The sequence below is a fragment of the Alteromonas mediterranea DE genome (genome assembly GCF_000020585.3).
Lineage (GTDB): Bacteria > Pseudomonadota > Gammaproteobacteria > Enterobacterales > Alteromonadaceae > Alteromonas > Alteromonas mediterranea.
Genome location: NC_011138.3, coordinates 1,727,328 through 1,958,013 on the forward strand (window position 1 = coordinate 1,727,328; position 230,686 = coordinate 1,958,013).

178 protein-coding genes, 5 tRNA genes and 5 pseudogenes (2 of these 188 only partly in view) are annotated in these 230,686 nt (G+C 44.5%); 102 read left to right on the forward strand and 86 right to left on the reverse strand.

Going from position 1 to position 230,686, the window contains the following annotated elements; all coding sequences use genetic code 11:
• Window positions 1-925, forward strand: partial view of a hybrid sensor histidine kinase/response regulator gene (locus MADE_RS07800; protein ID WP_012518071.1) — the 3' end only. It extends 1,079 nt beyond the left edge of the window; only the last 925 of its 2,004 coding nucleotides appear in the window; its start codon lies off the left edge, out of view; its stop codon occupies window positions 923-925.
• A 34-nt stretch (window positions 926-959) separates the two neighbouring features.
• On the opposite strand, the gene MADE_RS20195 is transcribed toward MADE_RS07800, so the two are convergent.
• The 11 genes from MADE_RS20195 to MADE_RS07850 form a co-directional block, all read right to left on the reverse strand.
• The gene (locus MADE_RS20195) at window positions 960-1,133 is read right to left on the reverse strand and encodes a hypothetical protein (protein WP_012518072.1); all 174 of its coding nucleotides are present in this window, start codon (window positions 1,131-1,133) and stop codon (window positions 960-962) included.
• Window positions 1,134-1,354: 221 nt separating this feature from the next.
• Window positions 1,355-3,784 (reverse strand): TonB-dependent siderophore receptor, encoded by a 2,430-nt coding sequence (locus tag MADE_RS07805; protein ID WP_012518073.1) that lies wholly within the window; start codon window positions 3,782-3,784, stop codon window positions 1,355-1,357.
• Between the two features lie 243 nt (window positions 3,785-4,027).
• On the reverse strand, window positions 4,028-5,581 hold the full coding sequence (locus MADE_RS07810) for a uracil-xanthine permease family protein (RefSeq protein WP_012518074.1): 1,554 nt from the start codon (window positions 5,579-5,581) through the stop codon (window positions 4,028-4,030).
• 508 nt (window positions 5,582-6,089) lie between these two features.
• A complete protein-coding gene (locus tag MADE_RS07815) occupies window positions 6,090-6,455 on the reverse strand; it encodes an AraC family ligand binding domain-containing protein (RefSeq protein WP_012518075.1) in 366 nt (121 codons plus the stop codon).
• Between the two features lie 118 nt (window positions 6,456-6,573).
• On the reverse strand, window positions 6,574-7,809 hold the full coding sequence (locus tag MADE_RS07820; protein ID WP_012518076.1) for an allantoate amidohydrolase: 1,236 nt from the start codon (window positions 7,807-7,809) through the stop codon (window positions 6,574-6,576).
• On the reverse strand, window positions 7,802-9,082 hold the full coding sequence (locus tag MADE_RS07825) for a pyridoxal-phosphate-dependent aminotransferase family protein (protein ID WP_012518077.1): 1,281 nt from the start codon (window positions 9,080-9,082) through the stop codon (window positions 7,802-7,804). The genes MADE_RS07820 and MADE_RS07825 overlap by 8 nt, the downstream gene beginning before the upstream one ends.
• 10 nt (window positions 9,083-9,092) lie before the next feature.
• On the reverse strand, window positions 9,093-9,911 hold the full coding sequence (locus MADE_RS07830; RefSeq protein WP_012518078.1) for a sulfite exporter TauE/SafE family protein: 819 nt from the start codon (window positions 9,909-9,911) through the stop codon (window positions 9,093-9,095).
• Window positions 9,912-9,981: 70 nt separating this feature from the next.
• On the reverse strand, window positions 9,982-11,559 hold the full coding sequence (locus MADE_RS07835) for a gamma-glutamyltransferase family protein (protein ID WP_012518079.1): 1,578 nt from the start codon (window positions 11,557-11,559) through the stop codon (window positions 9,982-9,984).
• 119 nt (window positions 11,560-11,678) lie between these two features.
• On the reverse strand, window positions 11,679-12,950 hold the full coding sequence (locus tag MADE_RS07840) for an amidase (RefSeq protein ID WP_012518080.1): 1,272 nt from the start codon (window positions 12,948-12,950) through the stop codon (window positions 11,679-11,681).
• Between the two features lie 247 nt (window positions 12,951-13,197).
• A complete protein-coding gene (locus tag MADE_RS07845; protein ID WP_012518082.1) occupies window positions 13,198-13,761 on the reverse strand; it encodes a DUF924 family protein in 564 nt (187 codons plus the stop codon).
• Window positions 13,762-13,914: 153 nt separating this feature from the next.
• Window positions 13,915-14,748, reverse strand: a complete 834-nt coding sequence (locus tag MADE_RS07850; RefSeq protein WP_012518083.1) for a MurR/RpiR family transcriptional regulator — start codon at window positions 14,746-14,748, stop codon at window positions 13,915-13,917.
• A 414-nt stretch (window positions 14,749-15,162) separates the two neighbouring features.
• Here MADE_RS07850 and MADE_RS07855 point away from each other — a divergent pair, with 414 nt between their 5' ends.
• Complete coding sequence (locus MADE_RS07855; RefSeq protein ID WP_012518084.1) at window positions 15,163-15,789, forward strand: CPBP family intramembrane glutamic endopeptidase; 627 nt, start codon at window positions 15,163-15,165, stop codon at window positions 15,787-15,789.
• Between the two features lie 54 nt (window positions 15,790-15,843).
• Entirely contained in the window at window positions 15,844-16,998 is a 1,155-nt protein-coding gene (locus MADE_RS07860; protein ID WP_012518085.1) for a mechanosensitive ion channel family protein, read from the forward strand.
• Between the two features lie 6 nt (window positions 16,999-17,004).
• Here MADE_RS07860 and MADE_RS07865 read toward each other — a convergent pair whose 3' ends face one another.
• Genes MADE_RS07865 through MADE_RS07875 form a run of 3 tightly spaced genes read right to left on the reverse strand, consistent with a single transcriptional unit; the run spans window position 17,005 to window position 19,760 of the window.
• Window positions 17,005-18,078 (reverse strand): DUF3080 family protein, encoded by a 1,074-nt coding sequence (locus MADE_RS07865; protein WP_023559623.1) that lies wholly within the window; start codon window positions 18,076-18,078, stop codon window positions 17,005-17,007.
• Window positions 18,075-18,824 carry a pteridine reductase gene (locus MADE_RS07870; RefSeq protein ID WP_012518087.1) on the reverse strand — a complete coding sequence of 250 codons (750 nt, stop codon included), beginning with the start codon at window positions 18,822-18,824 and terminating at the stop codon, window positions 18,075-18,077. Before MADE_RS07870 ends, MADE_RS07865 begins: the two co-directional genes overlap by 4 nt.
• Before the next feature lie 51 nt (window positions 18,825-18,875).
• Window positions 18,876-19,760: a fructosamine kinase family protein gene (locus MADE_RS07875; protein ID WP_012518088.1), complete on the reverse strand. Its 885-nt coding sequence runs from the start codon at window positions 19,758-19,760 to the stop codon at window positions 18,876-18,878.
• A 459-nt stretch (window positions 19,761-20,219) separates the two neighbouring features.
• On the opposite strand from MADE_RS07875, the gene thrS reads away from it, so the two are divergent.
• The 4 genes from thrS to rplT all read left to right on the forward strand — a co-directional run bounded on the left by thrS (window position 20,220) and on the right by rplT (window position 23,475).
• Complete coding sequence (gene thrS / locus MADE_RS07880) at window positions 20,220-22,136, forward strand: threonine--tRNA ligase (RefSeq protein WP_012518089.1); 1,917 nt, start codon at window positions 20,220-20,222, stop codon at window positions 22,134-22,136.
• A 108-nt stretch (window positions 22,137-22,244) separates the two neighbouring features.
• Window positions 22,245-22,784 (forward strand): translation initiation factor IF-3, encoded by a 540-nt coding sequence (gene infC / locus MADE_RS07885; protein WP_071951277.1) that lies wholly within the window; start codon window positions 22,245-22,247, stop codon window positions 22,782-22,784.
• 118 nt (window positions 22,785-22,902) lie between these two features.
• On the forward strand, window positions 22,903-23,100 hold the full coding sequence (gene rpmI / locus MADE_RS07890) for a 50S ribosomal protein L35 (RefSeq protein ID WP_012518091.1): 198 nt from the start codon (window positions 22,903-22,905) through the stop codon (window positions 23,098-23,100).
• 18 nt (window positions 23,101-23,118) lie between these two features.
• The gene (gene rplT, locus MADE_RS07895) at window positions 23,119-23,475 is read left to right on the forward strand and encodes a 50S ribosomal protein L20 (protein ID WP_012518092.1); all 357 of its coding nucleotides are present in this window, start codon (window positions 23,119-23,121) and stop codon (window positions 23,473-23,475) included.
• 134 nt (window positions 23,476-23,609) lie between these two features.
• Here the strand turns inward: rplT and MADE_RS07900 are convergent, their stop codons facing one another.
• Window positions 23,610-25,019, reverse strand: a complete 1,410-nt coding sequence (locus MADE_RS07900) for a mannose-1-phosphate guanylyltransferase/mannose-6-phosphate isomerase (RefSeq protein WP_012518093.1) — start codon at window positions 25,017-25,019, stop codon at window positions 23,610-23,612.
• 29 nt (window positions 25,020-25,048) lie between these two features.
• On the reverse strand, window positions 25,049-26,503 hold the full coding sequence (locus MADE_RS07905; protein ID WP_012518094.1) for an undecaprenyl-phosphate glucose phosphotransferase: 1,455 nt from the start codon (window positions 26,501-26,503) through the stop codon (window positions 25,049-25,051).
• A gap of 679 nt (window positions 26,504-27,182) precedes the next feature.
• Here MADE_RS07905 and MADE_RS07910 point away from each other — a divergent pair.
• From MADE_RS07910 to MADE_RS07930, 5 genes are all read left to right on the forward strand, one after another.
• Entirely contained in the window at window positions 27,183-28,388 is a 1,206-nt protein-coding gene (locus MADE_RS07910) for an outer membrane beta-barrel protein (RefSeq protein ID WP_012518095.1), read from the forward strand.
• Between the two features lie 83 nt (window positions 28,389-28,471).
• Window positions 28,472-28,933 (forward strand): polysaccharide biosynthesis/export family protein, encoded by a 462-nt coding sequence (locus tag MADE_RS07915; RefSeq protein WP_012518096.1) that lies wholly within the window; start codon window positions 28,472-28,474, stop codon window positions 28,931-28,933.
• Window positions 28,934-28,959: 26 nt separating this feature from the next.
• On the forward strand, window positions 28,960-31,176 hold the full coding sequence (locus MADE_RS07920; protein WP_012518097.1) for a GumC family protein: 2,217 nt from the start codon (window positions 28,960-28,962) through the stop codon (window positions 31,174-31,176).
• A 9-nt stretch (window positions 31,177-31,185) separates the two neighbouring features.
• Window positions 31,186-31,926, forward strand: coding sequence for a tyrosine-protein phosphatase (locus MADE_RS07925; protein ID WP_012518098.1), 741 nt, complete (start codon window positions 31,186-31,188; stop codon window positions 31,924-31,926).
• The gene (locus MADE_RS07930) at window positions 31,919-32,674 is read left to right on the forward strand and encodes a VpsP family polysaccharide biosynthesis protein (RefSeq protein WP_012518099.1); all 756 of its coding nucleotides are present in this window, start codon (window positions 31,919-31,921) and stop codon (window positions 32,672-32,674) included. The genes MADE_RS07925 and MADE_RS07930 overlap by 8 nt, the downstream gene beginning before the upstream one ends.
• Here the strand turns inward: MADE_RS07930 and MADE_RS07935 are convergent.
• The 5 genes from MADE_RS07935 to MADE_RS07955 form a co-directional block, all read right to left on the reverse strand.
• Window positions 32,671-33,084 (reverse strand): hypothetical protein, encoded by a 414-nt coding sequence (locus MADE_RS07935; RefSeq protein ID WP_012518100.1) that lies wholly within the window; start codon window positions 33,082-33,084, stop codon window positions 32,671-32,673. The genes MADE_RS07930 and MADE_RS07935 overlap by 4 nt on opposite strands.
• A gap of 33 nt (window positions 33,085-33,117) precedes the next feature.
• Window positions 33,118-34,524: an O-antigen ligase family protein gene (locus MADE_RS07940; protein WP_041912863.1), complete on the reverse strand. Its 1,407-nt coding sequence runs from the start codon at window positions 34,522-34,524 to the stop codon at window positions 33,118-33,120.
• A gap of 47 nt (window positions 34,525-34,571) precedes the next feature.
• A complete protein-coding gene (locus MADE_RS07945) occupies window positions 34,572-35,141 on the reverse strand; it encodes a hypothetical protein (protein ID WP_023559624.1) in 570 nt (189 codons plus the stop codon).
• A 132-nt stretch (window positions 35,142-35,273) separates the two neighbouring features.
• Window positions 35,274-37,211, reverse strand: a complete 1,938-nt coding sequence (locus MADE_RS07950) for a bifunctional diguanylate cyclase/phosphodiesterase (protein WP_012518103.1) — start codon at window positions 37,209-37,211, stop codon at window positions 35,274-35,276.
• Window positions 37,211-37,939 (reverse strand): transglutaminase-like cysteine peptidase, encoded by a 729-nt coding sequence (locus MADE_RS07955; RefSeq protein ID WP_012518104.1) that lies wholly within the window; start codon window positions 37,937-37,939, stop codon window positions 37,211-37,213. The genes MADE_RS07950 and MADE_RS07955 overlap by 1 nt, the downstream gene beginning before the upstream one ends.
• Window positions 37,940-38,236: 297 nt before the next feature.
• Here MADE_RS07955 and MADE_RS07960 point away from each other — a divergent pair, with 297 nt between their 5' ends.
• The 6 genes from MADE_RS07960 (at window position 38,237) to MADE_RS07985 (ending at window position 45,535) form a co-directional block, all read left to right on the forward strand.
• A complete protein-coding gene (locus tag MADE_RS07960) occupies window positions 38,237-39,376 on the forward strand; it encodes a glycosyltransferase (protein ID WP_012518106.1) in 1,140 nt (379 codons plus the stop codon).
• 2 nt (window positions 39,377-39,378) lie between these two features.
• Window positions 39,379-40,701 carry an O-antigen ligase family protein gene (locus tag MADE_RS07965; RefSeq protein WP_012518107.1) on the forward strand — a complete coding sequence of 441 codons (1,323 nt, stop codon included), beginning with the start codon at window positions 39,379-39,381 and terminating at the stop codon, window positions 40,699-40,701.
• Window positions 40,702-40,705: 4 nt separating this feature from the next.
• A complete protein-coding gene (locus MADE_RS07970; RefSeq protein ID WP_012518108.1) occupies window positions 40,706-41,803 on the forward strand; it encodes a glycosyltransferase family 4 protein in 1,098 nt (365 codons plus the stop codon).
• A gap of 44 nt (window positions 41,804-41,847) precedes the next feature.
• Window positions 41,848-42,708 carry a glycosyltransferase family 2 protein gene (locus MADE_RS07975; RefSeq protein WP_012518109.1) on the forward strand — a complete coding sequence of 287 codons (861 nt, stop codon included), beginning with the start codon at window positions 41,848-41,850 and terminating at the stop codon, window positions 42,706-42,708.
• 362 nt (window positions 42,709-43,070) lie between these two features.
• Entirely contained in the window at window positions 43,071-44,000 is a 930-nt protein-coding gene (locus MADE_RS07980; RefSeq protein WP_012518110.1) for a glycosyltransferase family 2 protein, read from the forward strand.
• Between the two features lie 68 nt (window positions 44,001-44,068).
• Entirely contained in the window at window positions 44,069-45,535 is a 1,467-nt protein-coding gene (locus MADE_RS07985) for an oligosaccharide flippase family protein (protein ID WP_012518111.1), read from the forward strand.
• A 152-nt stretch (window positions 45,536-45,687) separates the two neighbouring features.
• Here the strand turns inward: MADE_RS07985 and MADE_RS07990 are convergent, their stop codons facing one another.
• The 4 genes from MADE_RS07990 to MADE_RS08005 form a co-directional block, all read right to left on the reverse strand.
• Window positions 45,688-46,932: a glycosyltransferase gene (locus tag MADE_RS07990; protein ID WP_158318447.1), complete on the reverse strand. Its 1,245-nt coding sequence runs from the start codon at window positions 46,930-46,932 to the stop codon at window positions 45,688-45,690.
• A 221-nt stretch (window positions 46,933-47,153) separates the two neighbouring features.
• On the reverse strand, window positions 47,154-47,900 hold the full coding sequence (locus tag MADE_RS07995; protein WP_012518113.1) for a sulfotransferase family 2 domain-containing protein: 747 nt from the start codon (window positions 47,898-47,900) through the stop codon (window positions 47,154-47,156).
• A 166-nt stretch (window positions 47,901-48,066) separates the two neighbouring features.
• Window positions 48,067-48,768 carry a hypothetical protein gene (locus tag MADE_RS08000; protein WP_012518114.1) on the reverse strand — a complete coding sequence of 234 codons (702 nt, stop codon included), beginning with the start codon at window positions 48,766-48,768 and terminating at the stop codon, window positions 48,067-48,069.
• Window positions 48,769-48,978: 210 nt separating this feature from the next.
• A complete protein-coding gene (locus MADE_RS08005) occupies window positions 48,979-51,450 on the reverse strand; it encodes a right-handed parallel beta-helix repeat-containing protein (RefSeq protein WP_023559626.1) in 2,472 nt (823 codons plus the stop codon).
• A gap of 329 nt (window positions 51,451-51,779) precedes the next feature.
• On the opposite strand from MADE_RS08005, the gene MADE_RS08010 reads away from it, so the two are divergent.
• Window positions 51,780-52,877 carry a glycosyltransferase gene (locus MADE_RS08010; RefSeq protein ID WP_012518116.1) on the forward strand — a complete coding sequence of 366 codons (1,098 nt, stop codon included), beginning with the start codon at window positions 51,780-51,782 and terminating at the stop codon, window positions 52,875-52,877.
• 279 nt (window positions 52,878-53,156) lie between these two features.
• Here MADE_RS08010 and istB read toward each other — a convergent pair whose 3' ends face one another.
• The 6 genes from istB to MADE_RS08040 all read right to left on the reverse strand — a co-directional run bounded on the left by istB (window position 53,157) and on the right by MADE_RS08040 (window position 60,934).
• Window positions 53,157-53,906, reverse strand: a complete 750-nt coding sequence (gene istB / locus MADE_RS08015) for an IS21-like element helper ATPase IstB (protein ID WP_008301732.1) — start codon at window positions 53,904-53,906, stop codon at window positions 53,157-53,159.
• Window positions 53,899-55,392, reverse strand: coding sequence for an IS21 family transposase (istA, locus tag MADE_RS08020; RefSeq protein ID WP_012518117.1), 1,494 nt, complete (start codon window positions 55,390-55,392; stop codon window positions 53,899-53,901). The genes istB and istA overlap by 8 nt, the downstream gene beginning before the upstream one ends.
• A 70-nt stretch (window positions 55,393-55,462) precedes the next feature.
• Entirely contained in the window at window positions 55,463-56,209 is a 747-nt protein-coding gene (locus MADE_RS08025) for a glycosyltransferase family 2 protein (protein ID WP_012518118.1), read from the reverse strand.
• A gap of 454 nt (window positions 56,210-56,663) precedes the next feature.
• Window positions 56,664-57,308 carry an SGNH hydrolase domain-containing protein gene (locus MADE_RS08030; RefSeq protein WP_148291025.1) on the reverse strand — a complete coding sequence of 215 codons (645 nt, stop codon included), beginning with the start codon at window positions 57,306-57,308 and terminating at the stop codon, window positions 56,664-56,666.
• Between the two features lie 122 nt (window positions 57,309-57,430).
• Window positions 57,431-58,411, reverse strand: coding sequence for an IS5 family transposase (locus MADE_RS08035; RefSeq protein ID WP_012518120.1), 981 nt, complete (start codon window positions 58,409-58,411; stop codon window positions 57,431-57,433).
• A gap of 603 nt (window positions 58,412-59,014) precedes the next feature.
• Complete coding sequence (locus MADE_RS08040) at window positions 59,015-60,934, reverse strand: acyltransferase family protein (protein ID WP_023559630.1); 1,920 nt, start codon at window positions 60,932-60,934, stop codon at window positions 59,015-59,017.
• A 198-nt stretch (window positions 60,935-61,132) separates the two neighbouring features.
• Here MADE_RS08040 and MADE_RS19985 point away from each other — a divergent pair, with 198 nt between their 5' ends.
• The gene (locus tag MADE_RS19985) at window positions 61,133-61,321 is read left to right on the forward strand and encodes a hypothetical protein (protein ID WP_023559631.1); all 189 of its coding nucleotides are present in this window, start codon (window positions 61,133-61,135) and stop codon (window positions 61,319-61,321) included.
• Between the two features lie 488 nt (window positions 61,322-61,809).
• Here MADE_RS19985 and MADE_RS08050 read toward each other — a convergent pair whose 3' ends face one another.
• Entirely contained in the window at window positions 61,810-62,628 is an 819-nt protein-coding gene (locus MADE_RS08050) for a hypothetical protein (protein WP_012518123.1), read from the reverse strand.
• A gap of 471 nt (window positions 62,629-63,099) precedes the next feature.
• Window positions 63,100-64,035, reverse strand: a complete 936-nt coding sequence (locus MADE_RS08055) for a glycosyltransferase (RefSeq protein ID WP_232363110.1) — start codon at window positions 64,033-64,035, stop codon at window positions 63,100-63,102.
• A 363-nt stretch (window positions 64,036-64,398) separates the two neighbouring features.
• Here MADE_RS08055 and MADE_RS08060 point away from each other — a divergent pair, with 363 nt between their 5' ends.
• The gene (locus MADE_RS08060; RefSeq protein WP_012518125.1) at window positions 64,399-65,544 is read left to right on the forward strand and encodes a glycosyltransferase; all 1,146 of its coding nucleotides are present in this window, start codon (window positions 64,399-64,401) and stop codon (window positions 65,542-65,544) included.
• A 350-nt stretch (window positions 65,545-65,894) separates the two neighbouring features.
• Here the strand turns inward: MADE_RS08060 and MADE_RS08065 are convergent, their stop codons facing one another.
• On the reverse strand, window positions 65,895-66,728 hold the full coding sequence (locus MADE_RS08065; RefSeq protein WP_012518126.1) for a class I SAM-dependent methyltransferase: 834 nt from the start codon (window positions 66,726-66,728) through the stop codon (window positions 65,895-65,897).
• 326 nt (window positions 66,729-67,054) lie between these two features.
• Between MADE_RS08065 and pheS the strand changes: the two genes are divergently transcribed.
• From pheS to MADE_RS08085, 4 genes are all read left to right on the forward strand, one after another.
• Entirely contained in the window at window positions 67,055-68,035 is a 981-nt protein-coding gene (gene pheS / locus MADE_RS08070; RefSeq protein ID WP_012518127.1) for a phenylalanine--tRNA ligase subunit alpha, read from the forward strand.
• A 14-nt stretch (window positions 68,036-68,049) separates the two neighbouring features.
• The gene (gene pheT / locus MADE_RS08075) at window positions 68,050-70,437 is read left to right on the forward strand and encodes a phenylalanine--tRNA ligase subunit beta (protein ID WP_012518128.1); all 2,388 of its coding nucleotides are present in this window, start codon (window positions 68,050-68,052) and stop codon (window positions 70,435-70,437) included.
• Between the two features lie 3 nt (window positions 70,438-70,440).
• The gene (gene ihfA / locus MADE_RS08080; RefSeq protein WP_012518129.1) at window positions 70,441-70,740 is read left to right on the forward strand and encodes an integration host factor subunit alpha; all 300 of its coding nucleotides are present in this window, start codon (window positions 70,441-70,443) and stop codon (window positions 70,738-70,740) included.
• 116 nt (window positions 70,741-70,856) lie between these two features.
• Window positions 70,857-71,402: a hypothetical protein gene (locus MADE_RS08085; protein ID WP_012518130.1), complete on the forward strand. Its 546-nt coding sequence runs from the start codon at window positions 70,857-70,859 to the stop codon at window positions 71,400-71,402.
• 163 nt (window positions 71,403-71,565) lie between these two features.
• Here the strand turns inward: MADE_RS08085 and ybaK are convergent, their stop codons facing one another.
• The gene (gene ybaK / locus MADE_RS08090) at window positions 71,566-72,036 is read right to left on the reverse strand and encodes a Cys-tRNA(Pro) deacylase (RefSeq protein WP_012518131.1); all 471 of its coding nucleotides are present in this window, start codon (window positions 72,034-72,036) and stop codon (window positions 71,566-71,568) included.
• A complete protein-coding gene (locus MADE_RS08095) occupies window positions 72,033-74,384 on the reverse strand; it encodes a penicillin acylase family protein (RefSeq protein ID WP_012518132.1) in 2,352 nt (783 codons plus the stop codon). Before MADE_RS08095 ends, ybaK begins: the two co-directional genes overlap by 4 nt.
• 98 nt (window positions 74,385-74,482) lie before the next feature.
• On the opposite strand from MADE_RS08095, the gene nagZ reads away from it, so the two are divergent.
• Window positions 74,483-75,493, forward strand: a complete 1,011-nt coding sequence (gene nagZ, locus MADE_RS08100; protein WP_015066917.1) for a beta-N-acetylhexosaminidase — start codon at window positions 74,483-74,485, stop codon at window positions 75,491-75,493.
• 6 nt (window positions 75,494-75,499) lie between these two features.
• Here the strand turns inward: nagZ and MADE_RS08105 are convergent, their stop codons facing one another.
• From MADE_RS08105 to MADE_RS08120, 4 genes are all read right to left on the reverse strand, one after another.
• A complete protein-coding gene (locus tag MADE_RS08105) occupies window positions 75,500-76,015 on the reverse strand; it encodes a cob(I)yrinic acid a,c-diamide adenosyltransferase (RefSeq protein ID WP_012518134.1) in 516 nt (171 codons plus the stop codon).
• Window positions 76,016-76,162: 147 nt separating this feature from the next.
• Window positions 76,163-77,692 (reverse strand): CsiV family protein, encoded by a 1,530-nt coding sequence (locus MADE_RS08110; RefSeq protein WP_012518135.1) that lies wholly within the window; start codon window positions 77,690-77,692, stop codon window positions 76,163-76,165.
• Window position 77,693: 1 nt separating this feature from the next.
• Complete coding sequence (mfd, locus tag MADE_RS08115; RefSeq protein ID WP_012518136.1) at window positions 77,694-81,191, reverse strand: transcription-repair coupling factor; 3,498 nt, start codon at window positions 81,189-81,191, stop codon at window positions 77,694-77,696.
• Between the two features lie 62 nt (window positions 81,192-81,253).
• Window positions 81,254-81,853, reverse strand: coding sequence for a PilZ domain-containing protein (locus MADE_RS08120; protein ID WP_012518137.1), 600 nt, complete (start codon window positions 81,851-81,853; stop codon window positions 81,254-81,256).
• A 174-nt stretch (window positions 81,854-82,027) separates the two neighbouring features.
• Here MADE_RS08120 and MADE_RS08125 point away from each other — a divergent pair, with 174 nt between their 5' ends.
• Both MADE_RS08125 and MADE_RS08130 read left to right on the forward strand, forming a co-directional pair.
• A complete protein-coding gene (locus MADE_RS08125; protein ID WP_012518138.1) occupies window positions 82,028-83,443 on the forward strand; it encodes an FtsX-like permease family protein in 1,416 nt (471 codons plus the stop codon).
• 77 nt (window positions 83,444-83,520) lie between these two features.
• On the forward strand, window positions 83,521-84,084 hold the full coding sequence (locus MADE_RS08130; RefSeq protein ID WP_020743379.1) for a phosphoribosyltransferase: 564 nt from the start codon (window positions 83,521-83,523) through the stop codon (window positions 84,082-84,084).
• An 11-nt stretch (window positions 84,085-84,095) separates the two neighbouring features.
• Here the strand turns inward: MADE_RS08130 and MADE_RS08135 are convergent, their stop codons facing one another.
• From MADE_RS08135 to MADE_RS08155, 5 genes are all read right to left on the reverse strand, one after another.
• The gene (locus MADE_RS08135; RefSeq protein ID WP_012518140.1) at window positions 84,096-85,544 is read right to left on the reverse strand and encodes a GAF domain-containing sensor histidine kinase; all 1,449 of its coding nucleotides are present in this window, start codon (window positions 85,542-85,544) and stop codon (window positions 84,096-84,098) included.
• Window positions 85,541-86,716 (reverse strand): FIST signal transduction protein, encoded by a 1,176-nt coding sequence (locus MADE_RS08140; protein ID WP_012518141.1) that lies wholly within the window; start codon window positions 86,714-86,716, stop codon window positions 85,541-85,543. Before MADE_RS08140 ends, MADE_RS08135 begins: the two co-directional genes overlap by 4 nt.
• 89 nt (window positions 86,717-86,805) lie before the next feature.
• On the reverse strand, window positions 86,806-87,447 hold the full coding sequence (locus tag MADE_RS08145) for an energy-coupling factor ABC transporter permease (RefSeq protein WP_015066925.1): 642 nt from the start codon (window positions 87,445-87,447) through the stop codon (window positions 86,806-86,808).
• 37 nt (window positions 87,448-87,484) lie between these two features.
• Window positions 87,485-88,294: an exodeoxyribonuclease III gene (gene xthA / locus MADE_RS08150; RefSeq protein WP_012518143.1), complete on the reverse strand. Its 810-nt coding sequence runs from the start codon at window positions 88,292-88,294 to the stop codon at window positions 87,485-87,487.
• 161 nt (window positions 88,295-88,455) lie between these two features.
• Window positions 88,456-89,241: a heme oxygenase-like domain-containing protein gene (locus tag MADE_RS08155; RefSeq protein ID WP_012518144.1), complete on the reverse strand. Its 786-nt coding sequence runs from the start codon at window positions 89,239-89,241 to the stop codon at window positions 88,456-88,458.
• A 170-nt stretch (window positions 89,242-89,411) separates the two neighbouring features.
• Here MADE_RS08155 and MADE_RS08160 point away from each other — a divergent pair, with 170 nt between their 5' ends.
• Window positions 89,412-89,807, forward strand: a complete 396-nt coding sequence (locus MADE_RS08160) for a DUF2750 domain-containing protein (protein WP_012518145.1) — start codon at window positions 89,412-89,414, stop codon at window positions 89,805-89,807.
• A 14-nt stretch (window positions 89,808-89,821) separates the two neighbouring features.
• On the forward strand, window positions 89,822-90,214 hold the full coding sequence (locus tag MADE_RS08165) for a SufE family protein (protein WP_012518146.1): 393 nt from the start codon (window positions 89,822-89,824) through the stop codon (window positions 90,212-90,214).
• A gap of 36 nt (window positions 90,215-90,250) precedes the next feature.
• Here the strand turns inward: MADE_RS08165 and MADE_RS08170 are convergent, their stop codons facing one another.
• Window positions 90,251-91,522, reverse strand: a complete 1,272-nt coding sequence (locus tag MADE_RS08170) for a glycosyltransferase (protein ID WP_012518147.1) — start codon at window positions 91,520-91,522, stop codon at window positions 90,251-90,253.
• 498 nt (window positions 91,523-92,020) lie between these two features.
• Here MADE_RS08170 and MADE_RS08175 point away from each other — a divergent pair, with 498 nt between their 5' ends.
• Window positions 92,021-92,866 carry an HDOD domain-containing protein gene (locus tag MADE_RS08175; RefSeq protein WP_012518148.1) on the forward strand — a complete coding sequence of 282 codons (846 nt, stop codon included), beginning with the start codon at window positions 92,021-92,023 and terminating at the stop codon, window positions 92,864-92,866.
• A gap of 36 nt (window positions 92,867-92,902) precedes the next feature.
• Here the strand turns inward: MADE_RS08175 and MADE_RS08180 are convergent, their stop codons facing one another.
• Window positions 92,903-93,718, reverse strand: a complete 816-nt coding sequence (locus MADE_RS08180; protein ID WP_012518149.1) for an acyl-CoA thioesterase — start codon at window positions 93,716-93,718, stop codon at window positions 92,903-92,905.
• Between the two features lie 170 nt (window positions 93,719-93,888).
• Here MADE_RS08180 and MADE_RS08185 point away from each other — a divergent pair, with 170 nt between their 5' ends.
• The gene (locus tag MADE_RS08185; protein ID WP_012518150.1) at window positions 93,889-95,211 is read left to right on the forward strand and encodes a spinster family MFS transporter; all 1,323 of its coding nucleotides are present in this window, start codon (window positions 93,889-93,891) and stop codon (window positions 95,209-95,211) included.
• Between the two features lie 72 nt (window positions 95,212-95,283).
• Window positions 95,284-96,087: an alpha/beta hydrolase gene (locus MADE_RS08190; RefSeq protein WP_012518151.1), complete on the forward strand. Its 804-nt coding sequence runs from the start codon at window positions 95,284-95,286 to the stop codon at window positions 96,085-96,087.
• A 36-nt stretch (window positions 96,088-96,123) separates the two neighbouring features.
• Here the strand turns inward: MADE_RS08190 and glgC are convergent, their stop codons facing one another.
• Window positions 96,124-97,419 (reverse strand): glucose-1-phosphate adenylyltransferase, encoded by a 1,296-nt coding sequence (gene glgC / locus MADE_RS08195; RefSeq protein ID WP_012518152.1) that lies wholly within the window; start codon window positions 97,417-97,419, stop codon window positions 96,124-96,126.
• A 593-nt stretch (window positions 97,420-98,012) separates the two neighbouring features.
• Here glgC and MADE_RS08200 point away from each other — a divergent pair.
• Window positions 98,013-98,546: an SRPBCC family protein gene (locus MADE_RS08200; RefSeq protein ID WP_012518153.1), complete on the forward strand. Its 534-nt coding sequence runs from the start codon at window positions 98,013-98,015 to the stop codon at window positions 98,544-98,546.
• A gap of 76 nt (window positions 98,547-98,622) precedes the next feature.
• On the forward strand, window positions 98,623-99,777 hold the full coding sequence (locus MADE_RS08205; protein ID WP_023559632.1) for an MFS transporter: 1,155 nt from the start codon (window positions 98,623-98,625) through the stop codon (window positions 99,775-99,777).
• Window positions 99,778-99,784: 7 nt separating this feature from the next.
• Here MADE_RS08205 and MADE_RS08210 read toward each other — a convergent pair whose 3' ends face one another.
• The 7 genes from MADE_RS08210 to MADE_RS08240 form a co-directional block, all read right to left on the reverse strand.
• On the reverse strand, window positions 99,785-100,771 hold the full coding sequence (locus tag MADE_RS08210; RefSeq protein ID WP_012518156.1) for a transposase: 987 nt from the start codon (window positions 100,769-100,771) through the stop codon (window positions 99,785-99,787).
• Between the two features lie 386 nt (window positions 100,772-101,157).
• Entirely contained in the window at window positions 101,158-102,054 is an 897-nt protein-coding gene (locus MADE_RS08215; protein ID WP_012518157.1) for a hydroxymethylglutaryl-CoA lyase, read from the reverse strand.
• Between the two features lie 4 nt (window positions 102,055-102,058).
• Complete coding sequence (locus tag MADE_RS08220; RefSeq protein WP_012518158.1) at window positions 102,059-104,059, reverse strand: acetyl/propionyl/methylcrotonyl-CoA carboxylase subunit alpha; 2,001 nt, start codon at window positions 104,057-104,059, stop codon at window positions 102,059-102,061.
• On the reverse strand, window positions 104,049-104,849 hold the full coding sequence (locus tag MADE_RS08225) for an enoyl-CoA hydratase/isomerase family protein (RefSeq protein WP_012518159.1): 801 nt from the start codon (window positions 104,847-104,849) through the stop codon (window positions 104,049-104,051). Before MADE_RS08225 ends, MADE_RS08220 begins: the two co-directional genes overlap by 11 nt.
• An 11-nt stretch (window positions 104,850-104,860) precedes the next feature.
• Window positions 104,861-106,468, reverse strand: coding sequence for a carboxyl transferase domain-containing protein (locus tag MADE_RS08230; protein WP_012518160.1), 1,608 nt, complete (start codon window positions 106,466-106,468; stop codon window positions 104,861-104,863).
• Window positions 106,469-106,675: 207 nt separating this feature from the next.
• Complete coding sequence (locus MADE_RS08235) at window positions 106,676-107,845, reverse strand: isovaleryl-CoA dehydrogenase (RefSeq protein ID WP_012518161.1); 1,170 nt, start codon at window positions 107,843-107,845, stop codon at window positions 106,676-106,678.
• Complete coding sequence (locus tag MADE_RS08240; protein WP_015066940.1) at window positions 107,842-108,249, reverse strand: MerR family transcriptional regulator; 408 nt, start codon at window positions 108,247-108,249, stop codon at window positions 107,842-107,844. Before MADE_RS08240 ends, MADE_RS08235 begins: the two co-directional genes overlap by 4 nt.
• Before the next feature lie 345 nt (window positions 108,250-108,594).
• Here MADE_RS08240 and MADE_RS08245 point away from each other — a divergent pair, with 345 nt between their 5' ends.
• From MADE_RS08245 to MADE_RS08260, 4 genes are all read left to right on the forward strand, one after another.
• The gene (locus tag MADE_RS08245) at window positions 108,595-109,770 is read left to right on the forward strand and encodes a thiolase family protein (protein ID WP_020743392.1); all 1,176 of its coding nucleotides are present in this window, start codon (window positions 108,595-108,597) and stop codon (window positions 109,768-109,770) included.
• Window positions 109,771-109,863: 93 nt separating this feature from the next.
• Window positions 109,864-111,003, forward strand: coding sequence for an alpha/beta hydrolase family protein (locus tag MADE_RS08250; protein WP_012518164.1), 1,140 nt, complete (start codon window positions 109,864-109,866; stop codon window positions 111,001-111,003).
• A complete protein-coding gene (gene kynU, locus MADE_RS08255; RefSeq protein WP_012518165.1) occupies window positions 110,996-112,231 on the forward strand; it encodes a kynureninase in 1,236 nt (411 codons plus the stop codon). The genes MADE_RS08250 and kynU overlap by 8 nt, the downstream gene beginning before the upstream one ends.
• A 132-nt stretch (window positions 112,232-112,363) precedes the next feature.
• Window positions 112,364-113,767 (forward strand): diguanylate cyclase, encoded by a 1,404-nt coding sequence (locus MADE_RS08260; RefSeq protein WP_041912866.1) that lies wholly within the window; start codon window positions 112,364-112,366, stop codon window positions 113,765-113,767.
• Window positions 113,768-113,965: 198 nt separating this feature from the next.
• Here MADE_RS08260 and MADE_RS08265 read toward each other — a convergent pair whose 3' ends face one another.
• Both MADE_RS08265 and sbcB read right to left on the reverse strand, forming a co-directional pair.
• A complete protein-coding gene (locus MADE_RS08265; protein WP_012518167.1) occupies window positions 113,966-115,621 on the reverse strand; it encodes a FapA family protein in 1,656 nt (551 codons plus the stop codon).
• Between the two features lie 126 nt (window positions 115,622-115,747).
• A complete protein-coding gene (gene sbcB, locus MADE_RS08270) occupies window positions 115,748-117,178 on the reverse strand; it encodes an exodeoxyribonuclease I (protein WP_041912867.1) in 1,431 nt (476 codons plus the stop codon).
• Window positions 117,179-117,411: 233 nt separating this feature from the next.
• Between sbcB and MADE_RS08275 the strand changes: the two genes are divergently transcribed.
• From MADE_RS08275 to MADE_RS08285, 3 genes are all read left to right on the forward strand, one after another.
• Window positions 117,412-121,122, forward strand: a complete 3,711-nt coding sequence (locus tag MADE_RS08275; protein ID WP_012518169.1) for an ATP-binding protein — start codon at window positions 117,412-117,414, stop codon at window positions 121,120-121,122.
• Between the two features lie 119 nt (window positions 121,123-121,241).
• Window positions 121,242-122,285 (forward strand): isoaspartyl peptidase/L-asparaginase family protein, encoded by a 1,044-nt coding sequence (locus MADE_RS08280; RefSeq protein WP_012518170.1) that lies wholly within the window; start codon window positions 121,242-121,244, stop codon window positions 122,283-122,285.
• A gap of 164 nt (window positions 122,286-122,449) precedes the next feature.
• Window positions 122,450-122,869 carry a CBS domain-containing protein gene (locus MADE_RS08285; RefSeq protein ID WP_012518171.1) on the forward strand — a complete coding sequence of 140 codons (420 nt, stop codon included), beginning with the start codon at window positions 122,450-122,452 and terminating at the stop codon, window positions 122,867-122,869.
• A gap of 77 nt (window positions 122,870-122,946) precedes the next feature.
• Here MADE_RS08285 and MADE_RS08290 read toward each other — a convergent pair whose 3' ends face one another.
• From MADE_RS08290 to MADE_RS08300, 3 genes are all read right to left on the reverse strand, one after another.
• Window positions 122,947-125,163 (reverse strand): phytase, encoded by a 2,217-nt coding sequence (locus MADE_RS08290; RefSeq protein ID WP_012518172.1) that lies wholly within the window; start codon window positions 125,161-125,163, stop codon window positions 122,947-122,949.
• A gap of 14 nt (window positions 125,164-125,177) precedes the next feature.
• On the reverse strand, window positions 125,178-126,287 hold the full coding sequence (locus MADE_RS08295) for a metallophosphoesterase (RefSeq protein ID WP_232363034.1): 1,110 nt from the start codon (window positions 126,285-126,287) through the stop codon (window positions 125,178-125,180).
• A 78-nt stretch (window positions 126,288-126,365) separates the two neighbouring features.
• Window positions 126,366-129,071, reverse strand: coding sequence for a TonB-dependent receptor (locus MADE_RS08300; protein WP_012518175.1), 2,706 nt, complete (start codon window positions 129,069-129,071; stop codon window positions 126,366-126,368).
• Window positions 129,072-129,512: 441 nt separating this feature from the next.
• Between MADE_RS08300 and MADE_RS08305 the strand changes: the two genes are divergently transcribed.
• The 6 genes from MADE_RS08305 to MADE_RS08330 all read left to right on the forward strand — a co-directional run bounded on the left by MADE_RS08305 (window position 129,513) and on the right by MADE_RS08330 (window position 138,621).
• Entirely contained in the window at window positions 129,513-130,424 is a 912-nt protein-coding gene (locus MADE_RS08305) for a diguanylate cyclase domain-containing protein (RefSeq protein ID WP_012518176.1), read from the forward strand.
• Window positions 130,425-130,472: 48 nt separating this feature from the next.
• Window positions 130,473-131,825 (forward strand): AraC family transcriptional regulator ligand-binding domain-containing protein, encoded by a 1,353-nt coding sequence (locus tag MADE_RS08310; RefSeq protein ID WP_012518177.1) that lies wholly within the window; start codon window positions 130,473-130,475, stop codon window positions 131,823-131,825.
• A gap of 274 nt (window positions 131,826-132,099) precedes the next feature.
• Window positions 132,100-133,446 carry a Na+/H+ antiporter NhaC family protein gene (locus tag MADE_RS08315; RefSeq protein WP_020743406.1) on the forward strand — a complete coding sequence of 449 codons (1,347 nt, stop codon included), beginning with the start codon at window positions 132,100-132,102 and terminating at the stop codon, window positions 133,444-133,446.
• Between the two features lie 100 nt (window positions 133,447-133,546).
• A complete protein-coding gene (gene hrpA, locus MADE_RS08320) occupies window positions 133,547-137,575 on the forward strand; it encodes an ATP-dependent RNA helicase HrpA (protein WP_012518179.1) in 4,029 nt (1,342 codons plus the stop codon).
• A 221-nt stretch (window positions 137,576-137,796) separates the two neighbouring features.
• The gene (locus MADE_RS08325; protein WP_012518180.1) at window positions 137,797-138,099 is read left to right on the forward strand and encodes a PilZ domain-containing protein; all 303 of its coding nucleotides are present in this window, start codon (window positions 137,797-137,799) and stop codon (window positions 138,097-138,099) included.
• A gap of 270 nt (window positions 138,100-138,369) precedes the next feature.
• Window positions 138,370-138,621 (forward strand): DUF2061 domain-containing protein, encoded by a 252-nt coding sequence (locus MADE_RS08330; protein WP_012518181.1) that lies wholly within the window; start codon window positions 138,370-138,372, stop codon window positions 138,619-138,621.
• A gap of 98 nt (window positions 138,622-138,719) precedes the next feature.
• On the opposite strand, the gene MADE_RS08335 is transcribed toward MADE_RS08330, so the two are convergent.
• Window positions 138,720-139,913 carry a class I SAM-dependent rRNA methyltransferase gene (locus MADE_RS08335; RefSeq protein WP_012518182.1) on the reverse strand — a complete coding sequence of 398 codons (1,194 nt, stop codon included), beginning with the start codon at window positions 139,911-139,913 and terminating at the stop codon, window positions 138,720-138,722.
• A gap of 151 nt (window positions 139,914-140,064) precedes the next feature.
• Between MADE_RS08335 and MADE_RS08340 the strand changes: the two genes are divergently transcribed.
• Window positions 140,065-141,042 (forward strand): NAD(P)H-quinone oxidoreductase, encoded by a 978-nt coding sequence (locus MADE_RS08340; RefSeq protein ID WP_012518183.1) that lies wholly within the window; start codon window positions 140,065-140,067, stop codon window positions 141,040-141,042.
• A gap of 75 nt (window positions 141,043-141,117) precedes the next feature.
• Here the strand turns inward: MADE_RS08340 and rnhA are convergent, their stop codons facing one another.
• Window positions 141,118-141,588 carry a ribonuclease HI gene (gene rnhA / locus MADE_RS08345; protein ID WP_012518184.1) on the reverse strand — a complete coding sequence of 157 codons (471 nt, stop codon included), beginning with the start codon at window positions 141,586-141,588 and terminating at the stop codon, window positions 141,118-141,120.
• 97 nt (window positions 141,589-141,685) lie between these two features.
• Here rnhA and dnaQ point away from each other — a divergent pair, with 97 nt between their 5' ends.
• From dnaQ to MADE_RS08385, 7 genes and pseudogenes are all read left to right on the forward strand, one after another.
• Window positions 141,686-142,405 carry a DNA polymerase III subunit epsilon gene (dnaQ, locus tag MADE_RS08350; protein ID WP_012518185.1) on the forward strand — a complete coding sequence of 240 codons (720 nt, stop codon included), beginning with the start codon at window positions 141,686-141,688 and terminating at the stop codon, window positions 142,403-142,405.
• Between the two features lie 68 nt (window positions 142,406-142,473).
• Window positions 142,474-143,976: a TIGR03503 family protein gene (locus MADE_RS08355; RefSeq protein WP_023559634.1), complete on the forward strand. Its 1,503-nt coding sequence runs from the start codon at window positions 142,474-142,476 to the stop codon at window positions 143,974-143,976.
• Between the two features lie 324 nt (window positions 143,977-144,300).
• Window positions 144,301-144,377 (forward strand) — tRNA-Asp (locus tag MADE_RS08365).
• A gap of 31 nt (window positions 144,378-144,408) precedes the next feature.
• Window positions 144,409-144,485: transfer RNA gene (locus MADE_RS08370), tRNA-Asp, on the forward strand.
• Between the two features lie 285 nt (window positions 144,486-144,770).
• Window positions 144,771-146,321 carry an EAL domain-containing protein gene (locus MADE_RS08375; protein WP_020743408.1) on the forward strand — a complete coding sequence of 517 codons (1,551 nt, stop codon included), beginning with the start codon at window positions 144,771-144,773 and terminating at the stop codon, window positions 146,319-146,321.
• 90 nt (window positions 146,322-146,411) lie between these two features.
• A pseudogene (gene lolD / locus MADE_RS08380) lies at window positions 146,412-147,121 on the forward strand (lipoprotein-releasing ABC transporter ATP-binding protein LolD).
• On the forward strand, window positions 147,108-148,334 hold the full coding sequence (locus MADE_RS08385) for a lipoprotein-releasing ABC transporter permease subunit (RefSeq protein WP_023559636.1): 1,227 nt from the start codon (window positions 147,108-147,110) through the stop codon (window positions 148,332-148,334). The pseudogene lolD and the gene MADE_RS08385 overlap by 14 nt, the downstream one beginning before the upstream one ends.
• 175 nt (window positions 148,335-148,509) lie before the next feature.
• Here the strand turns inward: MADE_RS08385 and MADE_RS08390 are convergent, their stop codons facing one another.
• On the reverse strand, window positions 148,510-149,856 hold the full coding sequence (locus tag MADE_RS08390; RefSeq protein WP_023559637.1) for a dicarboxylate/amino acid:cation symporter: 1,347 nt from the start codon (window positions 149,854-149,856) through the stop codon (window positions 148,510-148,512).
• A gap of 114 nt (window positions 149,857-149,970) precedes the next feature.
• Between MADE_RS08390 and MADE_RS08395 the strand changes: the two genes are divergently transcribed.
• Window positions 149,971-152,508 (forward strand): beta strand repeat-containing protein, encoded by a 2,538-nt coding sequence (locus MADE_RS08395; RefSeq protein WP_023559638.1) that lies wholly within the window; start codon window positions 149,971-149,973, stop codon window positions 152,506-152,508.
• A 55-nt stretch (window positions 152,509-152,563) separates the two neighbouring features.
• Here the strand turns inward: MADE_RS08395 and astB are convergent, their stop codons facing one another.
• Window positions 152,564-153,904, reverse strand: coding sequence for an N-succinylarginine dihydrolase (gene astB, locus MADE_RS08400; RefSeq protein WP_023559639.1), 1,341 nt, complete (start codon window positions 153,902-153,904; stop codon window positions 152,564-152,566).
• 397 nt (window positions 153,905-154,301) lie between these two features.
• Between astB and topA the strand changes: the two genes are divergently transcribed.
• The 5 genes from topA to fdhD all read left to right on the forward strand — a co-directional run bounded on the left by topA (window position 154,302) and on the right by fdhD (window position 160,347).
• Window positions 154,302-156,962, forward strand: a complete 2,661-nt coding sequence (gene topA, locus MADE_RS08410; RefSeq protein ID WP_020744912.1) for a type I DNA topoisomerase — start codon at window positions 154,302-154,304, stop codon at window positions 156,960-156,962.
• Between the two features lie 136 nt (window positions 156,963-157,098).
• Entirely contained in the window at window positions 157,099-157,650 is a 552-nt protein-coding gene (locus tag MADE_RS08415; protein WP_023559640.1) for a DUF2058 domain-containing protein, read from the forward strand.
• 364 nt (window positions 157,651-158,014) lie between these two features.
• Window positions 158,015-158,824: a leishmanolysin-related zinc metalloendopeptidase gene (locus MADE_RS08420; RefSeq protein ID WP_023559641.1), complete on the forward strand. Its 810-nt coding sequence runs from the start codon at window positions 158,015-158,017 to the stop codon at window positions 158,822-158,824.
• Between the two features lie 100 nt (window positions 158,825-158,924).
• Window positions 158,925-159,551, forward strand: a complete 627-nt coding sequence (gene mobA / locus MADE_RS08425; protein ID WP_232363111.1) for a molybdenum cofactor guanylyltransferase — start codon at window positions 158,925-158,927, stop codon at window positions 159,549-159,551.
• Complete coding sequence (fdhD, locus tag MADE_RS08430) at window positions 159,541-160,347, forward strand: formate dehydrogenase accessory sulfurtransferase FdhD (RefSeq protein ID WP_012518196.1); 807 nt, start codon at window positions 159,541-159,543, stop codon at window positions 160,345-160,347. Before mobA ends, fdhD begins: the two co-directional genes overlap by 11 nt.
• Here fdhD and MADE_RS08435 read toward each other — a convergent pair.
• Window positions 160,280-162,619 (reverse strand): FdhF/YdeP family oxidoreductase, encoded by a 2,340-nt coding sequence (locus MADE_RS08435; protein WP_023559643.1) that lies wholly within the window; start codon window positions 162,617-162,619, stop codon window positions 160,280-160,282. The genes fdhD and MADE_RS08435 overlap by 68 nt on opposite strands.
• 384 nt (window positions 162,620-163,003) lie before the next feature.
• On the opposite strand from MADE_RS08435, the gene MADE_RS08440 reads away from it, so the two are divergent.
• Window positions 163,004-163,459 carry a GNAT family N-acetyltransferase gene (locus tag MADE_RS08440; RefSeq protein WP_012518198.1) on the forward strand — a complete coding sequence of 152 codons (456 nt, stop codon included), beginning with the start codon at window positions 163,004-163,006 and terminating at the stop codon, window positions 163,457-163,459.
• 51 nt (window positions 163,460-163,510) lie between these two features.
• Here MADE_RS08440 and MADE_RS08445 read toward each other — a convergent pair.
• From MADE_RS08445 to rne, 3 genes and pseudogenes are all read right to left on the reverse strand, one after another.
• Window positions 163,511-163,966, reverse strand: a pseudogene (locus MADE_RS08445) (HAD-IA family hydrolase); the annotation flags it as partial.
• A 115-nt stretch (window positions 163,967-164,081) separates the two neighbouring features.
• Complete coding sequence (locus tag MADE_RS08450) at window positions 164,082-165,176, reverse strand: phosphotransferase (protein ID WP_012518200.1); 1,095 nt, start codon at window positions 165,174-165,176, stop codon at window positions 164,082-164,084.
• 132 nt (window positions 165,177-165,308) lie between these two features.
• A complete protein-coding gene (gene rne, locus MADE_RS08455; RefSeq protein ID WP_012518201.1) occupies window positions 165,309-168,713 on the reverse strand; it encodes a ribonuclease E in 3,405 nt (1,134 codons plus the stop codon).
• Between the two features lie 793 nt (window positions 168,714-169,506).
• On the opposite strand from rne, the gene rluC reads away from it, so the two are divergent.
• Window positions 169,507-170,448 carry a 23S rRNA pseudouridine(955/2504/2580) synthase RluC gene (gene rluC, locus MADE_RS08460; RefSeq protein WP_041912869.1) on the forward strand — a complete coding sequence of 314 codons (942 nt, stop codon included), beginning with the start codon at window positions 169,507-169,509 and terminating at the stop codon, window positions 170,446-170,448.
• 7 nt (window positions 170,449-170,455) lie between these two features.
• Window positions 170,456-171,160 (forward strand): HAD-IA family hydrolase, encoded by a 705-nt coding sequence (locus MADE_RS08465; RefSeq protein ID WP_020743425.1) that lies wholly within the window; start codon window positions 170,456-170,458, stop codon window positions 171,158-171,160.
• Between the two features lie 18 nt (window positions 171,161-171,178).
• On the opposite strand, the gene MADE_RS08470 is transcribed toward MADE_RS08465, so the two are convergent.
• Window positions 171,179-171,799 (reverse strand): Maf family protein, encoded by a 621-nt coding sequence (locus MADE_RS08470; protein WP_012518204.1) that lies wholly within the window; start codon window positions 171,797-171,799, stop codon window positions 171,179-171,181.
• 154 nt (window positions 171,800-171,953) lie between these two features.
• Here MADE_RS08470 and yceD point away from each other — a divergent pair, with 154 nt between their 5' ends.
• From yceD to MADE_RS08540, 14 genes and pseudogenes are all read left to right on the forward strand, one after another.
• Entirely contained in the window at window positions 171,954-172,487 is a 534-nt protein-coding gene (gene yceD / locus MADE_RS08475) for a 23S rRNA accumulation protein YceD (protein ID WP_041912870.1), read from the forward strand.
• 3 nt (window positions 172,488-172,490) lie between these two features.
• Window positions 172,491-172,661, forward strand: a complete 171-nt coding sequence (gene rpmF / locus MADE_RS08480; RefSeq protein WP_012518206.1) for a 50S ribosomal protein L32 — start codon at window positions 172,491-172,493, stop codon at window positions 172,659-172,661.
• Between the two features lie 45 nt (window positions 172,662-172,706).
• Window positions 172,707-173,701 (forward strand): annotated as a pseudogene (gene plsX, locus MADE_RS08485) (phosphate acyltransferase PlsX).
• Window positions 173,698-174,664, forward strand: a pseudogene (locus MADE_RS08490) (beta-ketoacyl-ACP synthase III). The pseudogenes plsX and MADE_RS08490 overlap by 4 nt, the downstream one beginning before the upstream one ends.
• 71 nt (window positions 174,665-174,735) lie before the next feature.
• Window positions 174,736-175,665, forward strand: a complete 930-nt coding sequence (gene fabD / locus MADE_RS08495; RefSeq protein ID WP_012518209.1) for an ACP S-malonyltransferase — start codon at window positions 174,736-174,738, stop codon at window positions 175,663-175,665.
• Between the two features lie 9 nt (window positions 175,666-175,674).
• Window positions 175,675-176,417 (forward strand): annotated as a pseudogene (gene fabG, locus MADE_RS08500) (3-oxoacyl-ACP reductase FabG).
• A 199-nt stretch (window positions 176,418-176,616) separates the two neighbouring features.
• A complete protein-coding gene (gene acpP / locus MADE_RS08505) occupies window positions 176,617-176,856 on the forward strand; it encodes an acyl carrier protein (protein ID WP_012518211.1) in 240 nt (79 codons plus the stop codon).
• Between the two features lie 79 nt (window positions 176,857-176,935).
• Window positions 176,936-178,174 carry a beta-ketoacyl-ACP synthase II gene (gene fabF / locus MADE_RS08510; protein ID WP_012518212.1) on the forward strand — a complete coding sequence of 413 codons (1,239 nt, stop codon included), beginning with the start codon at window positions 176,936-176,938 and terminating at the stop codon, window positions 178,172-178,174.
• Between the two features lie 155 nt (window positions 178,175-178,329).
• Window positions 178,330-179,178 carry an aminodeoxychorismate lyase gene (gene pabC / locus MADE_RS08515; RefSeq protein ID WP_012518213.1) on the forward strand — a complete coding sequence of 283 codons (849 nt, stop codon included), beginning with the start codon at window positions 178,330-178,332 and terminating at the stop codon, window positions 179,176-179,178.
• A gap of 92 nt (window positions 179,179-179,270) precedes the next feature.
• On the forward strand, window positions 179,271-180,290 hold the full coding sequence (gene mltG, locus MADE_RS08520; RefSeq protein WP_012518214.1) for an endolytic transglycosylase MltG: 1,020 nt from the start codon (window positions 179,271-179,273) through the stop codon (window positions 180,288-180,290).
• Between the two features lie 66 nt (window positions 180,291-180,356).
• Complete coding sequence (gene tmk / locus MADE_RS08525) at window positions 180,357-181,025, forward strand: dTMP kinase (protein ID WP_012518215.1); 669 nt, start codon at window positions 180,357-180,359, stop codon at window positions 181,023-181,025.
• Entirely contained in the window at window positions 181,025-181,912 is an 888-nt protein-coding gene (holB, locus tag MADE_RS08530; protein ID WP_020745814.1) for a DNA polymerase III subunit delta', read from the forward strand. The genes tmk and holB overlap by 1 nt, the downstream gene beginning before the upstream one ends.
• A 60-nt stretch (window positions 181,913-181,972) precedes the next feature.
• On the forward strand, window positions 181,973-182,764 hold the full coding sequence (locus MADE_RS08535) for a TatD family hydrolase (RefSeq protein ID WP_020745815.1): 792 nt from the start codon (window positions 181,973-181,975) through the stop codon (window positions 182,762-182,764).
• 20 nt (window positions 182,765-182,784) lie between these two features.
• Entirely contained in the window at window positions 182,785-183,342 is a 558-nt protein-coding gene (locus tag MADE_RS08540; RefSeq protein WP_020745817.1) for a pyridoxamine 5'-phosphate oxidase family protein, read from the forward strand.
• Between the two features lie 199 nt (window positions 183,343-183,541).
• Here the strand turns inward: MADE_RS08540 and MADE_RS08545 are convergent, their stop codons facing one another.
• The 3 genes from MADE_RS08545 to MADE_RS08555 form a co-directional block, all read right to left on the reverse strand.
• Window positions 183,542-184,174, reverse strand: coding sequence for an SDR family oxidoreductase (locus tag MADE_RS08545; protein ID WP_023559646.1), 633 nt, complete (start codon window positions 184,172-184,174; stop codon window positions 183,542-183,544).
• Window positions 184,175-184,391: 217 nt separating this feature from the next.
• Window positions 184,392-187,241, reverse strand: a complete 2,850-nt coding sequence (locus MADE_RS08550; RefSeq protein WP_232363112.1) for a ligand-binding sensor domain-containing diguanylate cyclase — start codon at window positions 187,239-187,241, stop codon at window positions 184,392-184,394.
• Between the two features lie 264 nt (window positions 187,242-187,505).
• Window positions 187,506-189,326 carry a M2 family metallopeptidase gene (locus tag MADE_RS08555; RefSeq protein WP_020743435.1) on the reverse strand — a complete coding sequence of 607 codons (1,821 nt, stop codon included), beginning with the start codon at window positions 189,324-189,326 and terminating at the stop codon, window positions 187,506-187,508.
• A 133-nt stretch (window positions 189,327-189,459) separates the two neighbouring features.
• Between MADE_RS08555 and MADE_RS08560 the strand changes: the two genes are divergently transcribed.
• Entirely contained in the window at window positions 189,460-189,825 is a 366-nt protein-coding gene (locus MADE_RS08560) for a DUF4870 domain-containing protein (protein WP_023559648.1), read from the forward strand.
• A gap of 94 nt (window positions 189,826-189,919) precedes the next feature.
• On the opposite strand, the gene MADE_RS08565 is transcribed toward MADE_RS08560, so the two are convergent.
• The 3 genes from MADE_RS08565 to MADE_RS08575 all read right to left on the reverse strand — a co-directional run bounded on the left by MADE_RS08565 (window position 189,920) and on the right by MADE_RS08575 (window position 192,070).
• On the reverse strand, window positions 189,920-190,195 hold the full coding sequence (locus MADE_RS08565; protein ID WP_020743436.1) for a hypothetical protein: 276 nt from the start codon (window positions 190,193-190,195) through the stop codon (window positions 189,920-189,922).
• A 177-nt stretch (window positions 190,196-190,372) separates the two neighbouring features.
• Entirely contained in the window at window positions 190,373-191,137 is a 765-nt protein-coding gene (locus tag MADE_RS08570) for an SDR family NAD(P)-dependent oxidoreductase (protein ID WP_012518224.1), read from the reverse strand.
• A gap of 12 nt (window positions 191,138-191,149) precedes the next feature.
• Window positions 191,150-192,070 carry a haloalkane dehalogenase gene (locus MADE_RS08575; protein WP_020743437.1) on the reverse strand — a complete coding sequence of 307 codons (921 nt, stop codon included), beginning with the start codon at window positions 192,068-192,070 and terminating at the stop codon, window positions 191,150-191,152.
• A gap of 245 nt (window positions 192,071-192,315) precedes the next feature.
• Between MADE_RS08575 and MADE_RS08580 the strand changes: the two genes are divergently transcribed.
• The 3 genes from MADE_RS08580 to MADE_RS08590 all read left to right on the forward strand — a co-directional run bounded on the left by MADE_RS08580 (window position 192,316) and on the right by MADE_RS08590 (window position 197,563).
• Window positions 192,316-194,442, forward strand: a complete 2,127-nt coding sequence (locus MADE_RS08580; protein WP_020743438.1) for a 3-hydroxyacyl-CoA dehydrogenase NAD-binding domain-containing protein — start codon at window positions 192,316-192,318, stop codon at window positions 194,440-194,442.
• A gap of 130 nt (window positions 194,443-194,572) precedes the next feature.
• Entirely contained in the window at window positions 194,573-195,754 is a 1,182-nt protein-coding gene (locus MADE_RS08585) for an acetyl-CoA C-acyltransferase (protein WP_012518227.1), read from the forward strand.
• 9 nt (window positions 195,755-195,763) lie between these two features.
• Complete coding sequence (locus MADE_RS08590) at window positions 195,764-197,563, forward strand: acyl-CoA dehydrogenase C-terminal domain-containing protein (protein WP_020745823.1); 1,800 nt, start codon at window positions 195,764-195,766, stop codon at window positions 197,561-197,563.
• A 366-nt stretch (window positions 197,564-197,929) separates the two neighbouring features.
• Here MADE_RS08590 and MADE_RS08595 read toward each other — a convergent pair whose 3' ends face one another.
• The 4 genes from MADE_RS08595 to MADE_RS08610 form a co-directional block, all read right to left on the reverse strand.
• A complete protein-coding gene (locus tag MADE_RS08595) occupies window positions 197,930-198,328 on the reverse strand; it encodes a DUF3718 domain-containing protein (protein ID WP_015067038.1) in 399 nt (132 codons plus the stop codon).
• A gap of 243 nt (window positions 198,329-198,571) precedes the next feature.
• Window positions 198,572-198,970 carry a DUF3718 domain-containing protein gene (locus tag MADE_RS08600; protein ID WP_015067039.1) on the reverse strand — a complete coding sequence of 133 codons (399 nt, stop codon included), beginning with the start codon at window positions 198,968-198,970 and terminating at the stop codon, window positions 198,572-198,574.
• 315 nt (window positions 198,971-199,285) lie between these two features.
• Complete coding sequence (locus MADE_RS08605) at window positions 199,286-200,242, reverse strand: sugar-binding transcriptional regulator (RefSeq protein ID WP_023559650.1); 957 nt, start codon at window positions 200,240-200,242, stop codon at window positions 199,286-199,288.
• Entirely contained in the window at window positions 200,235-200,909 is a 675-nt protein-coding gene (locus MADE_RS08610; RefSeq protein WP_023559651.1) for an HAD family hydrolase, read from the reverse strand. Before MADE_RS08610 ends, MADE_RS08605 begins: the two co-directional genes overlap by 8 nt.
• Before the next feature lie 476 nt (window positions 200,910-201,385).
• Here MADE_RS08610 and MADE_RS08615 point away from each other — a divergent pair, with 476 nt between their 5' ends.
• From MADE_RS08615 to MADE_RS08625, 3 genes are read left to right on the forward strand one after another with little or no spacing between them, the layout of a single operon-like run.
• Window positions 201,386-203,101: a purine-cytosine permease family protein gene (locus tag MADE_RS08615; protein ID WP_015067042.1), complete on the forward strand. Its 1,716-nt coding sequence runs from the start codon at window positions 201,386-201,388 to the stop codon at window positions 203,099-203,101.
• A gap of 10 nt (window positions 203,102-203,111) precedes the next feature.
• Window positions 203,112-204,647: a mannitol dehydrogenase family protein gene (locus MADE_RS08620; RefSeq protein ID WP_023559652.1), complete on the forward strand. Its 1,536-nt coding sequence runs from the start codon at window positions 203,112-203,114 to the stop codon at window positions 204,645-204,647.
• A gap of 38 nt (window positions 204,648-204,685) precedes the next feature.
• Window positions 204,686-205,666, forward strand: a complete 981-nt coding sequence (locus MADE_RS08625; RefSeq protein ID WP_012518120.1) for an IS5 family transposase — start codon at window positions 204,686-204,688, stop codon at window positions 205,664-205,666.
• A gap of 304 nt (window positions 205,667-205,970) precedes the next feature.
• Here the strand turns inward: MADE_RS08625 and MADE_RS08630 are convergent, their stop codons facing one another.
• Both MADE_RS08630 and MADE_RS08635 read right to left on the reverse strand, forming a co-directional pair.
• The gene (locus tag MADE_RS08630) at window positions 205,971-206,363 is read right to left on the reverse strand and encodes a DUF3718 domain-containing protein (protein WP_012518242.1); all 393 of its coding nucleotides are present in this window, start codon (window positions 206,361-206,363) and stop codon (window positions 205,971-205,973) included.
• Window positions 206,364-206,567: 204 nt separating this feature from the next.
• Window positions 206,568-207,470: a LysR family transcriptional regulator gene (locus tag MADE_RS08635; protein ID WP_012518243.1), complete on the reverse strand. Its 903-nt coding sequence runs from the start codon at window positions 207,468-207,470 to the stop codon at window positions 206,568-206,570.
• A 232-nt stretch (window positions 207,471-207,702) separates the two neighbouring features.
• Here MADE_RS08635 and MADE_RS08640 point away from each other — a divergent pair, with 232 nt between their 5' ends.
• Window positions 207,703-208,152, forward strand: a complete 450-nt coding sequence (locus tag MADE_RS08640) for a MaoC family dehydratase (protein WP_012518244.1) — start codon at window positions 207,703-207,705, stop codon at window positions 208,150-208,152.
• A 158-nt stretch (window positions 208,153-208,310) separates the two neighbouring features.
• On the opposite strand, the gene MADE_RS20200 is transcribed toward MADE_RS08640, so the two are convergent.
• On the reverse strand, window positions 208,311-208,475 hold the full coding sequence (locus MADE_RS20200) for an entericidin A/B family lipoprotein (RefSeq protein ID WP_012518245.1): 165 nt from the start codon (window positions 208,473-208,475) through the stop codon (window positions 208,311-208,313).
• 18 nt (window positions 208,476-208,493) lie between these two features.
• Window positions 208,494-209,480 carry a mechanosensitive ion channel family protein gene (locus tag MADE_RS08645; protein WP_012518246.1) on the reverse strand — a complete coding sequence of 329 codons (987 nt, stop codon included), beginning with the start codon at window positions 209,478-209,480 and terminating at the stop codon, window positions 208,494-208,496.
• Window positions 209,481-209,899: 419 nt separating this feature from the next.
• Here MADE_RS08645 and MADE_RS08650 point away from each other — a divergent pair, with 419 nt between their 5' ends.
• The 14 genes from MADE_RS08650 to rpsO all read left to right on the forward strand — a co-directional run bounded on the left by MADE_RS08650 (window position 209,900) and on the right by rpsO (window position 226,451).
• Complete coding sequence (locus MADE_RS08650) at window positions 209,900-212,605, forward strand: TonB-dependent receptor (RefSeq protein ID WP_012518247.1); 2,706 nt, start codon at window positions 209,900-209,902, stop codon at window positions 212,603-212,605.
• A 190-nt stretch (window positions 212,606-212,795) separates the two neighbouring features.
• A complete protein-coding gene (locus MADE_RS08655) occupies window positions 212,796-213,098 on the forward strand; it encodes a 4a-hydroxytetrahydrobiopterin dehydratase (RefSeq protein ID WP_012518248.1) in 303 nt (100 codons plus the stop codon).
• Window positions 213,099-213,300: 202 nt separating this feature from the next.
• Window positions 213,301-213,377: transfer RNA gene (locus MADE_RS08660), tRNA-Met, on the forward strand.
• 53 nt (window positions 213,378-213,430) lie between these two features.
• Window positions 213,431-213,507 (forward strand) — tRNA-Met (locus tag MADE_RS08665).
• A 54-nt stretch (window positions 213,508-213,561) separates the two neighbouring features.
• Window positions 213,562-213,638: transfer RNA gene (locus MADE_RS08670), tRNA-Met, on the forward strand.
• Between the two features lie 168 nt (window positions 213,639-213,806).
• The gene (locus MADE_RS08675; protein ID WP_012518249.1) at window positions 213,807-217,142 is read left to right on the forward strand and encodes an MHYT domain-containing protein; all 3,336 of its coding nucleotides are present in this window, start codon (window positions 213,807-213,809) and stop codon (window positions 217,140-217,142) included.
• Window positions 217,143-217,156: 14 nt separating this feature from the next.
• Window positions 217,157-218,158 (forward strand): response regulator, encoded by a 1,002-nt coding sequence (locus MADE_RS08680; protein WP_041912872.1) that lies wholly within the window; start codon window positions 217,157-217,159, stop codon window positions 218,156-218,158.
• 308 nt (window positions 218,159-218,466) lie between these two features.
• Entirely contained in the window at window positions 218,467-218,925 is a 459-nt protein-coding gene (gene rimP / locus MADE_RS08685; RefSeq protein WP_012518251.1) for a ribosome maturation factor RimP, read from the forward strand.
• A gap of 45 nt (window positions 218,926-218,970) precedes the next feature.
• Complete coding sequence (gene nusA, locus MADE_RS08690; protein ID WP_012518252.1) at window positions 218,971-220,467, forward strand: transcription termination factor NusA; 1,497 nt, start codon at window positions 218,971-218,973, stop codon at window positions 220,465-220,467.
• Between the two features lie 24 nt (window positions 220,468-220,491).
• Window positions 220,492-223,098 carry a translation initiation factor IF-2 gene (gene infB, locus MADE_RS08695; RefSeq protein ID WP_012518253.1) on the forward strand — a complete coding sequence of 869 codons (2,607 nt, stop codon included), beginning with the start codon at window positions 220,492-220,494 and terminating at the stop codon, window positions 223,096-223,098.
• Window positions 223,099-223,215: 117 nt separating this feature from the next.
• A complete protein-coding gene (rbfA, locus tag MADE_RS08700) occupies window positions 223,216-223,617 on the forward strand; it encodes a 30S ribosome-binding factor RbfA (RefSeq protein WP_012518254.1) in 402 nt (133 codons plus the stop codon).
• The gene (truB, locus tag MADE_RS08705; protein WP_012518255.1) at window positions 223,618-224,589 is read left to right on the forward strand and encodes a tRNA pseudouridine(55) synthase TruB; all 972 of its coding nucleotides are present in this window, start codon (window positions 223,618-223,620) and stop codon (window positions 224,587-224,589) included.
• A gap of 194 nt (window positions 224,590-224,783) precedes the next feature.
• Complete coding sequence (locus MADE_RS08710; protein ID WP_012518256.1) at window positions 224,784-226,070, forward strand: hypothetical protein; 1,287 nt, start codon at window positions 224,784-224,786, stop codon at window positions 226,068-226,070.
• 111 nt (window positions 226,071-226,181) lie between these two features.
• Window positions 226,182-226,451 (forward strand): 30S ribosomal protein S15, encoded by a 270-nt coding sequence (rpsO, locus tag MADE_RS08715; protein WP_012518257.1) that lies wholly within the window; start codon window positions 226,182-226,184, stop codon window positions 226,449-226,451.
• Between the two features lie 188 nt (window positions 226,452-226,639).
• Here the strand turns inward: rpsO and rluF are convergent, their stop codons facing one another.
• The 3 genes from rluF to MADE_RS08730 form a co-directional block, all read right to left on the reverse strand.
• A complete protein-coding gene (gene rluF, locus MADE_RS08720) occupies window positions 226,640-227,386 on the reverse strand; it encodes a 23S rRNA pseudouridine(2604) synthase RluF (RefSeq protein ID WP_012518258.1) in 747 nt (248 codons plus the stop codon).
• Between the two features lie 153 nt (window positions 227,387-227,539).
• Entirely contained in the window at window positions 227,540-228,349 is an 810-nt protein-coding gene (locus MADE_RS08725; protein ID WP_012518259.1) for an AAA family ATPase, read from the reverse strand.
• Between the two features lie 215 nt (window positions 228,350-228,564).
• Entirely contained in the window at window positions 228,565-230,121 is a 1,557-nt protein-coding gene (locus MADE_RS08730) for a carbon-nitrogen hydrolase family protein (protein WP_012518260.1), read from the reverse strand.
• Between the two features lie 282 nt (window positions 230,122-230,403).
• On the opposite strand from MADE_RS08730, the gene MADE_RS08735 reads away from it, so the two are divergent.
• Window positions 230,404-230,686 carry the beginning of a 2OG-Fe(II) oxygenase gene (locus MADE_RS08735; RefSeq protein WP_012518262.1) on the forward strand. 389 nt of this gene lie beyond the right edge of the window, so only the first 283 of its 672 coding nucleotides appear in the window; it begins with the start codon at window positions 230,404-230,406; its stop codon lies beyond the right edge, outside the window.

Here is a 230,686-nt window from a genome sequence, read left to right on the forward strand (position 1 = left end):
TTCCCTCAATTACAGCGATTTTTGTGTACGCTCACTAGCCGAAGATATCGTTGATGAGTTTAAAAATAAATGTTCAGACAAAGGCGTCAGGCTTTATGCCGTATTGTCTTTTGACGATAACACCTATGTTAATGGTGATGCCGCAAGAATCAGTCAAGTTATTACCAACTTGCTGTCAAATGCCGTCAAATTTACGGCAAAAGGCTACATTTCTATTCAGGTCACCCTAAAGCAGCAGGGAGATATACCTATCTTGCTCGCCTCTGTCGAAGACACAGGTGTGGGCATGAGCGATGACATATTGTCGCGTATATTCAGACCCTTCCAAAACGATACCGACAGTGCATCAGAAGAATTAAACGGTAATGGTTTAGGCCTGTCTATCGTCAACCAACTGGTAGGAAAAATGGGCGGCGAGTTAGAAGTTCGCTCGAACGTGGGGAAGGGAACATGTTTCGATGTAGCCATCCCTATTGAAATGGCAACATTGGAAGAAACAGCGAACGAGGATGTCGAGATATCTTCTGAGCTTTTGACTGTGCCGATAAATATATTGGTCGTTGATGACAACGACATAAACCGCCTTGTGCTGGCCTCCATGCTTGAAAGATTTAACTACGTGCCCGATGAGGCAGACAATGGCGAAGTTGCTGTCGAAATGGCCCGGGCGAAAAGATATGACCTTATTTTTATGGACTGTGCGATGCCAGTGCTTGATGGGATGAGCGCAACGAAAATCATTATGCAAGAAGGGCTGCTATCAAAATACGGAAGAGTTGTCGCGGTAACCGCTAACACCACAGCCGAAGATAAAATTAGCTGTAGCGAAGCAGGAATGGCTGATTTTCTGTCAAAACCCGTGGTCCAGAACGACGTGACCGCGCAGGTTAGAACTGCATTGAACGCAAAGTCTATCACCGCTTAATGCAAAAGTTATTGCCAATAAGCGGCTTTTGCTTTTAGCGTGCCTTACGAGTTGAATGTTGTAATTCATTCCAGTGTTTAACGATATAATCTGTTACCTGAGAACCCACGCGATATGCTGCTTGAATAGCTGCATTCATCGCCGCATAGCCATCGCCCGAACTTTCAAGTTTAAGATTATCTGCAGCGCTTAAGCTTGGCGGTTGCATCGTAAAATAATTCGCAGTACGTAAAATAAGAAGCGTATTGAGGAAAGTAAAAAGTTTTTATGAAGCAATGTGCATGGAAAGAAATCCTAAAAAAGAGCCAAGCACCGAAGTGACCTTCAGACAGTGTGCTGGGCTCTCTAGTAAAAGTGAGGAGACAAACTGTCAGTGGTTGTCGCGCTAACGTCTATGCTACGCACGACAACCTTAACAGCATTGGCTACCTAGAAGGTGTAAGTGAATTTCGCGTTGAAGTGACGCGGTAATTCAGGAAGCACAATTTGGCTACCGAACAGGTCAGGGAAGTTAGAACGGAAATAACGCTCATCCGTTAAGTTTTTAACCGTTAGGTTAAACGCCCAGTCTTCTGCCTGATATGACAATCCCGCATTTACAAGCGTGTAAGCAGGTAAGGTAACTGCAGCCGAGAACCCTGACGCTACTTCTTCTACATCTACCACGCTCACGTTAGCAGCATAGCCATTTTGAAAATCATAAGTGGCTGTTAGCGTGTAGATATTCTCAGGGATACCCGCTTTACGGCCGTCAGTATTGTTGAAGCCTTCGCCTATTAGGTTAAGGCCAATCACGTTACCGCCAAAGATCAGAGACGGATCTTCAAGGTTAACTAAGTCTTCAGCACCTAAGAAACCAAACTGATTACCGTTTTCAAGCGCCGTTAGGTTAATAACTTTGATATTGGTATAACCCGCCGACACAACCAAGTTGTCGTTCACTACCCAGCGAAGCTCAAACTCGGTACCTTTATTGTTAGTGGTGTTGTTAGTAACCGTATTTTGTGCGTTAAAGTCAGTACGCTCTTGTTCAAATGATGACAGTGCGAAGTATAGCGTGTCATCTAATAGTGAACCTTTAACACCAAACTCAATCAGTTCAGAGGTATCGAAAGCACTACCATCACCCAGCTGACCTACGCCTATCTCAGCACCTTGTCCAGCTACCAATGTTGCCTGCTCTGCCGCAGTGATGTATGGAATTAAACCAAATTCAAATTCGTATGAAATACTTGCGTTCCACGACCATCCGTCGACGGTTTCTTCTGCAGAAACTGGTGTACCCTCGTTACCTTCAATGCGAGCACTTGGCAATATAAGGTCTTGACGCGAGGTGGACTCAATATCAATGGTGTCATAACGTACACCAAGAACAAGGTTTAAGCCCCAATCCCATGTTAAATCGGTCATCGCGGCAACGCCCAAATCTAAGTAGTTGCCCACGTCATAGTTGTCGTAGTTTTTGCCTGAACGGGTAGACAATAGGCGACGGTCCAGCGCAGAAGATGGCATCGTTAGGTCGCGACGGTTAAAGTACTCATAAGTAAAATCATCACCGTGCTCAAAATCCGTGTAACGTACTGATGGCGAGAATTGGAACTGAGCGAGTAAGCCGTCGTTTTCATATTCTGTGGCAAAAATAAGCTTGTCTTCTACCACCCAACTATCGTGGAACTGAGAGAATCCATAGGCATTTTCATTGATATTGTCGTATGCATCATAGAAAAGCTGGTTGCGAATTTCCCAGTTATCCGTGTAGTAAATGGTGTCGAAGTATAGCGTGATGGCTTCGTTACCTAGCTGATCGTCCGGAGCAACCAGAACTTGGTTACCGCTAAGAGTAGTGGTTCCTACATTTTCCAGTTGCATTAATGCTGTAGCTTCATCGTCGGTAAAGCTCGATGCTGGAACGTAGAAAAAGCTTTCGCCGGCAATGTTTATTGCGCCGTATTCTTCGTGACTAATTTGGCCATCGCCGTCGGTATCTAGCGGTTGCGCTGTACCTGTAATGTAAGTGCCGTCATCCACTAGTTCTTGCGTTAAACGGTTCCAGCCAGCTACTTGGTTGCCATCGTAGTCATGGTACATACCGCCAAACTCAAAGCGTAAGTTGTCTGTGATATCTACGTTGAAAGAGGCTTGAAGCACGGTTTGATCGGTTTGCGTATTATCGTAATAGCTATCTGAGTTCTCTAGCTCACCGTATATATAATAGCCCATCTCTTTACCAGCAACGCTTGCTGGGCCGCCAACTTCGGCGGTTAGAATGCTTTTATCCCATGAACCTGTGGTATAAGAAAGGGCACCGGTAGGGGCATCTAAATATTGCCCACCAGATGCGCGAGCAGATTTGGGGTTGAAGTTTAGGTAGCCGCCAATTTTAGACGGACCATAAATAGGTGATGCTGGGCCTCGAACAATATCAATTCGGCTTGATGCGCCAATAGGGGTAGGGTAGTTGCCTGGGTTATCAAGGCGCTTTACACCGCGAAAGTATGTTTCACCCGGTGTACCACGCACGTCAAGTGAACCGGCTACACCAAAGAATGACTGGGTGAATGTACCAGGTGCGAATGCGACCAATTCATCAATATCAGAAACGTTGAAACGCTCCATTTGCTCTTGAGAAATAGTGGATGCTGAACGCGGTGTTTCCAGAATAGATTTACCAAAGCCGAAGACAGACTCAACGTCTTGGCCTGGTAAGCTGCCTAGCGACCCAGTTACCTGAATCTTTTCGACATCTTTTTCTTTAACCTCTGTCTCTTCTTGCGCAAATGCTTGAGATGACAGTGCCACTGCGGTAGTCATCGCAAACGCTTTTGCTAGAGGAGATAATTTGAATGTAGTGTTTTTCATGGTTTCCTCGTTATTTTTAGTTGCCCTTTTTTAGGGCTTTATCAACGCAACATTTCTATTGCGCCTTGCTGTATGCAAGAGGGTTAGCAGGATGAGTGCCAACTACTTAACCAGTTGGTCAACTTTTAACCTGCTCTTAAGCTGCTGAATTATAGGGATAAAAAAATATAATGTTGTTCTTATATTGTTATTTTTATGTAAATAGTTAAGGTTTTTCTAATTTATGCACTTTTACGGTGATTTTTATCGTGTTTTTGCACTATAAAGGGAAAAGGCTGCATCTTGACGATGGTGAGTGCCCAGTATGGCTGTTATAGGTTTAGGAACATCGCGGGCGTTGTTAACCTCAAAGCCCGTATTATCTGCATGGAAAGCGTTCGAGCTTTGTTTACCTTGGCGTGTCGCCTTCTCGCGTTTGGCATTTTGTAACTGGTTTTCAGATGGCGTTTCACTTTTTGATTTGTGTGACGTTCTACCGGGTAAGGTTAAATCTAGTATGACAGCGGTAAGCCCTGCCGAAGTCACTGGAGAAAGCAAAATATTTTCAAGCCAATTTGGGAGTTCAGCTAGTGCCTGAGGCACCATCATTACACCTATGGCCATGCCCAAAGCGCAGGCCGTTACCAAACTACTGCGTCTATCTAGGGCATAACTTGCAAGTAGCTTCAATCCGCCTACGGCCACCATGGCAAACATAACCAAGGTTGCACCGCCTAACACCGGTTTAGGAATAGCTTGAAGCACGCCGCCTACCACTGGAAAGCAGCCAATAAACACAAATAGCCCAGCGACAAAAAAGCCTACTTTACGGCTCGCGATCCCCGTTAACTGGATCACGCCGTTGTTCTGCCCAAATGTGGTATTGGGAAAAGTGTTGAATATGCCAGCAAGCAATGAATTTACGCCGTCACCCAAAATGCCGCCTTTAATGCGACGTAAATACACAGGCCCGGTGACTGGCTGCTTACAGAAAAGGCTGTTGGCGGTGAGGTCGCCAGCCGTTTCTATAGCGCTGAATAAGTAAATAAGCGCAATAGGCAAAAATAAGTTGATATCAAAGGCAATACCAAAAGCAAATGGCGTGGGAATAGCGACGATAGACAATGAAGATAAACCGCTAAAATCTAGCCCTTTAGTAAAGGCAATATAGGTGGCACCTATTGCCATGCCGATAAAAATGGCGCTTAAGCGAAGCCAATGATTTGATGACGCGTTCAGAAAAACAATGATTAGTAATACACCTAGCCCGACGATTAAGTTGTCGGTACTGGCAAAATCTGAAGCATTAAAGCCGCCGGCAAGGTCTGTCATGCCCACGTTAATTAAACTGAGACCTATTGCGGTAATAACGATACCTGTGGTCAGTGGTGTGATAATTCGCTTTAAGCGGTTTACAAACAAGCTGAATACAATTTCAACTGACGCACCTGCCATCGTTAAGCCAAATAGCAGGGCTAGGATATCTTCAGGCGTGCCACCATTTGCTTTCACCTGACTACCGGCCAAAATCAATGCGCTGATAAACGCGAAGCTAGTACCTTGAATAGCAACAAGGCCACTGCCCACAGGCCCAATTCGCTTGGTTTGAATTGCCGTACCCACGCCGCTTACAAACAAAGCCATGCTAATCAAATAGGGAGTATACTCGCTTAACCCTAATGACGATGTGACGATAAGTGTTGGTGTAATTACGCCTACAAAACTGGCTAACAAGTGCTGAAACGCCGCGGTAAGTGATGGGAGAAATGCCGGGCTATCGTGTAAATCGTAAATTAACTCGCTGTTACCAGAAGACATGGTTATTCCTTATTTCACGCAGACAGTAAAAGCACTTGTAGACAAAGCACTTATTAATAAAGCACTGTAGAAGAAGTGAAGTGCGTTTGTTTTTTTGAAAGACGGGACCTCGGCCGTAAGTATCCACGCTTGCTGGCGGAGAACTCGACACGTTTGCGATGCGCTTTGTGAGCCCATACCCCTTTTGAACCAAGCGTTAGCATTTCTATCAACGACACGCGTGGCAACAAGGCTATGCAGGCATGAAAAGCACAGCGGTAAAAAACGTAAGGGTGGTAAAGCAAATAACATGGCCGGAGATAGGTAAATAAAGTATATCCATGAACTGCAAGATGTTGACCAACTGGTCTGTTTGTTTTGTGATTTCTAACTGTCTGTTTTGGCTTGCTTTTTATGTGCTATTTACGTGGGTTGAAATGTTCGGAGAATGTCTAAGCCCCATTTTGGTGCCTAAACAAAAAAATGCGCTAAATTAGCGCATTTATTAACGTGAGTTGGGCATTTATTGCTAAAGCGTAACGCCTTCGTCCAGCGTGACAAAAATCGAGTGGCGCACTTCATTGTACATAGCCCGCGAGCAGTGGCCTTCACCTTCGGTATCTTCCAAAAGTAGGACGTCGCCTGCACCAAATACATGGCGCTCACCGTTAGATACGGTAAACTCTGCGCGCCCTTTAATGATAAATAGCAACTGGCGTGCTGGGGCTGGGTGCCATTTAAAGTCATAGTCGGCAGGCGTTTCTCGGAAAATGATTTTATCCGCGCCAAACTTTTCTGAAAGCATACCAATCGGCCCGCCGTCCTTTAGCGCAATATCCACTTCGCCGAAGTGACTTTTTCCCACTTCATCGTTGTAAATCCTTGTTATTTTCATTATTCACCCTTCAAAACTATCGTGGTTTTATCTTAAGAAGAAAGAGAGCGGAACGCTCTCGCGATAAAAGGCCTTTGCCTTGAAATACGCTGACGTTGGCGCACGTTTGTTACAAATGCTAAGCGTGTTGCAACTTGCTAATTGTTTTATAAAGCACTGACAAACTCGCCGCGACGTCATCGAGAGTGATAGACTCAGCAGGGTGATGGCTAATACCGCCTTTGCAGCGGGTAAATAGCATTGCTACAGGGCAAATATCTGCAATTGCCATGGCATCATGACCTGCTCCAGAAGCTAATACCCGTGGCAATATTTCACTTTCTTCAACCCCGCGAATCAAGGCTTGCTTTAAGTGCGGGTCGCAGTGAACCGCGGGAGCGCTATGCGTTTGCTCACGGCTAAGCGTAATTTGTCGTGCTTTTGCAATGTCATCGAATTTTTGCAAAATTTCTGCCAACACAGAATCGCGCAAGTCATTGTCTTCACTTCGAATATCGAGTGAAAAACGGGTGCGACCCGAAATAACATTGACACCATTAGGGGCATTTTCAATTTTACCAACGGTAGCGACTACGCCAGGGCGCTGCAGGCTTATAGCTTCAACGGCTAACAGCATTTCTGCACTTGCACATAGCGCATCTTTTCGCATGGACATAGGTACCGTACCGGCGTGACCTGCCATGCCTTCAACCGTAAAATTAAAGCGCTTCGCGCCCGCTATTGCACTTACTACACCCACAGGTAAGTTTTCTTGCTCTAAAACGGGGCCTTGTTCAATATGCAGTTCTAAGTAGCCCAAAATATCGGTACGGGAAATAGCGGCGCTGTTAACGGCATCAAAGCTCAGGCCAAAATCCGTCATGGCTTGCTCTAAACTCATGCCGTTTTCATCTTTAAGGAAGCGCCATTGGTCTTGCCACTTACCAGTAAGCGCGCGGCTGCCTAATAGTGTTGTGCCAAACCGCGTGCCTTCCTCATCACAAAAGCCAACGATATCAATGTTAAATGGGAATTTAGTTTGGGTGCCGTCAAACATGGCTACCAGTGAAATAGCTGCAATAACACCCAGCATGCCGTCGTATTTACCACCATTTGGTACGGTATCTAAGTGGCTGCCCAAGATTAATCGCGGTGCATTGGGCACGCTAGATGTGTAGCGCCCCCAAATATTTCCCACCGCGTCTTGCCAGGTCGTCATGCCTGCTTCAATCATCCAACCGGATGCAAGTTGGTTCGTTAACCTGTGTTGTTCGGTTAAGTAGCGCCTGTCTAAACAGGTGGGATCTTGGCTTAAGGTGCCCAAGGTTTCACACCGTGCCATAACCTGAGTGGCTAGTTCAGCGAATTCACGCATCCGCCACTCCTGCCGCTTTAGCTTCTGCATACACCGTTAATGCCGCATCTACCCCTTTGCCTGCAGGCGCATTAAACCCTTGCATTCGCAATACGGTTTCCAGAGATTGTAAAGTGTGAAGTACAGCATCTTCACGCGCGTTATAGCCCATGGTGCCAATACGCCATATTTTGCCTTTAAGGGGGCCGAAGCTGGTGCCAATTTCAATATTGAACCGCATAAGCAGCGTTTCTCGAACGGCTTCACCTTTAACGCCCTCTGGAATATGTACTCCCACCACGTTATACATTTTGTGGTTTAAGTCGCCAAAAGGCGCAAGGCCCATGGCTTGAATGCCGGCAAGCATGGCATCGCCAGCCACTTTATGGCGAGCTATAACATTCTGCTGACCTTCTTCTAAATGTAAGCGTGCGCATTCTCTAGCGCAATACAGCATGCTGGCAGCTTCTGTGTGATGGTTTAAACGCTCTTCACCCCAATAATCCATGATCATAGGTAAATCAAAATAATTCGAGCGAATTTTGGGGCCTCGGGCCGCTTCGTGATGGGCATCGCGAATACCCGCCTCAACGTGATGGCGCGTGCGTACCATCTTTACGAATTTATCGCTAAGGGTAATAGGCGCACTGCCAGACGGGCCGCCTAAACACTTTTGCAGGCCAACGGAAACTGCGTCTAACTTCCACGCATCAACATCAAGAGGATTACCGCCGATAGATGCGGTGGCATCGCAGTAGAACAATACGTCGTGAGCCTCACATATTGCGCCTATGTCTTTGAGCGGTTGAAGCATGGTGGTCGACGTATCGCCCTGCACAATAGCCAGTAACTTCGGTTTTACTTCTTTAATTGCCGCTTCAATTTGCGCTGGTGAAAAGACTTCACCCCAAGGTACTTCGATAGTGTGTACCTCGGCATCGGCGCGTTCGGCAATTTCAGCAAGCAAATGCCCAAAACGACCAAAAATAGGAACAAGTACTTTATCGCCTGGCTCTATGGCCGAGACGAGTACGGCTTCAATGCCAGCCCGCGAAGTGCCGTCAACCAAAAACGTCTGTTGGTTTTGGGTGTTAAAAACATCCCGGTAAAGCTGCATTACCTCATTCATATAGCCGGTCATTACCGGGTCGTACTGGCCTACTAGCTGCGTAGACATGGCGCTTAAAACGCGCGGATAGCAGTTGATAGGACCAGGGCCCATTAGCAAACGCGGCGGTGGAGAGAGTGGTGCCAAAGCCCCGTTAGAATTTGCGTTAAACATTTCGTGAGACATTAGGGCACTCCTAGATAAGGACTTGCGCTAACATGCGCAAGCCAGTGATGATAAGAACAACAGCGAAGATTTTCTTAAGCAAGCCTGCATCAAGCTTGTTGGCAATGCCTGCGCCAATGGGAGCAAACAGCACGGTAAGCGGCACTATGCAAGCAAAGCCAAGCAGGTTTACGTAGCCGTAGGTTGCAAACGGGGCGTCGGCGGGAGTTGCTCCCACAAACAGTAAGGTTAGCGCTGCAGGAAGGGAAATAATTAAGCCTACTGCCGCTGCAGTACCCACTGCTTTATGTGCTGGGTAGTTACAAAAAGTCAGTGTAGGTACGGTTAGCGTTCCACCGCCAATACCCACCATAGAGCTAAATAAGCCAATACAGCTTGCCATTACCGATTGACCCACACGGCCTGGCAAACCATTAAATAGGGCGTCTTTTTTACCTATAAGCATGTTAATTGCAGAAAGCGTAGCAATAATGCCAAACAGTAAGGTCAGGAAAGTAGGGTTAACCACGGTAACCAGATAGCTGCCAGCAAGTACGCCAATTAATATGAATACAGCCCACGCTTTGAGTAAGGCAAAATCCACGTTGCCTTTAGCGTGGTGGGCACGAATAGAGCTTACCGAAGTGGGGACAATAGTAGCCAGCGACGTTGCTGTGGCAATGACCATCGCGCTTTCAGGCGATACGCCAAGGGCTTGAAATAAAAAGAACAGCACGGGCACTATCACAATGCCGCCGCCTACGCCCAGCATTCCCGCGAGTAAACCCGCGAAAACGCCCGTACCTATTAAAGACAATATAACCGTAAGGTTATCCATTAAAAACTGCATGTAATTTATAACTCTTCTAAGTGATTAATTTAAATGTGTAACTTAAGTTAATAGCAAAGCGTTAAGTGAATTAACGGTGACCAAAGAAAGCCTTACCGTCGCTGCGCGGATCGCTGGCACCGTTAACCGTTCCTTCAGTGTCGCGAATGATGGCGCCGGCATGGCCCATCAGTTCGTTGCATGGGTCTACCGTAACCATGTCGTGACCGCGGGCTAGCAAACTATCACCTACGTATTCAACCAAGTCGCGCTCGGCTTTTAAGTTGTGGCTCTGATCGCCCCACGTTCTGCCAAGCAACCAGCGTCCTAACGAAATCGCTTTTGCAATAGGTTGGCCGTGATAAATGTGACGCGCAAATAGAGCGGCTTGGGTTTGCGGTTGTCCTTCACCGCCCATGGTGCCGTAACTCATTCGGCGGCCATCAATAAGCTCTGCAAAAGCTGGGTTTAGCGTGTGAAACGGCTTTAAACCAGGTGCTAGGTATTGATTGCTGCTTGGGTCAAGTGAGAACGACGTGCCGCGGTTATTCCAAACAATACCGGTTTGTGGGCTTACTACGCCGGAGCCAAATTCCCAGTAAAGGGACTGAATATAGCTCACCATGCGACCTTCTGAGTCACAGCAGCCCATCCAAATGGTGTCGCCGTGTTTTGCTTCATGTGGCCATGGCAAGGCTTTGTCTAACGAGATGTTCTTGACCATTTCTTCAAGCGCGTCGTCGCTTAATAGGCTTTGTAAGCTCACCGGTGTGCGCGACGGGTCGGTCACGTTAGCGTTACGAGTAATAAAGGCTTGCTTTGTACACTCAATGAGTAGGTGCACCATGTCGGCATCGGTACTGCCTAAGTGTTGAACTTTGTCGTACAGCGCCAAAATAATCAGCGACGCCACCCCTTGCGTGGGCGCCGGTAAGTTATAAAGCTTACCTTTACTGGTAGACACCGATAGCGGCTCTACTAATTTTGCTTCGTAATTTTTGAAATCTTCTAAGCGAATAGGGGAGCCTGCCGCTTCTAAATCTTCAGCGAGTTGTGTGGCAAGTTCGCCGTGATAAAAGTCATCCAAGCCTTTATCAGCCAAATGCTTCAAGGTTTCAGACAGTTTAGTAAGCTTTAAAATTTTACCTTTTTTAAGGGCTTTGCCCTTTATTAAAAACTGGGCAAAGTTTTCGTCGCTACTGAGTTCCTCGAAAGTTTTATTGCTTGCGTCAACCAGGCTTTGGGTAACTTCTATCCCCCAGTTAGCTTGGCTGATGGCGGTATCAAACAGCGTACTTAGCGGCAGCCCGCTTTGCCAAGAATGGCTTATCTCTAAGGCTTTCTGCCACCCCGCTACTGCGCCGGCCATGGTTAGCGCCGACTTTCCGCCTCTGCTTGGAATTGCATCAAAGCCTTCGTAAAACGACGGCGTCGCGCCTTTTGCGGCAACACCAGACGCATCGATACCAACAGGGCTTTTGCCCGGTTCGCTGATAAGCCAAAAGCCATCACCGCCCATACCATTCATGTGCGGGTACTCAACGGCAATTGATGCCGCTGCCGCCACCATAGCTTCAATGGCCGTGCCGCCTTTCTCTAAAATGTTTAAACCCACTTGTGATGCAGCATAATGGGGCGCAGTAAACGCGATGTTCGGTTTTTCACTCATTGTTATATCCTCCGAAAATTCAGCAACGGCCAGGGCCTATTATGCAATAGGGTAGCGTTGTTTCTTCCTTCTGCTTGCTGCTAAATAGTGGAGGCGCAGTTTTTTGTGCGCCTAAACCATCAGCCAGTGGTTAGCGTTTTAGCTAACGCAAGAAGTGCAAGATCGTTGCCTTTTTTGCCCACAAGCGATAAGCCGCAGGGGGCATTGTGTAGGGTAAACAATGGCAAATGTAGCTGGGGCAAGCCCGCTAGCCCTGCTATTGCAGTAAGTGCAAGTAGCGCGTTTCTATCGTTTGCCAATGTTGTCTCGTCGGCATCGCATCGGGGTGCGACACCGGGTGTTGTGGGAATAACCAATACGTCAAAGTCATTAAATAGCGCATTGATGTGGTCAATCACCACTTTTTGTTGTGCTTTAGCAAGGGTGACGTCTTGCGTTGTTATGGTCTTGCACCATGCTAAGCGCAACATAATGTCTTTCGCAATATCTGGCTGAACTGTCTCAATCCACTCGCCGTGTTGCTGCCAAATTTCACTGCCCTGCAGAATTCGAAATGTAGCGGCGGTTTGCAGTTTAAAAAGATCTAACTGTTCTTCTGTTAGCGCAACACAACGGTTGTTATCAGCAAGTTCGGTTAACCATTTATTACATACCGAACTATGTGCCGTGTTTGCAAATAAAGGGGTGGCTATACCGAAGCAAGGGTTTGCTTTAATGGTGCTCTGCTTTGTATTATCTATACATGTGTGCGCGACTTTCTGAAGCGTATCGAGATCTCTCGTCATCCACCCAATGGTGTCGAAAGAAGGGGCTAATGCTACCATGTTGTCGCACGGTAGAAGGCCATGCGTAGTGCGAAGCCCCCATAACCCTTGATAGCTAGCAGGCACGCGTATCGACCCGCCTGTATCGGTTCCAAGCCCAATATCGGCAAGATGGGCACTTACCGCTACCGCAGAGCCAGACGACGAGCCGCCAGGAATATGTGCAGGTGCAACCGGGTTTACTAATGGCGCATAATGCTTGTTTTGTCCATGCAAACTGTAGGCGAGTTCGTCGGTAATGGTTTTTCCTTTAAAACTCGCGCCAGCGTTTAGCATGGTAGCTACACAGGTATTCGTTGCTTGAGGTATGTCGTGTGTTGCCTGCCAGTCGGGGTTACCTGCCGCCGTGGGCAAACCTTTTATATGAAACAAATCTTTCACCGCTAGACCAAGGCCCTTAAGTGAAGTGTTTATATCTTGGCCGTTATCAAGGCGCCTTTCTGCATGGCTCTTTTTAGAATGAGCGCTTACGTCTGGGCTGTAACTGTCACCAAGGTAGGTATTTAAATTTTCAATTGCCTGCTCAAAATGCTTGTCGCAGGGCTTGATTACAAAAGGTGAGCTCACAGCGCAATTCTTATTTTTCGTTCTTTATTTATTCATTTATGCCTACACAACATGAAACAATTGTTTCATTGTAATGTCAAGAAGAAACAAGCGTTGCTTTTCAGAAAAGCAGAAAAGCAAAAAACCGGAGAGCAAAAGGGCAAGCATTAAGAAGTCGTATAGCGGTAATTGAAAAATACGAACGAACTTATGTGAAGCCGCAACAAACAGCGCCACAATAGCCGCGGTTTTGCGGGGGCAATAGCCGCTAAAAGCCTTGAGGATTACTTTTAAGGAAGGCGATTTCTTGTGCCGTCGACTCGCGCCCTAACAAATGATTTCTATGTGGGTAGCGGCCAAACGTTTCAATCACCTTTTGGTGGCGCTTTTCAAAAGAAAATTCACGCTCGAGCCCTTCTTGAGAAAACAGTTCCATTGCGACATCGTGAATGGCAAGTGATTCACTATGCATGAAAGGCATATACATAAATGCGCGTTGCTGCGGGGTTAACACCTTATCTGCTTCTACGCTGACTGCCTCTTGGGCTAACACCAGCGCAATACTATCGGCACTGAATGCATCAGCGTGGTTGCGAAAAATATTGCGAGAGAACTGATCTAAAAGAATGATTTCTGCAAGGCGGCCTGTTGCTGTGGCACGCCATGGCCATAGTTCGCCTCTTGTTGCAGCTAATCGAAGTTCAGAAAATTGCGACGCGATCGTTTTATCCAGCGCAGGATCTTCTTCAAACCACTGTTCAGGTGAAAGCTCACCAAACCAAAATGCTAACACCCCGTTAGCTTCTTCCATGACTACTTGCGTCTTATCCATATCTACTCCAACAGCATGTCAAAAGCAGTAAAATAAAAATAATTTATACTTATACCTACTTTTTCCTGAAAAAGTTCCATTTTTACTTGCATAATAGCTGTTATCTGCTACTTACGTTTATAGTATTGCTTAAAAAGCGTACGATTGGAAGCGTTAGCGTTTAGGACTTTCTAGCTCATCCATTTGAATATAAATCTCGGTAATGGCGTCTACCCGGTCTGCCGCGGCGCTACCCAATGCTTCGTAAGTTAAATTACACAGCGACGCGACAAGGCTCATGGGGGCTGCATAACTATCAAACGGCGAGTCGCTACCAATGTGTGTAACCAGCAAATGATCAACGCTTTGGCGGTAGCCTTGACCGGTAGGGTCGGTAACCAATACGGTTTTACACTGTTTTATGCTGTTTAAGACATACTTGAACTGTCGGGTTCTGCGGCGAAACCCAAATAGCACCACTACATCGTTCTCCCCAAGGTCAATGATATCTTCACTTAAGGTTTGCCCGGGTTGCGGTAAAACGCGTACCGACGTGCGAATCTGTTTTAACTGTTGCCTGAAGTGAAGCGCAATAGGGTAGGCGTTTCTAAACCCTATTAAGGTAATTTGGCCTGCCGAAGCAAGCAGCTTAGCCACTTCGGTCAATGCTTCTGAAGACGTACTTGCAAACGTATTAGCTAAATTTTTGCTATCACTTTCATGCTGAAGAACGCCGCTTGAAGGGCTAACGACAGGTACACCTTGTTCCCGTAATTGCACCAACGCGTCTTTCGCCTGTTGGTGCGAGTCGAAACCCAGCTGGCGAAAGAAACGGCTAACCGTGGCTTTTGATGTACCCGTTTTCTCGGCAATGAGTGAGGTAGATTGACTAAGCACAGCGATGGGGTTTTGTTGAATATAGTGCGCAATCGATTTGCCCGATGGAGACAACGAAGCATAGTGTTTTTCAATTTGTTGTAAAACGTCGCTAGGGCTATTTTTTGTCATTAGTTTCGCCTTATACATCTTGTGCAATTATTTCACGACTTTTGTGCGTTATACAAACACTACCTGAACTCACCCTCTCGCTTTTTCATATTTCATCGTTTCTGATATTCACAAACCGCCTGTTAAACGCCTTTTTCAAACGTCTTTTCTGCGCAGTGATTCTCTTGGTGTAAACAAAACTAAATAGAAATGAATGGCTTACTTATAGCTGCAGCTCGTTAGGCGAAAGTAGCACCGAATTAGTCGTTCGAAGGGCGCACATTGGCACTACACTTTCATAATAGTAGCAATATTCATAAAACCGTCATCGGATGGTAATGAACGTGTTGTTCAGGGCATTAGGGCGAGAATCTAATGCATAAATGGAACAACAGGCAAGGGTAAAACAAGCATGGGTAAAACAAGAGGTGTGTTGTGGCAAAGCTGTGGTCTGAACTGATTTTGCTATTTGTAGCAGTTCCCTTTGTTGTGCTGTACTGGATAAAGCATTTCGCAAGTTACCTCATGCCTATTTTGGGCGTAATGGGGCTTTTCTGCTTAGCGGTACTGTTAGCAGATAAACAATTTAAACGTATAAAGTTGTGGCATTGGGACGATTACCGAATTCATTTAAAACGCACGCTTAGGCTATTTTTGCCGTGGGCGAGTTTACTTGCGCTGGTGGTTTATTTTCTCAAGCCAGCGCTATTTTTACATTGGCCAATGAACCAACCTTGGATGTGGGTGGCAACCCTATTAATTTATCCCATTGTGTCTGTGATCCCGCAAGAAATTATCTTTCGCACTTATTTTTTCCACCGCTACAAACGCATTTTGCCGTCTAAGTACGCACGATGGGGCCTAAAAACTTTTTTGTTTGGTCTTGCTCATTTGGTTTATGGGAATTGGGTGGCCGTTGTTGTCTCTTGGATAGGGGGCGCAATATTTGGCTATCGATATATGCAAACTAACTCGACCCCTGTGGTCGTGATTGAACACGCTATTTGGGGCAGTTTTCTATTCACAATAGGGCTGGGATCTTATCTTGTGATTTCTACGTAGGCATTATGCATACAGCGTGCATGAGCGTTAATGTTACTACCAAGGAATTAGGTTATGTTATCAACTTCGCAATTCAGTCACTGGCTTTCGTTTACTTCTTCTTTTATGCAAGACAGTGAAGGCGGTGGCGTAACAAGCTTCACGAACGCGCAATCGTTGCTTTCCTCGCTTTGGGAAAGTTTTGTATACCGTTTACCCGGGTTAGCGCTTGGTGCGGTTATCATGGTGGCGTTTATACTGTTAGCCCCTCATGTGGCAAAAGTGCTGGTAAAGCCCTTTACTCGCACTACTGCGTCGCCACTGTTACGTTCGGTTATTCAGCGCAGCGTAAGCCTTATACTTATCTTACTTGGCATATATCTATTTCTGTTTTTGGCAGGGTTAACAGGCTTTGCAATTGCTGTGGTGAGCGGTACTGGCGTAGTGGGGCTTATTTTAGGTTTCGCCTTTAGAGATATTGCAGAGAACTTTATATCAAGTTTACTTCTTACCATTCAAAGGCCGTTTAGAATAGGCGATATTGTTCAAATAAACGAGTTCGTGGGTATTATTCAGAAGGTGACTGCGCGCGCCACCACGCTGGTTGATTTCGATGGCAATCACATTCAAATTCCTAACGCGACGATTTACAAGGGCGTTATTAAAAACCTTACCGCCAACCCGCTTATGCGCGGTCATTTTGTGATTGGTGTGGGTTACGACTCAGACATACAGCATGCACAAAAAATTGCGCGTGACGTGACTAATGCGCAAGATAACGTGCTGCACGACCCAGAGCCACAAATTCTTATCGATGAGCTAGGGGCGTCAACCTACAACGTTAAAGTATATTTTTGGGTGAATGTTGAGAAAACCAGCGTACTAAAAATGTCGTCTGTCTTAATGCGCAACATTACCCAAGCGTACTTAGATGCTGATATTAGCATGCCAGACGATGCGCGAGAGCGTATTTTTCCGCAGGGCTTAGCGATTACCCGCACTGATGACGCACACCCTGAACCTGAAAAACGCGCCACAGATGAGCATGGTGAAGGCGGCGCAGCGACTCGCACCCAGCATAAACCCCAAAGCGATGCAAAGCGCAGCGAAAGGCATCAATCAGATAGCTCACAAAACAGCGAAGCGGATGACGTTACCTCTGAAGCGCATGAGATTAGAGAACAGGCCCGTAAGTCTCGAGACCCCGAGGCCGGTGAAAATATTTTATAAAGCAACTTAGCCGGGTGCGACTGGCGATAAGTTACAGCGGCCTAAAAACTGTTGCCATAGGCTTACGTGCGACTTCATCGCGTCGCTGTACTGTGCGAAGCCTTCTTGGGTTTGGTTTTCAATGTAGCGCTTCAGTTCATTGTGCAGCGAAGGTTCGTTAAGCCATTTTTCCCACAATGGAGAGAGCTTATAGTGGTATTGGTTAACTAAACTTCCCACGGGCTGAATTTTTTCAATGAAGAATAAATAGAACACATTGCGCAGGATCTTGGCTTGATCGCTCGCTCTTCCATCCGGGCAGCTTATCGCTTCAAGTTTTGGGCTGAGCATGTGCGTTAATTCAGAAAGCGTATGGGCTAAGGTTTGCTGCGTTTGCCAGAGCGTAGCCGGCAACCGGCCTGAGCGAACAATGTGAAGTTGATTCTCTAATTCACTGCTATTGATAGGCGTGGCAAGGTTAGCCGCATTGTTAACGGTGGTTAAATAAAAGAGGGCGTTTACGCTTGATAGCGAATCTTTGTTGTTTTCTACAGAAAACAAGCGTTGAGGGGTGTTAAGTGCCAAACGTAACTCTTGGCTTCCTTGAATCAGGTTCGCCCAAGTTTTGGCGTAGTCTATGGTTTTTTGCTTGCGCCATGACGCAATAGTAACGGCCAGCTTTTCATTACCACTGCTTTGTTCGTTTTGCAGAGCCGCTTCGCATTCTTTTAACACCGTAAGCAATTTGCTTTCGTGAACTAGCCGTTGTGAGGGCAGCTGACTTTTGCCTAAGGACGTGTTGCGCTCGGCAACAACGGTGCCCAGCTCACAATCTTGTAACGCGTAGAATTCCCGTAAATTAATACTTATGGGCTCAATGTTATGTCTAAGAGACGCTGAGTCGGCAAGTGTAGGAAGGGGGCGTACTATGTTATCGTCAAACGACGGGGGAAGCGGCGTATCGAGTACACGGGAAAGGCGTTCAGCATAGTCTTCAATACTGTGCTTAACGGTGTTATCGCTAAAGCAGCCAGACAGCGCTAAGAAAGCCACGCTCACTGTGCCAATGCGACAAGCTCCTCTTAGCAAACGTTGGTTCACGCAGATGCCCCCGTATGTAAGCTACGACCACCATCGACAAAAATGATTTGCCCTGTGATATACGGTGCCGAAATTAAAAAACAAAGGGCGTTCGCAATATCGTCAGGCGTACCTAATTCGCCTAACGGAATGCTGGATAACAATGTATCTTTTTCCGCGTCTTCCATTTCTCTCTCTGGCCACAATATTGCGCCGGGACCTATGCCATTAACCCGTATATTGGGGGCTAAATCTATCGCTAAAGATTGGGTTAACGAGGCAAGCCCGGATTTTGCCAGCAGGTACACGCTGTGTTTGGGGAGAGGGCGGTCTATGTGCATATCAACCATATTCACGATACAGCCTTTACTTTTTTTAAGCGCTGGCGCGAGTGCTTGCGACAAAAACAGCGGGCCTTTCACATTGCTGCCAACAAGCGATGTCCAGTCTTCCTCGGTGATATCGCCAACGGGTGTCGGGTAGAAGCTAGATGCGTTATTCACTAACACATCAAGCCTGCCCCAAACGTTTACGGCTTCTTCGCCTAATGCCGAAACCGCGTGGGTATCGCATAAATCTGCTTGTAAGCAAAACGCCGAGTTTGCGCGCTTTCGATTAAGCCTAGCGGCAAGTGATTGTGCGTCATTTTCAGAGTGCCCGTAATGAATAATCACACGATACCCTTCGTTGTGTAATTTCATTGCCATTGCGGCACCAATGCGCTTTGCTGCCCCGGTAATAAGTGCGACAGGGCCTGAATTTGTCATAATAAAAGCTGCTCTCTATTTTTAAATCTCATGCGGCGTATTGTGAGGGGGTTAGTCTCTGTTAATGTCATCTAGCATGTGTTTTGCTTGCGCAATGTAGTGCGCGCCGAATAATAACCCGTGATTTAAAATATGGTAAAGCTGGTAAATTGGTTTTCTTAACGGGTAATTTTTTTCAATGGGTAGGTGCTGTTTATATCCGTCAAAGAAAGATTGGGGAAAACCGTTAAATAATTCAGCCATGGCTAAATCGGTTTCGCCATCGCCAACATAGACAGCAGGGTCGAATAAAATAGGCCCCTTACAATTAAACCCTGCATTGCCTGCCCACAAGTCACCATGAAGCAGAGAAGGGTGGGGCTGATGTAAACTAAGAAGGTGTCGAACCCGCGTAACGATAGAGTCGATATCACCATCCTCGCTTTTCCAGAGTCCGTTTGAGGCCAAGCGTTCTAGCATGCTGCCAATTCGCCTTTCGGCAAAAAAATCGGCCCATGAAGCCATTCGTCCATTAGTTTGCACGCTAGCGCCAATGTAATTATCGTGGGGCCAGCCGTAGCTGGTATAGGCGTTTACCTTGTGAAGCGACGCTAACTGCTCGCCCAATGTGAAGTAGTTATCTGCGTTAGGCTCTATAAACCGAATGTGAGAAAGCACTAAATATTCCATATTTGGGGTTTCGTTGGCGGTAATGCCGTGGCAGATGACGCGAGGTGTGGCAATCGTTTGTGTATTGGCTAAGGCATTTAATCCTTCCGCCTCATGGGAAAGCTGCTGGGTGTCGTCGTAACGCCTGGTTTTCACGAAATAGCGATGAGTAGCGTCTTTAATAATATAGCTATCATGGGTGTCGCCACCGCTTACGCGCTCGGCTTTTTGACAGCTGAAAAATTGCTCGGTCTCATCTGAAATATGCTCGCTAATGAAATGCCACATATCACACGCTCTGCTAAGTCTATTTCTTTACATTAAGACGCCTATTTAAAACGTTCCCTTGAAACGCTTTGGTATAAAGATAGTGCCCGACCCGCGATAACGTCTTACTAACTGGCTTCGTGTGAACGTATGCGCAAATAAAAAGCGCATAAGAAAAGCATTAATAAGCCAAATCGCATTATTCTAAAGTATGGGTTAAAAAAACATAAATGCACGAATTCGACGCTTAAAATGTTAAATGCAAAGAACAATATGACACAAATTGCACCAAGATAGCCTTTTGATTATTGAAGTTGCCCATACACTGGTTATAATCCACCACTTGCTGTACCGAGCCCGCGCATTTTTTATGCATAGCGCGGCGAAAGTGCGCTGTATTCGAGTGCTCAATAGCACGATTAAATTTATCAGATTATGCATGTGGCGCAGAGTAGGCGTCACCACTGTAAAGGAATTAAAATGCCTGTAATTACCCTTCCTGATGGAAGCCAACGCGCTTTCGATAACCCTGTTTCTGTACTAGATGTTGCAAACGATATTGGCCCTGGTTTAGCCAAAGCAACCATTGCGGGGAAAGTAAACGGCGAACTTGTAGACGCTGTTGACATGATTGACGCAGACGCACAACTTCAAATTATCACTGCAAAAGACGAAGAAGGTTTAGAAATTCTTCGTCACAGTTGCGCGCACTTGTTAGGCCACGCTATCAAACAACTTTGGCCTAACACCAAAATGGCTATCGGCCCAGTTATCGACAACGGTTTTTACTATGACGTTGATATGGAAGAGAGCCTAACCCAGGAAGATTTAGCTAAGTTAGAAAAGCGCATGCTTGAGCTGGCTAAAACCAATTACAACGTGGTTAAAAATAAAGTTAGCTGGCAGGAAGCCCGCGATGCATTTGAAGCGCGCGGTGAAAGCTACAAAATGGAAATTCTTGATGAAAACATCAGCAAGGACGACCGCCCAGCACTTTATCAACACGAAGAATACACCGATATGTGTCGTGGCCCGCACGTACCGAACATGAAGTTCTGCCACCACTTCAAACTCATGAAGGTAGCAGGTGCTTACTGGCGTGGTGACAGCGACAACAAAATGCTTCAGCGTATTTACGGCACAGCGTGGGCTGACAAGAAACAGCTTAAGTCTTACCTACAGCGCTTAGAAGAAGCGGAAAAGCGCGACCACCGCAAAATTGGTAAAGCCCTTAACCTGTTCCATTGGCAAGAAGAAGCGCCAGGTATGGTGTTTTGGCACAACGACGGCTGGTCTATTTACACCGAGCTAGAAAGCTTTGTGCGTAAAAAGCTGCGTGAATATGGCTACGACGAAGTAAAAGGCCCATTAATGATGGACCGCTCTTTGTGGGAAAAATCAGGTCACTGGGATAAGTATGCTGAAAACATGTTCACCACCGAATCTGAAAAACGTGAATATGCGGTTAAGCCTATGAACTGCCCGGGCCACGTACAAATTTTCAACCAAGGTTTGAAATCGTACCGCGATTTACCGCTTCGTATGGCCGAGTTTGGCTGCTGTCACCGTAATGAGCCATCGGGTGCGCTACACGGCTTAATGCGTGTGCGAGGCTTTACGCAAGACGACGCTCATATTTTTTGTACAGAAGAACAGATCCTAGAAGAGGTAAGTGGCTGTATTAAGATGGTGTATGAGACATACGCGGCATTTGGTTTTGAAAATATCAAAGTTAAGCTGTCTACTCGCCCTGAAAAGCGTGTAGGTGCTGACGAGATTTGGGATAAATCAGAAGCGGCGCTTGCAGAGGCACTTAAAGCCAACGATATCGAATTCGATTATCAGCCTGGTGAAGGCGCGTTCTACGGCCCTAAAATTGAATTTACGCTGCACGACTGCTTAGACCGTGCGTGGCAGTGTGGAACGGTACAGCTTGATTTCTCAATGCCTGGTCGTTTGGGTTCAACCTATGTGGCTGAAGATGGCGAACGTAAAGTACCGGTAATGATTCACCGTGCTATTTTGGGTTCACTAGAGCGCTTCATTGGTATTTTGACCGAAGAATTTGCAGGTTTCTTCCCACTTTGGTTGGCACCTCAGCAAGTTGTGGTAATGAATATTACCGATAAACAGGCTGACTATGCATCAGATTGTGTAAAAAAACTGCAAGATTTAGGGTTTAGAGCAAAGTCTGACTTGCGTAATGAGAAAATCGGCTTTAAAATCCGCGAGCACACATTGAAGCGTATTCCGTATATGCTGGTTGTGGGCGATAAAGAAATGGAAGCGGGCGAAGTAGCAGTACGCTCTCGTCGCGGCGATGACCTAGGCAAAATGGGCCTGGAAGACTTTATTGCCATGGCTCAACAAGAAGTTGTAGAAAAGACAATTAAATAGTTGAGCATTTTGTGTATAATGCACATCAAGGTGTCTGCTTTTATTTTTTAGATTCATACGAATCACCTAAAAGCAGACAAAAGAATTAAATGTTTGGAGGAATAGCACATTAAAGGCGCTAACAACAAGGCTCAGGGCGACAAAGCCCGCATTAACGATGAGATTAAAGCCAGAGAAGTAAGATTAATTGGCAAAGACGGTGAACAGGTTGGTGTGGTTTCGCTAGCAGAAGCTACGCGTACCGCTGAAGAAGCGAGCCTAGATCTAGTAGAAATCAGTCCGAATGCCGAGCCGCCAGTCTGTAAAGTTATGGACTATGGCAAATTCCTCTTCGAAAAAAGTAAAGCTCAAAAAGAGCAGAAGAAAAAACAAAAGCAAATTCAGGTCAAGGAGATTAAATTTCGCCCTGGCACTGATGAAGGCGATTACCAGGTAAAACTGCGCAACCTGCGTCGCTTTCTTGAAGGTGGTGACAAAGCCAAAGTTACGATCCGCTTCCGCGGTCGTGAAATGGCGCACCAAGACATCGGTATCGATTTGCTAAACCGCGTTAAAACGGATTTAGAAGAAATCGCTACATGCGAGTCTTTCCCACGCCGTGTGGAAGGCCGTCAGATGATCATGGTGCTAGCCCCAAATAAGAAGTAGTAACGGTCTAAAGTTTTAAGGAATCTGCACCCTTAAACACCTTGCTGCTAAACATTAGCCGGTATGAAGTGACTGCAACACGAAAAATACCGATATTAAACAATGCGGAGTTTTAGCAATGCCTAAAATGAAAACTGTAAGCGGTGCCGCCAAACGTTTCAAGAAAACGGGTTCTGGCCGCTTTAAAAGCAAACAGTCTCACTTACGTCACATTCTGACTAAGAAGAGCTCTAAGCGTAAACGTCACCTTCGTGGCAAAAAACTGGTTCATGACTCTGATACCAAATTGGTTCAGCGCATGTTGCCTTACGTATAAGACTTAGGAGACTGATTAATGGCTAGAGTAAAACGCGGCACTATCGCACGTGCTCGTCACAAAAAAGTCCTCAAGCAGGCAAAAGGTTATTACGGCGCACGTTCACGTGTATATCGCGTAGCGGTACAAGCTGTAACTAAAGCTGGTCAATATGCTTACCGTGACCGTCGTCAGCGCAAGCGTCAATTCCGTCAACTATGGATTGCACGTATCAATGCTGCTGCACGTCAAAATGGTATGTCATACAGCCGTTTCATTAACGGTTTGAAGAAAGCGTCTGTTGAAATCGATCGTAAGATCCTTGCCGACATCGCAGTACATGACAAAGCAGCTTTCAGCGCACTAGTCGAAGCGGCTAAAGGCGCATTAGCTTAATTATTAACTAATTAAGTTTAAGTTCTTTCGGAAAAAGGCGAGCAGGATGCTCGCCTTTTTTCGTTTTTGGTGGTTAGATACAAAAAAGCAGGACCGAAGCCCTGCTAGTATTTATTCCAAAGCGCGTAGAGGCTTTATTTCTTCTCAACACGGCCGTAGCGGTCTGAAAACCTCACTATGTCATCTTCTCCAAGATATGCACCAGATTGCACCTCTATAAGCTCTAAAGGGATTTTCCCAGGGTTTTCTAACGCGTGCACAGCACCAATAGGAATATAAACAGATTCGTTCTCTGTTACTAACTGAGTGCTGTCATCAATGGTGACATTGGCACTGCCTGAAACCACAATCCAGTGTTCTGCGCGGTGGTGATGCATTTGAACTGATAGCTTTTCACCTGGTTTTACCGTAATACGTTTAACTTGGAAGCGTGCGCCGCTGTCAATTGAATCGTAGCTACCCCAAGGGCGGAAAACTTCGCGATGAAATTCAAACTCCGGACGCTTTTCGGCTTTAAGTTTATTAACAACATTCTTAATGCTCTGTGCATCGTCTTTGTGCGCGACCATTACGGCGTCTTTCGTTTCAACGACTATCACGTCTTCTAAACCAATTACCGAAACTAAGCGTTGCTCTGCGTTTACATAACTATTTTTAGTATTTTCTAAAATAGTATCGCCTACACAAACGTTCCCGTTGCCATCTTTATTTGCTGTTTCCCAAAGTGACGTCCAACTGCCTACATCACTCCAACCTGCATCTAGGGGAACCATTGCAGCGCTGTCAGTTTTCTCCATAACTGCATAGTCAATAGAGTCGTCAGGACAAGTTGCAAAAATTTCAGAATCAACACGAATGAAGTCTAAATCAGGGGCTTCGGTTTCAATGGCGCGACGGCAGATCTTTAGTATTTCTGGGTTATACTTACTTAATTCTTCAACATAGCGGCTTGCTTTAAACATGAACATACCGCTATTCCAAAAGAAATCACCAGATTCAACATACTGCTTGGCTGTATCCAGTTCAGGTTTTTCTACGAAGTCAGCTACTTCAAAACCAACATTAAGTACGTTTCCAGCTTTTATATAGCCATAGCCAGTATGTGGTTGGTCGGGAACAATTCCGAACGTAACTAGCTTGCCTTCATTCGCTAAAGCTCCTGCCTTAATAATAGCGCTGTGAAATGCGCTCTGGTCTTTAATTAGGTGGTCTGCTGCAAGAACAAGAAGTATAGGATCTTCGCCATTTTTAGTTGCGTGTAACGCGGCAAGTGCTATTGCAGGGGCCGTATTTCGACCAACAGGCTCTAGTAAAATACCACCATGTTTAATGTTCTTTTTTCGAAGCTGTTCCGCGACCAGAAAGCGATGCGCATCGTTACATATAAAAACAGGCGCTTCAGCATCAGTACCATTTAAGCGTGTAATGGTATCTTGCAACATTGTACTGTCTGAAGTTAGCGACAAAAACTGCTTTGGTAATGCTGCTCGTGACTTAGGCCAAAGGCGACTTCCAGTGCCGCCAGCCAATACAACAGGTTTCATTGTTGATATCCTTTTCTTATCAGTTTGTTCTAGTAAGCGTTCTTGTTAATGAAGCCATTGAAAACGGTCATGAACACGATTTTAATATCAAACCATATAGACCAGCGGTGAATGTAATCTAAATCATACTCTACGCGCTGAACCATTTTGTTCGTAGTTTCCGTTTCGCCGCGCAGGCCGTTAACTTGTGCCCAGCCAGTAATCCCAGGTTTAACTTTATGGCGTAACATATAGCCTGTAATAATCTTGCGGTATTCTTCGTTATGCGCCACAGCATGAGGGCGAGGGCCTACAATTGACATGCGGCCTTGCAAAACGTTGATAAACTGTGGAAGTTCATCCAAAGACGTTCTTCTTAAAAAACCGCCAATCTTCGTTAAACGCGCATCGTTTTTAGTGGCTTGTTTTACAACTGCACCATTATCTTGGGTAGTCATAGACCGAAATTTGTAAACCGTAATTTGTTTACCATCTAACCCGTAACGCTTTTGTTTGAAAATTACAGGCCCTTTCGACGTAAGCTTAACTGCTGCTGCAATCGCTAACATAGGAATAGATATAAGCATTAGTATCAAAGTGCTTAAAACAATATCTTCAAAGCGCTTCAATACGTCACTTGCACCTTGGAACGGGGTGTCGTAAACACTTAGCGCTTGTACATTACCTACAGTTTGCCAGCGAGCATTTAGTAGGTTGTACATAAAGAAGTTCGGAATAACATAAACGTTTGCCGTAGTATCACTACATTGCTCTAAAATGCTGCGAATCCGGTTTTCTGCACTCATCGGAAGGGCAATGTAGATGTAATCAACCTCATTGCGCTTTGCCATGTCTATCGCAGCTTCTATATTTCCAAGCACCGCACCCTGCATTTCATGCGGCAGCCTTTCAGGCTCTCTATCATCATAAAGCCCATTAAACTGAATGCCCAAGTGTTCGTTTTGCTGTATCTGAAGAGCGACATTCGCCCCAAGCTGTGTGGCACCAATAATAATGGAACGACGAGAGTTCAAACCACTTTTTCGAATGCGAAATAAAAATTTTCGCATAACAAATCGCCACATGATTAAAACAACGAATGACGATGCGAACCACAGTAAAATTGCAGGCGGCGGAGTTTTAATTTCTTGAACGAAGAAGTATCCCATGGTCATAGTGCCCAGAATACTCAACATCCAAGTAATTGCGGCTGCGCGAAGCATTTCTGGTGTTCTGTGACCGCGCCATGAACGATAAAGTTCTACGCCTTCCGCTGAAATTTGAAAACAAATTACATTGATAAATAGAAGGATTAAGCTTGTTGTGTCTATTTGCGTTCCATAATACGCAGCCGAAGAATAATAAAGAATAGTGACAAGTGAAAGGTCAATAAGTCTGTAAATCGTAGAAAAACCGCTCTGGTTTCTAACAACTAAACCACCATTGGTATTAGGTTCTACCGGATGAGCTTTAATCGCTTTGTTAGATTCTACTCTATTGTCCATTTAGGTAATCTCTAGATGAAAAGTGAAGGCCGCTATGGATGTTGAGGCTATTTTAATAACCCGATCCAAGTATTATGCAAATAGTAAAAACAGCTAATACATTTATATAAAAACAAGCAATAGTTGTGCCTAATATTGCTAGGGTATGCCAGCGCATCGGCAAGCAATTAGTCTTTGTGCTCATTGTCGAGCTACATGCTCAACGCGCCTCGATATTGTAACAATATTGGCTCGACATTGTAATTTTATTACAGCAAGAGATTTTATTTCGTACTAATTTGGTGCAGAAAGAGTACAATAGTGCTCATTCGCTTTTCATTCGTCATATATATAAGTTAGCATATAACGCATGTAAGTTGGTCGACATACATCTGAAACAATATGTAAGTACTTTAAGGAATACTTTTGCTGTGGCGTATGTAAGGGCAAGTGCTTAGTGATTGAAAATGATTTCGCTGCTTTATCTTGCAAATGTGGCGTTAAGAAATATTGCAATTGCGGCACGTCTATTGCTCGTAACGTACAGTTGCTGAACATTTCGGTAGTAAATACCAGAAATTGTAAAAGATGCTGAGTTTCTACTTATTTGATTTAGGCATATAAGCACCAGGTACAGCCTAAACCAAGTTTCAGTTATGTTAGTTATCATTTCAGATAGGTCATCGAAGGAAGGAAAAATATGTTTAAAAGGACCAAAAGCATTATAGCAATGTCGGTTATTTGCGCCACCCCGACACTATATGCCCAAGAGGCCGGTCGAATTCAGGCGGGGCAGTTCGATTTAATTCCATCATTTTCATCGTCGATGGCTTATGTCGATAACGTCGCGTATGCGCGTGATGATGACCCTAAAATATATAGCTGGCGCGCTACGTTATCACCGGAACTAATCGCAGCTACAGAAGTAGATGGTAACCCAGTTCAAGTTGGTTATAGATTAGAACGCGGCGTTTATTTTTCCAGTGATAACGACGATTACACCGATCATTTTGTAGAAGCTTCGGGTGACTTCGAGTTGAACAGTCGCCATCGAGTCAATGCTGTCGCTCAATATGAAGACGGTCATGAAGAGAGAGGCACCGGCTTCTCACTAGGCCTTGGTACAGCTATTACTACTCCTGACAGGTATAAAAGTACTTATTTCGGTGGTGAATACATGTACGGCGCTGCTACATCTGATGGTTTGTTAACGCTCAAAGCCAACCGTGAAACGCTAGACTATGATAGGTCTGAACAAGCTTACCTAATTCGAGATCGTGTAAAAAATAAAGTAGGCGCTGAATTGGGTTATAGAATAGGTTCAGCGACTACAGCCGTTCTTGATGTCACCCAAACTTATGTCAGATACGATAACCAAACCGGGATTGAAACACGTGATAGTGACGAGACACGTGTTCTATTAGGTGTAACTTGGGAATCGACTGCTGCAACAACGGGTTTTGCGAAAGTCGGTTATAAAGAGAAAGATTTTGAGTCTGCAACAAGAAGCACCTTTTACGGAACAGATTGGGAAGTTGGAGTAGAGTGGCAACCTGTTTCATATTCAACGTTCCGCTTCTCGACCAATGCGGATACTCGCGAAACAAACGGCGAAGGAAACTTCATTCGTGGCAGAGACTATACTGCATCATGGAATCATGAGTGGTTAAATCGTCTAAGTTCTTCTGTGAGTATAACTCGTGAAACCAATGAATATGTATTAAATGATGAAGGTATAGAAAACCGTGATGACGAGCTGATGCGCTATTCAGCCTCTCTAAATTATCAAGCACGTCGTTATTTATCGTTCTCGCTGTTTTACCAGTTAGCAGATCGTGACAGTAATAGAGAATCAATAGGTTACGATAGAAACGTTGTAGGTTTATCCGCAGAGGTTACGTTGTGAAGAATGGTGTAGTTTATAGTTTCTTCTTAATTTGTTTCTTACTTCTCTCGAGCGTCGTTACGGCCCAAGAGGGCAATTTAAGTATGAGCCAATATCAGCTGGGCTCTGGCGATAGAATACAAATAAGTGTTTTCGGGCAAGACGATCTGTCTATGGAGGTTCGCCTTCCTGACGTTGGCACAATAAACTATCCATTTCTTGGTGAAATAAAGCTTGTAGGCCTAACTGCAGCACAAGTAGAACAGCTTATATACGACGGTTTACTAGGTGACTACCTTGTTAACCCATCTGTTTCTGTAGCTATCGTGGAATATCGCCCGTTCTTTATTGATGGCGAAGTTAAGCGCCCTGGCGGTTATGCTTATCAGCCAGGGTTGTCGGTAAACAAAGCGGCGGCGTTAGCAGGCGGGTATACCGAACGAGCGGCGCGCGACAAAATTACCATCATTCGCGAAAAAGATGGCAGAACTAACGAGTTCACAGTAACGGTTAGCGACATGATCCAGCCTGGTGACATTATCACCATTAATCAGCGTTTCTTCTAAATTATACGTCGCGTTCAGGAATAAAAATGGCAGTAAATAGCAGGGAAGAGTTAAACGCCGGTGTGTTTGAAAATGAAACCATCGACATTGCTCATTATTTAGGAATTATAAAGCGTTACGCATTTCGTATTATTTCATTAGCAATTGCGTTCACAATTTTAGTTGCGCTGTTAGTTATGCGCATGACGCCCATGTATACCTCTACCACTACTATCTTGGTAGAAGCTGACAAAGCTAACGTTGTTTCAATTGAAGAAGTCTATGGCTTAGATACTAAGCGTAAAGACTACATGCAAACTCAGTTTGAAATATTGCAGTCGCGTCAAATTGCAGAGCGTACGGTGGAAAGCTTGTCATTATGGAATAATGAAGAGTTTATGCCAGCCAAAGAAGAGCCAGGTATTGCCGACCAGCTTAAAGCCAGTCTTCTAAAGGCATTACCATTTTTGCCGCAGGAAGAGCCAAAAGAGCTTACCGAAGAGCAAATTTTAGCGGCTAAAAAACGTAAAGCTACGTCCTTGCTAATGAGAGCGTTGTCTGTAGAAATGGTAGATAACACGCAAGTAATGCGTATTACCGTTACCACCGAATCTCCGCAGCTGTCGGCTGAATTGGCCAACGCTGTTACCGATGTGTACATCGAGAACTATCTTCAAGCCAAGCTGGATATGACGGCGAAAGCGACGTCTTTTCTTACAGAAAGCTTAGAAGGTTTGAAGCAGAAACTAGATGTTGCTGAACGTAATTTGGCGAAGTTCTATGAAGAAAACCAAGTGGTAAACATTGATGGTGTAGTAGGTTTAGCGTCTGAAGAACTAGAGCAGTTAAGTAAGCAGTTATTAGATGCGCAAACGGCGCTTAAATTAAACGCGGTTATTTACAAGCAAACGCGTAATGATGTTTCATTAAACGACATTGCACGCCTGCCTGAAGTGCTTAACCACCCGACTATTAGAGACGTTCGCCGCGACGAAGCCAAGGCGATGACGCGCGTAAGTGAGCTTAGCAATGTATACGGCCCGAAACACCCGCGCATGATTGCAGCAAACGCTGAGCTTTCATCAATAAGAGAAACATTAAGCGGCCAAATACGCGACCTTATTAGAAGTATTACAACGCAATATGAAGTATCTGAAGATAGGGTGGCGCAATTAGAGCGAGAAGTGTCTCGTGCGAAAGCCGAATTTCGCGACCTATCCGCGCTGGATAATCAGCGCAAAGCCCTTCAGCGCGAAGTTGATATTAATCAGCAGCTATACAATTCATTCTTTACACGCTTAAAAGAAACAGACGAGCTAGGTGGGTTTGAATCTGCAAACGCAAGAGTGTTGGATGAAGCGCTTCCAAACTATGTGCCTTCAAAACCAAATAAAAAATTGTTAATTGGCGCAGCTTTCGTATTTAGTGTGGGTTTTGGTGTGTTCTTAGCTATTGCGATGGAAACGCTTAACAGTGGTATACGTTCAGTTGAAGATGTAGAGCGCAAGCTTGGTCAACGTATGCTGGGCCTTATTCCTTGGCTACCACACAAGAAAAAGACCGACTTACCAGTTCGTTCATTCTTCGATGGCAAAAAACACCAGTTTGCCGAGTCTGTTCGTACACTGCGTACTAGCTTGTCTTTATTGAATTTAGACAAAGAGCAACAAGCTATAATGGTAACCTCAAGTGTACCTAAAGAAGGTAAAACGACGGTTTCTATAAACTTGGCGTTCGCCTTAGGTCAGCTTGATAAAACTATACTTATTGATGCGGACTTACGTCGCCCTAGTGTAGGTAAGCAATTTAACATTCCAAACTATCAGCCGGGCGTAGCAAACCTTATCTTGAAGTCTCATACTTTAGATGAGTGTTTGGTTAGGGATGAAGAGTCTAATATCGACATCTTATCAGCAGGTACTATACCTTCTAACCCGCAGGAGCTCTTGTCTGATAAAGGTTTCAACGAGCTTATTGAGCTGTTAAAAACTCAGTATAAGTACGTTGTCATTGATACTGCACCTACTCAAGCGGTAAGCGACTCTATGTTGATTGCTAACTCTTGTGACTCAGTAATTTACGTAGTACGTGCGGATAGTACCAGTGAAAAGCTTATTAACAATGGCTTGTCTCGTTTCCTTCAAGTGGGTCATCGCCTTGATGGTGTAGTACTAAATCAAGTAGACTTACGCAAATCAGGGGCAGCACAGAGGTACGCTGGTTTTTATGACCAATACGGATATACCAGTCATAAAAGCAGCTAACAGCATTTATTGATAGACTTACATAGCCATATATTACCTGGCATCGACGATGGTGCCAGGTCTTTAGACATTGCCTTGGAAATGGCGCAGCAAGCTATAGATGGCGGTGTTCGCCATATGGTTTGCACACCACATATCCACAAAGGCTACTTTGACAATACGTTAAAGTCTATTGAACATTCTTTTCTAGAATTCAAAAAAGAAATTATCCGTGCATCTATACCTCTTTCTCTTTCTTATGCCGCAGAAGTGCGCGTTAACGAGCTAATTCCTGTTTGGTATAAGCAAAAAGCACTGCCTTTTTTAGGTGCATTTAATGGTAAGCATATTCTATTGCTCGAAATGCCACATAGCCATATACCACAAGGCTTAGAAGTGCTTATAAAATGGCTTTTAAAAAATAATGTGCAGCCCCTCATTGCACACCCAGAGCGAAATCGCGAGTTGCTAGCCGAGCAGCATAAATTTAGTTGGCTGCAGCGACAAGGCTGTATGTTCCAAGTTACCGCAGGTGCGTTAACAGGGCGTTTTGGCGAGAAGGCGGAAGATTTTGCGTTATCTATGATGCGAAGTAAGGCGTTTCACGTAGTAGCCTCTGATACACACGACTTAGTGCGCCGGCCTAACGACATGCAGGCAGCGTTTGAAGTAGTGTCTAAGTTCAACACTGACTTTGCTTACGAAGTGTTTATTAAAAGGCCAGGTGACATTGTCTCGTTCCCTTCAGAGAGCGCTGAATACAATGGCTAATCGGTTATTCAGCTTCCTGACTAATATGAACTTACTCTTTAAGTGGGTAGCGTTTTTTATCGCCTTTTTCGGCTTTTTTTGGAGCGCGCAATTATTCATATCGGGTAACGCATATTACAGCGTAAAAAATAATATCGAAATATGGCAATTAGCGCCGAATAAAGCTTCAATTCAAAAGGTTAACAGTGCCTTAAATAGAATAGGTAATGCTCTTCATTATTTTCCCGATAACGCATTGTACTATCAAGTTCAAGGGCAGCTATTTGAATGGAAGGCAATTACCGTTGATAGGAGCAAACTTGATGCTAGTTCGAGTCAAGATAGAACAGAAGTGAATACTTATTTGCGGGAAGCGGCAATAAGCTACGAAAAAAGCTTACAGCTTAGGCCGAATTGGAGCGGAAGCTGGATAGGTCTGGCTTCGGTGAAATTAAAGCAGGGTTTGTTAAACAAAGAATTCTATAATTACTTAGAAAATGCGAAAAGGGCAGGCCCACAAGACGCAATAGTGCATAAGTTTATTGTCGAGTTCGGTTTAGAAATGTTTAGCGCAAGATCTATCCACTATGTAAAGATTAAAGATCAACTAAAGCATCATTTAAATTTAGGCCTTCAAAACCCGCTTAGCAGAGAGTTTGTGTTAAATTCAATACAAAAGCACGATGCGAGCGAAACCGTTTGCAGGTGGTTGCGTGACGCTAGCTACCCGGTTAGAAAACGCATTCCTAATTGCATAACTTATGATTAGCTAGCCTTTCCGTTAAGCCAATCCCACAGACCTAAAGAAAACCCTTCAAATAGGTTAATACCCAGCCAGCTTTTTAAAATATATAGCAGCACTAACCCTACTAATAGCGATACGCACAGAAACAAGGCAACGACGGCTGCCATCACTAGCTTACCTATGCGGCTCTCGGTACGTGAAAGGTCGCGCTTATCTCGGCCTGCCAATAAAACAAAGTAATATCGGCTTCTTAATAACCCTATAGTGCCTCTTACATCAACTTTATGGCTTCCCCATCGCCGACCGGCAAGTGCTGTATTTAAATGAAATAGCTGGTCGTCGGTAAAAGAATTGGCAACATCTTTAGGCATACGTTCTAGCATATGCTGAACGTTTGGCTCTTCTTTTATCGGTCGCTTAATCTTTAATACCACACAAATCCCCTTGTGTTATAAAACTAATGCTGGCTATTTATTTTGCCGCCCCATAGGGATATCGCGGCTTAACGCGCCAAGCGCTAACAATACAATAAATATAGCGGTATTCGCTGGCGCCTGCAGTGGGAAGTCTACCGTACTGTGTAAGGCTATACCTATTACTGCCATAACAGCTGCAAACGCTGTTCCCCTAGGAAGTGGATGGCGTCGATGTCTTATAGCGCTCATGGCGTTTTTAGCGCACAGCAACACGAGTGCAGCCAACAGTGCTGCGCCCACGATGCCAAACTCAATAGCGAATTGAAGGTATTCATTATGGGCATGATCGTAAAAGTGCTGAATAGACTCACTTTGAACCTGAGGGTATACCGTATAAAAAGTGCCACCGCCCGTACCTATAGCGCCATACTGACTAAGTAGGGGCAGGGCATCAGTAATAACTTCATCACGGCTTTCTTGAGTCAAGTTGGTTTGCTCTATACGTTGCTGTACTTGTTTAAGTCCGAAAAGGCTACTCACAATAAGAATATCGATAACCAACATACTGATAAATAACGCGACATAACTTTTTTGGCGGGGCTTGAAATAAATTAAGCCTAGCGTGGCGGTAATAGTCATAGCAATGAAAAAGGCGCTGTTACCCATTCTAGAGCGAGACATCACTAACGCAATAACCATAATAATAATGCCAATACGAAACAGCACTTTATTGCTTAGCCAAAAACGCACTATTCTACGTAATCGCTCTCTAGCGCTCGAGCCACTTCGAACTCGCAAGCTAGCTATCATATAGCCGATGGCAGCGCTTAAACATAGCAGAAGAAAATTAGCGTAGTGGTTTTTATAGACGAAACTTCCCGTAGCGATATGCGAAACAGGTAGTTTGAAAACCAAGCTGTAGTTGATGCCAGATAGCACCTCTAACGAGCCGTAAACAGCTTGAAATATGCCTGCGCCACTAATCACTATAAGGGTGTATTTTAAACGTTTAGCAGAGGAAATAAGTGTTAGTGAGATAAAAAATAAGAAACAATAGGCTAGGGATTTAAAAAAAGTAACGTCGCTTTGCCCAACATCAAAACTTAAGGCAAGCCACTGCGACCTTATACTTTCCATGTTCTCAATATTCCCATTTAGCAGAAACTGAACCCGCTGTGGGCGAATAGCTTCAACTAAAGCAAAGGGCAGAGGAACTATATTCATAAGCTGCCAAGTCAGGAATGCCAGCCATACAATGACAAACAATTTATATTTGGCATAGAGCTGAGAGAGCAGTGTTTTGTGAGTAAGCAGTAGAACGCCGCCAATAAAGAAAAACGACATCTGCATTAACGCCCACGCCCATGGGCGGTTAGCGCCTAGTGATAAAGGCAGCCAAAATAAGGTGAACAAAAGAAAACCGAAAAGAAACTTTTCGGTTTTCTGAGAATTGAATATAACCACTTACAGCGTACTAGCGTAGAATTTAAATAAATTAAAACTCTTTAGTTAGCGGATACGGTTGTATCACCGCCGCCTGCACCTGCTGCACCCGTGCCTACACCCAGTGGAGAGAACGTATTGCCCGCAGCGCCTGCTGCCGTGGCGGTTAACGTGCTAGGGTCTACTCCTGCATTGATAACGGCTAACAGCGCATCTTCTTCGCTAATAACCTGCATCTGAAGTGCAATATTATAAATTTCATTAGCATCTTCTGGGAACATCAAAATAGCAATAGTGACAACTTGCGCCGGTTGCTCAGGCAATTCACCAAAACCTGCTATCGCAATTTCAAACCCAGTAGCATTGTCATTTAGAAGGGAAACCATTGACTGGTAGGCAGCTTGGTTCTCGCTTAAGTACGATAAACCTGCGGCGTCGAAAAACATACCTTCATTAAGCACGGTTTGGCTTACTTCTTCTGCAGCTTGCTCAACCGCAGCTCCTTCATCAATCTCGGTAACTAAAAGGTTTCTAACTTGTAGGCCTGGTACGCTGCCTTCTTGTGCAAAAGAAACTGTCGAAAAAGCGATTAAAGCGCTTAAAAGCACAGATAAAAAAACGTTGCTACGCATAACTTATCCTTAGATTAAAAACGTCGGGTTAGCTTCTTGCTAACGCCATATGGTTACATTGTACAACAAGTGAACGTACAAGATCTCGCTTTTGTTGTACATCCATTCACATATACTCACTTTACGCGTTTGTTAATACTGCCATAGCGAAGGTTTCGCAAAATAGAAACCTTGTTGGTATACAACATCTAATCGGGTTAAAGCGACAGACTCTGCTTCATTTTCAACAAGCTCAGCGATAATGTTAATACTTAACCCGCGGGCAATACTCAATAAACTAGATACAAATAACTGACTGTCTTGGTCTGCGTGAATATCTTTCGTAAGTTTGCCGGAAATCTTTACAAAATGAGGCTGTATAGCCCTTAACCCAGCTAACGATGCAAGATTGTCTCCAAAATGTTCAATGGTTATCTTACAACCTAAATTAACTAGCGACTTACAGAAAAGTATTGCATCGTCTTTATGATGAATTAAGGCAGAATCTTCTAACTCGAACACCAATTGGGTGCATAGCGCTGTATTTTGGTTCAGTAAACCGAGCAGCCATTGCCTGAACGACGCGCTGGCTAAAGAAGCGTTTGCAATGTTGATAGCGACATCACGGCTAGATTTAGTTAGTTTACTCAGTACAAGACTTACCACCAGCTTATCGACTTCAGGTATTAGGTTTAAACGCTCCGATGCGGGTATTAGTTGCGTCATAGGTATGGCATTGCCACTGTTTTTTTCTTTAAAACGCGCAAAAGCTTCATAATAAGCAGGGATATTTTCTTCAACATTCATAACAGGCTGAATAAGAATATCTGCGTACTGCTGCTCTAAAACCTGGTTTAAACGCTCTTTCCAAGCAGTATTACTATGAATATAAGTGAGTTCAGACGCAAATTGCCAGCCATTGGGTTGCTTTGTGGCAGCCATAAGCGCGCTATCAGCGTTTTCCATAATTTCTGAAAACGATTGCTCGTCGTTAAATTGCGCTGCGCCTATCCACACAGCTTTACTGCCATCTTTGAGTGGATTGCAATGAGAAAGGGTAGTGCTAAGTACTTTTAAACGCGCTTCACAATCTTGCTTTGCCATCGCTTCTGTTACCAAAACGAAATCGGCACCCGATACCCTAAATAGAAATGCCGTTTCCTGAATACTGGACGTAAAACTCTTAAGCTCTTTAGCAACGGCGGTCACATAGTTATCGCCATCTTGTGCACCTAACGTCATATTAATTGCGTTTAGTTGTGCTAAGCGTATTAACATCACATAGCCTTCGTCCGAGGTGGCAGTTTTGCTTAAAAGTGCATTCATATGCCGCGTAAACGCGCTTCTGTTTTGAACCCCGGTAAGGCTATCTTCAAAGGCTTGAATTCTGAACTGCTCGGCCTTTTGGGTTAACTCTTTAAACATTACTTCAACAGACGAAGAAAGCCTGTTTACCGCCTGAGTTATAAAAGAAAGTTCTTTCGTAAAAGGTTTGTAGTTAATGTGGGAAAACTTTTGATTTTGAATATCTTCAATTTTGTTTACGACAATACGAAGGGGTTTTGTAATGGCAGTAATGATAAAGAGTAGGGCGATATAGGCAAAAACGAAGGCTGCAAAAAACATAAAGGCGCTTTGTTTAACACTTTCCCATAAGGTCTCATTGGCAAGCCCAGGGTGACTTTGAACCGCTAGTTCACCGGCCATCGTCCAACCGTCATTCAATTCTGTTTTTTCGACGGGTGGGTTAACTTCTACAATATCGGTAAACCAAGTAGGAACAGTATCAACCGTGTTTGGATTACGCCGTTCAATCAGTAAATTGCCTTCCATGTCGGTAATGGTGATGTACTGATAGAAGCCTCTATCAAAAATGGCATTAACCATAGTCTCCGCCACAATAAGGCCGTTAGCGTCGCCTAAGTACGGGGTAATAGAAAGCCCCAAAGAGGTTGCGGTGTCTTGTGCATGGGTAGCAAGCTGCTCGTTTACATATTCTCTGGTTAGTTTCACGTTTATAAAAAACGAACCGGCGAAAACCAGTATCAAAAAAACGAGTAAGCTTGTGCTTAGTTGGGTAGATAGTCTCATTATTCTTCTTTATCTCCGTACATAACGCGGTCTAACCGCTCTACCATATCGTCCCACATTTTCATCGGGCCGCTTCCTCTGAGCTTGCGACCTGTTCCCATAGCTTTCGCAGCCCACAGGCCATTACCATTAAAGCTATAAATGGGTGACAAATCTCTTCTTTTATTAGCAGGCAATATACGCCTATTTATATTATCCAAAACAAGTGGAATAGAGGTTGGGGTTTTATAATACGCCAAAACCATGTGGGGTTGGCGTAATTCTAAGGCGGTGACATACATTAATCGCAACTGTTGTTCAGGAACGCCAAGTTCAATTAACGAGAAGTATTTGGCAATAGTGTAGTCTTCACAGTCGCCAGCACCGGTGGAAATGAACTCTATTGGCGTTGCCCAATAATCTTTTTGTTGCCAGTGAACAAGGTCGTCTACAAAATCAAAACGGTTAAAAAAGCGGTTTATCTGGTAAAGCTTTTCGTCTATGTCTTCGCTTTGTAACTCAGTAACCAATTGTCGCCATTTGGCAACGTCTTCTTTTGCTTCTTTACCATAGACTGAATTAATACGTGCATAAACTTGCGGTGTGAAAACCGTTTTTTGTTGGGCAATTGGCGATGTAACCGCTAGTAAGGTACAACCTACAACAACGGCTGAGCGAACAGCGGTTAACATACTGCGCACAGTTAAATGGGTAAGAAAAGGAAAGCAAAAACGTTTCTTTTGGTGCAAACCGTAGGTACTTTATGCAAGAGATTAAGGCAAGTGTAAAAAATCTTTCACTACCATGCGATAGCATAGCTTGCCTACCAATAAAGCAATGATGGCAAACTTATTAAGAACTTGAAAGGTATTTTGGGTACCACAAAGTTTTTTTGTTCGATATTGATCTTTTTGGCACATTTTATGTTTAACCTATCTTCAAATAGAGTTTTGAACATATAAGTACAAGGTGTGGGTTATGGACTTGTGCACCATCTGGTATCATTACCCTGCTTTGTAGTAAATTTACAACGAAAAGGAACTTTCATGGAGTACTCAGCGCGTCCAGCGGTGTTTATCATTAATTCACTTGAAGGCGGTGGCGCTGAACGAGTCATGGTTAAACTGTTAACCATAATGCAATCTTATTTCGTTGCTAAAAACATTCCTGTACATCTAATTCTGCTAGACGACTTGCCCGAATCTCAAGTTTGCCCTGAATACGTAAATAAAATAGTGCTTGATTCCCAAGGCAGTTTAGTTTCAGGTTATCAACAGCTTAAGCCCGTTTTAGCAGAACTAAACCCAGAATATTGCTTCAGCTTTTTAACAAGAAGTAACTTCTTAAACGTTACCTTGGCTAAACGGCTAAAATTTAAAGCCATAATAAGCGAGCGGGTTAATACAACAAGCCATCTTTCTGGCGGGCTAAAAGACAGTGTTAGCCGACTTTTGGTTCGTTTGCTTTACAACAAAGCTGACAGCGTTGTAGCCGTTTCTGAAGGTGTAAAAGCCGACCTTATCGACAACTATGCAGTATCAAGAGGTAAAATTTCGGTGCTGTATAACCCGTATGATATCGAGCAACTTCAGGCTCAGGCATCGGAAAATGTGCAGGATCTACCGGTAAAGCCCTACATTATTGGGGTAGGGCGCTTAGTCAAAAATAAAAATTTCTCTTTACTACTTAACGCCTATGCTAAAGCTAACATAGCAGAAAACTTAGTAATTCTGGGCGTGGGCGATGAAGAAGCGAACCTAAAAGCACAAGCAAAAGAGCTAGGAATTGAAAACAAAACGCAGTTTCTTGGTTTTAAAGCAAACCCATACCCTTATTTAAGCAATGCCGAATACTTTGTAAGTACGTCGAACGCTGAAGGCTTCCCTAATGCCATTGTTGAAGCCATGTGTTTAGAAAAAGCAGTAATAGCAACAAACTGCGAATCTGGCCCTGCGGAAATTATTGCCGAGCAATATCCTTACAGAGTAACTGGCGCTAGTAATGAAAAAAACGGTATTCTTTGTGAGTTAAATAACGCTGAAGGTGTTGCAAGTGCGTTAAGCTCATTCAGTGATGAAACTGTTCGGGCATCTTACGCTGCAAAAAGCAAAAGCTGTGCAAAGCAATTTTCTTACAATGCCTTTCAAGACAAAGTAATAGCCATTATTGAAAAGGTTTGCGAATAAACATGTTTGAAGGGTTAAAAGTAGTTGTTGGCCTAATAAGTTTTATTATGGTGTATCGCACCATAACTGGGAACTGCAATAAATATTTAGCGTTTGCTATTTGCGCTATATGGCTGCGATTCTTTTTGTCGGCTTTTCATACTATTACGTACCCTTCGTTGGTAGCGGGCTTTTCGATAAATGCGCTTTCAAGTATTTCTGTGGCTGGGCTGGGGCTTTTCTTCTTACCGTTTGCAGTATTTACGTTGCGTAAACTACTTCCTTTCTACTTTCTGTTTGTTGCCATTGCAATAAGTGGATTTGTTAATATGTTGATTCCAGGCACCATAAATGTATTAGTTAAATGGTGTTATTTCTTGGTGTTAACTGGAGCTATATTTTTATCTGTAAGGGCACAAGGCCACAGTATTACTTTCAAAAAATTATTAGTGTGCTTTTTTATGCCTGTAGCAATGCAGGTGCTGTCTATAGTGCTTGGTGAAGTAAAAGCTACAGAGAACGATGGTTCCGCAAGCTATATTGGCGGGTACAACCACGAAGCAGCTTTCTCTATGATAATAGTTAGCTTCATATTTGTACTAGGGTTAACAGAAAGACATGCTATTAGGTTTCGAACCACACTTTTTACGATAGCGGTCTTTCTTCTTATACTCGTTAATTACAGAACTGCTGTGTTAACAATTTTACCCATTGCTGCAATCTTCTATTACTCGTTAGTAGAACAGCGTTTAAAGCCTTCCCAAAAAGCACCTGTTTTGACCGTGGTTTCAATGTTCCTCATTTTTGTTTTCGTTGCACTTTCTTTTACGATGAGGGAAAGGTTTGCTGACGTCGGAACGTTAGCATCGAATTTAGACCTAATATTTAAAGCGCCTGCTTATTTTACTGAAGCTGAAAAAGACATTATGTCTTCAAGAGTATATTTGTGGAGCCAATATATAGATGCGCTGACAAATTCAGATTTGCTTCAACAATTGCTTGGTTATGGACCAGAGGCGTGGAACGGTGTTTTTAAGCATTACGCACATAACACTTATGTTTCTTACTTTTATGAATATGGATACATAGGGCTGTTCTCGTTTCTTTTCCTATGCTCGTATTCTTTGATTATTACCGCTGGTGTAAAAGACAAACGCTTGTCAAAAATCTTACCACTATCTTTAATTGGCTTTTTAACAATGAATTTAGCAACAATGCCACTATGGAATATAGAAGGACTAATATTCTTCGCAATTTTGATAGGCGTTTCTTTAGGTAATACTGCCCCAGCAAGAGCGCGGTATAGTTTTAGAAACCAATTAGCACTATTAACTACAACGGATTAGTTTTATGAAGATTTGCGCAATAGGTCTACGCGGTATTCCAGATGTTATGGGAGGGATAGAGTCTCATTGCCAACAGCTTTACCCTAAAATGGTAAGGCAAGGTGCAGAAGTTACGGTTCTGGCGCGCTCGCCGTATGTAAGTCAGAAGCGATATGAATATGAAGGTGTGGAAGTTATTAGTGTTTGGGCACTAAGGCACAAATTGCTAGAAACCTTCTTGCATACCTTTATCGCTATTATTTATGCCAGACTTTTTGTAAAACCAGATATTGTGCATTTGCATGCTATAGGACCGGCACTATTTACGCCGTTAGCTCGAGTACTTGGTATGAAGGTAATGGTTACTCACCATGGGGCAGACTACGACAGGCAAAAGTGGAGTCCTTTCGCCAAAAAGGTACTAAAGTTTGGCGAAAAAATGGGGATCACCTACGGAAATAGAGTGTTAGTAGTGGGGCGAAGCTTAAGTGAATTGGTTAAACATAGCTTCCCCAAACATTCAGATAAAATTAGCTTTGTTCCCAATGGTATGTTGCCTACACTTACAGGAAAAATAACGCCCGACTATCTACCAAAAGATTTAGGTATCAGCGCGAATAGTTATATTTTAACTGTTGGTAGGTTAGTTCCCGAAAAGGGTTTTCACGACCTTGTAGAAGCTTATAAACAATCTAACGTTTCACCAAAATTAGTAATTGTTGGTGATGCAGATCATGAAGATGACTATTCGAAAAGTTTAAAACGTTTTGCAAGTGCAAGCATTATATTTGCCGGCAGGCGCTCAGGAAACGAATTGAAAGCATTATATCAGCATGCTTCCGTTTTTGTTTTACCTTCGTACCATGAAGGTCTTCCAATTGTAGCGTTAGAGGCGATAAGTGCTGGTAGTAAAGTGTTATTGAGCGATATTTCACCCAATATTGATATAGAAGCACCTGCCGATAGCTATTTCAAAGTGGGTAATGTTGAAGAGCTTTCTGTTAAATTATCTACCTTATCGAGTCTAAACCTAAGTCTTGATAGAGAGGAATTTTTAAAAAAGTATGACTGGGAAAGTATAGCCACAACAACCTTCGGTCATGCTAAAAGTTTGGTATCATAGCTTGAGCTAATATGTTTATTCCATGGTGTTAGAAGGGGATCTATTTGGACATTTCAGTTGTAATCACTACGTGTAATCGACCGGCTTTCTTAAAGGAAGCGTTAGAAGGTATAGCAGCGCAAACATATAAACCAAAAGAAGTCATTGTCGTCAATGACTGCTCTGAAATTTCATACGAATCTGCTTTAGATGCTATTAAAAAAGTAAATGGAAAACACATACTTTTGAAAGAGAGAAGCGGGGCTAATAGAGCTAGAAACATTGGTATTGAAGAATGTTCTGGTGAAATTATAGCTTTTTTAGATGACGATGACATTTGGCTACCAAATTACCTAAGCGAAATTTCGGAGCAATACCAAAGCGGAGCCGTTGCAGTGGTTACTGGTTTTAAGCAGATGGGAAAAGAAAATGTTGTTGTTATTAACAGTGATGTAGAAGTAACGAAAACTTCACTGTTACGTGGAAATACATATTGTGGAATGTCTGGTTTTAGTTGCCGCAGGGAAATTTTAGAGCAGCTGCGATTCGATGAAACTCTACCCAACGGGCAAGACTGGGATATGTTTGTGAGGCTATTAACGAGAGAAATGGATTTTAGAAACATTCCAAAGGCACTGTTTTTATATCGCTTTCAAAATGAAGATGGGATTGGAGCCAAAGTACGTAGATTAGCCCCTAAAGATATTTACCCGAGACTAGCTTCTGCATACAAGCACAAGGAGTTTTTAGAGGATTACTGGTTTAAAAAGCGTGTAAGTGAGCAAGTACTCTTTTCGCTAAAACACAAGAAAAACAAAAAAGATTGGATTCTTTTATCGATAAGGCTTGCTGGTTTTAAGGCCACGGTAAACTTTTTCTTTAGAGCTTTGCGCAGAAAAGTATTGAAAAAACCTATGTCTATTTAAGTATATTGAGAGTGTGGAAAAGTTGAGTTTAATTCTGACTGTATTACTAAATGAGTGCGCTAGTTTTCTAATAATAGAAATAAGAAATTATTTTAAAAATGTTAGTTAAAAATTAATCTCCACCATCCGTTGTCTAGGCTGCATTAGGGGGTGTTGCGTACTCTAGCTAAAGAACTAATGTTGCATACTATTTGGCTATGTTTTGCTCAGTCTTTGAAAAGTCTCTTTTTCCAAATTTAAAACACTGAACTATGGACTATCCTCGATTTATAACGTGGTCTTTCACGTGAAAGTAGCACAAAGCTATCAGTTTAACTCAGAACCCAAGATTAGGGTGAAGATATTATTCAGGTGAGTATAAGATGAATTTAAACAACAATGTGGGATCAGAATACCCCTTAATCAGTGTAATCGTTCCTGTATACAATGACCTGATTAGGATAGGCCAATGCATTGATAGCTTGGTAGCTTTATCGTATCCATCTTCGAATTACGAAATAATCATCGTCGATAACTGCTCTACTGATGGAACTTATGACTACCTATTAGAAAAGCTGAATCAAGCATACCAACCTAATGTACGACTCATCAAGTGCTCTACACCGGGATCTTATGCCGCAAGAAACGCGGGGCTTAAAATTGCAAAAGGTGACTTTGTAGCATTTACTGACTCAGATTGCTTAGTTTCAGAGAATTGGCTAACAAATCTGATAGAGGCATGGTATGCGCAAAGTGGTGAGGTCATCATCGCCGGAAAAGTCGAATTTTTTTCCGATAGGGATAAGTTAACAGAACAAAGCTCTCTTGACTTCGAAAACATATTTTCGATGAAACAAGATGAAAATGCGAAAAAAGGAAAATGTATAACAGCTAACCTTTTTTGCTCAAAAGAGCTACTCGACAAGTTTACAGGGTTTGATGAGCGCTTGAAATCTGGAGGAGATGTCGAATTCAGTCAGCGAGTAGTTCGAGCTGGTGGGAGAGTGGTCTATTGTGAAAACGCTGAAGTACTTCATCCCTCTCGAAATAGGAATGAACTTTTGGTCAAGCGTAAGCGTGTTGTTGGCGGAACATGGGACGCAGAGCTATCAGCAGGGGGAATTAAGCGCAAGCTCAGGTTTTTTATTGGCCTAGTGAAAATGTTTATAGGCAGAACAAAGAAAACACTTCTCTTACCGAGTATGTCTTTGACCCGTAAATCTAAGTTGGTTTGGCTGTTGCTTTTAATTTTTTATACAAGTCTGTCGGAGCTTATTAAATTACAGCTAGGCAAAGAAACGAATCGAGTCTAGTTTCTTTCCCGTCCGATTTAAAAGGACCTTTTAGATTTCTAAATATTTATTATGGATTTTATAAATTAATGTCTATTAAGAAAAAAGCTACGAGAGGTAGCATATGGATATCATTAACGCGCACTGGTATTAACATAACTGATTTTTTAGTCTATGCGTATCTGGCCAGAATTCTTTCATTAGAAGAGTTTGGCCTAGCAGGCTTTTGCTTTCTTTTTGTTGAGTTCGCTAACACGCTTGTGAATGCAGGAGTTAATCAAAATCTTGTTCAGAGAGATCAGTGGGAAACAAAGTATGCTGCGAGCACAATGACTTTTGTATTTTTTATGGGGTTGTTTGTCTCTAGCGCTTTAGTTGGAATTGGTGCGCCTTTAGCGTATTACTCGTATTCAGAGTTAGCAGCTTATGTTGTTGCTAGTTTAGCTCCTATCACCTTGATTACAAGTTTGCAGGTTGTTGTTACAGGAAAACTATTAAGAGAGTTCAAAAATAGAGAAATGGGCTTGGCTAAGCTCTTTGCTTCAATTTTGTCCGCTATAATGATTATAGTTTTAGCTGAACTAGGCTATGGGATATGGGCTTTAATATCAGGTAAATTGGCTAACAATGCTTTACAGTATGTCTTTTTACTTTATGTTTCAAAATACAAGCCTTCTTTTAATATTGACAAAAAAGACTTTAAAGAACTTATCACGTTTTGTCTTCCTTTATTTTGGATGGTTGTACTAAGGTTTTTAGGTAAAAAGGCGAGTAACCTCTTAACTGGTTTTGTATTAGGGCCGGCAAGCTTTGCCCTCCTTGCAGCTGCGCATAAAGGAGAAGATGTTATCAATCAAGTTACTACAAGCTCGATTAACTCAATGATTGTGCCAAGCTTTTCAAGAGTCGGAAGTGAATCAGATGTAGGTAGTTTGTTTATAAGATTAGTCACAATAGCTTCAACGATTATCACTCCTATTTTTATGGGATTAGCAGCAATCGCAGACCCTTTCGTTGAGATAGCCTTTGGCGAAAAGTTTGGGCAAAGTGCAATTTACATGACAATATCCGCTTTTAGTATATTCCCTCTTGTAGTAGCAAACTTTTTACCAAATCTATTAATATCCCAAGCTAAAACAAAGGATGCATTCAATATAGTTTTAATCAATATATTCTGCAATATACTCATAGCTAGCTGTACTATTTGGTTTGGTATTACTGTGATGCTTTATAGTATTGTGATAGGAAACTTTCTAGCAACACCAGTAAGGCTGGCTATCGTTAGGCGTCACATTTATATAGATACAAAAAAGTTGTTTTTATCGTTAAGTCCGTCATTCATCAGTGCTTTAGGAATGTTTACTGTAGTGACTTTACTGAAGTCCAGCTTCGAAGATTATTTCGAACTGCAACTATTAACGTTATTTGCATGTATCCTTGTAGGTATCATAGCGTACGTATCAATATCGTTTTTGTTTTTCTATAAGCATACAGTTCGACAACTGAAAGAATTACAGTCAATGTTGTTCAAAGAAAAATTAAAAAAGACAGTTTGATTAACAGGTCTGAATGAGCAAGTTTTAACTTTCGCTAATTAAAATTAGTAATGATTTATAACTACGCTAAAGTTAAATTTTCAATGAATTATTAGTTCAAGCTGACAGCTACTAAACAATAACTGTCAGCTTAGAATTTTTCAGGAAAAAGGTTATAAAAGTGTATATAGCTCTTTAGATAACTTTGTCGAATTGAAGTCTGACACGACTTTTTTTCTAGCATTGTCTTTGATAGTGTGAATTTCATCCGACAATGCTGCTCTTTTTACCGCATTTGCTATACTGATAGCGTCCTTTTCAGGCACTAGAAAGCCGGATTGCCCATCAGTTATTAGTTCGGGGATACCACTATGTATAGTACTTATTACGGTTAGCCCACTAGCCATTGCTTCCATTAGAGCCACTGGAACACCTTCCATATCGCCAACGCTGTCTGTTATTGAAGGTAATAGGAATATATCTGAGGCGTCTAATATTTTTTTTACAAAATCAGGTGGTTGTGGACCGTAAAAGGTTATTTTTTCATTAACACCTAACTCAACCGCTAAACTTTTTAAGTTTGACTCTAGTTCACCACCGCCTACTAGAGTTAAGTGAAAGCGATCATCCAAATGAGCCATCGCTTTTATAGCATATTTTAAACCCTTTTTTTCAGTCGCACGAGCTACGCTAACTATTCTTACATTTTCGCTCATAGCTTTATTCTTGAAATCGAAGGTGTTGATATCTACGCCCATACGTAGCACCCTAATTGCATCACTATTTGCGCCCCAACTTTCAAGTCGATTCTTCCAGAAATAACTAATCGGAAGCAACCTGCTAGAGCGCGATAATTCAACGTATTTTGTTTTCCAGAAAGAGACGTTTTCATACTCGCTTATTTCATAGCCGTGAAAAATGGTGTTCAGGCTTCCCTTCAGCATTCCCGAGGATATGAGTTTTTGTGCAACTACGCCATTGTTGCCAAAGTGCGCGATTATACTATCTGCTTCGAATGTTTTATTACGGTTAACCCACATTGTCATTGCTACTTCGTATGCCAAAACTACTTTACCGTTTGACTTGGCATATCTCGCAAAGTCGGCAACAGGTTTCAGCGACGTATATTTGTACTGAACAAACAAATCAAACAGTTGTAAGAAAAGTAGTTTGAACGGCCTTTTTACCTTGCGAGTATTGGCTGGGGATATAAATTCAGTGCGCTTTAACAAGTTATGCTTTTCTAGAGATTTTAAAGCTATATCCTGTTTTTCTTCATAGAAAGCCAAAATTTTCACATCAACGCCTTGATCAATAAGTCCGTTGATTTGATCTATAACAAAGGTTTGTGATAACACCGGAAACCTTTTTACAAAAAATATCACTTTTTTCAAATTAAATTCCTTAAAATCTGGCATGAACAAGATGTCCATGTCCCTTGAAGCCTTAATTTCACCATCGTTTATTCGAGAGTCGGCTTAAAATAAACTATTTTATTTAATCGCTATACATAGATACTTGTGAAGTGATAAGTATAAATAATTTTATTCTAAGATTTGAAGTTAACCCATCGAAGAATATCTTGGCAAATTTGTTAAAGAAAAAGATGCTTTAGCGGTGCTCCAATCTGAGTAAACGGCTATTTCGAACTGTATGGATAGATCTGCGATTTAACCGCTCTTTTTAGTTCCTTCTTAAAGATTTTTGAATTATATTTGATGTCATATAGTTTCATCCTGAACTTGGATGAATCGACTTTCAAAGATGAGATGTCGCTTGAATAATTAAATTGTTCAAAATCTTGTTCGTATGATTCTAAGACCATATCAATAGCAGTTTGTGACCATTGAACTTCCTTTTTATCACCTACCTTTTTAGGCTCAACTTTTAAATCTCCAAGTATACCTATACGGTTACTGACCCGGTCGAGTATGCTCTGAATGCCGTCTTCAAATTTAAATACTTCGACATCATTATCTACAAAGTATGATTGGGGGCGTAAGTGATTGTCCAATATTTCAGGAGTATTTTTGTACTTTTTTAGGTTATGAACTACCCATGGAGAGAAAAGTGATCCAGCATTTTGACCCAATTGAATACTCCCTAATTTAATTCTATAGAAAAATTCGCTAACGATTCTATCGAACGGATTTCGGACCACTGCAAACTTATAATTAAACGGTCTATTAAGGGTCTTAGTTAGCTCCGTTAGCGTGTGATAGCCCAGATGTTGAGGGGTAACAAGCATATCTTCAAGCTTCTTTTGAGAGAAAAGTATTTGCTGATATTTGCCAGTTTCATTCAACCACGATTCAATTGTCGTTCCGGCTGTTTTTGGAATGTGTAAAAAGGTTATGGCTTGCTCGTTGTTTAAATATAAAGGCATAACAAAACCTATATTCTATGTGTTTATGGCGGAGTTAACATGAGCTTAGCAGCGTCACTAGATGTTATCTCAATTTGTTGATGGTGAATTGTTCCGTATTAGCAATGCAAAAAAAAGGCCCTTTTATTAAAAGGGCCCTTTTTTAAATGATGAATTTCTATTGAATTCAGCTTCTTTTACGAAAAAGAAGAATAGCTAAAGAAGTCATAAGAATAAAAATACTGCCCGGAGCAGAAACGCTTACTAAAGATGAACCGTTTGTCGTACCCGTCAGAACTAGATTGTCGAAACCAGCGTTGTTACCACCGCCATCACCAAAGGCAGTGAAACGTAAGATATAGTCATCTCCGCCAAGTAGCGAAACGTTGCTTAGATCAAATTCAATTGGCTTTGTTGCAACGAAGCCAGAGTTGTTATTATCGCCTTCGAATACATCTACAGTGCTCGAAAACAATGAATTAGCGCCTTCAAAAATGTCAAGAGACAAGCTGAAGTCACGCTGGAAGGATTGAAAGACACCACCGTTGTTGAAAATAGATGCATCTAACGTAAGAGCATCCAGGTCGATACTGCTTACAAGGAAACTTGTAGTAAGTAAAACATCAACGAACCAAGTTCCTTCATTGTGGATGTTGTAATCTACGGCAAACAAATTGTCGTAGTTGTCGAATAGATCTAAAGAAGAAAAACTAGTTGTTTGAGGGTCAAGTGTGTTTGTCACTTCAACGCTGTTCTCTGTCCAAGAAATGTTTGAAGGGTCACCTGATGTACCTGTAAAATCAGATGCCAAAATTATTTCTGCATTCGCAGATAAAGCAGAAGATAGTGCCGCTACTGCTAAAGTCGCTTTGATTAACTTTTTAAACACGATAACTCCAAAATTATTAGTAAATTTTTATACGTCTATCTTTTTAAAGCAATTGTAGTGCCATTTGATTAAAGTGCTTTAATTACAATGACTTAAGAATTATGGAACTATAAAGAAGTAATCAAGTGTTTAAAATGTTGACACAGCTGTCATCGTGAGTATATCCGAAGGTATATTACGATGAAGCTACCTACAAAACATTAATCGCGATTATTTGATAACTAATTTTCTAAACACTGCTTTATCTCTATTTCGCCAGCTCTCAATATCATCATTATCTAGCACTAGTATTAAATAGTTCACTTTACCTTTCACATATTGTCCAATAGGAAAAGTTATAGCGCTAGATTTGGGTATAAAGGAATCTTCACCTCTAATTCCCCAAGCCTGTTTGCCATAAAATTTAACCACTCTAGAGCTATTCAACTTAGTGTCTGTTTCAAAGCCAATACCAACTACCTCTGGGTTACCTTCTACTTCAAGCTCCAATTCTAATATAGAGTCTTCGGTTAATATGTAGTTAATAGGGAACATCTGCCAGTTGTTGCCGGTCAAGGTAACGGTATTGTCATCGGAAATGGTAGTAGTTCCGTAGCGATACTGTTTAGGAAAGCCGGTGTGCTCAATCTCGCTCGCTTTAAATTCCCACATAGTTGGTGGTTGCTCTACAACGGCTTGTAACGCTACTTCCGTAGAAAAGTTAGGAATTTTAAATTCTTCGGGTATATATAGAGTAGGTTCAGACGAACTTTGCAGTAACTCTATATAAGCAAAATCATCGGAGTAAGGGTGTTCAACAACGTTATCTAAATTAAATTCATATCTTGCGTCACCTGTTCTTTCGTTGAAACAAAGATCGTTAGTGCTTGTACTGCCTGAATACTTCTCTTTATCAAAAATGCAGTAGCCAACTGAATAGCCAGTATTCTTAGTCAATATAATATTGTTCTGGGTGGTAACCCAAAATGTCGTGTCATTATTTACTTTTGATGCAGCAATGCCATTACGCTCTACGTCAATAACATTTTCGAAAACATAGGTTCTGCCTGCTGGTTTAGAAATTAGTCCTCCAGCTTTTATTGCAGTCCACTCCTTACCTGTTTCATCACCTAAATTGTGGATGTAGTTGTGAAAAATATAGCTAGGGCCTAACGTATTTGGCGCTATGCTAATACCAGCATAGCCTTGCTCCATTTCGTTGTCGTACACCAACACATTTTGTTGGCCGCCATCTATTTCTATCAAGTCGTCATTTGAATAGGCTAGGTAGTTGCCATAGATTGCCGAGTTCTTAACGAAGCCACCCCGCCTTTCAAAATTTTTTCTGCCCTCAATAACATCGTTGAATCTGTGGTCTGGCGCGCCGTAAAAGCGATTATTTCGAACAATGAATTCGCCCCTGTAGGCATCACTGTCGTGGTATGCCCAAACTTGAAGCGCATTTGCACCTTTAGGGTGACCAACTGCCCAGCTATTCGCACCTAAGTTAGGGCTATGGACCTCGCATTCTTCAATTACTGCAATACCACTTCGTTCTAGGTAAATACCCGAATCATAATTGATAGGTGAATTATTAGTCGTACTTGAATAGGCTACACCATTTCTAATATCCACAGCTTCTCTGCCATACTCCGATACGTTGCAGCCTTTTATCCATATATGATGTGCCTTTTTTGCAAATATGCCGTAACGCTGCCCGCCTTTAACGGTAAGGTTTTCTAGCATAACGTAAGAGTTGTTACCAATATTCACAGCCGCAAGTACATCGCTGCCAGCTTCAACAACGGGGCCGTCGCCTATAATTTTTGCATAGCCATCTGCGCTACCTTCTATATTTAGCGCTTCTAAATCTAGTTGTCCGCCAGAGTAAATTTCAGAAAGGTAATAAATTTTATTTGGGTCGATAGGGGGCGTATTTGGTTTTGTGGTGGTTTGAAAGGAATGTTCAACGATATCGCCATAAGCATCCGTAATCGTCACTTCAATATGGTATGTAGTGTCTGCTTCTAGGTACACTATACTTCCAGCGAACGACCCGTAAATGGGCTCCCATGCTAAATCTAGCCCTTCACGCCAATAAGTATCATCTTCGGTTCTAAATTTAACGGCGGCAGTACTTTCTTCATCCTGGCCGTAAATAACTAACCCTATCGAATTAATGAGCGGAGTAGCAGTATCTTCAAAGCCAGAAGCCGAAGCTGCAAAGACTATCGAAGGGTCTAACCCTGCTGTTATTGCTGACTCGTATATATCGTTCTTACTTAGGCCCGAATATGTTGAAATTGTTTTCATCCACTTTGCTGTATCGATTGGATACAAAGCAAATAGCGCAGAGGCTTGGTTAGAGGTTATGTTGGCGAACAGCGTTTTCTTTGCATCTTCACTAAGTGATGGCTTACGTGATAACACTTTTTGCTTATACAACTGGGCTATCTCGTCTTCGTACTTTTCAACAACGGTTGATAGGTTTTTCGAGCCTTTGTAATCAGCTAGTAATGAGTTTACGGTATTGTTGTCGCTAATATTCGCATTAATATAGTTATGCAAAATATCACCGGGTTGGCCGCCCTTTGTATAACCTTTATCATTCTTGTTCACTGTGGCACAAGAAAGCATTAGAAACGACAGTAGCCAAATAAAAGCGAAGCGAAAAATAGACGGCTTTGAGTTAGCAGAGTACATGGTATATCCCTATAGGTTGAAAAGCATTAAAGGAAAACTAGGGCTGTATTAAAAGGGTAGTGCTAACGTTGGTACGTAGCAAGGCGGTAGCTGGGATCTTTACAATATTAGTTTGCTTCTGCTGGTAAAACAGCCCACCTTATTCTGGTTCTTTTAAGTTTTTTAAAAAACGGAATCTAAATTGCTTAATCTAAATATTTGAAAATGGTCTATTAATAATAGTTTATTACTAACTCACCTATTTCAAAACTAATCTTTAAAGACAATTTGGTATACTTAAAAAAATACTGGACAAAGCAATTGCTTCTATGCACTAAAATGGATATTTTATGAAGAAAAAAGTAGCCGTTATTCACCCTGAGGCAGGGTTTTCATCAAGCGGCGGATCTCAGCTCAGTGCGTATGAAATGGCGGAACATCTTGCCACATTTTTTGACGTAAAGCTTTTAAGCTCATCCAAATGTAGTGAACACAGTGTAGTTATTCCCTGTATTCCCAGAGGGGAAGTGAAAAAAGCCCAGCGTAATAAAACCATTGATTGGTTGCTAACGCGCTTTGTTTCTAATCCATCATTGCTTATCGAGTCGCTAACTAGCTTCCTAACATACACGCCATATTTAATGTTTAAGCGATGTGATGTCATCTACCCCAATAACAATTATGGTGGTTTGGCGGTTGCCGCAGTAATTAGAAAACTATTCAAAACGCCCATTCTTTATACCGAAAGGGCAGGGATGGTATCGAACGGTAAAGTATTACGTCGCAATTTGAAATTTAAGCCCGACTGCTTGGTTGTGTTTAATCAAGAAACCAAAGAGTATGTTCATTCTATAGCACCTGAACAACGGGTTGAGATTATCCCTAACGGTGTAAACTTAGCTAAATTTAGCCCGAAGGGCACAAAATATGATCATGGTTTACAAGGGAAAGTGCTATTAACTGTTGGTGCGTTAAACAGGCAAAATCACAAGCGTATACATTTAGCCATTGAGGCAGTAAGCCAGTTAACCGATGTCTCGTTACTTATCTGTGGTGATGGCCCGGATGTAAAGTATTTTGATGATCTTTGTACTCAAGAGTTAGGTGCACAACGCTTTAAAATCGTTAAAGTCGACTTCGCTGATATTCCCAATGTATATCGTTCAGTTAATGCTTTTACATTGCCCTCTGAAGATGAGCCGTTCGGACGAGTGTATTTAGAAGCAATGGCAAGCGGGTTGCCTGTTGTAGCTACCGATGACCCCATGCGCAGAACACTAATAGGTAAGGCCGGGGTGGTTTGTGATGTTGAAAATATTGAGGAATACGCTGCTGCCATAGCCACAACACTATCAACCGACTGGGCCAATGCACCAATAGAGCAAGCGGCTGATTTTAGTTGGGAAAGTGTGGCAGAGCGCTATGCGGACGTTATAAATAGTTTATAAAGTTTTACTTCTAACGTAATGGTGCGCTGTTAATATCGATAACAGCGCACATGATAGTTTTGTAAATGCTGCTTACTTGCCGAACTTCCGACGAAGCCTATCTTTCCCTAAAATAACCTTGGCTGTTGCTACTAACCCAGCTTCTCTCACAGACAATCCAATCCAGCCCAGCTTATTATTTTTCTTGCCAATTTGACTAAGAATTTGATTAGCAACACTATAGAACGTCAACTGTCTTGACCGGTCCGGCGTCAATTATCTTGACCGGTTGTCGCTGAGTTATTCTTCCTGTTTTATTGCTGTTTTTCTTCGATAGCTTTCTCCCTGTAATTGAATGATATGTGAGTGATGAACGAGCCGGTCTATAGCTGCAACTGTCATGGTAGTATCGGTGAACAATGCATCCCAGTCTTCGAACGATTGATTGGATGTAATGATAAGGCTGAACCTCTCATAACGGTGCGCAATGAGTTCGAACAGCACACTGGTTTCTTGTTCTGTCTTTCTGATATAGCCGATGTCGTCCACGATTAGCACTTGGTATTTATCCAGTTTATTCAGCGCATCCTGGAGTTTTAGTTGCTGTTTGGCGTCTTGTAGGTGTTGCACCAAGGCGGTGGCCGGATAGAACTTTACGCGGGTTCCAGCTTCTATCAGGCTGTAACCTAATGCGCTGGCGAGGTGGGTTTTGCCTACACCGCTAGCACCGAACAGTAGTAGGTTTGTGGCTTGTTTAACCCATTCGTGGTTATCGGCCAGGTCATGCAGGCGCGCTTTACTAATGCCTTCTATGGCATTGAAGTCGAAGCCGCCAACGTGTTTGCCTGAGGGCAAGTTTGACTCTTTTAGGTAACGTAATTGTCGCTTGTCTGTCCGACTTGCTAGCTCCATATGGCACAACTCACTTAAGTAGTGTTCGGGTCGCCATTGTTCGTGCAGTGCTTTTTCAGCAAGGCTCTCCCAGTGGTTTCTGAACTCACTTAAGCGCAAGCTTTTTAGCATCAATGGTAGTGAAGCTGTATTAGTCATTTCGACCTCCTTGCAACAGTAGGCCATACTGTTTTAACGAATGCTGCCCCACTTGGAGTTGGGGTATATCACGTGTTTGTTGCTGGAAGCGCTCTTGGCAGTCAAACAGGCTGGGCAGTCTCCCCGTATTCAGTTGCTGCATGATAAAGCGCCCCAGCCGTATTTCGTTATCTTTTTTGCTGGCAAGGTGAAGCACTCTGACGATATAACGACAGGCATCATCTGCTTTCATATTGCCGTTAACATATTGCCAGATGCATCGGTAATCCTCGTTAGGTAATAGCTCGTCGCGCCACTGTGAACACCGGAAGGCTTGTGGCTTTTTAACCAGAGCATCTATGACGTGTTTGTAATTGACGCTGCGTTTACGCGAACTGCCTTGCGCATAAACGCGCTCTAGGGTGTAAGTCAGTTCATGACCGAGATATAAGGCTAACCTGTTATCATACACTTGTACCCGCAAGCGACTGCCTATCAGGCGGGAAGGCACTGTGTAGGTCACGCGTTTAACATTGATAGTGCTGGTGCGCGAGACGCGCACATATTCTATTGAGTAATTGACGCTACCTACAGGCGGCAATGGCTGTAATTGTCGCTGCTCTTTGATAAAGGCGGTGTTGATACGCTTGTTACGCCGCCCAACTAACTGCTGAATAAAGCCTTCATAGTCATCGCGACAGTTAAAATCGAACGAGCCGCGTATACGCAGCGCTTGTTCTAACTGCGCTTTGACATGTCGATTGCTAGACTCGATAACACCATTTTCATGCGCTACACCGGTATTATTACGTGTGGCCGTAAAACCGTAATGCGCCATCAACGACTTATAGCGTTCGGTAAATGCCTCGGCATTGTCATGGTTTCGGTACGCCGCACTTAAGCTGTCAGTGCGGACTTCTTTGGGCACGCCACCACTTTCTCTAAACGCTTTCTGAAGGCTATCGGAGAATGCAGCAAAGCTCTCACCGCCATAAACTACTTGGCAATACTGCCAGCCGCTGGCCGCTAGGCGATAGTTAAACAGCATGTGCTTACACGGCTCTCGTCCTATGGTGATAGGAGATTTGACGTGGGTAAAGTCACATATTCCCAGTAGTCCTGATTCGTGATGCTGCAAGAACATCACATCTTTAGCGCCACCGTGTAATTGTCGCCACTTCTTAATTCTGCGCTCAAGCGTACGTCGTGCTGTAGTTGGGAAGTCGTCACTATGTGATTCACATAGATGATCAAATACGCCTACCGGCGTAATCAATTCATCTTGTTGTAAGATGGGAACAACGACACTCTCCCACACCGCTTCAAGAGGATCGGGTCTGGTACGCCATTGGCGTTTTGCTTGATTAGGTTGGTGACGACCATTCTCGATTCGTCTGGCGGAGCTAACAGAGATATCCGCTTTACTGGCGGCCACTTCCTGCGTGAAATCCTTTCTGAACTTCATATATAACCTGACTTGTTTTTCTGTGATGTGATTTCCCGACACGCCATTCTCCTCGAATTATCGTGTCGAACCTTAACAGAACAACCGGTCAAGATAGTTGTCGCTCAACCGTTCAAGTTAATTGTCGCTTTATAGCAACACGGTCGTTATAAGCTTCTTTGCCTAATAGCGCTTTATGTTTCTTAAATGCCTTAAGCCTTGGGAAAACTTTTTCTAAGGGCATATTGGCTACTTCGGTAGAAATGCTAACGTGTCCTCTGCGATAGAAATAAATATCTTTAGGTATGTTTTTGAACACAGCATCTTCTAGTGTAATACGAACGAAGAAGTCCCAATCTTGGCTGTTCTTTAATTCTTCATCAAACATCAGCTTTTTAGCTAATGAAGCCTTGCACGTAACACCACTCATTCCGCAGAATTTATTACCTTTTTTGATTACATCGGTGGTAATGATTTCAGTTTCGTTAATGTGAATTTTGTCCGGTGTTTCAAGAAATCGATAACCGCAGGTCACGGCATCTGCATGTAGATGCTCTGCAATGTGCTGTTCTAGATAATCATTGTCCCATACATCATCGTCATCTAAGAACGCAATAATATCTGATGTCGACTTGGATATACCTAAATTACGTGCCGCGTTAGCACCTGATGCAACTGGAACTTTAACGTAAGTAAATTGTTCACTTGGAAAGAGAGATAAGACTTCTTCATAGCTTACTGAAGAGCCATCATCAATAACGAACACTTCTTTTGGCATAACAGTTTGTTTTAATACTGCAGCGAGTGATTCTTTGAGGTAGTCTGGGCGATTATGCGTTGTGATTACAACAGACACAGTGTTTGGCATTTTCACTTCCATATTTTTTATATCCTTTGTACCTTAATAAACTATCCAAGCTGTAACGGTTTAAATGGACTATTGTCATGTGAATTAGTGTATTACTTTGATAATTACCAAAAGGCATTGAAAAAATATACGTCCTACACTAGTTATTACTGTTTTATCAAAGATTCTTGGTTTAGCGTTAGTACTTAGTTTCAAATGGTCGTCGTATATGAAAAATTAAGCAGTAAAAATCAATTGCAGTGGACAGGACAAGGGTATCATTCTTACCAAATGCCTTTAGCTTTGGAAATTGCTTATATGCTATCACTAAACTTAGTCACAACAAACTAGTCAATATTTGAAAACTTATCGAGTATTAGCTAAGAAATTCAGAAAAAATATGACGCGCCTATACGCAATTTAAGTACTAAAGGACATGGGCTTTGAGGTGTCAGTTTTCATATGGATGCTAACACGCCCCCAAATACTATGTTAGAAAAATTGCGTCTAAATAAGAATTTGCCTTTATAGAATACCAAGGCCGCATATGGTTGTAATCTCGGTAGAAGAAAGCTTTTTCATCTCTAGTTTTGCATAAACCGTCTTTACATAAATGCTTTATCGGATCGATAACTTCAACATGTTCAATATTTTTTAATTGTTTTAAAGCATCCTCATGCTCGGTGTAATCCGAGCGCGCTTTCGTTTCTGGGATGCTATTAGGTAGTCCCTTACGGATGGCAAGAGTTGGGTCGAACTCTTCTCCTTTTGGCTCGCCCATTATAACAAATACTTTAGATACGTTTGTTTTCATGGTATTTAAATAATTGTCGTACTCTTTTATCCTTCCGCGCTTTTCTTCATCGCGTTCAGTTCGTTCATTTGGCAAATATGAATTAAAGCTATAAAAAGATGTAACAACTTTTTCAAACTTTACCTCTTCTAATAGCTTTTCATAGTTTTGCAAGTTGTCACAATTCCATTTAGGATTTTTCATAGAAGGCGTAACAAAGCACCCACTTTGCGTTAAAAAATAAATGTTGTATTCATTATTTAAGCTTTCGACATATGGGTAAAGTTGCTCAATATGACTAGCCCCCATAACTAAGGAAACTGCGAATAAGTCCTGCAATTTAGTTCTTGAACCAGCCTTTGCATTCGCCGTCTAATTTTTGAACGCTAAATTCTCAATTTTGGCCAATATACTGCCGTTTTAGGCCGGATTTCGACCTAATTCCGGGCTATTCCCGGATTTCAGACAGATCTTGGCTGTCGTCGTAACATCTGGTCTACTTTAAACAGGTTCGCCAAGGTGAATAGCATGGCTAACTGTGAGTCATTTTTTGTCAGCCCTTTATAGCGTGCTTTGATAAAGCCGAACTGACATTTGATGATGCGAAACGGGTGTTCAACTTTTGCTCGGATGCTGGCTTTTAAATATTCGATGTTGATGGCAGTTTTGTTTTTGCGGGGATGCTTTTTCAGTGCCCGAACCTTTCCGGGACGCTCAGCAATCAGCCATTCCACATCCTTTTCTTTAAGTTCTTCACGCTTCTCTGCGCCTTGATATCCAGCATCGCCAGAGATGAATTCCTCATCGCCATGCAACAGGTTCTTCATCTGATTCAGGTCATGTTCGTTGGCGGCAGTGGTCACCAGCGTATGCGTCAGGCCACTCTTGGCATCCACTCCTATATGGGCTTTCATGCCGAAGTGCCATTCATTACCTTTTTTGGTCTGGTGCATATCCGGGTCACGCTCATTCTTTTTATTCTTGGTGGAGCTGGGAGCTTCAATAATCGTCGCATCCACCAGTGTACCCTGCGTCATCATCACACCGCACTCCGACAGCCATTGGTTGACCGTTTTGAATAATTGGCGAGTCAGCTTGTGCTTTTCCAGCAAGTGACGGAAGTTCATAATGGTGGTGCGGTCAGGAATGGCTTTATCCAGTGACAGTTGCGCAAACTGACGCATCGAAGCAATTTCATATAACGCATCTTCCATCGCTTCATCACCGAGGCTATACCATTGCTGCATACAGTGAATGCGAAACATGGTCTCAAGCGCATATGGACGTCTGCCATTGCCTGCTTTAGGATAAAAGGGTTCAATCACTTCCAGCAATTGAGACCACGGCAGCAGGTTATCCATTCTGGATAAGAATATCTCTTTACGGGTCTGACGGCGCTTGCTGGAAAACTCGCTATCGGCAAAAGTTAACTGTTGGCTCATGGGCGGTAATGGCTGTGATTTACTATGCAGCTATGATCTCACATCGGGGACTTATTCGCATCTTCCCTAGTCTTCATTGTCTTACATGGGCTTCGGTTAGTCGAGTTCTTTAGCTAATATATTAAAGAATATTTTGTGGATTGATATTTTTGAGTAAGCTTGACAGTCACGCTTTACTAAAGGTGAATAGTTTTTTCTATATGTTATGTAGTTACAAAGCTTAGTCATTATCAGCTAAATTGGATAGCGCCAACATTTTCCACTCGTTTAACCTATTACATTAATTAACGGTAAACTGTTGTATTTCGAATGCTTTATCCTATGTGGTTACTTCACAAGTTAAGTAAAACGTGGCGCTGGCAGCGCTTACAATATTCGTAAGTTAGACCTAGTATAGTAAGAATTCAATGGTAATAAATAAGGGAAGAATTATTGACTTTCTTAAAATGCTTATCAAGCATTGTGAAGCGAATAATATGTCCCCACTGGCTTATGAAAAGCTAGGAAAATTCAAACGAAATTCTGTCTAGTAAAGTCTAGTCGATTCAATTTGTTCGGTGCATTTTGACTTCGCAGAGTTATGTAAAATACCATTTGCCTAATTTACAGACTAATATTCGATTGCCTATTTAATAGCGTGCGTGAGCCCTCAAGCGTTAAATGCCCATAGTCAAATTGAAGCGGCTTGTCGCCTACAAGCGTTTTACAATTGCCAGTGCTGTCACAAATATTTTTAAAAATCGATATATATTTTACGTTTTTATTTCTAAGCTCATTTTTAAACTTTGAGTCTATTTTCTCAATAAACTCATACTTTTGCGTTCGCTTTAGTTTGTCTTCAAAATCACTATGGGCCAATATACGCGGAAGGGGTTGCGTGTATTCAATAATTGGTCCTAGCACGGTCACTTCAGTATTCGCGGTATCTATTCTGTCCAGTGTTTTCAGTAGCCACGGTAAGTCGTCGATTTTCCATCTAGCAGAAATAATGATCTTTTCATATCTTCGAGTCGGAATTATCTCCTCAAACGCAATGCGCATTAACTGAGCACACCGCTTTTCACCTTGGTAGCTTATAGTAGGCTTGCAACCACTGGCTGTTATTTGACTTACCGTTTGATTGGGCTTTTTATTCGCTTCTAAACCGGCATACCAGTGTGCGGCATGGCTATCGCCTACCAATAGAATGTTTTCTTTTTCTTCTTGAGCAATTAAGCAAGTGTCTTTTTTGAAGTAGGAAATGTCAGAATAACTACTTGTTAAAAAGCATACGCCAGGCCTAAAGTAAGACGCATCATGATTGTCCATGAATTCCTCATAGGCTAATTGCTGTTCGTTGAAGCGCATGGGCAAAACATAAGTTAAACCATAAACTACAGCGCATAGTATTGCGCTAGATAAGGCAACTTGCAGGTATACTTTTTGTGCAACTCCTTTACTGTTTTTTGATTTCCTAAAACGTTGTTCAACAAAGTAATATGAAAGCACACCTAGTAAAATTGAAAGGATCAATACAATAATTTTATCTAGTGCTTTCAGTTCTGTTTCAAGATGAAGTTGATAGAAGATTATAACAGGCCAATGCCATAGGTAGAGAGAATACGAAATATTACCTATAAATTCTGCAGGCTTAATTGATAATAATCGGTAGATGAATAAACCCTTTCTTGAAAAGGCAAGCACGGCAACTGTAGCTAATGTAGGAATAACAGCTTTTATTCCAGGAAACTCATCGTGAGTGAGAAAAAAGCAGCTTGCGAGGAGAGTAATTACACTAATAGTTGTCAATAATTCGCAAAGAGTGCGATGGCTTTTCAAGTGTAAGCCATAAATAGCTATAGCCCCTCCTAAAATAAATTGCCAAAACCTTGTAAATGACGCGAAAAACGCAAAGCTAACATCACTATGAGTTAAATAAACACACCCAATAAAACTCAATGCGCCAATGGTACTTAAAATAGCAATAGAAAACCTTTTATATGCCCCATAAGCAAGTATCAAAATTATTGGCATGAATGCATAAAATTGTTCTTCAACCGAAAGCGACCAAGTATGTAGCAGAGGAGAACCTTGTAGTTCGCTATCGAAATAGCCTGATTTGGTATAAAAGTAAAAATTTGAAATATAAAGACAAGAGGCCACTAAGCTCCACGTGTATTTACTAAATTCTCCGGGAAGGAAGTATGAAAAAGCGAATAAAGAAGATACTGAAACTGTCGCAAAAAAAGCGGGAAATAAGCGTTTAAAGCGTTTTACGTAAAAGTCTGAAATAGAAAACGCGTTTTGCTGAATTTTATTGTATATCTGCCCCATGATGAGATAACCAGATATAACAAAGAATATATCTACGCCTATGAAGCCTCCAGGTAAATGGTGAGGGCTGATATGATATATGACTACACTCAATACAGCTAATGCTCGCAAGCCTTGAATGTCTTCCCTGAATGTCATTTTTTGTTTTACCTGTTGTGAGAATTTATTTTTCTTAATTTTATACACATAAAGGCTAGTGATGAACAGCATTACGGTAACATTTAGGGATATTCACTTTGCTAAGTACAAAGACTAGTAGCTTTAAACGGGTACGCTCTTAGAAATTTCGCCATTATCAGCTATATAGGGTAGCGGTAATGTCTGTCTCTCGTGTAAACTACCGCTCTTATTTCAGGCAAGCCTTAGCGCACGGAAAGATTCTTTCTATGCTTTGGCCATGCAGTCATCATGCAAATTGAGGAAAACATGGAGCTTGACGCTATTATCAATCAGGCACAAAGCCAGATTGACGCTGCAGAAGATGCAGCCACATTAGACCAAGTTAGGTTCGAATTCATGGGTAAGAAAGGTAAACTTACCGACTTACTTAAAGGGCTTGGAAAGTTATCGAACGAAGAACGTTCTGCCGCAGACTAAAAGATTAATCTAGCTATACAGGTTATTTAGCAAGCTACTCCTTCAGAAAGTGTGTTTTACATATTGAAGTGCTTCGTACAAAGCTAGTCGAGAAGCAATTGGAATAACTTGCCTTCCCATTAAAGGCCAGCCCCGAAATTGATGATGGGTTCCACAATTTTGACCTTCAGAATGTTTCAGCTGGTTCCCCTGCGCATGTCGACTACTTTGCTTTTTATTTTTACCCAGGGATTATTCACCGTATTCAAACCGCTGATATCCAAATTCATACATAGAAGTGGAAAAGTCGCCACTACGTACTTCGCTCCATGACTGTATATCGTGACGAAAGACCATAATCGAGCCTTCAAAACTTTCATTAGATAATTTATAACCTTATCATGTATAAGGGTTTGGTAATATAAAAATGAATGTTTTAATTAGCAAATATTACTGATAAGCCTAAAAGTTTAGATCGGTCTGACGGTAGCCTATTATCTTTAGGCGCTTTATTTAAATTTTCTTCGTATGAACAAGTTAAACCGAAAGTGCGACAGCATAATTAGAGTTAACAATAATAATGCCCCAATAGATGGCGAACTTACCTTAATCGTTTCCACACTTGTTAGAGTGAATCTAACCGTAGAATCTACAGGATAAGTAACCCCAGCATTTACATCATCAACCCTTTCAATAAGTCTAAGTGAGCCGCCGCCGCTTTGGGTATCTGAAGTAAGGTCGTTATCGAACCATGAAACTGGTGATGCGAAGTCAGGCATTTCGTCGCGCAGTAAGGTATCTTCTCCAAACGCTAAAAAATCGTTTAGTAAATCATAAAAGCCGAAGCTTAGATGCAGTGTTGTGTCTATGTTTCCGTTCGAAAAAAGGGTAGTTTGTCTAGCGTAATCTTTAAGCGATATGCCATCGCCAATATAGCCATCGTCATAAGTTGGCCCGTCATACATTTCTAATATTTCTTCGGGGTAATACTCATCGTATTCTGCTTGATAAACTCCCTCGTTGTTGAGTCGAAAGAGCATATCGCCAAATTCAACACTAGATGTTAATGCTGGGCGGTCGTTATCATGAACAGACCACCAATAATAGCCTGTTTCAAGTCTGCCTCGAATTGGCGCTGAAGTGTCTAAGGTAAAAGAACCTGTTACCTGTTCTCCCAATAAATCAAAAGGATCGAAAAATTCCAGCGCAGAGTTTTCTATTTCTGAGACAACCCCGTTGAAGTTATAAGTTACAATTGCACTGTTTACCGAAAAGCTCGCAAAGATGAAAGCAATACTACTTAGCAGTTGACGATAGGAGATATTCATAACGTAGCCCTAATGATTGCTAGAAATTATACTTTAGTCTAATGGTGAATGCGTGGCTAGAACTTCTTCATTTTATCGTTAGCGTTTTGAATAAAGTTGTAAGTTTTCCCCTGCGTAAGTAAAACCCACAAAATTTCGCCATTATCAGCTATATAGGGTAGCGGTAATGTCTGTCACTCGTGTAAACTACCGCTTTTATGTCAGGCAAGCCTTAGCGCACAGAATAATTCTTCCTATGCTTTGGCCATGCAGTCATCATGTAAATTGAGGAAAACATGGAGCTTGACGCTATTATCAATCAGGCACTGAAATTAAATTATTATCTTGCATCACTGGCGTTTTCGTTGTGATAATTCTCCTGAATTAACACCAATGCACAAAATAAGGTCAGCGCCTTCTAAATTGCAAATGAGAACTTCTTGATTGTAGTTTACAACAAGTTGCAAAATGCCAAAGGACTCACTTTTCTTTCTACCTCATTTTCTTTTTGAACAATGTCCAATAGTCATTTGCGATTTTTTCGATACTGTAATCGAAGCTACGTAATTTTGATTGCTTACTATAATGCTCTACCACCTCTGGTGTCTGAAAACAGTTGATGGCGTCGGTGAGCATTGCCGAACTATTTACAGGTACCAATACACCGTACTCAGCCATTTCCACTCCACGTGCAGTAAATGTATAGCTTCCGGCTAAAATTTCTGCAGGGCCGGAAGGGCAATCAGACATAATAACTGCTTTACCTAGGACCATTGCTTCTAGCAGTGCGTTTGGAAAACCTTCATTGGTTGACGCAGAAATGTAGTATTTTGCTCGCGAAATTACCGCGTAGGGGTTCTTAGCATAGCCAAGTAGCATAACCCTATCATGTGCTTTTATTGCTGAAATATATTCGACTAGCTCTTTTTGCAACTCACCAGTTCCTAGCACGACCAATGGAGCAGGCTCTGAAGATGCGAGAAAGGCATTTATTAATAGCTTTGTGTTTTTACTTTTAGTGAGTCTACCAACGGATACTATAAATTCACCGGGTAAACTAAATTCCGGTGATTTCTGACCAAGCGCGATTATATCTTTAATCGGATAGGGGTTAAATATTGTAGCAGCACGTCGCTGGTTTACATTATAGGTGCTAACTAAGTTCTCTGTTACGCCCGTCGATACGCCTAAAGCTGTGCCAGCCAACCGATAACATATCTTAGGTATGATATCAGCTATTATTCGTTTAACACCAGAAAACTGATTGTCAAAGTGGCTACTTAGGTGCATGCGTTCGCAAATGACAGTAGGGTAATTATGTACCAACTTGCCAACAATAGCATTGCATACATTGGCTCGAACCAAGAAACTCACACATAAGTTTGGTTTTATGCTTTTGACATGACGATAAACGTTTAAAATACTCAAAAACAAACTTCGCTTACTGTTTGCAATTATGAGATTAACATTTTTTGGAAGTTCTCGCACAATAGGCTCGTCGTCCAGTAAGAGAACATGAACTTCGATGTCGTGGTATAGACTTTTTTGGCTTAAAATATTTACCAGTGCTCGCTCTGCCCCCCCATAGCCAATAGAATTGATAATAATTAGTAAGCGCTTCATAGAATGTTGTAACAATTTAAAAAAGCAAAGATTGCATATGCTTAATAAATTTTCAATGCTTTCTATTTTCCACTATTATTGAAAACTTGCTTCATGAAGGTGAATTACGCGAGAAGTAGTGACCACAACTATTAAACATTGTCGAGATTGTTTTAAAGGGATTTATAAGTGAAAATTGCGCTCTACCAACCATGGATCTATTTGTACGGCGGTTTGGAAAAAAGCTTATTAGAAGTCGTAACCCGCTCTCAACATGACTGGGTTGTTTTTACAGGGCATTATGAGCCGGAAAATACATTTCCAGAGTTCAAAAATGTTGATGTACGGGTATTGAACTCCACTTCCGTAAAACGAACGCTATTTGGTACTTTGATTAGTGCTTTTCACATTGCTCGGCAAAAAATTCCGGCAGAAGATTTTGACGCTGTAGTTGTGTGGTGTGACGGCTTAGGCGACTTTATTTCATTTCGTAATCATTCGTTACCTCTTATGAATATTTGTAGTACGCCATTACGTGCAGCATTTGATCCTGTGTATGAAAGACAGGTATTAGCTAATAGCGGCTTTTTGTATCATCTCAGTTATAAGCTTTTTAAATTTGGCTTCAAAATAGTAGATAAAGCTGCATGGCGGTACTTCGACAGTATCATTACTACAAGCACCGAAGTAAAAAACAGAATTATTGAAGGCGAGCTTTGTACTGATGAATCTAGAATGGTGATGGCATATCCAGGCATTGAATTCAAAAGTAGCCTTGAAGATGTGACTTACGAACCATTTATTCTTTTACCCGGCAGAATTATGTGGACTAAAAATATTCAGCTAGCTATTTCTGCTTTTCTCAAGGCTGATTTAAATACCCCTTGGAAGTTGAAAATTGCCGGTTTCCTTGATGAAAAAAGCCAAACATATTTAGAAGAGTTAAAAGAGCTAGCAAATCGTTCATCTAATATCGAGTTTATTATTTCACCCTCACATCAAGAGTTGAGCTTACTGTATAAGCAAACTGCTTTTTGTTTGTTCCCCCCTTTAAATGAAGATTGGGGTATTGTTCCTTTAGAAAGTATGAACCACGCCAAAGCAGTGATTGCTAACGCAAGTGGCGGACCGAAAGAGAGCATTGAAAATAAAAAAACGGGCTTTTTACTTCAGCCAGAAGTGGACGCGTGGGCAAAAAAAATAAGATTGTTAGCAGGAGATATTCCACTTTGTAAGAGCATGGGTATCAATGCTAATGAGAGGGTAAAATCTTTTTCATGGAGTGAGTTTGTAAAACGAATTGATAATACCTTGTCTAACATTATCAAAGAGTAACATCCTAGTGTTTAGAACTATTAGCTGATAACTTCACTAAATATGTTTTCTTTCGCTGTGCTTATTTGTTTGCGGCTCTTATTACATATTTTACTGTGAGTACAGTTTTCATTTACCGTGTTTATGTGATTTCCCACCAAAATTTCGCCATTATCAGCTATATAGGGTAGCGGTAATGTCAGTCACTCGTGTAAACTACCGCTTTTATTTCAGGCAAGCCTTAGCGCACAGAAAAATTCTTCCTATGCTTTGGCCATGCAGTCATCATGTAAATTGAGGAAAAAATAAACGTTGCTGAATATAAGCTCACCACATATAAATTAAAGGCATATTCTTTCCTGTAGCGTCAATCATTTTACTAATACACAGGTTACAGATGGTAAAAAAAACTGTGCGATTTTACGCCCCTTATAGGAATCAACATTTTTTAAAAGCGATTCCATTACGGAAAAGTAAAGGCGAGGCATACGCACATGAATGTTCTTTGCGCTCCAGTAAAACTTAACCTGCTCGAAGCCGATATCCTCTACCGATTTAACATCTTCAAATGTCCACTCTTTCAAATGAAAACATTCAGGAGAGGCAGAAAAATATTGCGATACATCGTGTGGACCACTAAAAGCATGTGGTGTTCTAAATGCATAGGCGCCACCTTTTTTCAAAATTTGGTTTACTATAGTAAAGTGATGTTCAACATCTTCATCGTGTAAGTGCTCAATAAGTTGGTCACTGAATACAAAGTCTACGCTTTCAATTTCTATTTGCGATAAATCATAGCCGTCATAAACCACGATAGAGGTGTTTTCTGGGAATTGTTCGCTTTTGTCCCTTTGGTCAGAAATATCAACGCCTATAGCTTGTTGGCTGTGTTGAGCTGCCTTTTTAAGAAGTCTTCCATCTCCAGACGCAAACTCAACAAATACCTCATCTTTTTTAAGAAAGCGCTTTATAAAAGCCATTCTATGGCTTACTTTTTTGCGACTTTCAGTTTCATCATTTCGTTTTGTTAAACGTGGATGGTCTGGAACTTTTGAGAACAGCTCATCATACATTTTGCTGTAGATTTCTTTACGCGACTCTCTGTTCGCTGCTTTTAGCTGCGAAGCGAGGTTTTTTTCAACTTGGTAATGGTTTAATACTTGCTCGTATGTTCGGTTTGATGGAAGCGGTTTCCTTATCTGCATTCTACTATCCCTGTATATCTAAAACGTTTTTGTTCTTTTACTTAGGAGATATTAAAGAATGTGAATAGATGTTCAAGGCATTTCTGCGGACAATAAGTTGGTTGAAGAAATTGTGTACTAAATCCTTTATATTCGTTCAAGAAACCGCTTCTCTCTCACTATTCCTATTACCTACTCACCAAAATTTCGCCATTATCAGCTATATAGGGTAGCGGTAATGTCAGTCACTCGTGTAAACTACCGCTTTTATTTCAGGCAAGCCTTAGCGCACAGAATAATTCTTCCTATGCTTTGGCCATGCAGTCATCATGTAAATTGAGGAAAACATGGAGCTTGACGCTATTATCAATCAGGCACAAAGCCAGATTGACGCTGCACAAGATGCAGCCACATTAGACCAAGTTAGGGTCGAATTCATGGGTAAGAAAGGTAAACTTACCGACTTACTTAAAGGGCTTGGAAAGTTATCTAACGAAGAACGTCCTGCCGCAGGCCAAAAGATTAACCAAGCTAAGCAAGTTATTCAGCAAGCTATTTCTGCAAAAGGTGAGTTTTTACGCACTGAAGAGCTAAACAAAAAGCTAGCAGAAGAAGCGGTAGACGTAACTTTGCCTGGTCGCACAGAAAAGCCAGGAAACTTACACCCGGTTAGCCGCACGATTGCACGCATTGAGTCTTTCTTTGGTGAGCTAGGCTTTTCAGTTAAGACTGGCCCTGAAATTGAAGATGGTTTTCACAACTTCGACGCGCTGAACATTCCTGCGAATCACCCAGCGCGAGCCGACCACGATACCTTTTATTTTAACCCAGACATGATGCTTCGTACGCAAACCTCTGGTGTTCAAATTCGTACTATGGAAGCGGAAAAGCCACCATTGCGTATTATCTCGCCAGGGCGCGTGTATCGCAACGACTACGATCAAACTCACACGCCAATGTTCCACCAGGTGGAAGGCTTGATGGTTGATAAGAATGTTAGCTTTACCGACCTTAAAGGTATTTTGCACGACTTCTTACATCACTTCTTTGAAGAGTCACTAGAAATTCGCTTCCGTCCGTCTTATTTCCCGTTTACTGAGCCTTCAGCAGAAGTAGACGTTATGGGTAAAAACGGTCAGTGGCTAGAAGTACTAGGCTGCGGCATGGTGCACCCAAATGTACTTAAAGCTGTGGGTATCGACCCAGAAGAGTACACAGGTTTTGCCTTTGGTATGGGCGTAGAGCGCTTAACCATGCTTCGTTACGGTGTTAACGACTTGCGCGCGTTCTTTGAAAACGATCTTCGTTTCCTTAAGCAGTTCAACTAAGGCAGAGAGTACACATGAAATTCAGTGAAAAATGGTTAAGAGAGTGGGTTAACCCGTCGCTGTCGGCACATGAGCTGTCTGAACAGTTGAGCATGGCTGGCCTTGAAGTAGACGGTGTTGAGCCAGTAGCAGGCGATTTTAAAGGCGTGCTAGTAGGTGAAGTGGTTGAGTGCGGTCAGCACCCGAATGCCGATAAATTGCGCGTAACCAAAATTAACGTAGGTGGCGATGAACTACTTGATATCGTTTGTGGTGCGCCTAACTGTCGTCAGGGCATCAAAGTAGCGGTAGCGGTTGTTGGCGCTGTATTGCCAGGCGATTTTAAAATTAAGAAAGCGAAGCTTCGCGGTGAGCCGTCATTTGGCATGCTTTGTAGTTTCTCTGAGCTAGGTATTAGTGACGACCACGACGGTATTATCGAGCTTCCAGCCGATGCGCCTATTGGCGAAGACATTCGCGATTATCTTGGTCTTGATGACAACGCCATTGAAGTAGACCTAACCCCAAACCGTGCAGACTGCCTGGGTATTCGCGGTATTGCCCGTGAAGTGGGCGTGCTTAATAACCTTGACGTGTGCGAGCCTGAAGTAGCAGCGGTAGACGCAACTATCGATGATAAATTGTCAATTACGCTAAGCGCTGATGACGCATGCCCGCGTTACTTAGGTCGTGTAGTTAAGGGCGTTAACGTTAAAGCGGCATCGCCACTGTGGTTAGTTGAAAAGCTACGTCGCTGCGGTATTCGCAGCATCGACCCTATTGTTGATGTGACTAACTTTGTGTTGTTAGAGCTTGGCCAGCCGATGCACGCGTTTAATCTTGCCAGCATTGAAGGCAACATTAACGTACGTATGGCGAACGAAGGCGAAGCCCTTACGTTGCTAGACGAAACCGAAGCTAAGCTGCAAAGCAATACTTTGGTTATTGCTGACGACAACAAAGCGCTAGCAATGGCAGGTATTTTCGGTGGCCTACACTCTGGTGTAACTACTGAAACGCAAGATATTTTGCTTGAAAGTGCGTTCTTTAGCCGTGATGCCATTATGGGCCGTGCCCGTCAGTATGGTTTGCATACCGATGCATCGCACCGCTACGAGCGTGGTGTAGACCCGCTACTTCAGCGTAAAGCCATGGAGCGAGCAACAGCTCTGGTACTTGAAATTTGTGGTGGTGAAGCTGGCCCTGTGGTTGAAGCCGTAGCTGAAGACAAGCTACCTAAGCAGGCAACGGTTACGCTTCGTCGTGAACGTTTAGCTCGTGTACTAGGTATTAGCATTGATGATGCAAAAGTAACGGAAATGCTTAACCGCCTTGGTTTAGACGTTACTCAAACTGAAGCAGGTTGGGAAGCGGTTGCACCAAGCTATCGTTTCGATATTTCAATTGAAGAAGATTTGATTGAAGAAATTGCCCGTGTTTACGGCTATAACAACATTCCAAACGTGGCGCCAAAAGCGACCTTGGCTATGTTGCCTTCGCAAGAAGCTAAGCTGCCGCTTAATACAATGAAGTCGTTGTTACTAAGTCGTGGTTATAACGAAGCGATTACGTATTCGTTTGTCGACCCTAAAATTCAAAACGCCTTGTTCCCAGATGTGAAGGGTATGGTGTTACCACATCCAATTTCATCTGATATGTCGGTAATGCGCGTAAGTTTATGGCCGGGTTTAGTTGGTGCTGCTGCTTATAATCAGAAGCGTCAGCAACAGCGAATTCGACTGTTCGAAACCGGATTACGCTTTATACCTCAACAAGATGCGCCTAATGGTGTATTGCAAGAACAAGTAATTGGTGGTGTAGTAGCAGGGCGTCGTAACGAAGAGCATTGGGACTTGGGCGATAGCCCAGTTGATTTCTTCGATGCAAAGGCAGACGTTGAAGCGTTGCTTGCCCTTACCGGCAAGCAGGGTGAGTTTACTTTTGTAACAGGGCAGCACAGTGCGTTACACCCTGGTATGACTGCAAAAATTTTGCTTAATGATGAAGAAGTTGGCTATATTGGTGCTATACACCCGCAGTTTACTAAGTTGCTTGGTGTTAACGGCCGTGTATTTGTGTTCGAGTTGGCGGTAGATGCCATTACCGAGCGTAAATTACCGTCGGCAGTACCGGTATCGCGCTTCCCGTCGAACCGCCGTGATATTGCTATTACGGTTAAAGATGAAGTGCGTGTAGGAAATGTCCTTTCTTACATAGAAAAAATTGGCGTAAATCAACTAGTTGCTCTAAACTTGTTCGATGAGTACAAAGGCAAGGGAATTGAGCCTGGCTACAAGAGCCTTGCTTTGTCACTTCATTTACAAGATCCGGATAAAACCTTAGAAGAAGCTGAAATTCAGCAAGCCGTAGATACTGTGGTTAAAGGTCTGGAATCTGAGTTTGGGGCCGCGTTAAGAGAGTAAACTATGGCATTGACCAAAGCCGAGATGGCTGAACACCTATTCGAGAAACTAGGCATTAACAAGCGTGATGCGAAGGATCTGGTAGAGCTTTTTTTCGAAGAGATTAAAGGCGCTCTGGAATCTGGTGAGCAAGTAAAACTGTCAGGTTTTGGCAACTTTGACCTGCGTGATAAAAACGAACGTCCTGGCCGTAATCCTAAAACCGGTGAAGACATTCCTATTAAAGCGCGTCGAGTGGTAACGTTCCGCCCGGGTCAAAAACTAAAAAGCCGAGTTGAAAACTCAGAGCCTGTCGACCAATAATCTTTAGGTCGTTACAATACTGAAAAAGAGCGAGAGGCTTCTCGCTCTTTTTGTATTGCCTCTTTTTTACAGTGCACTCGCACTGATTTTTATATGCAATGTCTTTGGAGGAAAGTGTGAAAAAAGCACTTGTCGTTCTTGCTATTATTATTGCCGCTACCTTTTCATGGTTTGCTTATTTGTCGCTAGATGCTGATAAACGAGATCAAGATGCAGCGCAAGTTCCGCTTATAACAGTGATGGAAATCCTTCACGCAAGCGATTTGCAGCAAGGCGTAAAGCAAGCTGTTAAAAATGATGATGCCGAAGCTGTTGATTCATGGATGGCGCAGGCCCGTGAAGTAGGGCAGGCTGCTAATTTAGCGTCAGAAGATATGGATTACCTTAATTCTGAAACCGCAAAAGACTACGTGGTATTTAATGCTAAGCGTCAGCTGTATAACGAAGCCTTTGAAGCGCGCTATTACGCCTTAGAAGATGTAGAGTCGCTAAAAGCCCAATACCCTGAAGCCAAAGACTTATTCCCACGCACCGATGCGCTGATTGAAAAGCGTGATGCGATCATTCAACAAATTGCCGTAGCCATTTCTGGCAGCGAACAGCCCGATGATGCGGCGCTTCAAGAAGCGCGCAAGCAGTGGCTAGCGAAATCGAGTAAATAAGCAGCTTTTAGGGCTGCTTTTCTCTATAGACTAGTCTATCTCGTCTTTACACTGAATTCTTAACTCTGCGCTGTAATGGCGGCAGTTGCATAACTAAATGCCTGAGATGTTAGTTTTTGGTTAAGTTGCTAATACGCTCAGTGTTGATATTAAATTAACTGAACTAACCTACCGAGATATCCGCAAACTTAGCACCGGTAAGTGTTGCTAAGTCAGCCGGGGAAAGCGCCACTTCTAACCCTCGTTTTCCCGCGCTTACGTGCATAATGGCAAGGCTTTCAGCGCTTTTGTGAATAACGCTGGCTAACCGTTTTTTTTGGCCCAAAGGGCTAACGCCACCCAGCACATAGCCAGTGGCTACCATCACCGCGTTGGCCTGCGCCATTTCTACTTTTTTAACACCTAGTGCTTTTGCCATTTTCTTTTCGCTTAGCTTGGTGTTTACGGGTACCACGGCAACTGCAAGCTTATTATTGTCTGTACTAACCACTAATGTTTTGAATACGGTGTCTGCATTAAGGTTAAGCTTTTCAACGGCTTCTAGCCCGTACGATGCCGCATTGGCATCGTGTTCATATTTTAATACCTTGTGTGCTATTCGCTTTTTCGTAAGTAATGTAATGGCAGGTGTCATTCGGCTTCTTTCTTATAAAAGACTCGGCTGTGTATGGGCTTGCTGGGTAACAAGGGCGTTGCTGCATGCACTGCGTAGTCGTTAAACCCTGCTGTAAAGAAATCTGACAGTGGGTGGCCCGATTGGCCGCCAGGTAAGGTGAGGATTGCGTCTTCAAGGTGGCCAGGGCTTACAAAAAATCGTTCAGACGCACCAAATTTAGGCGCTTGCACGGCGGGCATATACGTATCGCCAAAGCCTTCCACTTGCTGCATGTTTAACATGCTTCCTACTAATGGGATTTGACTCGCGAAGGGGTGTTCTACTGAGAGGGCATTAACCTTGCCCCATGCTAACGTTTCCATATCGGCTTCAACTGGCGAATACTTATCTAGCAGTTTGTGTTTGGCGCGGCGGTAGGCATCCACAAGCAGTTCGTCGAAGCTTTCAGTGTCGGCAGGTAGCCAAGAGCTTGGCTGACTGTGAATTAATTGCCAGGTGGCGGGCTCTATGCCCCTTAATAGCGTTCGGCTGTTAACTCCTTGTTTGTCTAACGTTGAAAGTAAGCCGCCAAAGAGCGTTTGCACCACTTCCTGCCTAAAGTATTTTACCAGCGTATAACCTACGGAGTCTTCGCAGGCACATTCTTTCCATGCGTTTAAATAGGCAAGGTCTGGCTTAAACTCAATGCTTTGCATATTTAACAGGCCATACAGTAAATGCTGCCAAGGAATAAGAAACTGCGCATGATTATCTAGCTGAATAGCGTAAAAGTCGGTTTCATTGAAGGTGTCTTTCTCAAACAGCCTATCTCTTATTTGCTGTCCGCGCGCACCTAGCGCGTAGCCACCGTTACCCCACACTTTCGTGTCTTCTGCCGATATCACGCGAGCGTTCGCGGTCCAGATCCTACCCATACTTGGGTTAATAACTTCAGGTAAATTAGTTGCGCGTTGAGCCGAAGTGTTTGCCGTATCACTTTCTTTAATTGCCGTAAAAGTAGCGCGTTCTCTTGCCATTACTGCGCCCCCTGGTAACCAAGCCGCGCTGCCGTCTTTATCAACAATGACCAAGTTTTGGGTGGGAATGGCTATGCGTTTACCGGTTTTAACCGCGGCATCTACGGTGTTTGCTGTACCAAAGTCCACAATGCCTAAGTTAGCGGCGAAAGGGTGGTGGGCCACCCAATTTAGGGCGTAGCGTTTGCCGTTCAATTCCCTCACTGGGCCAAACTGGCTCACATTGAAGGTAAATTCATGTTCACCATCGGGCAAAGGAATACGTTCAGTAACAGTTGTTGTTGCTGTGTCGTCATCCAGCGCAATCCAGTCTACGTTATCTAAATTTGCGTTTGTAAAGCCCCATGCTATATGCCCGTTGGTGCCTACAACAATGCCGGGTAACCCGGGTAGCGATACGCCCGTTACTTGTACATTTCTACCCGCGTCTTGGTAGTTAAGCTGTGCTCGGTACCAAATTATTGGCACACGAAGGCTTAGGTGCATATCGTTGGCTAAAAGGCCTGCACCTGTTGACGTGTGTGCACCTGTTACTGCCCAATTATTACTGCCAATATCCGGTAGTTCTGCGGCATTGTAATGGGCGCGCGCTATAGCTGTGTCTTCTTTTGGACTACCTACATCTGGTTGAGGCGCTGTAGTACGAAGAGAGGCTGGATAGGCCGGTATGGGCGCGTCGAGTAAAGGAATTTCGCTGGCATCAAGGGCCGCCTGATAGTTACTTGGCTGAGTAATAAAACCGTATACGTCCTGCCCGAAGGTTGAAAGCAATGCTTCTCTGGCTAAGTCAAGCTCTACCTGGCTACCTTGTAAGTCCATATACATACTGTAAATAACAAGGATGCTGTCGGTAGGGCGCCACTGCACCACGTCCACAGCCGCGGCTAAGTATTCAAACGGCGGCAGGGTGTATTCAGATAGCGCATCGTTCACGCCGTGAGCGTAGCGTACTAATAGCTCTTGTTGCCTAGCGGGCAAGTTATCAAATACGGCTTTTGCGCGCTGCTCGAACTGGTGGAACCGCGCTTTTTTGTCAATATCAAGGGCAATGTCACCCACCCATTGGGATAAATTGCCTGAAGCTGTGCGCCGCTGAAGATCCATTTGAAAGAAACGGTCTTGGCCGTGAGCAAAGCCAAGCGCGTAGGCGGCGTCGAAAATGTCGTTGGCTTTTACTATCGCGTGGCCTAAATCGTCGCGACTGAGCTCAGTAGGCGCGTCTACGTGATAAGTGGCACTGTTTCCATCAAGAGCGGGCAGGCTTAGGCGCAGCGAAATATAAAGTGCGATAGCAGCAACTGAAAGCAGCGTTAAAACACCAAAAACCAACCACTTGATCCAATTTATCACGTGTAAAACTCCCTATTTTTCTCTATCCTAACCACAGAACTTGCAAATTTGAAGTGATGTTTTATGACAAATATTAAGGTGGTGCTGTGGGGCCGTTAATGTTGGACTGTCAAGCCGAAGAACTCTTGCCTGAAGAAAAGGAAAAGTTAGCACACCCAGTGGTTGGGGGCGTAATTTTATTTACCCGAAATTATCACGATAAGCGCCAGCTATCTGCCTTGGTTCAAGATATCCGGCGTTTTGCTAAAAATAACGTGCTAATTGCTGTGGATCACGAAGGTGGTCGCGTTCAGCGTTTTCGCGACGGGTTTACCGCTATACCGGCAATGGGCGATATTTTACGGCAGTCTGAACATCAGGATGAAAGCGCGGCATATGCAAAAGCGTGTGGTTTAGCGTTAGCTTACGAACTAAAAACGCTAGATATCGATTTTAGCTTCGCACCGGTTCTCGATATTAATGGTGTGTCGCAAGTTATTGGCGATAGGGCGTTTAGTAATAATGCTGATGAGGTTATTCGCCTTGCTACACAGCTTATTCAAGGGCTAAAAACCGTGAACATGCCTGCTATCGGGAAGCACTTTCCCGGGCACGGCAGCGTAGCCCCAGATTCTCATATTGCTTTACCTGTGGATGAGCGCGGTTTTGACGAGATACGCCGTACGGATATGGTGGTGTTTGAACGCGTTATTGAACGTGCGCTGCTAGATGGCGTTATGCCCGCCCACGTTATTTATAATCAAGTTTGTGACAAGCCGGCTGGTTTTTCGTCAACGTGGCTAAAAACCATTTTGAAAAACGATATAGGTTTTAACGGTGCCGTGTTTTCTGATGATTTGTCGATGCACGGTGCAAGCGTTGCCGGAAGTTATGTTGAGCGCGCTGAAGCAGCGCTTGACGCTGGGTGCGATATGGTACTGGCGTGCAACAACCCGAAAGGCGCGGAGAGTATTCTAGATGGTTTAGAGGCACGCTTTTCAAACCCGAATAACAGTGACGTAGCAAGGCAAGAGCGTGTGATGGCACTGTATGGGCGAGTGATGCCCGCCGGGCTTTACGATAAGTATGAAAGCGCCGCGGCCCTTATTGCGCGGTTAAGTGAACGATAGTACCGGTTACACCGGTACTTCATCTACGCCGGCTTCTATGTTTAAAAAGCGCGCAAAGGTGAACAGAAAGTCGCTTAGCCGGTTTAAGTAGGCGTGAACCACTTCCGGTACATCGTAGTGTTTTGAAAGGCTAATGACCGAACGCTCGGCGCGACGACAGACCGCACGACAAACGTGAGCCTGTGCTGCGGCTTTGCTTCCGCCTGGCAAGACAAATGACGTATTGGGCGGCATTTGGCTGGTAAGGGAATCGATAGCGCTTTCAAGCTTTTCAACGTCGTTTGGGGTTAATGTAGAACTTGCTGAAATGGCAAAGCCCGCTTGAAACAGACTGCGCTGAATGTCGTGTAGCAGAGAATTATGCGTTGCTGGTACATGGGCAGCTAACAAGCCAATATGACTATTGAGTTCATCCATATCGCCATAACTTTGCACAACTAAGTCGTCTTTATCAACGCGAACGGCTTTGTCAGCATAAATTTGCGTACTGCCTTTATCGCCAGTACGAGTATAAATTTTCATAAAATCTTACCTAAAGCTAATTTTTTGAAAGCTGCTTCTTAAAAGCGAGGTTAAAACGAGTAGCCTTCACCGGTCTTAAAAGAAACCCAACAATGTGGTGTCTTCAGCCTGCCAATCTTAACCGGGCCCTTTCTAACTAGGCACGGGTTACTCGTCGTCGCCGGTGGAAGGGCGCTGGTATCGGCGCACCTGAACGACAAAACCAAATAAAGGGTGGTCGAAATAATGTAGCTGGGTACTAATAATTCGGCGTTGCTCTACAAGTGGCACCGACACTAACCGGTATTCAGGGGGCGCGGTATTTTCCACTGTGCTGTCATCTTCGCTGCTAAAGTAGCTTAATGGCACGGGCTGTCGGTAAAACATTTCACTATCAACGTGAAGGTAGGGGACGCGGTTAATATATTTAAGGAATACTTTAATGGTACCGTCAATTTCCCAAATAGGCGTTCTTAAGGCCCCATCGCCTGCGCCTTGCTCAACAATTAACGGCCCATCTAGCGCTTTAAAGGCGTTAAACGCAATGGGTTTAGGTTTTTCCAATCGGCGCTCTAGCGCGGCAAAGAGGTCTTGTACTGCCACTAATTCCGACGCTACGTTACTGCTTTTGCTGCCGTCTGACATACCTTGCACGCCTTGTGCGTTAGGCACATTGGCAGATATTTGAGCGTTATTGGCAGCAGTATTAGTGGTATTAAAAGTGGTGCCGGTTTCTGTGGTTAGCGACGCGGTGGCATCGTAACCAAATTGTGGGTTCTCATTTAACCCATTGTCTGTCGCGCTAGTTTGTATATCTTTGCGCATCTCGCCGGAAAGGTTGTACTGCTGCGCATAATTTTGACCACCGAAAAGCCTCACTTTGAAGGCATTGTTTTTCCCAAACATTACGGGCTGACGCCATGTAGCGTGGAATAAACGCTCTAGGTCGCGATTCGAGCGAATTTGGCGAGAAATCGATGACAAGGCCTGTTCGTTACTGGTAAGTAAATGCGCTTTTGACGCTAACGGCCAGTCATGTCCTTCTACAATAATCGGCAAATCAGCAGGCGCTGGCATTCTGTTATCCGGGTAATGGGCTTTCCATACGATAGCGGGTTGTAGCGCTTCGCTACTGGCCTCACTGTCGCTGACGTCGTCATTTACCACAGCAGTTGCGCTGGCAAGGGTGGTGAACTCTGCGCTAAGCCACGGCTTTTCTTCTTCGCAGTATTTGAATTCTGGAACCTGTATGGGAGTGCTGTGCTTAATGCCGAAAAACGACGCCCAATAGCCCGCGATGGTTTCAGCATTCGGAGCAGGCGTTAAATTTTCTTCGGTATCAAACGTACTGCTGTAGAAAGCGCGTGCAGCCGGAAGATCGATTTGTGGCAGATTAAACAACGCCTCGTTCGGCCACTTTACCGTGGTATCTGCCCCACAAACCGCTAAGCCCTGTTTTAAGTAGCTAATATCAGGTGAAATAATATCACTGATGATGTCTGCCTGAGCGCGCGGGGCCGATAAGTTGTCAGCCAGCGAGAACTGTTCTTCTAGCTCTGTTAGTGCCACGTTGCGCTTAAATGCAATGACTTCAACATCAAACCACCAATTATCATTGGCAAGTGCAGGGGTTGAAACAGTGTTTAAGAAAATTGCGCCTATCGAGGCAACTAACGGGCACCAGCGAGATAACTTCATGTTACCGCGACTCCTTTGCAAAATCGGCAATAATATCGCTAATGAACGCAATTCGCGCTTTAGCTGTGTCGGTCTTTTTCACCAAACGCAGTTTTTGGCTGCCTTCAAATTTGAAGGTGTTCGGCTTGGTTTGTACAAGGCTAATAATATAGCCCGGATTGACCTTCGTGTTCTCTTTGAACTCTATGGTACCGCCTTGTGCCGACAAGTCTACTTTTAGAATGCCTAAATCATGGGCTTTTAGTTTAATTTCAGCCACTTCAATTAAGTTCTTCGCCGGCTCTGGCAGCAGGCCAAAGCGGTCGATACATTCTACCTGGAACTCATCAATGTCATCTTGCGTCGCACAGCTCGCCAAGCGCTTATACAGTGATAAGCGTGTATTTACATCGGCAATGTAATCTTCCGGTAATAGGGCAGGAATGCGAAGCTCTACTTCGGTATGGCCAGACATCGCATCGTCTAGCGACGGCTCTCTGCCGTCTTTAAGGGCATTAACGGCTTTATCAAGCATGTCCATGTAAAGGCTAAACCCTACGCTTGCGATTTGACCCGATTGGTCGTCGCCTAAAAGCTCGCCTGCACCACGTATTTCTAAATCGTGAGTAGCCAGTGCGAAACCTGCACCTAGGTCTTCTAACTGAGATATCGCTTCTAAGCGCTTCACGGCATCTTTTGTCATGCGCTTAGGGTGCGGCGTTAGCAGATACGCATAAGCTTGGTGATGTGAACGGCCCACACGCCCGCGCAGTTGGTGAAGCTGCGCTAAACCTAAATGGTCGGCTCTATCCATGATAATGGTGTTCGCACTAGGTACATCAATGCCCGTTTCGATAATAGTGGTACACACAAGCACGTTGTAGCGCTGGTGATAAAAGTCGCTCATCACGCTTTCCAACTCTCGCTCGCGCATTTGACCGTGCCCCATTGCAATGCGTGCTTCGGGAACAATTTCGGCAATCTCTTCTACGGTTCGTGCAATACTTTCAACTTCATTGTGAAGGAAGTAAACCTGACCACCGCGTAAAATTTCACGCATAATGGCTTCGCGAATAACCGCTTTATTGCGCTGCTGCACAAACGTTTTAATGGACAAACGACGGGCAGGGGCGGTGGCGATAATCGACAAGTCGCGCATGCCGGAAAGGGCCATGTTTAGCGTACGTGGAATAGGGGTTGCGGTAAGCGTGAGAATATCAACATCGGCGCGCAGCGATTTCAGTTTTTCTTTTTGGCGAACACCGAAGCGGTGTTCCTCGTCTATGATGACAAGCCCTAAGTCTTTGTACTTTATATCGCTAGAGAGCAGTTTGTGCGTTCCCACGACAATGTCTACTTTACCTTCGCCAATACGTTCAACCACCGACTTTTGCGCTTTACCGCTAACAAAACGGCTCATTACTTCAATTTCAAACGGCCAGGCTGCGAAGCGGTCTTTAAAGTTTTCATAATGCTGCTGAGCAAGTAGCGTTGTCGGCACCAAAATAGCCACTTGTTTACCTGCATTTGCGGCAAGGAAAGCGGCGCGCATGGCAACTTCAGTTTTACCAAAGCCCACGTCTCCGCATACTAGGCGGTCCATCGCTGACGGGCTGCCCATATCATGCATAACCGCTGCAATAGCTTGGGCTTGGTCGGGTGTTTCTTCAAAGGGAAAACTATCGGCAAAGGCTTGATAATCGTCCCAGTTAATCTTGTATTCGAAGCCGGGTTTCGCCGCGCGTCGCGCGTATACGTCTAACAGCTCAGCGGCTACGTCACGTACTTTTTCAGCCGCCTTTTGCTTCGCTTTCGTCCACGCGTCTGAGCCTAAGGCGCTAACTGGCGCACTGTCTGCATCGCCACCGGTGTAGCGAGAAATCAAATGAAGCGAGGCTACCGGTACATATAATTTCGATTGTTTAGCGTATTCAATACACAGATATTCTGTGGTTACACCACCCGCGTCGAGGGTTTGTAGCCCTAAATAGCGACCTACGCCGTGATCTAAGTGCACCACGGGTTGGCCAATAGAAAGCTCGGCCAAGTTGCGAATAATGGCGCTTTCATCGGTAGCGGTTCTTTTATCACGTAGGCGACGCTGGCTAACCTTTTGGCCTAGCAGCTCGGTTTCAGTTATAAACAACAGCTCGCCTTCCTCGGTTTGCCAGCGGAAGCTGTTATCCACCATGCCAACCGTAATACCAATACTGTTGTGGCTTGCGATGAAATCACTGTAACTGTCTACGATAGTGGGCTTTATGCCGGCTTTAGCAAGCACCGACAGCAAGCCTTCTCGACGGCCTTGGGTTTCTGCACAAAACAGTACTTTAGCCCCGTTGTCGGTGGCGTGGTTTACTGTTTTAATTAAGCGCTCGGCAGGCACTTTTTTCTGCGAGTTAATGGCAATGTCATCAAGCTTTTCGCACTGTAAATTAGTGGTGCCCGGCTTTTCTTCAAGTACGGCGTTGGTTAACGATGCGCGGGGCCACTGCTTAATTGCGCCAAACAGTTCGTTTATAGGTAAAAAGAGTTCATCAGGCGCAAGCAGGGGGCGCGCTAAATTATATCGATACTGCTCGTAGCGCTCTTGTACGTCGGCCCAGAAAAACTCACTGGCGTCTTGTACATCGCCGTGAAGCAGCAGCAAGCTCTTTGGATGCAGGTAATCAAACAGCGTTGCGGTGTTTTTGAAAAACAGAGGAAGGTAGTATTCTACGCCACTTGGCATTGTGCCTTTGCTTACTTGGGAAAATACGCTTTCTGACGCGTTGTTCGCATCGAACTTTTCCAAAAACTGCTGCCGGAAAAGCGTAATGGCCTCTTTATCGGTAGGGAATTCACGGGCTGGCAACAAACGTATTTTATTGACTGACTCGCCAGAACGCTGGGTTTCTGTATCGAAGTAGCGAATAGAGTCTATTTCATCGTCGAATAAGTCGATACGAAACGGTTGGTCGCTTCCCATTGGGAACAAGTCGATAATACTGCCGCGCACAGAAAATTCGCTATGGCTCATTACTTGGCTTACATGTAAGTAGCCGGCTTGCTCTAGGTTTCGTCTGAATTGGTCTCTGTCTAACGTGTCGCCCTTGTTTAGCATCAGTAAGTACTTAGCCAAATAGTCGGTGGGCGCTAGACGCTGCATTAGCGTGTTAACAGGAACAATGAAAATGCCATCGCCTTGCTGAGTAAAACGAAACAGGGTTTCTAAACGCTGGGAAACAATATCCTGATGGGGCGAGAACGAGTCATAAGGCAGCGTTTCCCAGTCAGGGAAGAGAGTAATGGGCGTATTATGCTTATTATCGCTTAAGAAAAACGCTATTTCTTTTTCAAGCTTCATCGCCGAAGGCGTGTCGGCGGTGATAAGTACAATAGGGCCTTTATACTGGCTAAGTGCTTGACTGATACATAGCGCGGCGCTGCTGCCTTGAAGCTGGCCCCAATGCTTGTGGTCTTGTGAAGCGGCTTCTTTTTTAGGCGCAGGTAATGGTAGCGATAATAAAGTGGCTGTCATGACGTCCTGTTTGTTTTAGTGCAAGAGGTTTTTTACGGCTTATATACTGTTATTGGGGCAAATTAGGATCCCGCTTTTTTATCTTTTGACCGTTTTCGCAGCTGCTGGGTTTGAATATGTAAGCTTGCGCGAACCAGAAGCTCCTGATCTTGCTCTCGTATCGTGTTAAAAATAAAAGCAATATGGTAACTATCTTCAACTTGCTCGCAAGTAATTACTTCACCGTAACAAAAAATAGCGGCAGCTTCGGCATCTAAGAAAAGCTTAAGTTCCGCCTGAGTGCCTACCTCTAGTTTGTCTTTTGATTCGATAATAACGCCACCACCTCCAAGTTTCACCGTTTTGAAGCGGTGTTCGGGCTCATCTTGCTGATGCAAAACAAACGACATCATTAGGTCGATTTTTCTCGACTGATGATTGAGATATTCGGCGAGTGTCTCAGCGTGATCGCCAAGGTTTCTTAGCGGGCGAATGGCCTGGGCTTCCAATGCGGCCATTTCGCTTGCGATGCGAAAGGCATAGGGCATTGACTCTTCAAGGTTATCTTCATCAGGTACGGTTTCATTAGCACCTAGAGGACGCACGTTGGCGTTAACGCAATAGGCGATTGAGAAGTATTCATCGAATTGGGCTTGTTTTTGTTCTTGGCTAAGTTCGCTCACATCATTCCTCTGCCACTAATTCTTGTGCAGCCAGTAGCTTACACGTAGTATACCCACTTTACTATTTTGGGGTTACCCCGTCATCTCGCCTTTGGGCTACTTATCTGAATAATTTGTTCAATAAGCATAGCCAAATGTAAGGCAGATTACCGTATTACTGAAAAGCAAGGCGCTATGTTTTATCCTGTTTCTGCATTCATTGCCTATCGTTATGCTAAATCTAGCAAATCAAGCCAAACCAGTTTTGTCTCTTTCATTAACCGATTCTCGGTAGCCGGCATTGCCTTAGGCTTAATGGCACTAATCATCGTAGTGTCGGTAATGAACGGCTTAGAGGGCCAGCTAAAACAACGTGTTTTAGGCATCGTGCCGCACATTGAAATTACAAAGACACCCACCGAAATTACGAAGACACCCACGACAACAAGTAAAGACGCAACACTTACAAAGACACCCATCGTAAACAAACAAACCCAAAAGCTTACAGAGACACCCATCTCAACATTAAGTAAGCCTCCCATTTCTGAAGACGATAGCTCGAAGCTTACAAAGACACCCACCGTAAGCCCTCAATCTCAATCGGCTATGACAGTAGACGCGCTTAGCAAGACACCCATCAAAGGGGTGGTAGCAAGTATGGCATATCGAGAAACTGAAGCTGTCGTTCAGTCACGCTCAGATCTACGCGGCGTTCAAGTTCACGGTGTCGAGCCCGGCGTGATGCTAGAGCATACTCTTGTGGCAAATCACATGGAGCAGGGAAGGTTTAACGATTTAGTAGAAGGAAGTTTTTCTGCCATTATTGGGCGTGCCCTTGCCATAAAACTTGATGCGAGGGTTGGCGACAGGCTTCGCGTAATGGTGGCAGGGGCAAGCGTTTATACGCCCTTTGGGCGAATGCCGAGTCAACGCTTAGTAACAATCGTGGGTGTCTTCGATATGGGGTCGCAAATGGATGACAAGGTTATGTATATGAACCTAAAAGATGTCAACCGGTTGATGCGCGACCCAAAAGGCAACGGGCGGTCGCTACGTTTGTTTTTAAACGATGCGTTTAACTATTTAGCGGTGGTTGATCATTTAACCGATACGATGGGTGTCTCTGTAAGTACTATCAGAACGTGGCGTGAGCGCCAAGGGCCATTATTTGATGCGGTGAAGATGGAAAAAAACATGATGACGCTTATGCTGCTGCTAATAATAGCGGTAGCGGCATTTAACATTGTGTCTGCGCTGGTGATGGTAGTAACTGAAAAGCAAGGTGATATTGCCGTATTGCAAACACAAGGCATGCTACCTGGAACTGTTATGTGGATTTTCGTACTTAACGGATTGTTTAACGGCATAAAAGGAGCCGGCATAGGCCTTATATTAGGCGTCGTTATTACGCTTCAATTGAATAACATTTTGGATTTGATTGGTTCGCCATTAGCACTTGCGGCCGATGGAAGCGGTTTGCCTGTAGAAATGGATGCTATACAAATTGCTGGTATTGCATTGCTCTCGTTGCTTCTTTGCGTGCTTGCAAGCGTGTATCCGGCGCGAAAAGCAATGAAAATAGCCCCATCTCAAGCACTTCAAAACGAATAATGGGGTGAATTAACCGTGCAAATCGACGCGAAATTCACTATACTCGCGGTCTTTTAAATTTCGCCCAGTGAGACGTCATGAACAAGAATTTTATCACCTCGCAATCGCTTCTACAGGATTCCTTTCGCTTAGCGGCAAAGGTGTATGAAGATGGCTTTCGCCCTGACTTTATTATCGGTATTTGGCGTGGTGGTGCTCCAATTGGTATCGCGGTTCAAGAATTCTTTGAATTTAAGAATACGTCTACCGACCACATTGCAGTGCGTACTTCGTCTTACTATGGTATTAACCAGCAATCGAAAGAAATCCGTGTTCACGGTTTGCACTACCTAGTTGAAAACGCCAATGCCGACGACAAGCTACTGATTGTTGACGATGTTTTCGATTCTGGCCGTAGTGTTGATGCGCTTATCAAGCAAATTAACAAGCTAATGCGCTTGAACATGCCTAAAGATATTCGTATTGCGTGCCCATGGTATAAGCCACAAAACAATACCACTGACATTGTGCCAGATTATTACGTTAACGAAAGTGACGAGTGGTTGGTATTCCCGCATGAGATTGCTGGTCTTTCTGAAGAAGAAATTCGTGAAGGCAAGGGTGAGCTTTCTGACGTTATGGACATATTATTTGATAAATAAGCATTGAACGCTTAGGTATCATCACCAGACGTATTGAAACCGCACTGTTGTGCGGTTTTTTTATGCGCTAATTTCGTTGGGAAGGCGAGGGTAAAAGTCGTACCCACATTTACTTCGCTTTCTACCGAAATGGTGCCACCCATGGCTTCAACAATAGAAAATGAGATATAAAGCCCTAAACCTGTACCTTTGCCGGTGGGCTTTGTAGTGTAAAAAGGTTCAAACAATTTTTGTAAGGCATGTTTTTCTATTCCGCAACCCGTGTCTTTAATAACCATAACTGTATTGTGGTTTTCCGTATCATTGTATGAAGTGATTGTGAGCGTGCCGCCATCGTTCATGGCTTGTGCTGCATTTACGAATAGGTTAACCAACACTTGGTTTAGTTTGCCTGTTCTCCCCTTAACAGGAAGCACACTGTCTAGTTTCTGCTGAATTTTTATTCTGTGCTTTAGTTCACTATTTACCAGCCTAAGAGCGTGACCAATGCAGTCATTAACGTTTATCGTCTCATCGTCCTGAACATCCGCGTCATGGGAAAACGAGCGCAGGCTGGTGATAATATCAGTGACTCGAACAAGCCCGTCTTCAGACTCACTACAAATATCTGCAATTTCGTCGCTCAATGAATCGATTCTGTTCTGTGTTTGCCAAGCTATGGCTTCTGCAGTTAGTTGGGCGCGTTCTTCATCACTTTGGCTTTGTGACAGTTTAACCACAATATTTTGCATTTGAGATAAAGCTGGCAACACATTTCGCAGAAAATGGATGTTACTATTGATAAAGGCTATGGGGTTATTGATTTCGTGTGCCACACCTGCCGCAAGCAAGCCTAGCGACGCCATTTTTTCTGAGTCGATAAGGCTTTTCTCTACTTGTGCTTTCTCCTCTTTCAGCCTTACTGTTTCAAGAGCCATTAATTTAGCGTGCATACCCATTGCAATTTGTTCGGTAAACGTGCGGTAGCGGTTGGCCATGTCTACATACTCTTGCGTGTAATAGCCTAGCGACTGATGGCAAAACACGATAACGGCTTGCTGCTGGTGTACGTTAAACGGGCAGTAAAGTACAGAGGTGACTTGAGTATCAAATAGCGAGAGATGTTGTTGCCAAATAGGTTGTTGCCTGATATCAAATAGGGCCACGGGCGTACTTTTGACCGCACGGGATAAGGTTTCGTCAATTTCCCAAACGGTATTAAGAAGTGGCGCGTAGGTACTGTTAATGCAAGTCATACGCTTTGGCCCTTCGTTTTGTAGCACAAAACATACTTCGTAATTGTACAGCCCTTTAAAGACACTGAACATTTTATGGTACAAGTCTTGTTTATCTTCGGCGGTTAGCAGCGCCTGTGTTCCTTCTAACAAAGCGTCGCTTTCTTTTTTGTGCGCTTCAGCTTGTTGTTTCAGCCGATAGACAAGCGCAAGCTCTTCTAAAACGTTTTCATAATCTTTATTCATTGGGAAAACACTACTGCTGAAATCATGAGATTGCCGTGCCTGTTTTTGCCGTCAAGAAAACGACCTTGTTCGCCAAACGTAAAGGGGCCGCATATTGGAAGAGATGCAAATTTTTCTTGTAGGGAGCAAAGCATATTGTCTATTTCGTCGCCCACCATAAGCCGGCAACCCGCACAATAGATCATAAGCACGCCTATGGGCTGTCGATTTTCGGGTAAAAGCATAATGGCATTGTTAATGACTCGCTCGGCGCGAGAGGTAAGGCTTGAAATACTACCTTCCATCAACACTAAATCTTCATTCTCTTCCACTTCAGAAAACATGTTTAGCGCGCCATTCGCCTCTGTAGAATCTGGATGGCACAGTAAATAGCTCGTTGCACCGTTTTCTAGTGCTACTGGCCGGCCCAGTGGGACCGAAGACGTAAGCGTTAAAATTTGCCCGCCTTGCAGTTGTTGTTCGATTAAACGGTTTGTTGCCTGATTATAAATATGGCTGGCGGGTGAGCCGTCGAGCTCGCTTAGTTGTCGTCCGCACGCTTTTGACACTCTAAACACGGTATCAGTTGGTTTGTAACCAGAGCTATAGCTCAAGCCAAGGGGGGAAGTAGGGTACATAACAACTACTGCTATTGTTTTTGCGCCTAGCGCTTCACGGGTGAGGGTAGTCCAATTGCCTTCAACGGTGTTGTCTGCCATCGACCCTCCAAAAATAGGGACCTGATCCCCAACCACACTGGCAAACCCTTCTAAAATTCTTTCTTCATTCCCCGGCGGCAGCGCACACCATATTAGCGCAGGGCTTTCATAAGGGCGCCCGGCATTCACGAGTGCCTGTTGTAAAGCATTAGCCCCTGCCTTAAATGCACTGTTCTCATCTATGTTGGCACTGCCAACGCCGTAGGCCCCGGCATCGTCAAACACACAAAAAAGTGCAAGATCGCACTTTGCACTAACAGTTTTGCTATCGCAAAGTAGTGAACCCAAGCATGAGCTGGAAACAAGAAAAGGCGTAGACGCTCGCTTTAAGGCGTGCTGAACATCTTGGAAAGGAAGACAGGCATTAGCGTAGCCAATTACCAGTGAAGGCAACTTTTTTTCAAAAAGCGCAGCGATGTCTTCTTTTATATGCGCAGGGTTAGCGCATTGTATCTCGAACGTTTCTATTTGCATTTGGCTTTTACCACTAAACCTATCAATTAATAGTAGATTAAAATAACAAAAGCCTTATTAACCATTAGTCGCAAAAACTGACCTAGGGTTTAGTTATCGAGATAAAATTTATCGTGAAACGTGTACACCCACGTGGGTTGGTAAATAACAAGTAACGTTATCGCCATACCGTTTAGTAATGCTTCTGGGAATACAAGTAGCGGAATGAGCAGTATATAGTTATCGAAGATAATGTCCCATGCATAAATGCCGTCCATGTAATAAAAGGCGCCGAGTGATAAGGTTTTTAGCGCTATCGAAAAGGCGGCGGGGAAAAACGCGCAGATGAAGATGTAAACAAATAACTGGCGAGGGATACGGTGAAACGACAGCATATAAAATAGGTAAGTAACGCTGATGGGGAGCACCGTACCTAATAAACCGTTCACACCCAGGTTTTGCCATGTTCCATAGCCGGTAGCTGTGGCGCCAACAAGGGCGATAAAAGCGGCGATAATTGCGTATCTAAAGCCGAGCATGAGCGTAAGCACAGATAAACCGAGGAAATGTACGTCTAGGCCTTCAAATATACCGGCTTTGAATAACCAAAGTACGAACAGCGAAGCCGCGGTGCCGAAAATAAGATGTTGTTGCTGCTTATTTTTGGCAAAGTGAGTAAAGTCGATACTCTTTACAGCACCTAATAAAAAGGCACCATACATCAGTAAAGCTATGACTTGTAGTGTACTCACATATACTCCCCGGCTACTGCGCCTACATTCTCAATTTTTAACTTTTGTACTCAGCCCAGATTGGGGCGTGGTCAGAGGGCTTCTCAATACCGCGAAGCTCGTAGTCAATGCCAGCATCAACAAGCGTGCTATGAAGAGACTTTGTTGCCAAGATCAAATCAATACGAAGACCTCGGTTGTCATTAAACCCCTTAGAGCGATAATCAAACCACGAAAACCTTTCGTTTGTTTCAGGGTTTAACGTACGGAAGCTATCTTCGAAACCCCAGCTGAAGAGGGTGTTGAGCCACTCGCGCTCTTCTGGCAAGAAGCTGCACTTGCCTGTTCGTAGCCAACGCTTGCGGTTTTCTTCACCAATGCCAATATCGAGGTCTGTGTGAGAAATGTTTACATCACCCATCACAATTACATTGTCTTCTGGCGTGTGGTTTTCATCCAGATAGGTCATTAAATCTTTATAAAACTTACGTTTGGCTGGGTACTTGGTTTCATGCTTTTCGTTTTCACCCTGCGGGAAATAACCGTTCAGGATAGTGACAGGCTGGCCAGCGTCATCGGTAGTTTTTAATATGATCATTCTACGTTGCGCGTCTTCTTCATCCGTGGGAAAGCCCATAGTTACTGATAAAGGCTCTTTTTTAGCTAAGAAGGCGACACCGTAATGGCTTTTTTGACCGTGGAAGTAAACGTGGTAGCCCATTGCTTCTACTGCTTCAACAGGAAACTGCTCATTGTGAACCTTAATTTCCTGAAGCCCGATTATGTCAGGCTGGTGGGCATCGATAACGGCTTGTAGCTGGTGTAAGCGAGCGCGAATACCATTTATATTAAAGGAGATAACTTTCATATTTTTTAAACTGGTTGATACGAACTTCTAACAAGTTTATCAGAAAGCGTCGACGCGCTTAATCATCAATTGCGGCTATATTAATGCATTCTGTCGATTGCATAGATTAAGTTTATTTATAGCTTACCGATGATCGCGTGAAGAGAGGCCGCAAAAGGTGGCTATAAATTCGCTTCTTGCGAAGCTTTGGTTAATTGAACTTGGTTTCCTAACGCAATTAAATATTCAAACCATGCATTAGCATCATCAATGATGTCTGTTATTACCTCACTATTTTCTAAAACAAGTGTTGGAAGTAGAGCGTCAACATCTTGTTTGAAAGACACCCATCTTTTCGCACAGCTCGCCATAGCCTGATAGTAGTTCGTTGGAATCTCTTTCTGCTTGGCAGCTAGCCGCCTGGCGATGATATTTGCCCCCATCGATGAACCTAACCATACGTAAGCTGCTGCGATAGCTTGTGATGTGGGAGATTTAAAGTTGAAATCTAGGGGCTTTTTAGCGTGGGTGTCTTGCTTAATGTTTTCTTTAATCTCGCTTTGGCTTAAGAGGGTATTGTGAAAATTAGGGTGGGTGTCTTTGTAAAAGGCACCAGTATCAGTGAGCTGAGATTTTTCAATATGGGCGTTTTCTTCTTGGGTGTTTGATGTGATGTTTGAGGTATTGCTCATTGAATGCAACGCGTGGGTGTCTTCGCTAATGGCGGTTAAAATAGCATCGCTATTAATCATCGATGCAATGCCTTCAAGCTGTGTGCTGTTCTGCTTTGCGTGATTTACCGCACGGGCAGCAGTTTCGTGAAAGTTTCTCATCACGAAAAGTACGGCTTGATAAGCCTTAACGCTAAATAAATTATCATCGTGATAAATCGAAAATGGATAAGTATTTTCTAGCGTGGTGTGGCTAGCATGGGTGTCTTGCTTAAGAGCGGTAAATAGGTTTCGCATGGACGGTGATTCTTCGCGATTAAATTACATGGTTTTTGTAGTTTGGCTTAACCTTATCATGGGTGTCTTTGTAACGGATAGGTGGGACGGAGTTTTTTTCCTGCCTATTTCATTGCGCCGAATACCAGTGCGGGTATACTTGCCGCAAATTTTAAGATAGGTAAAGAATTGTGTTTCCAGAAACAGTTGCAGATAAACTAACTGATGCAGTGATTGAACAGGCAATGAGGCTAAGTGCCGAAGAACGCCAAGAACTTGTTGTGAGCTATATCGTAAAAGCTAATGAGATTTGGCTGGTGCAGGGCAACGAAGGGTTTGTTATGTTTGAAAACGGTGATAGCGTCCAGCTGCCGGTATTTCCACATAAAGATTTGGCGCAGAAGTTCGTAGATATCAACGAAATTGTTGGTCAATGTGCAAACGTAGCATTAGACGAATTTACTCAAACGTGGCTACCAGGCCTTGAGAAAAACGGTGTTGAACTTGTTATGTTCCCAACAACAAGCGACGTTGAGAACCTGGTTATGACCGCCGAAGATCTTGCCGCTGCGTTAAACGGCAACTAAGTTAAGGTTTGTGTATGTCATCCGAAGATAATTTACTTCCTCTTGGCGAATCGCTGGCTAATGCGAAAGGGTGGGATGACTTTACTCGCACACTCATGTTAGCGGGAAAGGCGCTAACTCCGCTACCACAGCCAGAGCGCAATGATAATACTGCGGTGGAAGGGTGTGAAAGCCCAGTATGGTTAGCTTTTTCTCACGATGAAGGCTGTCTTATGGCGTTTTCACCAAGTAAGGTAATACGCGGTGTACTCGCCGTTTTACTTGAAAAAGCAAATTCACTTACCAAGCAGCAGCGAGCGGCCTTTGATTTTGAAAATTATTTATCGCAATGCCAACTTGAGCGCCACTTAAGCCAATCGCGAGGAAACGGGATCAAGTCGGTTATAGCGAAGCTTAAGGATATCTAATTAAAAAGGATATCTAATTAAACCTGTGGCTTAATTTTACTTGTTTTTCGCCTCTATCCACTGGCTCATGTACTTACTCGCCGTCAGTGTTTGGTGCCAAAGTAGGCTTTGCATAAATAACGTCGCTCTGTGCGATTCTAAACTTTGCGTTAAATTTAGTATCTTTGTGGTGAGCTCAAATTGAGGTTGGTGGGCTTTAAACTCATTAAGTAAGCATTCCGCTTGGTGGCTCGCATTTTCCCACACCTCTTTATTGGTATAGAGCGCTACAGCGTGCTCTACATAGTTGTTAACCACCTCAGGTTTAGCGATATCAGTGCTACAAATAGCCCCGGGCCATGAATACGGTGCGTCATTACTCGGGTCGTCTTTCGCTACCTTTCTACGTACGATGCCTTCCGCGCCTACCCATGTTGTAATACTTGGTGTAAAACATCGCATTGCATCTAAAAGCTTTCCTTTCACGCCAGCCCCAAACCGTAAAGGCGCAATTAGTGCCTTGGCGTTTACCATCACTGATTCAACGTCTGCGGCCCAACCCTTCACTAAAAAGCCTTGCTTGTCGTTGTGAAGTTGTGTGGCTTTTTTAGGTGGATAAGCGCCGTAAATGTGCAGTTCTGCTTGGGGAAGTGCTTTTTTAATTGCAGGCCACAGGCTTTGCTTAAGCTGAAGTGCTGCATCCCAATTAGGCGCATGGCGAAAGTTACCGATGTGAACGAAATTGGCGCGCTGCTCAAAAGGAACCTGTATCGTCGTTGTATTGCCAACAACAAGGGGGTGATAATGAAGCTGCGCTGCTGGCACGCCGTAGTGTTCAGTGAGCAGCGCCATCTCTTGTTTGGAAATTACTAGAGTGAGATCGCTACGTAATATAGAAGCGATTTCTCTTTGTGCTAACTCACTGCTTAATTGTGCCTGTTTAGCATCGCCTGTTTTCTTTACGGCATCGTGCCTTGCTTGGCGTAAGCTATGTAAGTCTTCTGTATTTAAAATGCGTAGCGCTTCGGGGCAACTTTCTTTCACCCGCCACGAAAACTGCTCTTCTGTCATGTAGCGATCAAATATAACCACGTCTGGATTTAACCGCGCTATCAGCGTATTGAATGAACTGCAGTTCAGTGCCACAGAATGGGCTTGCACGCCCAGTGCTTCAAGGTCTGCTTTGTGCTCGCTATCTGTCGCTGCGGTTAAAAACGTTACGTTAAAATTAGCGTCTAAACAGCGCATTATAAGCGATAGCATATTTTGGCCAGCGGCCGAAGAATTAGGCTCAGGCCATACATAACCAATTACAGCAACATTTAACATGGTGAAATTTTAACTTTTACGTTTGAGGTTAGCCTTAAAAGGCGCGGTGTTGTGGTGTTAGCGTGTGATGCTAACATAAATCTGCTTCGCTAGCGTTGAAACTGCAAAAAAGGGGTAACCCTTAGAAAATCTAATTCTTATAGGTAATTACCCCGAGTTTTTCTTTGTATTACAATTATAGGTATGTAAAAACAAGCGGCACGGTATAATAAGCCAATCGGGATGAAGTTGATTATATGGCTTATTAGTGTCGGTATTATTGCCCTTGTATAGGTGCTTAAAAATAAAAGCTCGGCGCATGGCTGGTGCAAAAATCAGCTAATAAAGCGCAATTTAATTGCTTAATATAACGTTTTGATTAATAAAAAAATCATACTTTTTTACTAAGCGGTATTTATTGACCTACCCGTTTTTTGTGCCTATACCTAAACAAACGTGAGGCAAATGGACGTACCTTGGGCGCTATATTGATAAAGGCGGCATTAAGAGAGTGCACGAATGAATTTAGATGAACTAGTTTCCAAAGCGGAAGACCTCTTCGTATTACCAGACTCGGTAACTCGACTTAAAGCTTGTATGGATGACGAAGCTTCAAGCATCGATGACATCGGTGAGATCATTGCTTTTGACCCTTCGTTGGCCACCCAGCTTCTGCGTGTGGCGAACTCTGCGTTGTATCGATTTCCTAACAAAATTGATACCGTCACTCGCGCAATTCAGGTGGTGGGCACCCGATCTACCTACGATTTAGCACTTGCCTATGGCGTTAGTCAGGCCTTTAGCGATGTTGACGGCCAGTGTATCGATTTAGATAAATTTTGGGAGCAAAGTGTCTCCTGCGGCCTTTTGGCAAAGTATTTTGCAGATATGCGCAATATTCGTGAACCTGAGCGCCTTTTTGTTTCCGGGTTGCTTCACAATATTGGCGAGCTTGTTACCGTGTCCGTATTACCAGAATCGGCTACGCGCTGTCAGGCGTTTAATGCCCGAGTGAGCCCAGCAGAGCTTCAGTTTGGCGTGTTGGGTTTTACTTATGCCGAGCTATCGGCCAGGCTCATTGAAAAGTGGGATATTCCCAGTACGATTTATGCGCCTATTGATAGTATTCACAAAGGGGAGGAAGGGGCCACGACTATTGAAGATAAAATTCTGCAGTTGTCGTACGTTTTAGCTCTCGATAATGTAAACCCTGAGATTTACCCAAGCTACCATAACCTCAAACCTGAGCAACACGAGGCGCTTTCGCTAAAGCGGGAAGATCTAGAAGATGCACTAGATATAACCAATCTACAGTGTATTTCGATTATATCGCTATTTAATCCTAATGCCTTTATGTTGTACTAACTGAAGCGTATACACGCTTCAGTTTAGCCTTCCGGTTTAATCGAAAATCGCGACGGTTTGCCTGCTTATCGCAATCACCTCGTTGTCTTTATCCCAAATTGTTGCTTCCGTATGTCCGTAGCCATCGGCCGCTTGTCGCGTATGCGCTTTATAGCCAAACCAATCGGTGGGGCTTACAGGTTTATGCGGATGAATAAACTCTAAATTCCAGCTAACTGTGCTTGCTGGTGCAGGCAGCTTCATCATTTGCAGCAAGGTTGGCGGCCATGCATCAATCATGGTGATGATATGGGCATCGGTAATGGCTTCAGGCGCCTTTTTAAAACGCATAAATCCATGGTAGTGACTGGTTTTCTTGCGCGTAAATGGAATGCCACCTTCGTCGATGGCTAAGTCAAAGTAACGCAAAAATTTTGGCGTTACTTTAGGAATTTGCGGTATGAATTTAGCCTTATTTGGTAAAGGCATATCGTGCTTTTCGTTGTTCTCGACGCGAATTCCAGACGCCCTGGCAACGCCAAAGCAGGCTTGAGAGAACACGCAGCTTTTTCCGTTTTGAATAGCGTGTGCCGTAAATTGCGATACGTTTTTACCCGTTCTTAGCAAAGTAACTTCAATAGAAAAAGGAGCTTCAAGTGACAAAGGGCCCACAAAGTTAGTGGTGAATGAGCGCAATACCCGATTGTCAGTAACTTGTTGCTTTACTGCACAGTAGAGCATACCGGCAGAAATGCCGCCAAATGCGGTACGGCCCTGTCCCCACGTTTTGGGAATGATAAGGCCATCAACCTTCCATGTGTTTTCCGAAGTCTGTGATAACTGAGGGATATTGAGCAATTCGTCTACTGTCATACTTGCTGTCTGGTCTGATGAGTTGAGTGTTTTGTCATCCTACCCTAAGCGCTATAGAACGAAAAGCCTGAGTTAGAAATTTTCGTTATGTTAACAAATAAGTAACAATAAGTTGTTTATTTTTTTACCTAATGCGTAGACTGGGGTTATCGTCACTTAAAAGGACTGTTATGGCCCATACTCACGTAGAAGGTATTCCTGCTAATGAAGCCGGAACATCAAGAAGTTACCGAAATTACGTTTTATTCATACTAACCCTGGTCTACGCCTTTAACTTTATAGACAGGCAAATCATTGGGATCCTTTCACCTTTCATTAAAGCTGATTTAGGTTTGGATGACGCCCAACTTGGGTGGTTAAAGGGGGTTTATTTCGCGCTATTGTACACGGTGATGGGAATTCCTATTGCTTGGCTCGCAGACCGCTACAGCCGGGTGAATATCATCGCCATCTCACTTACGTTGTGGAGCGGGTTTACCGCAGCTTCGGGGTTGGCGGCAAATTACATGCAGCTTGCCATTGCTCGAATAGGCGTTGGCATTGGCGAAGCAGGGGGCAGCCCACCGTCGCACAGTATTATCTCTGACCTTTTTCCGAAAGAAAAACGAGCGGGGGCACTCGCTATTTACTCTTTAGGTATCCCTTTTGGCGTTATGCTAGCGTTTTTTGCGTCTGCATTTTTCTTGCAAGGGGGCTCAGCAGACTGGCGTACCGTTATGTACAGTGTGGGTATTCCTGGCGTGCTCCTTGCGATACTGCTTAAGTTAACGGTAAAAGAGCCAACTCGAACCGTATCTGCGCCAAGTGACGATACAACGAACAAGCCAAGCGTAAAGTCATCGCTTAAAATGCTTTTAAAGATACCCACATGGTGGGGAATGGCGCTGGGTATTTCGTTTGGCTCTTTTGGAAACTATGCAATATCAACATGGGTCATCGATTATTACGTACGCGCATTTGCGGGACTAGACATCACCCAACTGCTGATTGTATTTGGAATTATTAACGGTACTGCATATGCGTTAGGTGTATGGCTGGGTGGCTATATCGCAGACCGATGGGGTAAGCACAATAAAAAGGCGTATGCGCTTTTGCCTGCTATTGCGCTGATTATCGGTGTGCCGGCTTTTTACGCTTCGCTTCAGGTCCAAGACTTATGGCTTTCTGTTGGGCTAATGGCGCTATTATTATTTACCAGCGGGTCGTATTTGGGGCCCAGCTTTGCTATGGCGCAAACCCTAGCGCCAATAAACGTACGGGCAATGTCAACGGCGCTATTTTTCTTCGTGTTAAATATTATTGCCCTAGGTGGCGGGCCTACGCTTACCGGTATTATAAGTCAGGCACTGGTTCCTTCTCTTGGTGAAACAGAAGCATTGCGACAAGCGCTTATTTACCTTGTGGTGCCTTATGGGCTCTCAATTGCGGTTTTCTTATGGACAAGTACCAAAATCGTAAAAGATTGGGAAATGGCAGAAGCCAGAGGCTTGTAGTATTATCGTGCTTTATTGCTAAGGGGCTGATTTCAAGCCCCTTATTTGTTTGTGACATAACGGAGTATATTGGTGTCTTCGACAGAGTTGAGTTTTCATTTTGCTCATGCAAACGGATTTCCCGCTGGCAGTTACAATGCGATGTTTTCGGCGTTGCCTAAGAACTTCAATCGTTTACACGTTGAGCGTTTCGGCCACGACCCTCAGCTTCCCGTGAATGGCAATTGGCGAAATCAAGTTCACGAGCTTATTAAGCATGTAAGAAAAGAGAATACGGACTCACGCGGTGTATTTGGCGTGGGGCATTCATTTGGTGCGGTTATCACCTATATGGCCGCATGCGAGGCGCCAGAACTGTTTCGAGGCATCATTTTACTCGACCCGCCGCTGGTGGTTGGCCCGCTAAGCTACTTTTTCAGGTTTGCTAAGTATACGCCGTTAATCAATAAACTAACCCCGGCGAAGCTCGCGCAAACACGCAATACTAGTTGGCCGAGTAATACCGATATGGAAACATACTTTCATAGCAAAGCCTTGTTTAGAGATATGGACAAACGCTGCGTACGAGACTACGTAAAGTCGGTGACTGCGTTAAAAGGAGACGATATATCGCTGACATTTCGTGCTGACGTTGAAGCTGCGTTGTTTCGAAACGTACCTCATAATTTGGGAAAATATAGAGGGAAACTACAATGTCCGGCAGTGCTCGCAACGGGAAGTAAAAGTAATGTATGTAAGCCAGAAATGTATTCTCGCCTAATGAAGCATAACGCTATTGATCATGTTGTGCTTGAAGGGGGGCATATGTTTCCTTTAGAGCATCCAGAGCAAGTGGCAGCGTTTATAGAACGTACGATAACGAGGTGGAATACATAGTGGGGCACGATTTGGCGCAGTTGCGCCAAATCATTTTTAGAGGGTTATGCTGATGTTTGGGGCTTGGCTTAAACCGCCAACCGGCTGGCCTAACATTTCTCTGGTTACCAACACTACACCTTTCTCTGAAACGCGGAACCCTCGCGCTTTATCTTGCTCTAGGTCGTAACCAATTGTTGTGCCTTCCGGGATAACGCAGCCGCGATCAATAATGACTCTCTTCAATTTGCAGTGGCGTTTTATTTCTACATCGGGAAGGATGACCGCGTCTTCAATTAAACCGTAAGAATGCACACGTACGTTAGAAAAACAAATAGACGAGCGAAGCGTTGAGCCTGAAATAATACAGCCCCCTGAAACGACAGAGTTAATTGCCTCGCCACGTCTGTCGTGGTCTTCCCATACAAACTTGGCCGGTGGTAATTGTTCTTGGTATGTCCAAATGGGCCATTTTCTATCATACAAATTAAGCTGTGGAACTGGCGCAACCATTTCCATATTCGCTTCCCAAAAGGAATCAATTGTGCCGACGTCACGCCAGTAGGCGTTATCGCCACCACTTTGTTCAAACGGGTAAGCGTAGACGGGGTGGTCTGCAATAATAGATGGAATAATGTCCTTACCAAAATCGCGCTGAGACCCCATGTTTTCAGAGTCAACCCGTAGCTGTTCGAAAAGAAATTCGGTATCGAAAACATAGTTGCCCATAGACGCTAGACAGCGAGTGGGATCATTTGGAAGGGGAGTGGGGTTTGCAGGTTTTTCTTCAAAACCATTAATACGGTAGTTCTCGTCTACTGACATCACGCCGAATGCACCTGCTGCTTCTTCTAAAGGTACTGACATGCAGGAAACGGTCATCTTGGCACCTGATTCTTTGTGCTTGGCTAGCATATCGCCGTAGTCCATTCGGTAAATATGATCGCCCGACAAGATCATGACATATTTCGGCAGCTCATCTCGGATGATATCTATGTTTTGGAAAACGGCGTCAGCGGTGCCTTCATACCAACTGTCTGAAAAGCGTTGAGAAGCCGGAAGAATTTCAACAGATTCGCCGAGCTCCTTCTTAAAGTGGCCCCAGCCCCTTACAAGGTGACGGATGAGAGAGTGCGATTTGTATTGGGTGACCACGCCTATTCGTCGAATACCAGAATTCACGCAATTTGATAGCGGGAAGTCGATAATTCTAAATTTACCGCCAAAATAAAGTGCCGGTTTAGCTCGCCAAGTAGTGAGTTCGTGTAATCTAGAACCTTTTCCACCCGCAAGAATGAGCGCATAAGTATCGCGAGTAAGGTTACTGATGTAACGAGAACTTTGATCTGCCATTTCCTATAAACTCCTGTAAAAAAGCGACAACTGTGTATCGATAGAAATATAAAAAGAAAACGAAGTGTTGCGATTGATTGCGCTATATATGAACGGCCTGTTTGAACAGGCTTTTTGATAACATAAACCCATACTACACAAGATATTTTAGAATGACAGTGGGATTTTCAATGTTTGTGACGAATTGGTAAATTATTTAAAATTATGTTGTGTGGCGGCTTACAGAGACACCCAAGCCAAGCAGCTTACATCGACTTGCAAAGACGACTTGCAAAGACACCCAATCTAATTAGCTCGTAGCTGCATTCATCTTATATTCTTAAGAAAGACACCCATGCTAAGAAATAAGCGTTTGGCTCCCAGTCCGAGCATATGCGAATAGTTATATACAAAGGTATATACAAAGACACCCACCCTAATTCTTGTTCAAGGCCATGAAGCATTCTTCTATGAAAAATGCGCCGAACATCCGTAAAAAACTTAAGTTGGGTGTCTATCTAACTTTTAAATAAGAAAAGAATATGTAGAACATCCAGTGACAATTGTTAATTAAATGTTATATTCGTGAGGTTGATTTACTAACGGAGCTTTTTATGGGTGTACTGAAGAAACTTTTAATAGTATTTGGCGCTGTAATTGCAATTTTCGTGATTTCTAGTTTTTTCATTCCGAAAGATTATAGTGTAGAAAGAACGATCACAATTGATGCCGAACCTTCTGATGTCTACCCATACGTTGTAGATTTAAGAGAATGGAAAAAATGGGGCGTTTGGTTTAAACGAGACCCTAATATGCAGCTTACCTACTCAGGCCCAGATAGAGCTATTGGCATGCGCTCGGTATGGGAAAGCGAGACTGAGGGAAATGGCGAAATGGAGATTACTCAATTAGAGCACAATAAACGTGTACTTTACCGTTTGTATTTCCCAGATTTTGACATGGGCTCTTCGGGGATAGTAGAAATAAAGCCAACGGCAGGTGGTACGTTAGTTACTTGGAGGGATGAAGGGACGGTAGACAATAATCCAATCAATCGATATTTCGCTTTATTAATGGACGGCATGATTGGACCGGACTTCGAGATGGGTTTAGAGAACTTAAAGATACTAGTAGAGAATGATGTGTAACTGAGGCAGCGTTATGATCTTATTATCGAAAAGTGCCGTAATTAAACACAAAAAATAGCGGTACACATCCGGCTTAATGAAACCAAAAAATCAACTCATAGCGGGCTTGTCTTTCAACAAGCTTGCGGACCTTTTAATTTCAGCAAAAACCACTTTGACAGCCCTTCTTTTGAGCGTTGGTGCGCCGATTTGGATGATCGGTTGGTTAGTGCCCATTAGAGAGTCTGGAGCTCTCCTTCCTCAGGTTCTAATAAGCATATATCTGCGTAAACACCCAAAGAGACACATAGTGTGGCGGGTGGGTATGTTGGTTCAGTCTCTTGCTGTCATTGGAATGCTTGTTTCTGCCACACTCTTATCTGGTGCCAAAGCGGGAGCATGCATACTTGCCTCACTTGTATTGTTAAGTCTAGGGCGCTCAGCTTGTTCACTTACGGTAAAAGATATGGAGGCTGATGTAGCGAGAAAGGGGCAGCGAGGAAATCTGATTGGCGTCGCTTCAACGGTATCTGGAGTAATAACGCTTCTCATAGCTATACCCTTAGCGCTCTATGAGGGGGCTTTTTCTTCTAATACGCTTATGGTCATTTTGTGTGTGAGTGTCTTGGCCTTTCTTGTAACATTAGTATGTGTCTGGCCAATCAAAACAAACGTAGAATTAGATGACAGTTCAGACGGTGCCATGGGCATTGATTTTGATTCGACGGTGTACAAGTTTATATTCGTTAGAGGCCTATTCGTTCACTCTGCGTTAGTTGCTCCTTATTTCATGCTTGAAAAAAGCGGCGAGGCCCAAGAGTTACTTCCGATTTATATTGGCGCAGAAGCATTAGCGGCGCTTTTGTCTTCAATCATTTGGGGTAAAATTGCGGATAAGAGTGCAAAGCTAACGCTTCAAGCATCAGGCGTTCTCGCTCTATTTGCATGCGTTGGATTACTTGTACTTCAATCAACGTCAATAGTCACTTCAGCACTTCTATTTTTCGTTCTCTCCGTTGCTCATGCTGGCGTAAGGACAGGAAGAAAAACCTATAGTTTAGATGTAAAAGATGGTCATGACAGAACTGAGCTTGTCGGGTTTTCTAATACAGCAATCGGACTTGTTTTGCTTGGCTTTGGGGCTATCTACGCTGCCTTAACGCCTGTTTTGTCGTTCAGCGTCGTATATATCATGTCTGCTATGCTTTTATTTGCCATAGTCGCTTCACTTATTTTACCGAATGAAAAGTGATAGGCAGCTAATCGTCAAAGCAAACTGCTGCAGACTTAATACATGCCATTCTTTTCCTATTGGTGCGCTTTTTGAACGCCAACATAGACGCCGTGTTACCTACTGCAAATGAGAAAAGATTTTCGAAACTGCTTATGGTTTGTAGCCACTCTGGTGAGGTTGTATCAATAATGACTCGCTCAACATTTTGTACCTCAGATGAGGTTGTGCTGTTTTTCGGCAACGAATTGGTTAATGCGGCAATCGAATCGCTAAGAAGAAAGCAATATTGTTTGAGCGTAAGATTTAAATATTTTTTGTTTTTGGGTCGCTTTTCACCTTTAAATGGTATTAAACCCTGAGTCTTTTTATTTTTTGATGGGCAGAAAAGTCGTGTATAAATGCTCGTGTACACAGAATCGTTTAAGCTTTTCGCCGCATTAGCCCGAATAGGGTTTAAGTCGACATAAGCCATGCAAGATAGCAACGCTTTTTCAGTTAATAGTGCTTGAGAGCGAAAGCGTCCCTCCCAAAAGCGGCCTGTACACTCATCCTCTTCGTTCGCTTTTCTTGCAATATGCTCGTTTAAGTCTCTCATAAACCAACTGATGTCAAAAAGCCTTTTCCTGTAGATATCAGCGGTTTCTTTGACCGCTTTTATCTCAATATCGCTCAGAACCTCTCCTTTTAAATACCTTTGGGTAAGTAGAGTTCCCCTGTGTATTTTGTGCCATTGGCGTAAAACCGTATCTAGTGACCAGGATAGCGCTGCGCTTTTATTTACACACAACACAATGTGAATATGGTTACTCATGACGGCATATGCACAAATGTCGATAGCGAAAATACTACTTAAAAACAGTAACCTGTTTTCGACCCAAGACTTTCTGTGCTCATAGCTAACATTCGTTGTGTGGTCATAGCCACAAAGGTAGCTTCGACGTACACATCGCGAAATACAATGATAATAAGGGGTATCTTGAAGGCTTATAAGAGATTTCCTGCTTTGCGCCATGATGCTTTTCTACGATCGTTGGAAAAAGTTTCAAGACAGTAGCATTATCACTAGCCCTTTGTGACCTGAACTCAAGGTGTGTTTTGTTAATACCTGAACTGCTAGGAAAGACACCCATTGTTAAACATGTTCTATTTGGCAAGACACCCATTATACCCCCCTTTTTAAAAGAAAGTTACGCAGACACCCACGTTAGCTTTTTAGAAGGTTTTATCAAAAAGTAGCAACTAAATGGCTACATGAGTAATCGATACAATTTATAGTGGGTGTCTTGCTAAGAGGTAAGCGATTAAGCGCCAAGCTAAAGCATCATAAAAAACTTTTAGGATGGATGGCTCGATAAAAAGAGCATGCTTGGAAGGGCAGCATGCTCCAAAAAAAATCAATTATTTAGCTAATAGTGCGTTTGCGGCTTTCGATACCGGTGGGCGGCCCAAAACCTCAGAGATATAGGACGATGCAGTAAGTAATCTATCCATATTCACACCTGATGAGATTTTCATCCCATTAAGCATATAAACAACATCTTCAGTTGCAACATTTCCACTAGCCCCTTTTGCATAAGGACACCCCCCAAGGCCCGCGACGGCGGAGTCGATAGTAGCAATGCCGTATTCAAGTGCTTTGTACAAGTTAACGAGAGCTTGGCCGTATGTATCGTGAAAGTGGGCCGCAAGTTTTTGTGCAGGTATATCCTTAAGTACATCTTCTAACAAAAGACTCGTTGCTCTAGGCGTGCCGGCTCCGATAGTGTCCCCCAACGAAATTTCATAACAACCCATGTCAAGCAGGGCTTTACTCACTTGCGTAACTGCTTTAGGCGAAATGTCCCCTTGATAGGGGCACCCCATAACACATGAAACATAGCCTCTTACCTTGATATTATTCTTATCAGCCAATTGAAAAACATCTTCAAAGCGTTTCAAGCTCTCGCTTATAGAGCAGTTTATATTTTTCTGCGAGAATGCCTCAGATGCAGAGCCGAACACAGCAACTTCTTTTACGCCAGCGTCAATAGCGGTTTCTAGTCCCCTAATATTAGGTGTAAGCGCAGAATACTGGACATCTGTTCTAGAAGGGAGTGCCTGGAAAACTTCATCCGAATTTGCCATTTGAGGTACCCACTTTGGAGAAACAAAGCTGCCTGCTTCTATGCGTTTAAGGCCGGTTTTTGAAAGTAGATTTATTAGCTCAATCTTCTGCGCTGCACTTAAGTTGAGCGTTTCATTTTGTAGTCCGTCGCGCGGACCAACTTCAACAATACTGACTTTAGATGGAAGCATAATATTAAGCCTCAGCCAAATCTTTCGAAGAAAACGCTAAAAGCGTTGCCCCACCGTCAACGAGTTCCCCTGGGTTGAAATAAAACTCTTCAACCTTGCCATCATGAGGAGCAATAATGCTGTGTTCCATTTTCATGGCTTCCATTATTAGGATAGGCTCACCTTTTTTGACTGCTTGCCCCTTGCTAACAAGGTGGGTAACGATAGTGCCATTCATTGGTGCATTAAAGTTTGCTTGGTCATCGGTACTGTTGACGTCACCTAACGATGCTGTCTTAACAACATACTTGACGTGGGTGTCTTTGTTAAAAAGGGTAAACTGTTCGCCATCTTGAGAGAATGAAAACGTCCTCTTGTGTCCGTCAATAGTAGCGTTTAGCGTTTGGTCAATAATAACGCCAGAGGCCTCAAAGCTTTGGCCATCTGCGGTTACTTTCCAGTAGCCATGGCTATCATCAAAATGATGCTTAACTTCAACCTGTGTTTCCTTGTTGTCGCTAATCAGCGTAAGCGTCTCACTGTGTTGACTATTAACCCTCCAAGCGCCGGCTGTCGACCATACAGAGAGTGTTCTTGGGCTTTGGCTTCTCGTTAGAATGGAAAGTAGTGCCATAGCGGGGAAGTCGTGTTGGGTGTCTTGATTAATCGTTTCACTAAAGAGTGTATCGTGGTGCTTTTCCACGAATGTAGTTGTTAGTTCCGCGGAAACGAAAGATGGGTGTGACGCTACACGCTTTAAAAAATCAATGTTAGTGCTTACCCCGTCGATATAATATTCCCCCAAAGCGCTTGTTAAATGCTTCAGTGCAACTTCACGGTTCTCTCCCCAAACCACAAGCTTGGCAATCATAGGGTCGTAAAACACACTTACTTCATCACCTTGCTCTACACCTGTATCTACGCGAACTACATCATTTTCTTCTGGCGCATGCAGTAAGCGTAAGGTACCCGTTGAAGGTAAAAACTCATTCTTTGGATCTTCGGCATAAATACGCGCTTCGAATGCATGTCCCGTTAATGTAAGTGCGTTTTGCGCCTTAGGTAACGGCTTTCCTTCAGCGATTATGAGTTGCCAAAGTACTAAGTCTTCTCGCGTAATCATCTCGGTAACAGGGTGTTCCACTTGCAGACGTGTGTTCATTTCCATGAAGTAAAATGAATCATCTTCATCAAGTAAGAACTCAACAGTGCCAGCACCAACATAATTGATTGCTTTGGCTGCAAGAATTGCAGCCTCACCCATTTTTTCTCTAACATGCGCAGACATGTTTGGGGCAGGGGCTTCTTCAATAATCTTTTGATGTCGACGCTGCACTGAGCAGTCGCGCTCGAAGAGGTAAACTCCATTACCATGGGTGTCACAAAAAACTTGGATTTCGACATGACGAGGCCGAGTCAGGTATTTCTCAACAAGCATATGGTCATCGCCAAAGCTCGCCATAGACTCGCGTTTGGCAGCGTTTAGGGCTTGGGAGAAGTCTTTTTCGCTCCAAACCTGACGCATACCTTTACCGCCGCCACCGGCAGCAGCCTTAAGAAGCACTGGATAGCCCATATCATCAGCAGCTGCTTTTAATACCGATTCGTCTTGGTCATCGCCATGGTAACCGGGTACTAGAGGTACGCCGGCTTTTTCCATTATGTGTTTAGCCGCAGATTTAGAGCCCATTGCTTCAATTGCTGACGCTGGTGGGCCTACGAAGATAATGTCGTTCTTAGCACAAAGCTTGGCGAATTCAGCATTTTCCGAGAGAAAACCATAACCTGGGTGAATAGCATCAACGCCTAGCTGCTTTGCTTTTTCGATTATTACATGGCTTTTTAAATAACTTTCTTTTGACGGGGAAGGGCCAAGGTAAATAGCCTCATCTGCCATTTTTACGTGCAGTGCGTTGCGGTCGGCGTCTGAGTATACGGCGACGGTTTTTATGCCCTGTGCGATGGCTGTCTTTATAACACGGCAGGCAATTTCACCGCGGTTTGCAATTAGTAATTTATTTATCATTGTTCATCTCCACCCAAGAAGCACTGCGCTTTTCTAAAAAGGCAGATAAGCCCTCTTGACCTTCCTCTGAGGTCCTAACTTGGGCAATTAACTTACTTGTTTTGCTCAGTAACTCATTATTGATTTCTTGCGAAGACACCCACTGCACGAGCGCTTTCGCTTTCGCTACAGCCTGAGGTCCGTTCTTAATGATGTTAGATAAAATGTTGTCGATAGTGCTATCAAGCTCGTCTTCAGTCACCGATTCGCTTAGAAGGCCTAACCGTCTGGCTCTTCTGGCAGAAAAAACTTCCGCCGTTTGGAAATAACGCCTGCAAACACGAGCGCCCATTGCTTCAACAACGTAAGGGCTAATTGTGGCCGGGATAAGACCAATTTTAACTTCACTTAAGCAAAACTTGCTCAGCTTGCTTCCGATGGCAATGTCGCAACACGCAATCAAGCCTACAGCTCCGCCGAAGGCTGCGCCTTGTACTCTTGCTATCGTTGGCTTCGGCATTGTGTAAAGCGTTTGCAGCATTTCTGCCAAACCGAGTGCGTCATTTTCATTTTGCGCTTCGGTATAGGTGGCCATTCTTTTCATCCAGTTAAGATCAGCACCAGCACTAAAGCTTTTACCTTCGGCCTTTAAGATCAGTGCTCTTACGTTCTTATCTTCTCCCGCCTGTTTAAATGCACGGGTTAGCTCACTTATCATTTTATCGTCGAAGGCATTGTGCTTTTCAGCTCTATTCAATGTAACAGTGGCGATGTTTCTTTCGTCTACGTGGTAAATAACCGATGGTTCCATGACCTAAACTCCTACATTCTAAATATGCCAAATTGGGTGTCTTCGATAGGCTTGTTAAGCGACGCTGAAAGCGACAGCCCCAGTACCAAGCGAGTATCTGCGGGGTCGATAACGCCATCGTCCCAGAGCCGCGCAGACGCGTAATAGGGGTGACCCTGCTTTTCATAGGTATCGATAACCGGCTGTTTAAAAGACTTTTCTTCTTCTTCACTCCATGTCTCGCCCGCACGTGCTTTCTGGTCGCGTTTTACTTGAGCCAGTACACCAGCTGCTTGCTCGCCCCCCATTACTGATATACGGGCGTTTGGCCACATAAACAGAAACCGTGGGTCATAAGCTCTTCCGCACATGCCATAGTTACCCGCACCGAAACTTCCACCAATAAGAACGGTGAGCTTTGGAACATTGGCACACGCTACTGCAGTTACCATTTTGGCGCCGTGCTTTGCAATGCCGCCGTGCTCGTACTGTTTACCCACCATAAAGCCGGTAATATTTTGCAGAAATACAAGCGGAATTTTACGTTTTGCGCAGAGTTCGACGAAGTGCGCACCTTTAAGTGCACTTTCACCGAAAAGTATGCCGTTATTGGCAACAATACCAACTGGGAATCCAAATATTCGTGCGAACCCGCACACAAGCGTTGTCCCATAAAGCGCTTTGAACTCGTCAAAATCAGAGTCATCTACGACACGAGCGATAATGTCTCTCACGTCATAGGTTTGTCGACTGTCTGCGGGAACGATGCCGTAAATTTCTTTTGTGTCGTAACGTGGTGGCTTTACGTCGGTCACGTCTACATAATCGGGCTTTTTCCTATTCAGTCTTGATATGGCATTACGGGCGAGCGAGAGTGCGTGGTGATCGTTATTAGCAAGATGATCGGCAACACCTGAAATACGCGTATGCACATCGCCGCCGCCAAGCTCTTCAGCGGTAACCACTTCGCCTGTAGCGGCTTTAACAAGGGGAGGACCACCTAAGAAAATTGTTGCTTGCTCTTTTACGATGATACTTTCATCTGCCATCGCGGGGACGTACGCACCACCTGCTGTACAAGAGCCCATTACAACCGCAATTTGCGGAATATTTTTAGCCGACATATTAGCTTGGTTGAAAAATATTCGGCCAAAGTGCTCTCTGTCAGGGAAAACATCATCTTGGCGAGGTAGGTTCGCGCCGCCAGAGTCCACTAAATAAATACAGGGTAGATTGTTTTGCTCGGCAATAGTTTGTGCGCGCAGGTGTTTTTTTACCGTTAACGGGTAATAGGTCCCGCCTTTAACCGTGGCGTCGTTAGCCACAATCATGCACTCAATTCCTGCAACAATACCTATACCTGCAACAACGCCAGCGCAGGGCACGTAGTCGTCGTACACTTCCCATGCGGCCAGCTGTCCTATTTCCAAAAATGGTGTATCAGCGTCAATTAGTGCGTTAATACGGTCACGAGGCAGTAGTTTTCCTCTAGATATATGACGCTGTGCAGCTTTTTCACCACCGCCTTGAGAAATTTTATTAATTTTTTCTAATAGGTCGTTTACCTGAGCCTGCATGTGCTCAGCGTTTGCAATAAACGTTTCAGATTTCGTATTTATACTTGAGCGAAGAACGGGCATAACCCCTCCTTGTGTTGGGCATCAACGAAGTGTGCCTCGTTAACTGGTGTTAGCTTGACACCCATGCTAACCATCTTTTGCTGTGATGGGTGTCTTTGCAACTTATTCGCGTTTTAATTCTGCAAGGTTGTGTGTCTTGATAATTTGCTTTTCACTTTTCGCAGCTTTTCGCCACACAGTGAAGGCATTATCACCCTCTACCTTGCGTTATTTAGATTCGTTAAATAATTCTCGGCCTATTAGCATTCGGCGAATTTCTGATGTGCCAGCACCAATTTCATAAAGTTTTGCGTCTCTTAACAGGCGACCTGTAGGGTATTCGTTGATGTAACCGTTACCGCCAAGAAGCTGAATAGCATCTAGCGCCATTTTGGTTGCGAGCTCAGCAGAATAAAGAATGGCGCCAGCCGCATCTTTGCGCGTTGTTTCGCCGCGGTCGCACGACTTAGCAACAGTGTAAACATAAGCGCGCGCAGCATTCATTTGCGTGTACATATCTGCCACTTTTCCTTGAATTAGCTGGAACTGGCCGATCGACTGTCCAAACTGTTGGCGGTCGTGTATGTAAGGCACAACAATATCCATACAAGATTGCATGATACCCAGCGGCCCACCTGATAAAACAAGCCGCTCGTAGTCTAAGCCGCTCATTAACACACGAACACCTTCGCCTTCTTTTCCAAGGATGTTTTCAGCCGGCACTTCGCAGTCTTCGAACACTAACTCACAGGTGTTTGATGAGCGCATTCCTAACTTATCGAGCTTTTGTGCGCGACTGAAACCAGGAAAGTCTCGCTCAACGATAAACGCCGTGATCCCTTTAGGGCCTGCATTTGGATCGGTTTTAGCGTAGATAACAAATGTGTGAGCGTCAGGACCATTAGTTATCCACATTTTATTTCCGTTAAGAATGTACTTGTCGCCGCGCTTTTCCGCTTTCAGCTTCATACTTACAACGTCTGATCCCGCGTTGGGTTCACTCATGGCTAATGCACCGACATGCTCGCCACTCACTAGCTTCGGCAGGTATTTTTCTCGCTGAGTGTCGTTACCGTTTTTAAATATTTGGTTCACGCATAAATTCGAGTGCGCGCCGTAACTTAGCCCTATGCCGCCTGAAGCACGACTCACTTCTTCCATAGCAATAGTATGAGCAAGGTAGCCCATTTCAGAACCACCGTACTGCTCTGAGACAGTGACCCCTAGAAGCCCCATATCTCCAAGCTTAGTCCACAGTTGATTAGGAAATTGATTTTCAGCGTCGGCCTGTTCAGCAAGAGGCGCTATTTCATTTTGAGCGAATTGATAGACCTGGTCTCGTAACATTTCGATGTCTTCACCAAGCCCGAAATTTAAAGTAGGGTAGGAGGTATTCATGCGATTTTTCCTCGTTTTAGTTCTGCGAGTTCTTCACGGCAGCGTGCTTCAACATCATCCAGTTCAGTCATTAACATCTGAATATCTTCTAGTTGTTGTTTAAGTACAGCTCTTTTTTGTTCAGTCATATCTAGCATGGCTTCCAGCTGAACCGCCGAATTAGGGTTTGTGTCGTACATGTCGAACAGTGTTTTGACTTCCGCTAGGGAAAAACCCAGCCGTTTACCACGCAAAATTAGCTTTAATCGCACTCTATCTTTATTCAAATAAACGCGATTTTGCCCCGTCCTAGAGGGTGACATTAATCCTTGCTCTTCATAAAAACGGATGGAGCGAGGTGTGATGTCAAACTCTCGAGCGAGCTCACCTATTGCATATGTTGTTTCGTCATCGTACTTGTTCATTACATGTACCTTGTTCTTTAAGCGCTGCTTAACACCCGTCGTTTGCATGGGTGTCTTTGTAATTTGTTGGCTGAATTGAGTGGGTGTCTTTGTAAAAGCATCACGTTTTTTTCGAATGATTTTACATCGCTATGTTAAAACGTAGTGTTTAGTTGACACATACTCAGTACAGGTTTACGTTAACGTTAATTACATTTTACGTTAAGGTAAAGTAACATTTTGCTAACGTCAATTTTTCATGGTGAAGGTCAGGTGTTGTAGCTGATAGAGGTGTTTACTTTTGTATACATTTGGCTGGCTTTCTTCAATCCATTCAATATTTTAAATGAAATTAAGGGCACGGATATGAGTAATGAATCAGTAGTGATAGTCGCGGCGAAACGTACACCTATGGGTGGTTTTAACGGTAGCTTGTCTTCTCTCGCTGCGACAAAGCTTGGAGAAATTGCGATAAAAGCTGCGTGTGATGAGGTGGATGTCTCTGTAATTGACGAGGTCATTATGGGGTGTGTTTTACCGGCTGGGTTAGGGCAGTCTCCTGCGCGACAAGCGTCAATAGGGGCGGGGCTTCCGCTAAGTGCCGGTGTTACCACTATCAATAAAGTCTGTGGTTCAGGCTTAAAAGCAGTCATGATGGCCCATGATCTTATCAAAGCAGGCAGCGCCTCTGCGGTGGTAGCTGGCGGTATGGAAAGTATGAGTAACGCGCCATACATGTTGCCAAAAGCGCGAACGGGTTATCGCATGGGGCATGGCCAAGTTATTGATCACATGATGCTAGACGGCCTTGAGAATGCTTACGACGGTAAAGCAATGGGGTGCTTTGCTCAAGATACTGCTGATGAAGAGAATATTGGCCGCGGTGAAATGGATGAATTTGCATTAAGTTCATTGTCTAAAGCGCATGAAGCAATAAATAGCGGCACGTTCAACGACGAAATTGCACCAGTAACTGTATCTTCACGTAAAGGTGATACAGTGGTGGATACTGATGAAGGCCCGGGCTCTGCTCGACCTGAAAAGATCCCCACACTCCGCCCAGCCTTTAAAAAAGACGGTACGGTAACGGCAGCGAACTCTAGCTCTATCTCTGACGGTGCAGCAGCACTTGTTGTTATGAGCGAAAGCAAAGCTAAAGCCCTTGGATTGGCGCCATTAGCAAAAGTGGTAGCTCATGCTACGAACTCAATAGAGCCCGAGAATTTTACGGTTGCACCGGTAGGCGCAATGGAAAAAGTGTTAGACAAAGCTGGTTGGACAAAAGAAGACGTAGATCTCTTTGAAATCAACGAAGCTTTTGCCATGGTAACTATGCTGGCGATTAAAAAGCTAGGGCTTGATGAAAGCAAAGTGAACGTAAAGGGCGGGGCATGCGCATTAGGCCATCCCATTGGCGCTTCTGGCGCACGCATCCTTGTAACACTTCTTCATGCACTTAAACAAAGCAATGGTCGTAAAGGTATAGCATCGTTGTGTATTGGCGGTGGAGAAGGCGTTGCTCTTGCTGTTGAGATGCTTTAAGTCAAGTTTCATGGCGTACATGTAAAAGATTTAATCACAGAGTGACATCACTTTAATGTTGCTCTGTGTTTCAATAAAAGAAAAAGTCAGAACATGAAGAACACAGTACACATTACTACTTTTACACGCGCACTATTTATCGCACTTATCTCTTTGCAACAGCTAGCTGTTGCGCAATCAGCTACTTTCAAAAGTGGAATCGAACCGCAGTTCAATTACAAAGACACCCAAGATATTGCAGCAAGTAATAAAGACATCCATCGTATAAATACGGCTAGCAAAGACACCCACGTTAAAAGCGACGCGCGCCCCCCACAAAGCGCACCCGAGATTAAGCAACCCGCAAACTCTGACGTTAAGCGAGATGACGTTAAGAATGACACCCATGCTAAAACTAGCGAAATTTACAAAGACACCCACGATAAACCTAATGAACTGTCAGCTAGCAGTAAAACGTTAACGCAAGTGCCATATGCTGCGTTGGGTGTCTTGCCAACAAGAGAACATGACGAGCTGTTTAGCTACGGAGAAAGCCCGCTTCAGTCTGTTTACGTGTGGCATGGACGCAATACAAAGCACGATAAGTTTGCTGGAAAAGCTGTTGTGTTTGTTCATGGCGGGTGCTGGTTGAATGCCTACGGTTATGATCATGCAAACGGGTTTTATAAGGCGTTGGCGGATTTAGGGATGGGTGTCTTCGTAATGGAGTATCGGCGCGTTGGCGACAAAGGCGGCGGTTGGCCTGGTAGCTTAAATGATGTTACTGAGGCCATGATAACGTCGCTTGAACGTATCCGTGGTAATGGACGTTATTCGAAGGTTTATATTGCTGGGCATTCGGCAGGTGGGCATCTTGCTATGCTTGCCGCGCAGAAACTGCCACAATTTACACAAAGCGTTAGCGTTGAGAAAGTCATTGGACTTGCTGCTATCACCGATATAAACGCTTACGCTGTTGGAGCCAACAGTTGCCAGACTGCTACTGCAAAATTCATGCATAGCATGCCGGATGAAAACCCCGAAGCTTATCAAGCTGCCACTCCTAACGCGAAACTTATCAATACACCCATAGTGTTGATGCAAGGTGACGCCGATAGCATTGTACCTAAACTCCACGCTACAATGGCTGGCGCAAAACAAAAGATAATAGCAAATGGTGGCCACTTCGATTGGCTACACCCTGACTCTACATCCTTTGATGCTTTACTTGAGGTTATTGGTGAACATGATTAATAAGGTTTTTTCCGCTGAGCAACTTGATGACAAGGACCCGCTAGCACACAAAGCCGGGGCTTTTTCGCTTCCAGACAACACCATCTATTTAGACGGTAATTCTCTTGGCCCTTTACCGAAATCAGCAGAAAAGCGAGCGGTTGAAGTAGTTCAAGAGCAATGGGGGCAAGGCCTTATTACAAGTTGGAACAAACACCAGTGGATTTCCTTACCTCAACAAGTCGGCGACAAAATAGGGGAGCTTATAGGCGCGCAACAGGGCCAGGTCATCTGCTGTGACTCTATCTCTATTAACTTATTTAAAGTGTTAAGCGCCGCGCTTAAAATGAACCCAAGGCGCAAAGTAATTGCGACCACACGTGATAATTTTCCAACCGATATCTATATGGTTCAAGGGTTGTTAGATTTACTTGGCGAAGAGTACAGTATCCGCTATGTAGATGAAGCCAGTATTAGTAGCCAGTTAACCGATGATATTGCCGTGCTTATGCTTACGCAGGTTAACTTTCGAAGTGGGCTTAAGCTTGATATGAAAGGCATTACCGAGCAAGCACATGCAAAAGGGATTTTGACGTTGTGGGATCTTGCCCATAGTGCCGGTGCTTTCCCAGTATGCTTGGATGATTGCAACGTAGATTTTGCCGTAGGGTGTTCGTACAAGTATTTAAACGGCGGCCCCGGCGCGCCAGCATTTATTTATGTTGCGCGCCGTCATCAAGATAGCTATCAGCAGCCCCTGTCTGGATGGATGGGACACAGTGCCCCTTTTTCATTTTCTCCCGACTACGCGCCAGATAGCTCGGTAAAGCAAAACTTGTGCGGTACGCCCGGTGTTATAGGCATGAGTATATTAGATGCGGCATTAGACGTTTTTGACGATGTGTCACTGAAAGCCATCGACGAGAAGTCGAAAAAGCTTCAAGCTTTTTTTATTGCTGAAGCAAAAAGGGCAGGGGTGTTAGAACATTTCGGTGTGGCGAGCCCACCGATTAATTGCCGGGGTAGCCAGTTAGCCCTCGCCCACGATGAGGCTTATGCCATTTGCCAAGCGTGGATTGCTGAAGGGGTGATCGCTGACTTCCGCGCACCTAATATTTTGCGGATAGGGTTTGCGCCGCTTTATTTGAGCTTCGCCGATGTCGAAAAGGCGGTAACAAGGCTTGCAATAATCATGAACGAAAAACGTTATGAAAATGCGACATTCCAGCAAAGACAGAGCGTTACCTGAGCAATTAGGCCCATATACGCCTAATTGATTGCATTTTTATTATTTACGCTTAATACTTCGCGGTTGTCTTTGAGCTCGTTAACTGTTTTGGGTGTGTGGTTGAAAAAAATAAGAAAGTATCTTTTTGGTGTGGTGTTGTTTTTAGGCGCGAGTGTTTTCAGCGCTATTCTAAAAGCGGGCCCCGAACAACAAGCCGCTTTTACTCCATCTGAGGAGATCACTTACTGCATTGACCCCAACTGGGCGCCATACGAAGCGATAAGAAATGGTATTCATGTTGGCATCTCAGCCCAATATATGCGGCTGATTGCCGAGATTGCTGACCTTGAATTCACGCTTGTGCCTACAGAAAGTTGGCAACAAAGCCTAGAATATGTTCAGCAGGGGAAGTGCAAAGTGATCCCTATGCTCAATACCTCAGATTATAGAAAGCAGTTTCTAGATTTCAGTATTCCTTATTTTGAAGCGCCTAATGTGCTGGTGGCGAAGGCAGGTACGCCTATGCTTCAAGGTTATTCCGGCGTAGGTAATCGCACGGTAGGCATAGTTCAAGGTTATCGACAAGTAGAGTATATCTCCCGCCACTACCCAGGGTTACGGTTGAAACTAATGCCTTCGGAAGAAGAAGGGCTGAAACAACTGGCAAATGATGAGTTTGATGTTATGGTCGGCTCCTTGATGAGCGTAAATATGCACATTAACAACTTAAAATTAAAAGACATTAACATTGTCGGCTATGCTGAGCCTTTCGACTCTTTGGCCTTTGGGGTAAATAAATCGTTCGGGCACTTGGTTGATAAGCTCAACTTTGCCATCGAGCGGATCCCTGAATCTCGGAAAGTGGAAATATACAAACAATGGAATAATGTTCAAATACGCTACAGTCGTAATTATACCGTGATGATATTGAGCACTATTATTATGCTAATAGGGCTGTTGTGGTTAATATCGAGGAACCGTCATGTAGGTGCCTACAAGCGTATTATTAATCAGAAAAATGAAGAAATAAGCGCGCTACAGGCCACCTTGCTGGAAAAAAACAGAACCCTTGGCTTTCTTTCTGCCCATGACACAATTACAGGGCTGTACAATCGCAATCATATGATTCAGCGAGCGGAAGAGGAAATCTCTCGCTTCCAGCGCTTTCAAACAACGGCCTCGTTAATTATTCTTGAGCTAACCCACTCTCATGACGATGGGCATTCGCTTGAAGCATCATCGCTGGAAGAGCCGCTTAAAGTGGTTGCCACCCAATGCTTAAATACCGTAAGAGAGGTGGATGTGGTGTCTCGCTTTAGTGGTGAGCAATTTATTATACTTTGCCCACAAACCGAGGTAGGTGCTGCAAAGATACTCGCAGATAGATTACTTAAATGTGTAACGAGTCATTACCTTCTAACCGATAATTTTAAAGTTGCGATAGGCATGTCTGAGCTTAAGCAATCTGAAGAGTTTTCCGACTGGATGGAGCGTACCATGAAAGCCCTGTATCAATCTAAGCGCCACGGGTTTGGCAGTGTGAGCATAGCGCCATAAATTTTTGAACGAATAAATATAACGTCTAAATCTACGTCTACTCAACAACGCGTTCATTTCATTATTATTAGCGTGTGTTAAGGCTTCACGGCTTAGGTCGTCGAGATACAGGAATAGCCTGAGGCCTATGTCGGTAGCAAGTTAAAGAGAGCGTGCTTCATAAAGGAAAGTTCCTTAGTTAAAGCACGGTATCTCCCATTATATCAACGGCTCATAGTGCCATTGATGAGCGTCGTAGTGTATTTGCGCACGGTCGTATTCACGCTCTGAACGCCAGTTTCTGTTATTTAACTTAGCCGATACGCCAGGGTAAAGCCGTTTATTGGCGATAAGCTTAATGTCGGACTGGTAGCTTTCTTTAGCCGACTTCACATCATTGGCTTTATTTTCAAGCCACTCTAGCAGCGCGCTTTCATTGTTGAAAAGTTCTAAAGCCTCAGCGGCTTTGTGCCGAAGTTCTTTTGGAATTTTCTTACCTTGGATAAGTGCTATTTTCTCTTTGTGCTTTAAATTGTTCTCGCGAATCTGGCGTAGCAATTCATCTAGCGAGTCTTTTCGTTCAAGGAGTTGATTAAAGCCCGGGCTAAAGTCCACTTTCAACGTACTGCCGGAAACGGCCCCTAGGGTGCCTGCCTCCACGCGATCTTGACTTATTATATCGCAAGCAAAAAGGTTCCCCATAGGCTTGTCAATTTGCCCTACGATAACGGCTCCCCCGCAACGCAAGCGGCTGTAGGCCAGTTGCCTGCCTACGGTAATGTTTCCACCGCATTGAATGTCAATGCCCTGGCCGTGCTGCACGTGGATGCTTCCTGATGCGACTAATTTACATTGGAACTCGCCTTGAGAATCATTCACCTTACCCATAGCGCCTTCGGTGATAATGATATCGCCACCCGCTTCAATATGCGCCGACTCAACAAAACCATTTATGGTTACATCACCGGCCGCTTTAATCTGCATTTTTTCTGTTACATCGCCGTTTACAAGTACCGCTCCCTCGTAATTCACATGCCCAGTACCCACGTTAACGCCATTGCAGATGAAGGTGTCATCGATATTCATAATTTGGTCGCGATACTTAGGCATACCCGAAATGGCCGACATCAAAAGGTTGGCATCGTCGTCTGACACAACGGTTCCGCTTCCCATTTTAAAGTCGACCCACTCGCCTGCGACGGCAGGGAGTTTATTGCCTTTTACGTCGAAACCAGAGCGACCTTGGGTTGGCGCGGTACGACGCAGCACAGGCGTGTTTACTTTTACACAAATAATTTCGCCTAAGTTGCGCATGTCTACGCGCTCGCCGTCATCTGCCTGAGGCTTTAACACCCGTTCTAGGGCGTTAGGAACAAGAGGAATGAACTTAGAGTTTTTGCCATTTTTAGCAGGAAGCCCTTTCGCGATAGTTTCTTCCAGCACGGTGCCGGGCTCAGCGCGCCTAGCATTACTCAGCATAGATTCTATCTTTTTGGTGCTTACACCTCGGATGACTCTATTTTTTATTGCCAGTGATTTTATCGTGCTTAACGCGGGTAGCTTTCCGCCATAGGGAGTAGTGAGCACAAGGTTCGCGTGCATGCCGTCATCAGGAACACGGAATTCTACTTCCGCGTTTTTACGTTCGCCAATTCGTTCTTGAACGATAGTCCCATCACCCGTTTTAAAGTAATGGTTGGCCGTGTCACAGGCAGATTTGAGCGCTTTTTCTGAAACGTAAATACGTTTGGTTTCGCCGCTTTCTAACTGCTTTTTTATTTCCCGTATGTCTACTTCTGAGGTGAATTCAGACGGGTTGAGCATTAGGTTGATATAGGTTCTAGATTTATCGAAACTTATTGTTACGCCATTCATGACATCTTTATTCCCTTGCGCGCGTGTATTGTTATTATCGGCAGCATTATTTCATTCCTTGACTTCGTCTAATAAATTGCTGTTTTTCTGTCAATGTTCTTAATTTAAGGCGTTCTAAAACCGCCGTCAAAGGTTTTCGGCATATTGATAGAGGGCGCGTAATATCGCTTGCTTTTCAGGGTTGTCACTGTGCTCATGAGCCAGAGATTCAAGCCTCATCATATAGGTTTCCAGCGTTATAGAACCGTGAAAATCCGAATCGGTGAGTCGCGCCTGACGGTGGTACTGCCATTTTGTCATTTCGTCGGCAGAAAGCGTATTGGGGTAGTTTCTTGCGCGATATCGAAACAGCAATTTTTTCAACCCTTCGTGCTGCGTTTTATCACCGAACGTCGCTAAATCTTCTGGTTTAGCATTTATCACATTTTCACACCAGCGCCGGTCTTCATCGCTAAGGAACCCGCCGCTGTATAGCGCGTGGTCAATATCAAGTTCGCTGCTATGTCGCTCTTCTTCATATATTGCCACAATTTTACTAACTAAATCTGGTGTGCTTGCCAGCTTTTTGTAGTTATCTAAGCAGCGCTCGCGGTCTAAGCCGAGCCGCTCTGCATTGTCTTCTGTCATGGCTTTGGCTGTGGTAATGAAGGGAGAGCGGTTCACGTGAATAAGCTTAAGCCCCGGGCGCTCTCGCGCATCATCATACGTATCGGAAGGCGCGTACAGTGCTTGCTTAATTTCATCTGCAGAATCATTTAACACGCTGTCTATATCGTGAGACAAATCAATCACGATAAACGCATTGGAATTAGTCGGGTGTTTAGCAATCGGCATAACCCATGTACAGCAACCCTGTGAGGCCGGCAGCTTTGACGATATATGAAGCAATACTGATGGCTTGCTCAAATCTATTTGCTGCATAACGGAATGCTTATTACGCAAAGAAAGCGCGTAGTCGAATAAGCGCGGCTGCTTTTCTTTTATCAGCTTGGCAAGAGATATGGTGGCGTAAACGTCGTTTAGCGCATCGTGTGCGTTATCATGTCCGATATTATTGGCAGCCGTTAATGCTTCAAGCCTAAAACTTGGCGAACCATCTTCTCTCAATGGCCAATTGATACCGTCTGGTCTTAACGCATAGCAGGCTCTTGCTACGTCGATGATGTCCCAGCGGCTATTTCCATTGCGCCATTCTCTTGAATACGGGTCGTAGAAGTTTCGATAAAATAGATAGCGGGACACTTCATCGTCGAAGCGAATACTATTAAAGCCCACGCTACAGGTATTCGGCGTAGACATCTCATGATAAATTTTTGCAGCAAAATCAGCTTCGTTTGAGCCATCTCTGATGGTTTGTTGAGGCGTGATCCCAGTAACAAGACACGCTTCTGGATGAGGCAGGTAATCGTTAGCAATTGCGCTCATAATATTGATGGGCTTACCAACGACATTTAAGTCCATGTCCGTTCTAACAGCGGCAAATTGGCAAGGGAGATCTTTTTGTGGGCTTGTGCCAAAGGTTTCGAAATCGTGCCACAAAAATGTAGGTGTATGCATAACCACCAGTACGTTATCAATGAAATATTGAACGCAGTGTACACTGCGTAAAATACAATACCAAATGTTGATGGTTATATAGGCAATGCTGAACGGAGTATACGAAGCAAAGGCGACTGTAAAACATTCATTCACTTATAATCTTTAGTCTTAGCTGCACTGTAAATGACTTGCGCAACCCCCGTTTGCTGTCTAGTTTATACCTTATAAAAATTAATACGGATATTGTTTGTTTGTCGTCTTTTACACCCAAGTCAACATTAAGCGAAGCGAAAGGTACGTTCGGGCTTACCGTTGTGCTTGCGGTTGTACTTGTCATACTGGTTGTGGGGCTATTTGAGGGTAATATTAAAGCTGCGGCAACAGCCCAGACGTATTCGGCACTAGAAAAAAGTGCCGCAAATGCGGAAGCCGCGGCCGATATGCGGGTACTTCAGTATACCAATGCACTTAATTTCCTGCACCAAACACCACCTATTAGCGGCATAGTTCGAGCGACAGCAAGCGGTAACGTAGACCCAAAAGATAGCACCACGTTAGATCAATGGAAACATCGTTTAGAAACGATATTTGTTGCTTTTATTGAGAACAACAGTGAAATTGACCAGTTGAGAGTTATTCAGGCTAATGACGAGGGGAGCGAGGTTATTAGGGTGGAGCGCGAGGGCGGCGCTGTCATTATCGCCAGTGATATCGACTTACAAACAAAGGCGTCGAGAAATTACTTCAAAGAGAGTGTAAAAAGCAACAAAGGTGAGTTTTACATTTCTAGTATTAACTTAAATCGTGAATACGGAAAGTTGGAATTCCCCTATAAAGCGGTTATCAGGTTGTCGCTTCCTATATTAAGTGATGCTAATGAGCGTTACGGCTTTATAATAATGAACGTAAACGCGCGCTTTTTGCTTGACCAGATGAAACAGGCGCTTGCGCAAAATCAATCGCTTTATGTAACTGATAATGAAGGTTACTTTACCTTACACCCAGATAGCGATAAATCCTTTTCTAAAGATTTGAACCCTTCAATAAACTGGCAAAGTGAATTTGTGCAACCGCTAAAGGCTGGAAGAGCGAGGCTCTCGCCAGTGGAAGGGGAAAACATCCAATATAGCGTCTCGCGTGCATTCACCATTGGTGGCGGTCAGCAAGTAGCGCCTTTTTATCTCCATGTCTCAACGCCTAAATCTTATGTTACTGCGTTAATCAATGATAAACGAATGAGTGTTTATAGCGTACTGGTGGCGGTGACGATAATATTCACGGTTGCATTGCTGTTTTTTTACCGAAGCAATCGTAAGAATATCGAACTTGCAAAGGTGCGCGGTGAGTCAGTGGCAATCGTTGCAATATCTAAAGACGCTATTTTTAGCGTAGACGCTTTTGGTAAAGTGAAAAGTTGGAACATGGCAGCTGAATCCCTTTTTGGTATACCCAGCCAAGTCATTATAAACCAACACTTCTCCTCGTTTAAGCCGCTGTCTCCGCTCGGTTTAGAAACCGTTCTCACCAAGGGCGGTAAGCAAGAGACATTTACAACACCGTACATTGACGGTGAAAAAAACGAGCACAAACTTCTTATTACTGCATCGACGATATGGGGTGATAACTCACAATTTTCTGGCGTTGCCGTTGTCATTCGAGATGTGACTGATGAACACAAAGCTAAAGATGCGATAGAAAGAGTTAATTTTAAGCTTGAAGAAAAAGTGGTCAGTAGAACGAAAGAGCTGATGAAGGCAACGGAAGAGGCGCGTAAGGCGAGTAGCGTAAAAAGCTCATTTATTTCCAATATTAGTCATGAAATGCGTACGCCATTAAACGGGGTGGTTGGTTCACTGTCATTGCTCAAACGCCAGCCTCTCAATGATAAAGCTGAGCAGTTAGTGTCTATGATGGAAATTAGCTGTAACAATTTAAGCGTGCTGATAAACGACGTTCTCGACCTATCGAAGATTGAAGCGGGTAAATTAGATATTAACCACCAGCTTTTCGAACCTTTAACGCTGATAGAGTCTTTGGCGAAAGTGTTTGCGGTGAAGGCTGCAACTAAGGGGCTTGAGCTAATAGTTGATACCACGGGGCTTCCTCGTGTAGAGATTAATTCCGACCGCCATAGGCTAAATCAGGTATTAAGTAACTTATTGAATAACGCCATCAAGTTTACAGAAAAAGGACACATACAGCTAAACGCAGCGTTATACGAAAACGACGCAGGGTTACAACAACTGCATTTTAGCGTAAGTGACACTGGCGTGGGTATCGCCCCGGAAAGTCAACCAAAGCTATTTACTGCATTTACTCAAGCCGATGCTTCCGTTGCGACTCAGTATGGTGGAACGGGGCTTGGCTTGTCTATTTGCAAGCAGCTAACACAGCTGTTAGGCGGGGATATAACGTTTAAATCTGTGGTAGACGTTGGAAGTACATTTTCATTTTACGTTACGCTTACTGAAAAAACTCCAGATACCGAAGCGTCACTTGAGCGCGCGCTAGAAATGGAAAGTGCAATGCTAAGTGGTATCAATATAGGTGTGTCGGCAGGCTATTCGCCTCTAGAAGAGAATATCTGTAGTTTGGCGATGCATGTGGGGGCAGATGCCTACGTGTTAGACAGCAATACCGATAAAATTGAGTGGTCGACGTTCAACGCGGTTATTGTCGATGAGTCTAGCCCCTTGATTAACGATTTAGACAATATCTGGCATGCGCAAACTACTGAGCAAGAAGCCTGCGCTTTACCGGTGGTTTTCATCCTTCAAAAAATAGAGGGAGCGCCTTACCAATTTAACCATATACAGCCAATTTATTTACCTAAACCGCTGTTTCGTTCAAGTTTTACGCTTGTTCAACAGGGAATCGATGCAGCGCTTGGAGGATACTCATCGTCAATGAACGAACTTCATCCCAGTGACGGAAATGGCCCAAGTGACGACGCTTTCGAGACGGTTAAACAGACATCAGACCCTCAATTGTCTATTGAAGACGCTAACCTACTTATTGTTGATGATAATTTGATAAATAGAGAGGTGGCCAAAGGCGTACTGGAAAGCCTGCCTGGTAAGATGTTTACCTGCTGCGACGGTGAGGAAGTTATTGCATTTTTGCAAAAATGCGAGAAAAAAGGGCGTCGTATCCACAGTATTTTGATGGATTGCCAAATGCCGAACATGGATGGATATGAAACCACCCGGGCTATCCGTGAGGGTAAAGCTGGCCCGCTGCATGCCAATGTGCCCATTATCGCGATGACTGCCAACGCCATGCTTGGCGAGAAAGAGAAGTGCTTAGAAGCCGGCATGGACGATTTTACGACTAAGCCCGTAATTGCAGATGTATTGATCCCCAAAGTTAAGCAATGGCTTATACACCAAACGATGGCATTAAAAAGCGAAGACGCTAAGCGTAACAACGAAATGAAGAGCGATCCGCCAGCCCTTGTGGATAGCCTGCTAAACGCTATCAATAAAGAAGTATCTTGTAGCGGTGTGCAAGAAGAGGTGTCGATGGATGACCGGATGAGCAGTCACAGCGATACTAACGAAACTGACACCTCAACAAGCGCCAACGAGTCTAACGCTTTAAGCGATATACCAGCGCCAGATAATGGAAAGGTGAGAGAGAGTTGGGATAAAGACGATGCGATAGCGCGAATAATGGGGGATAAAGCGTTGTTTTCTCGGGTTTGCGAACTTTACTCACAAAGTGCGCCTGATAAGTTAAAGCAGTTAAAAGGTGCTGTAGAGGAGCAAGACTTTACACAAGTTCAGGTGCTCTCCTTAAAGCTTAAGGGCATGTCAGCGGATATCGGTGCTGTGCAACTTAAAAAAGACTTTGAGCTAGTATGGGAATTATCTAAGGGGGCACAGTGGGAAAAAGTCAAAGCCCTGCTTCCTTCCATAGACGACGATCTTAATACCTTCATTGAACTTCTTGCCGTGGCCTAGCTTGTTATTTCTTATTGTGTCATCTTAACGTTTAAGAGTTTTAAAACCTGCTTTAACTACGCTGAATTAAATGGTAGTTAATTCAGTACTCATAATAAAAGCGTTTAGGAGAATGTAATTTGAACTTAGCTCGTTTTAGCGTCTCATCTAATGGTTGGTATAAAACCTTATGCACCTTCAGCGCGGTTACCGCCGCATTTTTAGCTACCAATGCGTTAGCGCAGGAGCCGAAGGTGGCAATCGCTATTCACGGAGGCGCGGGAACTATTTTAAAATCGTCCATGACGGCAGAGAAAGAAGCCGCCTACAAAAATGTGCTATCGAAAGCGGTGAAGCATGGCTATTCGCTTTTAAAAGAAGGTGAAAAAGGCGAAGTAGCCGTGGTAGAGACCATTAAAATTCTTGAAACGTCACCGCTTTTTAACGCGGGCATAGGCGCGGTTTATACCTTTGACGGTGAGCATGAACTCGATGCCTCTATCATGCATGGAGGCAGTAAAAACGCGGGCGCCGTTGCTGGCGTTAAAACAATACGAAGCCCTATTGAGGCAGCATTGCTGGTAATGAATGAATCGCCCCATGTCATGCTGTCGGGTGAAGGTGCCGAACAGTACGCTAAAGAGAACGGGCTAGAGCAGGTTAAAAACACAGTTTTTGATACCGAGTTTCGCAAACAAGCGCTAGATAAAGTAAAAGCGCGTATGGAAAAGGCATCAAGCGGTTACGGAACGCAACAGGGGAATGAGCGTTTCGGTACGGTGGGGGCCGTGGTGTTAGACAGCGGTGGCAATATCGTGGCAGGCACCTCAACCGGTGGAATGACAGCCAAACGCTACGGAAGAATTGGCGATTCACCGGTTATAGGTGCGGGTACCTATGCCGATAATGAAAGTTGCGCAGTGTCTGCGACAGGGCACGGTGAGTTTTTTATTCGATACCATGTTGCGGCTGATATCTGTGCCCGCATGAAGTATCAGGGGCTAACGTTAGCAAAAGCAGCCGACACCGTAGTCAACGATGTGTTAGTTAAAGCGGGCGGCGACGGTGGTGTTATTGCTATTGATAGTGTTGGTAACATTGCGATGCCGTTCAATTCTGCGGGGATGTACCGCGCTAGCATCGATACAGAGGGTAAAGTGAGCATAGCAATCTATAAAGATTAGTTGTTATTTTATTGTTAATTACGCTGGCTTGTGGGTGAGTATAGGTCTAATCTTTAAGTGTGGGGGAAAATTGCTTTCACAAGTGGTTAAAAACAATTGAAGTGCCGTAACGCCAATAGTTAGCAGTATCGGTCTCATTGGGCGCCACGGCTGGAGAAATGAAAATGGAATCGTTGCAAGTCAGTGATTATATGAATACTCACCCAGTGAAGCTTAATATCGACATGCCCGTTGCGCAGGCTGTCGAAGTATTATTGGCCAGCGGACAAAGCGGAGGCCCGGTACTAGATACCAAAGGAAGGGTGGTTGGCTTTCTTTCAGAGCAAGACTGTATTGCTCAAATGATCGCGTCGAGCTATTACCGAGAGCAAATTTGCAGAGTGGGGGAAATTATGAAAACCCCCGTGGTGTCTGTAAAGCCATATATGTCGGTAATAGAATTAGCGCAGTTATTATTAAAAGAAAAGCCTCGCGTTTACCCTGTAGTTGATGATGACGGAGTGCTTTTAGGCTGCATTAACCGAACGGCAGTGCTGCGTGCGATAGACGTCCAGCTAAATGATGGCTACCAGCGAGCAGGATAAAAGCCTTTCTTAACGCGTTGAAAGGAAAGGGGTTACCCCCTCCTTTTCAACGCTTAATGGGTTTATAACTAGTCTAATTAATGTTTCGTTGACACCAAATTTCTTATGGCTTCTTTTAAACGTGCACCTGAAACCAGCTTAAAGTTTTGTGTGTCTGAGGGCATGACATTTCGTCCATCCTGGACTACCCAAAGACCTTCGCTATAAACGCCGCCTAAGTTGGCGTTCGTTGCTTCAAGTCCATCGGTTTCTGAAACCCCGTCAATTGAGTGATTCATATCGGCGGTAATGCGAATAAGCCCCATTAAGGTAAGCTTGTCGGCGTTTTTACTATTGATGTTGTAGATTGCATAACTATTGTTACCTTGGCTTGATGCAATAAGGTATGTTTGAGCATCAACAGTAAATAGGGCCAAGCCCTCCATGTCCGCCTCTACTGGTGGGGCTATTGCAGAAACGAAAGTAGGCTCGTGTTTAGTAGAGCTAATATCCATTGACCAAATGCCTGCACCTTCTTCACCAAAGTACGCTGTGTTGGTGTGAGTATCTACCACGCAGCCCTCAGGTTGTGAAGGTAGAGAAAACGATTGAGTAAGCGTTCCTTTAGCTTTTTTATTTTTGTTGAAGGAGACTTCATAACGTTCGAAGAGACCGCTGGTATCGTTAGCAAACACCTGAGCGACGCCATTTTCTACAAACAGGCACATGCCGTAAATGTCGGTAAGTGTTGTGTCAATTTCACCTAAATGAGCAAGCACGCCAAACTCATCTATTTCAAAGACAGACAAACTATTGTGTGAACGGTTCGAGGCAATAGCAATATCGGTAAACGTGGTTTCGGCGCTGTTGTTCATATTGGCTATCGCTACGTTATACCCCACATCAACGTTATTTACTCTTCCCACAGCTAAGCTTTGTTGTTGATGACCTGAAAGATCATAAGTATTGAGTGCCCCTTTTTTGTCGGTGCCTAGTATGCGGCTTTGCGAAGGAGACTGGGCGTTTACCCAAATAGCCGGATCGTCAGCGGCGTCACCGTAGTTTTTCACAGGCTGGGTCTCGGCGGTAGGTAATACACGCGCAAGCGCGTACTTCGGCGAACGGCTTTCACCATTGGCTATCGGCTCCTTATCTTTAGAAAGACACCCATGGTTAAAATAAGCTGCACTTAATTCGCTAGATAGCTCTGCCGAAAAGAAATTGCCTGAGGCATCATCATCAACTATCACAGAAATTCGCGGGCTTTTTTCATATTCATAAAACGCTAAATGAATAAATTCGGGCTCAATGGTTTGCGGTACTCCAGCTAAGTCATACTGCAAGGTTATGAATTCTGTCTGGCATCGGCTTTGTAACCATACGCCGCTTTTATTTGGGCTTACCCAGCTCAGCAGGCTGCTTTTAAAAAGTGATGTGTTGCTCGATAAAGTGCTCACACCTTCGATAGCGATATTAGCGTTATGAAAAAACAATTCTTTTTCTAACTCACTTTCAATGTCGGCATTGACTTTCCAAACGCCCGCAAATTCATCGGCTAAGTAAATAGAGTGAGTATGCATATCAAGGCTACAGCTTTTCATGCCCGAGCCTATGGCAAAATTACGAAGCGGTAAAAATTGATTATCGTGTATTTCGAACTGATTGAGCGTGCCCGTGGCATCAATATTTACAATATGCGGAGTACCTTGGGCAGTGACGGCCGCGCATATGGCTTCTGAGCCTTTGGCGGATTGGGTAAGCTGTTGTTGTATATCAAGGGTATCAGGAACGAGTCGATATGCCTCAATGTGTTGCGTATTGTTATTAAACACTACCATGGACACCCATTGTTTATTTTCAAACTCGGCTATTTCCGCACTCGCAAGAACAAAACTACCCGCAATAAACCTGGCTTTTCCTTGGCTATTACTGATTGAAATTCCTTGGTGTTCGTTTAGCTGAAGTTCAATAGTGTGGGTGTCATCGTTAGTTTGTGCATTTAACGCTGGGGCCAATTTTTCATTGTCGTTAGCATGGGTGTCTTTGTAAGATTTGTTCGACGCCTTCGGAGTTTCTTGCTCGTTAGCATGGGTGTCTTTGTAAGCTGTTTGTTGATTATCGCTACGATAGTAAAGCGTTTGGCTAAACCCATGTGTAAGTTGTTTGAGCTTTAACACAGGTTCTTGTATATCAGCCTGTGGTTGATGACTTGCTTTGTCTGCAGTTGCACAGCTAAAAAGTGTGGCCAGCATGCCGGTAAGGAGAAAGGTTTTGCCCATTGTGGGGTATATGCGTGTAATTTTTTGTTTATCCATTGTGATTAGTTACCTTAAAGCGTGCTGGATGAAGATGCAGTGTTAGGCTTATCTATTGTGTGGGCATAAATCTTCTTCCCTTGGTGGTCTATGTAATTAAGGAATATGCTTTTGGCCGTCATGCTCACGCTCACAAAACCACCAGTAGATTTAGCGAATTGAGTAAATTCGTAATTTCCAACGGGGCGCACCTCAGAGCCGCCTCCCGATACCACGTGAACTAACTCATCGCCGGCTAGCTGATTGTGCTGTAGGTCGTGTTCGTGCCCCGCGATGTATAGGTTAACGTTGTGTTTGTGAAAAACGGGCTCAAGTACGTCTTTGATCGCGTTTGTTTTACCGTAGCGTTTACCGCTTGAGTACAAGGGGTGGTGGCCAATAACTACTTTCCACGTATATTGGTCTTGTGCCAACATTGTGTTTATCCAAGAAAGCTGCTCAGAGGCGCCTTGCTCATAGGCTTCTTGATATTTAGCTTCTCTCGCATAGTCAGGGTTAAGGGGTGAGGTATCGATAAACAACAACAGTGCCGTTGCCCCGTCATCTAACGCTAACGTCTTACTGTAATACTGAGCTGGCATTTCCCATCGTCGGCTTTTTACGCTGTAGTCTATTTGTGCCTGCCAATTTCCGCGGTAGTCGTGGTTACCCAGTACTGGGTGCCAGTTGATGAAAAGATGAGGCTGGTGATAGACGGCTTCGTAAGACGATATCCAGTACGGGTCATCAACCGACGCTATCCCGTTGTCGTAAAAATTATCGCCTGTGGTAGCGATAAATTCAGCATCTAGCTGGTAGCTGGCAATATCAAGCCATTTGGCTACGTGTTTTTGATAAAAGTGCCCGTTGCGCCCCCAGTCTCCTAACGTTAAGAAGGAAACCGCTTCATCCGGCACCGACAAATCTGCAATGGTCGTTTTTTCATAGTAGGCGTGCGAGTAAGGGGCGGTTTGGGTGGGCCCCGTATTGATAGGCGCAATATCCGTAGGCCCGATTTGAGAGGGGCCTTGTTGCTTTGCCTGCGCCCAAGCTGAGTTAAAGAAACAAGCGAAACAAAGCATGATAGTTAACAAAGTAACGAAAGACGGCTTTGATGTAGCGGGTGATGTGGGTAAAACGTGCATGAAAGACTCTCTAAAACAGGTGGCGCAGGCTTTTTTTAGCGGCCTGCGCGCCTGACTATAAACAACAAATTAACGTGACTAGTTTAGCTGCCAAGTAAAACCTAGTTCGAACGTACGGCCATACTCTTCGTACTGCGCGTTTTGACTGCGCGTATCGAAGTAGTTGTAGAAAGGTTCATCACCTAAGTTAATGCCGTTAAAATATACCTGCATGGTGTCGTTAATGTAGTAACGTGCCATGAAGTCCATTTGTACATGGTCATCTTCAAATCTCAGCATATCGCCGTCAATTTCTTCAAAGTTTTCACTTTTATAGGTGGTGGCAAGTCGTACGCTAAAATCATTGGCCTCATAGCCTATGGTTAAGTTGCCAATGCGATCAGACTGATTCGGTAGCTGCGTTTCAAACTTCTCGCCATCCAAAAAGGTGGTTGCTTCAGAGTCGGTGAAAGTAGCGTTGGCAGACACGATAAAACCGTTGTTAAAGGCTTTTACCCAAGAGAGCTCTAAGCCGGTCAAATCTGCAGAGTCGCCGTTGATGGGTTGAATGACCTCTTCGAAGCCTTCCCAGCCCGCGGTACCTGCAACATCGGCATAAACAACGAAATTATCGATATTCTTATAAAAAAGACCGGCTGAAATGACGCCAACGTCGCCAGGGTAGTATTCAAGAGATAAGTCAACGTTCTGAGCTTCGTAAGGCTGAAGCTCTGGGTTACCGACTTCTGCTTCGCGTTCAGTAACAAATACACCATCGTCTTCTTCTGTTTTGCTTTCGATTATTTGAAATGCTGCGACATCTTCAAACTTAGGTCTAGAAATGGTTTGAGTGTAAGCAGCGCGAAGCTGTAGCTTGTCAGAAAATGTGTATCTAGCGTTCACGCTAGGTAGCCAGTGATCATAGTCACGCTCCGCTTCCCAAGGCGTATTCACCACTTCTTCTACGTCAGTTTGCTCGTTTTCAACAAGCTCTACGCGCATGCCCGAAGTTGAAAAGTCAGTACGCTCGTAGCGAACACCAGCGACCAAGTGAAGCTTTTCAATATCTACGCTGCCCATGATATAAGCGGCAAAGATGTCTTCTTCGTTTACGTACGTAGCACCGCGAGATTCAACGTCTGAGTTTAGACTATCAACCTCAAGGCCCTCACGGTTATCGTTAAAATAACTGCGCATTACGCCTCGGTTAAGCCCTGGACCGAAATTGTCGAGTGAATAATCTGGGCTTGCTGCGCCAAATTGAGCGGCATCTAGGTCATCAAAGTCACCATCGAAAATAGTAATACTGCTGTCTCGGTCTTTCTCTCGGCTGCGGTATTTTGAACCAAATTTTAATTCACCGATGTAGCCACCTACATTAATAGGGCGCGCCGCATCAAATTTGATGCTGGTTTCGGTATCTTTGGTGTAGTTATCTTCAAAGCTTATTTCATCTACTTCATAGGTCGACAAATCCATGGCATCAGCATTCTGTGAAACAGTAGGGCGCATGGTGTTTAAGTCGGCATCAATGCTGTCATTCTCTGTTTTAAATATATAGTACAAAGCGTCAGGTTCATCTTCGTCAGATTTTGCGTAGCCTAGCTGCCAGTTCGCTTCCCATGTATCTAGCTGGTGTTCACCGCCTAATGCGACCGTGAAGATACTTTGGCTTTCAAAACGATCTTTACTTTCTCTTTCAATTTCCGAATCTTCGCCGTCAAAGGTGAAGATATTGCCTTGGCGATATTCATCATCAGAAAATTCACTGTATAAGGTGCGTAAGAAATATTGGTTGTTGAAGTCAGGGCGAAAATCTATGTTCAACGCACTACCTAAACGCTCCCGTGTAATGGTGTAGTGGCGCTGTTCAAGTTCGTCGTCACCGTTGCTTTCTACATTATCAGAACCAAAGTCTCTGTCGAAATATGAAACAGCACCGGCAACGCCCCATTTAGATGAAAGTTTCTTGGTAAAGGTACCTGATACTTTTGGGCTGGTTTCATCGCGCAAATCATTTTGGCTTGCTTGAACAGTAACGCTTGCGGTGTCGCGAGCCTTGTCAAACGCACTAACGCTTTTAACGGCTACTGAACCACCTATGGCATCACCATCCATATCAGGTGTGACAGATTTCGATACTTCTAGTGTTTGAATGAGTTCTGAAGGAATGACATCTAGGGCAACAGAGCGCACGCCAGACTCAGGCGAAGGAATGTTTAACCCGTTGATGGTGACATTGTTTAAGTTTGGATCGATACCGCGGATCCCTACAAAGCGACCTTCACCTTGGTCACGTTCAATAGAGAGGCCGGGCAAGCGCTGTAGCGATTCTGCTGCGTTTTGGTCAGGGAATTGGCCAATGGCATCTGCAGAAACAATCGAAGATATGCGGTCAGAAACTCGCTGCTGATTAATGGCGCTTGCCTGTCCGCTTCGTTGCCCTCGTACCAGTATCTCGTCAATGGTCTCACCGCTACCGAATTCGACTGAGGCCCGCGCTATGTCATTATCTTCCACCTTGATGGTTTGCGTGACGGTATCTTCACCTAAATAAGAAATTTCTAGCGTGTAAGTGCCTTTAGGAATAGAGGGAAAGCGAAAAGTGCCGTCTCGGCCTGCCTCAGTAACAAGTCCTAATTCAATAAGCTTTATTTTAGCGCCGTTGTAGCTTCGGGCCTTAGCGGCATCTTTTACAGAGCCAATGATTACGCCATCTGCCGCCAGAACAGGAGAAGCAATGCTGAGGCCAAGTGCCGTTACGCAAGCAAGTGCAAGAGAAGAGTACGCGGTTTTAATTTTCATTTATTTTCCAATCAATTAAGCAGTCAAAAGGAGTGTTAAGTCAGCACTAAGTTAGTGAGGAAGTTAATGCGTGAGTACCCTAAGAACGCTGCATGACAGTTATATGACGATTTGATGTTAGTAATAAGACCAAGGGGTCAACGCCATAGATTTATCAATTTATTGAGCTAATTTGACCCTGCCTTATCACGTTGATTTACATCGGGTTTTAGCGATAGAAAAGAGAAATAGAGAATGTTCGCCATCAAGATGTCACATTAATGAGCCAAACTGACCCTCGACACTGCGAACATATTTAGGCAAGACTCTCGTTTTACTTGGAAGTTAGATGACGGCGCTATGCCGTACCGTACGTGCTTGGTCTGTTTGACTTGCCACGCTCACCGGAAAAGCTAAAACGTTTTGCAGTGTACACGAGCAGGATATTTTTTAAGAGGCGCTATGTTTTCCTTTACCAATACTACACAATTTAGGCACCACACGTGGTGGCTCGCTTTCACGGTAAGCATTGTTGCAATTGCCATATCTTTAGCGCTTTTTTTAGGTAACCCAAAACAAAGCGCTGATATATCGGGTTTAGATATCGTGGGTGAGGGAAGTATTGTCCTGCTGACCCTTGCCTGGATACTTGCAGCGCTTGCGAGTAGGCCTCCTGGTAAAGTCACCAGCCTCCTTGTTTTCGGATTAGGTTTTTTTCTTTTTTCAGCAACACTAGACTTCTTAGATGAGTTTTTACGTTACCCCGATGATGCACATTGGATAAGCATGATAGAGTCCTATCCTGCCGCAGTAGGAATGGTGGTGATGACCGCGGCTCTTTACCAGTGGCATCTGGAGCAAAGAGCATTAAACCTACAGTTGCGACGTCGTGAATGGGACTATCGGGATCACGATAAAATAGACCCCATAACACAGCTTTACCGTGCTGAGTATTGGAAAGAGCAGATTCAAAAGCTTCAGCAATTCAATAAGTCGGCTGTACTTGCCATCATAGATATCAACAACTTTTCTTTGTTTAACCAGCAATATGGGTATACGGAGGGCGATAGGTATCTTCACGAAATTGCCCAGCTATTGGTAATGAACTTACGCCAACATGATTTAGCCTGTCGGTATGCTGGAGACCGTTTTGCTATTTTACTGCCGGATGTATCGCCGACACAGGCAGACATCATCATTGATGAGATAAAGGCGAGCATTCAGCATCTGGCCTTTAGACATCAATTAAACACCAACGCGATTTATACTTCAGCGCGAAGTACACACGTAACCTTGTTACCCAATCAGACACTTTCTACGGTATTGAACGCCATGTTGACAGAGCTTGAGCGCCCTCAAAAAAGTGCGGCGTGACTATCTAATGATGAATGAATAGACCATGTTCACCGCGGCTATAACCCAATGGAAATAAGCTTATCTAATTTCACAGTAGCAGCGTCGTCACATTCAGGTGAGGGCGGTGATAAGTTTGTTGAAAAAACGAAACCTCTTGCAGAGCTAAATGATCTGGGTGTCCATGCAAAAAAACATGTTGGGGTGGGTGTCTCTGTAAGAGAAGGTGTTGGTGCAGATAGCGTGGGTGTCTCTGTAAGAGAAGGTGATGGTACAGGTAGCGTGGGTGTCTCTGTAAGAGAAGGTGTTGGTGCAGATAGTGTGGGTGTCTCTGTAAGAGAGGGTGTTGATGCAGGTAGTGTGGGTGTCTTCGCTAGTACCGATGTTGTGCAGTCTACGCATGATAAGGTTATTGCTGGCTATTGGCTGGTTAAAGCCGTGCTTGATGTGGCACTTAATCGTGGTGCGAATAAACATAAATTATTCAGAGGTACAGGGATATTTGAAGATGCACTAGAGCCTGATTCTTTGATAAGCATTAAGCAATATCATTTATTGCTTACCAACGTGCAAAGTCAAACGAAAGGGGCAGATGTGAGCTTTTTGCTGGGAAGTGCGTTGGCTGCTCAGTGGTTACATAGTCCAATGCATGTACTGCAAACTTGCGATACCCTAGAAGCGTTACTGACCCACCTTGTTCACCAGCAAACCTTTAGGTGGTGTAGTATTCCCTTATGTCAGTTCCAGTGCTTTACCACCAACCATAAGGTAATGTTAATTCCTCAACTCACCATCGGCGGCGCTAAACTGGCACAATTTGTAAGAGAAGTAAGCTTTGCCAGCATAGTGGCGCTTTTAAAAGGGATTGCAAAGCAGCGAGTCTCTGTTTCGTTTAACTTTACCTGCGCCAGACCAAAAAATATTGCTGATTTTGAAACCCATTTAGGGCTTAAGGTTGCGTTTAATTGCCCTTTCAACAGTATGTGCATTGAAAAGCATGCCCTGGATGAACCCATGTCCACACCTGTTATTCACTCACCAAACATGGTTACTGACAAAGAGTTAGGGCGGTATCGCCTTTTCGAACGCTATCCTCTTATCTCGCTTCCCGATTATGTTAGGTGCCATGTGTATCAAACCATAAGCGCTCACAATATGGGGAGTGCATTGCCTGAACTTGCTGAAAAGTTAGCGATTAGCCCAGCTACGCTCAAACGTAAATTAAAGGAGTTCAATACCAGCTATCGACAGCTGTCAGAAGAAGTATGGCGCAACTATGCCTTAGTTTTGCTGTCTGTGCATAAAGCAAACAATGAAGAGGCAGCACGACAAATGGGTATAAACGATTTACCTAACTTTCGCCGTACGGTTAAGCGGCTGACAGGAAAGACGCCAAGTGAACTTAGACTTTCTAATGCCTAAGTGGTGTAAACCTGTGTAATTCCCTTTTCAATAGCGTTAAAACCTTTTATCCTCTTTCGCTTATGTTTTTTATCACGTAAAAGCATACAAATGCATGCTATATGCAGGTTACACCACTCACGTAAAACACGCTTAGACGGTAGTGAAATATATATTTAGCGGTCTGACGTGTTTAACTTACGTGATTGCCTAAACACATTGAGTCTATATTAAAGGCTCTAGCGTCGTCGCTAATCATTTGTAGATAAGTCATAAAATCAAAAGAGAGTTTTCTGTGCGCGAAAATAACGCTACTGCACCAAATTCTGTATTACCTAACCCTATGGGTCTAACGCCAATACTACTCTTCGTGGTTCTTGTTGTGGTTACGGGGGTAACAAACAACGATATAACTGCAATGCCGATATTAGTGGCATTTTTTATCAGTGCTGGCTATGGTCTATGCCTTAACCCCAAGGGTAAAAAGGTGAGCTTTTCTGAAAAAGTGCAAACCTTTTGTCAGGGAGGCGGCGATAAAAACATTATTCTTTTGGTGTTAATCTTTTTGCTAGCTGGGGCGTTTTACGCGGTCACGATAGATATCGGAGCGCGCGATGCCACGGTGAACATGGCCCTTCAATTTGTGCCATCAGCGTTAATTCTGCCAGGCTTGTTTCTTATATGCTGCTTTATTTCGTTCTCTATGGGAACGTCAATGGGCACTATCACTGCACTATCACCTATTGGGGCAGGCCTTGCGACGAATTTAGGGCTGCCGATAGAAATGGCATTAGGGATTGTGGTTGGCGGTGCCATGTTCGGCGATAACTTATCCTTTGTCTCAGACACCACCATTGCTGCAACCCGCACTCAAGGGGTGCAGTTGAAAGATAAATTCCGCGCAAACCTGATGGTGGCCGTGCCTGCGTGTATCGTCACTATGGCGCTTTTGCTTATGGTTGATGTAGACACATCGGGCATTGTTGAAGGTGGTAGCTATGATTTTTGGCGCATAGTACCGTACCTGTGTATTATTGCGTTCGCGCTTACAGGCTTTAACGTTATCAGCGTGCTAGCTGTCGGCATTGCAAGTGCCTGTGTGGTTGGGTTGGTACAAGGCAGCTTTACCATGCTTTCAATGATGCAGAGTATTCAAAAGGGCATGGGCTGGATGCAAGACCTTGCCATGATAGCTATAACCATAGGCGGTATTGTGGCACTGATGCACGCCAACGGCGGCATTACGTGGTTAATTGAACGTCTAACCCGCCGAGTTACTTCAAAAAAAGGGGCTGAGTTTAGTATTGCAGGGCTGGTTAGTTTCTTAGACATAACCACTGCCAATAATACCATCGCCATTGTCACCGCAGGCCCCATTGCAAAAGACCTCAATGAAAAGTATGGCGTAGACCCCCGACGTACTGCATCGCTTTTAGATATATTTTCGTGTAGTTTTCAAGGTTTGGTGCCGTATGGCGCGCAATTGTTAAGCGCTGCCGCGGTAGTCGGTATTTCGCCCTTGGCAATTACGCCGTACTGCTGGTATCCCATGCTGATCTTTGTGTTTGGCGTGGCGGCGATTTGGTTTGGTTTTCCGCGTTTTAATACGCCACAAGACGATGAACTAACCCAAAGCGCGTAATTTCTCGTAACGCTTACAACGCTAGCTTTTTAGGGCGGTATCTTCTAGGATCACCGCCCGAATTTTATTGATGTTTAGAAATCTTCTTTAGGATGCAATTTTGTCTTCACCAATCGCGATAAAACCCCTCTACAATAAACTTGATGATTGTTTAAGCGCCGATAAGTTTCGCTTGAAGCGCCGCATTACGCTGCTTGCACAAAAAGCAAAGGGGTTAGGTGAGTCTAAAGGCGCGGCACCGGGTGACAAAAGCGAGGCTTCAAAACGCAAAGCGCTCGGGGGTAGTACGTCGCATAGCGCAAATAAAGGAAGTCAGAAAAACGCACAAAAATCGGCCGAAGAAAGTTTAAGCACGCAGTTTGAAAAACTTAAAGCAGACATCAATGGGTCAATTGAAAAGCGCAACTGGCGTAAAGCCAACCTACCAAAGGTAGAGTATCCACCGCTACCGGTAAGCGATAAAAAAGAAGATATTAAAGACGCCATAGCCAACAATCAGGTTGTGATTGTTGCGGGTGAAACTGGCTCGGGTAAAACCACTCAGCTGCCTAAAATATGCTTAGAACTAGGTTTAGGTGTGAATGGCATGATTGCCCATACGCAGCCGCGTCGTCTTGCTGCTAGAAGTGTGGCTACCCGTATTGCAGAAGAGCTTAATACGCCATTGGGCGAAAAAGTGGGCTTTAAAATTCGCTTTAGCGATCAGGTGAGTGAACGCAGTTATGTAAAGCTAATGACAGACGGTATGCTGCTCGCGGAAATGCAGCAAGACCGTTTTTTAAATCAATACGATACAATTATTATCGATGAAGCCCACGAACGAAGCTTAAATATCGACTTTTTGCTCGGCTATCTTAGACAGCTGTTACATAAGCGCCCTGATCTCAAGCTTATCATCACCTCAGCGACCATCGACCCAGAGCGGTTCTCTAAGCATTTTAATAACGCACCTATTATTGAAGTAAGTGGCCGGACTTATCCAGTTGAGGTTCGCTATCACGCCCCTGAAGACTTTGATGAAGATCGCGATCAAAGCGATGCTATTATTCATGCCGTTGACGAGCTTATGCGTGAAGCGCCAGGCGATATCTTAGTATTTTTAAGTGGCGAACGTGAAATAAGAGACACCCAAGATGCGCTCAGTAAGCAGCATTATCGCAATACTGAAATCGTGCCTCTTTATGCGCGGCTATCCGCCGCCGAGCAAAACCGCATTTTTCAGTCCCATAGCGGCAGGCGCATTGTGCTTGCTACGAACGTGGCTGAAACGTCGTTAACGGTGCCTGGTATTAAGTATGTTATCGACCCTGGTTTCGCCCGTATTTCGCGATACAGTGCAAGAAGTAAAGTGCAGCGGCTGCCGATAGAGCCTATTTCGCAGGCCTCTGCGAATCAGCGGGCAGGGCGATGCGGCCGTGTTTCAGACGGTATTTGTATTCGCTTGTACAGCGAAGATGACTACCTTGGTCGTCCGGAGTTTACTGACCCTGAAATTCTGCGTACGAATTTAGCATCAGTCATTTTGCAAATGTTAGCGTTGGGGCTAGGCGATATTGCTGCGTTTCCATTTGTTCAGCCACCCGACAACCGCAATATTAACGATGGTTTTCGCTTGCTTGAGGAAATTCAGGCAATTGGTAAAGGGAAAGGTAAACAAAAAGGGAAAATGCAGCTTACGCCACTTGGCAGACAGATAGCTAGGCTGCCCATTGACCCGCGTTATGCACGCATGGTGATTGAAGCTGAGCGAACGAATGCGCTTAGTGAAGTCATGGTTATTGCTGCGGGCTTGTCGATTCAAGACCCGCGAGAGCGCCCTCAGGAAAAGCGCCAGCAAGCTGACGAAAAGCACAGTGAATATCAAGATAAAGACTCTGACTTTATTAGCCTTTACAACGTGTGGGTAGCGTTTAGAGAGCAGCAAAATGCGTCAAGCCAAAACCAGCTGCGCAAATGGTGTAAGCAGCAGTTTATCAACTACCTACGTATGCGCGAATGGCAAGACATTGTTAGCCAGCTTAAAAAGTCGATTGCCGAGCTTGGCTTTGGTATTTCAAAGCAAGAAGCGGATTATCAATCTATTCACCAAGCTATCGCCAGCGGCCTGCTTTCACATATGGGCTTTAAAGATAAAGAGCGCGAGTATATGGGGTCGCGTAACTCTCGCTTTTTAATCTTTCCAGGGTCAGGTTTGTCGAAGTCGCAGCCAAAGTGGGTCATGGCGGCAGAGCTGGTGGAAACCTCTAAATTGTTTGCGCGCATGGTGGCAAAAATTGACCCTACCTGGGTAGAGCCTTTAGCCGAGCACGTGGTACAGCGAAGCTACTCAGAGCCTCACTGGTCTAAAAAGCGCGGTGCGGTTATCGCCTTTGAAAAAGTTACGCTGTTTGGTCTGCCGATAGTCATGAAGCGGGCCAAGGTGTACAGCCTAATCGACCCACCAATTTGCCACGAGTTGTTTATTCGTGAAGCCCTGGTTGAAGGTAATACTAAGCTAAACTACAGCTTCCTTGAGGAGAATCAGGCGCTACTAGAGCAAGCGGATGAATTTGAGCAAAAGACCCGTCGTCGCGATTTGATTGTGGATGACGAAGAGCTTGTGAGCTTTTACGCCAAACGTATCCCACTTGAGGCAAACAACGATGCGGCTTTTAAGAAGTGGTTCAGACAGCACGGCAGCAACGACAGCCTAACGTTTAAGGAAGAGGATGTTTATCGTCAGCAGCCAGGTCAGTCAGTGGCCAATGCATTTCCCGACGTATGGCGACAGGGCAATATTACACTGCCGCTGCGCTATAATTTTGAGCCAAACGCTGTCGATGACGGGGTGACTGTAGTGATCCCGCTACCCGTATTAAACCAGGTCGATAACATTGGTTTCGATTGGTTAGTACCGGGGTTAAGACACGACTTAATTGTAGGGTTAATCAAGGCCCTGCCCAAACGCTTGCGCCGTAACTTTGTACCAGCTCCTAATTTCGCCGAGGCCTGTCTAGCTGATATCAGTGAAACGGACAAAAACAACCGGCCTGTGCCCTTGCTTGAAGCCGTAACCGATAAGCTTCGCAAAATGACAGGCGTCATTATTGAAAGCGATGAGTGGAACCTAGCCCAGCTTGATAAGCATTTAAAAATGCATTTCGCAGTGGTGAACGACAACGGGGACGATATTGCAAAGGGTGACGACCTACACGCCCTTAAACAGCAGTGTGCAGGGCAGGTAAAACAAACCTTTGAAAAAGCGGCAACGCCCGAGTTAGAACGCAGCAACATAGAGCAGTGGGACTTTGAAAGCTTGCCCGAAACTTTTGTGCAGAAGGTGGGCGGGTTTGAAGTACAAGCATTCCCTGCGTTGGTTGAAAAGGGCGATAAAGTTGATATTGCGCTTATAGAGGAAGCGGATAAAGCGCAAGCCTTACACAAACAAGGCGTGAATGTATTAATTAAAAATGCCATGCCATCGCCGCTTAATTACTTACAGAGTAAACTGCCCAATAAAGCAAAACTAGGCCTTTATTTTAACCCGTTTGGCCAAGTTAAAGCGTTAATTGACGATTGTATTTTTGCGGGTATCGATGCCATTGTGACAGACTACTGCGAAGCGAATAAAACCGATATTCGCAACAAGGCCGACTTCGAAGCCTGTCTAGATATTGCCCGGGCAAGCATTAACGATAAGGTGCTTGAAATTGCTAAACAAGTAGAGCAGGGGCTCACGCTTGCTCATCAATGCCAAAAGCAAATGAAAGGCAATGTGCCATTAACCATGATCAATGCGCTAGGCGACTGTAAAGCGCATCTGGCGCAATTAGTATTTCCAGGCTTTGTCTCACAAATAGGTGAAGCAAGACTTGATGATTGGAATCGTTACATCAAAGGGTTGGCAAGACGACTAGAAAAACTACCCATTGATCCTAACAAAGACAGAATGCATCAGGTAACGGTGGAAAAATCGACGAAAGAATGGGAAAAAACCTGTAGTAAATACCCTAAGGGTAAAGTGCCGCAAGCGCTATTAGACGTACGTTGGATGATAGAAGAACTGCGTGTTTCACTGTTTGCACAGCAACTGGGTACGGCGTATCCCATATCAGCGAAACGCATCACACTGCATTTAGCAGAGTATTAGCAAAAATACGCGTTGTGGCCTTATAAAGTAGAAGGCTAAGGTAATTTTTCTAATTTTGACTACAGTTAATATGAACACTGTATAAGAGAAAAGTTAAACGAAAGACTACTTTTTAGTTTTGGCGGTCAAATATCATACAGTTTGATTGACAAGTTATCAGCATCACCCTATAACAACAAGGGTAGTCGTCAGCGTAATGCTAAAAATCAGGAGAAGTAGACATGTTGGGATACGACGATAAGCGAAATTTTTTCAGGATGATGGTAAATTCGCCGTGTCAGTTGCAAATAACTGATGATGAGTCGAGCCGAACCTTGCAGGCAATGTGCAAAGATATTAGCGCAACGGGAATGTCGTTAGAAGTTGATGAGCCTTCTATCGAGGTAGGTACGCAAGTAAGCGTCGCTATTGAATCCTCTAGTTCACAAATCCCTTCTCTTGCTGCGTTAGCAACGGTGGTACGCTGTGAGCCGGAATCGGAGTCAAGCTGCATTATCGGTGTTGAAATTTCTCAAATGAAATAGCGTGATATAAGCAATGGGGCGAAGCCGTAACTTCGCCTTAAAGCAGGTTAAACCCGGCAGGCTTTTTCTTCTACAAAATGCCTCTTAGCTTAGTGTGTTTGTGTTAAAACCCTAGTCCAACATTGAGCATAAAAATCACGCTGTCCTCTCTTATTAATTAAATTGAACAGACCGTTCGCTTTTTTCTATTTTCAATTTATGCTCTAATTGATAATAATTCTCATTACTGCGCAAGCAACCATATTTTATTTTTTAAAGAGAGTTATTATTATGAAAAAGACGATTACCTTTGCTGTTATGCACTTTGCGGTCGCGTTCACTGTAGCTTACCTATTAACAGGTAGTGTGGTTGTAGGTGGCGCTGTGGCACTTGTAGAACCCGCAATAAATACTGTTGCGTTTTACTTCCACGAAATGGTGTGGAAAAAAATTGAAGCGCGTAAAGAAGGGGCGACAACGGAATTAGCGTCTGAAACATCGGCGCCAGTGCGAAGAAACCAAGATATCTCATTTGCTTCATGAGCGCGGTTAACGAATAAAAACGCTGGCTTAAAAAGACTTTCTTTAAATAAATACTAAAAAGCGCCTGTATGTCATTCACACAGGCGCTTTTGATTTTGTCAGTCGTCTGTTACTTCACAAACCAAGCCTTTTAAATAGTATCCTTCTGGGTAACTACCGATGATAGGGTGGTCCGACGCTTGATTAAGTCGGGCAATAATTTTTATCGTACGGCCCGCATCGAGCGCGGCATCAGCCACTACTTTTTGAAAAAGATCGGCCGGCATAAGGCCAGAACAGCTAAATGTTAGCAATAATCCACCGGATTTTACCGCGTGGATACCGTACATGTTGATGTCCTTATAGCCACGAGCAGCGCGGTTTAGTGAGGCTTTGTTATCAACAAATTTTGGCGGGTCAAGAATAACCATATCAAACTGTTTATTTTGCTCGTGATATTCACGCAACGCTTTAAATACGTCTTTGTTAAGATACTGCGTGCGCTTGTCATCAAAACCATTTATTGCCACGTGGTGCTTGGCTAAATCAAGGGCAGGCTGCGATACATCTACATTGGTAACCGACTTCGCGCCGCCAGAGAGGGCATAGCAAGAAAAGGTGCCTGTGTAGCTAAAACAGTTAAGCACATCTGCGTCTTTTGCATAGTGCGCGGCCGCAGCGCGACTGTCTCGCTGATCCAAGTAAAAACCAGTTTTGTGACCACTTTCTATGTCTACCACAATGTTAATGCCATTTTCTTTCACAGTAACTTGCGTAGGTGGCTGGCCGTGAAGCACGCCGGTAACAGGCTCAAGGCCCTCTTTTTTACGCACATCTACATCGCTTCGTTCATACACATGAACGTCTGGCATAAGTTTGGTGATGGCCCACACTATTTTATCTCTGTGCTTTTCCCCGCCAGCGCTAAGCAATTGTACGACTGCCACATTGTCGTAAAGGTCAATAGTTACACCTGGAAGGCCATCGCTTTCAGAGGCTATCCAGCGAAATGCATTGGTTTTATTTGGGTCGAACAAGCGCTTACGTAAAGCTAAGGCTGTTTCTAATCGCCGCAAGAAAAAGCCATTGTCGATGCTCTCGTCTTTTTTGAACGTCCACATACGAACACGAATCTTAGAATGAGGTGAATAGGCCCCTCTACCGAGCCAGTCGCCTTCGTCATCAAACACATCTACTGTATCGCCAATGCGAGCACGGCCTTTCAATTCAGCTACTGCGCTTTCAAAAACCCAGGGGTGTTTACGGCGAAGTGATTTATCTCTGGAGGGTTGTAATATGACCTGTGCTGACATGTAGGCTCTCGTATTTAGTTAAACAGTATTGCGAATGGGCGCGATTATACGCAATTTCGTATGTTCTGTGTTGAATAAACAGTAAAGAAACCCAAACTGAATAAAAGATTTTCGCGTATTGAAATATTTATTTAAGGGATACAAAAAAGCTATGCACTACGTAGATTTCGCAAAAGGATGCAAACCTGATGAGCTAACGGTAAAAGAGCAAGCGGGTTATTCATTAACGGCGGGTAAAGTAAAGGTAGAGGTAAAAGCGTTCGGTGTTAACCGCGCCGATACCTTGCAACGGCAAGGTAACTATCCACCACCGCCAGGTGAAAGCGAGATTTTGGGGTTGGAAGTGGCTGGTGTCGTGTCTGAAGTTGCAAGCGATGTCAGTACCTTTAAAGAAGGGGATAGAGTATGTGGCTTAGTAGCAGGTGGCGGTTACGCAACGGAAGCACTGGTCAACCCTGCTCACCTAATGCGCATTCCACAGGGCATGCCGTTTTTTGAAGCTGCCGGTCTTACTGAAGTATTTCTCACTGCGTTTCAATGCTTACGCACGATAGCCCACATTAAACCGGCCCAGCGAGCATTGATCCACGGTGGTGCGAGTGGGGTTGGCCTTGCCGCCACGCAATTGTGTCGTTACTGGGGTGTACACAGTGCGGTAACCGCATCAAGCCAAGAGAAGCTGTCGTTGTGCGAAAAAAATGGCGCAGAACAACTTATAAACTATAAACAGCAAGCGTTTGATGAGGTGCTTAAAAAAGCATGGCCTGAAGGCGTTGATATGGTGCTAGATATGGTGGGTGGCGACTACTTAAATCGCAACTTACAGGTACTGAAACGAGATGGCAGCGTGGTTTACCTTGCCATGCTCGCGGGCCGCTATGCGGATAATCTTGATATGGCGATGTTGCTTGGTAAGCGAGCGTCAATTATTGGCACTACATTGCGCAACCGCAGTGATGAATACAAAGCCAACCTCATTGGTGAGTTCGCAACGGCGTGTATACCCGCGTTTGAGAGCAAAGAGTTAACGGTAAATATTGATACGCATTACAGTATTAAAGATATAGATAAACCTCATGGGCGCTTAGAAAACAATGACACACAAGGCAAGCTGGTGGTTTCTTGGTAGAGCGATTAAGTTAGGCGCGCATCGCGTTGCGCGCCCAGTTCATTGCCTATGTATTGTTAGCGTTATTTCTGTGCATTAGTTGCCAACAAAACCTTCATCGATTTGAGTTGGTTTCGCTTCGGCGGCCCCGCGAGCAAGCTCATCGCAGCGTTCATTTTCGGGGTGCCCCGAGTGGCCTTTTACCCAGTGCCAATTCACTTGATGCTTTTTCACTGCTTCATCTAACCGTTGCCATAAATCGGCATTTTTCACTGGCTTTTTATCAGACGTACGCCAACCGTTTTTGCGCCAGTTATGGATCCATTGGTTAATCCCATTTTTTACATACTGGCTGTCGGTAGTGAGTTCTACCGCACAAGGCTCAGTCAGGCTGTTTAGCGCTTCGATAGGGGCCAGCAACTCCATGCGGTTATTTGTGGTATGCGCAAATCCGTCGCTTAGCTCTTTCTTATGCTGTTTATAAATTAATACAGCACCATACCCACCAGGGCCTGGGTTGCCTAGACAGGAGCCGTCGGTATAAATATGAATGGTCTTTTGCGCCACAGCACTTCCTTTAATTTATCTTGTCATTTCCCTTAGCGGATTGCGAAGGGGTTGATATACTATCAAAAAATGAAAGCGTAATTATAGTAGAGGTTCCATGCGCCAAATTGTACTCGATACTGAAACCACTGGTATTGATCCCAAAGAAGGCCACCGTATTATCGAAATTGGCTGTGTTGAAGTCGTGAACCGCCGGTTAACGGGGAATCACTTCCATGTGTATATCAACCCAGGCCGGCATATAGAACAAGAGGCTATCGAAGTTCACGGCATTACGAATGAGTTTCTTACCGATAAACCAACGTTTGCGCAGGTTGCACAAGAGTTCGTGAACTTTATAAAAGGGGCGCAGTTAGTTATTCACAACGCCCCGTTTGACGTCGGGTTTATGGACCATGAATTTGGCATGGAGCCGTCGACTAAAGGGGTTATCACCAATCAAATTTGTGATGTGCTCGATACGCTTACCCTCGCTCGACAAATGCACCCGGGCCAGAAAAATAATCTTGATGCACTATGTAAACGCTACGGCATAGACAACAGCCACCGTACGCTCCACGGCGCGCTGCTGGATGCAGAGATATTAGCCGACGTTTATCTCTTGATGACCGGCGGTCAGACTAAGTTAAAACTTGCATCATCAGGTGGTAGTGAAACTGACTCCACCGCAATCAGACGAGTGCAGCGCAAAACAAATAAATTAAAGGTTATCAAAGCGTCCGCCGATGAGTTAACACAACACGAAGCTCGTCTAGACATTGTTGAAAAGGCGGGTGGAAAATGTTTGTGGCGCCCTAATGTTGACGAGGTGTCTTAAACTTTTCATCGACAACCCGTTTTAGCAAAGCGATATAACAGAACAATTTAGTGCAGGAGCAGCGTAGCGTGAGAGTGTGGTTTTATTGGGTAATATTATTATCATCGTTTATTCACACTGGCGCTACTGCGCAATCTCAGGAAGATGAACGAGACGCTGCGCGCCAAGTCGCTGATAGTGCCGTTCAAGATACCCAAGCGCAAAACCCGTCAATCGATACCTCACCGCTTACTGACTTAGGCGATAACTATACGAATTCTATCAAGCTTTTACAGAACCGCTTCCGCGTAGACTATAACGTGGAGGAAATTACGATGGTTTTTTTCCGTGAGTATGGATCTGCGCCAGTTGTGTTAGTGCGCCCAGACGGCTCTAAGCTTTTTCAGGGCAGAGTAGATGAAGACAAGGTACAGTGGTTTGATGCCGATACCTTCGACATGATAACCATAAGGAACCCCGTCCCCGGGCCGTGGCAAGCGGTGGGACAAGTACTGCCAGAAAGCCGCATTATGGTGCTATCTAATGTAGAACTCCATGCCGACCCCTTACCTAATGTCTTGTTCTCGGGCGAAATTTTAAAGTCAACTGCGTACCTAACCAATAATGGTAAACCTATTGAAAATAAGCGCTTTAGGGATGTGGTGGAGTTAGATATTGAATTTAAAAGCACTAACAATCCTAACTTTGGTAATTTTGGAACTGGCGATCAAACCATCGCTACATTTAAAGATGATGGCAGGGGAATGGATGAACGACCGGGTGATGGGGTATTTACAGGGCAGTTCAACTTAAAAATTGCTGCCGGTGAATGGAAACCAATTTTTAGGGTTAGCACGCCTATGTATACGCGAGAGCAAGAAGGTGCGCCCATTGTTCTTCATGATAACCCGGTCACTATTGATGTAGAAATGGATGGAGGCGGTGAGGGCTATCACAAAATTATTATTGATGTGAATCGCGAGCTGGTTGATATCGAATCTTTACTGGTAGATGGCAAGGTAAAATTTCCTAACGCGGACATGCAAAACTTCTCGCTTACCGAGGGAGGGGCAGAGGCTCGCGAACACCTAATAGTGGCCTATGAAGAGGGTATTTTCAGAGTAAAAGTCACTGCCTATGGCTCTACCGTGGATGGAAGGGACTTCATTTTAGACGTACCAGAATTTAGCTTCGTGGCAGATGGGCCCATTGAGCCTGAAGTCGAGGACCCATTAATAAACGGCGAAGATCCTATTGTAGATGGCAGTGCACCGATGATGGCACCCATAGAGTCTAACGCGATTAACACGCAGTCCGCTCTTTCCGAAGAGGACATGGACGAGGGAACGCTTACGCTAATTTTGGTAGTGGTAAACGGCTCAATTATATTGATTGGTGTGATAGCAGCGGTTGTTATTATTATTGTGCGCAAGCGCTCTTCTTCACCACAAGCTACTCAAACCGCTAAAAAACAGACGACTCAGCAGAAGCAGCAGCTCACTGAGGCGGATCTCACCATGGAAACTGCGCCAAAGGGCATCAGTAAGCTGCTAGGTATTTTTAAACGAGGTAAAAAATCAGACGACGCGTAGGCCGTTCGTTGTTATACGATGAAATAGCGTCGCTAATTTGTTCAGTTTGAATTTTATTTCGACATAATGCCTATTTAACAGGCAAACAAACCGCAGATGACAATTTTATTAATAAAAAGCGTTGACTCCACATGGGGGAATACGTATTATCTGCGCCGCAGTCAGGGGACAGGGCAACATCAGCCAANGTNNNNTCNCNGNNNACNNNGNNNGANNTNGNNCNNTAGTNNAGTNGNTTAGAATACCGGCCTGTCACGCCGGGGGTCGCGGGTTCGAGTCCCGTCCGCTCCGCCATTTAGTTATACAGCGCAATCTCGATTATGTGGAGCGGTAGTTCAGTTGGTTAGAATACCGGCCTGTCACGCCGGGGGTCGCGGGTTCGAGTCCCGTCCGCTCCGCCATTAATCGAATAAAGCGCACTTCCCATTATGCGGAGCGGTAGTTCAGTTGGTTAGAATACCGGCCTGTCACGCCGGGGGTCGCGGGTTCGAGTCCCGTCCGCTCCGCCATTAATNGATAAGCTTTCTATGCAGTCTATTCCCCCTCCTGGGGAACAACGCACTAAATCTCTTATTTCTACTAATTAATTTTCTCTTAATGTCGTTACATGCTTCGTGCTATGGTTCGCGTTTTCGTCATTTGACATTCGTGTATCTATCGCTACCTATTTACTCATCTGAGCCTGTTTTATATAGAAACTGCAAAACAAGCAGCAACATGCCCTAAAGTCGTAGTGTTTTTTTTTATATTTGTACTAGAGTTACGCCGTTAGTGCTTTGAAAACAACAGGACTTATGAATAAAAGCGACCAAAAACAATATTTTCTTGCAGACAATCTGAAAGCTATCGGCGTTTCTTTGCTCAGTGTATTAGGTGTGACGGTCCTTCTTGCCATCATCATGTTCATATTTGTACGAGAACAGGAAGAAAGTCGTGCTAAAGAGATCCTAGATAACGTACGAGTAGTGTTCAGAGACGCAGAGATTACCCTCGACTATCTAAATGCCTTACCCTACGAATCTTGTGATGTAGCAAACCTTTCCGAAATGCGAAAAACTTTGTTTCGCTCTCGCTTCGTAAAGGAAATTGGCTTTTATCAAAACGACAAATTGTTGTGTAGTACCTATTTAGGTATTTTAGACGAGCCTATTGAAGAAGATAAACCGGATTTCTATACACAGCTCGATGATGCTTTTTGGATTAATACACCGCTACAGCTTTTTGACAAACAAGCAACGGGTACCATCGTTAAGCGAGGCCGATATAACGCCGTACTCGACATGGATAGTGTGATCGGCTACAGCTATACCCAAGACTGGCAGCTTTTTTACAATGGCGATAAATTTTATCACATGGCTGGCAATCCCGGCCTTGTCGACTCAACGCTTAGCCAGGAAGATATGGACGCGCGCACGGGGTATTTTTCTTTAAGGTTTATTCTGTGCGATGAACGTTACACAAATACGTGCCTTAAAGTACGCTCTGATCATGGCAGGGTGCTAGACCTGCATATGGGCAAAATTGTGTTATTCGTTTTTGCTATGTTGATGACCGCAGCATTAACTCATATGCTCACGTTTAACTATTTAAGGCGCAGACGTTCTCTTGAGTCACGAGTGAGCAAAGGGTTAAAGGAACACAAGTTTTACTGCCTGTACCAGCCATTTGTAGATCTACAAACGGGCAAGGTTATTGGTTGTGAGGTGCTAAGCCGGTTTGAGGATGAGTTTGGTCCAATCTACCCAGATGAATTTATCCCACAGGTAAAAGAGCAGGATATGACCTGGGAATTCACCGTTGACATGATCACTACAGCAATGAAAGAGCTTAACGAAAACCCCGATATACCGGAAGGGTTTAAGGTGTCTTTCAACCTATTTCCCTTCGATTTTACCCGTGAAGGATGCCTGGATTTAGATTTTGCTCTAGGAATGAACGACAAAAACTTCAAATTAGTTTTAGAGATCACCGAAGACGAGCAGATTGCTACGCACAGCGCGGTTAAACATATTAAGTCGCTTAAGAGTAAAGGCTTCTTGTTTGCTATTGATGACTTTGGTGTAGGCTATTCGAATTTAAGTCAGTTAAAAACCCTTAACTGTGACTTCCTCAAAATTGATCGCAGCTTTGTTATGGATATGGAAGATAACAGTATTCGTTCTTCACTTATTCCTCACATTGTGAGTATTGCTGAAGGTCTGAATGTAGAACTCATTGCAGAAGGGGTTGAGAATGCCGAACAGTCGAAGGAACTCAAGGGCTTAACAATTGGGTTTGGGCAAGGTTGGTTGTTTGGTAAGCCACAATCTGCAAGCGCACTTGCTAAAAGCGTTCAAGATACCTAATAACGGGTTTTATCTCTGTTATTTTTCGGTTGGTGTTGGTAGTGTTTAACGCTACCATTCACCGACCGAAAAATGTAGAAGAAAACGCGCATGCAAGACGTGCTATTTGCCGTAATATAAATAAGACCTATCAAGATGGCAGCAACGCCACCCCCGTATTACACGATGTATCACTTTCAATAAAAGCCGGCGAACACGTCGCGATTTTGGGAAGCTCTGGCTCAGGTAAAAGTACGCTTTTGCATATACTTGGAGGGTTAGATAAACCAACAAGTGGCGACGTACAATTCAATGGAAAATCCCTTAGCCAGTTGTCGAGTAACGCGTTAGCAAAGCTACGCAACGACGAAATGGGCTTTATTTACCAGTTTCACCATCTTTTAGGTGAATTCACAGCGTTAGAAAATGTAGCCATGCCACTTCGTATTAGGGGGCTTTCACCAAAAGCAGCCCAAGCTAAGGCGCGAGACATGCTTGAAGAAGTGGGGTTGTCTCACCGTATTGAACACTTGCCTTCTGCCATGTCTGGCGGAGAACGCCAGCGAGTGGCTATCGCCCGAGCGCTGGTCACCGAGCCTTCTGTGGTGCTGGCAGATGAACCTACAGGCAACCTTGACGATTCTACGGGTGAGCAAATTTACAAGCTGCTCACGAGTTTGAGCGAGAAGAAAGGGACATCATTTGTTGTGGTAACGCACGATATAACGCTGGCTGCAAAGATGGACAGAGTACTTAAGATAAAAGATGGCCGCTTAGCCAGTGACGCTGAGAGTAAGGAGCGCCAAGATGCTCGCTTTTGAGCTTGCCCAAAAGTTTAGAAAAACGCGTTCACAGCAGCGCTTTATTTCCTTTATTTCAATGTCTTCTACCATTGGTATAGGCTTGGGCTGTTTTGTACTTATTGTGCTTCTAAGTGTGATGAACGGCTTTGAAAAAGAGCTAACTAGCCGAATTTTAAGTGTGGTCCCCCACGGTGAGATTTACAGTAAAAGTGAAAGCGGTATCGAAAATCTAGAGGCTCAGCTATATCGCTTTTCTCAAGATAGCCGTTTAGACAGGGTAACACCCTATACTGGCTTAACGGGCATGCTGCAGTCGAAAGGTGAGCTTAAAGCCATTAGCGTAACGGGTATACCCGTTAATAGCGTGAAAGAAAAGTATGCCGAACGTGTAACGAAAAATGACTGGGCAAGGTTTAGTACCCAAGAAAATGGGTTAATTGTTGGAAAGGGGATTTTGGACTCGATGGACCTTGCTATTGGCGATACGGTTCAAATTTTGATCCCTCAAACCACGCAGGACTTAACCTTTAAAGCGCCGCGTTCCATTACCCTTAAAATAGCAGGTGTGTTGTCTGTCGGAGGGGAGCTTGATAATCAGCTCGGCCTAATGCACCTTAAAACTGTATCACAGGCCATAGGCATAACCTCTAAAGCTCAGGGCATACAGTTTACATTGAAAGACCCATTCTCGGCTTACGATACTATGCGCGATATCGGATATAGCTATCCGCAAGCGGTTTATATGTCTGATTGGACACGTACCCAAGGACACTTGTATAGCGATATTCAGCTAGTGCGTGCAGTGGTTTATATTGCCCTTACGCTGGTTATCGCCGTTGCTTGTTTTAATATTGTGTCGTCATTGGTAATGGCAGTGAGAGACAAACAGGCGTCCATCGCCATACTTAAAACAATGGGAGCCACAGATACGTTAATTCGCAATACCTTCGTGCTCCAAGGTGTAATAAACGGTGTGGTCGGTGTTACGGTTGGTGTAGCGCTGGCTGTAATCGTTGCTCCTAATTTGTCAGAGATTGTACGCTTTATCGAGTCAGGCCTTGGGGTAGAAATTCTGTCTGGCGATATTTATTTTATCGACTTTTTACCGTCTAGCATGCATTGGCTAGATGTAGTTGTAACAATGATCGTTGCGATGATCCTAAGTGTTGGTGCAACCCTTTATCCCGCGCAAAAAGCAGCGAATATTTCGCCGTCATCAGCGCTGCATTAAGCTTCAACATGGAAAAGGGGCAAGGCGGTATACCTCTTCTATAACGTTTAAATTCGCGTAGTTCCATTAAGGGCAGTGTGGGTCTAAATACCTTCTATTCCCTTTACAATAAGCCATCAACAAAAAGGCCAGCAGTATGCTGGCCTTACGTTTATTGATACTGTTTAAACACGTGTTACGTATTCTTCTCGACGTGTTCAAAATCAACATCTTCTTGTTTTAACCCCGCTTTAGGGTCGTTATAGACATTTTCATCTAAGGCCCCCTCGCTCTTCGCAACCACACACGACACCATACAGTCGCCCGTGATATTAACCGCAGTTCGTGTCATATCAAGTAGTCTATCTACGCCGATAATAAGGGCTATGCCTTCAACAGGTAAGTTCACCTGCTGTAATACCATGGCAAGCATGATAAGGCCTACGCCGGGTACCCCAGCGGTTCCGATAGACGCGAGTGTAGCGGTAAGTACTACCATCATGTAGTCACTTAAGCTTAAATCTACCGCGTAAACCTGGGCAATAAATACCGTTGCCACGCCTTGCATAATGGCGGTGCCATCCATGTTAATGGTTGCACCTAACGGCAGGGTAAACGAAGAGACTGAGTTGCCTACCCCTAATTTATTTTTTGCCGTTTCCATGGTAACTGGCAACGTGGCGCTACTGCTTGATGTACTAAAAGCAAATAGCGCTGCATCGCGCATCTTCTTCATTAAAATAAGTGGGTTCAAACCTGCCAGCGCTTTAAGCAGTACCGAATAGGTTACCAGGCCGTGCAGAATCAACACGCCGAAGACTAAGAAGAAATACTTGGCTAGGCTTAAAATAGTTTCGCCACCAATGGTAGAGAAAAGCTTAGCCATCAGCACGTAAACGCCATAGGGTGCAAGGTTCATAATGATAGTAACCAAGCGCATGATAACGGTATTAATGTCTTCGAAAACAGCAGTAAGGCGTTTGCCTGCATCGCCCGTCATGGCCATAGCTATACCAAACAGCACAGCGAACACGATGATTTGAAGCATGTTACCTTGCGCCATAGAGTTAATGGGGTTGCTAGGGAACATATTTACAATAACATCAGAAAGGCTTGGAGCTTCTTTGGCCTGGAACGATGTTTCCGTGGTTAAATTTAGGCCTTCACCGGGAGAAACCACTAAAGCTATACTCATGGCTAGTGTTATTGCTATCGCGGTTGTGACAACATAGAGTCCAACAGATTTCGCTCCAAGTCTGCCTAGCTTGCTTGGGTCAGATAACGTACTGGTTCCACAAATAAGGGAAACAAACACCAGCGGTACCACTAGCATTTTTAAGCTAGCGATAAATATTTGGCCGAGAGTAGAAAATATACCTTCTACAAGAATGTTATACGTTGAGAATTCGAAACCGAATATCGAAAAAGTAAAATCTCCGCTATCATCAAACAATAATTGGAGAAAGACACCAGTCAAGATACCGGCAGCCATGCCGATAAATATTCGAGCGGTTAAACTATATTTATGTGCAGATGAAGACATTAATGTTCCCTGTGCATTTTTATATTTTTAATCTTTCGTAGTGTGCCAGATTCAGTTGATTTTTAAACATAAAAAACGACGCAATTGTCAATAAAAGAGGTTCAGGAACGAATTATGTCGACATTAGCGAAAACGCTAAGCCTAATTAGCGCATTATTTATGCTAACAGCATGTGGTGGAGGCGGCTCGTCAGTCTCTCGGGATGACACGGATAACGGAAGCGGAGACGGCGGAACCACACCCTCTTATTCAATTTCCTTATCACTGGAAAACGAAAGTGGAGCAAGCGATAACAATTTATCAGAAGACAACAGCTTGTTCGCTGTCGCGACGGTAACAGATGAAGACGGTAACCCGTACAGCGATGCGTTATTAACATTTACGCTAAGTAACGAAGCGTTAGCCGAGTTTGGCAATGACACAGGTACTGCGCGTACTAATTCAAGTGGGGTGGCTAGGCTGCGCCTAAACGCAAGTACTGCGTCGGGTGATGGTGAAATTACCGCTGCACTTGGAAGTGGCGAAACAGGCACAACGACCTTTTCTGCTACGGCGGTTAGTGGCACAGACCCCACGTCCATTAGCGTTGCATTAACGCTACAAAATGAGAGTGGCGAGGCCGACAATAGCCTTTCTTCGAGTAATTCATTGGTTGCGATGGCAACAGTAACGAACTCGTTAGGTGAGCCACAGGCAGATCTTCTACTTACCTTTTCACTCAGCAACGACGAACTGGCTACGTTTTCTAACGATACTGGCACGGCGTTGACTAATGCTGACGGTGTAGCAACGTTAGGAATGTCGGTGGGTAGTGCTTCTGGCGACGGCGAAGTTACCGCTACCTTAGCTACTGGCGAGACAGATTCCACGACCTTCAGTTCTGAAGGCAGCACCACAGTAAGTGAAGAACCGGCTTCTCTTGAACTTTATGCTAACAATATTCAATTGGCTTCAAGCGGTAGCGATGAAGTAGAGTTGATTGCATTAGTTAAAAACGAACAAAGCGTATTGATGGAAGGGGTTGAAGTGAGCTTTTCAGCCCAAACAGGCGATGGCGTTGAGCTTCAATTAACCCAGCCTGAAACTACGGCTGACGGCACTGCCCGAGCGATACTGACGTCCCAAAACGACAAGTCAAACCGCACTATTACCATTACTGCTGGTGCTGGCAGCCTTTCTCAAACGGTTGAAATCACGATTTCCGGTACGCAAGTGACTATAAACGGTGCATCTTCGGTAATCTTGAACGATAGCGTGGATTATACCATTCGCGTACAAGATTCTGATGGCACGTCTATTCCGAATCAAGACGTGGTACTGACTGCTGCGAACGGCGCGTTAAGCAGCACCTCTGTTAACACGGGGTCAAACGGTCAAGCAACAGTAACGTACACAGCTTCAACCTCAGGTGAAGACACTATTACGGCCTCTGCACTTAATGCAGAAACAACGTTTACGGTGAAGGTACAGCAAGATGAATTTAATTTTGTAAACCTACCAACAGAAGAAGTTCCCCTCAGTCAGTCTCAAACCATTACGGTACAGTGGCGTCAAAACAATACGCCGGTAGTTGGGCAAGACGTAACGTTTAGCGCATCTCGTGGCGTAATTGACGGCAACGCAACAGTACAAACCGATGCAGAAGGACAAGCAAGTATTGATATTAGCGCCAACAATGCTGGCATCTCTTCAATTACAGCGACAGCAAGCGACGGAAGCGGCAATGTGTTGGTTTCAGCACTTACTCAAATTGAGTTTATAGCAACCACGCCAGCTACCATTATTGCTGATGCAACATTAGACAACCTTGGCCCCGATGGGCAAACGAGTACAATTAGCGCCGTTGTTAGGGATGTCAATAACAACTTGGTAAAAAACAGCGTGGTCAACTTTACAGTATCCGATGTGTCAACAGGCTTTGTTTCTCCTTCTCAAGCAACTACGGATAGCAAAGGTATTGCAACTACGGTGTTTACTTCAGGTTCTGTGTCATCTAATGAGGCTGTTATTATTACTGCTTCGATAGCAGATGACGAATCAATTTCTGATGAAGTCGCACTTACCGTTGGGGCGCGAGCTTTTGATATTGTTATTGGGACTGGTAATGAAATAGAAACGCCTTCCACAACGTCATATCTCAAAAAGTTTGCTGTATTTGTATCAGATTCGTCAGGTCGTCCTGTTAGTAACGTTAACCTTACAGCTTCAATAAATCCTGTTAAATACAATGAAGACGGAGTTTATTTGAAAGGTCGCTGGGTTTACAACGATGTAGACTCGATCTGGAACGTTGTAGATGTTTTCCAGTGTGACAACGAGGATGAAAATGACAATGGGATACTCGATGAGGGGGAAGACACAAATGAAGACCAGCAATTAACTCCTGGTATCGTTGGTACTGTAACTCTTTCAAATAATGGAGTAACGGACGAAAATGGTTTTGCTGAGCTTGAATACCGTTACCCTGAAAGCTACGCGGTATGGTATTTTGCTGAAATTACTGTGTTTGGGCAATCAACTGGAAGTGAAGCCCAAGCTTCTATGAAGTATCAATTAGAAATTCTTGCTGATGATATAACCGATGAAGGAAGAAGCCCTCCCGCTAATCCGTTTGGAGCAGGTGAATGTCCCGTAAAAGATCCTGTACCTTAAGTCGGAAATAAAAAAAGCCCGTTATTCTCTCGAGTAACGGGCTTACTAATATCATTTACCCCTGCTGGAACGGGTAAACCGAGCCAATCTTAAGAATTTGCGTAAGCTCATCTAGGGCGGTGCGAGATTCAATTAGCAACTGCGGGTCGCGCAAGTCATCCTCGCGTAATTCATCGCGATAGTGCTTATCTACCCATGTGTTTAAGCGAGCAAACTGAGTGTCGTTAATTAATGTGTTCTGATTAACGGCCTCAAGTTCTTGGTCGTTCATTGCTACGCGCAGGCGTAAGCAAGCCGGGCCGCCACCGTTGCGCATGCTTTGTTTTACGTCAAAATAGTTGACCGACTTAATGGGCGTGCCTAGCGTTACCACTTTGTCTAAGTAGCGTTTAACCGCTTCATTTTCCTGACATTCAGTTGGCGCTATAATGGTCATGTCGCCATTTGGAAGGGTAATGATTTGGGTGTTGAACAAGTATGTTTTAACCGCGTCTAATACCGACACTTCTGACGTTGGAACTTCAATGAAATGAAGCGGCTCACTGCCAAATTTTGCTTGAAGTTCTTTTAAGCCCGCGTCTTTTTGATAAAACGCCTGTTCGTGGAAGAACAACACGTTTTGATTACCTACAGCGATGACGTCGTTATGGAATACGCCTTGGTCTATAACGTTTGGATTCTGCTGCATGTAAACTACGCCATCGTCATCCAGACCATGCAAACGCGCAACGGCTTGGCATGCTTCAAGGGTTTGACGGGCAGGGTACTTTGTTGGCGCAGGCTTACTGGTATCAAAAGCATGACGGCCATAAACAAACAATTCTACGCCAGCTTGTCCATAGTTACTGCAAAGTCGCGTATGATTGGCTGCACCTTCATCGCCAAAATGTTCGTTATCTGGCAGGTGTTGATGGTGAGCGAAGTGTTTTTCATTGGCAAAGGTGCCACGCAGGATATTACCGGTCACTTGTGGTTCGAGCGAACGGTGAAACTTATTCGTCAAGTTTGCAGGGGTAAAGTGAACACGTCCATCGGCAGTATCGGCGCTAGGAGACACAGTGGCAGCATTTGCGGTCCACATGCTACTGGCAGAGCAACAAGCAAGAAAAATCTCGCGAGACTGCTTTGCAGCGCTTTCTAGCACACGTGCATCATTACCGGTGAAGCCAAGGCGACGCAATGCTGCAATATCTGGGCGCTCTTGCGGTGCTAACACACCCTGCATCATACCCATATCAGCTAGGGCCTTCGCTTTAGCCAAGCCTTGTTTAGCTGCCTGTTTAGGGCTACTTACTGCATTGGCGTTGTTCAGGGAAGCCACATTACCGAAAGACAAACCGGCATAATTGTGGGTTGGGCCTACTAGACCGTCAAAGTTAACTTCAAACTGCTTCATACTTTCCCTCATTATTGGTGTTTCCACGCTTGACCTATGTGCTACTTTTATACTTCATATGACGGAAGTGTTTGTCATCGACAGCCATATTTACAATCGGTAGCGCTAAGTTAAACGATGCACTTTTTGAACCTGTAACCATTGTTAGGTTAGGTTGGAATGGCTGGCATTATACGGCTTTTAAGGGCAATGCCAATCGCGCTGGTTGTTTATTGTACAGAATTTGGGTGCGATTAGAGCGAAGTGAAGAATAAGTATGAAGAAGATCTTGTTTTCCATTCACTTTGTAGATATATGTTAAAAAAGAGCGAGTACCCTATATATAGTGCAAGGTTACTCCAAATTTCAGAAATTGACGTAAATAGTCATTTAAAATCAATAGGTTTAGTTCAATTATATGGCAAAATCACTGGTCATAGTCGAGTCACCAGCCAAAGCAAAAACGATAAATAAATATCTTGGTAAAGATTTTATCGTAAAAAGTTCGGTTGGCCATGTGCGAGATCTTCCAACGAAGGCGTTAGGCAAAGTAGAGCCTAAAAAACCGGCTAAAGAACTCAAAACTTTAAGCGAAGAAGCGCGTCAAGAATACCTTCGACGTCATGAATATTTGAAACTTGTAGACAGAATGGGTGTGGATCCAGAGAAAGACTGGAAAGCGCACTACCAAGTATTACAAGGTAAAGAAAAAGTCGTTAACGAGCTTAAAAAATTAGCGAAAGACGCTGACACCATTTATCTCGCAACCGATTTGGATCGCGAGGGAGAGGCCATCGCTTGGCATCTGCAGGAGTTGCTGGGTAAAAAAGATAAAACGTATCAGCGTGTGGTGTTTAATGAAATTACCAAAAACGCGATTCAAGATGCGTTTTCAGACCCAGGTGAGCTAAATATATCTCGTGTCAATGCGCAGCAAGCACGCCGATTCTTAGACCGTGTTGTGGGCTTTATGGTGTCGCCCCTGCTTTGGAAAAAGATTGCCCGAGGCCTATCTGCAGGCCGTGTTCAATCGGTAGCAGTACGCTTAGTGGTGGAGCGCGAGCGAGAAATTAAAGCGTTTGTGCCTGAAGAGTTTTGGGATGTGCACGCCGACCTGACCAGCCAAGAAAAAGCGGCACTACGGATGCTGGTGGCTAAGTATCAAGGCAATGGGTTTAAGCCAAAAAATAAGGCAGAAGCCGACAAAGCGCTGGCTGATTTAGAAAGTGCGAAATACACGGTAGAAAGTCGCGAATCGAAGCCAACGCAAAGCCGCCCATCAGCGCCGTTTATCACGTCTACACTTCAGCAAGCGGCAAGTACGCGACTAGGCTTTGGTGTTAAGAAAACCATGATGATGGCGCAGCGTCTTTATGAAGCGGGTTACATCACTTATATGCGTACCGACTCGACAAATTTGAGTCAAGAAGCGCTAGACAGTGCTCGAGCGTATATTTCCGATAATTTCGGAAACAAGTATTTACCCGATTCTCCAATTCGCTACGGCAGCAAAGAAGGCGCGCAAGAAGCGCACGAGGCGATTCGCCCGTCTAATGTCAATATCGGCGCTGCTAGTTTAGGTGATATGGAACGTGACGCTCAGCGTCTTTACGAGTTGATTTGGCGACAATTTTTGGCCTGTCAAATGACGCCAGCGAAGTACGACGCAACCACCATCAAAGTGGCGGCGGGTGATTACGAGCTAACCGCCAAAGGCCGTGTACTTAAGTTTGACGGTTGGACGCGCGTGCAGCCACAGCTTCGCAAAAAAGGCGATGAAGAATTAATGTTGCCAGATGTGCAGAAAGGCGATGTGCTTGACTTGAAAGCACTTGATCCTAAGCAGCATTTCACAAAACCAGTGGCACGATTTAACGAAGCGTCTTTGGTAAAAGAGCTGGAAAAACGCGGTATTGGCCGCCCGTCTACCTACGCGAGTATTATCTCAACCATTCAAGACCGCGGCTATGTACGTTTAGAGAACAAGCGTTTTTATGCCGAGAAAATGGGTGAGATCGTTAACGATCGTCTAATGGAAAACTTCGACGACTTAATGAGCTACGACTTTACGGCCAACATGGAGCAACATCTCGATGATATTGCTGAAGGCAACAAAGACTGGAAAGACGTACTCAATGAATTCTACAGTGGGTTTTACGGTAAGCTTCTAAACGCAGAGAAAGACCCTGAAGAAGGCGGTATGCGCCTAAATCAGGCGATACCAGCGGGTATTGAGTGCGACAAATGCGGCCGTGAAATGAACGTAAGAACCGCGTCAACGGGTGTATTCTTAGGTTGTTCTGGGTATAACTTGCCGCCTAAAGAGCGCTGCACGAATACTATGAACTTAACGCCTGGCGATGAAGTCGTTAAGGTAGATGACGAAGAAGAGCTTGAAACCGAAGCCCTCCGTTCTAAAAAGCGTTGCCCTAAATGTGGTACCGCCATGGACAGTTACTTGGTAGATGAAACCCGTAAGCTACACGTTTGTGGAAATACACCTACCTGTGATGGTACCTTGGTTGAAGCGGGTACCTTTAAGATTAAAGGCTACGACGGCCCGATTATCGAATGCGATAAGTGCGGCAGCGATATGGAGCTTAAAAACGGTCGATTCGGTAAATACTTTGGCTGTACCAACGAAGAGTGTAAGAATACCCGTAAGCTTTTACGAAACGGCGAAGCTGCACCACCTAAAGAAGACCCAGTAGATTTACCTGAGCTACCGTGTGAAAAATCTGATGCTCACTTTATGCTACGTGACGGTGCGTCGGGCATCTTCTTAGCGGCCCACAACTTCCCTAAATCGCGTGAAACTCGTGCACCGAAAGTGGAAGAACTGGCACGCTTTAGAGATAGAATTTCGCCGAAATTCTATTATCTTGCAGATGCGCCGAAAACCGATCCTGACGGAAATCCTGCAATAGTTCGCTACAGTAGAAAGACAAAGCAGCAGTATGTGATGTCGGAAAATGAAAACGGCAAAGCGACGGGCTGGTCTGCATGGTACGACGATGGCAAGTGGCAAGAGCAAGCGGCTAAAAAGCCGGCTGCCAAGTCGAAAGCTAAGAAAAAATAATTCAAAGCTAATACAATACTGTGAAGCGTAAAAAAATAAGCCCGAATTTATTCGGGCTTATTACTTCTTGAATATTTGTTAGGTCTTGCAACATACTTTATGCAAGGCTAATTACTACATAAATAGAGAGTGAGTTATGGCCTCTTTACAAGATCAACTTTTAAAAGCCGGATTGGCTGACAAAGCGACTGCTAAACAAGCACGCGCAGATAAACGCAAAAAACAAAAACAGAAAAATAAGCAAAAGCAGCCTGTGGTAGATGAAGCAGCATTAGCGGCGCAGCAAGCGGCTGAAGAGAAAAAAGCGCGCTCTCGAGAGCTTAATCAGCTTCAACAACAGGAAAGGGAAAGACGCTCGATAGCCGCACAAGTAAGACAACTTATTACCGTAAACAAGCAGCCACGTAAGGGCGAAACCTTGCTTAATTTTACCCACGACAACGTAGTAAAACGCATGTACGTGAGTGAAGAAATACACAAGCAGGTGACGAAAGGTCGCCTAACCGTGGTTATGCTAGACGATGCGTACGAACTGGTTCCCACTCCGGTTGCAGACAAAATAGCTCAGCGCGATGAAGCGTCTGTTATTTATCGCGCCGACTTAGATAAAAGTGGTAGCGACGGCAAAGACGAAGCTGAAGACGATTGGTATGCCGATTACGAAATTCCAGACGATTTGACCTGGTAGCCCTTCTAAACTCACCACCTTATGGTTGTTAGGCAGTCAGGTGGTGGGTAATCTTACCTAGTATTTATCTAACCAAATTAAATTTTAATGTATTGCTACTCGCACGGCGTTTTTGATTGAGCGTGCTTAATACCATCAAGTTTGAAACCATTGTGTTAATAACGATATCTTGATGGTAACGCTTTATACTTATTAATCTTTCTTGCGAGAATACTTTTAGAATCCTCATTTTTGCCGCTACATAAATTACTAAAGATAACGTCGTTCTTTTGATTTCTAGACTATATTTGGTAGGGCGTATTCGTATTGCTCACCGTTATAAGCGGTATTGCACGTGGTTGTTAAAATTTGGAGGGAAACCATCATGGGTTTACCTAAGTTGGTTTTAGTAGTTGTTTCACTGTGTCTGTCACTTCCTACACAAGCAGGGCTTTTTAAAATTTCTATTAATGATCTTGGGGGCTTAACACCTTCACAATCCAGCATCTTTGATGATGCAATCGCGTATTGGGAATCATATTTAATAGGCGTTCAAAGCTCTTTTGACCATAGTATTATTATAGAGGCAAGTGGAGCGCCGATTGATGGTACAGGCGGGGTGTTAGGTAATGCTGGACCTTCTAGTATTACTCAGCTTTCCGACAGTACTTATGTTTATGCGAATAAAGGTCGCATGCGCTTTGATACGGCAGACCTTAATAACATGGAAAATAACGGCACACTTTTCGATGTTATTGTGCACGAAATGGCTCATGTTATCGGGTTTGGCATTCTGTGGACGACTGATTTTTTTATCGCAGGGAGCCAGTCTAATTACGTCAATGGCACAGGGCGCTACACTGGAGAATACGCTTTGGAAATCTACCGCCGTGAGTTTGTCGAAGACGCCACCTTTATTCCTGTAGAGCTGGGCGGAGGCGCAGGTACTGCTAACAGTCATTGGGATGAGCCTTGGCCTGGTGGTTCGTCGGACTTAATGACAGGGTATTTAGGGCCTTACCCGATTACACTAAGCGACACCACTGTTGCGTCGTTTGCTGATATTGGTTATTTGACTACTGTTACTCATGCGGTTGATGGGGCTGCTACGGTATGGCTGTTTCTACTTTCATTCGGGTTAGTACTAAGAAAAAAGCCTCTACGAACTAGTGCGCGCCTTCTGCAATCTGTGTAACCTAATCAAGGCCTAGCTTTCTATTGCTAAGCAGTGTTTTGAATTTTTAGAATAAATAATGAGGGTAAGCTTGATAAGAGAGAAACATAAAGTGGATAAAGTGAATAAAACTCTTATCGGACTCGTGTTAGCGGGTGGCCAATCGCGCAGAATGGGACAAGATAAAGCCCTTATGCGTTATCAGGGAAGCACGCTTATTGAGAGAGCGTCATCGCTATTAAAGGCTGCAGGGTGTGATGAGGTATTAATCAGCCGTAATGCGCCAAATTTTTTAAATGATAAAATTGATGATGCAGGTCCACTGGGTGGTGTGCATGCAGCACTGGATGTTTTATGTAATTCAAATGCGGGCAAAGGTAGCGCTATTGAATTGCTTGTCCTTCCCGTGGATATGCCCCAGATGACGCCTCAGCTTTTGAAAACGCTAGTATCAGCAGGGCGGGAAGCCCAGCGGTCGGTTTATGTGAAAAACCGCTTTTTGCCTTTTTACTTGTCTGTTATGCACAATACTAACGCCATGCTAACGCACTACTTGGTCGAACAAAACGAGCGACGTGTAGTGGGATTCTTAGAAAGCCTAGAAGCCATTGCTCTTGAAGAAGCTAATCTTGCACGCCCAAAAAGGGTAAATGGCGTGCAAGAAAAACAGAACGAAAAAATAACCCGTATGGATGAGGCACAATGGCTTAATGTTAATACGCCAGGTGATTGGCCTGATGACATATAACGCCGAACACCACGCATTAGTTTTAGATGGAACACCTGAAACTCAACGTTTTACTCTTGCTGAAGAGGTCGCATTAAGCATTAGTTACAACGGTATCAACTATGCAGTAATGCTTGTTACGCCCAAAGACATTGAAGACTTTATTATTGGCTTCAGTTTAAGTAACGACATTATTGAGCACCCCCGCCAGCTTTATGGTATTGAGTTGACATACCACAAAGAGCACATTAATGCTGAAGTGGATATTGCTAACCAGGCTTTTTGGAAGTTAAAAGAAAATAAACGGCAATTGGCAGGTGCATCGGGCTGTGGGCTTTGTGGTGTCGAAGCGCTGGATAACGCTTTGCCTCAACTCCAACCCGTAGATCCATTGCCTCTACCAGAAGCAAGCTGGTTTGAAGGGTTGCGAGACCTAATTTCGCAAGCGCAAGCATTAGCGCAGCAAAGTGGGGCAGTGCACGGCGCGCTCTATATTGATGCCGAGCGCAATGTACTTGCGTGTCGTGAAGATATAGGAAGGCATAACGCTTTTGATAAGTTAATTGGGGCAATTGCGGCTAATAAACTTTATCAGAAGGATTGCCTTGTAGTGCTAACCAGTCGCTGTAGCTTAGAACTCGTGCAAAAAGCGATAAGAGCAAAATTACCTTTGCTTGTAACCCTTTCAGCACCTACGGCATTATCAGTTAAGTGGGCCAACCGCTATGGCGTATCCCTTATCCACGTGCCTAAATATGACTCACCGAGAGCGTATTCACCACAATTCCTCCATCCGACTCGGACTTTGAAAGTTTGATCGCAATAAATTTTGACGTTGGTGTGAAGGTTCCGTCACCATAACTTTCTAATGGTACCAGCGGGTTGGTTTCCGGGTAATAGGCCGCGGCTTGTCCTTGGGGTATATCATAAGCCACCAACATAAATTGCTTTATCTGACGGGTTCTTCCGTCATTCCATAAAGACGTAATGTCTACTTTATCCCCGTCATTGAAGCCCAGTTTTCGAATATCGCTCTCATTGACGAACAAGACATCTCTAGCGCCAAACACATTTCTGTAACGGTCATCCATGCCATAGATGGTAGTGTTGTACTGATCGTGCGAGCGCAATGTCTGTAAGATTAAGTCTGGTTTTTCGCCACGAGCGACTACATCATCGTTTAATAGCGAGTTTGGCAGTGTATTGGCTGCAAATTCCGCTTTACCCGATGGTGTTAGCCACCGTCTTTCGCTCGCCGCATTGCCTAGATGAAAGCCCCCGGGGTTCGCCACTTTGCTATTAAAGTTTTTAAAGCCCTCAATGGTATCGGCAATTAGGTCGCGTATATTGTCGTAATTACTGACTACATGATCCCAGTCTACAGGCGTATTGCCTAACGTGGCTTTTGCGATACCCGCAATGATAGCCGGTTCCGAGCGAAGTTCAGGTGAGCTCGGCGGTAGTTGTCCATAGGATAGGTGGACCATTGAAAAGGTATCTTCAACGGTAACACCTTGCTGTCCGCTAGCCTGCATGTCGACTTCAGTTCTACCCAAACAGGGTAGAATAAGCGCATCTTTGCCCGTCGTTAAGTGAGAACGGTTTAATTTAGTGGCGATATGCACAGTTAAATCGCATTTTGATAATGCGGCGTGGGTGCGCGGCGTATCCGGTGTGGCTTGTGCGAAATTACCACCTAAGCCAATGAAGACTTTGGCATCGCCACGTTCCATGGCCTGAATGGCTTGAATAGTGTTGTGACCTCTCTCTCGTGGTACCACAAAGTTAAACTTGTTTTCCAGCGCGTCGAGTAACGCTTTAGGCGGCACTTCGTTAATACCCACGGTTCTGTCACCCTGAACGTTACTATGGCCTCGAACAGGCGACAGACCGGCGCCAGGCTTGCCAACATTGCCTCGCAATAGCTGCACATTCACGATTTCTTGAACCGTAGCAACAGAGTGTTTGTGCTGGGTAATTCCCATAGCCCAGCACATGATTACCCGTTCTCCGCGCTTGTACATAGTTGCCGCGTGGCGGATGTCTTCTTTCGATAAACCACTCTGCGCTTCAATATGCTCCCAGCTGGTCGCTTCAACAGCAGTTAAATAGTCATCCATGCCATTCGTATGTGCATTGATAAAGTCGTGGTCGAATACGGGAGGGGCATTGTTCGCTTTTGCTTCCTGCTCCCAGGCTAACAGCCATTTAGCTATGCCGCGCATGACTGCCATGTCGCCACCAAGGGCAGGCCTGAAGTAAGCGGTATTGGTTGGCGTTGAACCATTGGTGAGCATTTCAATAGGGTGCTGAGGGTGTTGGAACTTTTCTAGCCCCCGCTCTTTTAGCGGGTTTAAGCAAACGACTTGGGCGCCTCTTCGCACCGCATCGCGCAGTGGCTCTAACATGCGCGGGTGGTTAGTGCCCGGGTTTTGTCCAATAACAAAGATGGTATCTGCCTTTTCGAAATCATCGAACGTGACTGTACCTTTGCCTACGCCTATGGTGGGCTTCATTCCTTGACCCGATGCTTCGTGGCACATGTTTGAGCAGTCTGGGAAGTTATTGGTGCCAAATGCGCGAACGAATAATTGATAAAGATAAGCTGCTTCATTGCTAGCGCGCCCTGACGTATAGAACTCTGCCTGATGCGGAGAGCTCAGCCCGTTCAGGTGTTGAGCGATTAGGCCAAACGCGTCATCCCAGTTGATGGCTTCATATCGGTCGGTTTGGTTATTGTAACGGACCGGGTGGGTTAGCCTGCCTTGAGACTCGAGCCAGTAGTCAGTGTGTTTTTTCAACGCACTCACCGTATAGTCAGCGAAAAATTCCGGGCCTACGTAGCGACCGGTTGACTCCCAATTTACGGCTTTCGCCCCGTTTTCACAAAACTTGACTAAACCGCTTTCTGGCGACTCACCCCATGCACAACCCGGACAGTCGAAGCCTTTATCTTGATTGGTTTTTAGCATGGCCCGAAGGTTTTTGAGCGGCTTTTCACTCTGGAGCCAACTTTGGGTTACGCTTTTTAATGCACCCCATCCGCCAGCAGGGTTGCCGTATTGCTTAATATTCCGTTTATCGCTCATACTCTTCGGTGGACCTGTCGTTTAGTCAATACATAGTGTAGATACACATTAATGATTCAAACGGATGAAAGCTATAGCCTAAAACTCTGAATTCGATTAAACGAGGATCTATACGGATATATTGCGAGGCTATTTAAAAGTTAAAATTTTTATCGCCTAACTAAACTAGCACGTTGCCAAAAATAACGATTTAAATTTCACTGCCCTAATAAAAAAGAGACGTGAATGTATGTTCCCGCTCAATGTATTTGTTTACTATGTACAAAAAGCGTTGCTTAGCGTTCGTTGAAAAATCAGATGAAAGGTTAGTGCATCAAAGGCTAAGCAGTAGTTGTATGAACGCAGCACATAAGCGTTTTAAAGATAATATTCCATTGAGGTAACATGGTTTCTTGGCAGTCTCTTACATTTAATGAACTCACTACTCATCAACTCTTCGACCTACTTAAGCTACGCGTCGATGTCTTTGTTGTTGAGCAAAACTGCCCCTATCCGGAACTTGATGAAAAAGACCGTCATTCGCAAACCCATCACTTAATGGGCTTTGAAAATAATCAACTAGTGGCGTGTGCGCGGTTACTTGGCGAAGGCGTAAGTTATCCATCGGTAAGTATTGGCCGCGTGGCGACCAGTGAAGCCTTTCGGGGGAAAGGAGCGGGTAAGGCCCTTATGTGCGAAGCTATTAAGCACTGTGAGGCGCTATGGCCGGGCTGTGATATTGAAATTGGCGCGCAAGAGTATTTAAGACGCTTTTACGAGAGCTTTGGATTCAAAGCCACATCGACGATGTACTTGGAAGACGGTATTCCCCATATTGATATGAAAAGGGCAGGGGCATAAACCCCTGGCTTTATCTAGCTAGACTGGTCGGTATGTCGATGTTCTAACGATTTATTGGGCATCAGGCAGTTGAGTTACCAGTTCATCTAAACCACCTACAACGGTATCTGGTGCAATTGCCAATGGATAAAGCACTTTACCCGGGCGAGCGATAAACGCAGCTTGCCAGCCGGCCTGTTTAGCGCCAGCAATATCCCAACCATGAGCCGCGACTAACATAGCGTCTTCTGCTGCTATGCCCATTTTTTCAATAGCCCACTCATAGGTACGTGTATCGGGCTTGTACAAGTTAATGTCTTCAACGCTAAGTCGCTCGTCGAAGTAAGACAGTAGGTCTGCATTTTTAAACTGGGTATACACGCCTTCATTAGAAGAGTTGGTAAGGCTTACCAGTTTATAGCCCTTGTCTTTTAGGGCCTGCAAGCCATCGCGTACGTCTGGGTGTGGGGGAAGGCTACGTAGCGGTGTGACAATAGCCGTTTTAGCCTGCTCTTTGGTTAATTCGATACCTTCAATTTATTTGTATTCCACTTGACCTAGATAGGAGGGAGCACGAGAGGTTTTCAAAACAAGGGATGCTATACATGTTTCTTGTTATTATAGGTAGAGTGATTGAGGTGAACTACGTATTTGCGAGTGCAGATAATGCAATATCTGTCTGATACTGAAGTTCCTCATCAATCTTCCAGTGCGTTGGGCTCCACCCTGATAAAAAGCGATAGAAATCGGCGCAGGCGAACGGGTATAAGGTTTTCCATTCTTCTATAACGTGCTTGATATCATCACGGTCGAAAGAGCAAAGGGTATCGTTTGTCGATAAGCGAGTATTTAGCGCGCTTTCAAGCGCACCGAAATACGTGCCTAGCAAAGCGTCACGGTGTGTTATTTGCGCTTGGGTAGGGAGGGCACTTCCTAAGAAGTAAGCGACGTCTTTTACGCCTATGCCATGGCCGACATATTGGAAATCAACGGCGGCGCAAGCGGCGTAGTCTGGAGTAAAGCAAAAGTTCGCTACTTTTGCATCGCCGTGAATTACGGTTTGATAGCGTGCGTTGGCAAGCCGGTTAGCTATGGCCCTAGCACTTTGCTTAAGTCGGCTATCAGGCATTGCCTGATATTCTTCTTCTCTTGTTGCTAGGTGCCAATAGGAGCCTTCATGCCATAGCAACACTCGCTTTTTATTTTCCTCGAACTTTATGTTCAAAAAGCGCGCATGGAAATGGGCTAGCCACTTTAAAACGGTTTTGGCGCTTTCTACTGAAAGTGACATTGTCGTGTGGGTATAACCGCTTTGGGCGAGGTCTTCCATAACAAGCAATGTTGAATCGCCTTTTTGGTCATCAGCTACGCAAGTGGCGGTGCGACACGTGTCATCGGTGAGCGTCTGTAATGCACTATAAAAGCTATTTTCCACACGAAATGAGTGGCGTTTGCGCTCATCACTGGCCTGTCCATTCCAACCTTTGGGGTGAGCAAGGGTATCAGGGGGTGTGGCGCATTTTACCACTACATGCCTAATACCGTTGTCTCCTGGCACTTTAATGTGATGATTGCCGGCGACGTTTTTAAGCTTGGCAGCTGAATTCGTCGCTAGTTGGGCCCTAAAGCATGCGCCGTAGCCACTCCATAGGGGCTGGATCATGCTGGTGTTTATCACATCGCAGCCACTTACGTCGCTTAACCACCGAACAAACGCTTCGCTTACCACTTCGCTCATTACACGCCTTAAGAAGTAAATTAAAAAATCAACTTTCCAAAATAATTTAGCTAATGAAAAAGCCGCTCGAAAGCGGCTTTTAATGCATTTTACTAATTGAACGCTAACAAACTGTTAGCGTAAACGGGTTAGCTATTGCGCTACTGCGTCGGCGTTTGGTTCTGCGTTAGCGTCAACCGACTTAGGTAGTGTTGTTGGCGCTGATGCTCGAGAGCCTGCCTGAGCCATTGCGGCTGTTTTACCCGAAACGGCCAGCGCTGGACGTTCGTTATCGGCTTTAGCCGTTAACGCAAGATCTACAAAGGCGTCGTTAACTTCAGCAGGTAGCGCCATCGGATGAGATGCGCCGCGCTTACCCTTACCGCTTGCAGCTAAGCTTGACGTTTCTGAAACCTGTTGCTTAGCAGGCGCTTTCGCTACCGGTGCGTTCGCTTTAGTTTCTACTGCTGCTTCGGTTGTTTCTGCAAGGTTGATTTCAACCTGCTCTGGCGATGCTGAAGCGCTTTCCTCTGCGGCTTGTTCTGACGCGTTGTCAGACGTCGCTTTCACTTCAGAAGGGGCAGCCTCTTCAGACGCTAATTCATCAGATGAGGTGCTGCTCTCGGTGGAAGCCTGCGCTTTTGCAACCGCCTCTTCTTGTGAAAGAGGGGCTGCTTTAGCGACAGAGTTCTCATCAGCTGAAGTTGTATTGCCTCCTACAGGAGTCTCTTCTGCTGAAGGTTGTTCTTCCGCTGAAGGCTGTTCTTCCGCTAAAGGCTTCTTACCCGCTGAAGGCTCTACATCAAACTGAAGTTCGTCTTGAACCGCTTCAACGTCAAGGTTCGCGGTGTCTTGCTTTTCTTGATTAGATGCTGGTTGCTCTTCAGATGGCGCTAGCTTTCCGGGCTCCTGTGCTTGAGTTTCTTCAACAGCCGGCGCTTCTGTTTGCGTAGCTACTGTGCTTGTCTCTGGCTCTTGAGGCTCAAGTTCGCCAGGTTGCTTCGCTTGTGTTTCAGCTTCATCAACTTGCTGAGACTCTTTCTTACGACGCTGACCAGCTGCACGTACGTGACGAGGAGAACGGCGCGAACGACCACGTCCTTCGCGTTTTTGCCCGTTTTCTTCGCTGTTCGCCTCTGTAGCGTCAGCGCTATCTGTTTGGCTGCCTTCAACCTTGTCGGCTTCTCGTGCAGATTTTTCTTCAGACGCTTTGTCTACAGGCTTTTTAGCTGGTTTTTTCGTTTCTTGTTTCTGAGCAGCCGTATTGCCTGACTGTGCTTCTACCTCATCGGCTTTCACCGCTTTTTGAGGCTTTGCGTCAGCTTTCGGCTTACTTTGCGCTTTTGCATCCTGTTGAGGTGCTTTTACAGCTTCGTTGCCCTTCTGGGCAGGTACCGCTTGCGCTTCTGTTTGCTCTACAATGCTTGGCGTATTGTCATCTTTCTTTACACGAACGCTACGACGCTTGTCACGGCGCTTTCTGCGTTCAGCAACTTCACGCTTCTTCTGCGCTTGGTTTTCTTGCTGTTCGCCTTCTTGCTTCTCGTGTTTGGGCTTTTGTTGCTCGTCGCGAGGCTGCTGCGCCTTACGTGGCTTGCGACCTTTGTTGTTGCGCTTGTCGTCTTGATCTTGACGCTGGTCTTGGCGCTGATCACCGCGTGCTTTGCGATTATCCTGCTGCTCGTCACGACCTTGGTCTTTATTCTGGTCTCTGTTTTGAGACGAGTTATTACGACGCTGGTTTTTATTGCGTGGCTTACGACGACGGTCGTCGTTATTGCGGCTGCGATTGTTTCTATTCTTATTTGTGTCAGTAGATTGCTGTTTCTTGTCTTTGTTGCTCTCTTCTTCACCTTCAGAGCCAAACAAGTCGCTGATCCACTTTCCAATACGCGCAAATAATGAAGGCACGTCTTCAGCTTTCTTCGCTGGCTCTTCTTTAGGTGCAACAACCGGTGCAGCCGTTGGTGCAACTAGGCCCTTAAGCGCAGGTTCTTCGCGTTTAACTGGCGTCGTAGTCGTCGTTTCAGTTTCTGCTTCTACCGCAGGCATTAACTCAACGTCGTAGCTGGCTTCAGATACCACATCGTCAGGGCGACGACGCAATACTTGGTAGTGCGGTGTGTCTAGGTTCGCGTTTGGAATGAGCAGCAAATCTACACCGTGACGTTTTTCTAGTAGCTGAATAGACTTACGTTTTTCGTTCAGTAAGTAGGTTGCTACGGGTACAGGCAATTGCGCTTCAATTTGCCCTGTATTTTCTTTAATACTTTCTTCTTCTAGTATGCGAAGAATAGACAGCGCCAAAGACTCAGTCCCGCGAATAGTACCGTGGCCTGAACAGCGAGGGCACACGTGATGCGCAGACTCACCGAGAGAAGGGCGCAGGCGCTGGCGTGACATTTCTAATAGACCAAAGCGTGAAATACGCCCTAACTGTACACGCGCTCTGTCGCTTCTTACCGCATCTTTCATGCGGTTTTCAACTTCACGCTGATGACGAACGGGGGTCATGTCAATGAAGTCGATAACAACAAGACCACCTAGATCGCGAAGGCGTAATTGACGGGCAATTTCATCAGCCGCTTCTAGGTTAGTGTTAAGGGCTGTTTCTTCGATATCGCCACCCTTAGTGGCACGGGCAGAGTTGATATCAATGGAAGTCAACGCTTCCGTTGGGTCAATAACAATTGAACCACCAGACGGCAGGCGAACTTCACGTTGGAAGGCTGACTCGATTTGGCTTTCAATTTGATAGTGACTAAATAATGGAACTTCACCGCGATAAAGCTTTACACGGCTTGCGAAATCAGGACGGACTAGCTGAATATGCTGTAGTGCCTGCTCGTAGATGCTGGTCTTGTCGATAAGAATCTCGCCAATATCACGACGTAGATAGTCGCGGATAGCGCGAACAATAACGTTGCTTTCTTGGTGAATTAAAAACGGTGCTTCACGACCTTCAGCAACCTCTGAAATTGCTTCCCAGTGCTTAAGAAGAACTTTTAAATCCCACTCTAATTCTTCGTAAGATTTACCTACACCAGCGGTACGAACAATTAGGCCCATGCCATCTGGAAGGTCAAGTTTGCTTAGTGACTCTTTAAGCTCAGTGCGCTCATCACCCTCAATTCGGCGAGAAATACCGCCAGCACGAGGGTTGTTTGGCATAAGCACTAAGTAACTTCCCGCAAGCGATAAAAATGTGGTTAGTGCCGCGCCTTTTTGGCCGCGCTCTTCTTTATCAATTTGGATGATAACTTCTTGGCCTTCTTTAATCACATCTTTGATGTTAGGGCGGCCTTCGAATTTGTAACCTTTAGGGAAGTAAGTGCGGGCTATTTCTTTAAGGGGTAGGAATCCATGACGCTCTGCGCCGTAGTCAACAAACGCTGCTTCTAAGCTGGGTTCAACACGGGTAATTTTACCCTTGTAGATATTTGCTTTCTTTTGTTCGTGTCCTGGACTCTCTATATCTAAATCGTACAACCGTTGCCCATCGACTAGGGCAACGCGCAACTCTTCTTGTTGAGTTGCATTGATTAACATTCTTTTCATTGTATCTAACTCTGTTTTCGTACAGCCGTTAAGACACAAAATTAAAGTGACATGTGCAAACCCTCACCGCGCAACCTCACGGCTGGACGGGGACCTTGTTGTTACGTCGCATTATCCTTGGTGGTTGACCATGTTAGCGCCGTTTTTAGCGCCCTAATTACTGGATGTTACTTGCGTTTGTTATGTAAACGAACCTGTAAGTAAATCTCTATGGTCACACTGCTTTAAGGATGTCGGGAGCGACTAGCCCTTATTACTGTATTCTTTAATACGAGCAAACATTGTTGCTCGCGTGTCATTTAATTCTGTTAGTTAACGGCAAACTTATTTTATGTTCGCAAGCAATGGCGGTTGCTTTTCTACGGCAGTGTAGTCGTTGCCTCTCTAGCTAGGTTGGTATGAAAATCACTTTTTCATTGCGGATGCTACCAACGCTGCGCCATGCTTTATCGTTTACAAGTTTGAACAGCATCGTCATTTTTCGCTGATTCGGTCTTGTTTGTTGTTTTTCTAACGCTGCGTTTCACTTTTTTTGGATAGGGGCACAAAAAGCCGCTTACTACCAAAATCTAATCTGTGAATTTTACCGTGCAAAAAACGTTGGTAATTATCGCACCAAAACCCCAATTTTAGCAAGGAAAGCAAGTGAATAAATTGTGTATATCTCTGCATTTCCAAACTGGTCTGCGTTCAAAACGCTAGGTTTGCCTAAAATTGCAGCGAAATATGCTTTTTTCAATATTTTGTGCGTTTCAGTTAGCAGGGGGAATTAGCAATGGGGTATACTTGGCCCATGAAAGAAGAAGCCCCAATAAAAGTACGTTTTGTAACGGTTGACGCCGATTTGGCTGGTCAACGTATCGATAATTTTTTGCGCACCCAGCTAAAGGGCGTGCCGAAAAGCATGATCTATCGCATTTTGCGCAAAGGCGAAGTGCGAGTGAATAAAGGCCGCGTTAAGCCTGAATACAAGTTACAAGCTGATGACATTGTTAGAATTCCGCCTGTTCGTGTGTCGGAAGGGGCGCCCGCGCCTTCGCCTAAACTCGACAAAATTGCTGCGTTAGAGTCTCATATTCTATTTGAAGACGATCGTATCCTGGTGATGAATAAACCATCAGGTATGGCCGTGCACGGCGGCAGCGGTTTAAGTTTCGGTTTAATAGAAGGTTTACGTGCGTTACGCCCTGACGCCAAGTTTATGGAACTGGTCCATAGATTAGACAGAGATACCTCGGGCTGCATATTAATTGCAAAAAAGCGTTCTGCACTTCGTCATATGCACGAGCAACTGCGCACGGGGAAAATGGACAAACGCTACAACGCCCTTGTTTCGGGTGAATGGCCTAAGAATCGTTTTAAGGTGAAAGCGCCGCTTCGCAAGAATGTGCTTCAATCTGGCGAGCGAATGGTTAGCGTGAGCGACGATGGTAAGCCCTCAGAAACGCGCTACCGCATTTTAGAAGAGTATGCGGGGGCGACATTGGTAGAAGCTTCGCCGATAACAGGCAGAACACACCAAATTCGCGTTCATTGCTTACATGCTGGCCATCCGATTGCCTGCGACCCTAAATACGGTGATGCGGATTTTGATGCTTCAATGAGACAAAAGGGGCTAAATAGATTGTTCCTTCATGCACGCAGCATCTCGTTGTTGCATCCTGCAACAGAAGAACGGGTGACATTTTCTGCACCTTTAGACCCCACACTTTCAAATACGCTTAAAGCACTGTAATTAATTTATGCATTCACAAAAAACGCTAGCCGAGGACGCCACCTCAGCGAATATAAGCAGCAAATTGCCTCGTTATAAATTAGTCATTTTTGACTGGGATGGCACCTTGATGGACTCGGCAGATAAAATTGTTAGCTGCATGCAAATTGCCGCTAAGCAGTGTGATATGCCCATACCATCTTATGAACAAGTGGGTCATATAATTGGAATTAGTTTAAAGCCTGCTATTAAACAGTTATTCAATATTCAAGATGATGAATTGGCAGAGCGTCTAGTTAAGGCCTATAAAGCGGCGTTTGTTACGGTAGATACAACGCCTTGTCCGTTATTCAATGGCGTTAATACCATGTTGGCCAATTTAAAAGCGGCGGGGTGTATTCTAGCGGTTGCAACAGGTAAAGCACGTCGAGGTTTAGACCGCGCTTGGACGCAAACAGGTACAGGCGTGTACTTTAGCGCGTCGAGAACCGCTGATGAAGCTGAATCAAAACCATCGCCAGATATGTTGTTGCAGCTTCTTGACGAGCTCGGTGTAGAAGTAAAAGATGCCGTAATGGTTGGGGATACGACCTATGACATGCAAATGGCTAAAGCCATCGGCATGGATAGAATAGGGGTATCTTATGGGGTCCATGCCCAAGTACATTTAGAGGCACTTAACCCCGTTGCATTGGTTCACTCAGTTAGCGAGTTAGAAGCGACGCTGTTTTAAAATAAAACGGCGCATTGCTTATTGCGCTGCTATGGCCAGCAAGTCAACGTTAAAGTGCACATCCAATAGTTCGTTAAGTAGCATAATGGGTAAACCAATAAGGCTATTAGGATCTCGACTTGTAATTTTATCGAATAGCAAGACTCCTAAACCCTCGCTTTTAAAACTGCCTGCACAATCTAAGGGCTGTTCTTTTTGCACGTAAGCGGTAAGGGCAGCTTCGCTATTTTGGCGAAAGTACACCCGGGTTTCATCTACTTGAGTAACGGTTTTATTGGTCGCGGGCTGATGAAGGCAAAGCGCCGTATAAAACGTGACTTCTTTTCCTTGGCATGCTTTAAGCTGCTTAACCGCATTGTCACTATTCCCTGGTTTTCCTAGTAACTGTGGTCCATCGTCCGATTGAACCAATGCGACTTGATCGCTACCGATAATAAGGGTGTCGCGGGGCACATTGACGAGCTCACTGGCAACCTTAAGTGCTTTTTGCTCGGCAAGTCGAACGCTTAATGCGGTAGGCGCTTCGTTATTGAAAGGGGTTTCGTCGATATCGGGGGCGTGGGTATCGACGTGAATACCGATGTTTGCAAGCAGCATTTTCCGGTATTGCGATGAGGAGGCCAAGATAAGGTGAGCCACAAATACTCCTTATTTAAAAATCAATATGTTGCAAAGCATCATTATATCGCGCAATGTAACATTATCACCTTGTGAGGCACATAATCTTATAATGTGTGTTAAATCACAATTTTGCTTTGACAGAAAGGGGGCGACGCTATATCATGCGCGCCCTATGCAGAAAGTGAAACTCCCTCATTCGGTTGAACCGACTAAAAGCGCCATGAAACGTTCCGATTATCGGGGTGTGATTGTGTCTAAAGATATGGAACGATTGAGCGAGGCGGTTGTCCGATGCAATGACTACGTGGACGCAGAAGTACAGTTCGAAAAAGACGCGCAGGGTCTTACTGTTTTTCACGGCCATCTAGCCACGCAGGTAACACTTATCTGTCAAAGGTGTAATGGTGAACTCGATTATCCCGTGGAAGCGGAATTCTGTTTTACTCCAGTGCAGGGAGAAGAGCAGGAAAGCGACGACATCATTCCCGAGGCTTATGAACCGGTAGAGGTCAACGACCACGGAGAAGTTAATCTGCTTCAAATTTTTGAAGACGAGCTACTGTTATCTTTGCCAATTGTGCCCCTTCATGCAGAGTCGGAGTGTACAGTGAAGCAAGACGATATGTCGTTTGGAAAGATTGAACCGGAACAAGAGCGACAAAACCCTTTCGCGGTTTTGAAAGAACTTAAGCGAGACCAGGAGTAAGTTATGGCAGTACAACAAAATCGTAAAACGCGTTCTAAGCGCGGTATGCGTCGCTCACACGATGCATTGACAGGCGCGACTTTGTCTGTCGATTCAACGTCAGGCGAAACTCACCGTCGTCACCACGTGACCGCTGACGGTTATTACAAAGGCAAGAAAGTAATCGGCGCGTAATACGGCGACTACATTTTGTCTACACTAACCATCGCGTTAGATATCATGGGGGGCGATCATGGTCCCCCTGTTATCCTTTCTGCAGCCGTCAAGGCTATCCAACTTCATCCCGATGTGCACTTCACGTTGTGCGGTGACGAAAACACTATCAAGTCAGGCCTTCAACCTCTCACTGATGCAGAGCGCAGTCGCGTTACAATTAAGCATTGTTCACAAGTGGTTGAAATGGGCGAAGTCCCCACCTCGGCACTGCGAAATAAAAAAGACTCTTCAATGCGTCGCGTTATTGAACTTGTCAAAAGCGGCGAGGCAGATGCGTGCGTAAGTGCAGGGAACACCGGTGCGCTATTAACGCTATCGTTTTACCTGTTAAAAACCTTATCCGGTATTGATAGGCCAGCACTCATAAACATGATGCCAACTACCAGCCATCACAATGTATTTTTGTTAGATTTAGGCGCAAACGTGAATTGTACGCCTGAAATACTTTTTCAATATGGCGTAATGGGGTCAGTTTTAGCTCAAGAAGTGGCAGGAATCCCTTCTCCTCGTGTAGCGTTATTGAATGTAGGTGAAGAGGATATTAAGGGTAATGCACAAGTAAAGTCTGCCGACCAATTGTTCAAAGACGCCCCAGGTATTAACTACATTGGCTATGTAGAAGGTGACGACATTTTCACCGACTATGCGGATGTTGTCGTGACAGACGGCTTACGGAAAACGTTGCACTTAAATCGAGTGAAGGACTGGCTAAGTTAGTGATAAATGAAGTAAAACGCCAGTCTCAAAAGAATTTCTATACCCGCTTATTAGCAAAAATTGCCTTCCCATTACTGAAATCTATCTATAACAGCGTGAACCCCGACCAGTATAACGGTGCGAGTCTGATAGGATTGCGCGGCATTGTTATCAAGAGTCACGGAAATGCACAAAAAGACGCCTTTTATTACGCCATCGTGCAAGCAATGAAAGAAGCAAAGATGCATTTGCCTGAAAAGATAAAGACGAAGATAGAAACGGTATTGTTGGAGCAGCTTTGAGCAAATATTCACGCTTTATAGGAACAGGTAGCTATTATCCCAGCGACGTGCGCACAAACGCAGATTTAGAGCTAATGGTGGACACCAGTGACGAATGGATCACTGACCGTACCGGGATAAAAGAACGACGTATTATTGGAGCAGATGAAACCGCTGCTACTATGGGGGCAGAAGCCAGTAAAAAAGCCATTGAAATGGCGGGTATCGACCCCNAAATCTATCGACATGATTGTGTGCGCAACCACTAGCGGTCGCTACGCGCTACCCAGCACAGCATGTGAAATTCAACGCATTCTCGATTTAGATGGTATTCCAGCATTCGATGTAGCGGCGGCCTGTGCAGGTTATTGCTACGCGTTGAGCGTTGCCGATCAATATATAAAATCGGGGATGGCAAAACGCATTCTAGTGGTGGGTACTGATTGCCTTAGCCGTCTTATAGACCCGGCAGACAGGACCATGGTTATTCTATTTGGCGATGCCGCTGGCGCGACCATTATAGAAGCCAGTGACGAACCAGGCATTTTATCAACGCATATCCACGCTGCAGGGTCTTATGGCGATTTATTGGCTGTAGGTAATCCAACCCGAGGTGATGAACAATCCGTTCACGAAAATTGGGGCGTAATGCGTGGTAACGAAGTATTTAAGGTGGCGGTAACCAAACTTTCTGAAGTAGTTGAGCAAACGCTTGCGGCAAACGGTATGGAAAAATCTGATCTTGACTGGTTAGTGCCACACCAAGCAAACTTTAGAATTATCAAGGCTACGGCGAAAAAGCTAAATATGTCCCTTGACCAGGTGGTGCTTACATTAGAGCAATACGGTAATACATCTGCAGCCACAGTGCCAACCGCGCTAGACACGGCTATTAGAGACGGACGTATTCAACGTGGACAGCATTTATTACTAGAAGCATTCGGAGGAGGATTTGCTTGGGCATCAGCGCTTGTTCGCTATTAAGCCCTGCTTTTCTCACTGTAATTTTTTAACGTATTCTCGTTTCTAGTAAAGAAAAATAATAAGGAATCGACATGACAAAGACAGCCTGTGTATTTCCAGGGCAGGGTTCTCAAAGCGTAGGCATGCTTAAAGAACTCGCTGAGACTTCTCCTATTATCGAAGCGACGTTCAAAGAAGCCTCTGACGTACTCGGTTATGACCTTTGGGACTTAGTGCAAAACGATACAGATGGAAAACTAAACGAAACGCATATCACGCAGCCTGCGCTACTTGCAGCAAGTGTTGCCATTTGGCGCGTTATTCGTGAACAAGGTATAGACGTAGATTACCTGGCAGGACACAGCCTTGGTGAGTATTCGGCGCTTGTATGCGGTGGCGCAATGGACTTTGCTGATGCCATTAAACTTGTTGAAGCCCGCGGTAAATACATGCAAGAAGCCGTGCCAGCAGGCGCGGGGGCGATGTACGCCATCATTGGGTTAGACGATGCGACTATAGCAGATATCTGTCAGCAAACTGCCATTGCCACAGGCGACGTAGTCGCGCCGGTAAACTTTAACTCTCCGGGTCAAGTGGTTATTGCTGGTGAGAAACATGCGGCAGAACAAGCGGCGAGCGCCTGTAAAGACGCGGGAGCAAAGCGTGCGCTTCCTCTTGCGGTAAGCGTTCCTTCTCACTGCGAACTTATGCGTCCCGCAGCAGATAAATTAGAAGATGCACTATCTTCTTTGAACGTTAATGAACCTGCAATCAACATAGTAAACAATGTTGATGTCACCATTGAAACTCAGGGTGACGCTATCAAAAATGCATTGGTGCGTCAGCTTTACTGCCCGGTTCAATGGACCCGCACCGTTGAGTACTTAGCGGCAGCAGGCGTAGAGCGTGTTATTGAAGTAGGGCCTGGCAAAGTGCTAACAGGTTTGAATAAACGTATTAGTAAGGGCTTAGAAGCGCTTGCAGTGAATACACCAGACGGTGTTGAAGCATTAAAACAATAAGGAATCGCAATGAGTCAATTAGACGGTAAAATTGCGCTGGTTACAGGTGCAAGCCGAGGTATAGGTAAAGCGATAGCAACCCAGCTTGCTCAGCAAGGAGCAACAGTTATCGGTACGGCGACCAGTGAAAACGGTGCGCAANNGCCATTAGCGACTATCTTTCTGAGTTCGGCGGACAGGGTTTCGCGTTAAACGTGACTGATAAAGACAGCGTTGATGCAACACTTAAAGCCATTAACGAAGCGCATGGTGGTATCGACATCTTGGTCAATAATGCCGGTATCACACGTGATAATCTGCTAATGCGTATGAAAGATGACGAGTGGCAAGATATTATTGATACCAACTTAACATCGATATTTACGCTGTCAAAAGCCGTACTTCGCGGTATGATGAAGAAGCGCTTTGGTCGCATTGTTAATATTGGCTCTGTGGTAGGCAGCGCGGGTAATGCGGGTCAAGCTAACTATGCCGCCGCTAAAGCAGGGGTCATTGGTTTTTCTAAGTCAATGGCGCGAGAAGTGGCTTCTCGTGGCATTACTATCAACGTTGTTGCGCCAGGTTTTATTGATACCGATATGACAAAAGCGCTGAGCGATGACCAAAAAGAAGCCATTTTTAAAGATATTCCGGCCAACCGTTTGGGTGAGCCTGATGAAATTGCAGCCACTGTTGCTTTCTTAGTAAGCGATGGCGCAGCCTATATTACAGGCGAAACTATCCATGTAAATGGTGGTATGTATATGGGGTAAATTCGCAAAAATTGCGAATTTTCCCTAGTTTGGGGTGGTATTTACCCGAACTTGGATGTAAAAATAGTATTTTACGAATTTCGAATGTCGCTGGTTTGACCAGAAAATTTCTTTAAACTGGTGCTTGCAAGGATCAACCTTGCAAAATAAACTAGCGGCACTTTTATTATCTAGTGACGTTTAAGGGAAACCTAGAATTATGAGTAACATTGAAGAACGCGTTAAGAAAATCATCGTTGAACAACTTGGCGTGAAAGAAGAAGAAGTAAAAGCAGAAGCTTCATTCGTTGACGACTTAGGCGCTGATTCACTTGACACAGTTGAACTAGTAATGGCTTTGGAAGAAGAATTCGATACTGAAATTCCAGACGAAGAAGCAGAAAAAATTACTACTGTTCAATCAGCCATTGATTACATCAACGCTAACAAAGACGCTTAAGTCTTAATAGCGACAAAACGGCTCTTCTACAGAGCCGTTTTTGTATCTCCTACCTTTAGTTCCAAAGCGAGGGCTTTTTGTGACAAAACGTCGCGTAGTGGTTACTGGTCTTGGAATGCTTTCACCATTAGGTCTTAATAGCGAAGACACATGGCGCAAATTGCTCGCGGGCGAGAGCGGCATCGGTGAAATCACCCATTTTGATTGCAGTAACTATTCAACCCGTTTCGCAGGTCAAATTAACGACTTTGATCCGCAGGAATACATAGAAAAGAAAGAAACCAAGAAAATGGACCGCTTTATCCAGTTGGGTATCGCTGCCGGCAAACAAGCCTTGGTCGATTCTGGTTTTACTGTTTCACCAGACAATGCGCACCGTGTAGGCGTAGCTATTGGTTCAGGAATTGGTGGTTTAGAGCAAATTGAACAAAACCACTTAAAACTGACAAATAGCGGTCCTAAGCGCGTGTCGCCATTTTTTGTGCCATCAACCATTACCAATATGATTTCAGGTTTTTTGTCTATCATGGAAGGGTTGAAAGGACCGAATTTGAACATTGTGACTGCTTGTACTACAGGTGTTCACAATATAGGTATTGCCGCAAGAACCATTGCTTACGGCGATGCTGATGCCATGCTTGCAGGCGGCGCAGAGGCGTCAATTACGCCGCTAGGAATGGCTGGTTTTGCCGCTGCGCGAGCCCTGTCTTCGCGCAACGACGATCCACAAGCCGCAAGCCGCCCATGGGATAAAGACCGTGATGGTTTTGTCATGGGTGAGGGCGCTGGCGTAGTTATGCTTGAAGAATACGAAGCCGCTAAGGCCCGTGGTGCGACTATCTATGCTGAGCTTGTTGGTTTCGGTATGAGTGGCGATGCCTATCACATGACATCACCGCCAGCAGATGGCGAAGGTGCCGCGGCGTCAATGCAAAATGCAATTAACGACGCCAAGTTAGATGCGAGCGAAATTGGTTATGTTAACGCACACGGTACCTCAACCCCTGCCGGTGATATTGCCGAAGTCGCCGCGGTAAAACGCGTATTTAACGACCACGCATACAAACTGCTGGTTAGCTCAACAAAGTCGATGACGGGTCATTTACTTGGTGCAGCAGGATCAGTTGAAGCCATCTTCACTATTTTGGCACTGCGTGACAAAATGGCGCCACCGACCATCAACTTAGATGAGCCGGGCGAAGGCTGTGACCTAGACTTCGTGGCAAATAAAGCCAAAGCCTTCAGCGAAGATTACGCGCTATGTAACTCTTTTGGATTCGGCGGTACTAACGGCTCGTTGATATTTAAGCGTATATAAAACGCGTTTCAAACGTAGTTGTAATTTCAAATATAAAGGCAGCAACTCGCTGCCTTTTTTTGTACCGGCTTGATATGGCCCTTACGCTATAAGTTGTCTGGCTAGTACAAGTTGGTATACTTCTCCCACGATAAAAAGACATAAAAGAGTAGGCTGTGAGAATAATCCCTAGCGCTACGCCTATTTCACCGAGTGATAGGGCCTTCAATTATGGTGATGGTGTATTTTCTACTCTATTGGTGCACAACCAAAAGCCACAACTGTATTCTTATCACCTTTCTCGGTTAGAACACGATGCGGCCGCGATAAAAATTACCGTCGATACCTGTGCCTTGGAAACCGCTATTAACGAACAGATAGCGGCGTTCAGCAACTCGTCGAATGATATTTCCCCATCAAAATATGTATTAAAAGTACATGTTTCGGGCGGACAAGCGGGCAGAGGCTATGCACGAAGTGAAGACAATGTGCCTTTGGTCAGGTTCAGTCAGCATCCCTATCCTGCACATTACGAGGGGATGGCTAAGCAAGGTATGTCATTAATTTGTGCACAAACCCGACTGGCTATTCAGCCGTTGCTTGCAGGTGTAAAGCACATGAATAGATTAGAGCAGGTACTGATAAAGCATGAAGTTAATGAAGCACATGCCGATGATGCCCTTGTATGCGACACCAACGATAACTTAATTGAAGCAAGTGCCGGTAACGTCTTCTTCTATTCGCAGGGTGAGTGGTATACCCCTTCGCTCAAAGGAAGTGGGGTGAATGGCGTGGTCAGACAGTGTTTGATTGATTCGCTGCTAAACAATAATCACACCTTACACGTAGGTGAGTATCAGCTTTCACATATTGGCAATGCTAGTGCCGTGGTGATCACCAATGCGTTGATGGGCGTGATGCCGGTGAAAAGCGTGCGTATGCCAGATCACAGCAAGTTAGAATTTGACGTGGCAAGTGAAAGCGTTCTTGAATTAAGTAATTTGTTGGCACGCGCCCTACGTTAATGTGTACAGCGGTTTAACTAATTTTAATCAATGTAGTAAAGAGTAAAAATGGACGTGTTATTTAAAAATCAGCACATTGGGTACGCGCAAGTATGAAGCGTACTGTCGTATTTCTGTTATCACTTGTATTCATCGTCGTGATTGTGGGTGCGTCTTGTGTGATGTACGTATCGTCGCAAGTGACAGCCCCCATAAAGCTGAAGGACGATACGCTATTTACCATTGAAAATGGCAGTAACGCCTACCGCACGGTTAAACAGCTTCGCAACGCGGGTATGGTTGACGTTTCTCCTTTTATCGCCAAAGTATGGCTTAAGTTTTTTGCCGGCAGTACGTCGGTAAAATCTGGTAGCTACATGTTGCGCCCTGGCCAATCACTGGTTGATGCCTTTACTCTGTTTACACAAGGCGACGAGCATTTATTTGCCGTAAGTTTAGTAGAAGGCCTGACACTCGCGCAGTGGCTTGAGGCGCTACGGGCGAATCAAGATTTGGTTTTTGATGTAAATGAGCAAACCCTCAGCAACTTAACACAGGGCAACGGTGTTGATTGGTGTTGTGAAAATGCACAGCACACAGAAGGTGTGTTTCTAGCAGATACTTACTTTTTCACAAAGGGCACGAAAGCGAGTGACGTGTTAAAAAGAGCACACAGGGCACTGATAACATTCGTTTCCCAAGAATGGGAGAAACGGGCTGAAGACCTGCCTTTATCATCACCGTACGATGCACTGATTTTGGCGAGTATTATTGAAAAAGAAACCGCGGTACCTAAAGAACGCGATATGATAGCCGGTGTTTTCATAAATAGGCTTAATAAAAATATGCGACTTCAAACCGACCCTACTGTCATTTACGGTATAGGGTCAGAGTTTGATGGCAATATTACTCGTAAGCACTTACGTACGGCTACGCCATACAATACTTACGTTATTAAAGGGCTTCCACCCACGCCTATTGCAATGGCAGGCAAGGCGGCAATACATGCAGCTCTTCATCCATTAGCGACCGACGCCTTATATTTTGTGGCTAAAGGCGATGGCAGTCACCAGTTTTCGAACACGTTAAAAGCGCATAATGCGGCGGTTAGAAAATATCAATTAAAGCGTTAATCGGGTGGGTAGTGGATAGATACCTGCTGTTATAATCTAAAGAAAGAACAGAGTTGATTTAAAGCAATGCGCGGAAAGTTTATTGTAGTAGAAGGCCTTGAAGGGGCAGGAAAAAGCTCGGTAATCGGGTTGATTGTAAAAGCGTTAACAGACGCTGGAATGCGCGTGGAGCAAACTCGTGAGCCGGGCGGTACCCCAATGGCTGAAGCGATTAGAGAGTGTGTTAAGCACGACTGGGACGAAACAGTAAGCGAAGAAACCGAATTACTGCTTATGTATGCGGCTCGCGTTCAGTTACTGACCAATAAAATTTACCCTTCGCTTAACGCAGGTGCTTGGGTGGTGGGAGACAGGCATGATCTTTCTTCGCAGGCTTATCAAGGCGGAGGCCGAGGTGTCAGTGAAAAAACCATGACCGCAATTAGCGATATTGCTCTTAACGGGTTCAAGCCAGATTTAACCCTTTATCTAGACGTAGACCCAGCCGTGGGTTTAGAAAGAGCGCGTGGTCGCGGCGAGCTTGATCGAATTGAGCAAGCGGGTTTAGGCTTTTTTGAGCGTACGCGGGCCAGATATTTATCCTTGGCTGAAAATGATGAGAGCATCATTGTTGTTAATGCTATGCAGCCCATGGAACAAGTGCATCAAGATGTCATTTCCATTATTGCTAATTATGTAAGCCAGCACATTGACGAAGGTAGCGAGTCGCACAAAACCGATCAGGGGAATAACTAATGCCAGTGCTGCCTTGGTTTACAGCTACCTATACCTCTTTAATTTCCCGTTACTTAGCAAAAAAACTGCACCATGGCTTATTGCTAACGGGGGTGAGTGGGATAGGCAAAAACCAACTTGCACTAGGCTTAAGTAATACGTTGCTGTGCAAGCACCCAAGTGTTGATGGCCCATGCGAGCAGTGTCAAAGTTGTCACTTAAGGCAGGCAGGTAACCATCCAGATTTTCATATTCTTGAAAGTGAAAAACAGCTGGGGGTAGACAAAATTCGCGAGGGCATTGCTAAGCTATCCGGTACTGCACAAATGGGCGGGAATAAAGTTTTATTAATCCCCAAGGCTGACACTATGACAGAGGCAGCGGCTAATGCGCTGTTGAAAACCTTGGAAGAGCCCACAAATAATACCTTCTTACTTCTGATTACCGACAGCGTAAATAAACTTATGCCAACCATACTTAGTCGTTGCGAGCGGCAAGTGTTGTCACTGCCGTCAGTATCAGAGAGTTTGAACTACTTAAAAGCGAAAGGCGTAGAAGATGCTAGCGACGCGTTACTTGCAGCCTATGGCTATGCACCGCTTCGGGTAGAGGAGGCCTTGTCGGGTGACGATGACCTCAGCTACCGTCACTTCAGTGATGGGATGCAAGCGCTCTTAGCGGGCGACGCAAATGTGCAAGCACAAACCCTTGCTAACAAGTGGCAAGACAATGCTCAGCAAATAGCATTGTGGTGTCAGCAATTGTCCCATAATGAATATGTAAAACGTCAGCAAGAGACAGATTACAAGCGTTACGCAGCGTGTGTTGAAGCAGTGAAAACTTTGCAGCACGCGGGTGTGAACAAGTCTTTGGTGCTTTTCGGGTTATTAAAAAAGTTTCAACGTTAACAGCATGGCGAAGGCAATGTCGTTGCCAAGCGGTTAACTTCAAAAAAATATAGGTGTAGTTTGTTTGTAGATTCTCATTGTCATTTAGACCGACTTAAACAAGGGCCAGAAGCGCTCGCAGAGACGTTGGACTTTGCAAGAACGCGTGGTGTTGAACATTTTCTTTGCGTGTGTGTATCTGTTAATGATTACGACAGCATGCTAGAGACGGTGAGCAACTTTGACGATGTTTCTGTGTCCTGTGGTGTTCACCCGTTGCATCAGGACGAAGCGTGTAGTTTTGAGGAACTTTTAGAAAAAGCGCAGCGTGAAGAAGTGGTGGCTATCGGCGAAACTGGGCTAGATTATTTCTATAGCCCCGAGAGCAAAGAGGTACAGTTAACCTCGTTTGTTGATCATATTAAGGTTGCCAATGAAACGAAGAAACCGTTAATCATTCACACCCGTGATGCAAGAGAAGATACCATTAACTTGCTGCGTGAGCACAAAGCGTCGCATACAAAAGGCGTTTTGCATTGCTTTACCGAGTCGCTAGAAATGGCCCAAGCAGCCATAGAGATGGACTTTTATATCTCTATTTCGGGCATCGTTACCTTTAACTCTGCGAGCGAGTTGCGCGAGGTTGTGAAAGCGATACCGCTTGAACGCCTTCTTATTGAGACAGATTCCCCTTGGCTAGCCCCTGTACCCCATAGAGGCAAACAGAATCAGCCTGGCTATGTGGTTGAAGTCGCTGAGTTCATAGCAGACTTGAAAGGTGTTTCTGTACAAGAGTTAGCCGAAGCTACTACGCAGAACTTTTATAGGTTGTTTTCCCTTGCTGGCAATAAACGCGTTGCTAGCAATAACTAATATAGTGCATGGAGATAGCTATGCCCCAGTGGCGACAAGGACTGACAAAAAGTTTGCATCAAACCCGTAGCGTACCTGAGAGTCGCTACTTTCAGCTTGCCTCAGTAGATAGCAACGGGGTGCCTTATTGCCGTACCGTGGTGTTTAGAGGCGTGACTGATGACAACCAGTTAGTCGTTATCTCTGACACCCGCTCAGAAAAGTTTGAACAACTTAGTCAAACCCCTGAAGCCCACGTTTGTTGGTACTTTTCTAAAACCCGGGAACAATACCGCTTTTCTTGCAAAGCATCGCTAGTCACCCTTGAACAAGATGACGAACTTGTCACGTCTCAGTGGAATAAATTATCGGATGCTGGCAAAAAGCAATTTTTATGGGGAGAGCCGGGCACGCCCAGAAATGATGGGTCAGCATTACAAATTGAAGGGAGTTTTGACAAGGTGCCAAATCACTTTTGCACCATACTCCTTGCCATTAATAGTGTTGATTACTTAAATCTTAGAGGTAACCCACAACACCGCGAGTGGCATCATAAAGATGAGAATGGTAACTGGGTCAGCCAGTCGCTCATTCCCTAACGTGGTAACGGGCGTGGTTTTCTAACCCCCATTATTAACCACAAATAAAAAGCCCTGTTGCATGCGAAACACTAAGCAAAAGGGCTTTTTAACTATCTCTATCTAAGGGCTCTCTTCCCGAGGTAACTAAACCTAAGTTGTTTTAATTCAAGCATCTCTACCTAAGGGGTCTATAACTAAGGAGTGTATACGCTTACCCTTAGAAGACCTGAGAAATTGGCGTATCACCTTTAAATAGGTATGTAATTACGTTGTCCTCACCTTTTCGGCTAATACTTTCAACAATAGCGGTTGCTACGTCTTCTCGTGGAATGACGGCGTCATCTTTGTTGTTTGGCATATCAGTGCGGACCAAGTGAGAACCCGGTTCGTTCAAAAGCGTTCCAGGGCGCAAAATAATGTGATGTAATCCGCTGTTAATTAGGTGCTCGTCAGCCATATGCTTGGCGACTAAGTAAGGCTTAATTTCTGAAGATACTGCGTCGGGGTCGCCGGCTCCAATTGAACTCACCATTACAAATTTTGACGTGCCCGCAGCTTTGGCGTAGTTAACGGCATTGCGCGCGGCCCATAAGTCAATCATCAGTGTTTTATCTGCCCCGGTATTACCGCCTGACCCCGCCGTAAACACGGCAATATCAATACCTTCAAAATGTGCAGAAAAATCTTCTTCTAAGTTTTGCTCTACCACGGTTAAATCATCGTTTTGAATGTCAGATAATTTTTCAGGGCTTCTTACCGGTGCTAACACTTTGTGGCCCGCATCTAAAAGTTTAACCGTTGCCTGTTTACCAATTTGTCCCGATGCGCCAATAACTAACACATTCGCCATGATATAAACCTCCTTGCAATGCAACATGCATATCGTGAATAAAAACTGAGTTCATGTTTGTTAGAAAGGTAAAGTAAAAAGCGATCAATGTGTGCGACAAATAACATGATAACGAGGTTGTCGACATTACATCAGGTGTTAAAGCACTTGCTCGTTCTTAAAACGAGCGCCAGTTTTAGATTACAATAAGTAGGTTGTTAGAAGGATGAATTCGCTACTATCTAACGACTGCATTTCTACCGGCTTCTTTGCCCTTATACAGTTTTTTATCAACTGCATGAATACAAGCTTCAATGCTATCGTAATTTTTAATGTCAGCGACGCCGCAGGTAATGGTTACATTAAGTTGATAAGGAGGAGAGTCAATAACTAGACTAGCCACCGCCTTGCGTAATTTCTCGGCAACCCAATAGGCTTCTTGCTCTTTTAAAGAGGGAAGTAGAATAAGGAATTCTTCGCCACCCCAGCGAGCGATAACATCGCTTTCACGAAGGCTGCTTTGCAAGATTTTAGCTATTTTGACAAGCACCGAGTCACCAGTTTGGTGGCCGTACTCGTCATTTATGCGCTTGAAATAATCAATATCTAAAAGAAGCAGCGAGAAAGTGTGTCCGTGGCGCTGGAATTCTTGCCATTCAGCTTTTGCTCTTTGCGTAAAATACCGACGGTTTTTCAATCCAGTCAATGAGTCCTGTGTAGATAAGCGTGTTAGCTTTTCTACGACTTCCTCTAGATCTTTTGTTTTTTCTTCTACCTTCAACGCCAGTTCTGCAGAACGTTTTTTTAGCGACGCGATTCTAAACCAAACGATTGAGGTAATGAGGAGAAGTATAATAAGTACGATTACCACGCGCCAAATAGGTTTATCCCACCATGGGGGAATGATGATTACTTCAAGTTGAGCCTCGTCACTGCTCCATTCGTTTTCTTTATTGATGGCTTTTACGGTGAAGCGGTAGTGTCCTGGGTTTAAGTTCGTGTAAGTTGCCACTCTTGTTTTGGCGTCAGTAATACGCCAGCTACTCTCAAAATCAACGAGCTTATAAGCATAGCGAAGTTCGTTGGCGTTCATGAAGTCTGTTGCTGCAAACTCGATAGAAAGTGCAATATTATTATCGTTAAGTGCGATTTTTCCACCTAAATTCAGACGTCTTTCTGCTGTAGTGCTATTGCTATTATTTCGACTAACTACTTTAACGTTAGTAAGGTGAACGCCCGGTGTCCACTTTAAGTTAGTGACTTGTGATGGGGTAAACTGCGTGACACCTTCTGAACCGCCAAAAAGAATAGTATTGTTATCGGTAGAAGCGACTGAGCCTATATAGTAGCCAGTGGATATCGCACCGTGCTCTGCACCGTAATAACTCAGTGAGGAAAGGTCAGGGGCGAGGTAAGTAATTCCTTCAATTGTAGAAATCCATAGACCATACTCGTTATCTTCCACAATAGCGCCGATTGAGATATTGCTAAGTCTGCTTTCGGGCTTAATCTGTGTTACTTTGAGTGACGACAGATCGTCTCCATCTTTGGTTATAAAATAAAGCCCAGCCGCTTGGGTGCCGACCCAGTAACCCCCGCGTTTTGAGCGAGATATCCAAGTGACGACTGTTCTGTCAGTGATTTTGTCTGTGTATTGGCTAACGTTAATAAGTTCGCCGGTTAATTTGTTAGCGACATACAAACCCGATACTGTACTCAGCCACGCACTTTCTTCGTTTTCGAACAGAATACGGGTGGTAAGTGATAAGGGCCATTGCTTAATTACTCGCCTCTCCGAAGGGCGGTAAACAAATACGCCGTCGCTATAGCCGCCAAACCAGATATCACCGTCTGCATCAATATTTATGCTGTAGCCAGACTTTCCTTGCAAAGCCACGATATCCAATTGATTAGTTTCATTATTGAATTTCGCTAGGCCGCTACGCATAGACACCCATAACGTTTCAGTCTTTTTGTCGTAAACAAGGCTCGTTAGCTTATCGTTGGCTTTGTCATCGCTAACTTGTGCGCCGCTAGATGTAAAAGGGCCTTGGTGCGTTTTATCGACAGCATCATAAAGCCATAGCCCTTTTTCGTTGGTAAGCCATACTTTATTGTCTTTATAGTGAGCCATTGAACCGACAATTCGGCCATCGCCGACCTCGCTTGAGTAAAAGTTGCTTAGCTCGGGATTGCTTATCGCGAAACCGTTGTCTTTAGTCCCCACAACAACAAGGCCTGATTGCGTTTGATAGAGGCTTGAAAACCGCTCATTCGCCGAATCTTTTTTACTAATTGGAAACCGCAATACAGTGTACGGACTGTGCGCCGTCAGTATGTTTATCCCTCGCTCAGTCGTTACCCATAGGTCACCATTGCGGCGAAGTAAAATATCAGAGACGTAATTGTCAGATAAACCATGAACTTCAGACGTACACAGTCTTGTAATCGGCTCTGATTTAGCGTTTGGATCAAACAGGCAGATGCCGTGTGTTGCCGTACCAAGCCAAAACCGCGAGCGCTGCGCCGCTACTAGGCGGGTAAAGTTAACGCCTTCAAACGCCACCAACTCCAACGTTTGCTTAATTAAATCGAGTTTATACAGGCCAGAGGTTGAGGTCACGTAAAGCGTGTTTCCAATCAGTTCAACATCAGTTAGCGTGCTGGTTGTATCGGGTAGATAGCTTATAAGCTCTATACTGTTTGTCTCTTCGTGATACGCGTATAGATTGCGTTCAGAGACTATCCAGAGCTTCCCATCGTGCGTCGTTTTAATTCGATTAATGACCTGTTTATTGAATGGGGAAGCAGTGGGTAAGGTGTAGTGTTCAAACCGCTCGGTGTCGACATTTAAACGACTAAGCCCGCTAAATGTACCCACCCACATGTGTTGGCCGTCTAAACTAGCTTCAATTTGTAGTGCGGTAAGTGTTTGAAGACCCTTCGACTTGTCTTCTCCCCACATTCCGAAGTTTCTAAACGTATAGCCATCAAACTTGTCGATACCTGATTGAGAGGCAAGCCATAGAAAGCCATACTTATCTTCTGCTATGTCGGAAACGGTCACGTGACTGATACCGCTTTCCATGTCAAAGCTACGAAAGACGGGTGGGGCAAACTGCGCTCGTGCGTGAAAAGTATAGTTGGTAAGGAAGCTAAATAAGAGGAAGAGGTACGTCAGATGACCACGCATAATAACGCTAATTGTTAAATAAAGTTCATAGCGCAACGTTACCCGAATGCCCGAAACTTTCAATGGGACTAAAGTTTAAATTGTATAAAAAAGCCCCGAACATTCGGGGCATATTTATTTACTCAGTACGCTTTAAATTTTGCCTATAGAGCGTAGTGACTACCAACCGCACTGGCGTGTCGCATTTTGCTTATCTAACCACGTTTTGAGCGGCGCGAAGTAATCAGCAATGGTGCTAGCATCCATTTGCGGCGAGCCCGTTAGTGTCTCTAACGCGTTCTGCCACGGTTGACTCATGCCCATTTCCAGCATCTCGTTTAGCGCCTTACCGGCTTCTTTACTGCCGTAAATAGAGCAGCGATTTAGCGGGCCTTCATCACCAGCTATATCACACAAGGCTTTGTGGAACTGGAATTGAAGGATGTGCGCTAGGAAATAGCGCGTGTAGGGTACATTTGCTGGTACATGATACTTTGCACCTGGGTCAAAGGCATTTGCACTTCGCTCGACAGGTGCCATCACACCTTGATACTTCTCTCGAAGCTCCCACCACAGGTCATTGTATTGGTCAGGTGTTACTTCCCCCGACATCACCTTCCAACGCCATTGGTCAACCATTAAACCAAAAGGAATAAACGCGATCTTATCAAGCGCTACCTGCATCAACATGCCGATATCATTCGACGCATCTGGGATTTCATCAATCAAATCAATTTGTTTAAGGTATTTAGGCGTAATCGATAGTGCGATAGTGTCGCCAATCGCTTCATGGAAACCGTCGTTAGCTGAACCGCGATAGAGCAGTGGCTGATCTTTATAGGCGCGCTGATAATAGTTGTGACCTAATTCATGGTGAATAACGTTGAACTCTTCGCCTGTCTTTTGAATACACATTTTTATGCGAAGGTCGTCTTTGTCATCTAAATCCCACGCAGAAGCATGGCATTGTACGTCACGGCCTTCTGGTTTTTGAAACATAGAGCGTTCCCAGAACGTATCTGGCAGTTCCTCAAAGCCTAGGGATGAGAAAAATGATTCAGCCTGTTTAACCATAGCGATTTCGTCATAGCCTTGTTCAGCCAACGCAGCGGTTACATCTGGTACCTGCATTTCTTGTTGAGGTTTTACGATATCGTAAATGTTACCCCACGACTGTGCCCACATATTGCCTAAAAGGTGGGCCGGAATGGGTTTGTCTTGAGGTACTACATTTTCACCGTAATGTTCACCAAGCTTTGCGCGTACATGACAATGAAGTGATTCATAAAAAGGTTCTACTTGCGTCCACAAGCGGTCTAGCTCTTTGGGAAACTCATCAGCAGGCATATCATATTTGCCGCGCCACAGTGCACTCACATTTTCAAAACCCAGCTCTGCCGCGCCTTCATTTGCCAGCTCCACTTGTTCTGCGTAAAGCGGTGCCATTGGTTTAGATATTTCGCGCCAGCCTGCCCAATATTCTAATAATTTATCGGCGTCACGAAGGGTGGCCATTTCACTGCTCATTTCTACTAAGCTTTTGCACGTCCCATCTTCGCTACAATACTCACCCGAGCCGTACATGGCACTTAGGTCTGAGCCAATCTTGGCTAAGCGCTCAGCTTTAGCTGCATCTGCAGGTGGTGGCATGGTTAAGCCATTTTTTAATAAATCGAGTTGTCTGCGGGTATCACTGTCCACATCTACATCATTAAATTTGGCCGCTTCTTTGGCTAACTTTGCTACTTTTGTTGATAGCACTTCATTAAAGTAGGCGCTTACCGCAGCGGTATCGAAATTGATATTGGTCGCATAGCTCCATTCTGCGTGCGCAGCGGGTACCTGCATCTTCGCAATATCATCTTGTGCTTGCTGGAGGAACTGTTTTGCGTCTTTTGCGGTCAGTGCCGCTTGGGTTTCTGTCTGCGTAGTACTTTCGCCACATCCTATAAGCGATAGGCTTACCAGTGCTGCTATCAGAGTACGTTTATGATTGAGCATACTTTGTCCTTTAATTATTTTGTTCTTAAAGTGAATCGACGTTCACATAGACATGCGCTAGCATTGTGTAACGCTGCGTAGATTTTGTAAAACAAATTTAACACAACACATTTATTCAATTATAAGGAAATTTATGTCAACGGAAGCGCCACTTTATTGGGGGCTAAATGCCCGCAGTTATTGCACACTGATCCACGTTTCTCAGTTATCGAGCTTTGTTATTCCCAGTCTTGGTATTATTTTACCGATAGTGCTTTGGATTGCACATAAAGATCAAAACGAAGATATTAACCAGCATGGCAGAGTGACCGCTAATTGGCTACTGAGCTTACTCGTTTACTCAGTAATTTGCTTTATTCTCACCTTCATTATCATCGGGGCACTTGGGTTTATCGCACTTGGCTTGCTGAACGTTATCTTTGCCATTGTAGCAGCGGTAAAAGCAAACAAAGGGGAACTTTGGGTTTATCCTTTGAGTTTTCAGTTTATTAAGCGCTAACGCAACATTACCACTATCAGGTATTTAAGCGCCTTTATCATTCGTTACCGTTTCGTCCGTCTTTTACGCTAGCTTTAAGACTGTTAAATGGTAATTATTCAGCGCTGGTACGGCTGTTAGGGAGTACGCTATGAATGAGAAACAAGCCGTTCGATGGCTTTTTGCGTTGAGGAACTAAGGAGGTAGTGCGTTTAACAGCGTTAAGTGCCAGCGATTTATTGAGGCGCTGTTTCTTATTGCTTGGGTTAGAGGCTATTTCTTTTACACTGGTTAACGAAAGTGGTGCTTCTTGAGCCAGAGCAGGAGTAAAAACAATGGCGAATAGGCTTAGCGCGAGCGATAAGAAAATGTTTTTACTTGGCTTTATCATCACACTTTTCTCTTTTGCAGTGACGGGTCGATTGCAGAGGCGGTTGCACTCGCCTCTTTAATCGGTTTTGTTTGTTCACCTTTATTACAACTAAAGTAGAGAGAAATCTAAAGGTTACGGGTTATACCAAGGTATTGGTTTCCATACTTATTGCTAAGCTTATGGGCAACGTTTTTATCACCACGCCGTAACACCGCCATCTACGGCGATGGTTTGTCCATTCATGTAACTGTTGCCAGGTGACAGCATGAGCATCATGGTATTGACGATTTCTTGAGGCTCGCCTAAACGCTTCATTGGGCTACCCATACCCAGCTGTTCGCGGGCTTCAGGCGTGTTATAGCCGTCCACATTGAGTATATTGGTAGGGCTGTAGAACGGGCAAATTGCGTTAACCCTTACATTTTTACGCCCATATTCAACGGCAGCAGTTCGGGTAATACCTGAAACCGCATGCTTCGCCGCCGCGTAAGCGCCGCCTTTAGGCGCGCCGCCCAAACCGGCAAGAGAACTTACATTTAATATGTGTCCTTGTTTTTGCGCTAGCATGACGGGAATCTGATATTTCATGCCGAACATAACACCTTTTACATTTACGGCAAACTGAGCGTCTATGATTTCTTCTGTCATCTGGTGAACAGGAGCGGGCTGATGAGCAATACCCGCATTGTTGACTGCAATGTCTAATCGGCCGAATGTCTCCATCGCCTTGTTAACGAGCTCTTTATTGAGTGATTCGCTCGCGATGTTACCAGCTAGCACTGCAACATCGGTTAATGTACTTACATCGCGCTGAATTTCTTCAAGGGCTGTTTCATTGATATCAGAAAGAACCAGTTTCGCGCCCCGGTTAGCAAGACCTAACGATAGCAAGCGGCCAAAGCCACTGCCTGCGCCGGTGATTAGTACTACTTGCCCCGTAAAGTCGAGTAGTGCATCCATGGTAAACTCCTATTAATTTGTTGACTGATGTGTTTGTTGAATAAACCGTATAAGTAATTCGGCTAACTTTTCACCCTGGTCTTCTTGAATGAAGTGTCCGCCGTTTTTAACCGTGGTGTGCGCCATGCCATCGCAGCCTTGGACTAGTTTCTGGAATATCTTTTCGCCGCCTTTGGTTATTGGATCGCTGTCGCCATACGCAGTAATAAAAGGTTTGTTAAACTGTTTCAGTTTTTCCCACGCCAGCCTGTTGGCCTGTGCCTCTGGATTATCCGGACTTGTGGGCACTAATAAAGGGAACATGCGCGCACCTGCTTTGTAACTTTCGTCTGGAAAGGGCGCATCATAGGCGGCTAGGGTAGTATGGTGTAAATCCGATACCGTAGCGTTTTGGATAATGGCCGAAGTGGGAAAAACCGGTGTATCTTGAGAAAAACGGCGCCATTTTATAAACGCGTCGCTTGCCGGATGATCTCCAGTAGGTAACCCTGTATTAGATACCATTACACCAGTAAAGCGCTCCGGCATATCTGCGACAAGTCGTAACCCCAAAAGCCCACCCCAATCTTGGCAAAACAATGTAGTCGGTCCTTTAACAACCTGAGTAAACCATTCTTTAAGCCAGATAACGTGCCTTGCGTAGGTATAGTCCTCTTTGCGCATTGGCTTATCAGAACGGCCAAAGCCTATTAAATCGGGAACCACTACGTTAAACCCCGCCTTTGCTAATATAGGCATCATCTTTCTGTACAAATAGGCCCATGTGGGTTCGCCGTGCATTAATAGAATGGTATGGCCGTCAGCCGGGCCACACTGATAGTACGCCATCGTAATTTCACTGCTTATCGTATCGGTAACTGCGACATACCGAGGCACGTAAGGAAAGTCGGGTATTTTATCAAAAGCACTTTCCGGTGTTTTGAGGACTTGCATCGTTCACCATCCTTATGTAAATAAAATGTAATAACCTGTACTGCGTGTTTAACAAAAACACTCCTTCTTCAAGCTGTCAATTAATCCTTAAGCGAGTCGTAGCTAGCGCTAAACACAAAAATGAACCCGCTAACGGGTTGGGGCGTGTTATTAAATATTATGATGAATGTCTATAACACCAATAAACTTGGATGATTGGCAACACTGCAATAACATCCGGTTAACGTGATAAACAGGACATGGTTATGACTGAGATGGAAAATAAAGCTGTCGAATACGCAGTGCAGCAGGGTGTTGCCACCCTTACAATGCAAAGCGCACCGGTAAATGCGCTATCACGCGCAATAAGAATTGGCTTAATTGAAGGTATAGAAAGCGCGCTTAACGATGCAAGCGTGAAAGCAATCGTTGTTACTTCTTCACTACCCATTTTTTCTGGTGGTGCAGACATCAGTGAGTTTTCCGGTGGCGATTTGTCGCCCATGTTGCCTGAAGTTTTAGACAAGATAGAAAACGCGACAAAACCCGTGGTTGCCGTACTTCCCGGGCCAGCCTTTGGCGGCGGGTTAGAAGTAGCGTTAGCGTGTCACCACCGCATTACTTTTGCGGGCAACAAAGTCGGCCTTCCAGAAGTTAATCTTGGAATTTTGCCTGGGGCTGGCGGTACGCAGCGCCTTCCGCGTTTAGCCGATGTTCAAACTTCCCTTGAAATGATTGTAACGGGCAAACCTACATCAGTAGTGAAGTTACCAGGTGTTTTTGACAAAATTTCCGATAAACCAGAGCATTTGCTTGAAGATACCAAAGCGTATCTGCAGGGCCTTACGCCAGATAAAGCCATCAAACGTACTTGCGACATTTCGCTTACGATGACAGATGAAACTAAAGGCGTGTTTGATGCGGTAACAGCGCAAACGAAAAAAGCGACCCGTGGCTTTTTCGCTCCCCTTAAGTGTATTGAGGCAGTGCGCGGCGCGTATACGTTAGCGTTTGACGATGGCCTTAAAAACGAAGGCAAGTTGTTCATGGAATGTATGAACACGCCACAAGCCAGAGCACAGCAGCACTTCTTCTTTGCAGAGCGAGCGGCAGGTCATGTGAGTGATTTTGATAAGAACACGCCAGAGCGCAGTATCGAAAAAGTCGCAATTATAGGCGCAGGTACCATGGGGGGCGGAATTGCAATGAACTTTGCTAATGCCGGTATTCCCGTAACTATGCTTGAGCTTAAAGAAGAGGCGCTGGAAAAGGGTCTTGCACTCATTCGCAAGAACTACGAGAACTCTGCGAAAAAAGGCAAGCTTACTCAAGAACAAGTAGAAAGTCGCATGGCGCTGCTATCTGGCACCACATCATACGATGATCTCTCTGATGTCGACTTAGTCATCGAAGCTGTGTTCGAGAAAATGGAAGTAAAGAAAACAGTATTCTCAACGCTTGATAAAGTGTGCAAGCCCGGCGCTATTTTGGCCTCGAATACATCGACACTGGACATAGACGAAATTGCTACCGCGACGTCACGCCCAGAAGATGTGATTGGCCTGCATTTCTTCTCGCCTGCCAATGTTATGAAGCTGCTTGAAGTGGTTAAAGCAGAAAAGACATCCGCCGAAGTTATCAAAACCTGCATGAAGATGGCTAAGCGCATTAGGAAAGTAGCCGTGTTAGTAGGTGTATGCTTTGGATTCGTGGGGAATCGTATGATTGAACCTTACGGTCGTGAAGCCAATCGATTGCTTCTTGAAGGAGCGACGCCTGAACAGGTTGATCGCGTTTTAACAGAATTTGGCATGCCAATGGGGCCGTTCACGATGGGCGACATGGCGGGCTTAGATATTGGTTACTATGTGCGTCAATCTCGCCAAGAACACATTTCCCACGATCCCGCCTACGGCGCGGTTGCAGATCGCCTTGTAGAGAAAGGGCGCAACGGGCTAAAAACCGGGCGTGGTGCTTACAACTACGAGCCAGGGAGTCGCGTTCCTATCCCAGACCCTGAAGTACTTGAAATTGCTAAGCAAGAAGCGGAACGCCTAGGCGTTCAACAGCGTTCTGACATCTGCGATGAAGAAATTCTTGTTCGTGTTATGTATTCACTGATCAATGAAGGTGCGGCGATTTTAGAGGAAGGTATTGCGGCAAAGTCTAGCGATATTGATGTGATTTATGTTTACGGCTATGGCTTCCCAGTGTACCGCGGCGGCCCTATGCAATATGCCGATGAAGTAGGGCTTGGGACCATTTTAGATAAGCTAACCACTTATCGCGATCAGCTTGGCGAATACGGAAAGATGTGGTTAGAGCCAAGTGATTTATTGGTAAAGCTGGCCCAAGAGGGCGGCAGTTTTAGAAGCTATAACGCAAAAGCCTAGTTTTTAAAAAATAGTAATGAGTAAGGCGTAAGCCGTTAGCGGCTTACGTTACGCACACTAAAGAAAACGTGAAATTTAGCTTTACGAGCAGAGTTGAGCTGAATTTTGCGCAATACGAAGGAACAGTAATATGCGTGATGCAGTAATTGTAAGTACAGCACGTACACCAATAGGCCGTGCCTATAAAGGCGCACTAAACAACTTACCCGCGCCGTCGTTAGGTGGTCATGCCATTGAAAATGCGGTATCTCGTGCGGGTATTGACCCTGCTAGCGTAGATGACGTCATCATGGGCGCAGCGCTCACACAAGGCAGCGGTGGTATGAACATCGGCCGGTTAGCCGGGCTTGCCGGCGGCCTTCCTGTTACGGTTGCGGGTATGACCCTTGACCGTCAATGTAGTTCAGGTATGTACGCCATCGCTACAGCAGCAAATGCTATTCGTACTGGCGATACCAACATTATGGTAGCCGGTGGTTTAGATTCTATTTCACTGGTACAAAACAAGAACATGAATATGTTCCGTGCCGTTGACCCTGCACTTGTTGCTAAGCACAAAGATATCTACATGCCGATGCTTCAAACCGCTGAAGTGGTAGGCAAGCGTTATAACATTAGCCGCGATGTACAAGATGAGTACGGCTACCAAAGTCAAATGCGCACAGCAGCAGCGCAAGAGGCCGGTAAGTTTGACGACGAAATTGTACCTATTACAGCAGTTCAAGCGGTGTTCAATAAAGAAACGGGTGAAACCTCTGAGCGCGAAGTCACCTTGTCTAAAGATGAAGGTAATCGCCCAGAAACTACTCTTGAAGGTTTGAAAGCGTTAAACCCTGTTATTGAAGGCGGCTGCATTACAGCTGGCAACGCGAGCCAGCTTTCAGACGGCGCAAGTGCAACAGTTATTATGGATGAGCAGTCAGCAGCGAAAGGCAGTGCTCAGCCACTTGGTATTTATCGCGGTATTGCAGTGGCAGGCTGTGAACCTGATGAAATGGGAATTGGCCCGGTATTCGCCATTCCTAAGCTATTAAAGCAGCATGGATTAACCATGGACGATATCGGTCTATGGGAACTTAACGAAGCATTTGCAGTACAGGTACTCTACTGCCGCGACAAGTTAGGTATTCCAGACGAATTATTAAATGTAAACGGCGGTGCCATTTCTATTGGTCACCCATACGGCATGAGCGGTGCTCGCATGGTGGGTCACGCACTCATCGAAGGTAAACGACGTGGTGCGAAATATGTAGTTTGCACCATGTGTATCGGTGGCGGCATGGGCGCTGCTGGTCTATTTGAAGTTATATAGGTATTGGGTATGGAAGGTTATAAAGCTCCACAACGTGACGCCATGTTTGTAACACATGAGCTACTAAATTATCAAAATCACTATCAGAAGCTGGGATTCGAAGAAGCGTCTGAAGACTTAGTGTCTGCAATTTTTGCAGAAGCTGCTAAGTTCTCTGAAAACACGCTTGCACCTATTAACGCATCAGGCGATGAAGAAGGGTGCAAGTGGGTTGATGGCGAAGTAACGACGCCGAAAGGCTTTAAAGAAGCGTATCAAACCTACGTAGAGGGTGGCTGGCCAAGTATGTCTCACCCAGAAGAATTTGGTGGTCAAGCGCTACCATATTCATTGTCTTCTATCATTGCTGAATGGTTCTCAGGCGCGAACCACTCGTGGGCCATGTACCCAGGCCTTAGTCAGGGCTGTATGGAAACATTAAAAGCCCACGGTACTGAGTTGCAGCAAAAAATGTTTCTTGAAAAACTGGTAAGCGGTGAGTGGACAGGCACAATGTGTCTAACCGAAGCGCACTGTGGCTCAGACTTAGGCATGCTGAAATGTCGCGCCGAGCCTCAGGAAGACGGCAGCTATAGCTTAACGGGCACAAAGATTTTTATCTCTGCCGGTGAACACGATATGTCTGAAAATATCGTACACATCGTGTTGGCTCGCTTGCCTGACGCACCAGAGGGCACTAAAGGTATCTCGCTATTTGTGGTGCCTAAATTCAATGTATCTGAAGAAGGCGAAAAGCAAGATAGAAATGCAGTTGCGTGTGGCAGTATTGAACACAAAATGGGCATCAAGGCCAGCGCAACGTGTGTTATCAACTTTGACGGCGCAAAAGGTTTCTTAATTGGCCCACCAAACCGTGGCCTAAATTGCATGTTTACCTTTATGAATACAGCACGTATTGGTACTGGTCTAGAAGGTCTTGCGGCATCGGAAGCGTCATTCCAAGGTGCGCTGCGCTACGCGAAAGATCGCATTCAGTTTCGCTCAATGACCGGGCGTAAAAACCCAGATGGTCCGGCCGACCCGATTATCGTGCACCCTGACGTGCGCCGTATGCTATTGACGCAAAAGGCGTTTGCTGAGGGAAATCGTGCGCTTGCCGCTTATTGCATGCAAATGGTTGACGTTACCCTTTACGGTGATAATGCGGCCGAGAAACAAGAAGCTGAAGCTAAACTTGCTTTCTTAACGCCTATTGTAAAAGCGTTTTTAACCGAAACGGCACAAGAATCAACCAGCTATGGCATGCAGGTTTACGGTGGACATGGCTTTATAAAAGAGTGGGGCATGGAGCAGCTAGCGCGTGATACGCGTATTTGTACCATGTATGAAGGGACTACTGGTATTCAAGCGGTAGACTTATTAGGCCGCAAAGTAATGGGCTCTAACGGTGAGTTGCTTAATGTATTTGTACAAGAAGTACGTGACTACTGTAACTCGCTTCGCGACAACGCCCAATTTAGTGCCTGGACTAATGCCCTGAGTTCTCACCTTGACGAATGGCAGCAAATTACTATGGATATTGGTAAAGCCGCCGCGTCAAACCCAGATGAAATAGGTGCGGCGTCTGTTGACTACCTGATGTATTCGGGTTACGTCACCGTGGCTTACTTCTGGCTTAAAATGGCAGTGAAGGCACAAGAGCAACTCGATGCCGGTAGTACAGAAACTGAGTTTTACCAGAGCAAGATCTTAACGACGGGTTTCTACTTTGACCGCTTGTTAACACGTACTCGTTCTCTTGTTTCTGCAATGCAATCAGGCGCTGACAACTTGATGTCTATGCCAGAGAGCATGTTTGCTATCGAGTAATGCCATAGTAGTTAAACGAGCAATAAAACTCGTGCGCAGGTAAAAGTGCGCACGACAAGCCGAGCAAATAGGTAACCAAGTTTTTTGGATACGTTATTTAGCTCGGTTTTTTTGTTTTTGAAGATAAGAAAGGTATCTATGACCTCATTGACAAAAACTCAGCAAGCAGTGAATAGCAGCCACGATACCCATTGGTACGCCGAAACTTTACAAAGGTAGTATTAAAAAGGCCGGATAGGTAAAGGCAAAAAGAATGACTTTTTAGGGAGTAGAAAGGGGTGAGGCCCCAAAAAGGGGCCTCCAGTGCGGCATCCTGCCGCTACCATGTTGAACTGGTGTATCACATGGTGTGACTTAAATGTTTTATTAGATTCTGCCGTTAAGCTCAGCTGAAATTGGTGAGCTTTGAAGGCCTTGCTCTGCAATCCAAGCTTGAAGAGTCTTGCCGTCAGCTTCAGGTGCCGCTAGGTCTTTACTTGGCATTTTCTTTACAAGTAGTGTGCCTACGTCCACTGCGTTGTTAGTAATGGCCGTGCGGATAAGGCTTTGACCGTTACAAGAAATACCTGAGTAGTAATCGCGAAGCTTAAGCTTGTAATCTGACTGTACGCTACGCATTTTTTTGCGTAGTTCGCCTTTGTCATCTGCCTGTACAATAGTACAGATATTTGCAAGGGCTTCGTTAATGTCATTCGCTTGCGCTGCGTTAGAAAAAGCTAAAGTAGATGCTGCAATTACTAGAGAAGTTTTAACGATTTTCAACATGGTTAAATTCCTTCGTTTGTTGTTTTTAAGATTATGTTTGTTCGTTGAGATGTATTTAACCTCAAACTAAGTAATTGAAAAACATGTTGTAAAATAACAGGGTATACCAAAGTATACCTTTGGGTTTGGGCGGGGGGATGAAGCGGAATTAGCCCAATAAAAAAGGCCCCGTAGCAGTGGGGCCTTCGAATGCAGCTATTGCTGCAACCATGTTGAATGGGCTCACATGGTAATGTGAATAGCTTAAATTCTATCGTTCAGTTCGGCAGAGATAGGAGAACTCTGTAAGCCTTGTTCTGCAATCCAAGCCTGAAGAGTCTTACCGTCGGCTTCTGGCTGGGTCAAATCCTTACTTGGCATTTTTTTCACCAATAGTGTGCCTACTTCAACAGCATTGTTGCTTAAAGCTGTTCTAATAAGACTTTGTCCGCCACACGAAACACCAGAGTAGTAATCGCGAAGTTTTAACTTAAAGTCAGATTGCACACGACGCATTTTTTTGCGCAGTTCACCTTTGTCGTCTGCTTGCACAATGGTACAAATGTTGGCTAGCGCTTCGTTTACATCGTTTGCTTGCGCTGTATGTGAGAAAGCTAAGGTAGACGCTGCTATGACTAAAGAGGTTTTAACAATTTTCAACATGGTTAAATTTCCTTCGTTTGTTTGATTAAAAGTTTTGCTTGTTGGAACTAATTAAAAAACAACCAGGTTGAGTAAAAAACATTCATTCGAATAACAAGGTATATCAGTCAATACCTTATACTAAAGATGTAAGTAGAGTGGAATTTGCTGTTAGCCTTTAGTATTAAAGGGGTAGAGGGGATGACGGAAGGGGAAATGACTTGATCAATAAAGCAGCAAAAAAGGCGCAAAAAAACAGCGCTTCACTGTTTTTTTGCTTTTTCTCAGCGACTTTCGTTGTTAATTTTGAAAAAGTCGTTTCAATTTAAAGTCGTGCTATGCATCAAGTAATGCCGACGCCGTGCGTTCTGTAGTGATTAACCCGTTTAAAAATTTAGAGCGAAGCGCACCTCTAATGGCATTGAATTTGTTGTCTCCCGCAGCAATACCAATAACGGGTTTCTCTGGGGTGGCTTTAAGTTTAACGCTCGTTACCCGTTGGTTAATGTCGCACTTGATCAATGCGCCCTCTTCGTTAAACACCCAGCTGATAATTTCGCCGCAAGCGCCTGAGTCGGCTAGAATGCCTAACTCGTCGTCGTCAATGAATCCGTCTTTATATAGCGGAGATACGCTGCCTAGGTTGCCTATGCCTACAAAGCTGATATCAGCCTGTTCGGCCAACGAATGAATGCGAGATATATGCTTTTGTTGATGCCATACATCTCGTTCCTCTTCGCTCGAAGCAATAACCGGTGTTGGCATAGGGTAGTGCTGGGCTTTTAATCGGTCAGCAACATGTACCGCCACGTCGTAACGGGTCGCTTCTCCATTTTCAGCTATATTACCGACGAGGGAAACAATTTTATGTTGCGGGCAGTGCAATAACGATAACTCATCCGCACAAGCACGAAGCACTCTTCCGGTGCCAAATGCTATGGTTTGCGGAGCGTCGTGTTTAAGTGCGCGTTCTATAGCTGCCGCGCCGGCCTGTCCCAGCCCCTGTGTAGAGTTAGGGTCGTCATCTACATTTGGCACGATATCGCAAAATGTCAGCCCAAACTTTTCTCGTAGCCCTTGCGCTAATTCCATGCATCTGGCAATAGGGTGTTCCAAGCGCACTTTAACCAGCCCTTCTGACATAGACAGTGCGACCAGTCTTTGTGCACTTTGACGGGAAGTTTTAAGGGTTTTCGCTATTTCGTCCTGTGTTTTTCCGCCCACATAATACATCCATCCCGCTCTGGCCGCTTCATCCAGTTTGTTGAGTTCGTTTTGTGCTTTCTTACTCATGTTTTTTTCTCGTATTAAATAAGTCAGGGAACCGTGTTGTAAACCCGTCCCAAGAAGTAATGGTGTGCTCGTTGTGTTCTACTAGGTTACGTAAATGAGTACCGCCTGTGTAGTGAAGGTAGCGCATTCCGGCGGCTTTTGCCCCCGCCAAGCCTGGCTCGGAGTCTTCAATCACTAAACAGGTGCGTGGGCTGCAATTAAGTGCATTGGCGGCATAAAGAAATAAGTCTGGCGCTGGTTTACCTCTGCTTACCAATGAGCGGGTAAATATACGGTCGTTAAAATAGGTAATTAGGCCAGTACTTTTTAATGCTTTTTCGGTTCTCTCTGGTGAACTGCTTGTCGCCACGCAAAAGGGGACACGCAACGAAGAGAGAACATCTATAATGCCTGACGTTGCAGTTAGGTGGCGTTCAAAGGCGTGAAAAAGCAGTGTATGAAACTCACTTTCCAGAGAAGGGGTCAATGAAAGCGCAAAATCCTCTTCTATTTTGCTCCTTACATGCTCCATGCTTTTGCCTAGAAAGTTTTCGATAAAATACTGCTTAGTGAGTGCAATATCATAATTCGCTAAAACCGATTTCCACGCCTGCATAGACAGCACTTCGCTATCTATAAGTACACCATCACAGTCAAAAATAACTAAATCAATGTTATCAGTTCGCAAGAATCACCCTTAATGCATTTACCATAGTTTTGCCTTATTCCATACTTTCCTACGCAATACCTGTTCAATGATTACAAGGGAAATAAAAAGCACCCCTTGAATATTTGCTTAAGTGTAAAGTAATTGATGCCAACGTTTCTACCGTTAATTTAATGCGCCAATCGCGATAACGCTGTTTTACGTAAACTCGCTGAAATTACTCAATGTATTAACAATACCATTTTATATCTTCGCTATTTACTTCAAAGAGATACCCCTAAGGGAAAAGGCTGGCGTACATTTGTTGAGCAATTTTGTCGTGTTAAAAATTTAACGCATAGCGACTTTATTTTGTTAATTCGTGTTTACAAATGAAGGGGTATGTGCAAATATTCACGAAAATGAGATATGTCTCACAAGTTGGGCAATTGCTCTATCTGCATTGTCGCTACAAAGACACAACAAAGAGACATCCACCTATAACAAGAGATTTGAAGATGAAGTCAACGTCGAGCGATATTGATATTTCAAAAGTAAGCGACGAGCAACTGCCGGTCGCAAAGCATAAACTTAAAGGCTGGAAGCACTTCATGGGCTTGTATGCCGGTGAACACGTTGCGGCCACAGAGTTTGTTTTCGGTGCAACGTTTGTCGCCTTAGGCGCCACCATGACCGACATCTTGTTAGGCTTACTTATTGGTAACCTACTGGCTGTTTTGAGCTGGACACTTATCACTACACCTATAGCTGTTGAAACCCGTCTAAGCTTGTACTCCTATCTTCAGAAGATAGCGGGTGATTCAATGACCAAGCTCTATAACTGGGCGAATGTGATCATATTCACCGTTATTTCCGCTGCGATGATTACCGTATCAGCCACTGCCGTTCGATTTGCGTTAAACATTCCAGCGCAGTTGAACTGGTACCCGACTAATTTAGCATTTGTTGCTGTTGTGTTGGCTGTGGGCGTTATTGTTGTGTTTGTTGCCATGTACGGTTTTAACGCTGTGTCGGACTTCTCTCGTATTTGTGCCCCTTGGCTTTTCACTATGTTTATCTGTGGTCCACTTATTCTTATGCCTGCATTGGCAGAATCTGTGATAGGACAAACATTCTTAACGTCGTGGAACGACTTTATGCATATCGGCAGTACGTCGGTGTGGACCGGTTTAACGCAAAGCGGTGAACCAGGAATTGGCTTATTAGAAGTTATTGGGTTCTCTTGGGCAGCAAATACCATCACGCATTTTGGCCTTATTGATATGGCGCTACTACGCTTTGCGAAACGCAAGCGCTACGGTCTTTGCACCTCAGCAGGCATGTTGTTTGGTCACTATATCGCATGGATCTCAGCGGGTATTATGGGCGCGGGGACTGCGGTTATTGTGCAGAAATCTATTGTAGAACTTGATCCAGGTGACGTGGCATTCCACGCGTTAGGTCTCTCTGGTCTTGTTATTGTTATCGTTGCCGGCTGGACTACCGCAAACGCTAACCTTTATCGTGCCGGACTTGCTGCACAAGCTATTTTTAAAGATAAATCACGTACTAAAACCACTGCTATAGTTGGTATGGTTACCGTAGCCATCGCGTGCTTCCCATTCGTATTTACTAAGTTGCTGCCACTTTTAACTTATGCCGGGCTGCTTGTTGTTCCAGTCGGTGCAATAGTCTTCGCTGAGCATATGATTTTTCCTCGCATTGGGTTTACACGTTACTGGGCCCATTATCAAAGCCTTACCCATAGCACACCCGCTGTTGCAAGCTGGGGCCTAGGACTTGTGTTCGGCTTTGGGTTAAATGCGTTAGATGTTATTTCATTCTATTACCTGTTTATCCCTACATGGTTCTTCACAATAGCCGTATATACCGTGCTTGCTGCTAAATACGGCGCGAAAGAAGAATACCCTGAGCAACAAGCGCAAGTGAAGGCCTTTGACGAGCGTGTTGAAGAACACCAACAGCAAGAAGCGGCGTTAGAAAGCGACCACGTTGAGGATATCAGCGCCGCAACTAAATTATTGCGCCTTACTTCTGTAGCTAGCTTACTTGTGTCCATCGCGCTAGCAATTAAAACGTTTTCTCTTAGTGACACGCTTGCCGTGTACGAATCGAACCGTGATTTATTTTTCAATATAGGGTTCGCGTGCACCGTTATCTATTTCGTTACTGCGTATTGGGCGATGCGTCGCCAGAAAGCGCTACAAAGCTAATAAGGTTTTTATGCAATCTCAAACGACAATTTTATTAAACAGAGCTAACTTGCCATCCTTGCCAGCTGACGTTAAGCGTCCAGCTTATGATGTGGAGAATGTTCAAACGGGTATTGTTCACATCGGCGTGGGTGGGTTTCATCGTGCACATGAAGCCATGTATGTAGACAGATTAATGGCCAAGACCGGTAATTTGTCGTGGGGTATTTGTGGTGTAGGCCTTCGTGAAAACGACCGAGCAATGAAAAAAGTGTTCGATGAGCAAGACAATCTTTACACATTGGTTGAAAAGCACAATGACGGGTCGCGCTCTGCGTCAGTGATAGGTGCGATGACTGGTTTCTTAATGGCGCCAGATAATCCTCAAGCTGTCATTGATAAAATGTCTGAGCCTGAAGTGCGTATCGTTTCTTTAACCATCACTGAAGGTGGTTATAACTTTGATGCATCTACAGGTGAGTTTATTACCACTAACCCAGATGTGCTTCACGACATCGAAAATCCGAAAAGCCCTAAACTGGTTTTTGGCTACTTAGTTGCTGCAATCAAAAAGCGCAGAGAAAACAACGTTAAGCCCTTTACGGTTATGTCGTGCGACAATATTCAGCACAACGGTCATGTGTTGAAGAAGATGTTGCTAGCTTATATTGAGTTATTCGACCAAGCATTAGCGCAGTGGGTTAACGAGAACGTCAGCTTTCCTAATTCTATGGTAGACAGAATTACGCCTGCGACTACAAGCGAAGATATAGTAATGCTTAAAGCACAAGGGGTAGAAGATAGCTGGCCAGTAGTATGTGAGCCTTTCAAGCAGTGGGTTATTGAAGATGACTTTTGTAATACTAAGCCACAGTTTGATGAAGTGGACGCACAATTTGTTAGCGATGTAGCGCCTTATGAAAAGCTTAAACTACGCATGCTAAATGCTGGGCATTCAGTATTAGGGCTAGTGGGTTCAGTTGCCGGTCTTGATATTATCCATGAGAGTGTAGAAGCTGCGCAATTAAAACAGCTATTGTCTATCTTTATGGAAAAAGAGGTGATGCCAACCCTAGATCAGGTTGAAGGCATTGATGTATTTGATTATCGCGATACGTTAATCTCTCGTTTTTCAAATCCTTTTATCAAAGATACCTTAGCGCGTATTTGCTTAGAAAGTTCAGCCAAACTGCCAGTGTTCTTGCTGCCTACGGTACGTGATAACTTAGTAGCCGGGCGTGATGTAAGTATTAGTGCCTTCGTTGTCGCGTGTTGGTCGTATTATTCAGATAAACACGCGTCTCAAGACGGAAAGCCGCTAGAAATTAACGACGTATTGTCTGATACACTTCATCGCGCTGCCCAGCAAAATGAAACAGACAGCTTAAGCTTCTTGAAGATAGAAGAAGTGTTTGGTGAGCTTGCTCAGCAAGAAAAATTTGCTGATGTCTACAAGGCATTCCTTGAGCGTGTTTATCAAAATGAGCCTGTACTTTCGATAAGCGAAGCACTTTCGGAGGAAAAGCTAGCGGTGGCTAAGGAAGATGCGAATAAGTCCCCGATGTGAGATCATAGCTGCATAGTAAATCACAGCCATTACCGCCCATGAGCCAACAGTTAACTTTTGCCGATAGCGAGTTTTCCAGCAAGCGCCGTCAGACCCGTAAAGAGATATTCTTATCCAGAATGGATAACCTGCTGCCGTGGTCTCAATTGCTGGAAGTGATTGAACCCTTTTATCCTAAAGCAGGCAATGGCAGACGTCCATATGCGCTTGAGACCATGTTTCGCATTCACTGTATGCAGCAATGGTATAGCCTCGGTGATGAAGCGATGGAAGATGCGTTATATGAAATTGCTTCGATGCGTCAGTTTGCGCAACTGTCACTGGATAAAGCCATTCCTGACCGCACCACCATTATGAACTTCCGTCACTTGCTGGAAAAGCACAAGCTGACTCGCCAATTATTCAAAACGGTCAACCAATGGCTGTCGGAGTGCGGTGTGATGATGACGCAGGGTACACTGGTGGATGCGACGATTATTGAAGCTCCCAGCTCCACCAAGAATAAAAAGAATGAGCGTGACCCGGATATGCACCAGACCAAAAAAGGTAATGAATGGCACTTCGGCATGAAAGCCCATATAGGAGTGGATGCCAAGAGTGGCCTGACGCATACGCTGGTGACCACTGCCGCCAACGAACATGACCTGAATCAGATGAAGAACCTGTTGCATGGCGATGAGGAATTCATCTCTGGCGATGCTGGATATCAAGGCGCAGAGAAGCGTGAAGAACTTAAAGAAAAGGATGTGGAATGGCTGATTGCTGAGCGTCCCGGAAAGGTTCGGGCACTGAAAAAGCATCCCCGCAAAAACAAAACTGCCATCAACATCGAATATTTAAAAGCCAGCATCCGAGCAAAAGTTGAACACCCGTTTCGCATCATCAAATGTCAGTTCGGCTTTATCAAAGCACGCTATAAAGGGCTGACAAAAAATGACTCACAGTTAGCCATGCTATTCACCTTGGCGAACCTGTTTAAAGTAGACCAGATGTTACGACGACAGCCAAGATCTGTCTGAAATCCGGGAATAGCCCGGAATTAGGTCGAAATCCGGCCTAAAACGGCAGTATATTGGCCAAAATTGAGAATTTAGCGTTCAAAAATTAGACGGCGAATGCAAAGGCTGGTTCAAGAACTAAATTGCAGGACTTATTCGCAGTTTCCCTAAAGCCAGTTAGATACTAATTAATAAATAAAAGGAGAGTTAATATTAACTCTCCTTTTTTTCATCTTGAAAAGAAAAAAGCGACCCGGAGGTCGCTTCTTAAAGTGCAGATTACTCTGCAACCATGTTGAACTGATTCACATGGCGTGAAAGGGGGTTACAGTCTGTCGTTAATTACCGCTGCAATTGGGTTGTCTTGCAAGCCGTTTTCGGCAACCCATGCTTGCAGTGTTTTACCGTCTGCTTCAGGCGCATTTAAATCGCTCTTGGGCATTTTCTTAACCAGTAGCTCACCAGCTTCTACTGCGTTACTTAGCAGAGCCGTACGAATTAGGCTGTTACCACTACAGCTAATGCCTGAGTAATAATCTTTAAGCTTCATACGATAATCTGATTCAACTGAACGCATCTTCTTACGAAGCTCGCCTTTATCGTCAGCTTGTACAATAGTGCAAATGTTTGCTAGCGCCTCGCTTACATCTGCGTGTGCCATACCTGACATGCCAAATGTTGCTGCGATAACAAGAGAAGTTTTAACGATTTTCAACATGGTTAATTCCTCAAGTAAGTTGTTTGAATATTCGTTCGTTGGAAACGATTAAACAATATTCATGAGAGGTTAGAAACGCCGTAATCGATACTTAGGTATGTGGCTTAATAACTGACATAGCACACTAAATGAGTGCGCTAAATAAGCACGTTAAATAAGCGCAATAAAAAAGCGCTCTGGGTGAGCGCTTTTAGGCAGGGTGGGCTAGTGTGGCTTAAAATTACTTGCCACTTCCATAATTTGTTCACGCATCCACATATGGGCGTAGTCGTGGTCTGCGCTAACATGCCAATACAAATAATATTCGACCGGCGGCAGGTCAAAGGGCATTTCGTAAATCGCAAGATCGTAATGCTTTGCTAAGTGAAATGGTAAACAAGCGATTAAATCGGTTTTCACTATGGTACTGGGTACTGTCAAAAAGTGTTGCCCACGCATGACTTCTTTTCTTCTTTTGCCCATTTTGTCTAGCGCTACGTCAATAGGGCCTGCGCCCGATTTGCGTTGCGATACGTTAATATGCCCAAGACGAAGAAAGGTATCTAAGTCCAGCCCGTTTTTTAGGGCAGGGTGATTTTTACGGGCTAATACAACAAACCTGTCTTGTGCAATTTTCTCTTTACACAAGTGTGGGTCGGTAAACGTAGACGCGTCAGCGAAGAAGTCCAGCGTACCCGCTGCCATTGCGGATACCACCTGACTGCGCGGAATTTCGTAGTTTGTTAATCCAATATTCGGCGCTAAGTTTTGAAGGCGAGAGACTAAGCGAGGCATTATGCTCACCTCTAGTAAATCGCGGCTAGCAAAGTTGAAGGACTTTTCAGCGGTAAGCGGGTCGAAGGTATGGCTTTCTTGAACACTCTTGCGTAACAATGCAAGGGCCTGACGCGCAGGAACAATAATGTTTTGAGCTACTGGTGTAGGTGTCATGCTATGCCCAGTGCGCACGAAAAGCGGGTCATTAAGCATTTCTCTCAGTCTTGCTAATGAATTACTCACCGCGGGTTGAGTAATACATAGTACGTCTGCTGCCTTGGTCAAACTGCCTGCCGTATAAATGGCATCAAATACGGCAAACAAATTTAAATCGATTCTATTGAGATTCATAACTAATCCTTTACGAGCGAATGCTCTGAAAAAAAGCCAATAGATGAAGAAGCGCTGTGTTTGTAACAGCGTGTATTAAAGCAATATATGAATGCATTGCTACATAGCATCTACGATAAATTTGCGTTAGTGTAACAAGAATATTTATAAATACCTATTATTAAAAGTTAATTGAAACATTCAAGTGAATAATAGTAGGTTGGTCGTGTACAAACGGAGAATGGACGTAAAAATGGAAACGCTTTTGGATTTATCGGTAGGGGATTTACTTGAGCAGCCTGAATGGCTAACCGTAACTCAAGACATGATTAATCAGTTTGCTGACGCAACCGGTGATCATCAATGGATTCATCTTGACGGGGCACGTTGTGAAAAAGAGAGCCCGTTTAAAACCACCATAGCTCACGGTTTTCTAAGCGCTAGTTTGATGCCAAAGGCTTTTGCCGAAGTGGTATCACCGAGCGAACGCATAGCCTCTATGATTAATTACGGCATCGATAAGTTGCGCTTTCTAGAGCCAGTGAAATGCAACGATTCGCTCAAGTATCAATTTAAACTGATTGACGTGACTGAAAAGCCGCAAGGCAAGCTCTTTAAAGTTGAGGCTAGCTGCCTTTTAAAATCGAGCGGTAACCCAGCGCTTGTAGGCAGTTTTTTAATGTTAGCGATACTTAAACCCTAGCTCAAGCTATATGCAGGGCCATGGCAATAATGGGCATATTAATGAATTTTCACTGTTTTGGTGAAAACTAAGCACAAAAAAGCCTGATGAAGAACGCATCCTTCATCAGGCTATTGTTGATAGTAGAGAACTCTGTACCTAATTCACAAAATTGGCACTTAGTTCGATGCCTCTTGCGCTCCTTCTTCTACCGCTTCACCAGCGCTTTGAATATCTTCGCCAGCGCCTTCGATAGTAGCGCAACCACCTAAGCTTCCAATACTCGCTGCAAAAATCAGTGCTAAAAATGCGTGTTTACGTGTAGTTGAATTTAACATTTCCATTTGTTTCTCCTTTGGTTTTTACTCTTCATCGGCGTGACTTGACCCGTCGCTCGCCTTTTCGCCAGCAGAAGACTGCGGCGAGGTTGAACTATGGTTACTTGCTTTCGATTCATTTCGATCGCTAAGCATGGTGTTTAGTTTATCGCTGCCCTTGGCATTAAAATCCAGCGTTCTGATTGGGAACGGTATCAGTATGTCATTATCTTCAAGCACCGTTTTAACCGTGGTAATGGCATCGTGACGAACTACCATAAAGCCCGGCTCTCCCGGATATCGAATCCAAAACCACAGCAGAAGATTAATACTAGAATCGCCAAAAGACTCGGCATACACCGCGGTTTCTTCTTTCTTGATAACGTAGTCCTTTTCGTTCATCGCATCCGTAATCACTTTAGCGGCTTGTTCAATATCGTCGGCGTAGGATATACCCACAGGCACTTCTATTCTTCGGTAACCTAAATACGAATAATTAGTCAGGATGTTGCGGAACAAAATTTTGTTTGGAATAACCTCTAGCTGGCCGTAAAAGGTTTCCACCAACGTATTTCTAAGGTTTATTTCCTTAACATTTCCAAACACCCCTTCAGCTTCAATAACATCACCAATATCAAAGGGCTTTCTAATACCCATTGCTACGCCAGCAATGAAGTTTTCTGTCATGTCTTGAAAAGCAAAACCAATCGCTAACCCTACAATACCAGCACCTGCAAGTAGTGATGTAACAGTGCCTTTAAGACCGACGAAATCTAGAGCAATGAAAATGCCGGCAACAAGTACAATCGCTTTAATAATAGAGGTAAGAAGGCCAGCAATTTGTCGGGACTCAAACGTACGTCGCATTAGTTTACCTGCGACGTTGCCCACAACTTTAGCTATGACCCCAAATACAATAGCAATAAGAAATGCGACGACTATATTTGGTAGTAGGGTAATGCCACCCTCTATCCAGCTTTCTAACTTTTCACTTAAAAGCTTATATACCTCGTCTACTTTCGGAAACTCCATAAACCTCATTCACCTGTTGTGGGCCTGTTCTTGATCAATCAAATTTCGTTCCTCTAAATGCTAATTCTTATGTGATTGAATTTTATGAAGTTAGTTTAGGTGTGTAGGTGGGCCGTTGTAGAGGTAGTGTATAAATTACCTAATCAATGAAACATATACTCAGTGGAATATTAGGAAGTATCTAGATTTTAAATACGATCTTATCCAAAAGTCTATCTGGTCTGACCATGTGTAAAATTAATGTAAACATATTATTCACAATAAATTTACAAAGGTGAAAATCGGGCATAGTATCAATTGAGTAGGCCATCACTTGATGTGACCTATCACAATAACAACACAAAATCGAACAGCCTGTTGCTAGCGGAAAGTGTGAGTAGTAGTGCCGGTAGTGATAAGCCCAGATTTGGAATCACACTATGAAATTTAAAACGCGTAAGACCGCAGTTGCCGCTATGGTTGGCACTGCTTTACTTTGCTCACCTTATTTAGTTTCAGCACAAGAAACTGACGCAGATAAAGAGCAAGAAGCAAAGAAAGACGTTGAACTTATTCTAGTTACCGGCAGTTTCGTGCGCCGAAGCGAGAACTTCGAATCACCCTCACCGCTGGCCGTTGTTGATAGCGTGGCTATTGATGCAATTGGCGCAAAGAATATTGCTGACATTACACAAACACTTACCATTAACACAGGTGCTGAAAACAACCCAGACGCGTTTACGCAAAACGCGACTGCTGGCACATCTAATATTAACCTTCGGGGCCTTGGTGTTGCCTCGACCTTGGTCCTGCTAAATAACAAGCGCCAAGTAGTTACCGCTCAGCCCACTAATGAAGGCCTCAACTTTGTAGACACTAGTTCATTAGTACCTATGATTGCCATCGACCGCATGGAAGTAGTGAAAGATGGAGCATCAGCCCTTTACGGTTCTGACGCGGTTGCCGGTGTAGTTAACTTTATTACTAAACGAAACTACGACGGTGCAATGGTAAGCGTTGATTATCAAGATGGGGCCCATGGCGATAATAAAGAGTATATTCTACAGGGGTTGTGGGGAGCTACTGGAGACAACGGAAGCGTACTTGCTGCAATCAGCTATACCAACCGCTCGCCACTGTTTTTAAGCGATAGACGCTTAAGTCGTCCGCAAGATGACACCAGTGCCCTAGGAAATCCTGGCTCTTATTTTTTGAATATTCCTGGAGCGGGTCCACTTCCAATAATTGATCCATATGGATGTGAAGAGTTCGGCGGCGCGCCAGATCTCAGAGCACCTAGCGGCACGATTCCCGGCTTAGAAGTAGGCTTTTGTGGCTTCGATTTTGGTAAATTTTATTCGTATGTTGCCGATGAAAGTCGAACCAATGCCTATGTTCGCGCCGATTATGAGTTTGATAACGATATAACTTGGACAGCGGAATTCAGTACCGCAAGAAACCGTGCAGAGCGGGGGGGAGCACCAAGCTTCCCTATCTTAACTTCGCCCATCGTTCCTGATTATCACCCGCAAAACCCGTTTGGCCAGTCTGTGGCCTTTTTCGGAAGAGCAGAAGGAAACGGCTTTGAAGGCGACCCAGCGAATACCGAATCTGACACCCTTCGTTTTAGCACCAGCTTACAAGGTGTCACCGACACAGGGTTCTGGGAAGTAAGTTATACCCGAGCAGTGAACGATTTTGTGTTCAGAGTACCTGATGTATTAAACACAGAGTTCCAGCTGGCACTTTATGGCCTTGGCGGTTCGAACTGTGATCCTATAGCAGGGTCGCCCGGGGTAGGGAATTGTGAGTTCTTTAATCCGTTTGCTACCTCTTATACATCGGCCCCCAATTCTGATTATGTCGTTAGTTCATTTACGGGCACAGAGGTAATTGATTCTAAAGCTGACTTAGAAGTCTTCGAAGCTTTCACTTCGTTTGATGTCTTTGAAATGGGCGGTGGATTTGCGGCTTTGGCGCTAGGAGTGCAGTATCGAGAAAACCAGCTTAGTCAAGATTATGATGACTTGGCGAATCAAGACAGCTTCACCTTCGTGATTGGTAACCCCGATATTGATGGTAGCCAAGACGTATGGGCGGCGTTTGGTGAATTAGCCTTACCTATTAACGACGAATTAGACGTTCAGCTTGCCGTGCGTTATGAAGATTACGGTGGCTCAATAGGTAGTACTGTCGACCCGAAACTCGCGGTCTCGTGGCGCGCAACCGATGAATTCTCGTTCCGTGGATCAATTTCTACCTCATTTAGAGCGCCTACGGTCTTCCTAGCGCAAGGCGGGGCTACGTCGTTACAGCAGTTAATTGACCCTGTTCAAGGGGCCGTCGCTTTTGTTGCGGTGCGAACGTCGGGTAATGAAGATTTGAAACCTGAAGAATCTACCGCCTATAACATTGGCTTCTCTTACGAGCCATTCAGAGATTTTTCTATAGAAGTTGATTATTGGAATTTTGAATTTGAAGACTTGATCATTCAGGAGAATGCGCAAGCGGTACTCAATGAAGACCCGACGAATCCTGACCGAGTCATTCGCGCGGGCGATCCGTTGACCGGCCCAGCGCTTCAGGTGAACAATACCTATGTTAACGCAAGCTCACTTGAAACATCGGGTCTTGATTTTGTGACCAGCTATAAAATTGAAACCGACTTTGGTAGCTTCACGCCGTCACTTAATGCTACCTATATTACTAAATATGACCTTATGGACCCACAGGCAGGTAATATAGACGGCGCAGGGCGTCGTAACTTTAACAACATAGGAGTATCTTCCCCTGAGCTGCGCGCGAATTTAGGCTTGGCTTGGAAGAATGACATCCATGCTGCCAATGTCTTCTTGCGCTATATTTCGTCGTATGACGATGACCAAAACTGTGATGACGGCACAGCTAACCTAGGCGGTTGTGCGGGCGGATTTTACGAAGTGGATAGCCACCTAACGGTTGATGCGCAATATAACATTGACCTTGGCGGTCTTTATGATACTGAGCAGAGTTACGTGTTAACCCTTGGTGCAATCAATATGTTTGATGAAGAACCCCCTCAGCTATTTACCAATAGTGGTTTTGACTCAAAAGTTCACGACCCGCGAGGCCGACAAATCTATGCGCGTTTAGCTATTGAGTTTTAACGCTTAACGTTGCACCTATAAAGTCGACCTAGTGAGTCACAACGCTAGGTCGGCTTTTTTAATTGCTTGTAAACTATTTCCTCCACCTTGCGCTTTCCTAATAGCGCGCAATGACTTCTAATCTTTCAACGTTTCATTAAAGTAGTAAGCTCACGTGTCAATCAATTTACGTTATTTCAAGGAACGCGCTATGGCTACAAAACTGGTAGAAAGTGAAATTGAGAATAAACTTGAAGCACTCAACGCTCTGATAACTGATGACACCCCTTGGGAGCGCAGTGGTGATAGCATTAAAAAAACATTTACGTTTAAAAGCTTTATTCGGGCGTTTGGGTGGATGTCGCAAATGGCTATTTGGGCTGAGAAGCTAAAGCATCATCCAGAATGGTTTAACGTTTACAATAAAGTAGAAGTAACTTTGACCACCCATGACGCCGGTGGATTGACTGAACTGGATTTCTCGCTTGCTGAAAAAATGGAAAAATTTAAATAACTTAGCGCGTGTGCTTTGTAAAAGGTGCTAATCAGCAGCATATTCGTATTAACTTTGAGCATGTTGGTCAATTAAACTGCGAACAGTCAGAAAAATGAAATATTTCGCACCTTTGTACTTGTGTTGAGAAAGTCCCTATGTATAATACGCACCACGTTGAAGCGAGGCATTAAACGAAACGCTTCAAACGTATATTTTCTGGCGCGGGATGGAGCAGTCTGGTAGCTCGTCGGGCTCATAACCCGAAGGTCGTAGGTTCAAATCCTGCTCCCGCAACCACAGAAAATAAACCAGAATTTCAAAGCTTTGCAATGCAAGCTTTACCGTACAATCGCGGGATGGAGCAGTCTGGTAGCTCGTCGGGCTCATAACCCGAAGGTCGTAGGTTCAAATCCTGCTCCCGCAACCATATTTATATAGCCAGAATTATAAAGCATCGCAACACCATGCTTTACCGTACAGTCGCGGGATGGAGCAGTCTGGTAGCTCGTCGGGCTCATAACCCGAAGGTCGTAGGTTCAAATCCTGCTCCCGCAACCACATTAAAAACCCAGCATTTGCTGGGTTTTTTCTTTTTCGCCTTTTAATTATTCCTTCTATATTTTTTGGCACAATATTCTCAACAAATAACTACACTATAGAAATGTGTATGCTAAATTGATTTATCGCCACTAATAACAATTAACTAGAAGGTAGTTTTGCCGCGTTATGATATCTCGCTTTTTTACGTTTGAAGAAAGCGCCACTTTGCTAGAGGGCGCCTACCACTTTCCCCTCGTAGTATTGTCTCTTTTAGTCGCAATATTTGCATCATTTATGGCGTTTAATGTCGCAGGACAAGCTGCCGTTACAACCGATCACCTTCGCCGGAATACGCTATTGGGAACGGGCAGTATTGCGCTTGGTGGCGGCATTTGGTCTATGCATTTTCTGGGCATGACCGCGTTTGATTTGTGCGTATCTGTTGAATATGACCCCCTTATAACGGGGCTGTCGGCCCTGCCGGGCATTGCGGCGGCATGGGTAGCGCTGAATTTACTAATTAAAACCCGCATCAGTGTGAGTGAAGTTATTCTTGGCGGTGTATTGGTAGGCGCAGGTATTGGTACTATGCACTACAGTGGTATGGCGGCAATGGAAATGGCACCTTTGCTGCGATACAACTTACCTATGTTCGCGCTGTCCATTATAGTAGCAGTACTTCTTGCCATGCTTTCACTTTGGATTAAGTTTGGAATAAGAGCGGCAACGAAGTCTAAAAAGCTTTTGGGTAAACACGTTTTACTAGCTAGTGTAGTTATGGGGTGTGCTATTGCAGGAATGCATTATACCGGCATGGCCGCAGCGCGTTTTGTTTTGCCGCCTGGTATGGAAACCTCTGCTCAATCATCAAATATCGCGGTCTTTTTGGCCGTATCAATAGCAATAGTTACACTTATACTTATTACTATGGTGTTGGGTATCAGCCTGTTATTCAAATACCGTGACGTTATGGTACGGGCAATCGAAAGCGAACGAATTCAAAGAGCAATAACCGACACGGCAGTAGATGCCATCATGACTGTCAATGATAAAGGCATCATAAAAACGGCTAACCCTGCCGTAGAACATATTTATGGTTATAAGCCTGATGAACTCATTGGTCTTCACGCGTCTGAAATTGTTCCTCATGAAAGGCGCCACCTTTACGACGATGACTTTTTTAGTCAACGGGTTGTGCCCACTGAGCAAATTATTGGTACTGGACGTGAAGTAGAAATATTAAGAAAAGGTGGTGAAAAGATACCGGTTCGCCTCGGTGTGGGGTATACGAAAATTGATGGAAAGCCGGTTTTTGTTTCGTTTGCTTCCGATTTGCGCAAACGTAAAGAAATAGAAGATGCCCTTCGTGAAAGTGAGGCTAAGTTTAGAAGTTTGATTTCTAATATTCCGGGAGTAGCGTATCGCTGTCTGAATATGCCTGGCTGGCCAATGGTATTTATTAGTGATGCGGTTACAGAAGTAACGGGTTATTCACCCGAAGATTTTGTATTGCCAGACCCAAAGCGTTCTTTTAGTGACCTTTATCATCCTGACGATGTGGAAAGGCTTTGTAATGTAAACAGCGACGGGGGCCCGTTCTCCTATGAATATCGCATTGTTGCAAAATCAGGCGAAGTTAAATGGGTAACGGAGCACGGCGTTCATGTTAAAGATGAAGATGGCAACGTGCTTTACGTAGATGGGTTTATCTCTGATATCACTCAAAGACGTGTAATGGAAGATGAGCTTAAAGCCGCGAAAGAAAAGGCAGAGCAGGCTGCCGCAGCCCGTACGGCCTTCTTAGCAAATATGAGCCATGAAATTCGTACACCCATGAACGCGATTATTGGCTTTAGCGACCTCATGTTAGGCGAGGCCTTACGAGACGAACAAAAATCTCATCTCACTACAATTAATCGTTCGGCGCGCTCCCTGCTTCACCTACTCAATGATATTTTGGACAGTGCTAAGTTAGATAAAGGAAAGCTTGATCTAGACTATCGCGACTTCCTTATACGTGAAGAATTAGACCTTGTTGTATCGACCTTTTGGTTAGAAGCTAAACGCAAAAAGGTCGACCTAGTACTTAACGTGGATGCGTCGGTTGCCGATGGTTACCGAGGTGTACCAGAGCGCATGCGGCAAGTACTTAACAACCTGATTGGCAATGCTGTGAAGTTTACGCACGAAGGCAAAGTAGAAATAGCGGTAAGAAGTGAAGGAGAGCTTGTTTACTTTGATGTTTCAGATACCGGCATTGGGATGACGAAAGCGCAGTTGGACAATGTATTCGACCCGTTCTCTCAAGCCGATGCGTCAATGAGTAGAAAGTATGGGGGGACCGGGTTAGGTACCACGATTTCGAAACAGCTGGTAGAGCTGATGGGCGGCAATATTTGTGCAACCAGTGAAGAAGGGAAAGGGACGACCTTTACCTTTCGGCTACCGTTAGAAGTTGTTGCGTTAGATGAAACGAGCAAGGCTGACGCGGATGCAAAAATAACGCATATCGAGTCTACACTGAATATTCTGGTAGTGGATGATGTTCAGCAAAATATTGAGTTACTTTCATTACTGCTTAAACGCTCAGGGCACAAGGTAGAGACGGCAACAGACGGTTTGATCGCACTTAAAAAAATGCGCGCACAGTCTTTTGATGTGGTGTTGATGGATTTACAAATGCCTAACCTCGATGGTTTAGAGGCAGCTAAACAACGTCGACTTTATGAAAAAGATCAGGGATTACCTGCAACGCCTATCATCGCACTTACTGCAAGTGTGCTCGTTCAAGATAAGTATGAGGCAGAGCAAGCCGGTATGGAAGGATTTGCTAATAAGCCTGTGGATTTCTCCTTATTAATGGAAGAGATTGTGCGGGTACTTAACCTGGAAACTGAGCAGGTGAAAGTATCAGAAAACGCGCTGCCAACGCAGCATCGCGCATCTACACTCAGTGTTGAAAAGCATATTTTAGATATCAATAAGGCCATTGATTTGTGGGGCAACGAAGATACGGTGCTCCAAGAGGTCGATAAATTTACCTCTTCTTGTCGAGATAAAATAGATGCGCTGATGAGTGCTACAATTAGGGAAGATTACAAAGCGGTAGCAGCTTTAGCACATGGATTGAAAGGCACGTCTGGGAATTTATGTTTAACCACGTTTTTCCGCACCACGCGAGATATAGAGTCTCAAGCGCTGAAGTCACACGTTGATATAGAAAACATTAATGTATTAAGAGACGCATTAGATAAAATTGAATTAATGTTGAGCGAGTCGCCCTTGTACGCTGAGGATGCTATAAATGAAAGCATCGACAACGAGCTGTTACTTAGCCATTTAATGTCGCTGCTTGAAAGCGTTGACAAAAATATGGTGGATGAAGAAGAGTTGGCTTTCCTGCGTGAAGTAGGGTGTTCTAGTCATAAAGAACAAATAACGCAAATCATATTAGATATAGACGATTTCGAATTTGAACTCGCGCATGAACGGATTTCGTTAATGTTAGAAGAGTTAAAGTAGCCATGGGACAGGGCATGTTAGATATTGATATTGAAAAACCCACTTTATTGCTTGTAGACGACGAGCCTGTCAATCTCCGCGTTTTAAAGCAACTACTAGCCAACGATTATCAGCTTATTTTTGCGAGAAATGGCGAGGAAGCGCTCAAATTAGCGCCAAGCAGGCAGCCAAATTTAATTTTGCTGGATGTCATGATGCCAGGTTTAACGGGCTTTGAAGTATGCAGACAGTTAAAGCAGCAAGAAAATACAAAGCAGATACCTGTTATATTCGTCACCGCGTTAAATGATGAGCAAGATGAAACACAAGGTTTTGACGCTGGCGCAGTAGATTATATTACTAAGCCTATTTCACCTGCTATAGTAAAAGCGCGGGTTAAAACTCACCTAAGTTTGGTCCAAGCCGACGAGTTGCTCGACAGCCGTTTACAAGTTGTACAGCGCCTCGGTAAAGCAGCTGAGTATAAAGATAATGAGACGGGTATGCATGTCATGCGTATGAGTCATTATTCGAAAGAACTGGCGCTGGCTTATGGCCTATCAGAGAAGCAAGCTGAGATTCTGCTTCATGCAGCCCCTATGCATGACATAGGGAAAATAGGCATTGCAGACAGTATCATGCTTAAGCCTGGTAAATTGACCGATGAAGAATTTGCGACCATGAAGCACCACCCTGAGATAGGGGCTGAAATCATTGGTGATTGTGGTGACTCGGTTTTATTAAAAGTCGCTAAATCGGTGTCTTTAACCCACCATGAAAAATGGGATGGTACCGGTTATCCCAACGGGCTAGCAGGCGAGGATATTCCTATTGAAGGCCGAATTTGCGCTCTTGCTGATGTGTTTGATGCCCTAACCAGTAAGCGTCCTTACAAAGACGCTTGGAGTATCGAAAAAACTATCGATTTTTTAGAGAGTCAACGAGGCAAGCATTTTGAGCCTCGTTTAGTTGATTTAATAATCGAAATAATGCCGAAAATTCTCGACATTAAAGCCACCTTCAAAGACGAAGACTAAGTATTGGCTGTTGCTTAATGCGCCGCCTATACGTATAATGGACACATTAAGTGATGAGCGCGGGCTCCCTCAGAGTTCAGAAATGAGTGTTCAGGAAAGTAACGCCCTCATCCATAGCAAGCTATCACCTAACGGTGGTTTTACCCATAAGTTTGCAACTGCCCTTGTTGGCAGGTATGGGTTCAGAATTTTAATAAAAGCCCCGCTAGTCCGGGGCTTTTTGTTGTATTAAAACCTGGAGTCAGCCTCGCTGAGCCGGGTGATGACAGGTGGGCTTTAGGCCCTTTTTTCGTTTTTGGAGGTTTGCATTGGCAAAACTTGAAGAGAAGCTAACCGAAATGCTAGAACCAGGTGTTGAAGCACTTGGATTTGAGTTGGTTGGCATCGAGTTTGTACGAGCGGGGAAACATTCGATTCTTCGCGTTTTTATTGATCATGAAAACGGGATTACCGTAGATGATTGTGCAGATGTAAGTCATCAGGTTAGCGCGATTTTGGACGTTGAAGATCCAATTAGCACTGAATATAACTTGGAAGTGTCATCACCAGGTATGGACAGACCGCTTTTCAAAGAAAAGCATTACATCGAGTCTGTGGGTGAAGTGGTTCAGGTTCGTTTGTCTATGCCGATGGACGACAGACGCAATTTTAAAGGCAAAGTACTTGCGTGCGAAAACGGCATGGTAAGTATTGAAGTGGATGGCCAGCAGTTCCAGTTAGCTGTGGCGAATATCGAAAAAGGTAACGTTGTTCCCACGTTCGATTAACGGAACAGCTCTGCTTTCATCGACGAAAGCAAAAGTGAGGCGAAAATGAATAAAGAAATTTTGTTAGTGGCGGAAGCCGTTTCAAATGAAAAACAAGTGCCTAGAGAAAAGATTTTTGAAGCGCTAGAGTTTGCTATTGCTAGCGCAACAAAAAAGAAAAACGAAGGCGAAATTGAAGTTCGTGTAAGCATCGACAGAACGTCTGGTGACTTTGATACATTCCGTCGCTGGTTGGTTATCCCTGATGATCAAGAACAGGAAAACCCATTTGCTGAAATTACGATTTCTGCGGCGCAAATCGACGAACCAGAGATACAACTTGGCGATTATGTGGAAGAACAGATTGAATCTATCAAATTCGACCGCATAACTACGCAAACAGCTAAGCAAGTTATCGTACAGAAAGTACGTGAAGCTGAGCGTCAGCAGATGATTGCTGAGTACGAAGATAAAGTGGGTGAGTTGGTAACAGGCACGGTTAAGAAAGTTAACCGCGATAATATCATCATCGATTTGGGTAACAACGCTGAAGGTGTTATCTACCGCGATGACATGCTTCCTCGTGAAACTTTCCGTCCTGGTGACCGTGTACGTGGTCTTCTTTACGTAATTCGTCCAGAAGCGCGTGGCGCACAACTATTTATCAGCCGTACGCATCCAGACATGCTAGTTGAACTATTCCGCTTAGAAGTGCCAGAAATCGCGGAAGAAACACTAGAAATTAAATCTGCTGCTCGCGACCCGGGCTCTCGTGCAAAGATTGCTGTTAAAACCAACGATAAGCGTTTAGACCCTGTGGGTGCGTGTGTTGGTATGCGTGGCTCACGTGTACAAGCTGTGTCGGGTGAACTGGGCGGCGAACGTGTTGATATCGTGCTTTGGGATGAAAACCCAGCGCAATTTGTTATCAATGCAATGGCACCTGCTGAAGTAGCATCAATTGTTGTTGACGAAGACAGCAATAACATGGATGTAGCAGTTGAAGCCGATAATCTAGCGCAAGCGATTGGCCGTAGCGGTCAAAACGTTCGCTTAGCAAGCCAGCTAACAGGCTGGGAACTTAACGTGATGACGGTTGAAGACCTCAACAAGAAGCACGAAGAAGAAAACGCGAAGGTACTGAATCTATTTACTGCTGGTTTGGATATTGACGAAGAATTTGCGTCTGTCCTAGTAGATGAAGGCTTTACGACACTAGAAGAAGTGGCATACGTGCCGGCAAGTGAACTTCTAGCGGTTGAAGGGTTAGATGAAGATATGGTTGAAGAGTTGCGCAATAGAGCGCGCGCTTTCTTAACCACGCGTGCACTAGCGAACGAAGAGTCGCTTGAAGGTGCAGAACCTACCGAAGCCTTATTAAATCTTGAGGGTATGAGTAAACACGTGGCTTATGTGTTGGCCAGCCGCGGTGTTATCGACCTAGAGGAATTAGCAGAACAAGGTACCGATGATATCAGTGATATCGATGAACTAGACGAAGAGAAAGCCGGTGAGTTAATCATGGCGGCTCGTAATATCGTATGGTTCAGTGAAGAAGAGTAAGGTCAACAGGGGGAAAAATACGTAATGGCAGATGTATCTATTGAAAAGCTCGCCAGCGACATTGGTACGACCGTTGACCGATTGGTTGGCCAGTTTAAAGACGCGGGTATCTCTAAGAGTGCCGGCGAACAGGTAAACGAAGACGAGAAACAGAAACTATTGGATCATTTAAGTAAGCAACACGGCAGCGCAGCTGAACCAACGCGCATGACACTGAAACGTAAGACGACAAGCACGCTAAGTGTAGGTAAGTCTAAAGAAGTGAAAGTAGAAGTTCGCAAGAAGCGCACTTACGTTAAGCGTAGCGACATTGAAGAGCAGCAGCGTCAAGCGGAAGAAGAGGCGAAGCGTCTTGAAGAAGAAGCACGTCTGAAGCGCGAAGCGGAAGAGAAAGCGGCGGCAGAAGCGAAAAAAGCCGCCGAAGAAAAAGCACGCAAAGCACAAGAAGCGAAAAAAGCCGCTGAAGAAGAGCGTGTTCGTCGCGCAGAACAAGCGAAGAAAGAAGCTGAAGCACGTAAAAAAGACGAGCCAGAGCTAACTGAAGCTGAAAAAGCGGAAGCGGAAGCTGCGCGTCAGGAAGAAGAGCGTTTACGCAAAGCGCAAGAAGAAGAAGCGCAGAAGAAGCTTGAAGAAGACGCGAAGAAAGCGGCTGATGAAGCGCGTAAACTCGCTGAAGAAAACGAACGTCGCTGGAAAGAAGAAGAAGAGCGTCGTAAGAAAGCAGAAGCTGAAGAAGTTCACTTGCACTCTAACCGTTATGCTCAAGAAGCAGAAGACGAAGAAGACATGCAGGTAGAGCGTTCATCGCGCCGTCGTCGTAAGTCTAAGAAAAACGCAGGTGAGCATCTTAAGCAGGGCTTTAATAAGCCAGCGGCACCTGTTGAGCGCGTAGTAAAACTAGGCGCAACCATCACGGTAGGCGAACTTGCTAGTAAACTAGCGATTAAGTCTAATGAAGTTATCAAGACCATGATGAAGATGGGCGAGATGGCGACCATTAACCAAGTGCTAGACCAAGATACAGCGGTACTGGTTATCGAAGAGATGGGTCACAAATACGAACTTGTTAACGATAATGCACTAGAAGATGAGTTGTTAGCAGATGGTACAGACGGTGAGAAAACCAGCCGTGCACCTGTTGTTACTATCATGGGTCACGTTGACCATGGTAAAACATCGTTACTTGACTACATCCGTCGTGCGAAGGTTGCAGATGGTGAAGCGGGTGGTATTACTCAGCACATCGGTGCATATAAAGTACAAACAGATAACGGTGAAATCACGTTCCTAGATACACCTGGACACGCCGCGTTTACGGCAATGCGTGCACGTGGTGCTACGGCAACCGATATCGTTATCCTTGTTGTTGCTGCAGATGACGGCGTAATGCCGCAAACGAAAGAAGCGGTACAGCACGCCCGTGCGGCTGGCGTACCACTGATTGTTGCAGTGAACAAAATGGATAAGGAAACCGCTGATCCAGACCGCGTTAAAACTGAGCTTTCTCAACTTGAAGTTATCTCAGAAGAGTGGGGTGGTGAGCACCAGTTCTGTAACGTATCTGCTAAAACAGGTATGGGCGTAGACGAGCTTCTAGAAGCTATCGTACTACAATCTGAACTGCTTGACCTTCAAGCAGTAGCGGAAGGTCCAGGTCGTGGTATCGTTATTGAGTCTCGCCTTGATAAAGGTCGTGGGCCAGTGGCTTCAGTACTTGTTCAGGAAGGCCAGCTACGCGCGGGTGACATCCTACTATGTGGTGAAGAATACGGCCGCGTTCGTGCTATGCGCGACGAAAACGGTAAAGACATGAAGCTTGCCGGTCCATCTACACCAGTTGAAGTACTTGGTCTTTCAGGTGTACCGGTAGCGGGTGAAGACGCCGCTGTTGTTAAAGACGAGCGTAAAGCGCGTGAAGTAGCCGCTAAGCGTCACCAGAAGAAACGTGAACTTAAACTAGCACGTCAGCAAAAAGCGAAACTTGAAAACATGTTTGCGAACATGGAATCAGGTGATGTTAGCGAACTTAACATCGTACTTAAAGCCGACGTACAGGGTTCTGTAGAAGCGATTTCCGAATCACTTATCAAGCTTTCTACTTCTGAAGTGAAAGTAAATATTGTAGGTAGCGGTGTAGGTGGTATCACTGAAACTGACGCAACTCTTGCAGCTGCATCAGGTGCTATCGTACTTGGCTTTAACGTTCGTGCCGATGCAACTGCCCGTCGCGTACTAGAAGCGGAAGAAATTGATTTACGTTACTACAGCGTTATCTACAACCTAATTGATGAAGTGAAAGCGGCCATGAGTGGTATGCTTGCACCAGAATTCAAGCAGGAAATCATTGGTCTTGCAGAAGTACGTGATGTATTTAAGTCACCGAAACTGGGTGCAATTGCCGGCTGTATGGTTACCGAAGGTAATGTTAAGCGCAGCAATCCAATCCGTGTACTACGTGACAACGTAGTAATTTACGAAGGTGAATTAGAATCACTACGTCGCTTTAAAGATGACGTACAAGACGTTCGTAACGGCATGGAATGTGGTATCGGCGTTAAGAACTACAACGACGTAAAAGTAGGCGACCAAATCGAGGTCTTCGAAATCGTTGAAGTTAAACGCGAAATTTAATTGCCTTAGTTAATTCGGCATGTGAAAAACGGGGGCCGAGTGCTCCCGTTTTTGTCTGTACCTAAAGCGTCAGACCCAACAGCGTGCTTCAAGGTTAAATAAGGAAAGGAGAATACAATGGCTCGTGAGTTTTCACGTACCGACAGAGTTGCTCAGCAAGTTCATAAAGAAGTCGCTAGCATCCTGCAAAATGAATACAAGCACCGTGTGGGTGATATGCCTTTGATTACGGTATCTGACGTAGATGTATCGCGCGATCTAGCGCACGCAAAGATTTTTGTAACCATTTACAACAGCACGGAAGAAGAAGGTAAAGTTCAAATAAAACAGCTAGCAGAGTACAAGAAGTTCATTCGCAGTATTCTTGCTAAACGACTTCGTATGCGTTCAGTCCCTGACCTTCACTTTTTTGAAGATAAATCAATTATTGAAGGTATGCGTATTTCTAATCTTGTGTCTCAGACCATTGCAAAAGATGAGTCAAAGCGCGACCAAGACGATTCACAAGAGCAGGAGTAGATGGCAAGACGTCGTAAAGGCCGTGATATTAACGGCATAGTATTGCTTGATAAACCACTTGGTGGTTCTTCGAATCAGCTTCTTCAAAAAGTGCGTTGGCTTTATAAAGCAGCCAAGGCGGGTCACACAGGAGCGCTTGATCCTCTCGCTAGTGGTATGCTGCCTTTGTGTCTTGGTGAGGCGACTAAGTTTTCTCAGTTTCTGCTCGATGCTGAGAAAACGTATGAAGTTACGGCGCAGCTAGGGGTGCGTACAACCACCTCTGACGCAGACGGCGAAGTTGTTGAAGAAAAGCCCGTCAATGTTAGCGAAGAGCAAGTCCGCGACGCATGCCTTGCTTTTTTAGGTAAAAGCAAACAAATCCCGTCTATGTTTTCTGCACTCAAACATCAAGGTAAGCCGCTGTATTATTATGCCCGACAGGGGATTGAAATAGAGCGAGAGCCCCGTGATATTGAAGTCTTTGAGCTTGACGTGTTGCGCATTGAGCTTCCTTACGTGGATATGCGAATAAAATGCAGCAAAGGCACGTATATACGTTCAATCGTTGATGACTTAGGGCAAAACTTAGGATGCGGTGCCTACGTTACCCGTTTACATCGTACTGAAGTGGCCGATTATCCTACGGATAAAATGGTATCGCTTGAAAAGTTAATTGAAATCCAGGAGTCACTAGACGACGGTGAGTTTAAAGCACTTGATGACTTGCTCATTCCTATGGACACCGCAGTAAGTCGTCTGCCGTTTGTGACTATCAACGACGCTGAAAGAAATCGCTTTGATAATGGACAATCGGTTAAAGGAGAGTGTAGCGAGCCACTTAGTGAGGGCACGTCTTATCGTGTTTATCACGGTGTTGATACCAACGGCATCTTCCTTGGCGTAGGGGAAGGGGTACTTGACCCAAAAGATCAGGGTATACCCAAGCAAGAAATATTCGTTAACCCGAAACGTCGCGTTGTTTATAGTTAGTTCTTAGCAATTAGCGATACCTAGCAAATTATACTCGTTTAAAGCCTTGCGGTTACCGCAAGGCTTTTTTATTGGCAGATAAAGTAGTATAAAAGGCGCACCATTTAGTGGTAGGTTATTTATCACTCATACAGACTTTTACTTTCTGCGAAACGTCTTAAACGGGCGCAGTGTGTTAATTAAGGGATTACACAATGATCAAATGGATTGGTTTATGGCTTTGTTCGCTATGCCTGGTATTTGCAGCGGGTTACTATGCCAATGATAAGCGCCCTACGGTCCCCTCAGAAGCTTCTGTACACATAACCAATGTAGGCGACGGTAAAGATGAACACGTCTCACAAGAAGCGCTACCCCCTCAGCAAGGGGAGACTAAGCGTGATCAGTTACCCAAAGACTCAGCGAGTAAACCTGATGAGATTAGCCTAGAGGCCTGGTTGTCCGACAAGCCCAAGCTTAGCTTAAAACAAATAGGCGCCTTAATTATCTCTATAAGCACGATGGGCGAGCAGGCAATTATCGATACGTTATCAAGCATCGATACGTCTATTAGCGATCCAGATGCCGCCATGATTTTGTCAACAATGGTCTCTCGCTTAGTAGAGCTGAACCCCGAAAAAGCCTGGGACCTTGTTGATAATATGAATATTAACTTGGAAACGAAGCAGCAGTTTCGCGTATCAGTTATAGCGAATTGGGCTAATCAATCGCCCTCTAAGGCCCTTGATTGGTATATTAATAATACTTCACTTACCTCAGGCAGGCTCGAAAACAACATTTACCCTCTGCTCATTTTTAGAGAAATGGCAAGTGAGGACATTGATAGTGCCTTTCAGTCTATCGCTCTTCTTGAGTCAGAAAATTTAAAAAGTGCGGCCTACAGCGGTATTTTTAGTATCCTAGAAACATCAGAGCAGTTTCGAGACACGTTAACGTTAGTAAAACGTTCGGATGACAAACGGTTAGAAACGAATTTAATAAGTGTATGGGTACGCAAAGACGTTGAAAGTACTAAAGCTTGGTTCGATACGCTAGATGACAACGAACGAAAAAATGAGATAAAGCGCGCGGTCTTTAACAGTTATGTAAACCAATCACCCAGTGAAGCTGCTTCCTGGTTTGTAGAACATAGCAGTAGTGAAAACTATCAATCTGATGTTGAACACGCTGCCAGAACAATCGCTTATTTTGAGCCCAACACCGCGCTTAGTTGGGCACAACGTCAAACGAATATCGATACTAAGCAAGCAGTGGTTACCTTATTACAAGGAGCAGTTTACAGATCACCGCAATTTGTCGAACAAAATTTAGACTTAGTTGTAGATCGCGACGCTAAGATAAACATAGCCCACTCGGTGTATTCTGCATACGGATACAAAAGTGACCAGCGGGCAAGGGATTTTTTGAACGGTTTCGAATACAAAAGCGAGTTAGCTAAACGTATTAATAAGGTGGAATCGAACCTTAAACGGGTTAATTGATGAATTTACGTTGTTCGGTCCTTGCTAACTGTGCAAAGGTCATTATAATACGGCGCTCATTCCGCTTTGCTGAATTAGTGATCGGCGAAGCATTAATATTAGGAGAATGACATGTCACTAACTAAAGCAGAAACCGCGAAAATCATTGCTGAGTACGGCGTTAAAGAAGGCGACACTGGTTCACCAGAAGTTCAAGTTGCTTTGCTTACTCACAACATCAACAAGCTTCAAGGTCACTTCGCTGATCACAAGAAAGATCACCACTCACGTCGTGGTCTTCTACGTATGGTTAGCCAACGTCGTAAGCTTCTAGACTACCTTAAAGGCAAGAACGCTGAGCGTTACCTTGACCTAATCAAGCGTCTAGGCCTTCGTCGATAAGACTAGGTTTCAAGAAAAGCGCCCAATGGGCGCTTTTTTTCTGTGTGAATTTTATTCCTTCAAAAAAGCGACGCTTTGTCCTCACATTTTTTATTTGCTAGAAGCTTAGACCATATTTTTGAGATTTGGCGTTCGTTGCAATTAATTATTATCGCATAGGCGCGTTTTAAAGCATTCTTAATGGCATGTTAGTTTGAGGGCGCAGTTTTACTCGATGCTTTAACCGCATTTTGCAACGTGGTTAGCTCGTGTTGGGTGAGGTTACGCCACTGTCCCGGTTTCAGGGCCTTGAGCTCAAGGTGCATAATTCGTGTGCGCTTTAATTTAGTCACCTCATACCCGAGAAATTCACACATTCTGCGGATTTGGCGATTGAGCCCTTGGGTTAGGATAATAGTAAACGTATTTTTACCTGTGGGCTTTACAACACAAGGCTTAGTTACTGTTCCTAAGATAGGGACACCACGGGCCATGCGTTTAACGAAGCGCTCGCTGATAGGCTGGTTAACCGTGACTTCGTACTCTTTATCGTGAGCATTTTCAGCGCGCAATATCTTGTTTACTATATCACCGTCACTGGTCAAGATAATAAGCCCTTCTGATGGCTTATCTAGGCGCCCAACAGGGAAAATACGCGCTTTGTGACCTATGGCATCAATGATGTTTCCCTTAACGTGTCGCTCTGTGGTGCAGGTGATACCTATGGGTTTGTTGTAAACAATATACACCCGATCGGATTTGTCTTTAGCCACCGCCCCAACAATTTTACCATCTACTTTTACGATGTCATTTGGGCCTATCTTGGTGCCAAGTTCTGGAGGATGGTTGTTTACACTAACGCGCTTTTGCTCAATGAGTTTATCAGCTTCACGTCGCGAACACAGGCCGGTGTCACTGATATATTTATTTAAACGTTTTGGCGCTTGGTCACTCATTGCGCAGTATGTCCTATAATTTTTTAAAAGAAGATAATAATATCACGACACACGCTAATACATAAAAAATGAAAGGGGCACATTGCCCCTTTCGTTTCTTCGTTTAACAGTGTGTTGCCTCACCGCTAAATAGAGATTACATCAACCAATATTCTATTGAGTTCCTGCCGTAGCTGGCGCCGAGCCGCTTCCACCTGATGCACCGCTGCGAGACACTACTTTTGTAGCGATTTCGCGGATTTCATTTTCTAAGCTAGTCAGACGGCCAGATAATGTTGTATTGCGCTGCTCTAGAACAGAAAGCTTATCTGAAAGGTTACGCACACTTTGTTGCGCGCTTTGTTTATCGTTAGCCGCTTGCTCAAGCTGAACGTTCACCGCGAGCAACTCGTCTGCCAGCGAGGCCAGCTGATTTTTCACAGAACCAATGGCAGCCGCCTGGGCGTTAACATCGTCAGATACGGAACCAATATTTTTGTTGAGCGCGGTTTGGACGTTGCCAACACGATCGCCTAAATCGGCAATTTCTTTTTGGTTGCGGCGCCAAGCTGAAGCCCATAGCTTGTCCATCTGTTCCCACAGCTCGTTGGTTTTATTACTGAGCTCGGTCACCTTAACCTGAAGCGCGACCGTAGACTCGCCAATTTCTTCGCCAGTGGCAGAGAGTTTGTTTTCAAGCTGCATAATGCGTTTTTCGGCTTGATCGGCAACGGCTTTTTGTTGCTCTAATAGCGTATATAAGTAGTAACAGCCACCACATGCAGCTAACGCTACAATTGCAACCAAGGTTACCCATATTCCATTTCCACCACCGTTCGATGAAGGGGAAGGAGAAGAAGGCGTTGATGACGGCGTGGTAGAGGGTTTTGAAGGTGCCGCTTGCCTTTTGGTTTGGTAATCTCGACGGTCTTCTTCGTCCAGCCTAATTGTTGGAAACTCGTCGTTTTTTGAATTGTTTGCCATAGTAAATTATTTATCTCGTTATGTAGGGCTCGCTAATCACAAGGCTATCATGATGTGCGCTAATAAGAAGAGAGCCCATCCTTTTTTACGCGCTACCGCATGTTATCGCTTATTTAAAGGAAATTCTATGGCTTATGAAGATGTCAACAATACATAAGCCACAAGATTAAACATTTTCTTTAACGCGTTAGATTTAGCTGCGCTGAAACGCGGCTTTAGGATTTGTCGCCGATCCACTCAACCCGATACAAGTCGCGTCTTCTATCAAGGTAGTTTCTTACTGATCCTTCGTTTTGAAGTTTGGTAAGCTTGTCTAAATCTAAATCAACAATGAGAGTCATTTCCGTGTTTGGCGTGGTTTCAGATACAATTGCATCGTGAGGAAACGCAAAATCACTAGGAGAAAATACGGCCGTTTGCCCGTACTGTATGTCTACATTATCAACTTTGGGTAAATTACCAACACTTCCGGCAATGGCAACGTAACATTCATTTTCGATAGCCCGTGCCTGTGCGCACCGGCGTACGCGTAAATAGCCGTTTTTAGTATCAGTCCAAAATGGAACAAAGAGTATTTGCATTTCTTGGTCAGACAGAATGCGCGCAAGCTCGGGGAACTCCACGTCATAGCAAATCAGTACGCCAATTTTACCAAAATCGGTATCGAAGGTTTTAAGGCTGTTACCGCCTTTCATTATCCAATCCTCTTTCTCGTGAGGAGTAGGATGCAGTTTATATTGGCTCTCGATGGTGCCATCTCTTTTACAGATGTAGCTAACGTTGTAAAGCTCTTCCTCTTCCACCACAGGCATAGAGCCAGCAATGATCGTGATATTGTAGGACACCGCTAAATGGGACACCGCTGTTAAAATTTCATCGGTGTAGGTAGCTAAGTGCCAAATAGCGTCAATGGAAGAATCTGACGGGCTAAGCCCCATTAATGGTGCATTGAAAAACTCGGGGAAAAGCGCAACATCACAGGAATAATCTGACAGTGCGTCAACGAAATATTCGACCTGCTGCAATAGCTCTTCTACATTGTTAAAATAGCGCATCTGCCATTGAATACAGCCTATACGGGCGCTGGCCTTTCTGCTTGCGATTAGAGAAGGGGTACCAGGCTCATAGTAAATATTGTGCCACTGAAGCAAGGTGGCATACCCTTGCGACGCTTCATCTTCAGGCAAGTAAGCTGACATAACCTGTTTCACTTCAAAGCCGTTAGAAAGCTGAAAGGTTAAAATAGGGTCGTAGATATCTTTAAGCTTTACCTGTTCAATGTATTCGTATGGCGACAATTCATTAGCGTGGTTTTTGTAGTTTGGTATACGGCCGCCCGCCATTATCGACTTTAAGTTGAGGTTACGACACAGTTCTTTGCGCGCCTCGTACAATCTGCGGCCTAGTCTAAGGCCGCGATACTCAGGGCAAACAATCACTTCAACGCCATATAGCACATCGCCGTTAGGATCGTGAGTGGTCAGGTAGGCGTCGCCGGTTATCTCATCATAACTGTGTTTATCGCCAAACTGGTCATAGTCGACGATAACCGAGATAGCAAAAGCGACCACCTTGCCTTTATCTTCAATACAAATTTGCCCTTCGGGAAAGGTTGTTACCTGGGCTTTGTAATTAGAGTACGGCCAAGCGCCTCCTACATTGGCGTAAACTGTATCCATTAACGCCTTTACATCGTTGTAGTCATCTAGCCTTAAATTTCTCAAGTCTAAATGATGTTCCGTTTCTTCTATTTGTGTTTGATCTTGACTCATGGGTTACTCATGTTTGTTACGCTTTACATCACTTATATTCAAGTATAGTTGATGTTGACTTTAAGTAAGACAAGCAAGAAGCGTGCGATTTCGAAGCACGCTCGCCAGCGATAAAACTTTTTTCTTCTATCGATTAAAATTTTGCGGAGTAAAAACCGCGTTTCACAATTGCCACACTAATGTTAGCGGCGTATAACGTCGCAGCTTTCTCGCGGCGTGCATTAACGCCATCAATGCACATCAAACCTTCTTTGTTTTAATTTATCGGTAAACAAAACGTAAATGAATAAACAGCAACTGACAGCAATACAACCTCTTCATGTTTTTGATGAATCGATTTTCGAAACCATTGTCGATGACCTCGTTACGAAAGGCTTTTCTATACAAGAGAATGGGTTACCTGATTTTATAACACAAGCTCTTTTAGACTGTCAGCGTTCAATTTCTGAGGCAGAATATAAAACGGCCGGCATTGGTCGCGCGGAAAACTATAAAAAAGCGACGAACGTGAGAGGGGATGCAATATGTTGGATTACGGGCTCGTCCCAAGAGGGAGCACTGTGGC

What these genes read in the sequence shown, in the direction of transcription:
- MADE_RS20195 (WP_012518072.1), bottom strand. Translation starts at nt 1,133, where the DNA reads ATGCAACCGCCAAGCTTAAGCGCTGCAGATAATCTTAAACTTGAAAGT.
- MADE_RS07805 (WP_012518073.1), bottom strand. Translation starts at nt 3,784, where the DNA reads ATGAAAAACACTACATTCAAATTATCTCCTCTAGCAAAAGCGTTTGCG.
- MADE_RS07810 (WP_012518074.1), bottom strand. Translation starts at nt 5,581, where the DNA reads ATGTCTTCTGGTAACAGCGAGTTAATTTACGATTTACACGATAGCCCG.
- MADE_RS07815 (WP_012518075.1), bottom strand. Translation starts at nt 6,455, where the DNA reads ATGAAAATAACAAGGATTTACAACGATGAAGTGGGAAAAAGTCACTTC.
- MADE_RS07820 (WP_012518076.1), bottom strand. Translation starts at nt 7,809, where the DNA reads ATGCGTGAATTCGCTGAACTAGCCACTCAGGTTATGGCACGGTGTGAA.
- MADE_RS07825 (WP_012518077.1), bottom strand. Translation starts at nt 9,082, where the DNA reads ATGTCTCACGAAATGTTTAACGCAAATTCTAACGGGGCTTTGGCACCA.
- MADE_RS07830 (WP_012518078.1), bottom strand. Translation starts at nt 9,911, where the DNA reads ATGCAGTTTTTAATGGATAACCTTACGGTTATATTGTCTTTAATAGGT.
- MADE_RS07835 (WP_012518079.1), bottom strand. Translation starts at nt 11,559, where the DNA reads ATGAGTGAAAAACCGAACATCGCGTTTACTGCGCCCCATTATGCTGCA.
- MADE_RS07845 (WP_012518082.1), bottom strand. Translation starts at nt 13,761, where the DNA reads ATGGATAAGACGCAAGTAGTCATGGAAGAAGCTAACGGGGTGTTAGCA.
- MADE_RS07850 (WP_012518083.1), bottom strand. Translation starts at nt 14,748, where the DNA reads ATGACAAAAAATAGCCCTAGCGACGTTTTACAACAAATTGAAAAACAC.
- MADE_RS07860 (WP_012518085.1), top strand. Translation starts at nt 15,844, where the DNA reads ATGTTATCAACTTCGCAATTCAGTCACTGGCTTTCGTTTACTTCTTCT.
- MADE_RS07870 (WP_012518087.1), bottom strand. Translation starts at nt 18,824, where the DNA reads ATGACAAATTCAGGCCCTGTCGCACTTATTACCGGGGCAGCAAAGCGC.
- MADE_RS07875 (WP_012518088.1), bottom strand. Translation starts at nt 19,760, where the DNA reads ATGTGGCATTTCATTAGCGAGCATATTTCAGATGAGACCGAGCAATTT.
- thrS (WP_012518089.1), top strand. Translation starts at nt 20,220, where the DNA reads ATGCCTGTAATTACCCTTCCTGATGGAAGCCAACGCGCTTTCGATAAC.
- rpmI (WP_012518091.1), top strand. Translation starts at nt 22,903, where the DNA reads ATGCCTAAAATGAAAACTGTAAGCGGTGCCGCCAAACGTTTCAAGAAA.
- rplT (WP_012518092.1), top strand. Translation starts at nt 23,119, where the DNA reads ATGGCTAGAGTAAAACGCGGCACTATCGCACGTGCTCGTCACAAAAAA.
- MADE_RS07900 (WP_012518093.1), bottom strand. Translation starts at nt 25,019, where the DNA reads ATGAAACCTGTTGTATTGGCTGGCGGCACTGGAAGTCGCCTTTGGCCT.
- MADE_RS07905 (WP_012518094.1), bottom strand. Translation starts at nt 26,503, where the DNA reads ATGGACAATAGAGTAGAATCTAACAAAGCGATTAAAGCTCATCCGGTA.
- MADE_RS07910 (WP_012518095.1), top strand. Translation starts at nt 27,183, where the DNA reads ATGTTTAAAAGGACCAAAAGCATTATAGCAATGTCGGTTATTTGCGCC.
- MADE_RS07915 (WP_012518096.1), top strand. Translation starts at nt 28,472, where the DNA reads ATGAGCCAATATCAGCTGGGCTCTGGCGATAGAATACAAATAAGTGTT.
- MADE_RS07920 (WP_012518097.1), top strand. Translation starts at nt 28,960, where the DNA reads ATGGCAGTAAATAGCAGGGAAGAGTTAAACGCCGGTGTGTTTGAAAAT.
- MADE_RS07930 (WP_012518099.1), top strand. Translation starts at nt 31,919, where the DNA reads ATGGCTAATCGGTTATTCAGCTTCCTGACTAATATGAACTTACTCTTT.
- MADE_RS07945 (WP_023559624.1), bottom strand. Translation starts at nt 35,141, where the DNA reads ATGCGTAGCAACGTTTTTTTATCTGTGCTTTTAAGCGCTTTAATCGCT.
- MADE_RS07950 (WP_012518103.1), bottom strand. Translation starts at nt 37,211, where the DNA reads ATGAGACTATCTACCCAACTAAGCACAAGCTTACTCGTTTTTTTGATA.
- MADE_RS07960 (WP_012518106.1), top strand. Translation starts at nt 38,237, where the DNA reads ATGGAGTACTCAGCGCGTCCAGCGGTGTTTATCATTAATTCACTTGAA.
- MADE_RS07965 (WP_012518107.1), top strand. Translation starts at nt 39,379, where the DNA reads ATGTTTGAAGGGTTAAAAGTAGTTGTTGGCCTAATAAGTTTTATTATG.
- MADE_RS07970 (WP_012518108.1), top strand. Translation starts at nt 40,706, where the DNA reads ATGAAGATTTGCGCAATAGGTCTACGCGGTATTCCAGATGTTATGGGA.
- MADE_RS07980 (WP_012518110.1), top strand. Translation starts at nt 43,071, where the DNA reads ATGAATTTAAACAACAATGTGGGATCAGAATACCCCTTAATCAGTGTA.
- MADE_RS07985 (WP_012518111.1), top strand. Translation starts at nt 44,069, where the DNA reads ATGTCTATTAAGAAAAAAGCTACGAGAGGTAGCATATGGATATCATTA.
- MADE_RS07990 (WP_158318447.1), bottom strand. Translation starts at nt 46,932, where the DNA reads ATGCCAGATTTTAAGGAATTTAATTTGAAAAAAGTGATATTTTTTGTA.
- MADE_RS07995 (WP_012518113.1), bottom strand. Translation starts at nt 47,900, where the DNA reads ATGCCTTTATATTTAAACAACGAGCAAGCCATAACCTTTTTACACATT.
- MADE_RS08005 (WP_023559626.1), bottom strand. Translation starts at nt 51,450, where the DNA reads ATGTACTCTGCTAACTCAAAGCCGTCTATTTTTCGCTTCGCTTTTATT.
- MADE_RS08010 (WP_012518116.1), top strand. Translation starts at nt 51,780, where the DNA reads ATGAAGAAAAAAGTAGCCGTTATTCACCCTGAGGCAGGGTTTTCATCA.
- istB (WP_008301732.1), bottom strand. Translation starts at nt 53,906, where the DNA reads ATGACTAATACAGCTTCACTACCATTGATGCTAAAAAGCTTGCGCTTA.
- MADE_RS08025 (WP_012518118.1), bottom strand. Translation starts at nt 56,209, where the DNA reads ATGGAAGTGAAAATGCCAAACACTGTGTCTGTTGTAATCACAACGCAT.
- MADE_RS08035 (WP_012518120.1), bottom strand. Translation starts at nt 58,411, where the DNA reads ATGAGCCAACAGTTAACTTTTGCCGATAGCGAGTTTTCCAGCAAGCGC.
- MADE_RS08040 (WP_023559630.1), bottom strand. Translation starts at nt 60,934, where the DNA reads ATGCTGTTCATCACTAGCCTTTATGTGTATAAAATTAAGAAAAATAAA.
- MADE_RS19985 (WP_023559631.1), top strand. Translation starts at nt 61,133, where the DNA reads ATGCAAATTGAGGAAAACATGGAGCTTGACGCTATTATCAATCAGGCA.
- MADE_RS08050 (WP_012518123.1), bottom strand. Translation starts at nt 62,628, where the DNA reads ATGAATATCTCCTATCGTCAACTGCTAAGTAGTATTGCTTTCATCTTT.
- MADE_RS08065 (WP_012518126.1), bottom strand. Translation starts at nt 66,728, where the DNA reads ATGCAGATAAGGAAACCGCTTCCATCAAACCGAACATACGAGCAAGTA.
- pheS (WP_012518127.1), top strand. Translation starts at nt 67,055, where the DNA reads ATGGAGCTTGACGCTATTATCAATCAGGCACAAAGCCAGATTGACGCT.
- pheT (WP_012518128.1), top strand. Translation starts at nt 68,050, where the DNA reads ATGAAATTCAGTGAAAAATGGTTAAGAGAGTGGGTTAACCCGTCGCTG.
- ihfA (WP_012518129.1), top strand. Translation starts at nt 70,441, where the DNA reads ATGGCATTGACCAAAGCCGAGATGGCTGAACACCTATTCGAGAAACTA.
- ybaK (WP_012518131.1), bottom strand. Translation starts at nt 72,036, where the DNA reads ATGACACCTGCCATTACATTACTTACGAAAAAGCGAATAGCACACAAG.
- nagZ (WP_015066917.1), top strand. Translation starts at nt 74,483, where the DNA reads ATGTTGGACTGTCAAGCCGAAGAACTCTTGCCTGAAGAAAAGGAAAAG.
- MADE_RS08105 (WP_012518134.1), bottom strand. Translation starts at nt 76,015, where the DNA reads ATGAAAATTTATACTCGTACTGGCGATAAAGGCAGTACGCAAATTTAT.
- MADE_RS08110 (WP_012518135.1), bottom strand. Translation starts at nt 77,692, where the DNA reads ATGAAGTTATCTCGCTGGTGCCCGTTAGTTGCCTCGATAGGCGCAATT.
- mfd (WP_012518136.1), bottom strand. Translation starts at nt 81,191, where the DNA reads ATGACAGCCACTTTATTATCGCTACCATTACCTGCGCCTAAAAAAGAA.
- MADE_RS08125 (WP_012518138.1), top strand. Translation starts at nt 82,028, where the DNA reads ATGTTTTATCCTGTTTCTGCATTCATTGCCTATCGTTATGCTAAATCT.
- MADE_RS08130 (WP_020743379.1), top strand. Translation starts at nt 83,521, where the DNA reads ATGAACAAGAATTTTATCACCTCGCAATCGCTTCTACAGGATTCCTTT.
- MADE_RS08135 (WP_012518140.1), bottom strand. Translation starts at nt 85,544, where the DNA reads ATGAATAAAGATTATGAAAACGTTTTAGAAGAGCTTGCGCTTGTCTAT.
- MADE_RS08140 (WP_012518141.1), bottom strand. Translation starts at nt 86,716, where the DNA reads ATGCAAATAGAAACGTTCGAGATACAATGCGCTAACCCTGCGCATATA.
- xthA (WP_012518143.1), bottom strand. Translation starts at nt 88,294, where the DNA reads ATGAAAGTTATCTCCTTTAATATAAATGGTATTCGCGCTCGCTTACAC.
- MADE_RS08155 (WP_012518144.1), bottom strand. Translation starts at nt 89,241, where the DNA reads ATGCGAAACCTATTTACCGCTCTTAAGCAAGACACCCATGCTAGCCAC.
- MADE_RS08165 (WP_012518146.1), top strand. Translation starts at nt 89,822, where the DNA reads ATGTCATCCGAAGATAATTTACTTCCTCTTGGCGAATCGCTGGCTAAT.
- MADE_RS08170 (WP_012518147.1), bottom strand. Translation starts at nt 91,522, where the DNA reads ATGTTAAATGTTGCTGTAATTGGTTATGTATGGCCTGAGCCTAATTCT.
- MADE_RS08175 (WP_012518148.1), top strand. Translation starts at nt 92,021, where the DNA reads ATGAATTTAGATGAACTAGTTTCCAAAGCGGAAGACCTCTTCGTATTA.
- MADE_RS08180 (WP_012518149.1), bottom strand. Translation starts at nt 93,718, where the DNA reads ATGACAGTAGACGAATTGCTCAATATCCCTCAGTTATCACAGACTTCG.
- MADE_RS08185 (WP_012518150.1), top strand. Translation starts at nt 93,889, where the DNA reads ATGGCCCATACTCACGTAGAAGGTATTCCTGCTAATGAAGCCGGAACA.
- glgC (WP_012518152.1), bottom strand. Translation starts at nt 97,419, where the DNA reads ATGGCAGATCAAAGTTCTCGTTACATCAGTAACCTTACTCGCGATACT.
- MADE_RS08200 (WP_012518153.1), top strand. Translation starts at nt 98,013, where the DNA reads ATGGGTGTACTGAAGAAACTTTTAATAGTATTTGGCGCTGTAATTGCA.
- MADE_RS08205 (WP_023559632.1), top strand. Translation starts at nt 98,623, where the DNA reads ATGAAACCAAAAAATCAACTCATAGCGGGCTTGTCTTTCAACAAGCTT.
- MADE_RS08210 (WP_012518156.1), bottom strand. Translation starts at nt 100,771, where the DNA reads ATGGCGCAAAGCAGGAAATCTCTTATAAGCCTTCAAGATACCCCTTAT.
- MADE_RS08215 (WP_012518157.1), bottom strand. Translation starts at nt 102,054, where the DNA reads ATGCTTCCATCTAAAGTCAGTATTGTTGAAGTTGGTCCGCGCGACGGA.
- MADE_RS08220 (WP_012518158.1), bottom strand. Translation starts at nt 104,059, where the DNA reads ATGATAAATAAATTACTAATTGCAAACCGCGGTGAAATTGCCTGCCGT.
- MADE_RS08225 (WP_012518159.1), bottom strand. Translation starts at nt 104,849, where the DNA reads ATGGAACCATCGGTTATTTACCACGTAGACGAAAGAAACATCGCCACT.
- MADE_RS08230 (WP_012518160.1), bottom strand. Translation starts at nt 106,468, where the DNA reads ATGCCCGTTCTTCGCTCAAGTATAAATACGAAATCTGAAACGTTTATT.
- MADE_RS08235 (WP_012518161.1), bottom strand. Translation starts at nt 107,845, where the DNA reads ATGAATACCTCCTACCCTACTTTAAATTTCGGGCTTGGTGAAGACATC.
- MADE_RS08240 (WP_015066940.1), bottom strand. Translation starts at nt 108,249, where the DNA reads ATGAACAAGTACGATGACGAAACAACATATGCAATAGGTGAGCTCGCT.
- MADE_RS08245 (WP_020743392.1), top strand. Translation starts at nt 108,595, where the DNA reads ATGAGTAATGAATCAGTAGTGATAGTCGCGGCGAAACGTACACCTATG.
- MADE_RS08250 (WP_012518164.1), top strand. Translation starts at nt 109,864, where the DNA reads ATGAAGAACACAGTACACATTACTACTTTTACACGCGCACTATTTATC.
- kynU (WP_012518165.1), top strand. Translation starts at nt 110,996, where the DNA reads ATGATTAATAAGGTTTTTTCCGCTGAGCAACTTGATGACAAGGACCCG.
- MADE_RS08265 (WP_012518167.1), bottom strand. Translation starts at nt 115,621, where the DNA reads ATGAATGGCGTAACAATAAGTTTCGATAAATCTAGAACCTATATCAAC.
- sbcB (WP_041912867.1), bottom strand. Translation starts at nt 117,178, where the DNA reads ATGCATACACCTACATTTTTGTGGCACGATTTCGAAACCTTTGGCACA.
- MADE_RS08285 (WP_012518171.1), top strand. Translation starts at nt 122,450, where the DNA reads ATGGAATCGTTGCAAGTCAGTGATTATATGAATACTCACCCAGTGAAG.
- MADE_RS08290 (WP_012518172.1), bottom strand. Translation starts at nt 125,163, where the DNA reads ATGGATAAACAAAAAATTACACGCATATACCCCACAATGGGCAAAACC.
- MADE_RS08295 (WP_232363034.1), bottom strand. Translation starts at nt 126,287, where the DNA reads ATGCACGTTTTACCCACATCACCCGCTACATCAAAGCCGTCTTTCGTT.
- MADE_RS08300 (WP_012518175.1), bottom strand. Translation starts at nt 129,071, where the DNA reads ATGAAAATTAAAACCGCGTACTCTTCTCTTGCACTTGCTTGCGTAACG.
- MADE_RS08305 (WP_012518176.1), top strand. Translation starts at nt 129,513, where the DNA reads ATGTTTTCCTTTACCAATACTACACAATTTAGGCACCACACGTGGTGG.
- MADE_RS08310 (WP_012518177.1), top strand. Translation starts at nt 130,473, where the DNA reads ATGGAAATAAGCTTATCTAATTTCACAGTAGCAGCGTCGTCACATTCA.
- MADE_RS08325 (WP_012518180.1), top strand. Translation starts at nt 137,797, where the DNA reads ATGTTGGGATACGACGATAAGCGAAATTTTTTCAGGATGATGGTAAAT.
- MADE_RS08330 (WP_012518181.1), top strand. Translation starts at nt 138,370, where the DNA reads ATGAAAAAGACGATTACCTTTGCTGTTATGCACTTTGCGGTCGCGTTC.
- MADE_RS08335 (WP_012518182.1), bottom strand. Translation starts at nt 139,913, where the DNA reads ATGTCAGCACAGGTCATATTACAACCCTCCAGAGATAAATCACTTCGC.
- MADE_RS08340 (WP_012518183.1), top strand. Translation starts at nt 140,065, where the DNA reads ATGCACTACGTAGATTTCGCAAAAGGATGCAAACCTGATGAGCTAACG.
- dnaQ (WP_012518185.1), top strand. Translation starts at nt 141,686, where the DNA reads ATGCGCCAAATTGTACTCGATACTGAAACCACTGGTATTGATCCCAAA.
- MADE_RS08375 (WP_020743408.1), top strand. Translation starts at nt 144,771, where the DNA reads ATGAATAAAAGCGACCAAAAACAATATTTTCTTGCAGACAATCTGAAA.
- MADE_RS08385 (WP_023559636.1), top strand. Translation starts at nt 147,108, where the DNA reads ATGCTCGCTTTTGAGCTTGCCCAAAAGTTTAGAAAAACGCGTTCACAG.
- MADE_RS08390 (WP_023559637.1), bottom strand. Translation starts at nt 149,856, where the DNA reads ATGTCTTCATCTGCACATAAATATAGTTTAACCGCTCGAATATTTATC.
- MADE_RS08395 (WP_023559638.1), top strand. Translation starts at nt 149,971, where the DNA reads ATGTCGACATTAGCGAAAACGCTAAGCCTAATTAGCGCATTATTTATG.
- astB (WP_023559639.1), bottom strand. Translation starts at nt 153,904, where the DNA reads ATGAAGCAGTTTGAAGTTAACTTTGACGGTCTAGTAGGCCCAACCCAC.
- topA (WP_020744912.1), top strand. Translation starts at nt 154,302, where the DNA reads ATGGCAAAATCACTGGTCATAGTCGAGTCACCAGCCAAAGCAAAAACG.
- MADE_RS08415 (WP_023559640.1), top strand. Translation starts at nt 157,099, where the DNA reads ATGGCCTCTTTACAAGATCAACTTTTAAAAGCCGGATTGGCTGACAAA.
- MADE_RS08420 (WP_023559641.1), top strand. Translation starts at nt 158,015, where the DNA reads ATGGGTTTACCTAAGTTGGTTTTAGTAGTTGTTTCACTGTGTCTGTCA.
- fdhD (WP_012518196.1), top strand. Translation starts at nt 159,541, where the DNA reads ATGACATATAACGCCGAACACCACGCATTAGTTTTAGATGGAACACCT.
- MADE_RS08435 (WP_023559643.1), bottom strand. Translation starts at nt 162,619, where the DNA reads ATGAGCGATAAACGGAATATTAAGCAATACGGCAACCCTGCTGGCGGA.
- MADE_RS08440 (WP_012518198.1), top strand. Translation starts at nt 163,004, where the DNA reads ATGGTTTCTTGGCAGTCTCTTACATTTAATGAACTCACTACTCATCAA.
- MADE_RS08450 (WP_012518200.1), bottom strand. Translation starts at nt 165,176, where the DNA reads ATGAGCGAAGTGGTAAGCGAAGCGTTTGTTCGGTGGTTAAGCGACGTA.
- rne (WP_012518201.1), bottom strand. Translation starts at nt 168,713, where the DNA reads ATGAAAAGAATGTTAATCAATGCAACTCAACAAGAAGAGTTGCGCGTT.
- rluC (WP_041912869.1), top strand. Translation starts at nt 169,507, where the DNA reads ATGAAAGAAGAAGCCCCAATAAAAGTACGTTTTGTAACGGTTGACGCC.
- MADE_RS08465 (WP_020743425.1), top strand. Translation starts at nt 170,456, where the DNA reads ATGCATTCACAAAAAACGCTAGCCGAGGACGCCACCTCAGCGAATATA.
- yceD (WP_041912870.1), top strand. Translation starts at nt 171,954, where the DNA reads ATGCAGAAAGTGAAACTCCCTCATTCGGTTGAACCGACTAAAAGCGCC.
- rpmF (WP_012518206.1), top strand. Translation starts at nt 172,491, where the DNA reads ATGGCAGTACAACAAAATCGTAAAACGCGTTCTAAGCGCGGTATGCGT.
- fabD (WP_012518209.1), top strand. Translation starts at nt 174,736, where the DNA reads ATGACAAAGACAGCCTGTGTATTTCCAGGGCAGGGTTCTCAAAGCGTA.
- acpP (WP_012518211.1), top strand. Translation starts at nt 176,617, where the DNA reads ATGAGTAACATTGAAGAACGCGTTAAGAAAATCATCGTTGAACAACTT.
- mltG (WP_012518214.1), top strand. Translation starts at nt 179,271, where the DNA reads ATGAAGCGTACTGTCGTATTTCTGTTATCACTTGTATTCATCGTCGTG.
- tmk (WP_012518215.1), top strand. Translation starts at nt 180,357, where the DNA reads ATGCGCGGAAAGTTTATTGTAGTAGAAGGCCTTGAAGGGGCAGGAAAA.
- holB (WP_020745814.1), top strand. Translation starts at nt 181,025, where the DNA reads ATGCCAGTGCTGCCTTGGTTTACAGCTACCTATACCTCTTTAATTTCC.
- MADE_RS08540 (WP_020745817.1), top strand. Translation starts at nt 182,785, where the DNA reads ATGCCCCAGTGGCGACAAGGACTGACAAAAAGTTTGCATCAAACCCGT.
- MADE_RS08545 (WP_023559646.1), bottom strand. Translation starts at nt 184,174, where the DNA reads ATGGCGAATGTGTTAGTTATTGGCGCATCGGGACAAATTGGTAAACAG.
- MADE_RS08550 (WP_232363112.1), bottom strand. Translation starts at nt 187,241, where the DNA reads ATGGAAAGCGGTATCAGTCACGTGACCGTTTCCGACATAGCAGAAGAT.
- MADE_RS08555 (WP_020743435.1), bottom strand. Translation starts at nt 189,326, where the DNA reads ATGCTCAATCATAAACGTACTCTGATAGCAGCACTGGTAAGCCTATCG.
- MADE_RS08560 (WP_023559648.1), top strand. Translation starts at nt 189,460, where the DNA reads ATGTCAACGGAAGCGCCACTTTATTGGGGGCTAAATGCCCGCAGTTAT.
- MADE_RS08565 (WP_020743436.1), bottom strand. Translation starts at nt 190,195, where the DNA reads ATGATAAAGCCAAGTAAAAACATTTTCTTATCGCTCGCGCTAAGCCTA.
- MADE_RS08570 (WP_012518224.1), bottom strand. Translation starts at nt 191,137, where the DNA reads ATGGATGCACTACTCGACTTTACGGGGCAAGTAGTACTAATCACCGGC.
- MADE_RS08575 (WP_020743437.1), bottom strand. Translation starts at nt 192,070, where the DNA reads ATGCAAGTCCTCAAAACACCGGAAAGTGCTTTTGATAAAATACCCGAC.
- MADE_RS08580 (WP_020743438.1), top strand. Translation starts at nt 192,316, where the DNA reads ATGACTGAGATGGAAAATAAAGCTGTCGAATACGCAGTGCAGCAGGGT.
- MADE_RS08585 (WP_012518227.1), top strand. Translation starts at nt 194,573, where the DNA reads ATGCGTGATGCAGTAATTGTAAGTACAGCACGTACACCAATAGGCCGT.
- MADE_RS08590 (WP_020745823.1), top strand. Translation starts at nt 195,764, where the DNA reads ATGGAAGGTTATAAAGCTCCACAACGTGACGCCATGTTTGTAACACAT.
- MADE_RS08595 (WP_015067038.1), bottom strand. Translation starts at nt 198,328, where the DNA reads ATGTTGAAAATCGTTAAAACTTCTCTAGTAATTGCAGCATCTACTTTA.
- MADE_RS08600 (WP_015067039.1), bottom strand. Translation starts at nt 198,970, where the DNA reads ATGTTGAAAATTGTTAAAACCTCTTTAGTCATAGCAGCGTCTACCTTA.
- MADE_RS08605 (WP_023559650.1), bottom strand. Translation starts at nt 200,242, where the DNA reads ATGAGTAAGAAAGCACAAAACGAACTCAACAAACTGGATGAAGCGGCC.
- MADE_RS08615 (WP_015067042.1), top strand. Translation starts at nt 201,386, where the DNA reads ATGAAGTCAACGTCGAGCGATATTGATATTTCAAAAGTAAGCGACGAG.
- MADE_RS08620 (WP_023559652.1), top strand. Translation starts at nt 203,112, where the DNA reads ATGCAATCTCAAACGACAATTTTATTAAACAGAGCTAACTTGCCATCC.
- MADE_RS08625 (WP_012518120.1), top strand. Translation starts at nt 204,686, where the DNA reads ATGAGCCAACAGTTAACTTTTGCCGATAGCGAGTTTTCCAGCAAGCGC.
- MADE_RS08630 (WP_012518242.1), bottom strand. Translation starts at nt 206,363, where the DNA reads ATGTTGAAAATCGTTAAAACTTCTCTTGTTATCGCAGCAACATTTGGC.
- MADE_RS08635 (WP_012518243.1), bottom strand. Translation starts at nt 207,470, where the DNA reads ATGAATCTCAATAGAATCGATTTAAATTTGTTTGCCGTATTTGATGCC.
- MADE_RS08640 (WP_012518244.1), top strand. Translation starts at nt 207,703, where the DNA reads ATGGAAACGCTTTTGGATTTATCGGTAGGGGATTTACTTGAGCAGCCT.
- MADE_RS20200 (WP_012518245.1), bottom strand. Translation starts at nt 208,475, where the DNA reads ATGGAAATGTTAAATTCAACTACACGTAAACACGCATTTTTAGCACTG.
- MADE_RS08645 (WP_012518246.1), bottom strand. Translation starts at nt 209,480, where the DNA reads ATGGAGTTTCCGAAAGTAGACGAGGTATATAAGCTTTTAAGTGAAAAG.
- MADE_RS08650 (WP_012518247.1), top strand. Translation starts at nt 209,900, where the DNA reads ATGAAATTTAAAACGCGTAAGACCGCAGTTGCCGCTATGGTTGGCACT.
- MADE_RS08655 (WP_012518248.1), top strand. Translation starts at nt 212,796, where the DNA reads ATGGCTACAAAACTGGTAGAAAGTGAAATTGAGAATAAACTTGAAGCA.
- MADE_RS08675 (WP_012518249.1), top strand. Translation starts at nt 213,807, where the DNA reads ATGATATCTCGCTTTTTTACGTTTGAAGAAAGCGCCACTTTGCTAGAG.
- MADE_RS08680 (WP_041912872.1), top strand. Translation starts at nt 217,157, where the DNA reads ATGTTAGATATTGATATTGAAAAACCCACTTTATTGCTTGTAGACGAC.
- nusA (WP_012518252.1), top strand. Translation starts at nt 218,971, where the DNA reads ATGAATAAAGAAATTTTGTTAGTGGCGGAAGCCGTTTCAAATGAAAAA.
- infB (WP_012518253.1), top strand. Translation starts at nt 220,492, where the DNA reads ATGGCAGATGTATCTATTGAAAAGCTCGCCAGCGACATTGGTACGACC.
- rbfA (WP_012518254.1), top strand. Translation starts at nt 223,216, where the DNA reads ATGGCTCGTGAGTTTTCACGTACCGACAGAGTTGCTCAGCAAGTTCAT.
- truB (WP_012518255.1), top strand. Translation starts at nt 223,618, where the DNA reads ATGGCAAGACGTCGTAAAGGCCGTGATATTAACGGCATAGTATTGCTT.
- MADE_RS08710 (WP_012518256.1), top strand. Translation starts at nt 224,784, where the DNA reads ATGATCAAATGGATTGGTTTATGGCTTTGTTCGCTATGCCTGGTATTT.
- rpsO (WP_012518257.1), top strand. Translation starts at nt 226,182, where the DNA reads ATGTCACTAACTAAAGCAGAAACCGCGAAAATCATTGCTGAGTACGGC.
- rluF (WP_012518258.1), bottom strand. Translation starts at nt 227,386, where the DNA reads ATGAGTGACCAAGCGCCAAAACGTTTAAATAAATATATCAGTGACACC.
- MADE_RS08725 (WP_012518259.1), bottom strand. Translation starts at nt 228,349, where the DNA reads ATGGCAAACAATTCAAAAAACGACGAGTTTCCAACAATTAGGCTGGAC.
- MADE_RS08730 (WP_012518260.1), bottom strand. Translation starts at nt 230,121, where the DNA reads ATGAGTCAAGATCAAACACAAATAGAAGAAACGGAACATCATTTAGAC.